Consider the following 230,686-nt stretch of genomic DNA (forward strand, 5'->3'; position numbering starts at 1 on the left):
AATATTGTATTCCCCTGTCTGAATGATGTATCAATGATTCAGACTTAAATATCCTATTCTTACGAGCCATTTTTAAGGCTCTGATACAGCCTTGTGTACTGAGAGAATCAGATACATCATATCCCATTATCTTTTTTGAATAGGCATCAGTTATTAAACTCAGATAACAAGGCTTTTCTCGTTTTCCAATATAGGTGATATCTGATACCCACACTTGTTCCGGCCTTGTAATATCCAGCTCTTTTATCAAGTTAGGATGTTTTCTAAAACGATGGTGTGACCATGTGGTAAGATGATAACTCCTTTTGGGGTGTATCAATAAATGATTAGCTTTTAAAATAGAAAAAAACTTATCTCGGCCTACTTTTAATGCTTTAAGTTCAGTTATAAGAATATGATACAGTTTACGTGTTCCTAACCGAGGTTGAGCTATACGTTGCTCTTTTACAAGTGTTACAACCTGTTCTGCCAAGGTTCTTCTGAATTTAGCGCGCTTAATACTTCGATAATAAACCTGCCTGTTTATCCCGAACAAACCACAGGTAAAACTTATGTTTTCCTGCCTTTTTTGACTAAAGGATTGGATTGTCCGGGAGGTAAGTTTTTTCGAATATCGATATTGTATTCCTTTTCCGCAAGGTCTATCATCATATCAAAAATAATAGCTTTAGAATCAGAAATATGGTTTTGTTTTTCAAGCTGAGCTTTCTGCTTTTCCAAAAGTTTTACCTTGGCTTCAAGCTCCATAATTCGTTGTTCTGGTGTCTTTGGCATATTTGATGGTGTTTGGTTCTCCCAATCAAAGTTACCATATTTTCTGAGCCAATTCACAACTGTGGACCGTGCCTGGATACCATATTTCTTCTGGGCTGCATAAGTTGACAATTCTCCCGATTCAATTTCCTTTGTAATCTGAATCTTTAAACTTAAGGAGTAGTCTTTTTGGGTACGTTTAACATAAGTGGTTTGTTTTTCCATAATAACGCTTTTTTTTGTATCGTTATTTCAGGACGAGACACCGTTATAATAAGAAAACCTCCCAATCGAAAGAAAGGGAGGTTTTTTTATTGATAAAAGTTGAAGAATTACGTTGATTGATGCATTTCTTGATAAACGCCGTTTAACGTCGCTAAAAAGTGATCAACAGGTTGAGCGCCCTTAACTGCATATTTGTTGTTTAAAACGAAGAAAGGAACGGAATTTATGCCGAATTGATACGCTTGCATCTGATCGGCTTTTACCTCATCAGCAAATAAGTTGTTGTCGTATACATTTTGAATGTCGGATGCTGTTAATCCGAAGTTCGTTCCGATTGCAATCAGCGTTGGAATATCGTCAATATTTTTTCCTTCGGTAAAATAAGCGCGGAATAAAGCATCTTCAATATCATTTTGTACGCCTTTGGTTTTAGCAAAAGCCGATAACTGATGCGCTTTCATACTGTTGGCCGGTACTGCTTTTTCAAAGTGGAAATCCAAACCGACTTCACTTGCGATTTCTGTTGCGTTTGCATGCATCTCTTCCGATTCTTCCAGACTGATCCCTTTACGACTCGCCATACTCTGAGCAGCAGAAATGGAAGTATCGGTTACAGCTTCAGGATCCAGTTGAAATGCACGCCAGGTGATTTCTACAGCATCTTTATGTTCAAATTGGGCTAAAGCCTTTTCAAATTTTGTTTTTCCAATATAGCAGAACGGACAACGAATGTCACTCCATATTTCTATTTTCATATCTCTTTAATTTTAATTCATCATTTCCATCAATTCCAAAGCGCGTTTGATCGATTTTACATTCTCGAAGGTCAATAGTAAACGCAGTCCGTTTTTGGTTTCTTTTTCTTTCATTTTACACAGATTGCCCTGTTGTTGTACAAAACGCAATACAGTGTGAAAACGATTGGACTGGTAAAAATCGGATTGTTGGTCGGCAACAAAATAACCTACCATTTTTCCTTGCTTTAAAACCAGTTTTTCGATACCCATTTTGGTAGCAATCCACTTGATACGAATACTGTTTAATAAAGAAACAGCCTGTTTCGGTAATGGTCCGAAACGGTCGATTAGTTTCTGTTCATATTTCTGTAGATCGTCTTCCGTTTTAATAATGCTCAATTCATTATACAGATTCAGACGTTCTGAAATGTTATTGATATATTCGTCCGGGAATAAAATTTCAAAATCTGTATCGATCTGAATGTCTTTTACATATTCTTTGGTTTCAATATCGTTTTCTTCCGGATAAAGATCCTTGAACTCGTTTTCTTTTAACTCCTCGATCGCTTCATTCATGATCTTCTGATAGGTGTCAAAACCGATTTCATTGATAAAACCGCTTTGTTCACCACCTAATATATCACCGGCACCGCGAATCTCAAGATCTTTCATGGCAATATTAAAACCACTTCCCAATTCGCTGAATTGTTCCAGAGCCTGAATTCGTTTGCGGGCTTCTTCTGTCATAGCAGAATACGGCGGACAAATAAAGTAACAAAATGCTTTTTTATTGCTTCGGCCTACACGTCCGCGCATCTGATGCAAGTCGGAAAGTCCGAAATTATTAGCGTTATTGATAAAAATCGTATTCGCATTCGGAACGTCTAATCCGCTTTCGATAATGGTAGTGGCAACTAATACATCGAATTCACCATCCATAAAAGCAAGCATCAGTTCCTCGAGTTTTTTGCCGTCCATCTGACCGTGTCCTACGCCTACTTTGGCTCCCGGAACCAGTCGCTGAATCATTCCGGCAACTTCTTTAATGTTTTCGATGCGGTTATTAATAAAATAAACCTGTCCGCCGCGTTCAATTTCATATGAAACAGCATCCCGGATTACTTCTTCGTTAAAACCGACAACATTCGTTTCGATTGGGTAACGATTAGGCGGTGGTGTCGTAATAACCGATAAATCACGTGCTGCCATCAACGAGAATTGTAAGGTTCTCGGGATAGGAGTTGCTGTCAACGTTAACGTATCAACATTTTGGGCGATGGTTTTTAATTTATCCTTTACGGCTACTCCGAATTTCTGTTCTTCATCGATAACCAATAAACCTAAATCTTTAAAAACGACATTTTTATTCACTAACTGATGGGTTCCGATAATGATGTCCAACTTACCGCTTTCCAGTTCTTTCAGGATTTCGGTTTTTTGTTTGGCTGTCCGGAAACGGTTAATATAATTTACGTTAACCGGCATATCTTTTAATCGATCACGGAATGTTTTGTAGTGCTGAAATGCTAAAATGGTAGTCGGAACCAGAATGGCGACTTGTTTTCCGTTGTCTACGGCCTTAAAAGCAGCGCGTATTGCGACCTCCGTTTTTCCAAAACCAACATCACCACAAACCAAACGGTCCATTGGACGGTCGTTTTCCATATCCGCTTTAACATCCTGAGTTGCTTTTAACTGATCCGGCGTGTCTTCATAGATAAAAGAGCTTTCCAGTTCGGCTTGTAAATAACTGTCCGGTGAAAAAGCATATCCCTTATCCAATCGGCGTTTAGCATATAATTGAATCAGGTTAAACGCAATATGTTTAACACGAGCCTTCGTTTTTTGTTTTAATGTTTTCCAGGCGCTCGATCCCAGTTTGTATATTTTTGGCGGCGCACCGTCTTTTCCGTTGTATTTGGATATTTTATGTAAGGAGTGAATGCTTACATATACAATGTCATTATCGGCATAAACCAATTTAATAGCTTCTTGTGTTTTGCCTTCAACCTGAATTTTCTGTAAACCACCAAACTTACCGATTCCGTGATCAATATGAGTTACATAATCGCCTACCGATAATGTGGTTAGTTCTTTTAAGGTAATGGTTTGTTTTTTTGAATAACCGTTTTTGAGGTTAAACTTATGGTAACGTTCAAAAATCTGGTGATCGGTATAACAGGCTATTCGGTTTTCTTCATCGATAAATCCCTGATATAATGGTGCAACAATAGTTTTATATTGTTTTCGGATGTCTTCATGATTGGTTTCGTCTAGTGATTCGAAAATATCGTGAAAACGTTTTGCCTGTCCTTCATTCGAACAGAAAAGATAATTTTTGTAACCGTTAAAATGATTGTCATTCAGATTGTTGAGTAATAAATCGAACTGTTTGTTAAATGACGGTTGTGGTTGTGTATGAAATTCAACCGTTTTTTGTGTTCTGTAAATCGCTTTTGAGGCCAGTTCCACAAGTGTAAAGTCCAGTGATCTTTTTACAAAAGACGTTTGATTCAGAAACATATTCTCCGGAGAGACATGCTGAATTTCAGAGGATAATTTTTGAAAGGCTTCATTTGCTTTTTCAAATAATTTATCCAGTCGGCTTAGTAATAAATCCGTGTTTTGGACAAAAATAACCGTTTGAGGACTAATATAGTCCAGAAAACTTTCACGGTTTTCTTTTAGGAATTTATTTTCGACATTCGGGATGATCGTGATTTTTTTCTGTTTTTCGATCGATAGCTGTGTTTCTACATCGAAAGTACGGATACTATCTACTTCATTACCGAAAAATTCAATTCGGTAAGGATTGTCATTAGAAAAGGAAAAAACATCAATGATTCCGCCACGTACGGAAAATTCTCCGGGTTCCGATACGAAATCAACCCGTTTAAAATTGTATTCAAAAAGAACTTCGTTGATAAAGTCGATGGAAATATTGTCTCCGGTAGCGACTTTTAATGTGTTTTTATCCAGTTCCTTACGAGTAACTACTTTTTCGAAAATAGCATCCGGATAGGAAACAATAATCGATGGTTTTTTGCGGGAGTTGATTCGGTTTAAAACTTCAGCCCGAAGTAAAACATTCGCATTATCTGTTTCTTCAATCTGGTACGGACGTCGGTACGAACCGGGATAAAACAAAACATCTTGATCATTAATTAGGTTTTCAAGATCATTCAGATAATAAGCCGCTTCTTCTTTATCCTGAAAAAGCAGTAAAAAAGGAAGATCACTTTTATGAAAAAGTGACTGAATTACAAATGAAAGTGACGAACCAACCAATCCTTTCAGGTGGATCTTTTCCTCTTTCTTCTGTAGGTGTTCCGCCAAAAGGTTCACTTTAGGCGATTTTTCGTATAAGGATATAATATCGGTTTTCAATGGATTACTACTTTTGATTAAGGATAGAAACTATTGTTTCGGTTCCGAGAAATTAGCACGGGCACGGCGAACAGTGTCCAATGCCTGTAACATTTCGGTTTCGCCAATCTCCTTCGGAATCTCCATTTTATAAATAATTTCAGCCATCTGATCCTGAACGGAGATTACTTCTTCCGAAACATCATGGATCAGGGCAATCACTTTTTGAGTCGGAATATAATCCAGAGAGATAAACGTTTCCAGTGATTTAATCTTGGTGTTCAATGTTGAAAGTCGGCTTTTAACAGCAGGTGTGTTAAAAATAATCGGAATGTTATTGGTTAGTGAATCCGATTTTTTAACGAGATTTATGGTTTTTAACTTAAAAGCATTCAGCGTACTTTTGGGTTTCTGACCTAATTCCTGTTTGAATTGACGCCACTCTTCCCAATTCTGGATGCGGCTCTGTACTTTGGGGTTTACGCCCGGAATATCAAACTTCCAGTTAGCATTTATTACGGCAAAAATGGAGTCCCGTTGCTGTAATGATTTTTTGTATTCTGTTTCACGCTCTTCTTTATTGTTACAAGAGAAAAGAAAAAGGGAAAAAACCGCTAAAACCGGTACTAAATATTTCATTTTTTATATGGAAGTTAGTATTAAACAACAAATTTACAAATGTTATTGAAAACTTCTTTTTTTATGGGAATTAGTTAACTAAAATTAATGCTGTTGTGTAATAATCCTGTTTCAAATTAGACAGGAAATAGCTTCGAATCGCTATCTTTGCCAAAATTTAGCTACTAATAAAAATATGAATACAACAATTTTAATTATAGGCGCCTGTGGTCAGATCGGATCTGAACTGACGGTCAAATTGCGCCAGATCTATGGAAATGACAATGTGATTGCCTCAGATATCAGAAAAGGAAACCAGGAATTTGTATCAACAGGTCCTTTTGAAGTAGTCAATGCAATGGATTTTAATCAGATTGAAGAAGTTGTTGAAAAATATCAGGTAGATGAAGTGTATTTGATGGCAGCATTGCTTTCGGCTACAGCAGAAAAGAATCCTGCTTTTGCATGGGATCTGAATATGAATTCCCTTTTTCATATATTAAATCTGGCAAAAGCCGGGAAAATTAAAAAAATATTCTGGCCTTCGAGTATTGCAGTTTTCGGACCAACTACACCAAGAATTGATACACCGCAATATACTGTAATGGAACCGTCTACCGTTTATGGAATTTCAAAACAAACAGGAGAAAGATGGTGTGAATACTACAGTCAGAAATATGGAGTTGACGTAAGAAGTATTCGTTATCCGGGTCTGATTTCGTGGACAACACCTCCTGGTGGCGGAACTACCGATTATGCAGTGGATATTTACTATAAAGCTTTAGAGGATAAAAAATATACTTGTTTCCTTTCGGAAGAAACAGCACTGCCGATGATGTATATGGATGATGCGATCAAAGCAACTGTAAGTATTATGCAGGCTCCGGCGGAAGAAGTAAAGATTCGTTCGTCTTATAATCTTTCTGCAATGAGCTTTACGCCGAAGGAAATTGCAGCAGCAATACAAAAACATATTCCGGAATTTACAATCGGATATGAACCGGATTTTCGTCAGGCAATTGCCGACAGCTGGCCGGCAAGTATCGATGATACTAGTGCCAGACAAGATTGGGGTTGGCAACATGATTTTGATTTAGAAAAAATGACAGCGGTAATGCTTGAAAATCTTTCTAAAAAACTATAATGTAAAAGGGGTTGACTCACTTTTGAGACAGCCCCTTTTTTGTATTCGTTTTGTAGTGTTTTTTACTGCTGTACTACTTGCGGTCGCAGGGATTCCAGGATAACACCCACTTCACCGATAAGATCGTTAGGAACGTTGTTTTTCTGAGCGCCAATTACCACATCGGTAATAAATTTATCCATAGCTGCATTATTAGCTTTCATTGCCATTCTCGGATTGGTAGCCGGATTATGGGCATCCATCATGTTTAAACCGGAATAGGTAAAGTTTTTGGCACCGGTTCCCACACAAAAGAAATCGGTCAGGTTTTTGCTAAGTATGGCAAGATTGGTTGTGTTTCCGGAGCCTACTTCTGTAAGTAAGGTTGAAAAATAAGGTTGTAAATCCGGATCGGCAGCGATAACAAATATTGTACTGTCTACAACCGAACGTAGTCCAAGTCGGCCTTTTTCGATCATTTGAGAAGGATTATTCGGATCGGAAACCATAGTAGTTCCGCCAAGTTTTTGATACAATGTCGGTGGTGTTACAACCGGCGGATTGTCATCATTGTCGTTACAGGAATAAAAAGTTGCAACTCCGGCCATAATAAGGCCTACGAAAGTAATTTTTAAATAGATCTTCATAATGTTTGTTTTTATAGTTAATTAAAAATTTTTTGTACCCCGTTGGAAAAACGGTAGGAAAAAGAATTGCGATCCATAATCGGGCATCCGGTTGCTTTCATTTCATCGGTAACCACAAAACGCGTTGCTTTATAGTTCCCTTTTTGAATTAGTGCTTCAAAGGCCTGATCCGCGTTGACTTTGTTTACATCGTATGAATAAACCAGAATGCCGTCTTTTATGTTAATATGTGTGTTTTTTATGCCGTCGACGCTACGAAGCTGTGAATTAATGGTTTTAGCTTTGGCAGAATCAATAGGTTCCTTAAAATCAATACGACTTAGCTGTAAATTGTTATTGTCATAGTTTTTAGGTGTGACCAAAAGAATATGTACAATAAGCGTAAGAAAGAGCAATGCTATTACTCCTAAAACGGAACCGGCTATCCATTTCGTTGTTTTGCTGATTTTCATAATATAGTTTGGTTTTAAATGTTTGATAGGATTATGTACGGAAAAAACAGAAGGTTGGTTTTAATTGAGGAAATAAAAAAACCGAACATGTTAATATGTTCGGTTTTTATAATAGGTTAGCGGAGAATTAATAAGACTTATGGTGTCTGTTTTTTAAGTTCACCGGCTAATTTGGTTTCGATGTCATTCTTCGCTTTTATAACATCATCGATTTTTTCATTTGGAACCGTCATGGAAAGGACGTAGTGTTTGATTTTCCATTCTCCGTCTTTCTTTATCATAACGCCAGAACCGCGACAAATCTTCATTTGAGTATCTAAAAGCTCGTCAAACCAGGCAATGGTGAGATCTTCATTAAAGTAAATGTTGCGTTGTAATGATTTAAAATTCCAGGCCTGCCCTTTGTCAAAGTAAGGTTTGGCAAACGCTTCAAACTCTTTTTTATCCCAGTTTTCAGTTGCATCGGTACCGATATAGATGGCATCATCAGTCAGATCATCGAAATAATCATTGTAATTAGCTTCTGCGGCAGCCTGATGCCATTCGTCGAGTGTTATATTGATTTCCTGTTTTTCTTCTTCGATAGCTTCTTTACCGGGTTTTATACAGGAAGTAAAAAGGCAGACAGTTGCTGCAAGTAGTAGTGTCTTTTGCATGTTAGTGTTGTATTAGTACCGTTTTTATGTTTACAAATTCGTGTATGCCTTCTTCTGATAATTCACGACCGTATCCTGATTTTTTAATTCCGCCGAAAGGTAATCTCGGATCCGATTTTACCATTTCGTTGATAAAAACAGCTCCTTCTTCAAATTCTGAAATACGGGATTTAATAGTGTTTATGTCTTTGGTGAATATTGAAACGCCTAATCCGAAACGGGATGTATTGCTGATAGTAATAGCTTCGTTAAGCGTTTTAAAAGGAAGCAAAGCGGCTACCGGACCAAAAACTTCTTCGTTAAAAACCGGCATGTTTTCGGTAATATTTGTTACTATAGTCGGGTCAAAATAAGCTTCGTTACGGTTTCCGCCAAAAGCGATTGTTGCGCCCATAGCGACTGATTTTTGAACCTGCGCTTCAACTTCTTGCGCTAAATCTACGCGAGCCATCGGACCGATTTGTGTATCCGGATCCATTGGGTCACCCATTTTTAACTGGCTTAAAGCGATTTTATACTTTTCAAGGAATGTGTCGTATATAGTTTCTTGTATCAAAAACCGTTTTCCGGCAATACAACTCTGACCGGCATTTTGCATTCGGGCGTTAACAGCTGTGCTAACCGCTTTTTCAAGATCGGCATCTTCGCAAACGATAAAGGCATTGCTACCGCCCAGTTCCAATACGGATTTTTTTAAATGCTTTGCAGCTTCTGTGGCTACGGCTATACCGGCATTTTCACTTCCGGTTAACGAGACAGCTTTGATGTGAGGATTACCAATTACATCGGCTACTTCTTTACTGGAAATAGGAAGGTTTTGGTAGATACCTTTCGGTAAGCCGGCGTCTTCGTATAGTGTCTGGATAATTTGTGCTGTTTCCGGAACATTGCTGGCGTGTTTCAGGACGATTGTATTTCCTGCCAGAATAGATGGAATAGCAAAACGGAAAACCTGCCAAAACGGAAAATTCCAGGGCATAACGCCTAATAATACACCAAGCGGTTCGTAGGTAACAAAGCTTTCAGTGGCTTCCGTTGTTATTTTTCGACCTTGTAAAAAAGCGGGCGCGTTTTGGATATAATAGTCACATAAAAGTCCGCATTTTTCTACCTCAGCAATAGCTTGGGAGATGGGTTTTCCCATTTCTTTGCTAATCAATTCGGCGTATTGCTTTTTGTTTTCCAGAAGTTTCGCTTTTACATTCTGAATGTGAGTGATTCGATCCGGGAGTGCTGTTTTTCTCCATTTCTGAAAGGCTTCGGCAGCACGGTTAATTTTTTCGTTAGTATCGTTTATGGCCATCGTCATCTTTTTCTATGCTAGTAAAGATACTTATTTTCGAAAAAAACAACGGTTAAAACGGGTTACATTTTTATTGCACAACGTTGAAGGTTATTTGAATTTCCGGGTGTTGTACTTAAAAAAGGAGTATACCGGGCAAAAATTAATAATTCCGGTAAGGAGTAATACGGCACCGATAGTCAGTAGAACATAGCCGAGTGTTCCGGTAATGATTTCTGTTGAGACTAGAAGTGACAAAATAATAGCAATGGTGATTCGGACAATTTTGTCGATACTACCCATATTTTTTCTCATGGTACAAATGATAAAAAGATTAGTTTTTATGTGCACTGATGATAGTAATAAGCTCCTGTTTGGAGATCAATCCGGAATGCCTCCAGATTGGTTTACCGTCTTTAAACAATAGCAGGGTAGGTACGCTTCGGATTTGGTAGGTTGCGGCAAGAGATTGATTTTTGTCTACGTCAATTTTAATAATGTGTACAGAATCGTTTAGAGTCTCTTTTGTATCCTTTAAAACGGGAGCCATTGCAGTACAAGGCTGACACCAGGTAGCAAAAAAGTCGACCAGAACCGGTTCTTTACGATTAATGATTTCTGAAAAAGTACTCATAATAGTTTCAACTGAATTTAGGAGTTTTGATTATCTTCTGGTCTTATCGGCGATATTACAGTTTGAACTGTTGCATCCGAAGTTGAAAATAGCCTGAAGCAGGAAAAATAATCCGAATGCACCGAATATCCATTGCCGGTTTTCATAAGCTGTATAGAACATAAAAAGGGCTATGGCAAGACGGAAATAACGCATAAAATGCCAGTTGGAAAATAGGTTTTTCATTGTAAAGGAAATTCTGAGTCCTATAAATTTACGAAAAATATTGAAATAGGAGTGTAACTTTTGTTACTTAAATGATGGGGTGATAAAGGGGAAATAGGTAAAAAACAAAAAAGCCATTCAATCGAATGGCTTTTTTGTTTTGCTCCCGCAAATATAGAGTTTTCGAACCAATTTAAAGAAGATTTGGAGAAACTTTATCATTTTTATGTAGATGTAGTAGAAAGATTATGAAACTAAAACCATTTTTTATCTGTTAAAATGGTAATTCAATTCTTTGTCAATCAGTACTTATGTTGTTTTTTTTACATTTTTTATATCAAAAAACGATTAGTTGTTAGTAATTTGCTATTTTGCAGCTTCAAATTCTGATAATATGAACAGAATAAAAGAGGTCTTAAAAGAAAAAGGAATTACTCAAAAATGGTTAGCTGAAAAGCTCGGGAAAAGTTACAATATGGTTAATGGTTATGTGCAAAATAGGCAACAACCGAGACTAGAAGTGCTTTTTGAAATTTCAAAAATTCTTTCAGTGGACGTTAAAGAGTTAATTAAAGACGAAACAAACTAAACAAATGTCTGAAGAACAGAAACTACTATTGCAGAGCAAGCTTTGGGCAATTGCCAACTTGTTAAGAGGTAAAATGAATCCAGATGATTATAGGGATTATATTCTAGGTTTTATCTTTTTTAAATATTTATCTGAGAAACAAGAGTTGTATGCTAATCAACTTTTAGAAGGTGAAGAAATTACGGATTTCACAAAAGTTACTGACCAAGAAACACTTGAGGTAATTCGCGAGGAATCAATTATTAAGTTAGGTTATTATCTAAAGCCTGAAGAACTATTTGCAGCAGTTGCCGAAAAAGGTAATTCTGAGGTTGAAGGTGAAAGCACTTACATCTTAGATGATTTACAAGAGATTCTAAATCATATTGAGCAAAGCACAATGGGTAAAGAATCGGAAGAGGATTTTGCTGCTTTATTTGAAGATTTAGATTTAACATCAACTAAATTAGGAAGAACCGTAGGGGCTAGAAATGAGATAATTGTAAAAATAATTAATGAGCTAGCTGAAATCGATTTCAAATTAAATGAAATCGATTCCGATGTATTAGGTGATGCCTATGAGTATTTAATAGGTAAATTCGCAGCAGGAGCAGGAAAAACTGCTGGAGAGTTCTATACTCCTCAACAGGTTTCTACAATACTAGCTAAAATTGTTACTACTGGAAAAACAAAAATAAAATCGGTTTATGACCCAACGTGTGGGTCGGGTTCCTTGCTTTTGCGGGTAGCTAAAGAAGCTGACGTAAGTGAATTTTATGGTCAAGAATTGAACCGTACAACATACAACTTAGCTCGTATGAACATGATTTTGCACGATGTTCATTATAGACAATTTGACATTCGGCAAGAAAATACTTTAGAGGAACCACAACATTTAGACAAAAGATTTGAGGCAGTAGTGGCAAATCCTCCATTTTCTGCACATTGGAAAGGGAGTAACAATGCTCTTAATAGTACAGATGAACGTTTTAGCCAATATGGCAAACTAGCACCTAATACAAAAGCAGATTATGCCTTCATAAAACACATGTATTATCAATTAGCTGATAATGGTACTATGGCATGTGTTCTTCCACATGGAGTCCTATATAGAGGCGCATCTGAAGGCGTAATAAGAAAATATTTTATTGAGGAATTAAACGCTTTAGATGCTGTAATTGGATTACCTGCGAATATTTTTTATGGTACATCAATTCCCACCTGTATTTTAGTTTTAAAAAAATGCCGACAAACAGATGATAATGTAGTTTTTATTGATGCAAGTGGTGAAGACCATTTTGAAAAGGTAAAAAATCAAAATGAACTACGTCCTGAAGATGTAGGACTTATTGTAAATACATATAGGAATAGAGAAACAATTGAAAAATACAGTTAATGTTGTCAGTTTACAAGAAATAGCTGAAAACGACTACAATCTAAATATACCTCGATATGTGGATAGGTTTGAAGAAGAGGTAATAATTAATTTAGAGGATGTAATAAATCGTTTAAAAAATATTGATGAGGACTTAGCACAAGTGGATGATGAAATTAAAGCTTATTGTTCTGAACTTAATATAGAAACACCATTTTAGTAATATGGAAGATTTATTACAACCTAGTTTACGTTTTCCAGAGTTTGAAGGAAATTGGAAAGTAACAACTTTTGGTAATCATTTTTCTTTTAAAAATACTAATTCTTTATCTAGAGAAAAGCTTAATTATGAAGATGGGGCTGTTAAAAATATCCATTATGGAGATATTCACACAGCTTTCAATTTATTATTTGATATCACAAAAGAAAAAGTACCGTTTATTAATACAGATGAAGATATTAGCAATATAGATGAAGAAAACTATGTCCAAAATGGTGATATGGTTATTGCTGATGCTTCTGAAGACTATGCAGACATTGGGAAGTCAATTGAAGTTGTTAATATTAACAATGAACGTGTTTTGGCTGGTTTGCATACTTTTTTAGCAAGAAAAACGGACAACACTCTGGCTAATGGTTTTTTTGCATTTCTACTAACTACATACAAGGCTAGGTTAGAAATCATGCGAATTGCACAAGGAACTAAAGTTCTTGGTTTGTCAAAAGACAGATTAAGTGAAATTCCATTGTATATACCAGAAACTGATGAACAACAAAAAATAACTGATTTTTTAAAAGTTATTGATAAACGCTTAAAGTTATTAATGAATAAAAAAGAAGCGTTGGAAGATTATAAGAAAATAGTTGTTCAAAAGTTGCTAAATCAAGAAATACGATTTAAACAAGATAATGGTGAGAATTTCCCGGAATGGGAAGAAAAAAGAGTTGATGATGTTTTTGATGTGACTCGAGGTAATGTTTTAGCAGTTTCAGAAATGAAAACTGAAAAAAGTTTAGAATATTCATATCCTGTTTTTTCATCTCAAACAAAAAATGATGGCTTGACAGGCTATTATAATGATTTTTTATACGAAGATGCAATAACTTGGACTACAGATGGGGCTAATGCTGGTGATGTGAATTTTCGTGAAGGAAAATTTTATTGTACAAATGTTTGCGGAGTGTTATTGTCAAATAATAATCAAGCAAATCATTGTACAGCAGAATTATTAAACAGAGTAACTCAGAGATATGTATCGTACGTAGGTAATCCAAAGTTAATGAATAATATAATGGCTGGTGTGAAAATTAAATTCCCAGACATTAATGAACAAATAAAAATTTCAAATTTTATTAAAAATATTATCGATAAAATTAAAGTTGAAGAAAAGAGAATTCAAGATTATCAGTTGTTCAGAAAATCATTACTTCAAAAAATGTTTGTTTAGTTGTGAATTTAACTAGAGCCAAAATAGAAGAGTTTAAAGACGAGGTAGATGGTCTAACTGGGTATTATCTTATTATAGATGAAATCGAAGATAATTTACCCGAAAATCCAGATATATCTATAGAATCATGTAAGTCTCTAATCGAAGGACTTAGTAAGAAAGCCCTTGAACTCATAAGTGATAAGTACAATGCAGACAAACAACTAATGAAAGCATGTGAGGGCAACATGTCAACATTAGTTAAAACTGCTTTTGATGAGGTTTACAAAACTTCAATTGAAAAAGATTTGCATGAGTCGCTTTATAATATTATCCAAAATAAAAGTAGAGTAAATAAACTATTAGATGCTGCAAAAGTGGAAATGCAAAAAAACACCAAAAAAGCAGTTGATAAAATTGCCGCTATACGCCATGATAGAGGTGATATTTCACATGGGAGGGTTTATCCAAAAAAATCTGAAAGTGAATTACATTTGGCAAATTCTATTTTGTCAATTACTGATGGTATTTGTTCTTTTATGATACATGAATTAGCTATTCAGTACCAATTGAAACTTGAACAAGCAAAAATGTTGGTCTACAAAGAAGAAGGTGATTATAATCAATGGTTAGACGAACAAAATGATAACCTTTTAACCAAAATAGACTTTAGTCGATTACTTTATAATAATAACTACGAAAAGTATGAAGAGATTTTTTATTCGGAATATCAAGATTCATTGTCTTCAGAGAAACTTGAAGAATTAGAAGAATTGGATAAAAAATTAGATACGATTCCTTTAGAAACAGTAGAAAGAGAAATTGAAAACTTAATAAACACATTCCAAGAACAAGAGTTTTGGACACCACACAGACTTGAAAAACTAGAAGAATTAACTAGTGCTTACAATTTTGTTTTTGAAGAAACTAGACAGGCTATTGAAGAGTTTTTATTTACCGAAAAAGACCCATTACCAGATGAAGCAATTCAGGTGTTGATTGAAAGACCAAATCTAAAAGAACGTAAAGAGAGAACAGAATTTGCTATTGGTAGAATAAAATTAATGGCAAGTATTTTAAAAGATAGCTAAGAAAATGACAAGACAACCTGAACAAATTTTAGAAAACAAATTGGTAACTCAACTAGTAGCACTAGGCTATAAAAAAGTTGAGATAGCAAATGAATTTGATTTGTTGTCTAATCTAAAACGACAACTTGAAATACACAATAAAGTAGAGTTGTCTGAGCAAGACTTTAAGCAAATACTCAACTATATTAATAAAGGGAATATTTTTGAACGTGCTAAAATTTTACGTGACCGTGTACCCTACGTAAATGATAAAGGCGAATCAAAAACTATTGAACTGATTAATCAAGTTCGTTGGTGTCAAAATGAATTTCAAGTCACACAACAAGTTTCGATTGATGGAAAATATAAAAACCGTTACGATGTAACTATTCTTATCAATGGGTTACCATTAATACAAATAGAATTAAAACGAAGAGGTTTAGAACTTAAAGAAGCTTTTAATCAAATAAATAGATATGAAAGACACAGTTTTGGTGAAGGAGCTGGATTATTTCAATTTATTCAGATTTTTGTTATTAGCAATGGGGTTAATACAAAGTATTACGCTAATAGCCCTATTAAAGCTCGTTCATTCAAACAAACATTTTACTGGACTGATAATAAAAATAAACTAATAACACAATTAGCAGATTTTTCAGCTATTTTTCTTGAGCCATGTCACATATCAAAAATGGTTTGTAAATATGTAGTTTTGAATGAATCTGGTAGTTATTTAATGGTTTTAAGACCTTATCAGTTTTATGCTGTTGAAGCTATTATTGAACGTGTTAAAAACACCACTGAAAACGGATATGTTTGGCACACTACAGGTTCTGGAAAAACATTAACTTCCTTTAAGACAAGTCAAATATTAACACAAATGCCTCAGGTACATAAAGTGGTTTTTGTTGTTGATAGAAAAGATTTGGATTATCAAACAACGAAAGAATTCAATAGTTTTAGCAAAGGTAGTATTGATGGAACAAACGATACTAAAACCTTAGTAAATCAATTATCAGGTGATGCTAAATTAATAGTAACTACAATTCAAAAACTAAATACAGCAGTTACTAAGGCTAATCATATCAAGAAATTAGAGCAATTACAGGACAAACGCATTGTTTTTATTTTTGATGAATGCCACCGTTCTCAATTTGGGAGAACTCATGAATCAATTAAAGGTTTTTTTCAAAATAGCCAAATGTTTGGGTTTACTGGAACACCAATATTTGAAAAGAATGCTGGCTCAAATGAATACGGTAAGCGAACTACAAAAATGCTTTTTGGTAAAGATTTACATAAATATGTGATTACTGATGCAATACGTGATGAAAACGTTTTAAAATTTTCAGTTGAATACATCAGTACATTTAGAAAAAAAGATAATATTCAAGATATTGAAGTCGAGGCTATAGACGAAAAGGAAGTTATGGAAGCTCCACAACGTTTAAACAATATAGCTGATTATGTCATAACTAATCATAACCGTAAAACACACAGCCGAGAATTTACAGCAATTTTTTGTGTAAGTAATGTAGAAACACTCATAAACTATTATCAAATATTCCAGAATAAAAAGAATGCGGGTGAACATAATTTAAAAATTGCTACAATTTTTTCATACCAAGCTAATGAAGATGACAAAGAAGCAATGGGTGTTACTTGGGAAGATGATGAGTTTTTAATAGCAGCAGAACCAAAAGCTGATTATAGTTCTATAAAACAACAACATACAAGAGAAAGCTTAGATAGTTTCATTAGTGATTACAACAAAATGTTTAGCACTAATTTTTCTACTAAGGATTCTCAATCTTTTTACAACTATTATAATGATATTGCGAAAAGGGTTAAGCATAAGCAAGTAGATATTCTATTGGTTGTGAATATGTTCTTAACAGGATTTGATAGCAAAACACTTAATACAATATATGTTGATAAAAACCTGCAATATCACGGTTTAATTCAGGCTTATTCAAGAACCAATAGGATTTTAAATGAATTGAAGTCTCAAGGGAATATTGTTGTGTTTAGAAATCTTAAAAATGCTACTGATGAAGCCATAACTTTATTTTCAAACATTGAGGCTAAAGATGAAATCATCATGGAGCCGTATGAGGATTATGTAAAGAGAATGAACGATGCTTTCATCACATTATTACAAATAACTCCAACTGTAAATAGTGTAAATAATTTAAAAGATGAAGATGAAGAATTAGCTTTTGCAAAAGCTTTTAGGGAATTAATGAGGATTAAAAATATTTTAATCACATTTACACAATTCACGTTCGATGATTTAAGCATAGACGAGCAAACTTTTGAAGATTATAAAAGTAAATATTTAGATTTATACGATAAAGTTAGGAGTCATGATGCTAAAGAAAAGGTTTCTATATTACAAGACATTGATTTTGAGCTCGAATTGATTCATAGAGATGAAATCAATGTAACTTACATTTTAAAATTATTAGCTAAACTTAAAGACGCAACACCAGAAGAAAAAGAAAAACAAGAAAAAGCAATTTTTGACTTAATTGCTGGTGAAACTCAACTAAGAAGTAAACGTGAATTGATAGAAAAATTCATCAATCAGCATTTACCAACCATTGAAGAATCTGATGACATTCCAGATGAATTTGCAAATTTTATCAGCGTTGAAAAATTGAATGCAATAAAAGAACTAAGTGAAAATGAAGGTTTAAATCCTGAAAAATTAGAAAAAGTAATTGGAGATTATTTGTTTACAGAAAAAATGCCATTACGTGATGATGTCATTGAAATAATGAATGAAAGGCCTAGTTTAAAAGACAGAAAAACAAAATCAGAACGAGTTACAGAAAAAATATTAAATTTTGTTGAAACTTTCATTAATGGGATTTCAAGACCATAAGCCCCTAAAAAGCATTAACTTTATGTGTAATTATTAATTAAAAAATGAAGTGAAAGGTACTTAAAAAGTACCTTTTTTGCACTTGCTTCACACGTTAAAGCTAACTAGAATTTCCCTCCTCCTCTTTTGTTAAGTCTTTATTTATCGATTTTTTTGAAATTTACTTAAGCATTACCCAGCTCTTGGTGTAAAATTTTAATAAAACTCTTACGTTGTACTCTGATTACTCTTCAGATTTTTTGACGTTATCTGCAAGCAAAATTATTACTGTGTCATTTTGAACCATTACCTTGAAAATATTTTTTTAAGAAAATATCCCAAAAACACTTCACTTTTTCAAAAATGACACTATTTATTTAGAAATACACTTGGTTAAATCCCTTGTATGGGATTGTTGTATTTATAACATAAAGATTAACGATAAAAAGGAAATGAAATTTGAAAAAGTTAATGAATTTGCTAAGAGAACTAAAAAAAGTAGAAGTACTATCTATATATTCTACAATAAGAATAATGAGTTACAGGAAGAAATCAAAATGAATGGAAACAAGAGGCTTATTCCGATTGAATGTGTAAAATATTTTGACTCAGAAATAATGTTTGATGAGAATAAACTTTTGTGGTTAGAAAATCAATCTATGAGAAACCTAATAGACTGCTTAGTTGATAAGTTTACAATACAGATTATGGCAAATGGAGTGGGATTTCTTTTTTACAGTAGCTTATAAAACTGATAGGAATAAGAAATCTTGTTTTAGGCTAATGAATGCAGTGTATGAAGAAATAGTCAACAACTATGGAGGTAAAACCGAAATACGATTGTTTTTTACAGCTGAATCATTCGCTAATAGAGTTGGTCCCCTCTTGGGCTCGAACCAATCCCGATAGCTATCGGGACTCAGATTAACAGTCAGATGTTCCTTTATGTTTTTCGAGTAATTTAAACTTCATTTTCGGATATTGAAGTAAATTCTGGATGTATGTTTTACTCTTCATTGATTTAATATGTTTTTCAACGGATAAACCTTGATTTTTTGATTCACACTCAATTGTAAAAATCAACTTCCAATCATCAGCTTTATAGGTGAATTTTCTTGATTGAGTATCGTTTAAATGGAATTCTAATCTTTGAGTAAGATTTTCTGTAAAACCAATATAATATCGGTCTAACTTTTTTGAGTAGAGAATGTAAACGGAATTATCCATTTTGTAAAAATAAAAAAATCCTAACCATTTCTGATTAGGATTTTTTTTTGCTCCCCCTCTTGGGCTCGAACCAAGGACCCTCTGATTAACAGTCAGATGCTCTAACCAACTGAGCTAAGGAGGAAACTGTAATTTTTTGTCAAAAAGAACTTATTGTTAGATATAAAAAGCCAGCATTAACTGGCTTTTATTTTGCTCCCCCTCTTGGGCTCGAACCAAGGACCCTCTGATTAACAGTCAGATGCTCTAACCAACTGAGCTAAGGAGGAAGGTGTGTTACCTTTATTGCGGTGCAAATATAAGTCGAAATTTTAATCTCGCAAATAAAATGCTTAAAAAAATTAGAAAAATTTATCGGCAATAAGCTGGTAAATGTCCTTTCCAAAGGTTAAGGCCATTAATGTCAGTAAGATAATCATTCCGAAAGTCTGTACGTGACCCATCGCTTTTTCGCTTAATTTTCGTCCGGTTATCATTTCTGCAATGGTAAAAAGAGCGTGACCGCCGTCTAATCCAGGGATCGGAAGTAAATTCATAAAGGCTAAACCGATTGAAAAAAGAGCGGTAAAGTTCCAGATAAATTCCCAGTTCCACTCATCGGGTAAAGCTCTGGCGATTCCAACCGGGCTTTTTACATGTTTGTAAGCTTCTGTTTTCGGACGTAAAATCAACTTAAATTGTTTTACGTTGTAAATTAATAATTCATACGATTCTTTAACCGCTTCCGGGATGGCCTGGAATAAGTTTAGTTTGTTAACAACCTGAAAGTCCAGTTTGTCTTTAAAAGCAGGGATAAAGCCGATTTTACCGTCTTTGTCTACCAAAGTTTTTAAATTGATCTTTTCGTTGTTACGAATCACGGTGATGTTTACCGAATCGTTCTTATGAGTAGTAAGATTATCGCGTAATTCATCAAAGAATTTAAATTCTTTATTGTCAATAGCAATAAGGTGATCGCCTTTTAGGAATCCCGCTTTAGAGGCTTCTGATTTTGGTGCAACTGAGTCAACAACAATACTCGAAAGTCGGGGTTGAATAAAATCACGTCCTTCTTTGCCGATAATCTCTGCTTTTTGCGGATCGGTAAGAATGATCGTTTTCTTTTCACCATTACGCTCAATGTCAATTTTATCGCCTAAAAGGATATCCAATGTCATACGGTTAAAACGATCCTGGTATTTACCGTCTACCGCTAAAATTTTATCACCGTTTTTAAAGCCGACGTTTAATCCGGTTTGACCAAAGGCAAGACCGTTTTTCTGAATAGCTTCCGTAGCAATATATTTTTGTCCGTAGGTTACGTAAACCATTGTGTAGATAAACCACGCCAAAAGAATGTTTACGATGATACCGCCTAACATGATAATTAAACGCTGCCATGCCGGTTTGGAACGGAATTCCCACGGTTGCGGTTCCTGTTTCATCTGGTCCATGTCCATACTTTCATCAACCATACCGGACAATTTTACATAACCGCCAATCGGTAACCATCCGATTCCCCATTCTGTTTCTCCGATTTTCTTTTTTATTAATGAAAACCCGGCATCCATAAAAAGGTAGAATTTTTCTACACGCACTTTAAATAGCTTAGCGGCGATATAATGCCCGAATTCATGAAGGATAACCAGTACAGATAGTATGAAAAGGATTTGACCTAATTGTATCATTTTTAAAATACTTTTTTGTTATAAACGACAAAAGTAAGGTTTTCACCTTACTTTTTATCATGGAATTATGTATTGCCTATTTTTTTATAAAATTTTTATGAAAGACACCATTCGCAGTGCTGATTTTTACAATGTGAATACCGTTTGCCAGATTGCTTACCGAAAAATCGGAATGGGTTTGTGTGCTGACAAGCTGACCTAAAGTGTTGTAAATCTCTACTTTTTCCAGTTCAATATTGGTTGGAAGTTGGATGGTGATACGATCTTCAGCGGGGTTGGGATACAATGCGATGGTCTCGGCTATTTCGAATGAAGACGTTCCAAGTGTAGTGGTGTTGTTTTTCGAAATAATGTCTTTCTCAGGATCAAATTCAAAATCGGTAACCGTAAACGGAACGGAAACAATAAATTCCTGCCCGTTTGTTGTATTGTCTACTATAACATCATGAGTTTGATTGCCGTTTTTTAAGCGGATAGGAAGCGGCATTTCAAAATAACTTACAGAAGAATGTGACTGGGTTTGCGAGACTTTGATTTTAGCTTGTCCGGCGCCCCAGTTTTGTACAACGATATCGTAAGACGGATAGCCTTGATTGTATATCCAATCATTAAAAAACTCAGTAAGATTCATTCCCGAAACTGTTTCAAGATGCGTTTTTAACTGAGGTGTTACCGCATAACCATAGGCAAGTGCGGGATCGTTCAGGTAATTGCGAAGCGCTTGAAAAAAGTTGGTGTCGCCTAATTTGAAACGTAGCATATTGGTCACCATTGAGCCTTTGTTGTACGTTATTCGGTTGCTGAAAATACGACTCACGTTAGTAAGTTGATTATCAGTTAAGTATAGATTTCCGTCCGGTAATGCTGTGATATTATTGGTTTTACCTTCTTTCCAGTTGATAAAAGCAGTGTTGCCGTCCAGTTGTTTTACAACCATACCCGACATAAATTCGGTGATTCCTTCATTAAGCCATATGTCTTTCCATGTTCCGCAGGTTACTTTATCGCCGAACCATTGGTGTGCCATTTCGTGAGCGATTAAACTTCTGCCGAATCCACCCATAAAAGATACGGTTGTATGTTCCATTCCGCCGCCAAATCCGCATTGGGCATGGCCGTATTTTTCGTTTCTAAACGGGTAAGGACCTATTAATGTTTCGTAAAAGTTAATAATCGTAGGAGTTGGCGCCAGGCTATTCTGTGAAGCTAAAGCATTTTCCGGATAAAGATAGTTGACTATCGGAAACGTGTTGGGAGCGATGCCGCCAACTTGATTGTAAATCTGGTAGTTTGTAACTGCGATAGCAATCAGATAAGCCGGAATCGGGTAACTGTGGTGAAAATGAGTTGTTTTGGTTCCGTTGCCGTTTACAGTGCTGGAAACTTCTAGTCCGTTGGCAACACTAACATATTGTGACGGAGCCGTGATATAAACATCAATACTGTTTACTTTGTCGTTCAGATCCTGTTTACATGGCCACCAGTCTTTTGCGCCGTAAGGTTCGGAAAGTGTCCATAAAACTGGCGTTACACCATGCGTGCTGGTTGTGAAAGCTGCATTTCCGCTGGCAGGAGCTCCGGAATAGGTAATGGTAACGGAACTGGATGAACCGGTGGTAAGTGTCGAAGGTAGTGTAATTACTAACTCGTCATTAGCATTTTGAGTAAAGACCAAACTGGTGTTGCCTTGTTTAACGCTGCTCACAGTTAAAGCATCGGTAAGGTCAAAAGTAACCGTATTCATGTTTTGTTTGGCAGTAAAATCGGTTCTTACGACTCCCGAAATAAAATAATTGGCCGGATTAACGGTGAATTCGAGCTTGTGGTAGGTAATGTCGTAATTCTGCGTATTGGCATTGGCTACAAATTGCATTACACCGGAAGCAGCCTTCATTTCGGCTTCAACCATTCTGGAAAACTCATCTTCTTCTGTTTGGGCGAAAGAAAAAGTGGTTGCCAGTAATGCAAAAATTAAGAAATAGTTTTTCATAAATTTTAGTAAAGTTTGCCAAATTTAAGGAATAATACAAAATATGGGCTTAAAATATTGGAATAATGTGGTTTTGGTTGAAAGTCCCCGGATTGTGGGCGGGCTTTGTAAAATTGCAGGTCTTATTATATAAAACAATTCCTTAAATTTGCTGACCATAAAATCATTATACTATGTTACAGATAGCATTTATTAGAGAAAACCAGGAAAAAGTAATCCAGGCTTTGGCAAAACGAAATTTAGACGCTAAAGCAATGGTTGAAGAAGTGGTGGCTTTAGATGAAAAGCGCCGCGCAACGCAAGTGGAATTGGATAATATTTTGGCAGAATCGAACAAGCTATCGAAAGACATCGGTGAGTTGATGAAAAGTGGTGAAAAAGCCAAAGCGGAAATCCTAAAAGAAAAAACGACATCATTTAAAGAAAAAAGTAAAGAACTTTCTGAGGTATTAAATACCGTTACGGATCAATTAACTTCTGAGCTTTATAAATTACCGAATATGCCGGCGGATGTAGTTCCGGTTGGAAAATCGGCGGATGATAACGAAACGGTTTTCGAAGAAGGAGAAATTCCGGTCTTGTTCGAAGGTGCTTTGCCGCATTGGGAACTGGCTAAAAAATACGATATCATCGATTTCGAATTAGGAACTAAAATCACAGGAGCCGGATTTCCGGTTTATAAAGGAAAAGGAGCGCGTTTGCAACGAGCTTTGATTTCTTACTTTTTGGATAAAAATACCGATGCCGGATATAAAGAATTTCAGGTACCACACTTGATCAATGAAGCGTCAGGATATGGAACCGGACAATTGCCGGATAAAGAAGGTCAAATGTATCATGTAGGTATCGATGACTTATATTTAATTCCAACTGCGGAAGTGCCGGTAACCAACTTATACCGCGATGTGATTTTACAGGAAAGCGAATTGCCTGTAATGTGTACCGGATATACACCTTGTTTCCGTCGTGAAGCAGGATCTTACGGAGCACACGTACGCGGATTGAATCGTTTGCACCAGTTTGATAAAGTGGAAATCGTTAGAATTGAACATCCGGAAAAATCATACGAAGCGTTGGAAGGAATGGTTGAACATGTGAAAACACTTTTACAAGAATTAAAATTACCGTACCGAATCCTTCGTCTGTGTGGCGGAGATATGGGATTCACCTCAGCGTTGACTTATGATTTTGAAGTGTTTTCAACAGCTCAGGATCGTTGGTTGGAAATCAGTTCTGTGTCTAACTTTGAAACATATCAGGCAAACCGACTAAAATTGCGTTTTAGAGATAAAGACGGAAAAAACCACCTGGCACATACATTAAACGGAAGTTCATTGGCTTTGCCGAGAGTTCTGGCCGGAATTCTGGAGAATTACCAGACACCGGAAGGAATTGTGATTCCGGAAGTGTTGCGTCCGTATACCGGATTTGATATCATTAATTAATAAAATCTTATACTACAATAATGTACTAATTAGCTGAAAAAAAGCTACATTAGTACATTGTTTTTTTAGGATCATCACATCATGAAAAACGTTTTCTCTTTTATCGCTCTATTGTGCTCGGTGTTTGTTTTCGCGCAAAACGATCAGCTGGCACAAAATTATTTCGATCGGGGAGAATTTGAAAAAGCCATGGTGATCTACGATGAGCTGCTTAAAACACAACCTAATAACTATCAGTATTTTCAGAAACAGATAGCTTGTTATCAGCAGTTAAAGCAGTATGCTAAAGCTGAAGAAGCAATCCGAAACAGAATCGACCGCTTTAAGCAAAATAACCTGTATGTGGAGTTGGGTTACAATTATCAACTGCAAAAGGATATGGATAAAGCCGGTAAATGCTACCAAAAAGCATTGGACTTTATCAAAGAAAATCCGAATAATGTTTACGGAGTAGCCAGTCTTTTTGAACAAAAAGTGTTGTTGGAACAAGCCTTAAAAGCATATGAAATAGGAATCGCGGGGAATCCGAATTTTAATTTCGATTATCAGATTGCTTTACTTCAGGGACAATTAGGGAATTTGGAACTGATGGTTGATAAGCTGTTGGACTATGCTTATCGCAATCCGCAAAATCTGGCATTGGTGCAAAACCAATTGGCGCGATTTATGATGGAAGATACTCAGGAAACCTTTAATGCCAATCTTAGAAAAGCGCTGTTGATCCGTACTCAAAAAACACAGGATATTTTCTGGAATCAGTTCTTAAGCTGGTTTTTTGTACAGCAAAAAGAATACGGAAAAGCCTTTATTCAGGAAAAAGCCATTTTTAAAAGGAATCCGGATAATTTTTATAATATCATTAATCTGGCCCGATTGGCGGTACAGGAACAGGAAAATGAAACGGCAAAAGAAATCCTGGATTTTATATTGCTGAATACACAGGATCTGGATCTTCAGATGGAAGCGCATTATCAGCTGGCTATAATGGATGTTGATAAAGCAACGCCAAAAGAGTATCCGGTTATACAGGAAAAGCTGAATCTATTATTAAAACAATACGGCGTTTCACCCTATTCGCTCCGTTTACAGATTTTAAAAGCCCACTTTGATGCTTTTTATCTGAAACAGTTTGAAGCAGCCCGGCAAACGCTAACCAAATCATTGGAACTACCGCTCAATAGTTATCAAAAAGCAGAAGTAAAAATGGAGTTGGCCGATGTGTTGTTATTGGATGAAAAATTTAATCAGGCCATTATCTATTATGCGCAAATTGAAGATGATCTGAAAAATGATGAAATCGGACATGAAGCGAGTTTTAAAATGGCAAAAGCCAGTTATTTTAAAGGTGATTTTGACTGGGCGCAACAACAATTTAAAGTGCTTAAGTCGTCATCATCTCAGTTAATTGCAAATGATGCGTTGGAATTGTTTCTGTTGATTAACGATCATACAACACAAGACAGTACACGAGTGGCTTTAAAGAAATTTGCAAAAGCTGATTTTCTGTTGTATCAGAATAAAACGGATGAAGCTTTAAACGGATTCAGGACACTTTTAAAAGAACATAAAGGGCAAAGTGTAGAAGATGAAACCTTATTGAAAATAGGTCGGATTCTGGAAGAGAAAAAAGAATATGCGGAAGCGGTAAAAGTATATCAGGAAATTATAGACAAACACGCGGAAGGGATTTATGTCGATGAGGCTTTGTTCTTCTCAGCCGAGATTTACAGAAAGGATATCCCGGATCCGGAAAAAGCAAAAGCACTTTACGAGAAAGTCATTTTTAATCATCAGGATAGTATTTACTATGTAGATGCCCGTAATAACTACAGAAAATTAAGAGGAGACAATAACCTGTAAGGGAATACAAGTTGTCCGAAAAATAAACAAAAGATTTTATAACATGATTATTTACAATGTAACGATCAATATACACGAGAGTGTACATGATGAATGGATGAAATGGATGCAGGAAAAACATATAGCTGATGTATTGGCTACAGGTAAATTTACGGCTGCACGAATGGTTCGGGTTTTGATCGAAGAAGAAATGGGAGGGGTGACCTATTCCATTCAATATACAACCGAGAGTAAAGAAATGTTGCAACGCTATTATGATGAGGACGCACCACGGCTAAGAGCGGAAGGATTTGCCCTTTTCGGAGATAAAATGCTGGCTTTCCGTACGGAGTTAGAATTGATCAGTGATCATTAATACTTTTAAAAAGTAAACATGGATAAGGTAAGAGCTAAAAAACATTTGGGACAACATTTCCTGAATGATGAAAATATCGCCAAAAAAATTGCCGATACGTTAACACTGGACGGCTATAAAAAAGTATTGGAAATCGGTCCGGGTATGGGAGTGCTTACCAAATATCTTTTGGAAAAACCCATTGAGACATATGTGATTGAGATCGATACCGAATCGGTAGAATATCTACAGACACACTATCTGAAATTGTCAAACCGTATCATTTCAAAAGATTTTTTAAGGTATAACCTTTCGGAAACTTTTGGTGAAGATCCGTTGGCGATTATCGGGAATTTTCCATACAATATATCTTCCCAAATCGTTTTTCGCGTACTGGAAATGAGAGATCGGATTCCGGAGTTTTCCGGGATGTTTCAAAAAGAAGTAGCCGAACGTATTTGCGAGAAAAAAGGAAGTAAAGCCTACGGAATTCTGTCGGTTTTGGTTCAGGCGTTTTATGATACGGAATACCTGTTTACGGTTTCGGAAAATGTATTTACGCCGCCGCCGAAAGTGAAATCCGGGGTAATGCGTATGCGCAGAAAAGAAAATTATAAGCTGCCATGCGAAGAGAAGCTGTTTTTCAACGTAGTAAAAACGGCTTTTAATCAGCGTAGAAAAACTTTAAGAAATAGTTTAAAAACGTTCCAGTTGTCGGATAATTTAAGAGAAGATAGTATCTTTGGCCTTCGTCCGGAACAATTGTCCGTGGAACAGTTTATCGAACTCACTCAAAAAATAGCCGCCGATGGAGTTTAAAATCAGCAGAGACTTTATTGCTCAGATTGAGCAACTAATCAGTGAAAACAAAGGGAATGAACTGGAAGGTTTACTCCACGAGATTCACTATGCTGATATTGCCGAAATCATGGAAGAACTCGATGATTATGAGGCAAGCTATATTTTTAAATTACTAGACAGTGAAAAAACCGCGGAAATCCTTCTGGAACTGGATGAAGAAGTCCGCGAAAAGATTTTAAGTAACCTTTCTGCAAAAGAAATCGCCGAAGAGCTGGATGAGCTGAATACGGATGATGCCGCCGATATTATCGCAGAATTACCACAATCGAAAAAAGAAGAGGTAATCTCCGAACTTGAAGACGTCGAACACGCGAAGGACATTGTGGACCTGTTGCGTTACGACGAAGATACGGCCGGGGGATTGATGGGGAAAGAGCTTGTAAAAGTAAACGAAAACTGGAATGTTCTTACCTGTGTTAAAGAAATGCGACAACAGGCCGAAAATGTATCCCGTGTGCATTCTATATATGTAGTGGATGATGAAGGCCGATTAAAAGGCCGCTTATCCCTAAAAGATTTATTGACCACTTCAACCAAAACACCAATCAGTGAAGTTTATATTAAAAAAGTAGACTATGTAAAGGTGGATACTAAAGATGTGGAAGTTGCCCGAATCATGCAGAAATATGACTTGGAAGCTATTCCGGTTGTTGATGAATTGGGCCGATTGGTTGGTCGTATTACCATTGATGATATCGTAGACGTAATCAAGGAAGAAGCCGATAAGGATTACCAGTTGGCGGCCGGTATCTCGCAAGACGTAGAAGCGGATGACAGTATTCTGGAATTAACGCGTGCACGTTTGCCATGGTTAGTATTGGCATTGCTGGGCGGTTTTATCAGTGTGCGGGTGTTGGGTCTTTTTGACGGCGCAATGGAAAATCATCCGGAATTATTCTTCTTTACACCGCTAATTGCGGCAATGGCCGGAAATGTAGGTGTACAATCTTCTGCAATTATCGTTCAGGGTTTGGCAAATAATACACTTAGTGGTTCACTATGGAATCGCTTATTAAAAGAGGTTACACTAAGTTTGTTAAACGGACTGATTTTAGGTGTTATCCTTTTAATAGGAAGTCATTTTCTTCTGAATGTAAATTTTATGTTGGGAATCACAGTTACCGTAGCCCTTCTTTCCGTTATAGTAACGGCTTCTGTCCTGGGAACTTTTATCCCCATGACGTTAAACAAATATGGGATTGACCCCGCCTTGGCCACCGGGCCTTTTATTACAACCAGTAATGATATCTGCGGGATCTTGATTTACTTTTCCATAGCCAAAATGATCTTAGGATTTTAATCATATAAACGGTTCTTATGAAAATTGTAGTTATTGGTGGTGGTAATTTAGGTGCCGCCATCGCTATAGGTATTGCCCGGTTTACATCGGGGAATGAAATTGCGGTTACCAGAAGAAATCTGGAAACAATTCGTTTTTTGGAAGCCGATGGCATTTCATTGTCTTCTGATAATAGGCATGCGGTGCAAACTGCCGATGTGGTAATACTTACAGTAAAACCCTATCAGGTAGCGGCTATTATTTCGGATATAAAACCCTATTTACAACATAAAATCGTAGCTTCTGCTGTTAGCGGATTTTCTATGGAAATGCTTCAGGAGCAATTGGAAGTAACGACAACAGCTATTCGTATTATGCCGAATATTGCCATCCAATTCGGATCGTCTGCAACTTGTGTGACGGTTAAAGATAATGATCAGGCTGTGGTGCAACCATTTTTATCGATACTGGAAAAACTGGGTTCAGTGGTTGTTATCGATGAGAAAATGATGGATGCGGCTACAGTACTTGGAGCTTGTGGTACGGCTTATGCATTGCGGTATATCCGGGCAGCCATGCAGGCCGGAATTGAAATCGGTTTTGATGCACAGACGGCTTTGGCTATAGCTTCACAAACAGTTAAAGGTGCTGCTGAAATGGCGCTGCGGGAAAAAGTACATCCGGAACAGCTAATAGATCGGGTTACAACACCAAAAGGATGTACGATTGCCGGTCTAAACGAAATGGAACATCAAGGATTTAGTTCTTCACTAATCAAAGGGATTAAAACATCTTTAAACAATATTAAAGGAATATGAAACAACCGGTAAAAATTCTGCATATCGATAGTAATCACCCTGTTTTATGGGATAGGCTGGAAGCGGCCGGTTTTGAAAACCATGAAGATTATAAATCATCAAAAGAAGCTGTTGAAACCAAGATTCACGAATACCACGGAATTGTGATCCGAAGCCGTTTTAAAATTGATAGCCACTTTTTGGATAAAGCAACTAATTTAAAGTTTATTGCCCGTGTTGGCGCCGGATTGGAGAGTATCGATTGTGATTATGCGATGCAAAAAGGCGTGCATTTAATCGCTGCTCCGGAAGGAAACCGGAATGCGGTAGGAGAACATGCGCTTGGGATGCTATTATCGCTTCTGAACAAGCTTAATAAGGCGGATCGGGAAGTGCGCAACGGACATTGGAATCGGGAAGCAAATCGCGGACAGGAGCTTGATGGTAAAACGGTGGGAATTATCGGTTACGGAAACATGGGGAAATCATTTGCAAAAAAACTAAGAGGTTTTGATGTGGAAGTTTTGTGTTATGATATCCTGGATCATGTAGGTGATGCTAATGCGCGTCAGGTTTCTTTATTGGAACTGCAGAAAAAAGCCGATGTGCTGAGTTTACATACACCCTGGACTCCTGAAACGGATAAAATGATTACAATTGATTTTATTAATGCATTTTCGAAACCGTTTTGGTTTATTAATACGGCTAGAGGAAACAGTGTGGTTACTGCCGATTTAATGACTGCATTAATTCAGGGGAAGGTTCTGGGTGCCGGATTGGATGTGTTGGAATATGAAAAGCTATCTTTTGAAAATTTATTTACAGATGATAATACACCGGAAGCACTGCAATATCTGCTTCAGGCGGATAATGTATTGCTAACGCCACATATTGCCGGATGGACAGTTGAAAGCAAAGAAAAGCTGGCACAGGTTATAGTGGATAAGATTATAAAATGCTGCAAAGATGAATAATAAACTAGCAAAACAAAAATTATGGAAAAAAAAGAAACAAAAAGAGTTACAGGTATTGGTGGCTTTTTCTTTAAATGTGAAAACCCGAACGAAGTAAAACAATGGTATCGCGAACGATTGGGAATCCCGGTAGGAGACTACGGTTGGTCTTTTACATGGAAGGATGAAGAAGGAAACGACGGCTTAACGCAATGGTCGCCGTTTGCAAGTACGACTAAATATTTTGAGCCTAGCGAAAAGCAGTTCATGATGAATTTCAGAGTGGAAAATCTGGTGGAATTATTGGAATTGTTAAAAGCAGAAGGAGTAACGGTTGTAGGGGAAATGGAAGAATATGATTACGGGAAATTTGGTTGGATTCTGGATCCGGAGGGAAATAAAATTGAACTTTGGGAGCCAAAATAATGTTAAAGTAATATAAAAATATAGTATATTCGCTTCATTATCAATCTTATCAAAATAAAAAATGGAAGTAAAAAACACTAAATCAGAGAATTGGAATAACCCTCCGATTCCAGTATTTAAAGTAGATCCGATCATGGTTTTGGTTTTTGGAATCATTACCTGTGGATTGTATCTTATTTATTGGAATATTAAGGTGGCAGATGTTTTAAACGCTGTAGCCGAAAGACAAATTATCTCACAACCGGTAGCTATTTTTTCAGGATGTTGTTTGCCTGTAAATCTGTATTTCTATTACATTGCCGGTAAAGACGGTTTGCCAAAAGTATATCAAAGAATCGGAGAGCCAAACAAAGATCAGTCGGTTCTTTTATTAATTTTAGGGTTTTTCTTCCCTATGGTTGCTGCAATGATTGTACAAAGTGATATCAACAAGCTATACAATTAATACAAAAAAACAACTCAAAATTTATGGGATTATCGGAGCTTTACTGACTCTGATAATCCCTTTTTTGTTGACATTTCAAAATGAGCACAATCATCTGGATAATGCCCAGTCATTGTGTCCGTTTAAAATGCTGACCGGTTTCCCTTGTCCGGGTTGCGGAATTACAAAGTCACTCGTATATATCTATGAAGGCGATATTGTGAAGAGCCTGCATTTTCACTTGTTCGGCCCGTTTGTTTTTGTACTTTGTGTTCTTGCAATAATTATTTTATCAGTTGAATTGTTTACCGGTAAAAGCTATTTCCGAACGCTTTTTTACAGTAAAAAAGTAGCTTATTTTTTAGCGGTTATCCTGGTTGTTTACCATATAATCCGACTGTATTATTTTGTTGCGGATCATACGTTCGATGATATCCTGAGACAATCAATATGGAAATAAAAAAGACCTGAATCTCTCAGGCCTTTTTGATATTTGTTGTTTATTCTTATTCTTTTTCGTTTAGCTTACGTTCCAGCTCAGCCTGGAATTCTTCCATTACCGGTTTAACGGTGCTTTCCGGTAAATCAGCAATGCGAATGTACATTAAACCGTCAACAGCATTGTTAAAAAGCGGATCCACGTTAAAAGCGACCACTCTCGCATTTTGTTTGATGTATTTTTTAATCAAAACAGGTAAACGCAAACTTCCCGGTTCTACCTCATCAATGATTTTGTCGAACTTGTTCAAATCGGCTTCCGCTTCGTTAAATACAAAATCTTTATCGGCATCTTTCAGTTTAACCTTATATTCTTTTTTAGGGTGAATATATTGAGCTACATACGGATCGTAGTAGTGCGACTTCATAAACTCGATCATCAATGATTTGGAGAAGTCAGAAAACTGATTGCTGATACTTACACCGCCAATTAAATAACGATGTTCCGGATGACGTAATGTAGTATGTACAATTCCTTTCCATAACAGGAATAACGGCATTGGTTTTTGCTGGTATTCTTTAATGATAAAGGCGCGTCCCATTTCAATGGATTTGGACATCATATCATATAATTCCGGTTCGAAACGGAACAACTCGTGTAGGTAAAACCCGTTAATGCCGAATTTTTTATAGATATCCGAACCCAGTCCCATACGATAAGCACCTGCAATCTGCTTGTTGTCCTCATCCCATAGAAACATATGGTGGTAATATTTGTCGTATTGATCTAAATCCAAAGATTCATTTGTTCCTTCGCCTACTTCCCGGAATGTAATCTCTCTTAAACGGCCGATTTCATGTAGTACATTCGGAATCTTATCAGCAGTTACCAGAAATACTTCATAGTTTTTGCTTTGTAGTAAACGGTAATCACCTTTGCGTAATTCGGTTACTTCCTGTAAGATCTTTTCGTAATTAGCAGGATGTGCAATTTGCTTCGGACTACTTTTCGGTAACGGAAGTTTTAAGCTTGGAGCTGATAACAATTTGCTTTCGGTACTTTCGAATGAGTTCGCCAGCATATAGGTTTTACGGCGTAAAAACTCGGAATAAGTATCAATAGATTCGTACTCGTTTTGTTCGTTAACCGAAATAGGTTTCCCGATACGTACTTTGATAACGCGCTTTTTCTGTGTCAGTAACTCAGAAGGTAGTTTTGCGGTACGTAGCGTCGGACTTATTTTAGACAGTAGGTAAAATAATCTGCTGTTTTTAGCATGGAAATAAATCGGAACAACCGGAACCTGTGCTTTTTTAATCAGCTTTATGGCGCCTTCTTCCCAGGGTTTGTCAACTACCAGTTCGTCATCTTTGTAAGTTGATACTTCACCGGCAGGAAATATTCCCAGTGGTTTTCCTTCGCTCAGGTGACGTAATGTTTCTTTAATTCCCGCTACGCTGGATTTGGCATCCTTGTGATTTTCAAAAGGATTTACCGGCATTACGTATGGCTTTAAAGGGTCAATGCGGTGTAATAGGAAATTAGCGATGATTTTAAAATTAGGCTCTTTTTCCAGCATTAATTTCAATAGCAAAATACCGTCTATACCACCTAACGGGTGATTGGAAACGGTAATATAAGCCCCGTCTTTCGGTAAACGCTTCAAGTCTTCTTCCGGGATTTCAAACTTAATTTGAAATTCATCCAAAATAGCGTTTAGAAAAGGGACATCGTTGAGATGTTTATTTCGGTTATAAATATCATTAAGCGTAGAAATCTTCAGCACCTTCATCAGTAACCAGCCTGAAAAAGTTCCTAAAAAACCGTATTTGTCAGTGTTTATTGCTTTCGCAACTTCTTTAGCGGTAACTAAACCCATTTAAATTCGTTTTGAGCGAAAAACAAAGATAAGAATTCTCATGAAACGCAAAAAGGCTTTGCTCTATTATTACGTTTTTTTTAATAACCCGGGAATTTAGGCTTTTGATTGTGAAGGTTTTGTTTCTAATTCTGTATTTAGTGTTTTAAATCTATAGGTTTTTTGTCTATTTTTGGGGAAAATGAACTGAAACGATGAAAATTATTTCTTATAATGTTAACGGAATTAGGGCGGCAATTACCAAAGGTTTTCTGGATTGGTTGAAAAGCGCCGATCCGGATGTAATCTGCCTTCAGGAAATAAAAGCAACACAAGAGCAGGTTCCGCTACTGGATATCGAATTGGCGGGTTATCCGTATCATTACTGGTTTCCGGCCGAAAAAAAAGGGTATAGCGGAGTGGCAATTTTGTCGAAAGTAAAACCGAATAATGTGGTTTTCGGAACCGGAATTCCGCATATGGATAAAGAAGGACGTAACCTTCGTGTGGATTTTGATGACTTTTCGGTAATGAGCCTGTATTTGCCATCGGGAACAAACATCGACCGATTGGATCATAAGTTTATGTATATGGATGATTTTCAGAATTATATTAATAACCTGAAAAAGGATATTCCAAATCTGATTATCTGCGGCGATTATAATATTTGTCACGAAGCGATTGATATTCACGATCCGATCCGAAATGCGAAAGTATCCGGTTTCTTACCGGAAGAACGCGCCTGGTTGGACGGATTTATGAAAAGCGGTTTTGTTGATAGTTTCCGCCATTTTAACAAAGAACCACATAATTATAGCTGGTGGAGTTATCGTGCGAATGCCAGAGCCAATAATAAGGGATGGAGAATCGATTATAATCTGGTAAGCGAACCGTTACGCGACAGAATGAAACGTGCCGTGATCTTACCGGAAGCGAAACATTCAGATCACTGTCCGATTTTAGTTGAAATTGAATAATCAAAAAAACACTGATATAGCAAATGATTAAAAAAATGTCCATTGGAGTGTTGGCTTTGGCCTTATCAACTTCATGTGTTTCTAAAAAACTATACACTGATTTAGAGACAAAATATGCCGATCTGAAAAAAGAAAACCGTCAGTTGTCTGATGAAAATACTACGCTGACTAAAGATAAAAATCAACTGGATTTATTGTCGAAAGATTTACAATCGCAATTAGATAAGTTAAAAGCGGAACGTGATAAACTGGCTTCGGATTATGCTGCTGCTCAAAACAGCTTAAAAACCTTACAGTCGTCCTACAAAGCTTTAGAGAAAAACAGTGACGATGCGTTAAAAAGTAACATGGATAAAAACCGTGAATTGCTGGCGCAGTTAGAGGCTAAAGAAAAAGCATTGGCGGCTGAAAAAGACCGATTGGAAAAGTTGAAAAACGACTTGAAGGATCGTTCTGACCGTGTGAACGAACTGGAAAACATGATTGCTGAAAAAGAAGCTTCAATGAAACGACTAAAAGAAACATTGTCGAAAGCTTTGAATGCATTTGAAGGTAAAGGATTAACAGTGGAACATAAAAACGGAAAAGTTTACGTTTCTATGGAAAATAAATTGTTATTCGGAACCGGAAGTTGGGCTGTCGGAACCGAAGGAAGAAAAGCAGTTGTGGCTGTTGGAAAAGTTTTAGGGGATAATCCGGATATTACAGTATTGATCGAAGGACACACGGATAATGATAAATATGCCGGTGCTGTTGGAGCTGTAGAAAACAACTGGGATTTATCAACGAAAAGAGCTACAGCTATTGTGAACATTCTGGCAGAAAACAAAGCAATCGACAAGAAGAATCTGACCGCTGCCGGTAGAGGTGAATATGCACCGATTGCTTCAAATGATACAGCTGAAGGGAAAGCAAAAAACAGAAGAATCGAAATTATTCTGACTCCGAAACTGGATGAAATTTCAAAAATGCTTAACGATATCAACTAATTAAATAATACAGGCATTGAAAAGGTTCAGCAGTCATAGCTGGACCTTTTGTTTTTAGTATTTTTGGAACCTTTATAATTGGAAAGGAAAAAAATGAAGTATACAACATTACCGGGAACGGATATTAAAATAAGTACAATATGTTTAGGGACGATGACTTTCGGAGAGCAAAATACCGAAGCAGAAGCACATGCCCAATTAGACTTTGCACTGGATAAAGGGATTAACTTTTTAGATACGGCTGAGATGTATCCGGTAGCGGCACGCGAGGAAACATCAGGAAGAACGGAACGTTACATCGGAAACTGGCTGCATAAAACAGGAAATCGGGATAAAGTGATTGTGGCAACTAAAATAGCCGGCCCTAATCGCGGAATGGACTATTTGCGGGAGGATTTGCGATATACGGATAAAACGATTCGCGAAGCTGTAGAAAAGAGCTTACGACAATTGCAAACGGATTATATCGATTTGTATCAGATGCATTGGCCGGAACGAAAATCGAATATGTTCGGACAACGCGGATTTACGATACAAGATGATGCCTGGGAGGATAATTTTAAAACGGTATTGGAAACCTTTGAAGATTTGATCAAAGAAGGTAAAATCCGACATATCGGAGTGTCTAATGAAACACCGTGGGGTGTGATGCGTTTTCTGGAAGAAAGTAAAAAGCATGATTTACCGCGAATTGCCACGATTCAGAATCCGTATTCCTTGTTAAACAGAACCTTTGAAGTTGGTTTGTCAGAAACCTGTTACCGGGAAAAAGTTGGCTTGCTGGCCTATTCTCCGTTAGGTTTCGGAACACTAACCGGAAAATTCCTTACCGGTGAAGCGCTTCCGAATGCCAGAATTAATTTGTTTCCGCGTTTTTCACGTTATTCAAGTGAGCAATCGCAAAAGGCTGTAAAAGGCTATCAGGAAGTGGCTGCTTCGTTTGGGCTGACTTTAACTGAAATGGCATTGGCTTTTGTACAACATCAGGCTTTTGTAACGGCAACGATTATCGGAGCAACGAATTTGGAACAGCTGGAAGAAAATATCAAAACGCATACTGTTGTATTAACGGATGATATGATCCGGGAAATTAATCGTATCCAGGAGCGTATTCCAAATCCGGCACCGTAACAGAATTACTCGATCGACAATTTACGTGTGGCAGTATTGCCGGTATTGTCGGTAATATGAATGATATATAAACCTGTGGCTAAATGTGACGTTTTAACGTTAATTAGCTCCGGGTTTTTTGTTTTTTGATGGTGTACCTGTTTTCCGTTTGTGTCGAAAATAACAATTTCTTCCGGATATGTATTACCGTTGGATTTAATGTTGATCTCTGTTTTGGCCGGGTTAGGATAGATGGTGAAATCATTTTTATTAAAATCGGCTGTGCCTAATGAAGCATCTTTTATCTTATAAATCGTTCCGTTGTTGATAGCGGCAACGTATAATTCACCGGCCATATCTTCACCGAAAGTTACAAAACTGTTTCCGTTAAACGGATTGGAATAGGTTATATTGCCGGAGTTGTCAGCCATCCCGATTCTGGGAGAACAGTAATCCGTGAAAAAATATTTATTTTGAAAATTCGGATAAATAGTTCCGGTATAAACATAACCGCCGGTTATGGAACAATTCCCGGAATTATGTGATGTAACTGCGATCGGGAATGTCATTGTTGATTGCGCAGCACATCCGGTTGAATTGTAAACATCATTTCCTTCATAACAACGCCAACCGTAATTCAGTCCGGCTTGAGTAGAAGCTACTTTGTTAATCTCTTCGTAAGCATTTTGTCCGACATCAGCGATCCACAAATCACCGTTATTTCGGTTAAAAGAAAACTTCCATGGGTTTCGTAATCCGATGGCCCATATTTCATCGGCACCGGCTATACCAACATAGGGATTATTGGCCGGGCTACTATAAGGAGATCCGGTGTTAACATCAATACGAAGCATTTTTCCAAGCAACTCATTAATGTTTTGTGCCCGGTTTCCGGGATCACCACCGCTTCCGCCATCACCCATACCGATATACAAATAACCATCGGGACCGAATTTTATCGAACCGCCGTTATGATTGGAAAAGGGTTGTGTAATTGTAAGTAAAATAGTGGCGCTTCCGGTATTGGCTACATTCGGATCGCTTCCGCTTACAGTATAACGGGCAATAACGGTATTTCCCGCTGTATTGGTGTAATTGACATAAAAATAGCCGTTAGTGCTATAATTGGGATGAAATGCCAGACCTAATAAGCCACGTTCTCCGCCGGAGCTTATCAAACTGCTTATGGACAGAAAAGGAGTAGGGTTAGTCGTTCCGTTGGAGTTGAGAATTTTAATACTCCCGCCGCGTTCTACAACAAAAAGTCGGGAATCTCCGGAATGGGCTATTTCAACCGGGCTGGAAAAACCCGTTGCAAAACTTTCGAGATTAATCGTCTGAGAAAAAGCAATACAGTTTGCAAGTAATGCCAGACTAAGTAGTATTTTTTTCATGGGGTAGTTAGTGTTGGTTTGTAGTAAAAATAGTAAAAAAATATTTATATCATATCTAATCGTTTAATTTTTAGTGCAATATGCGACATCTGGAGGACAGGTAAAGTAGTCGTAAGCTGTAGAAATGATAAGGTCTTATCTTTACCAACCCAAAGAGATTGTTTTATGTATTTTAATTTAAAATATGGCTTGTGGTGATTTCTGAAAATATAAGAGTAAGTGTAATAGGAGTACTAAAGGTTGCTTAAGTATATAAATAGTATTTTCATGTTTTGAAAGTTTCTGCTTTCAAATGTAAAGGGCCACTCTCATGAAGTGGCCCTTTTTTCTAAAGATTTTCGATTATCTTATCTTTAGGGTATTTAACGGTATAACTGATGCGTATCTTTTTAGTTTCATTTGGTTTTAAATTGAGTTCCCAGCTTAATAATCCTTTTTCGGAATTTACTTTAGCACCATCCTTTTGTTTCAACTCAATTTCGATGTCCTTGTCTGTACTCAACGGATATTGATCTTCCAGCTTCAAAGCAATAGCTTCTTTTTTGTTATTACGAATGGTGATATCGTAGGTGAAGGTTTGCTCTTTTTTAGCGGATAAAAATTTAGTTCCGGATTTGTCAGCAATTTTTTCCCGTGTGATAACAACTTTCTTGTCGCGTCCCATGCTGAGGTTTAACGTATCGGATGTCTGACCCGGATTGATTATTGTTTTACCGACATACATGCCTTCAAAAATAATATTGGCTTCTCCTCTTAACAAATTGTATTTGCTGTAATCGCTGATTTCGGCCAGTAAGAATGATTCTTTATCCAGTTTCGGAGCCGCATAATATTTATAGGTGGCCGGTAATTTGATTTCCTTTAATGAAACGCTGTGTACTTTGCCGTTTGATAAAATATCATACGGAATATCAATATCAAATGAAATATTTAACTGATTTTCATTGATTGTCGTATAATTGGAAATAGAACTGCTTTCTTTTGCCAGAGAAGATTTATTTCTGATTTTTACTGTTTCTGCACGGTCATAGTTTGCCTGCGGAACAGCTGCGTATACCGGTTGATAAGCTAAAAACCATGGGTTTATAACCGGAGCCTGATTGTTCTGATTTGGGATACCACTCGAAAGCGTTAACTTTACTTTTTTCCAGTCTACTCCGGTGTTTTGAACGATTTGTGCTTTATACATCATGTTAATCGGAGAAGTGACATTATCAGCACGAAGATCATAAAACGGAGACCAGCGTGCATTATTTGTCAGATAAGAAACATCAAGTGTAACGGCTCCGGCTGTTTGGTTCATAACCTGTAATACCAGTTTTCCGGTGGCATTTTTTTCTTCTTTACTACTGTTTATTTCCAACTTGGAATTCAGTTTGGTTAAAAGAGCGTTCAGTTTTCTTTCTTTTTCGTTTAAAACATCTACTGAATTACTGATTTCGGTACGCTTAGCTTTATAATATTCGACCATCTTCATTAGTTCCGATACATTCAAACCCGAATTAACACCGGATACCTGTTGGTTTTTATCAAGCATTTCAATGGTTTTCATTTCAGCACTTCGGGTGTTGTTTAATTGATTCAACTCTTTTTGAACAATTGTAATACTGTCCCGTACCTTTTTAATTGCCGGTGAACCTTCATCAATATCGTATTCACTGATATAATCATTGGTAAATTGAGAAGATAGTACCGTAATACTGGACGGAGCACCAATCTGAACCGTATTTTCGTTCAGGTAGTTGGCGATATTTTTAATTACAATTTCATGTGTTCCCGCCGGAAGGCTAAGGTTGGCCGTCTGAGAAATTTCCGCAGCGTTAAAATAAACAGTAACAGCATTTACTTTGGCTGTTGTAAAAACAGGTTTTTGGGCAAATGCAAAACTGCTGAAAATCAGAAGTAATACAGTGATAAACTTTTTCATTTTTTTGTATATAGTGTTTTATAAATTAGAATGGGATCGGATTGTCATTAAATAGTTTTATGTTTTCCGAATTAGCTGTTTTTGGTGCCGATAGCATTGGCAAATACAACAATACCGATATAAAAAAGGGCAAGAATAAGAGATGTTGTCATGATGTTATTTTTGTAAAGATTGAATATCATTTTCTATAGTCAGAATCAATAAACAGGTAGCGGTGCAAAATACCGGACTTGTAATACAGTGATGACCGTTCCAGCTGCCGTTATTGTTTTGAATTTTAATCAGCTTTCCGCTAACGTTGTCATACCAGTTTTTCCAGTCGTTATCCTTTTTTACCAACATGGATTCTCCGGTTTGAAGGAAACTCATAAATTCTTCTCCGCCGTTGTTACCGTAACCGTTCATTATTGTGTTGTCCATTGCCTGAACTTTTGCGGCTTTGTATACTTTAGCTGCAACATCGTAAGAAGCTGCTTTGTCTTTTGAAACGCCTATTTTCTGTAGGTTATCGCGATTGAGTTCAGCTGTTTTACTGATTTTACCTTCTGCTTTGGCCTTGGCTAATAGTTCTTCTGCTTCTTTCGCTTCCGAAGCACTGCCGCGAACGGAACTACTAATTGCATACAGCATGATTCCGGCACCGTCTTCTGTTTTGGCGGTATTACTTTCGGCATTATAATTTCCTTTCTGATAATTGCGGGCAGCGGTTATCTTTTCTTCATTTACGATGATGTTTTTATTTTTCTTGGCTTGTTCCAAACCGGAACTGGCAAAAGAAGATTGTAATACTCCGGCCCAACCGGCTCCGTTTACTTTTCCGTTATTATCATATGATTTTTCGATTTTATCCACACAAATCTGAATGGCTTTTTCGATACGTTGTGACGGGTTCTTTTCAGCGACCTGATTCAGAAATTGTAATGTCAGTGCCGCATCGATGTTTTCGCCTAATTTTCGTTGAATTTGTGTGCCGCGGACCTGAGTGATATATTCATTGTTTTTATTGGATTCGACTTGTTGTAGCAAATAGTCTAAAGCTGCCGAAAGTTGTTTTTTATACGGACCTTTAGTGGTTGTATTACCCATTCGATAGAGTGCCATTGCTGCCATTGCAGTTGTCGCCGGATCCGATTTTACAGCATGCGGATTCATTTCTCCTTGATTACTATGCGAGCCGGCTCCCCATCCGCCATCATTATTTTGTGCTGTGACCAACCATTTTTCGCCACTCTGAATTCCGTTTTTAACAGTAGCATCGTTTTTATAGGACGCATATTGTGCAACAGGTTGTTCACCCATAACCGACATAAAGACGCAAGGTTGTTCCTTGCTGTTTTTTTGTTTGTAAACTACAGCAGTCTCGGAGTTGGCCGAATTGGAAGTCTTAATAACCACTCCGGTCAACAGTACCGAAGTCGTTAAAGCGATTAAAAGATTTTCGGTTTTCATGATTTTCGGTTTTAAAGATTACAATTCAAAAGTACGGGCATCAGAAATACACATTTAGCAGAATGGGTGAAAGCAGTTTTTAACTTGGTGAAAGGGTAACGGAAAACCTGTTTTGTGTAACCTGTTCTGCTATTGAATAAAGAAAATAAGATCACATACAAGCGATACATACGCTTTGAAGAAAAAGCATTAGTTGAAAAAGCGTATTTTTGAAGAAAGGGTGAACCGTATATCTGACTTGGTGAATGATATAGGAAAGGATTCCGGATTTAGCGTACTTTACACACTGATAATAATTAAAAAGATGCGAAACATAAAGTGTATTTTGATCGTGTTGGGGATCCTGCTTTTGTTTTCACAACAGGTCACAGCACAGTCGGTTCAGAAGGAAAGCAATGATAAAAGTGCCAATGTCAATTTAAATAAAGCGGCAGAGGAACTGGCTAAATCATTAGAAGCTAATGATGAAATTAAAATAGCGGGAAGTTATGAGAAACTGGCGCAAGAGTTTATTGAAGCGGATGATTTGGTTAAGGCTGAAGAATACCTGAAAAAAGCACTGGAAAGTTTTACGAAGCTAAAAAAGAAAGAGGATATTGCACGGATTAGCCGAAGTCTGGCAAGAGTACAGGAAAATCAAAGAAAGAATCGATCCGCACTTAGCAGTAATACAGTGGTCAGTAAAAAAATGCTGAATAAAAATGTCGAACCGGCGTATGATGCAGATGCTAAATTCAAACAAAATGCAGAGTCTCAGGCAGTACAGTATAATACGGTTCCGAGTCCGAGTATTCAACAGCTTGAAAAAGAAAAGAGGAACGAAGAAATAGCAGATGCTTATGTGCAGAAAGCAGAAATGAGCTTACAGCAAAAAGATAAAACCGTTGCAATTGAAAACTATAATCAGGCTATTTCTTATGTGAAAGATAAACCGGAAGAGGTGATCAAACTTAAAGCGGAGTTAGCCAAAGTATATACGGCCGATAATCAATTTGAAGAAGCGATTGCGATTTCCGAAAAATTACTGGCGGAAGCCAGAACTCAAAAAGATTTTGATACTGAAATCGTACAATTACAATCGCTGGCGACAGTCTATTTTAAAAAGAAGGAACCGAAAAAAGCGGAGCATTTGCTGAAAGAAGCGTATGCACTCGCGACCGAAAAAGGGAAAGCCGCCGAAGTGAAAAAAAGTATGGAGAAATTACTGGATTATTATCGGGAAACCGGTAACTATAAGGAAAGTACCCATATCTATGAGCAGTTTTTTAAAAACTTTGAAGAACTGCTTCGAAAGGATAGTGCGCAAACGGATAAAGCGGCTTTCCTGGTAACGGAAGAAAAAATCCGCCAACTGGAGAAAGAAAAGGTGCTGAAAGACGAACTGATCGCAAAGAAAAATACGTTTAATTATTTTCTGATCGGTTCAATGATGCTGTTGCTATTATTGTTTGGATTAATTGTAAAAGCATTGTATTCGATTAAAACGAAAAATAAAGAAATAGCCCTTCAGTCGTTACGTCGGGAAATGAATCCGCATTTTATTTTTAACAGCCTAAACAGTGTCAATCAGTTTATCTCGCAGAATAGGGAATTGGAAGCCAACAAATACCTGACTTCATATTCGAAGTTGATGCGGAACATGATGGAAAATTCCAATAAGGATTTTATCACATTGGGAAGTGAAATCGAACAATTGCGAAAATATCTCGATTTAGAGCATATGCGCTTTGAAGATCAGTTTGATTATACGATCACGGTCGATGAAAAACTGGACACGGAAACAATCCAGATTCCGAATATGATTATCCAACCTCATCTGGAAAATGCAATCTGGCACGGACTCCGATACAAGGAAGGCAAAGGATTGTTGGAGTTGAGTTTCTCGCTTGCAAAGGGAAATGTTGTAGTTGTAATCCGGGATAATGGTATCGGATTAACGAAAAGTCAGGAACTAAAAACCAAAAACCAAAAAGTACATCAATCAAGAGGACTTACAAATACAAAAGAGCGTATTAGTCTTTTGAACGAATTGTATAAAAAAGAAATAACGTTGGATATTGCTGAAAGAGCGAATCCGGATAGCGGCGTAATCGTTACGCTTCATTTTCCGTTGATTGAAAAATAAAAAGCCATGCAAAAAATTAGAAGTGTTATTGTAGAAGATGAATTGGCCGCCAGAGAAGTGCTTAAGGCCTATTTGTCTAAATATTGTCCGCAAGTTGAGGTAATCGGCGAAGCACAACATATCAAAGAAGCGGTTCCGTTATTGCATGAATTACAGCCACAATTGGTTTTTCTGGATGTAGAAATGCCTTTTGGAAATGCTTTTGATGTTTTGGAAGCTTGTAAGGATTTACAGTTTGAAACCATATTTGTAACGGCTTTTTCGGAATATTCGTTAAAGGCCTTAAATCAAAGTGCGGCATACTATCTGTTGAAACCGATTAGTATTGAGGAGCTTATTCTGGCAGTAAATAAAGTACAGTTACAATTGGTTAATCAGGAAATTTTTAACCGGAACCGGATTATTGTCGAAAACTTCCGGGAGACCAATCCGGAGCGACAAAAGGTTATTTTACCAACATTGGAAGGCTTTGAAGTGGCTAAAATGGAAGAAATTGTACGTCTTCGCGGAAACGGTAATTTTACGGATATTTATTTGCAGGACGGAAGTAAAAAAATGGTGTGTCGATTTTTAAAACACTTTACGGAAATCCTTCCTTTTCCGTTTCTCCGGGTGCATAAATCCCATATTATTAATGTGAATTTTGTAAAGTCTTATCACAAAGGTGCCGGTGGTTACGTGACGCTTTTTGATGGTTCTGAGGTTGAAATCTCACCGACGTATAAAGAGGAATTCCTAAAAAACTTTAAATAGTAGACCGATGATAAAAAGAAAGCTCCGCAGTAATACGGAGCTTTTATTTTGTTAGAGACTGACCAGATTTTTATCCTACCTAAAAGGCTGACTAGATTTTTATCCTGTCTCATTATTACAATACAAGTTTAATGTTAAATGCTTAGATATCAGTGTTTTTTATATATTTTTAATTTATTAAAAAGTGTTTTTTTATAATAAATCCCTATACTTTATTGTTGATCAATAAAAGCAATAATAATGTAATATTAGTTTTTCATTCTTCTAATGTTAGCGAATAAAATGATTAATACACCATTTCTTTTATAAATAATGAATCAACGGGGATACTATCCGTAACGGTTTTTAGTTTTAGGAAAGTACGCGAACGACCGGTTATTGTAAACGGTAGTTTATAACCGATGGTGTCTTCTGATGTCAAAACACCACGACGTAACATCAGATTCGTCAGGAAGTCTTGTTGCTGATTGGCATAACCCTTCAGACTTCCGGTATTGTCGAACTGCCACATGAATTTCTTCGGTTTCGGAACGATAGTAGCAAGGAACAGACATTCTTTTAAGGTAAGATCAGCCGGTTTTTTCTGAAAATAGAACTGAGCCGCTTCTCCGATTCCGTAGATATTCGGTCCCCATTCAATCACATTGAAATAAACTTCCAACATACGTTGCTTACTGGTGATACGATTGTTTTCGAGTATGTAAACCAACAGGATTTCCTCAAGTTTTCGGGATAAAGTCTTTTCACGGGTCAGAAATACATTTTTAACCAATTGCATACTGATTGTACTGGCTCCGCGTGCAAATTTCCGGGTTCGGATATTTTTTACAATAGATTGCTTAAATGCCTCGTTTATAAAACCGCGATGCGACATAAAGGACGGATCTTCTGAGGTTAATACGCTTTTTTGTAAATAAGGTGATATCTGATCCAACGGCGTAAAGTTCGGATTGGATGGTCCTACGACTATCGGACGTTGCGGAATACCGTTTTCTATTGCGCGGTAAGTAAATGTTGTATTCAGCTTGTCCAGATCGGCTTCTCCGTATTTAATGATTTTTAGGCCGTCTTTCTGAAGTTTACTGTCAAAAACGAGCGCATTCGGGTTGTTTTTGTTGAACTGAAAATTGAGTTTATAATCAAAGTCACCTTCAGCCTGCATACCTTCAAAATGAGTAAAAAGTCCTTTTGGTAGTGACGTAATAAAATCCTGAGCTTTCATTTTCGGAATCTCCAGACGTAAGGTATATAGCGTGTCTTTCTCGGTTTTGTATTCCGCAAAAGGACGCACTTTAATGGCATTGAGCTGTGCTTTTGAACTACTGTCGATCGCTACAAAATGTTCTCCGAAAAGGAAACGATAGTCAAAACGAGCCTTTTCAATGATGACGTCTTTTTTAGCAATTCGGGGATGATTGATGGTGAAGTTGGTAATAGAGGTATAACCGTCAACATGGAGTTCATTGCCTTCCATCTTTATCCTGGAAACGTTAACGTGGATACTGTCAAAACTGGATAAAAGATTGAAACGTTCGTCGATATAAGGTACTTTAATTTTGGAAGTATCACTGTTGAAGAAACGAAGATCGGCTGTTTTGTTACGGGGATCAGCCATTCCGCGGATTTTCCAGTTTTGATTGAACGTATTTGTCTGAACGTTGATAGTTGTTTGTAGCTGACGGCCTTCAAGATTCAGATCGTTCAGATGCATGGTAACTTTACGTCCCATATCGTCCATTCGGAGCGATAAGTTATGTAATGTCATATTGGTTGGTACCAGATTTAGCGCTTTTGTCAGCAAACGATACGCAAGTTTAGCGTAGTTTCTTTTCTCGCTTTCATTATTGTTTTCCTTTTCTTTTTTTAAGAAAGCATCAAAATTACGGCCGTTTTTGTTTTTTACTAACTGAACGAATCCGTTTTTCATTTCCAGTTCCTTAAGCTGGATGTCACCGGTAAACAATTGAAAAAGGTCAACAGACGTTTTTACTTTTTCGACAGCGACCAAAGTGTCGGCCTGATTGGGAACTAAAACAATATGATGTAGTGTTACGCCATTCAGGCCGTCAAATTGAGCGTCTTTTATGGTAAGCGTACAGTTATAATCGGTAGCAAGCCGGTTTTCTGCTTTGGTAATCGCTTTTTGAAGTAACGAATCCCGAAAAATAAAAAGTCCGGTAAAGGCAAGGGCAAAAAGAATACAGATCGCTAGTAAAAAGCGTATGATTTTTTGCTTTCTTGTTCTCATTGTTGTTCTGTTTTCTACAAAAATAGGGTATTATCCCTGAAAAAACAGCAGATGAATGTGTTAATATAACGGGCTTTTAACAGTTAATGCCTTTTCTGTTAACGCTGATAGTAGGCGGTTAGTGTTGCCTTTGCCAGCATATTGGCATTTATATAAAAACCGACAAGCGATGGATTTGCATTTTTATCCAAGCCCAGTTTTTCTGTTTTTAAAGCAAAAACGGTTATTTCATATTTATGCGGCTTGTCTCCTTCCGGCGGACACGGGCCTCCATATCCGTAGGTTCCGTAATCGGCGATACCCTGGATAATTTCTTTAGGTAATGTTGTTTTCGAAGTATCTCCGGAACCGGATTTCAACTCTTTTGTGCCGGCGGGAATATCAAATACAGTCCAATGAATCCATCCTCTTCCGGTTGGCGCATCCGGATCATACATAACTATGGCGAAACTTTTGGTTCCCTGTGGTGCATTTTCCCATGAAAGTTGCGGTGAAATATTAGAACCGGTACATCCGAATCCGTTATAAACCTGTTTGTGAGTAGCCTGTCCTTGTAAATCGGAACTTTTAAGGGTGAACGTCTGGGCTTTTGTAGTCAGCGATAAGAATAAGCCGACAACGATGACATAAAGTGTTTTCATTGTTTTCTATAGACTGTTCAATGTCTTGGATTCTGTTATTTTCAACAGAAATAAACTTGTAAGCATTTTTTAATATGATACAGTCTAATTTATTGGTAACCGAGTCCGTAAAATAGTTGTGGACATAGCCACTATAAAGCTCTGTTTTTCCGTTTGCTTCAATTAGAACATCGGCGTTGGTATAGAGGTATTTATTTTTAGAATTTTTGGTTCCATATATTTTTTTAGATTTAATGATATAGTGCCAGTAATTCTTAAACTTAAAAAGAGGAATGCTACTGTCAAAATTCGTTGTGCGAATAACCTTGTAAGAAAAAAAGCCTAGAACACCGGATATGAGATATAATAGAGAGATAAGATAAATGATATTGGTATAGTCATTAATGTCTTTTTTTTCAGGTAATTGATTTGCAGAAAGTGTTTCAAATAGGCACTTTATATTTTCATATGATACATATTCCTGAATTCTAAGAATGGAATAATTTTCTAAAAGTATAAGATTTAATATGCAGAATGTTATAATGCCGATACTAAAAAAAAGTGTCCATAAAAAACGCTCCATTAGGTTTCCCTGGTTGAATTGTTTTGTGAAATCGCCCCCAAAATAAAATTTCCTGAACAAAAGTCCAGGAAATATAAAAATTGAAATATAGAATATTGTATTTAATGCTATATTTTCCAATGGATTAGCCTAGTGAAATGGTGATTGTTTTATTTGATAACTCAACGTTTTTTTCTTTGTCATTTTTGTGATTCAGTAAATAATCAACAGCGTCATCGAGTTTCTTTTTATCACTGGGATTATTGATTATTTCTAAGATGTCTTCATTGATCAGAGAGTTCTCATGAGGAGAATCAGATTTCATTCCTGAAAACAATATTGTTATCGTTCTTTGTAAACCATTTCTAAAAAAGTTTATTTTTTTCATAACTTTCTGATTTTTAGTTTTAAGATACTTTCAAAAATAAAATTTATCTGTTAGATTACAAATGTCTTTAACATATATTTTTTGTCTTTGCAGTTATTTTATCCAAAAAGCTCACTAACCACATCTTCTATTTTGGATACCATTTTAATATGAATCTGAGTGTTTTTTAGTGCTACTTTATTGTATTTAGAGATGAATATAGTTCCGAAGCCTAATTTTTCAGCTTCTTGTATTCGCTGTTCAACGCGATTTACCGGGCGAATTTCTCCGGAAAGACCGACTTCTCCGGCAAAACAATAATCTTTACCTACCGGAATATCTTCATTAGACGAAAGAATGGCTGCCACAACAGCTAAGTCTATCGCAGGATCATCTACCGATATACCGCCGGTTACATTCAGGAAAACGTCTTTAGCACCCAGGCGGAAACCGGCACGTTTTTCCAATACAGCCAAAATCATATTAAGTCGTTTGGCATTGTATCCGGTCGTGCTTCTTTGTGGTGTTCCATATACGGCCGTACTGACCAAAGCTTGAATTTCGATCATTAACGGACGCATCCCTTCGAGAGTAGTTGCAATTGCAGTACCGGACAATTCTTCTTCTTTATGAGAAATCAGAATTTCCGATGGATTGGCTACTTCGCGCAATCCGCTGCCTTGCATTTCGTAAATACCTAATTCGGCAGTAGATCCGAAACGGTTTTTAAGCGAACGAAGAATACGGTAAATGTGATTCCGGTCGCCTTCAAACTGTAAAACGGTATCTACCATATGTTCCAGAATTTTCGGACCGGCAATATTACCGTCTTTAGTAATATGGCCGATTAAGATAACCGGAACATTGGTTTCTTTTGCATATTTGATCAGCTCGGCTGTACATTCCCGTATCTGAGAGATGCTTCCGGCTGATGATTCTATATAATCGGTGTGCAGTGTTTGTATCGAATCGATGATAACGATTTCCGGTTCGATGACTTCAATCTGCCTGAAAATATTCTGTGTTTTGGTCTCCGTCAGAATGTAACAATTGTCGCTGTTGGCTGTGATCCGTTCCGCTCGCATTTTAATCTGCTTCTGACTTTCCTCACCGGAAACATACAACGTTTTGTAAGGAAGTTTTAGTGAGATTTGTAATAACAGCGTACTTTTTCCGATGCCGGGTTCGCCACCCAGTAAAGTTAACGAACCGGGAACCAGACCACCGCCTAAAACACGGTTCAGTTCACCGTCGGTCGTGTCCATTCGGATTTCTTCAGCCGAATCGATTTCTTTTATTTTTAAAGGCTTGGAGGCTTTTTTAACCTCAACAGAACTGGCTTTCCAGGCAACCTTTTCTTCTTTCTGAATAATTTCTTCCACAATTGTATTCCATTCTTTGCAGGCGTTACATTGGCCTTGCCATTTGGAATATTGTGTGCCGCAACTTTGGCAGAAGAAGGTTGTTTTTAATTTGATAGCCATTTCGGATGTATTCGCTTTTTAAATTATTATCTTGATTTTACGGCATCGGCTCTTTCCAGCATTCCGTCTTTGGTTAGGTCGCCGATCGGTTCCATGTTGAAAGCACTCATATACGCCTTGTGCGCTTTTTTGAAATCATTCGTGTTTTCATAATATAACCCTTTTTCGTATTCGCTGATCATGCTTTTAGGGTAGTTCTTTTTGGCAACTTCCGAAAGCGTTAGTAGCTCTTCGTAGTTTTTATTTTTTAGGATGGCTGCTTCAATAGCCTTGAAATCATTTAAACGAACGGTTGGTTTGTAACCTAATTTCTTTTCCAGGTTGGTGTATTTGTCAATTAAATACTGCGTATGACCTGTTGGTAATTTAGCAATTTTTTCCTGAAATTCAATGGTAGAAATCGGCTGATATCCGTCAAAAATATGGTACATGGCATTTGGAATGGCAAAAGTCACCAGCGAATAGTGCGAAAGACCTTTGAATTCGTCAAATCGGTATTTTAGGTTGCTATTGCTTATTGCTTTTGCTTTTTCGTCCAGCGTTTTCATTTTAGCCTGAATCTTTTTCAGATCACCGTCAGAAGTAGCCTGATAATAGAATAGCGGTTTCTGAATGGCAGCCAGTCGTTCCGGGATTCTGTTCTCCATTTCCGGTGCAAATTCGGGACTTAAAGAAATATACGCGTTAAAAATCGGGTTGTCTTTATACAGGAAAAAGTTTAAAAATCCGGCAGTCGTGTCTAGTCCGGCAATCATTCGGAATGGCGCTACACGGTATTTTTTTTCGATATACGGGAGTAATTCGGCTCCGATAAATTCGAAAAACTTAGCTCCTTTTTCATTCGGAAGTCCTCCTTCATCATAGGAACAATCATACTCTCTTTCGTTATTTTTATTCTGATTGACAGATATAATGATCATCTCAGGAAGGTCATCCCAATATGCACCATAAGATAAAACCCCATGGAAAGGATTGGTCAGAAATTCTCCGTCAAGAACCACCAGCAACGGATACTTTTTGTCTTTATTGTTCTCGTATGCGTCCGGTGTAATAATGGTAATTTCCCTGGTTTCCTTAAGTTTTTCAGATTGGAAGGCTTCTACAGTCTTTTGTGAAAACAGGGATTGGTTTAGTAAAAATGTTACTAAAAGGAATAGCGTTTGTTTCATGTTTGTTAGTAGTTTCTCGTAGTTTGGAATAGAGAAGCAAGATAACAAAAATTATTTATTTCGATGTAAAAGCGGCAATAACAAAAAGGAAAGTAATCCCATTAAAATTATCAGTCCGGTCTGGGAAGTCCAAAGAATCCACCCGAAAGTTGTGCCGGCTGTTTCCGGTACTGAATATAGTAGTAAAATTTCGGAAATCAATAACGGAAAAGCACCGAAACCTCCGTTGGTAAAACTAATGGCAAGACTACCGACAACAAAGGCTGTTACGACTACTCCAAAACCGATCGTACTGGTTTCTTTTATGGCAAAAATGGCAAAATAAAAAGTGAGCACATAGCCAATCCAGATAAGAGCAGTATAAGCTAAAAAAGCCCATTTATTCGGCATTTGGAATACGCTTAGTACACCTTCAATCAGGCCGGATATTTTTTGCTTGATGATTAGAATCGGTTTCCATTTGGAATAGAGAAACAATAAGGTTATAATAATCAATCCGGCAACTCCGGTCACACCCAACATAATTAGTTTTTGAACCGGGATTTTTTGAGTCAGGAAGGTTTTTAAATAATCAAATTGTAATAATAAAGCGGTAACCATTAAGGCAAGAAGGATAACCAGATCGATTACTCTTTCTGCAATGATAGATCCGAAAGCTTTGTCAAACGGAACGTTGTTGTATTTTTTGACAACCAAAGCACGGGAAACCTCGCCGGATCTCGGGATCGTCAGGTTCATCAGGTAGCCGATACAAACGGCTGCAAGATTGGTTTTGAAAGGCGAAAAATAGCCCATGTGCTCCAGACTGTAACGCCAGCGATAGCCTCTGGCAACCAGACTTACTAATGAGAAAAATGTTGAAATCAGAATATAGTTGTAGTTTGCATTTCTGAAATAGCTTTTCATTTCGTCCAATTGTTCCGGTGTGAACTTATTGAATGCATAATAAACTAAAAAAACTCCCAACAGAAGTGGGAGTACGATACTGATAATTTTTTTAAATTTCTCTTTCAAAAGGATTAGGTTAACGAGTTGTCATTTTCATTCGGGAAAATGATTGAAGGCTTGAATTCTTTGGCCTCTTCTGTAGAAATAATGCCGTATGAAATGATAATGATGATGTCTCCTTTGTGAACCTTTCGAGCCGCAGGGCCGTTAAGGGTTATCTCGCCGCTGTTTCGCGGTCCGGGAATAGCGTAGGTCTCCAGTCGTTCCCCATTGTTGATGTTTACAATAGAGACTTTCTCTCCTTCAAAAATGTTCGAAGCTTCCATTAAAGCTACGTCAATCGTGATACTTCCGATGTAATTTAGATCGGCTCCAGTCACCTTTACACGGTGAATCTTGGACTTAACAACTTGAATTTGCATGGTGCAAAGGTAATTAATTTAGTGCAATATTGTCAATCAATCTGATATTGTTTATGTAAACCGCGATAAAGCCCCTGTATTTTTTGTCGCTGCTTTTGCGCTTTGCGGTTATAAGCGTGGCTTCATCGGCAATTTCAAAATATTCGAGTTGGAAAGCTGGATGTTTAGCAAATGTCCGGATAACGTAATCAGATACTTCGTTAGCCGATTGTGTGCTGAATTTTTGTTTGGCTTCCAGTAAAATCTTGTAAATAAGAGATGCTTCTTCCCGGGCTTCAGTGCTAAGGCGTTCGTTACGGGAACTCATTGCTAATCCGTTTGCTTCGCGGTGAATTGGGCATCCTACAACAGTTACGGGAATATGATATTTTTCTACCAGTTTTTTTACAATCTGCAATTGCTGAAAATCTTTTTCGCCAAAATAAGCGTTGGTAGGCATTACAATTTCAAACAACTTTTTTACAATAGTACCGACACCATCAAAATGACCCGGGCGATGCGCTCCTTCCATTTGGAATTCAAGACCGTCATATTCAAAAGGACTTGATGTGGTGTTTCCTTCGTAAATGTCATCTACCGTAGGAGCGAAGATGATAATGTCTTCGGATACGGTTCGGACTTTCTCGATGTCAAGATCCACATGACGCGGATATTTTTCAAGATCTTCAGCATTGTTAAACTGGGTAGGGTTTACAAATATGCTGATAACGGTAATCTGATTTTCAGAACAGGATTTACTTAATAAAGAAAGGTGTCCCTGGTGTAATGCGCCCATGGTCGGAACAAGTCCGATCGTTTTTTTAGTAGTGCCGATTTGCGTTAAATGTTGCGCTAAATCTGCTTTTTTGGCAAAAACAAACATTTGCTTTAGATTTAAATTGGGTGCAAAATTACTATTTTGTCAAACAACTGCATAAAATTTTGTAATTTTGCATGTTTTTTATATCCAATAAATAAATTTTAGTGCAATGAATGATAAGAGGATATTGTATGTATCATCTGAAGTGGTGCCGTACTTGGCTGAAAATGAGGTTTCTTTAATGTCTTACGACGTGCCGAAAATGATTAACGATCAAGGTGGACAAATTAGGATTTTTATGCCTCGTTATGGAAATATAAATGAGCGCAGGCACCAATTGCATGAAGTTATCCGCTTGTCAGGAATGAATTTAGTGGTAAATGACATGGATATGCCGCTTATTATTAAAGTGGCTTCGATACCAAAAGAGCGTATTCAGGTTTATTTTATCGATAATGATGAATATTTTAAACGTAAAGCTACTTTTTCTGACGAAGATGGTGTGCTGTATCCGGATAACGATGAGCGTTCTATCTTTTTTGCGAAAGGAGTTGTTGAAACCGTTAAAAAATTAAACTGGGTACCGGATATCATTCATGTTCACGGTTGGTTAGCGGGGATGCTTCCTGTTTATATGAAACATTACTATAAAGATGAAGCGTTGTTTGCTGATACCAAAATTGTAACGTCTGTTTATTCACAGTCTTTTGACGGAACGTTAGATCCGGAAATGATGAAAAAAGTGGCTTTCGATGAAATCCCGGATGCATCAATTACTGATCTGGAAATTCCTAACTATGAGAATGTTATGAAAGTCAGTATTCTACATTCCGATGCTGTAATCATAGCGTCTGAAGACTTGTCTCCAAGTTTAACAAAATTTATAGAAACATCAGGTAAACCTTTTTTACCTTTCGTGCCGAAAGATGCTTTTGCTGAAGCATATACTAATTTCTATAAAAATCAAGTTATATAATCATTCTTTGATCTAAAAATAAATATGAATAGGATTTCATTGTTACAAAAATTGCTTCTGTCTTTTACAACGGTTTTGTTGCTTTCCTGCGATAAAGATTTTAATACTATCGGTTCGGATCTTGTCGGGGAAGAAAATTACAACATAGAAAAATACGTAGGGCAGACATTGGCAGCCTATAATAAAGCTACCGGAGGCGTTCAGGCGAATAACCTGCCGGTTAATATTTTAGGGATAATGAATAATGCTACTTTCGGTGAAACCAAAGCGCATTTTGTAACAGAAGTACAATTGGCTTCGGCGGCTCCGACAATCGGTGAGCATCCGGTGATTGATTCCGTATGGGTGTATGTGCCGTATTTTTCAACGCAAACCGGAACAGATGAAAACGGAGTTCGTTTGTATGAACTGGATTCGGTTTACGGAAAAGATGCGAAGTTTAAACTGAAAGTGTACGAATCAAAATACCAGTTGAGAACTTTTGATCCGAATAACGGAGGGGCAGCTCAGAAATATTTTACAGATGAGAAAAATCTGGTTGAGACCAATAGAGGGACACAGCAATTAAACAACGGACCGGCTAATCAGAATAATGAATTTTATTTTAATAATCTGGAAACGATTCTGTATAAATTGAATGCTGACGGGGATTATCTGAATAGCTCCGGACAAGTTATTGATAATGATGATATTGCTAACCGCGTTGTTTTGGAGCGTTTTACGCCTGGAATGTGGTTAGATTTGGATAAAACGTTTTTCCAGAATAAAATTTTAAATGCTACTTCTGATAAGTTGTTAAATAACAATGCTTTTAAAGAGTATTTTAAAGGGCTTTATTTTCAGGTAGAAGGAATCGAAGGGCAGGCTTCTATGGCAATGTTGGATTTCTCAAAAGCAAAGATTAATATTCGTTATAAAGCAGATGGTACAGCTGATCCGTCCTCGCGTGTTCGAAAAACATTGGTGCTGAATTTAACCGGAACTAATATTAACTTCCTGGAAAGTAGTTATGCATTACCAAGTGAATCGGGTGAAGATCGTCTTTACTTAAAAGGCGGACAAGGTTCTATTTCGTATATCGATTTATTTAATGCTACAGAATTGGAAAACCTTCGTGCTGAAGTTGCTGCAAAAAAATGGTTAATCAATGAAGCGAATCTAACGTTTTATGTGGATAAGCAAGCGATGCAGAATGTGGCTTATGAACCACAGCGTATTTACTTGTACGACATTAAGAACAACAAAGTTTTAACGGATTATAATTATGACGTAACAACGAATTCGATGTATCCGAAATTAAGTAAAGTCTTGTTGGGTGGATTAGTTGAGCGTGAAACAACCGGAGATAAAAAAGCAATCAAATACAAAATAAGGTTGACGCAGTATGTGAACAATCTGGTTAAAAAGGATTCTAATAATGTTAGAGTAGGATTGGTGGTGATGGAAGATATTAATAACGTACAGAGTGCTTATTTTAAAACCCCGTTTACAATGACGGATCCTAAAAATGCATCGTATAACGTAAAACTGCTGCCGGTAGGTTCGGTTGTTAATCCGTTAGGCGTTGTGTTGCACGGAACAAATAGTTCTGATGTGGATAAAAGATTGAAGTTAGAGATTTATTATACTAAACCGAAAGAATAATTTATGTGTGGTATTGTAGGTTATGTGGGTCACAGAGATGCTTATCCTGTGATTGTAAAAGGTCTTAAAAGACTGGAATATAGAGGTTATGATAGTGCTGGTGTTGTATTGTGGGATGGTGAAGAATTAAAGCTGTCAAAAACCAAAGGAAAAGTAACGGATTTAGAAGCTCGTGTAGCGTCTGAAATAACAACTAACGGAACAATTGGGATGGGGCATACACGTTGGGCAACACATGGTGTACCTAATGATGTGAACTCGCATCCGCACGTTTCAAATTCAGGTGATCTTGTAATTATTCATAATGGAATTATCGAAAATTACGAGCCGCTTAAAAAAGAATTAATCAATAGAGGGTATACGTTTAAATCGGATACCGATACGGAAGTATTGGTTAACCTTATTGAGGATGTTCAAAAACAGGAAAATTTAAAATTAGGAAAAGCAGTTCAGAAAGCGCTTAACCAAGTGGTGGGAGCTTATGCGATTGCTGTTTTTGATAGAAAAAAACCGAATGAAATTGTGGTAGCTCGTTTGGGTAGCCCGTTAGCAATCGGAATCGGAGAAGGGGAATATTTTATTGCTTCTGATGCTTCTCCTTTTATTGAATATACAAGCAATGCTATTTATCTGGAAGATGAAGAAATGGCAATTGTGCGTTTGGATAAGCCAATGAAGGTTCGTAAAATAAAAGACGATACTTTAGTTGATCCGTATATTCAGCAACTTCAGGTAAACCTGGAGCAAATTGAAAAAGGCGGCTATGAACACTTTATGTTAAAGGAGATTTACGAGCAGCCGAATGTAATTAAAGATACTTACAGAGGACGTTTGCTGGCGAATAAAGGAATTATTCAAATGGCAGGCGTTGAAGATAATCTGGAAAAATTCCTGAATGCCAACCGTATTCTTATCATTGCCTGCGGAACCTCATGGCATGCAGGATTAGTGGCGGAATATGTATTGGAAGAGTTTGCGAGAATTCCGGTGGAAGTAGAATATGCTTCGGAATTTCGTTATAGAAACCCGATCATTTATCCGAATGATGTGGTAATTGCAATCTCACAGTCGGGAGAAACAGCTGATACGTTAGCTGCGATTAAACTGGCAAAAGAAAAAGGAGCTTTTGTATTTGGTGTGTGTAATGTGGTAGGTTCGTCTATTTCCCGTGAAACACATGCCGGTGCTTATACGCATGCCGGACCTGAAATTGGTGTGGCTTCTACGAAAGCTTTTACGACTCAAATAACTATTCTGACGTTAATTGCGTTGCGTTTAGCGAAAGCAAAAGGAACAATGAATAATTCGGATTACCAACGTTATTTGTTGGAATTGGAATTAATTCCGGAAAAAGTAGAAGAAGCATTGGCTACAAATGATATTGCCAAAACGATTGCTCAGATTTATAAAGATGCGCCGAATTGTCTTTATCTTGGAAGAGGGTATAATTTCCCGGTAGCATTAGAAGGAGCATTGAAGTTAAAAGAAATTTCTTATATCCATGCTGAAGGGTATCCTGCGGCAGAGATGAAACACGGTCCGATTGCATTAATTGATGAGCAAATGCCGGTTGTGGTTATCGCGCCGAAACAAAATCACTATGATAAGGTGGTAAGTAATGTTCAGGAAATCAAAGCCAGAAGCGGAAAAATTATCGCTGTGGTAACCAAAGGTGATACTCAGGTTAAGGAATTGGCAGATCATATTATTGAAGTTCCGGATACGGCTGAAGCATTGACGCCGTTGTTGACGACAATTCCGTTGCAGTTGTTATCGTATCATATTGCGGTAATGCGCGGATGTAATGTCGATCAGCCTAGAAACCTGGCGAAATCAGTTACGGTAGAATAAGTTATAAAAGCGGATTTTTCGGAATTCGCTTTTTTATTATAAAAAATTCAGAAATTAAATTGCAAAATTAGCATATAAAAAACTATCTTTGCGCTCTGAAAAAAGAGGTTTTTTCAAGAAACGTAAATAGCTGTTTAATAAATACATAAGCAATGTCTAAACGAATAGGAAAAGTTGCACAGATTATCGGACCAGTGGTTGACGTAGTATTCAACACACAAGACGCCGAACTTCCAAAGATTTATGATTCATTAGAAATCACTAAAAATGATGGTTCAAAATTAGTACTTGAAGTACAATCTCACATAGGTGAAGATACAGTTCGTACTATCTCAATGGATTCTACAGACGGATTAAGTAGAGGTCAAGAAGTTTTAGCTTCTGGAGCTCCGATCCAAATGCCAATCGGGAAAGATATTTATGGACGTTTGTTTAATGTAATCGGAGACGCTATTGACGGTCTTGGAGATTTGCCAAAAGAAGGTGAAAACGGATTACCGATCCACCGTTTGGCTCCAAAATTTGAAGATTTATCAACGTCATCAGAAGTTTTATTCACAGGTATCAAAGTAATCGATTTGATCGAGCCTTATGCAAAAGGAGGGAAAATCGGATTGTTTGGTGGTGCAGGTGTAGGTAAAACAGTATTGATCCAGGAGTTGATTAACAATATTGCAAAAGGTCACGGTGGTCTTTCTGTATTCGCAGGAGTAGGTGAAAGAACACGTGAAGGAAATGACTTACTTCGTGAGATGTTAGAGTCTGGTATTATCAAATACGGTGATGATTTCATGCACTCTATGGAAAATGGAGGATGGGATTTATCTAAAGTAGATAAAGTAGGAATGAGAGAGTCTAAAGCTACTTTCGTTTTCGGTCAGATGAATGAGCCGCCGGGAGCACGTGCACGTGTTGCTTTATCCGGATTATCTATCGCTGAATATTTCCGTGACGGAGCTGGTGAAGGACAAGGGAAAGATGTACTATTCTTCGTTGATAACATCTTCCGTTTTACACAGGCAGGTTCTGAGGTGTCTGCATTATTAGGACGTATGCCATCTGCGGTAGGTTACCAACCGACATTAGCAACTGAGATGGGTGCTATGCAGGAGCGTATTACCTCAACTAAAAACGGATCTATTACATCTGTACAGGCGGTTTACGTACCTGCGGATGACTTAACGGATCCGGCACCGGCTACAACGTTTGCCCACTTAGATGCAACTACAGTATTGTCTCGTAAAATTGCTGAGTTAGGTATTTATCCGGCTGTAGATCCATTGGATTCTACTTCTCGTATCCTTACACCGCAAATTTTAGGAAATGATCACTATGACTGTGCTCAAAGAGTAAAAGAGATCTTACAGAAATACAAACAATTACAAGATATTATCGCGATCCTAGGTATGGAAGAATTATCTGAAGAAGATAAACTAGCTGTATCAAGAGCACGTCGTGTACAACGTTTCTTATCGCAACCTTTCCACGTAGCGGAGCAGTTTACTGGTATCCCGGGTGTATTGGTGGATATTAAAGATACAATCAAAGGTTTCAACATGATTATTGACGGTGAGTTAGATCACTTACCGGAAGCAGCATTCAACTTGAAAGGTACTATCGAAGATGTTATCGAGGCCGGACAAAAAATGTTGGCAGAAGCCTAATTAATTCGTTCAATTGAAAAGTTCAATTGCATAATATCAATTAATAAAAAATATGATTGTAGAAATAGTTTCACCGGAAGCCACTTTATTCAAAGGAGAAGTTACTTCTGTAGCTGTTCCGGGAGTAAATGGTGAGTTCCAGATGTTGAATAATCACGCGCCAATCGTTTCTTTATTAGCTAAAGGAAATGTGAAAATTGTTGGTTCAGGATTGAAAATTGCAAAAGAATTTGCAGCTAAATTCAACAAAATTAACGAGCAAACTTATTGGTTGCCGATTAATTCCGGAACTGTAGAAATGAATGACAATAAAATTATTGTTTTAGCAGACTAATACAATGATAGCTATAAAAAAGTCCCGATTTTATCGGGACTTTTTTTGTTTATACCAAACAGGTTTCGAATGTGGAATGATACACCCGACAGGCTTTTAAAACCTGTCGGGTGTACTATTTATCGGATCACAATCTTCTGTGTTTCCTGTCTTTCTCCGTTTTTAACCGTTACCAGATAAATGCCGGATTGTGCATTTTGTAGCTGAATCGATTCGTTAAAGTTTACGGTCGATTGAAAGCTTTGGTTGTAAATACGTCGTCCGCTGATATCAAAAACAGTAATTTCGGTTGCACTACTGCTGTCCGAAGAAAACTGAACATGGAAGGAACCGTTGTTCGGATTCGGATAGAGTATAAAGTTGCTTAATTTGTTTTCAACAGTGCCTAAAATAGCAGCACTCACAGTGCAAATATTCAGACTCCAACTATTTAATACGCCTCCGTCTTCGTTAAAGGCATCAGATATACGTAAAGTCCAGTTTCCGGTTGAATTCTGACCGTTAAAAGCGGATAATGCCTGTGTGGGTTGTACGGTGCCTGAAATGCCCGGATTGGTGCCGCAAACTACCGGAATGCCACTGTCGTCAAATGTAGCAACGATATTCTGAATGTCATTATTGCTACATGGACGAGCGTAAAGCTGAACTTGTGTCCCGGATGGACTGATTAAAGTTGCAGTTAAGTCGTTTATCCAGGTATGAGATACATTCATCGTGATATTTACATCTGAAATAACGCCTCCTGAAGGAATATTTAGTGATGAGTTGATCGTTGGAGCGCCCGATGCAGAAATCGTTATAGGAACATTGGTTGAAACACTGGAAGCACAGCTGATTTGTCCGGTTGTAAATTTAAACGGATTGCTGTATGTTCCGATACACGCACTGTTCTTTGGTAATACGCGCCAGAAATAGTTCGTTGCCTCTGATAATCCGGATACGGTATAACTATTTGTTGCTGATGTGCCGGAGTTGATAATGTTGCTGAAAGTATTATCGGTGGCAACTTGTATATCATAGGCGTTAGCATTACTATTTGCAGCCCATGTCAAAGTAACGGTTGTGTTTTGTGCAACAGCTTGATCAGCAGGTGTGGTTAAAGACAGGGTTCCGAAGTTGGAATTTAGCAGATCCAGGTAAAAATTAGTTGTTTTAGTCGCGGATCCGGATGTTGCGGTAACAGCTAATGTGTAAAATCCGGGTGTAGCTGCTCCGGTATTCGTAACAGTCATCGTTGTTGTGCCATCTGTAGAAAGACTTGTAGGTGCGAAAGTAACCGTAGTTCCGGCAGGGTTTCCGCTAACGCTGAATGTAGTATTTCCGGAGAAACCACCTAATGTTTTATAATCGATTGTATAAGATACGTTCGATCCTGTACAGATTGATTTGTTCTGTTCGCCGGCTACACCGTTAAAAGCAGAAGTAAAAGTTGTGGCAGGCGCGGTAATGGTAAAGTTGGTATTCGATAGGTCATAAAAAATATTATCATAACCGCGTACCATAATTCTGTTTTGATTCCCGGGTGTGTTCGGAATAGAAACAATCTCGGATCCGTCATTCGGAACTTTACTGGCAAGTAAGGTGTTGAATGAAGCGCCACCGTTAGTTGACAGGTAAATGTCTACGTAAGGGGTGTTAACGCCATTAGCGGTAGTTCCGGCAACATCCCATGTTATGTTCTGATTGGTTCCGGCTTGCCATGAAACGTTAGTGTTAGGTGCAGTTACAAGGAAAGGTCCGGCAGTTCCGTTTACTGTAACACGCATTAGGTCGGAAGCCGTTTGTCCGCCACCGGCTTTATTGTCACGTACGGTTAAAGAGAAATTAAGTGTTCGTGCAACAGAAGGGCATACTTCCCAGGTGTTGGCGGTATTTCCGGCTAATACAGTAGCTAAAGCAGGCATATAGCGTGTCGGTGAGCTAGTGCCTCGAATAGATCGGAACATCGGACCGTTTACACGAGTTGCTACCGGTGCGGCAGATGAGTTCGGGTTTTGAGGATCATTTTGCTCCCAGGTATACGTTAATGCATCACCATCCGGATCGGTTCCGCTTCCGGTTAATATAAAAGCGGTCGACTTTGGAATTACATAGTCTCTACCGGCATCAGCAGTAGGAGGATTATTTGTAATAGTTGTGATTTGAGCACAGCTGGAGCTTACACCGGTCTTAACATTGTCCAGAATATCGCGAATATTCACATACGTAAAATAATCGTCACTATTGTTTTGAACATTGGCAGGACATATTCCGGCATAACCCATAATTGTTGAACCTGAACCCGGTTCTACTTCGGTTAATCCGCTACCTGAACGACAATTAGAGCTACTTTGAGTGTGATAGCCTCCAAATTGATGTCCCATTTCATGGGCTACATAATCAATGTCGAAAGCATCACCGGTAGGATTGGACATTCCGGTCATTCCGGTTCCTTTGTGAAAACCGCCGTTTGGATTGCTGCTGGTGCTGCATACACATCCGATACATCCTGCATTTCCGCCTCCTGAAGTGTTAAAATTATGTCCGATATCATAATTAGTAAAACCAATAGCTGCATCAATAGTAATACCGGTGCGTACGTTATATTCACCATTCCATGGATCGGCTGTTGTGCTTCCGAAGTAAATCAACAGGTCATTGTTGGCTACGAATACCATAGTGATGGAAAGATCTCTTTCGTAAACACCATTAACTCGAGTCATTGTAATCGCCATTTGAGCCTGAATGTTAGCCCGTTTTTGAGCATCTGTTCCGGTTCCGGCAAAAATATTCCCGTACTCTGCGGTACAGGATTGTGCCAGGCGGTAAGTTCGTAGTTTTTTATCGTCCGTGTTAAGAGCGGTTTCAGAACTTCCTACTCTGTCTTCGGTTAGAGAAGGTAACTTGATTCCGTCATCGGTAAGGCAGGAGAAGTCGGAAAAGGCTTTGTGAAGAGCTGCTTTATTGTATACGATGTAGTTTTGACGATCTTCGGTATAAGGATCGATAAAAACAGTGCTTTCTTCGCTTGATAAAGTCATACTGTGTAATCCCAATTGCGTTACGGAAAACCGGGCTACAGAAGCGGGATTCTCAACGCCTTGAGCGGCATACGATTTGATCATTGGATATTTTGCAGCTAAAGTCGCTTCCATGATCGGGGTTTCCATAACGCGGAAGTGTTCTAATTCTCCTTTAGCATTTGGAAGTTCAATAATAACATTGGATTTGCCTTCAAATTGACCTCGAACCGGTGCGTTGGCAAGGCTGTTTTTTAAAGTATTCAAGTCTAAGGTAAACAGATTGTAGTTTCTGGGGGTAGAACTACGATTAACTTTTTTTTGGGTTGCTATACTGTTTTCGTCTATCGTTTTCCATAGCTTCTGCGATTGTGAAAAGCCGGTGGAAAATGAAAAAAGTAACAATACGGCTAGTTGTAATTGTTTTTTCATTTTGTTTGGGTTAATTGTTAAATAATTAATAAAAATAATCAAATTTATTTATGTTTTTGTATTTGGTTTAAATTCAGGTCCTGATGTGGTGTGTTGTTAATGCGCTTGAAGGATGTTGTGTATTAAAAAAGATACTTACTTTTGTTGGTATGAAACGCTTTCCCGCATCATTATCAGCTAAACTGCAATCCCGAATAGAAGTGAATGCTTTAAGGCAATTGCCGGGTTCTAAAAACGGAGTCGATTTTTCATCCAATGATTATCTGGGTTTCTCGAGATCGGAAACACTTTTCCAAAATACTCAGTCGTTATTGTCGGCGCAACAAAATCATTGTAATGGTGCAACGGGTTCGCGACTATTATCCGGAAATTTTTCTCTTTATATGGAAACGGAGGCTATGATTGCTGCTTTTCATCGATCATCAGCTGCTTTGATTTTTAACTCGGGTTATGATGCTAATCTGGGTTTTTTTAGCGCTGTTCCGCAACGAAATGATGTTGTGTTATATGATGAGCTGAGTCATGCTTCAATACGTGACGGAATCCGACTTTCGAATGCTCGGTCGTATAAGTTTTTGCATAATGATTTAGAGGATCTGGAAAGACAAATAAATCGCTTTCGTAAAGAAGAAACAGTGATTTATATCGTTACGGAAACCGTGTTTTCAATGGACGGTGATTGTCCGGATCTGGAGCAAATGGCATTACTTTCGGATCGATACGGTTGTTTTTTGGTGGTTGATGAAGCACATGCTTTGGGTGTATTTGGCGATAAAGGTGAAGGATTGGTTCAGGCGTTACAATTGGAACCGTTGATTTTTGCCCGAATCATGACATATGGGAAAGGTTTAGGTTGTCATGGTGCTGCTATATTGGGTGATCAGAGATTAAGGGATTATCTGGTGAATTTTGCCCGCAGTTTTATTTATACTACAGGGTTGTCACCACATGCGGTAGCTACAATTCAGGCAGCTTATAAAATGTTGGAAGAAGAGCGTGATTCCGGAATAAAATTAAAAGAGAATATTATTCATTTTAATCAGGTGAAAAATCTATTGGGATTAAAGCCGTTGTTTATTCGTAGTAAATCGGCAATACAATCAGCGGTTATACCCGGAAATGAAAAAGTGAAATATATAGCGGATCAATTAGGGCAATCCGGATTTGATGTGCGTCCGATTATGGCGCCTACAGTTCCGGAAGGACAGGAACGATTGCGTTTTTGTTTGCATAGTTATAATTCAAAAGAAGAAATAGCAGCAGTATTACGCATTTTAAATCAGTTGCTGTAATAAAAAAATAAATTAAAAAACATGAAACTATTTGTAACAGGTATCGGTACGGATGTGGGGAAAACAGTCGTAGCTACCGTTTTAACGGAAGCATTGGAAGCAGATTACTGGAAACCGGTTCAGGCCGGTGATTTGGATTATTCGGATAGTCATAAGATAAAAGAGAAACTGTCGAATACGAAAACCCGGATTTTTGATAATGCTTATGCTCTACATACGCCGGCTAGTCCGCATGTTGCGGCAAAGATTGATAATGTCGTAATCGATTTGAAAGAGATCAAAGAGCCGAAAACCAAAAATCATTTAGTGATAGAAGGCGCCGGAGGAATATTGGTGCCCTTAAATGATACGGACTCAATTCTAGATTTGATTCAACCGGATTATAAAGTGATTGTGGTATCACGTCATTATTTGGGAAGTATCAATCATACATTGCTTACAATTGAAGTGTTAAAAGCAAGAGGTTTGGCTGTGGCCGGAATTATTTTTAGCGGTAAGGAAAACAGCGATTCGGAGTCGATTATTCTAAATCGTACCGGAGTGAAAATGTTAGGACGGATTGATGAAGAACCGTATTTTGATAAAAATGTGATTCGGGAATACGCGGATCATTTTGAAACGGTATTACAACAATTATAAACTAAAAAACCTGCTTTATTACGGCAGGTTTTTTTATCGAAGGAATTTACTTTTATAGATATATTGTTACGGTGGATCCGCCCGGTAACGTTAAAATTGCAATATTGTCGCAAGTTCCGTTACCATAATCTAAAGTATAAGTCAGTGAATTTTTAGTTAATGTCTTTTTACCTTTTACAATAACCAGACAGTTGTAATTACGGATTAACGGCTCTGTAATTTCCATATGTAAAAGCGTTCCGTTCGGTAAAGTGGTGTAAGCTTCACCATCAATACTAAATACATCATCTGTGAAAACTAATGGTGTTGATGCTCCTCCGGTTTTTTCAATCGTAAAGTTTCCTTCTCGGTGGATTGTTCCTCCGCTTGCCGGCTGAATAATGTTAATATTAGTTTCGCGGGTATAAGTTGGGATATTGTTTACCACGCTTCGGCTCACATTGATAGTGCCTTCGATCTTATTGCTGTTAATGTAATAATTGTCAAATGTGATATTAGCAGTAATTACATGAGTTGAATTATCCCGGTGTACTACAATGTAGATGATTCCGCTACGGTTATTCCCGTTGTTATCGGTACAGCCGGTTCCGAAATCGACCTTAAATTTTTTATCACCGTTAGTAAGTGTTTCCTGTGAAATAACACGACAGGAAGAGGGCGGTAATTGTGTGTTTTCATTTTTGGAAGCGTAATAACCGTCATTGGCCAATACGTCTTCTTTAATGTCTTCAATGTCTTCTTCAATGCCTTGAGCTTTAGCATCGGCTGTTACGCTGGTGTCTTGATTGGCTCCTGAATTGTCTGTGGAGTCACTGTCGCTGTTGCAGGATATAGCCATCAACGCAGCAAAAAATAAAAATTTAATAGTAGTTTTCATAATTTGTTTTGATAAGGTTCTTTTTTTTTAGACAAATAAAACGATAAATGGTTTAATGTTAAACTTTTTTGTCTGCAAAAGTAATCCGGTAGCACTCTTTATCTTTGTAGTAAAGAATTGAAGAATAAAAAGAACGCAACGTGGAAAAAAACAGACTACAGAAAGCCGATGAGAATCATCTGTGGCATCCTTATACCCAACATAAAAATGCGCATCCGCATATAGCTATAACGAAAGGAAAAGGTGCTTTATTATGGGATGAGAACGGGAAAGAATATATTGATGCAATAGCTTCCTGGTGGGTGAATCCGTACGGACATTCCAATCAATATATAGCAGACGCGATTTATAAACAACTTACAACACTGGAGCATGTCCTTTTCGGAGGGTTTACACATGAACCTGCTGTAATGTTGGCAGGACGACTAATTCCGTTATTGCCCGCAAATCAGAAGAAGATTTTCTTTTCTGATAACGGATCTACGGCTGTAGAGGTGGCACTTAAAGTAGCATTACAATACTATTTTAATAAAGGGGAGAAAAGAACAAAGATAATTGCATTCGAAAATGCATTTCACGGTGATACGTTTGCGGCTATGGCGGCTAGCGGAATATCTTTCTTTACCGAAGCTTTTCAGGGAGCGATGATTCAGGTAACACGAATTCCGGTGCCGACTCCGGGTGATGAAGAAGCTTGCTTGGAAGTGCTTTCAGCGCTGTTAAAAACAAATGAATATGCCGGTTTTATATTTGAACCATTAGTTCAGGGGGCGGCCGGTATGGTAATGTATCAACCGGAAGTACTTGATCAACTGATTAGAAGTTGTAAAGAGCAAGGCGTATTTACTATAGCTGATGAAGTAATGACCGGTTTCGGAAAAACCGGGAAAAACTTTGCTTGCGATTATCTGACAGAACAACCGGATATGATGTGTCTTTCGAAAGCGTTAACCGGAGGGACAATTCCAATGGCACTGACTACGTTTACGCAGGAATTATTCGATGGTTTTTATGATGATGATGTGAATAAGGCTTTGTTTCACGGGCATACCTTTACGGCAAATCCAACCGGTTGTGCTGCTGCATTGGCCAGTCTTGATTTGCTTTTAAGCGAAGAAATCCGTGAGGGAATTGCGCGAATACATAAGCAGCATTTGTCTTTTCAACAACGCATTGAAAATCATCCGCGTGTAAAGACGACTCGGGTATTGGGGGTGATTTTTGCGTTGGAGTTTAAAAGGGATTCTTCTGATGATTACTATGGTGATTTTAGAAATACGTTGTATCGTTTCTTTATCGAGAAAGGAATCATATTACGACCTGTAGGAAATATTGTATATGTGTTGCCGCCTTATATTATTTCGGAACAGGAACTTGAAAAAGTATATCAAATTATCGGGGAAGCGTTAGATAAGTTTTAATTTTGCACGGAAATATTTTTTACGTTGAAAAATAAAATTGCGATAACAGCACTGGGTTCAGTTTCTGCTTTAGGAGATAATCCAAAATCGGTTTGGGAATCGTATCTGAATCCGGAATCACTTATCCGGTTTGAAACGGTGGGCGAAACGATATACCCGGTAGCGATGCTTTCTGCTGAAACAAAAAGAACTATCGATGATTTGCGAAAGTCGGATGTTAAATATAAAACATTGGATGATTCGGTATTATATGCAGTTGCAGCTTCCCGAAAAGCAGTGGAGCAGGCAGGATGGAAAGACGGGCATTTCGGTATCAATATCGGATCGTCAAGAGGGGCTACACAATTATTTGAAAAATACCATCGTGAATTTCTTGAAACCGGAGCTACGGCTACATTAGCATCTCCAACCACAACACTTGGGAATATTGCTTCATGGGTAGCAAATGATCTGAATAATGACGGTCCGGATATATCGCATTCGATTACGTGTTCAACAGCATTACATGCGCTTTTAAACGGCGTAGCCTGGTTGGAGTCGGGTATGGCTGATAAATTTCTGGTTGGCGGAAGTGAGGCGCCGTTAACACCGTTTACATTGGCTCAAATGAAAGCAATGAAAATCTATTCCGTTTTTCAGGATGCTTATCCGTGTAAGGCTTTTGATTTTGATAAAAAAAGTAATTCGATGGTTTTAGGAGAAGGAGCTGCGATGGCTTGTCTGGAAACCGGTGAAAAAACGAATGCACTGGCTTATGTGGAAGGAGTGGGCTATGCGACCGAATTGCTGCAACATAATGTCTCGATATCATCGGATGCGGAATGTTTCCAGAAATCGATGAAAATGGCGTTAAAAGGGGTGGATTTGACTGAAGTTGATGTTGTGGTGATGCATGCACCGGGAACGATCAAAGGCGATTTGTCTGAGAAAAATGCAATTGAGAAAGTATTCGGAAATGCCATTCCATTGCTAACGACCAATAAATGGAAAATCGGACATACCTTCGGATCCTCCGGAATGTTAAGTGTTGAGTTAGCGATATTGATGTTGCAGCAACAACAGTTTATCGGAATACCTTATTGTGATGTTCCGTATTCAAAACCGGCTGTAATTCGTAAAGTGTTGGTAAATGCAGTTGGATTTGGCGGAAATGCGGTTAGTGTACTGCTTTCAAAATAAAACTATTCGTTACTTAACTCGTTGCATTTGTCGAAAATCAAATGGGATTCATAACCTTTACGGATCAGAAAATCGCAAAACTTTTTTTTCTTTTTAGCGGGATGAGTTTCTTTGATGGAATTCCATGTCGATTCGGACAGAGTCTCAAATGTTTCGAAATATTCTTCGTTGGAAAATTCCTTTAAGGCAGTGTCGATATTGTATTTGGAGATACCCCGGAATTTAAGTTCGTTAATAATCCGGAGCTTTCCCCATTTTTTTATTCGGTGTTTTCCTCTGGCAAAACTACAGGCAAAACGCTCTTCGTTAAGGAAATTGTTTTCAATCAGATGAACCACAATAGCATCTATTGCCTGTGGGATCATATGCATTTGCTGAAGTTTTTGTGTTACCTCAGCATGACAACGTTCCTGATAACTACAGTAATATTCCAGTTTTTTTATAGCATCATCAATTGAATGGTATTGGTGTTTTTGTTGCATCAATTAATCTGCTTTGGAATTACTGTTAAACATTTATTTTAGTCCTAATTTTTTGTGGGTTTGTACGATCGCCTGTTCGTTTTTATAATCAATCCAGTTCTGACCTTTTCTTTTACGCATAAAGTTGTCGAAATGACGCATAATAAATACGTTATAAGCGGCTTTTGACAGATTGGAAATGCTTCTTGGAAATGCGCGCAGACTCATCGAAAATCCGGGAGTGAGATATTTCATGTAATGCCAGTAACCTTCGGGCATGTATAGCATTTCTCCGTGGTTTAGATTGCAAATTAAGCCTTTAGCCTGTTTAAGAGCCGGCCATTTTTCAAAATCCGGATTGTCAAAGTCGATATCTTCTCTTGAAATAAGGGCATGCGGAATTTTATATAAATAGGGGGTTTGATTTGGCTCAAAAAGGATACACTGTTTTTTTCCGTGGAAGTGAAAGTGTAAAATATTAGAGTAATCAATGTCGTAATGCATAAATACTCTTGAGTTCTCACCGCCAAAGAAAAGCATCGGAAGTTGTTTGACCAATCGCAGTCCAATATCGGGCCATTTAAAATCTTCTCGAAGCGACGGAACTTCCTTCATCAGATTGTATAGGAAAATACGGTAATTGGTAGGCTTTGATTGTAACAGGTCGATATAATCGGCCATTTTCATTGTTGCATGAGCTTCGTTAAAGCCGTCTTTATGCGATACCGGTCGGTCATCGTATAAGGGAACCGTTTTGTCGCCTGCTATGTTTTTTATGTAATTGAGTTTCCACTTTTCGTAGGCTGGCCAGTCGGTTGTTAACTGTTCAATCACCAGTGGTTTTTGTTTTTTTACGTAGTTGTTGTAAAAATCTTCTTTTGATATGGTTTTTACGCGTTCAATTTCAGTTAAATGTAAAGGCATATTGCTGCAATTTATTACTTAAAAAAAAAGCTCCTAATTTGGTTTTACAAACAGGAGCTAAGTTAATAAAGCTTTATCTTTTCGTGAAATTATTTTAAAGTAAATTTAAACAATTTTTTATTTTTTGTTTTTTACTGTAGCATCAAGATTTCGTTCAATTTTGTGTCCTGGACGTGTCCATTTAGGCTTTTCTCCTAATGCTTGAAATTTAGAATCTTCAGCTTCCACGGTTTCAGGCTGCATCAGTTTGATAAACGGTTTTTGCGGCTGTAATCCTAATTCCTGGAACATTTTCATGTCTTCGTTAACATCCGGGTTTGGAGTGGTTAATAATTTGTCTCCGGCAAAAATTGAATTGGCTCCGGCAAAGAAACACATCGCCTGACCTTCTCTCGACATTTGTGTTCTTCCGGCTGATAAACGTACCTGAGTATCCGGCATTACAATACGGGTTGTGGCAACCATACGAATCATTTCCCAGATTTCAACCGGTTTTTCTTCTTCCATCGGCGTTCCTTCAACCGCTACTAATGCATTGATCGGTACTGATTCCGGTTGCGGATTTAAAGTAGATAAAGCTACCAACATTCCGGCACGGTCTTCAATACTTTCTCCCATCCCGATAATACCACCGCTACATACGGTTACATTGGTTTTACGAACGTTTTCAATAGTTTGTAAACGATCTTCAAAGCCACGTGTTGAAATAACTTCTTTGTAGTATTCTTCAGAAGTATCCAGGTTGTGATTGTATGCATATAGTCCTGCTTCGGCCAAACGTTGTGCCTGGTTTTCTGTAAGCATTCCTAATGTACAACATACTTCCATGTCCAGTTTGTTAATGGTACGAACCATTTCCAATACCTGATCGAATTCCGGTCCGTCTTTAACGTTTCTCCAGGCTGCTCCCATACAAACTCGGGAAGAACCGCTGGATTTAGCACGTAATGCCTGAGCTTTTACTTGCTGTACCGACATTAGGTCGTTTCCTTCAACACCGGTATGATAACGTGCGGCCTGAGGGCAATACCCGCAATCTTCCGGACATCCTCCGGTTTTAATGGATAATAGGGTTGATACCTGTACGGTATTCGGATCATGATTAACACGATGTATTGAAGCTGCTTCATAAAGCAGATCCATTAGGGGTTTGTTGTATATGGCAATAATTTCTTCTTTTGTCCAATTATGTCTGGTTGCACTCATCCTTTTGCATTTTTTGATGTTTCAAAAGTAGGAAATTAGAATTTAAGTAGAAAATTTTGTTTGACTCTGGATTTTAATGCAAACAGTGATTTTTTTTATTTTTTATTACTCGTTTTGTAAGTATTAACTTTTGTAGGATTTACAAGGGTTTTAAGATTTTTTTAGTAGTTCATTTTTATTAAAATAGCTTTTTTGTGCTATATTTTTTACTTATACATAGTTTTTCTTAAAAAAAATATTTTACATTTGTGTGAAATTTAACAGTTGTTCCTACGTATAAGTACTTGTGTTTTTGAGCTTTTTTGTAGGAAGAATTGTCATTATTTTTAAAATGTTTGGTACATTTTTATTTGTTTTAGCAAATAGTTAAAGTGTTTTGTAGGAGAAACATGAGTGTTGTTTGTGATAATATTGATTAAATAAGATTAAAAAGCAAAAGAGTAATATTTTAATCGCATGAATCGAATTTTACAAGGCGAAACGGCTTTAAAAACGCGAAAATATATAGTGCTGCTAACGGTGGGTTTAAACAAAAAGGATCCAGGTGTATAGTAGACTACTTTTTATATTTTTTGTTTTTTTATTGTGCTCCTGCAAAAAAGAAAAAACAACAACAACGGGTAGGGATGACTCAGAAATCCGTTCCCGTTATTTTCAGTTAGAGAAAATCGGCTGGAAGTCACGCGAATATTCCCAAAAAGTAGACGACATCAGTTTTACGGCTACAGAAGTACCAATTCAATACTACATTTTAAAAGATCAGGGGAAAACCGATTTGTTTAAAGTGGATTCGCTGTATGAAGCCAATAAGCAGGAGCGGGTTATTGAATTTACATTCCGTCAGGATGATGAAAAAGATCTTTTAGGGGATCAGTTTACCGGTTTGCCTTATGAAGATGCCGTAAAGTATATGGCATTTGCCCTTGATAAAGATTTTTATGTGGTTACGTCCAAAAACGATACGATTGCCTGCAATGGCGTTTCTTACGAACGTAATTATAAAATCGCACCTTTTCAGAAAGTCGTATTGTTCTTCTCCGGAATCGATCCTAACGAAAAAATCCAATTAGTTTATAAAGATCATCTATTCCGTAAAGGAACATTGAAGTTTAAGTTTAAAGACACATTTACAGAAATATTATTATGATTCAAAAAATCAGAACGAGTAAGGTTACAAAAGTCGTTGCTATTTATTTAGCAATGATGTTGTTTTTAGAGATGGTTCAGCCAATGGCAGCATATGCTTTAACCAGTGGTCCTTCGCAACCGGAGTTTGAGTCGTTCACTCCGATCGGAACATCGGATATGGTCGATCTGGCCAGTGGTGATCTTAACTATAATATCCCAATTATGGATGTTGGCGGTTATCCGTTAAACCTGGCATACAATACCGGTATCACCATGGATCAGGAAGCCTCATGGGTTGGTTTAGGTTGGGATTTGAATGTCGGACAGATTAACCGTCAGATGCGCGGATTACCAGATGATTTCAAAGGGGATGAAATGACCTATGAAAACAATATGAAAGACAATATCACGATCGGATCGAACGCGAACTTGTTTCTTGCCGGATTGGGTATTGGTGAAATGGCGAATCCAAGTATCGGAGTTGGTATAAAATATAACAATTACGACGGTTTCGGATTTTCAGTAAACGGTGGTTTGAGTTACCAGATTAGCGATAACCTTTCTGTAGGAATGAACATGGAATCTTCATCTTCCGAAGGAGTTTCAGTATCACCAAGTGTGTCGTTCGATAAAAAGAAAACCGATAAAGATAAGGGGGACTATAAGTTAACTGGAAGTCTTGGGGTAAGCTTAAACAGCAGAAAAGGTCTGGAAACAATGACAATGTCGTATAAGTCAACCAAGAATAACACCAATCTTAAAGATATAAAAGATGAGCGAGATGCACTAACGGGTACGTTATCGTTCGTAGATGCTTCTTTTACACCTACAAAAAGAGTTGGAATGGTGTCGTCCAACTTTATGTTTGGTGTAAACGTAGAAGGTGAGTTCTGGGGAATTGAACCGGGAATGAAATTTTCGGGATACCGAACCAGTCAGGGAATTAAAAGCTCTGAGAAATATAAAACAGAAAAAGGATACGGGTATGAGAATACCTATAGTGCAGGAAGTACAGATGTCTTAGATTTTAACAGAGAGAAAGACAGAACATTTAATAAAAATACAACATCATTACCGATTACCAACAATACATACGATTTGTACAGTGTTCAGGGACAAGGCGTATCGGGAATGTACCGTCCGTATAAATCACAGGTAGGATTTGTATATGATAATTATGTACAGGATGATACTAACGGTGGAAGTTTAGGTCTTGAATTCGGAGCCGGAGGTGGAGTACACTTTGGTTTTGATGCCACTATTACCAAAGGAAACAGTGCAACCGGATTATGGACTAGCAATAATCCTGCTTTGGCTCGATTCCGGGAGAAAACGAACGGAAATAGACTGGACTATGAAAAAGTGTTTTTCAAAAACATCGGTGGGAATCATGTCGATAAAGAGTTAAACTTATTCACTACAGAATTGGGCGCGTACGATCCGATTAAACTGGAAATCGGAGGAACTAAATTTTCAAGAAATACAATTTTAAACTACTCCAGAAACGGGAGCTACTTACCGGGAGCCAGTTATGTAAAAAGACAAGGACGTTTGGGAAGAAATCAGGTTATCCAGAAATTAACAAGAGCAGAAGCTCAAAAATATGGCTTTAAAACACAATTCAGTCCGTATTCAATTGCCGGAAAACATGATCACCATACTTCCGAAGTACGAATTATAAAAGAAGGAGGCAATCGCTATATCTACGGACGTGCGGCGTATAACTCTGTTAAAAGAGAAGCTACGTTTGATGTAGGAAGTAATCCGGGGGTAAACTGTTCAAAGGGACTGGTAAATTATAACCCGGGAAGTGATAACTCGGCTAATAATAATAAAGACGGTGATCAGTATTTTAACCGTGTTACAACTCCGGCTTATGCACATACTTACCTGTTAACATCTGTTTTGTCTTCGGATTATCAGGATTTAAAAGATGATGGTCCTACTGATGACGATTTAGGTACTTATACGAAGTTTACTTATAATAACGTGCAACCGTATAAATGGAGAATTCCGTTTAAAGAGAATGTAGCTAATTATGATGAAGGCTTACGTTCCAGTAAAAAAGATAATAAAGGAAATTATCAGTACGGAGAAAAAGAAATGCTTTATATCAAAAAAATTGAAACGAAAACACACGTTGCTATTTTTGAGATTTCACCACGTAAAGATGCGTATGGTGTAAAAGGTGAAAACGGAGGAATCGGATTGGATTCCAAATCGTATAAATTAGATAAGATTTCATTGTATTCGAAACCGGAATATTTGGCGAACCCAACTGCGGCTGTGCCTATTAAAGTAGCTCATTTCGAATACGATTATAGCTTATGTCAAGGGGTTGAAAACCACGAATACGCTAATATGTCGGGTGGTGCTTACGACGGTCAAAAAGGAAAACTGACACTTAAAAAAGTATACTTTACCTATAAAAAATCAAACATGGGTAAATATGCCCCTTATGTGTTTAATTACGGGTACAATCCTTCTTACGATATGAAAGCTTATGATATCTGGGGGAATTATAAACCGGTTGCAGGTAATGTAGGATGCGGTACAAACGATGCGTTGTCGAATGCTGAATTCGGATATGTGGATCAAAAAAACAGAGATAATGCCAATCAGTATGCTTCGGCCTGGTTATTAAATAATATCAGCTTACCATCGGGCGGTAGAATGGAAATGAACTATGAAGCCGATGATTATGCTCATGTTCAGGACCGCGATGTGATGGAAATGTTTAAAGTAGTAGGAGCCGGTGAGGCACCGCTAACTTCTACAAGCCAGTTAAGTAATACAACATTATACGGAAGCGGACTTTCCCGTTATTTATATATTCAATTAGACGATTCTAATTTTGAGAATTTCCATGAGCGCTATATTAAACCAATTCAGGACGACCCGATTTATTTTAGGTTTTTACTCAATATGGCACCGAATGATAATGCAAAATATGATTATGTAACGGGCTATTTAAATGTAGTGAAAAACCAGACTTATAACTTTATTCAGGATGGGTCGGGTAATAGTTATGCTTCGATTAAAATCGAAATGGTAAACCAGGGAGATGGCTTTAATCCGGAAGTTAATCCGATATCGAAAGCGGGTTGGTATTTTGGAAGACAAAACCTGAACCGAGTGGTGTACAGTATGAACAATGAAGAAGATACCAACGATCTTGAAGGTGTTGTAATGGAGCTTATCGGTTGGATTCCGACCATGATGGATATCTTTAAAAGTCCGAACGGAAAGCTAAAAGAAAAACGAATTGCCAGCAAATTTATCTCCGGAAAATCGTGGATTCGTTTAATGCAACCTAATCGTGAAAAAATAGGTGGCGGAAGTCGTGTAAAAGAAATTAAAATGCATGACGAATGGCAAATCATGACCGATAATCCAAGTAATGATCTATACAAACAATATTACGGTCAGGTATATACCTATAAAACAGAACAGGGTAAATCGTCGGGAGTAGCCAGTTATGAACCGCTTGGTGCAAAGGATAACCCATTTGTGGAGCCGTTTTACGATAAAACCAGTAAAAGTTTATTGTTAGGGCCTGAGACAGAAAATTATGTGGAAAAACCTTTTGGAGAATCGTTTTTTCCGTCGCCAAAAGTTACCTATAGCCGGGTTGCGGTTAAAAACCTTCCAAGAGAAAAAAGAATCGGGAGAGATATTTCCATGGTAAGACGTCACGCTACAGGACAGGTGGTAACCGAATTCTATACGACATATGATTTTCCGACTGTGGTTAATTATACCCCTATGTCATCGCGTTATGATAAGTCGGATATATTGGCGAGCTTATTGAAAATTAACGTTAGAGATCATTTAACCCTGTCTCAGGGATACTCGATTCATACGAATGATATGGATGGTAAAATGAAAAGTCAACGCATTTATGCGGAAGGACAAACAGCATTTATTTCAGGGATCGATTATAAATACAGAGAAAATCCAAGCGCACCTAAAAGTCAGGGCAAATTAAATAATGTGGTTACCACTATTGATGGTGCCGGAAATATAAGTTCAAAACTGGTAGGTGTCGATTATGATGTGATTAATGACTTTAGAGAAAGTAAATCCGTAACACAAACTGCCGGTATTCACTTTAATACTGCGGGTATTCCGTTGTTTATGGTCTTTGTGATTATACCGGTGCCGTTACCGAGTTATTCCAAACACGAAAACCAGATTAGAACAGCCGTTACTACTAAAGTGATTCATAGTAGTGGTATTCTTTCTGAAAAAATAGTATACGATGTCGGATCTAAAGTGTCCACCAAAAATAATGCGTGGGATGCCGATACAGGAGGTGTTTTGCTGACCGAAACGATTAATGAATATAATGATAACTATTACAGCTTTAATTTCCCGGCGTACTGGTCGTATAAAGGAATGGGACAGACAGCCAGAAATATCGGATTGGAGTGTAATATTAACGTTTTATATGGTACCGATAAATATAGAATTGACGGCGTGAGTAATGCAGCCGATTATTTAATGGATGGTGATGAAGTATGGTTGACCGGAATGAGTCGAATGGAGCAGGATCAAACACTTTTTGCCTGGGTGGTTAAAACAGGAAACGAGTTTATGTTAATCGACCGAAACGGTTTGCGTATAACACAAGATAAGATCGTTTCCGGTAGGATTAAGATCATACGTTCCGGATATCGAAATATGTTAGAGGAGTCAATGGCCGCTGTAACATCGGTTAAAAATCCGCTTTACAATTATAACGGAAATAATCAGATGACTACGATGAAATCAAACATCGGATCAAATCCGTTTTATTCTTCAACATTTAACGACTACAGAATCTTAAATGCATCGGCTATAGAATACAACAATATATGGGCGGCGCAATGTGAATGTGATCTGCCGAAAATGACCTACGAAAACGGAAGTCTTGTTTTTGAATACGAAAAAGACAATAACACAAGTGACCCGGATGATATTGCTGCAAACTCGTATAACCCTTATGTGTATAATGTTTTAGGGAACTGGAGAGCAAACAAAACATATGCATACTTGACGGGAAGGAATTTTACAGAGAATACGAATGATGTGAACCCTACGCTGCGAAAAACAGGTTATTTTAATAACTTCAATTCGTTCTATGTATACAATTACAGTACACAGAAATGGGAGAAGAATGTGCAGTATACCAACTTTGGAAGATGGACGTTTGCCACAGAAATTACCCAATTCAATCCATACGGAATGGAAGTGGAAAATAAAGATGCCTTAAACCGTTACTCGTCGGCATTCTATGGTTATAACAACCGTTTCCCGATCGCAGTGGCATCCAATTCAAAATATAAAGAAATGGCTTTTGACGGCTTTGAAGATTATGATTTTTCAACTTGTTCAACCTCAGCTCATTTTAATTTTCATGGATTACTTAAGCCTAATGCGGTAACCGTTTCGTCGAAACAATCGCACACCGGTAGAAAGAGTTTAAAAGTTGAGGCTGGAAAAAGCGCCCTGCTTAAAAAACAGGTAGTTTCCTGTCTTGACGTGCAAACTCCGGTATCGAAAGTAAAACCGGCAACTAAACAATTAGCTAAAGCCAATAAAAAATAGTAGTAGAGATGTATAGTATAAAATTGAGAAATTTAGTTTTAATAGTGTTTTTACTATTGTCTGGTAGTACTGTTTTTGCTCAGGTTACTCCGGAAGAAAGACAAGCACTGATTGATATATATAACAGTACTAACGGTAAGGAATGGAAGAACAATAAGGGATGGGATGTTAATAATCCTAAATCGGTTGTGACTTCCTGGGATGCTGCAAAAAAAACCGGATGGTATGGTGTAACGGTTAAAGACGGCCATGTTACCGATATTGTTTTAAATGACAATAATCTTGTTGGAGAATTAAACGCAGATCCGGAAGCTTTCCAGGCATTGACTCGCTTTCTGATTAACGGTAATAATGTAACCGGAGAATTAGCCGAAGGTTTACTGGAGCCAATGGAAGAGGAACCGAGAGTGAAGAAGAAGAGTGTTCCGACGGAAATAAAAGCAACGTTGATTAATAGTGATGCTAACGAAATACTGACTAAGGTTGCCGATAATCCAACAGTTGTAACAAGCGATAAAAAACGTTGGGCATCCTGTACTGTTTCGAATCCGAATTCAGCAGCAGCCAAAAACATATTCCTAAACTTTATTAAATATCTGGTTAACGCTAAAAATAGTGGTGTGCAGGATTACCAGATTGTAGGTAGTAACCCGCCACAGTTTAATGCGTTAAAACCGTATATCACCGATCCGAATCCTAAAATCGCAAATTTTAGTACGGCTTTTGATCCTTCAAATAACAGTTTAGCTGAAATGCGATTATCTTTTACCGGCGATCACGGTGAATATGACGTTTGGCTTTCCGGAAACTTTTCGGATATCGCTAATGTGAATTTCGATGTTGATATATCACAATATGATACGCCGGATCATTATTTGGATTTACAAGGGGATTATTCTCCAATGTATAACGGGTACAAAATCTTTTTAAAGAAATTTGATGTTATGCACGTTAATTTTTGCCCGGATAAAATAGATTTACCGATCTGTCATGAAAAAACGAGAATTCAGGTGTTTAGTTCTACCAATCAGATGACTTTATGTGCCGGACAATTTATTAAACTGGTACTATCCCCTTATATGTCGAGTGCTGAGTATCACATCCAAATTGTGAAATCAGACGGAACTATTATCGATTTGGGAACGATATATGGTACTAATGAAGTATACTTCAATTCACTTGAAGCCGGTACGTATACCATTAAGGTAGAAGGAGTAAATTACGATGAAGGATGTACGTTTTCCGGTGAATTAAATAACGTTGTCGTTCAAAACTGTGCCACGTTCTGTGCGTCAAATAATACGACATCACCAATTGTAAAACAGTTGTACCTTAATTTGTTGAATCATCTGATCTCCAAAATGCAGACGGACGGATATATAGCAGATGGTTATGCGCCATCGCAACTGATTTCATTATCGCCGTATATCTCGGATCCGAATCCTAAAATTTATAATGCGCATTTTACTAATAACAATGAATACTTCCGATTCTCATTTGCTAACCATGCCAGTGATTATGATGTTTCGCTTCGTTATACACCTAATACAACTGTAACCGGTTTGGATATGTCGGGATTTGTGTCGACTGCTTCAGTATCGACGCTACCGGTACTTTTAAATACAAGTGCATACCAGCCGAGTCATACGGTTAAGCATATTAATTTCTGTCCTCCTGCACCGATTTACTGTACAACAGTGAATCCGAATGCTCCGATTATTAAAAATTTATTTATTGGTTTGATCAATAAATTAAGAACGCTTCCGAACGCGAGTGTACCGAATGGTTATACCTGTACGGAATTAACGGTTCTGGCACCTTATATTACCGATGCCACTCCTAAGATTTACAACTTTAACAATACAGGAGCTACGATTTCATTCTCCTTTAACCCGCACGGATCACAATACGATGTGGTGGTTCCGCTTCAGAGTAATTTAAGTATTACGAATGTGGAATTCGATAATTATGTTCTTTCCGATGTGGTGTCGACGTTCAAAACAACGTTCAGTAACGGTTATGTAAATACAACTGCCGGAAGAGTAAAACATATCAATTTGTGTCCGGATGAATTGTATTGTGTCTCTCACGTAGCTATTGTAGTAGACGAATCGGGTTCACTTGATGATACTGAAATCCGAAAAATCAAAAAACAACTAAAAGCATTTGTTCAGCAACAAGCGGATACCAACGATAATTTAGGAACCAATATCTATATTTCCTTAATCGGTATGTCAGATAATGATCTATATAATAGAGGTGATGCCATCATGCAGGTAAAAGTGACCAATGGTTCAACTTTAAATCAGTTTAACAACTGGATTAATAATTATGGAGCAAGATACGGTCAGCCTGGAATTAGCCCGGCTTCTGATTACTGGAACGGTGCATTACAAAAAGCATTGCAAGCCACAATGAAACCGGATGCAGTGATTATGATTACCGACGGTTGTGAGACAGCCAATGTTACGAACTTGGTTACCACCATGAAATCATTCAACAACTATAGAAATCCGGCAAATCCGGCAACTTCTTTAACACCGAACGGACCACATTTATATGTTCTTGGAATTGAAAACGGTTTTTATGTTGATTCAGAAACGGTTGTAAGTCAAAGAATGGCACGAAATCAGGATCCTAATTATAACCCGACGATGTTAAAAACAACAGGAAGTGATTTGGTTGCCGGTCGAATCGCCGCTGTAGAACACACTGATATAATTCAGACGCAAGCGGAATCGTTCCTTAGAAAATCATTGAAATTCTTGTTAGGTTACCCTGCGGATCAGTTCCCGGTTTCAAGTATTGATTTTTTTGATCCGGCTGATTATTTCGGACATGAAAACTTTAATATTCTGGGTTCTGATGAGCGTTACCTGTCAGAGAAATTGGTGGATAGCCAAATCTCATGTGGATTATCTATTACAAAAGATTTCTGTGAAGATTGTTATTCGTTTCAGCCGCAACCCGGACAGGAGTATATCCTGAGCGCATGGGCAAAAGAGGAAACTAACGAGCAGTTTAAAACGTTTAATAACCCTGCGATTACCCTGATTTTTTATAATAATAAACAGGCCTTACCGCAACACGAAATATCGAGAATAACGGTAACTCCTTCCGGTGAAATCATTGACGGATGGCAACGCATCTTTACCAAGTTTATGATTCCGTATTCTACAACAAGTGCCATCAATAATACGATTTCAATCGGAGTTGAACTTAAAAACAACAGCCCGAGTATTCCGGTATATTTTGATGATATACGAGTACATCCGCTAAAAGGTAGTATGAAATCATTTGTGTATGATCCGGAAACCTTTAAGCTAATGTCGGAATTAGACGATAATAATTATGCTACTTTTTATGAGTATGACAATGAAGGTGGATTGGTGCGTATTAAAAAGGAAACGGAAAGAGGTGTGAAAACCATTCAGGAAACCCGTTCCGGAAATGTAATTAAAAACTAAAGAATAGATATGGTAAATAGAATTATCACATCCATTTCAATTCTTTTGATTGGGTGCTTCGCGCAGGCACAAACCGTAGGTGAGGTTTTTAAGAAAATAACTGCCGGTTATAGTATTGCACAACCGCTACAATATAAAACTGACTATAAATTGTTTAAAGATCATAAGTCGAATAAGGTAGAGGAAAACTATAAAGGAGTTTTTTATAAAAATGCGGCTAATGAGGTTTATATTAAAATCAATGAAACCGAAATTATTAATACGAAGAAAACCAATATAAAAATAAGTCACCCCGAAAAAGCAATAGTCGTTTCGAATCCGGTTGACAATTATTTTGGTGAAGCTGATTTTAATAAGGTTTTTGAATTGTGTAAACTCATTTCGTTTAAAGATTTTAAAACCTATTGGGAAATTATTCTGGAACCGAAAGCGTATTCCGGATTAACCTATTCCAAGATCGTTTTAAATGTATCGAAGACTTATTTTATACAAAAACAGATCTTTTACTATAACACCGGAATTAATTTTTCCAAAGATTATAAAGGAAACGATGTTAATTATCCGAGACTGGAAGTGGTTTTTAGCGATTACAGCAGAAAAGCAATTCCGCCTGCGGTATTTAATACCCAAAACTATCTTTCCTTTTCCGGTAAGAATAGTATTGTTTTAGCTCAACGGTTTAAAAAATATGAAATAATTGATGAACGAATTGTTTCTAATAACATAAAATAAAAATCAGATATATGTATATCCCTAAGCGTTTATTTATTTTAGTATTTACACTATTTACAGCGTTTGTTTTCGGACAGCAGGAGGAGACTGTTGGTGGTATCAGCTCGGGTAGCCAATTGCATAGCTTACCGATGTTAGAAGTCACAGATCCAAAATATGCTTCTTTAAGTCAGCAAAATGTTTTTACATCCATAGATCCGGCTGTATATGTTTATTTTGGTTTTAAAGATGCTGTTATCGATCAGGCGGCCTATCTGGCGCAATATTCTTGTGAGGTACGATTGAAAATTATGCCTTTTAATAATGCTAATGCGTCATTACCGGCCTATAATATTACTTTAAAAATCAAGCACGATAACCTGACCGAAGGAGTGAAGTTTGATGATTATGTGGTATATAAGCTTCCGGGTATCCATAAAGCAAATGTTGCGGTAGAAGCGATACAGTATAAAGATATGGCTGATCAGAATATACCGTTGGTAAGTAATTCTACGGCTTATCTTCAGCTTCGTTTTAAAACGGATCGTTATTACAATATCAAAAATACAACGGTTAATCCGGTTTCAAGAAGACTTATTAAATACAATGGGATGGCTGAAACGGTTGTTAACAATGTAAGTGATGGAGCAGAAGAATTGGAGATCAACTGGTCGCGTTATAATGATGCCCCGGCGGTAGAATATGAACTGGAATGGACCTGGATAGATAACTACGGACCGAACGGAACTAAATTACAACCGAACCAAATTGCTTTAACCGAACAGGATTTTAAGCAAAATAGTACCCGTATACAAACGAAAGATTTAAAATATAGAATTCCGTTAGTGTTTTCTAAAGGATATTTGGTATACCGTGTAAGACCGGTGGGACGATTCCTGGATGATACAAAAAAGAGTTACTACGGAACCTGGTCTTCCGGATTAGCCGGAGCCTTTCAAAATGTAGGCAACTGGATTACTTTTCTTGATATAGATGCCGATCATGAAGTAGGAAAAAAGAACTGGCAGTATGAGGCTTCTTTTGCCGAAGAAGGTAAGAAAAAAGAGATCGTTAACTATTTCGATGGTACACTACGCAATCGCCAGACCGTTACAAAAACGAATACTAATAACAAAGCTACTGTTGGTGAGGTTATTTATGATAACCAGGGAAGAGCTGCTATAGAAGTATTATCAGCTCCAGTTGAGGCTTCCGGTATTCGCTACTATAGGGATTTAAATAAAAATGATAATAATACCATTTTTTCCCATAATGATTTCGACTGGGATGATCGAAGAGCGTTCGATTGTGAACCTTTCATTCCACCGGGAATGTCGAAAAGTTCCGGTGCGAGTAAATATTATTCGGAAGAAAATGCATTCGTAGGAAATTATCAGGACTTTGTGCCTAATGCGAATAAATATCCTTTTTCACAGATTGAATATACACCTGATAATACCGGAAGGATTCGAAGAAAAGGAGGCGTAGGTATCGATCATCAGTTGGGTAGCGGACATGAGATGAATTATTTCTATCTGCAACCGGCGCAAGAAGAATTAAATCGACTTTTTGGGTATAAAGTAGGGGACTTCAAGCGCTATAAAAAGAATGTTATTGTTGATCAAAATAAACAGGTTACAGTAAGCTATCTTAATCCTCAGGGAAAAACTATTGCTACAGCACTGGCTGGTGATAATCAGAGAGACCCTCTGGTTTCATTGGAAGACGAAGCTAATAGCGACCTGCATGAAATGACAAGGACTAATATGATGTCCAATAACGATCCGTATGTTTCCGGACTAAACGGAATATTACAGGACGGTGTAAAGTTAAGTAGCCAGGTTGGTGTTATTAAAGATGGTCAGTTAACTTTTAATTATGGTTTGACGCATACTACCAATACCTACAACGATTTTTGTATGCAAGGAAAACACTATCCTTTTGTGTTTGATTGGAATCTGACTCTTTTGGATGATTGTGGAAACGATATGCTGAATAATATGTTAGGAGCATCAGAAGGAATTGCCCAAATAGGGACAGTAAATCTGAATTCCTATACACCAAATGCTCCGGCAATTGTGTTTAGTAGAAGTTTGACATCCGGTTCATTGCGAATCGGTTCTTATACTTTAAGTAAGGATGTCCGGGTGAACCAGGCGGCAGTTGAACAATATGCTGATGACTATATCGCACAATTAAAGCAACAAACCAATCCGTGTTATCCGGATTTGGGACCTTTTACAGTTGATATCAGTGAAGAAGACTGTCATGTGACATGTAGAAGTTGTGAAGAAGCGTTGGTTTGCAGTTATCTGACACCTCAGCAATGTGTGTTATTTCAAGGGATGTTCCCTGTTGGTAGCGATGAAAGTGTACTTGGAAATATAAGTATAAGAGAATCCTATGTAATACTGGCTGAACGTCAATATGTGATCAATAATCTAAACAGTAATTTTTCCGGAAGTTCGTTTGTTTATAGCGGATCACAGTTTATTGATGCAAACGGAATCATTTCGCAGCAAACAACTAATTTATATGTAACCCGTTTCAAAAAAGAATTTAGAGGATTACTGGATGGTTGTAGAGAATTATGTATTCAGCCAAGCAATACCTGTAACATAAATACCAATATGTTATTGACCGATGTTAGTCCACACGGACAATACGGTTCGATTGCAGGTATTGATTTCCCGACGGCACAACCAAGCGGAACAACGAATCCTGCTACTCCGGCTACGCCATCGGCGCCGAATATTGATGATACGTTGAGCTTGTTTAATGAAGACAACCAATTGTTATACGGCGGTTCTTCGGTTCAAACCTTTACTGATCCGAATACGGGAGCAGTTGTAACACAAAATGTATCGAACTACAACTGGAGAAGACCGGCGACACCGTATATGGATGATAATGGAGATGTTTCGAAGGTTAAAGTGGTACTGATAGGCAGTAATACGTATAGTCCGGAAGTGATACCTTCGGCAAGTGTTGAAAATGATCCTAATGATCCGTCGTCAAATAATAAATATGTACTACCGCAATATTTAAGTAATGTATCGGACTTTGTAAATAATTGGAAGTCAAGTTGGGCAGAATCCTTATTACCTTACCACCCGGAATACCAGTATTTAAGATACAATCAGGCAATTTGCGCCAAATTAAACTCATCCGGTGAGAACTCCGATGGCTTTGATGAAAAGCTTACAAATATGGATTATACCAATGTCTTTATGACAAACGGTATTGTTCAGAATTTAGTTACATTATCAGCGAATGATCCTTTCTATAACCAGCAAATTACAGCAACTCCTGCTAATAATATTAATTATGATGTAGAAACAGCAGCAGATTATCAGTTAAGAGTAAGATTGTTACAGGAAGCTATGAACACGAATTATGAAGGTGTTAAGCTTGCTAATAATGCACGACTGAATATGCTTCAGACGGCTTATTATACTACTGTTTTCGGAAATGGAATTGCACCGGCTTCTGTATATCAGAGCTTAGTTACGGCTCCTCTTAGTCAGTTGTTATCGAATATTAATGCGTTGAATCCAACTGAAAAAGAACGCGTTTGGAAGAGTTTTGTAAATAATTATATCGCGTTTAAACAAAAAACAAGAACAGTTTACTCTCATATTTTCGCTTTACGTAATAGTGGTTATAATGGTTGTATCGGAGACGTACAAAACGTTGATACTTTTGTAACGCTATTTGAAAAATATAATACTACAGGGAACTATAGCAACTTGTTGCAGACTATCAATACAGCATTCGCTACTCCGGTTCCAACAACTCCTGCCGGTAGAATATTGGCTTGCTCTACGACTACTGTTGCCTACTATAAAGATAAAGAAAAACGATTTATTTCGGCAGATTACGGCTTTAACTCGGGCGTACCGGGTTCACAGACTATCGCGGATGCAACTGCTGATGCGGATGCCAATATCTATTACCAAACCGGAAAATGTCCGCTTTTGGTTGATATGGAAAGCTTATTGGATGGTTTAGTAAACCCATCATTCCAGAACCAGGGATTATTGCTTTACGGCTTTAATGCCTATAGCATGCCTATGCTGACACCGGATTTATTTAATGCGATGTTGTTAGATCCGGCGGCATATGCAGCCAACCCACAAAATGTTACGATCAATGGTAACATTGTAAATGGTGGATCAAGTTTAAGCTTATCTTTTAACACTGCTAGTGGTTCCATTGCACAACCAATCGACTTGCAGTTTATTGGTTTAAATCAATTTAATTATACCAATGGTTGCAACGAAGGTTTACCTGCACCATCATGGACGACATATAATTCCAACTTTAAAATAGTTGATTTTAAAAACATTTATTTTGTGCCGGGATCATTTAATCCTAGCAATAATACTTATAAATTCCAGATTGTTGCCGTTATTAAAAGGCTTACAGGAACCAACTGTCCGGCTTTGGAGGAAGTTGTAATCGAAGGAACAACTAAAGCTGCTTTAGGACAGTGTGACTTTAGCGGAAATGCAGCTGGTGAAAACGGAACCAATTGCGATAAACGTGTTCGTTTTGAAAAAGCATTAGTACGTGTTATGAATGCTTTAAAAGGAATGAACCCAAGTTTACAAGGACAATTATTTGCGAGTAATGTAGGATTAAAGGGTGCTCCAAATGATAAGTATACCTATGGTAGCAGTATCATGCCGGAAGTGCTAAATGATAGTGCTTTAAATTCAACATGGTCATGTAGCCCGAATACCAGTTTTACGGTAAACGGCCCAACTCCGTTTACGATTTATCATCTGGTTAACGAATCCGGAAATCCATCTTTCCTACCGGGCTCTTTCTATAGAGTAACCGGAATTAAAATTGAAAAGAACATCGTGAATGGTGTTCCAAATGGTGATGATAAAATAACGATCAGTTATTTGGATCTGAAAGATCAGATATTAACGTTAAAAGGACGTATTACACCACTTAATTTTGATTGTATTTGTACTGAGGAAGTTTCTCCAAAACAAGTGGCAGAAGCAAATTTCTTAAACCTGACGAATCATCTTTGGACGCAAGGTCAGAGTACAATTATTATGGATGGTTATAATCCATTAGAAATGCAGGCGGTAGCACCGTATATTAACGGTAATACACCAACAGTAAACCAATATACAACTATATGGTCGAATGGATTGTCTGAGCAGAGAGGTCTTCTGTTTAACTTCTTTAACGGTTCTCAGGAATGTCAATTTAAATTGAATGTTTATTCTGCTCCGGGTAGAGGAAATGTTTTTACGGACTATGTTGAACAGATTACTCATTTCTCTAATTTTAAAATAATACAGAATTTAGGAAATAATACATACCTGTTTAGTGTTTTTGTTCACCATGGACCTTACATGACAGCAAGTGGCCGATTTGTGACAAATTACCCGGCTGGAATAAAGGAAGCTCGTGGTACGATCAGCTGTATGAAAGAAACGTTCTGTGAAGAAGATTTCGCAGTGTCAAATGCCCTGACGTCTGTTTTACAGAATCTTATCCATCAACAAACGGTGGCCGATGGATCTACAGTTAATGGGTTATCCTCTTTAAATACCTTTGTTAATTTGTCGGGAGCAGCAGCTTCAGCTAGCATAAATAATTTCTATTCAGTAGAGAACAGTACCCAATCGCAAATCGGATTTACATTAGCTAAACAGTCGGATTGTGAAGTTGTGTTTACCGTACCAGGTGTGCCATTTGCAAATATTGCTGGTATTTCAGGATTCGCTTTTACCAATTCGCAATCAGGTAATTTTACAGTAAATGTTACTACTAATACAGGAACAGTAGTTGTTGCCAGCGGTAGTGCCAAATGCTTAACAACACGAAAATGTAGTTCAGTAATTCAAGTGCCTTGTATATCGTGTATTCCTTCAACAGTACCTCCGGTGGCTTGTGTGGATAAATGGAAGCAGTTTATCGCATCAATGAGTAATATACAAGGATATCAATTGCCGGATTATTTATCTCAAAATGCTAAATATTTCTGTGAATCAAATTTTGGTTATATCACAGCCGATTATTTATTCTATTTGAATGTAATGGGGATTTATGATGCCAGTCAGCCAAACTTCTTAACCATAAGCGAATTTGGAGCTACCAAATTAAACTATGGATTTAACGGTACACAGATAGTTATCACAGCTTATGCAGCTTATTTACAAACACATCCTTATACAACCTGGAGCGAATTTGTTGATTTGTATATGGTTGATAATAAAGTTTGTGTTCCGGCGCCAATGGTCCCTACTATTAGCCTGGAAGTGGATAATATTCCTTCGGCCTGTCAGATTTTTGTAAACTCGGTTAAAGAAACCTATTTACAGGAATTATTAGCACAATATTTCGCAACGAAGCGAGAAGAATTCAAACAAAAATATATCAAAGCTGCTATCGACGGATTACAAGAATCGTTAGAAAAGTTGTCTTATGATAAAGAATATCAATATACATTATACTATTATGATCAGGCAGGAAACTTAGTACAAACAGTTCCGCCGCAAGGAGTTTCCCGATTAAGAGCGGATGCTAACAGTACGATCAATATGGTTAGGAACACAAATCCGGAAGAAGAACATCCGGAAGTAAACGGTGTTCTTGTCGATCCTAATCATACGATGAAAACGCTATACCGTTACAATTCCCTGAATCAGATGGTATGGCAAAAAACTCCGGATGGAGGTGAAACACGTTTTGCTTATGATCAGTTAGGACGTATAATTGCTTCCCAAGATGCCAAACAAGCAGGTCAGTCAAGATTCAGCTATACAGTATATGATGGTTTGGGAAGAACTGTTGAAACAGGAGAGTATGATGCATCTGGGCAAGGGTATATTAATGAGGAAGGAACTTTTATGATCGGTGGTTCTCCTGTAGGAGAATTGGAAACCCATAATCATAAACGTTTCGAAGTGACCCGAACACTTTATGATACTCCGCTTATAAATAGTACGAACTGGTTTGATTCTTATGCCGGAAATAATAACCATAAAAGAGTTACGGCTATTTTAACGTATGACTTTTTAGAAGATGGAGTAAACTTTAATGAGCAGCCAATTATAGCATATGACAGATATAATAATGCAATTTTATATGATTATGATATCCATGGAAATGTAAAAGAATTGGTACTTCATACAAATAAACAAGTACTGACAGATATAAATCAGGATATTAAAAAAGTGATTTATGATTACGATTTGATCAGTGGAAATGTGAATAGTGTAACCTATCAGCCTAAAAAATCGGATCAGTTTATTCACCGTTATGAATACGATGCTGATAACCGAATTACACAGGTGTATACAAGTAAGGATAAAATCGTATGGGAAAAAGAAGCGAAATATGATTACTATGAACACGGACCTTTAGCACGACTTGAAATCGGTGATAAGCGCGTACAGGGATTAGATTATTTCTATACGCTTCAGGGTTGGTTAAAAGGAGTAAACTCAGAAAGATTAGGAACAATCACCCTAAGAGGGGTGTATACCAACTATGATATAGGAGGTGACGGTGATATTTTTCGGGACGTTGCTAAAGATGCTTTTGGATTTGGGTTAAATTATTTTAGAGGAGATTATAACTCTAGATTCTATAATGGTGGTGCAGATTATATGCCTATCAATTATAGTAGAAATGGTTACGAAGGCGATAAAAATTTATATAATGGAAATATAAAAGAAATGGTCACTTCCTTAATGGATTTAGACCAGACAAATTTATCAACGCAGTTTAACTATTATCAATACGATCAGTTAAATAGAATTAAAGGTATGACGTCCAAAATCATTGAAGGTAATTTTGGATTTGTAGAAGATTCTTACCGTTCGGACTATTCCTATGATCGAAATGGAAACCTAATGACGTTGAACCGTTGGGCTCCAAGATATAAAAATTCAGGGATGACTGAGTTAATGGATCAATTGAGATACAATTACCAGCCAGGAACAAATAAACTGACACACGTTAACGATGAAGTTCCTAATGGTGTATTTACAAACGATCCTTCGAATCCGAATGATACTTCTTTGGATATAGACAATCAAAAACCAGACAACTATCTGTATGATGAGATAGGGCAGCTAACAAGTGATGAAAAAGAAGGTCTGAGTATTGAATGGAGAGCGGATGGAAAAATAAAATCTGTGTTTAAAACCAATGGGACCATAATTAGCTTTGGATATGATGGTTTAGGTAATAGAATTTCCAAAACGGTTAGTAATGGAATCGATAACACTACTACTTTCTATCAACGTGATGGAGAAGGGAATGTGTTGAGTACCTATGAAATGGTTAAGAAAGGATTACAAGCTCCGAGATACTACCTTATTGAACAGGGGATTTACGGAAGCAGTCGTCTTGGTGTTGAAAAAGGTAGAAAAGAGCTTAATGCTAATACCGGAAGAGGAATTGCATTAAGAATGGATGCGATTGTAGCTTCAGCACAAATTACAGAGAATGTTTCACAGGCGTTACTAACAACACCGTCTTCTATTTGGGGATTATCGTTTAGCGGTAATAACAAGACAACTTGGGAAGATGGCGGAAATAGTATCAATTTCTTTGATCAGGCCGGAGCAAGAACCCAGGAATTTGAAATCAGAACGAATTTCAAAATTGTTGGCGGTTCATCAATGACGGTTGATAGAAATCATGCTTTAGTTGTATTAGATGGTGCCAGAAGACCGGAACAAAAACAATGGCATAATAGTGTGGCGCGTATTGTGATCAAGAGAAAAGCGGATGGAACTTATGTGCCGACTTTAGAGATTGAGAAATACAGTAAAATGTTCCACCGTTATAAACCGTTTTTTGTTTTCCACAGACGTTGGAATTATAGAAACTATAAAACCGTTTGGAGATATGAGTTGAGAAATGCTATACCGGAGACCGAGTGGAATTTCCATGCGAAAGTTTCTGTGAGCAGTGGTAGTTACAAACCGGAGTTTACAATTAACGGAAATAAATATACGTCGAGAGATTTTATCGGAAGTGTAGTACAAGAGATAAACGGACCGGAATCGGATGATTACAGAGATTTCCCGGAACCTCAGAGTGTTCATAATACGTTAGGTAAAACGGATAAAGAATATGGAAATGTAGAAGGAAACAATTTAAGAAATTCATACCAGGGAGTTCCTGTTGAGATGTGTGACTTCACTTATACTGTAGACAATGGTCAGGGATCAAGCAGTGTGGCGATAAATGTTTTCCCTTTTGATGAAGGGCCAGTCGGACAACCGTCGTCAACAAATAATTTATTGACAATGGCAAGAGATGGAGTACCGTATACGCAATCGTATTGCGGGCCTACAGCAGCTGATGCTGATGGTGACGGAATTCCGGATGCTTTTGATAACTGTCCGAATAAATTTAACCCGGATCAGAAAGATTCAGATTTCGATGGTATAGGTGATGTTTGTGACAACTGTGTGATAACTTATAATCCAAACCAGGCAGATACTGACGGAGATGGTAGAGGGGACGTTTGTGATAACTGTATCAACAATCCGAACTACAATCAGATTGATACTGATGGTGATGGTATTGGAGATGCTTGTGATAACTGTAGAACGATTTATAACCCGGGTCAGGAAGATTCAGACGGAGATGGTATCGGAGATGTTTGTGAAGGATTGGATCAAGGGCAGGGAACTTCTGCAGCAATTGGTACGCCGATTACAGCTTATCGTTTTATAGGGGATAAATACTATGAATTATCGAACCATTTAGGAAACGTTCTTTCTGTAGTTACCGACCGTAAATTGTTAGGAAGATATGGTCGAGGTGTGCTGTTAATTCCGGACGTAATTGCATACAATGATTACTATCCGTTTGGGATGCTAGTTCCAAACCGACATGAATCTACGGAGGATTACCGTTACGGGTTTAATGGTAAAGAAGATGATGATGAATTAAAAGGGGAAGGAAACAGTTATGACTATGGATTTAGAATATATGATGCTAGGATTGGAAAATTCTTAAGTGTTGATCCGCTAACAGAAAGTTACCCATGGTATACACCTTATCAATTTGCCGGTAATACGCCAATCCAAGCAATTGATTTAGATGGTCTTGAAGAATATCATTATACTTTGACTGTTAAGAATGGGAAAACTAAGTTTACTCTAACAAAAGTCAAAACACATAATGAACATGATTTCTGGTTTGATACAAAAATTCTTAGTAAAAGATATTTAGTTAAGCATAATAAAACGGAATACTATATCGGTTTTGCAGGTTCTTATGGTAGAGGGAATAGTAATAAAGTTGAAACGCTCGAAACTTTCATTCTAAATCAATCAAAACATTCATTAGCCGACTTTCAATATTCTTTCCTTAATAAAACGCAGTCCTACAACCTGGAGATGACCAGTATGGCCATTGATTCTCAGAATAACACTGTGATGCCAATGGGTGTCGATCCATGGTATGCTCAGGCAGATGAGGCTCCGAAAGAACTTCTGATTGAAAAAATTAATGGAAGATTCCCAAGGAATTATAAATATGCGGGAAAAACTTATACTTTTGAAAAAGGAACAGCCCTAGCAAAAAAATATCCGAAAGGAGTACCTTTTACAAAAGGAGGTTTCCCTAATTTTGGTGCGTATGTGAAAAAAACTGTAGATATTGGCAGCCTAAATATAAGTCCTAACACAGATTTCGCAAGAGCTAACGAAAAAGCAGGTTATTCTGAAACACCGGCTAATTATACATGGCATCATGTTGAATATTCGGCTAAATTACAGTTAGTACCAACAGATTTACATGATGCTGTTAAACACACCGGAGGAAGAGCCACTGATGCACCGAAGAAAGAAAAAAAGAAGAAATAAAATAGTAAACAATGAAACTATCGATAACACAATCTTTTAAAGACATTATTGAAGAGGATCTTTTAGATCTGGAAAAGAATATACATTTTGAATTGCCTAAAGAATACAAAGATTTTTTACTCAAGTACAATGGAGGTAGACCGAACCCTAATGTATTTCGTACAAAAAAAGGAGAGTATGAAACAGATATACAATTTTTCTTTGGTATTACGACAGGTATTTATGATATATTAGATAATTTTCACCGCTTAGATGATCTTGATGGAAAGTATATAGGAATAGCCATTGATAGTGGAGGAAGTTTAATACTGATGAATTTAGATTCTTCAGAAATTTACTACTATGACACAGATATAGCAGAATTATTCCTGATCTCAGAAAGTTTTGAAGCCTTTTTAAAAGGACTTTATAACGTGACTTTAGAGGAGGATGATTTTGACAGAGCAGTAAATAAACAAGATGTTTCCTTTTTTAGAGATCTTATTCAGAGCGGAAAAAAAATTGATGAAATTGTCAATAAGTATGATCAACCTCTTTTGATAGCTGCATCTCTTCGCAATAAGTTAAGTTTAGTTAAGTTTTGTTTGGATAATAATGCAAAAAAAGATTTGGCTTTAATTAGTGCTGCGGGTAACGGACATTTAGAAGTAGTTAAGTATTTAATAGAAAAAGGAGCAAATATAGAAGAAAGAGATCCGTTACAAAACAATGACACCCCTTTAATTCAAGCCGCATTTAATGGAAGTCTTGACATTGTAAAGCTATTGATCAATAGAGGGGCTGATATATATGCAGAAGATATCCATGAAAATAATGCATTAAATAAAGCATATTGGTCCGACAATCAAGAGCTGATCGATTATCTTGAAAATGAGGTATATAATTAATATATTAAACACAAAAGGCAACATTAGTTGTCTTTTGTTATTTAAAAGAAATATCATAATTTATTAAAGTTAAAAAAACTCCTATTGCCGATAATTAAGAGGGAATAATACAATATCTTACAACCAATGATTTAGTTATAACTTTAAGAAATACTTTGTTCATAATGAGTTGGTAAAAGTGTAGTAAACTAACTAGTATAATACCAGTCTTGGAGAATTTGAATGGCATAGTTGTAAACTAAAATAAAAAACCCTAACCTCTATGGTTAGGATTTTTCATTTAGACTAAGAATGAGATTGTAAAACTCCTTAAAACAACTTATTGTTTTGTATTAAAAAGAGGTTGTTCTATAAACTCTACACCAGTAATATTATTGCTTTCTAATGCGTTTTTCACTTTTTCAGATACATAAAAAGATAAATCAAAATGACCGATTCTAAATACATCGTATTCTTCAATATTAAAATCAGATAAAAATTGATATCCATTTTGAGGCACTAATCTATTGAAGATATCTTCAGAACAAAATTCATCATAAGCTTTTAATACAGCATCTCTGTTAGGAGCTATTTTTTCATCCAGTTCGGTTATATCTCCTAGTATATCTTCAACCAAAATAAAATCACTCTTTTGGTAGTCAATATTATAAGTTAAATCACTATTGAAAAACATAAACTTATAATCATTTAAATCCCGATCAATGATATCAACAAATTGGATTTTAAATAGATTGAAATCATTTAAAATATCACAAAACTTATTCCGTATCGGAAAACCGTCCAGATTTATTGTCCCTACATTTAGTACATCCGTTATTTTGGCGCCTTTATCCAAATCCAATCGAATACTATCAATACTGTTAAATTTATATTCAGTATATAAATCTCTTTCTAATAAATCTTGTGGAGGTGAGTCAGTAATGGCTTGAAAACCATTATCTGGACTCACTAATAATTTAAAAATCTTCATTATTTAGACGCTTTATTTAAGTAACTCTTTAAATTGATCATTCATGTTCTTACCTGTTTTTTTGTATGTTTCATACATTTTATCAAGTAATTTATCAGCTTGAGGGATTAATTTTCCTTCTATATAACTCTCAAGTCCTTTTGAACCATTCTTTTTGACGTATTTATTTATTTTGTCTTCAATCCATTGATCATAAGCAGGCGCATTACCGTGAAACCCTTTAGCCCATCCTTCTTCCGCTTTACTTGCCAACCATTTACCATTGAGAGCTTTATTTATATCCCAACCATTTGCAACCAAGTTGCCAATATACGCATTTTTCTTAATCATGTTAACAGGAATTAAGTGGTGAGCCTGTTCTCCTACTTTTTTAACAAGTCCTTTGGCATGTAATGCAACACCCAGTAACCTACTTGCTCCAATCCGCTTATATCCATACAGGATTCCCCTTTGAGCAGCGGTTAGTACTAGTTTTTCTACTCCAGATTTGTTAATTACTTTTATGGCACTTTTTAGTGTTTTTATGTACTTTTCTGCTTTGGTTAATTTAAGTACATCACCAGCAGGAAGCATGGAGACTCCGGAAATAACAGCTGAAAAATAATCTCCTTTTCCTCCATAATACGCAGTTGCAATGGCATCTACCGTACCGGTCACATCAAAAATACCTCCAAGATCTAAACCTAACTCTAAATATTTATCACCATCGAATGTGTAAAATCCACCAAAATCTGGAAGATATTTACTTCCATCAACGGTTATATTCAATAAATGGGTTTTTATTGTAATGGAAGAACCATTCTTACCTGCAATAACTATATCCCGACCATCTATATCTTGAAATAAAAGAGGTGAGTTTAGAGTGTAGTTATAAGGACTAAAACTAATAAATTTATGTTCCAAAGGATCAGGTGCAAACCATCTTCCAATTCTTGGATCAAATAGTCTGGCTCCAAAATCATAACTATTTCCTTCCCCTTTTAGCTCATCATCCATTTCTTTACCATTAAACCCGTAACGGTAATCCTCCGTAGATTCATGTCGGTTTGGAACTAGCATCCCAAACGGATAGTAATCATTGTATGAGAAAACCTAATGAAAATGCAGTCTACAGCAGATAATAGTATCTCATAAAATAACATTTTCGAGCGTAAACAAGTTGTAGGGGATAAAAATGAGTTCTCTTTTAAAATTGATCATATGTTGTGAAAAAACAGAGAAATAAAAATTTTTATTACCTAAATAAGTTTTTTTGTAAAAAGAACAAGCAAATAATGTCCGCCTTTTTGATGACTTCAACATGACAAAAGAGCTGAAAAAAGAGGGGAGCAGGAATTTAATTCCCGAAAAAAGTTTTAGACAGCTTATTTATTGATAACTAAAAACGGATAGAAGGTTGATAAATAGAACGAAATGTTATATTTCCAATTTCGAATGCACTTTTTCAATTTCCTTATCAATATATACTTGGGCGTAGTGAACATAACGATTAAATGATCCGCTGGAATGACTGTGTCCGCTTATTTTTCTTACCAAATGTTCCGGCATTCCTAAAATAAGTAAAGTTGTAATAGCGGTTCTTCGCATCATATGGGAACTCATTTTATCACAAAACCTATTGGAGGGATGTTCTCCCTTTTTTATAATATTACGGGCTTTACCCTGTTTTTCTCTGGAAACCTCAACAGGGGCGATAAAACCGGCTAATTCGCCTATATGTTTTAAATTTTTATTAAAGTTAAATAGACTTGTCTTTCCAAATACTGAATCTTTATCATTTTTCGGACAATATTTTTGGTAAATAGTAATCGCGTAAGAAGGGAGTTTTATATGGCTAAAGGTTTTGGTCTTTTTGGATTTTAATTTTAAGTACCAGTCATTTTCTACTTTTTCAAAGTTTTTATTTGTAAGCAAAAAGATATCGGAGTAACGAAGTCCTGTCGTACATCCAAATACAAAAATATCTTTAATGCGGCGATTGCTTTCTGATAAACTGCTTTCAAATTCTTTGTCGTGAATCAGGAATTTTAATTGTTCCGGCGATAAAACCAGAATTTCAATTTCTTCTTTTCGAACGTAAAACAACCGTTGGAAATCGCCGGTAAAAAAATCCTTGTCATTTTTTAAATAGTTGAAAAATACCCGGATGACCTTAATATTAGAGCCAACATAATTATCATGACACCCTTTTTTGTATAAATAATCTGTGAACTTTTGGTAAAACTTTTTCCAGTAATTTTTTTCTGATTGTAGTTCTCTTGTGTTTAGTTTTGATGCATCACAAATCCGTAATTCGAATCCGGTATCACCCGAAAACTGAATCAGATTTTGAAAAACATAATGATAATTTTGTATAGAATCAGGTTTGATTCGCTCGCCATTCTTTTTTAATCGTTTTCCGGTTTCGGTGTCTTTTATAAATTGTTTAAATAGTGAGGGTATAGGGGTCGCTTTTTTCATTGTAATATTTCTCCAAAAATATTGGTTAGGGGTGACAAATAAAAAAAAAACTGTCGTAAAAGTGAAGTATTTATTACTTTTTATAAGTTTTCATTTCTAACAGATTCAACCGGAATTTCAAATGATTTTATTGCTATTTGTTTGGACTATCATTTCAGGCGAATAGAAATTATAGGTTTAAAAGCGAAAAATACCATTAATAGCTAAAAACACTGCTAAAAAGAGATGGTTTTTAGTGAAAAAAATAGTAAAATTAGAATACTATTGTTGACCAAAACTTAATTTGAAAAGAAGGTTTTTATTAGGAAAATAATTCTATTTTTGCAAAAAATTAACAAGTAAAACCATGTCTGATAATCGATTTCGAGTTTTAGTTGCCATCAATATTGCTTTGTTTCTATTGCTAGCGGGAACTATTTCCTTTTTTATTCTGAATAATAGCGATCGTAAAATTGTATATGTGGATAATGTCCGCCTTTTTGATGGCTTCAATATGACTAAAGAGTTGAAGAAAAGAGGGGAACAGGAATTTAACACCCGAAAAAAGGTTTTGGATAGTCTGTATGTCACATTGCAGCAGGAAGGTATTTCGGAAGTGCAGAAAGAGGCTATTACAAGAGAATTGATCGCTAAAAAACAGGAGTTCGAAGCTTTTAATCAACAATTTGCAGCGGAAGAGTCTGCTAAAATATGGTCCAGAATTAATGGATATACTACTGATTTTTCAAAGGAGAAGGATTATGATCTTATTGTGGGTTCAGAGAATAAAAGAAACGTTCTTTATGCCAAAGAAACTGTTGATGTTACAAATGAATTGATCTCGTTTATTAACAAAAAATATGAAGGCAATCCATAAAGTACTACTTGTTTTTTTTGTTCTTTCATTATGTTCTTGCAAAAAAGAAAAAACTACGACAACGGGTAAGGATGACTCAGAAATCCGTTCCCGTTATTTTCAGTTAGAGAAAATCGGCTGGAAGTCACGCGAATATTCCCAAAAAGTAGACGACATCAGTTTTACGGCTACGGAAGTGCCAATTCAATACTACATTTTAAAAGATCAGGGGAAAACCGATTTGTTTAAAGTGGACTCGTTGTATGAAGCCAATAAGCAGGAGCGGGTTATTGAATTTACGTTCCGTCAGGATCAGGAAAAAGATCTTTTAGGGGATCAGTTTACCGGTTTGCCTTATGAAGATGCTGTAAAATATATGGCATTTGCCCTTGATAAAGATTTTTACGTGGTTACGTCCAAAAACGATACCATAACCTGTAATGGCGTTTCCTACGAACGCAATTATAAAATCGCACCTTTTCAGAAAGTCGTATTGTTCTTCTCCGGAATTGATCCTAACGAAAAAATCCAATTAGTTTATAAAGATCATCTATTCCGTAAAGGGACATTGAAGTTTAAGTTTAAAGACACATTTACAGAAATATTATTATGATTCAAAAAATCAGAACGAGTAAGGTCACAAAAGTCATTGCTATTTATTTAGTGATGATGTTGTTTTTAGAAATGGTTCAGCCAATGGCAGTATATGCCTTAACAGGCGGCCCTTCGCAACCGGAGTTTGAGTCATTTACACCGATCGGAACATCGGATATGGTCGATCTGGCCAGTGGTGATCTTAACTATAATATCCCAATTATGGATGTTGGTGGGTATCCGTTAAACCTAGCCTATAATTCGGGAGTAACAATGGATCAGGAAGCCTCATGGGTTGGCCTTGGTTGGGATTTGAATGTCGGACAGATTAACCGTCAGATGCGCGGATTACCGGATGATTTCAACGGGGATGAAATGACCTATGAAAATAATATGAAAGAGAATGTTACGATTGGAGCAAATGTTAACCTATTTCTTTCTGCATTTGGAGTTGGAGAAGCCGGGCCAAAAGGTAGTGTTGGTCTGGGAGTGAAATATAATAACTACGATGGTTTTGGCTTTTCTGTTAATGGCGGAATGAGCTATCAGATCAGTGAAAATCTAGGTGTTGGTATGGATGTGGAATCTTCAGGATCTGAAGGTGTTTCTGTTTCTCCAAAGCTTACTTTTAGTAAAAGATTTTCCGGAAACTCCGGTTATACGATTGGAACCAGTGTTGGTGTAGGGCTAAACAGCAGAAAAGGATTGGAGTCAATGGCAATGTCTTTTAAAGCAATAAAGAATGCTAATTCCGGGAAGAAAATAAGATTTAACGGATTGGATACATCCGGTTCATTATCGTTTATAGATGCTTCATTTACCCCAACTAAAAGAGTTGGTATGGAGTCTCTGAGTTTTATGTTTGCATTAAACCTTGAAGGTGAAATTATGGGGATTGAGCCCGGAATTAAATTCTCAGGGTACAGGACTTCACAAGGAATAAAAGGATCTGAAAAAAACAAAAAGGAAAAAGCCTATGGTTATGAAAATACATTTAATGCAACAGACAATGATATCCTTGATTTTAACCGGGAAAAAGACAGAACATTAAATAAAAACAGTACATCATTAGCGATTACAAATCAAACGTATGATATATATAGCATACAGGGACAGGGAGTTTCAGGAATGTACAGACCGTATAAGTCACAGGTAGGGTTTGTTTACGATAATAATGTACAGGATGATACTTATGGCGGAAGTCTCGGAGGCGAGTTCGGAGCGGGAGTTGGAGCACACTGGGGGTTTGATCTTAGTGTGACCTATGGAGAAAGTTCGACAAAGTTGTGGAATTATAGAAATCCGGCACTACAAAGATTTGAAGAAAAGCACGAAGGAAATAAACCGGATTATGAAAGGATATACTTTAAAAACGTTGGCGGAAATCATGTTGATAAAGAACTAAATCTTTTTAATAATGATCTGGGAGGGTATGACGCGATTAAGCTGGAACTCGACGGAACCAGTTTTGCAAGAGGTACCCGGAAAAATTATTATAAAAATGGCAACGCGATTCCGGGTACCGGAATGATTGCCAGACAAAACAGGGTAAACCGTAATCAGACTATCCAGACTCTTACACGAGCTGAAGCACAAAAATATGGGTTTAAAACACAGTTTAGTCCGTATTCTGTACAGGGAAAAAATGATAGTCATACGTCTGAGGTACGAATTACTAAAGAAGGTGGTGAACGTTACATTTATGGACGGGCAGCCTATAATCTGACTAAAAGAGAAACAACATTTGATGTTGGAAGTGTACCGTCGGTATTATGTCGGGACGGGTTAGTGTATTATGTACCGGGTCAGGACAATACACCGGGAAATAAAAGAGAAGGAGACCGGTATTTTAATCGGGTAACCACTCCGGCTTATGCGCATAGTTATCTGTTAACATCGGTTTTATCAGCCGATTATCAGGATTTAAAAGGAGATGGACCTACAGATGATGATTTAGGGACGTATACGAAATTCGAATATGAGAATACGACTAAAACCAAACCCTACAAATGGAGAATGCCGTTTAGAAAAAACCTGGCAAGCTATGATGCAGGTTTGCATTCCACCAGAAAAGATAATAAAGGAAATTATCAATATGGTGAAAAAGAACTTTTGTATATCAAAAAGATTGAAACCAAAACACATATAGCCATTTTTACAATTTCACCACGTAGAGACGGATATGGTGTTATAGATGAAAACGGAGGTTTGGGAGCCGATTCGAAATCATATAAGCTGGATAAAATCGCGCTTTACTCAAAGCCGGAATACCTGGCGGATCAGGCAAACGCGGTGCCTATTAAGGTAGCACATTTTGAATATGACTATTCCTTATGCCAGGGAATAGAGAACCACGAAGATGCCCATATATCCGGACAACCGGTTGAAGGTAAAAAAGGAAAGTTAACACTTAAGAAGGTCTATTTTACCTATAAAAAGTCCAACATGGGGAAATTTACACCTTATGTTTTTAGCTATGGTAATAATCCGTCTTATGATCAGAAGGCATATGATATGTGGGGGAATTATAAGCCAACAAATAATGCTACGGGTTGTGAAACAGAAGATGCTCTTTCTAATGCAGAATACCCGTATGTAGATCAAAGTAATAGAGCACAGGCAGACACATATGCAGGAGCGTGGTCATTAGCATCAGTCACATTGCCTTCCGGAGGAAAAATCGAAATGGATTTTGAGTCGGATGACTATGGAGCTGTTCAGAATAGAAAGGTTATGCAGATGTTTAAAGTTGTCGGAGCCGGAAAAGATCCGCTAAACTCTCCGGAGCAGCTTACGAATACATTGTTATATGGTCGTGAATTGTCGGAATATCTCTATATAAAATTAGATGATAGTAATACGGAAAAATTCTATGAAAGGTATATCCAGCCAATAGAAAATGACCCGATTTATTTCCGATTCCTGATTAATATGGCTGCTCAGAACCTGCAAATAGGTGGAACGGATTATAAAGATAAATTCGATTATGTTTCCGGTTATTTACGCTTAAAAGAAGGAAAAGATTATTCTTTCTATAAGGACGCAGCCGGAAATATGTATGCTTCTATTCCGATACAAATGACGAATCAGGGAGACGGAATCGGAAATCCGACAGTAAACCCTATTTCTAAAGCGGGTTGGTATTTTGGTAGACAAAACCTCAACAGGGTGGTGTATAATATGTTAGGTGAAGAAGATGTAGATGATGTAAAAGGAGTGGTAATGGAGCTGGTGAGCTGGATTCCTGCCATATTCGAGATTTTCAAAAGTCCTAACGGAACCCTAAAAGACAGAGGAATTGCGAGTAAGTTTATATCCGGAAAATCCTGGATACGATTAATGCAGCCAAACGGACTGAAAGTAGGAGGAGGAAGCCGGGTTAAAGAAATCAGAATACACGATCAATGGGATATAATGACAGTAAATCCGGATAACGAATTATACAAACAGTTTTACGGACAAAAATATAATTATAAAACAGCCGACGGACAGACATCCGGTGTGGCAACTTTCGAACCTTTGGGAAGTAAGGAAAATCCATTTGTGGAACCGTTTTATGATCATAGTAACAGAGACTTATTATTAGGTACGGAGAGCGAAAATTTTGTGGAGAAACCGTTTGGAGAATCATTCTTCCCATCACCTAAAGTAACTTATAGTCGTGTAGTGGTTAAAAATCTGCCAAGAGTACAATCTCAGAATGGTAGTGTAACGAAAGAGGTGAAACGCCATGCTACAGGTGAAGTTGTGACCGAGTTTTATACAACTAAGGATCATCCGACTATTGTCGATTATACCGTACTGTCAGCACACTATGATAAGTCGGACATATTGGCGAGTTTTTTAAATATTAATGTGAAGAACCACTTAACATTGTCACAAGGTTTCGCTATTCATACAAATGATATGGACGGAAAAATGAAGAGCCAGCGGGTTTATGCCGAAGGACAAAAAGAAGCCATTTCAGGAGTGGATTATAAATACAGGGAATTTGCTTCGAATCCGAAAAATCAGGGAAAACTGAATAACGAAGTGACCACAATAAATGCTAAAGGAGAGATTCGTACTAAATTAGTGGGTGTTGATTATGATGTAACCAATGACTTCAGGGAAAATAAATCGGTGACTGAAACACCGGGGATTCATTTTAATACTGCAGGATTGCCTATTCTAGTAGGACTTATTATTGTACCGACACCAATACCGAGTTATTCAAAACACGAGAACCTGATGCGATCTGCTGTTACCACAAAAGTGATTCATACTTCGGCAATATTATCAGAGAAAATTGCGTATGACGCCGGTTCGGAAGTGGCTACCAAGAATCTGGCATGGGATGCAGAAACGGGAGATGTTTTGTTGACAGAAACCGTAAACGAATTTAGCGATAAGTATTATAATTTCAATTTTCCGGCTTACTGGTCGTATAAAGGGATGAGTCAGGCGGTAACCAACCTCGGTCTTGAATGGAATATTTCGAATATTACCAACACATCAAAATATAAATTTGACTCATATAGTGCAGCCGATTATTTAATGGATGGTGATGAAGTTTGGGTAAGTGGTGTTAATTCCGAAAATAAAAACAGATCCACAAAAGCGTGGGTGGTAAAGGTAACAGCCAATCAGTTTATTCTTATTGATAAAGATGGTTTACGAGTTGACAAAAAACTAATCCAAAACGGACGGTTAAAAGTGATTCGTTCCGGATACCGCAATTTGCAGAATGCAACCATGGCTAGTGTAACCTCAATGAAAAATCCATTGTATAATTATGACGGCAATAATGTGATGACTACGATTAAAAACACATTGGATTATCAACCGTATTTGTCAACTTCAGTAGGTTATAGAATTGTGAATGCTTCGGCGATTTCCTATAATAATGTCTGGCCGGCACAATGTGAATGTGATTTACCGAGAATGACATTTGACGGAAACAAAAATCTGATTTTTGAATACGAAAAAGATGTAAATAATGATGATCCGGATGATATCAGGAACCGATCTTACAATCCGTATTTGTATAACGTATTAGGAAACTGGAGAGCAGATAAATCGTATGCCTATCTAACCGGTAGAAATTACAGTGACGCTAGCCAAAATCCGGCTATAAGAAAAATAGGTTTCTTTAGTGATTTTTCGCCATTCTATATATACAATACCGGCAGACAGAAATGGGAAATAACCGGGCCGGCAGAATTTCAGAAATGGACATTTGCATCCGAAGTAACCAAGTATAATGCTTACGGACAGGAAATTGAAAATAAAGATGCCTTAAACCGTTATTCGGCCGCGCTGTTTGGCTATAATAATCGTTTTCCAACGGCAGTCGGATCGAATACAAGATATAGTGAATTAGCGTCCGATGGTTTTGAAGATTATAATTTTGAATCGTGTACCGCTTCTTCTCATTTTAGCTTTATAGAAACCCTGAAAGATGGAAATAATGTCACGATTTCACCGCTTCATGCCCATTCGGGAAGAAATAGTTTGCGAGTGGCACCTAAAAAAGGAGCTAAGGTTAAAAAACAGGTTATTTCCTGTGATGCGATAAACAGCAATACTTTACAAAAAAACAGACAAGTACAAACAACCGTAACGACGAAGTCGGCTAAAAAATAGTATAGTGATGATGAAGACAAAATTAAAAAGCCTGATCCTTACGGTATTCATAACACTAAGTAGTCTGGTAGCTTTTGCTCAGGTGCCGCCTGCGGAGCGACAGGCTTTAATCGATTTGTACAATAATACTAATGGTGCAAACTGGATCAATAAAACCGGTTGGGATGTTAATAATCCGAATGCAGTAGTGACATCCTGGAATGCTGCCACACAAACCGGATGGTATGGTGTTACTGTTTTTAACGGGCACGTTATCTATTTGAATTTAAATAACAATAATTTAACAGGGCCTCTAAATAATAATCTTCGGGATTTAACAAACCTTTTAACGTTATTGATGCAAGGAAATAAATTATCAGGCTCGATACCTTTGGGAATCTACGAATTACAATACTTACAAAGTTTGAATTTGGCGCTTAATAATTTAACTGGGGGGCTTTCACCGGCAATTAGCAGCTTGGTTAATCTTACCGATTTAAGACTATTTAATAATGTTAACTTTGGAGGAACTATACCGGAGGAGCTTGGAACCTTGACAAAAATGTACAGAATTAATCTGGACGGGTGTAATTTGAGTGGTAGTATACCGGGGTCTATCGGGCAATTAACAGGATTGAATAGCCTTTATTTGCATCAGAATAATTTATCCGGACCGATTCCTGCTTCTATCGGTAATTTGCGTAATATATATTCGATATGGTTGAATGATAATAAACTGTCGGGCTCTTTGCCATCTACTTTATCAGGACTTAAGTCGATTGTTTCATTTAACCTGCAACGTAATCAATTTACCGGAACAATACCTTCTTTGGTAGGAATGGAAAGGATTTTATCGATGGATTTTGGATCTAATCAATTAACAGGATCTATACCGGATGATCTTGGTCAGCTGTCAACGATGCAATACCTCAATTTGGGAGGTAATTATCTTACTGGTACAATTCCGTCAAGTTTAGGTAATCTCAGCGAGTTAAGGACGCTTGCCTTATACTACAATAATCTGGAAGGAAGTATTCCTGCAAGTTTTCAAAATCTTCAAAATCTAAGAACATTGCAATTGACGAAGAATAAACTGAGCGGACCAATTCCTAACTTAACGGGATTGGAATTTTTCTCAGGATTTTCTATTGAAGAAAACAGATTTCGTTTTGCCGACTTTGAAGCACAGTTTCCTCAATATATGCAAAAATTATCTGCTTATACGGCATTTATGTATGCACCTCAGGCAAAAATTGATGTAGAAGAAACGATAACTGTACCGGTTGGAGGAACAGCTACGTTAAGTATGTATAATACTGATCTGAGATACACTCAAAATGAAAGATACAAATGGTATAAGAGAAATGTCGGCTCAACAATTTGGGGTTTGATTCCGAATCAGAATAACCGTACTTATGTAATTAATGGAGTAAACGCTGCTAACGAAGGGGATTATTATTGTACTTCTGAACATCCGCAAATGACAATTAATGGAACTAGTTGGTTTAGACTTATTTTAGCCCGTGAAATTATCAAATTACGTGTTAGCAATTGTGCACCGTTAACAGGAGTAATAAAAGCGTCACAACAGGATAAAATGGTGCCGTGTACCAATAGCCCGGTTAATTTTACTTTTGAAACCAGTGTAACACCTATTACAAAACATGTATGGACATTTTACGGAACCGATGGTACAACAGTTCTACAGACACAAAATACACTTACTACTAATACAATACAGTACACTTATACTACGCCTGGGGTGTATAAGGTAAAAGTTGATGTTACTGACGGCAACGGTTGTGTGACAACGATAATAAAAGATATAGCCATTAGTGGTTGTAATTCTTGTACGATTAATAATCCGACTTCACAAACGGTAAAGCAACTATATATTAATCTGCTAAATCATTTGCATTTAAAAATAGTTAACGAAGGGGCAATCCCTAACGGATACAATCCGCCGGAATTAGTTAGTCTCGCACCTTATATAACGGATACTAATCCGAGGATCTATAATGCACAATTATTGGATGGTGTTTTTTATTTTTCATTTGCTGATCATGGACTTGGTATGGCTAATGCGGATATTAGCTTTAGACAATATAATAATTCATTTGCTTTAGTAGCAGATGTCAATCTTTCTGATTTTGAGTCTGCTGTGGTTTCAAAAGAGTATCTTTTGAAATACATTAATAATGAGACAGAAATAAAAAATAGCATAAGACATATTAATTTCTGTCCGACAGATGGTGGTATTACCTGTGTTTCGCACATCGCCATTGTTGTAGATGAGTCAGGATCTATTGATGAAACAGAAGCGATGAAAATCAGAAAACAACTTAAGGCTTTTGTACAGCAACAAGCAGATTATAACGATAGTCATAATGCAAACATTCATGTCTCTTTGATCGGAATGTCGGATAGTGATACTGACTTAAGATCGGCTGAACATATTCCGGCGACCAGAGTTACGAATAGTCCGGCGGTGATGGGAATGTTTAACCAATGGATCAATAATTATCGCCTTAGAAGCGGTGTCGGAATTAGTCCGTCATCTGATTACTGGAAAAGCGGACTAACAGCTGCTTTGGATGCTTCGGTAAAACCAAATGCCGTTATTATGATAACAGATGGTTGTCAAACGGCTAATGTGGGAGCATTAATCAATACAATGAAAAGGTTTAAAAATTACAGAACTCCCGGAAATACAGGACAATCGTTAACGCCAAACGGGCCACAGTTATATGTAGTCGGAATTGAAGAAGGCTATTATGTTAATGAAAATACAACATCGCCTTTTGGTAATGTCTTGCCTCGTAACCAAAATCCTAATTATGTACCTGATTTAATGTTAAGCAGAGCGACGGATAATACTTTTACTACTGCGGCAACATCGTTACTAGAGTCTTTGCAATTTTTATTGGGATATCCTGTTAATGAGTATCCGGTAGCAGACCTGAATAACTTCACAAAAGATTATTACGGGCATGATAGCTTCCATATTTTGGGATCGGATATCCGTTATTTTACAAATAATCTGGTCAATAGAAACTTTATCTGTGGTGATGAAATCTATCCGGATATTTGTGACGACTGTTTTTCCTTCCAACCGGAACCGGGACGGGAATATGTGATCAGTGCCTGGGTTAAAGAAGATGTGAAAAAACAACAAAAAACCTATACAGGTCCTCAGATTAAAATTACCTATTATAAAAATAAAAGAGCTGATGATACATCAGATGTGATTGCGACGGATACGGCTTTACCATCAGGTGAAATTATAGACGGATGGCAACGAATTGTAAAAAGATTTAAAGTGCCGTATAATACATCCGTTCCAAGTCAGAGTACTGTTGTTATCGGATTTGAATTGTTTAATGACAGTCCTGAAAAAGCAGCATTTTTTGATGATGTCAGAATTCATCCTTTAGAAGGAAGTATGAAAGCTTTTGTATATGATCCGGAAACCTTTAAGTTAATGTCGGAGTTGGATGAAAATAACTATGCCACTTTTTATGAATATGACAACGAAGGAGGATTAGTGCGTATCAAAAAGGAAACAGAAAAAGGAATTAAAACAATACAGGAAACACGTTCCGGTAATGTAATTAAAGTAAACTGATAGAAGGTGGTGAGATGATAAAAAAGTATACTATACTGACCGTAATTTTTTTAATTACTTTTTCAGGGTATTCCCAAAAAGTGGGAGAAGTGTTTAAAAAAGTTGCAGAAATGCAGACAGTGCCTAAACCATTGTCCTATACCATGAATTATCTTTTATACAGTGATCATGATAGCAAAAAGATAGTTGAAAATTATAAAGGGATCTTCCATAAAAGTGCTTCAAATGAGACATACATGAAAATTAAGGATACCGAAATGATCAACTCTAAAAAGACGAATCTGAAAATCAGCCATGGAGAAAAAGCTATAGTGGTGTCAGATCCGTTAAATAACGGAGCTACAGAACTGGATGTACAGCAGATTTTTAGTTTGTGCAAAGTGATCTCGTTTAAAGATTATAAAACCTATTGGGAAATACAGTTGGAACCTAAAGCGTATTCCAATTTATCCTATTCGAAAATCATACTGAATATTTCGAAACAGTATTTTTTGCAGAAACAAGTATTCTATTATAACACAGCGGTTAATTTTTCTAACGATTACCGAAAATCGGATGTCCATTATCCCAAATTGGAAGTAATCTACGAAGGATATAATAGAAAGCCATTGGAAGCATCACTGTTTACTACAGGGAAGTATTATTCCGTGACGGCAAAAAATACAATTGTATTGTCAAAAGCATTTAAAAAATACGAAGTGATCGATCAGCGATTAACTTCTAATACCATAAAATAAAATTTAGAGATATGTATATCCGTAAGAGCCTTTATGTTTTAGTACTTGTTTTGTTTTCGGCCTTTTCTTTTGCCCAACAGGAGGAAGTGACCGGGGGAATTAGTGTGGGAACACAGCTTCATAGTTTGCCTACTTTGCAGGTGGTCGATACAAAGTACAGTTCTTTAAATCAATATAGTGTTTTTACATCGGTCAATCCGGCGGTGTATGTTCATTTTGGTTTTAAAGATAATACCAGTGACCTTGCGGCTTACAATACTATTTATTATTGTGAGGTGAATTTGTTGGTAACCCCTTATAATAACACCGGCGGGGCAATGTCGGCCTATAATGTCACCTTAAAAATCAAACACGACAATGTTACGGAATCGGTAGCGTTCGATGATTATAAAGTGCATAAATTACCCAATATACATAAGGCTACGGTAAAAGTACAGTCTATTCAGTATAAAAATAATTTAGATCAGAATATTAGTCTGGTTACTAATTCGGTAGCCTATCTTGAACTGAAATTTAGTACAGAACGATACTATAATCTGGAAAATACAACGGTAAGTCCGGCGAGACGATTCATTAAATACAACGGACTTGTTCCGGTTACAGTAGCAAATGCCAGTGACGGAGCAGAAGAACTGGAAATTTCATGGACAAGAAATGCCACAGCACCTGCTACTGAATATGAATTAGAATGGACGTGGATTGATAGTTATAGTGAAGGCGGAGGAACAATTCCGGCAGCTCAGATACCATTAACCGAACTGAGTTTTAAGTTAAATAGTACACGAATACAAACAAAAGAACTGTCCTATAAAATACCGTTGATTTTTGCTAAAGGATACCTGGTTTATCGGGTAAGGCCGGTAGGTAGATTTTTGGATGATACTAAAAAAATATATTATGGCTCTTGGTCTAACGGGGTTTCCGATACCTGGAGGTTTGTGGAACAATGGGGTTCATATGCTACAATTGATGCAGACCATGAATTAGGAAAAAAGAACTGGCAGTATCAGGCGTCATTTGCCGAAGATGGTAAGAAAAAAGAAGTGGTAAGTTATTTTGACGGAACATTGCGTAACCGTCAGACGGTAACAAAAATGAATAGTAACAACAAAGCAATTGTTGGAGAAGTTATTTACGATAATCAGGGAAGACCGGCAGTTGAAGTATTGCCAACGCCAATCCAGGCTTCCGGTATTCGTTTCTATAAAGATCTTAATAAAAATGAAACCAATGCGCTCTATACGCATCACGATTTTGACTGGGATACCACCAGTGAGCCGGGTTGTGATCCGTTGTTGCCTTCAGGAATGATTGCCAATTCGGGAAGTAGTAAATATTATTCGGATCAGAATACGGTACTCAATAATTTTCAGGACTTTGTTCCGGATGCAAAAAAATATCCGTTCTCACAAATTGAATATACACCGGATAATACGGGAAGAATCAGGAGAAAAGGAGGAGTTGGACTGGATCATCAGTTAGGGAAAGGACATGAAATGCAATATTTTTATGCACAGCCGGAACAGGAAGAGTTGAACCGTCTGTTCGGATATAGAGTAGGAGACTTTAAGCGATACAAAAAGAATGTTGTTATCGATCCGAATAAACAGGTCAGCGTTAGTTATCTCGATCCGCAGGGAAGAACCATAGCCACTGCTTTGGCCGGAGATAAACTTGGAAACCTCATCTCGCTTGACGACGAAACCAATGCAGCATTACATCAGAATACTATTACCGAAATATTAGTTGGTAATAACAATAAATTCGTTTCCGGTGAAAACGGGATGCTGGAAGATGGTTTAAGACTGGTTACTCAGGTTGGAACTGAAAAAGAAGGACTCATTAAATTTGGATACAATTTAACCCACAATACAAATACCTTTAACGATATCTGTATCGGAAACAAACATTATCCGTTTGTATTCGACTGGACGATCAGTATGCAGGATGATTGTGCCAATGAAATGCTATTACCCGCAGATTTGCCTAATACAACACCGGGATTATCTGCAACATTGGGTACGCTTAACTTAAACTCGACAACACCATCCTTACCGGCGATTAGTTTAACGGCAAACATCGATTCGAAAACATTAAAAGTAGGAACGTATTCACTGAGTAAAATTGTAAAAGTGAATAAACAGGCACTTGAAGCTTATGCAGATGATTATGTAAATGAGATAAGAAAAGAAACCAGTGAATGTTACCCGGATATTAAACAATATGAAGTTGATATTGATATGGCCGACTGTAATGTTACTTGCCAGTCTTGTGAAAAATCGCTGATCTGTACCTATTTGTCCGCAAGTGATTGTGTGTTATTTACCAGTAAATTCGGAGCTGACGTAACAAGTCTCGGAAATGTAGCAGCAAGAGAAGAATATGTACAGAAAGCACTACGGGCTTATATTATCTCAAATCTTAATCAGGAATTTAACGGAAGTTCTTTCGCATATTCCGGGACACAATACATTGATAATAATGCATCGGTTCCACAATACTTGATCAATAGCTATGTGATTCGTTTTACAAAAGAATTTACAGAACTGTTAAACGGATGTCGTGAGCTTTGTATTCAACCGGACGATGTTTGTGATATTAATGCAACAATGTTATTGGCCGATGTAAGTCCTAACGGACAGTACGGATCACTGGCAGGAATCTATTTTCAAGGGACTACCCCGGAAGAATATCAACAAAACAGCTTAGCAAATGAAGAGTTAGCGCAGTTGAGTCTTTTTAACGATAACAACAAATTATATTACGGCGGAACAGTAACCACTACAACCTCATCCGGACTGAAATCCAATTATGTATGGAGAAGACCGGCTACCCCATATAAGGAAAGCGACGGAAGTGTATCCAGAGTAAGAGTCGTACAACTGGCAGACGGATCTTACTCACCGGCATTAAATCAAAATGCCGTAGTTACGACCGATCCTGAAAACCCGGGAACCAATATCCGATTAACCAGTCCGGAATATCTGACTAATGTAACGGACTTCCTTAGCAACTGGAAACCGTCATGGGCGGAATCATTATTGCCGTATCACCCGGAATACAAATATTACAAATACAATCTGACTATTTGTACTACTAAAAATACCATAGGGGTTAATTCTGATGCTTATGACCAACAGCTAAGAGCAGTTGATTTCAATGTGGCATTTGTACCGAATGGTATTGTTTCAAAAATGAAAAAAATAACGGACGGTGTTCCGGTTACCGAAGTCGATCCGTTTTATTTAGCTACGATGACTGTCGTGGAGGATGCTACGGATTATAATCTTCGTAAAAGCCTGATGACGGAAGCAATGAATACCAATTATGAAGGCATAAAAATTGGTACGCAAAGTTTAAATATGCTTCAAACGGCATATTATACTGCCGTTTTTGGAAACGGAATTGTTCCGCAATCAGTCTACCAGCCTTTGGTGACCCGTTCTTTCGACGACTTACTGACAGCAATCAACAATGGCGATCAGGGAAGGGTTACGCCATTTGTAAAAGAATTGATATGGAAAAATTTTATGAGTAATTATATCGGGTTAAAGCAAAAAACCCGAACTGTTTTTTCTCATATCTATGCCTTAAAAAATAACGGATATAACGGATGTATCGGGGATAATGAAAATCTGGATACGTTTGTAACCCTGTTAAATAAATATACCGCAAATTACAGTGCCGTTTTAGATAAAATTAATGCTGCTTTTGCAACAACACCGCCTACAGGAGTACTACCGGTTTGCGGGACATCAACATATACGCTGTATCAGAATAAGGAAAAACGATTTGTTCCGGCAGATTATGGCTATAATTCAGGGGTTACCGATGAGCAGGCTATAGATGATATTATATCAGATACAGATATCAAAATGTTTCAGGAAACCGGAAAGTGTCCGTTGGCATTCGACATGGAAAACTTCCTGATTGGATTAACCAATACCAGAATTCAAAATCAGGGCTTGTTAATTAATAATGTTAATGCGTATAGCATGCCTTTCCTTGTTAAAGATCTGTTTGATGCTCTTTTATTGGATCAGACCGCCTATTATGCTAATCCGATCAACGTTGCAATAAAAGGAAGCATTAACGCAAATGCACTTGAAATCGACTTTATCGGAAACGGGACAAGTATAGCTGATAAAATACAATTGTATTTTGTAATCCCTAATCCGAATTCTTATGTAAATACTTGTGGTGAAGTGGTCGCAGCGCCTTCATGGGATACTTATAATACAGCTTTTACCATTACGAACTTTAAGAATATTTATTACGTTCCCGGATCTTTTGCGGAGGACGGAAAATACAAGTTCCAGATTATTGCCACAATAAAAAGAATGACAGGAAACTGTTCATTGGAGGAAGAGGTAGTTCTTGAAGGATATACCAAAGCTGCTGTTGGAGAATGTGGTTTCGGAGGGAGTGATGTTGCAAGCGGTAACAATGAAACCGAAATGGGAACCGGATGTGTTAAACGTTCCCGTTTTGAAAAAGCCCTGGTTAGGGTAATGAATAAATTAAAAGGTAACGTGCTGACCGGTCAGGGACAATTGTTTGGAACTGCTGTTAGTCTTAACGGAACGCCAAACGTAAGTCAGGATATTTATACCTATAACAATAGTATCATGCCATCTGTAATAGGAGATACTAACCTGAATGCAAAATGGTCGTATAGTAACGGGAACTTTTCAATAACTGGTGCTACTCCTGTGAGTATCTACGACCTTGTTAATGAAAACAACGTACCGGTAATTTTAAATACCGTGCAGTTTTACAGAATCACAGGGGTTGATATCAAAAAAAACATTATAAACGGAAATATTGTTGGTGATGATAAAATTACGATTAACTATCTGGGAAGTGACAAACTACTACATACGTTAAAAGGAAGAATTTCGGAACTGAATTACGATTGTAATTGTACAAAAGAGGTATTGTTGAAGGAAGAAGCCGAAGCAAAATTTCTTAAAATGATAACACATGTCTGGTTTAGAAAAGACCAGTCGCCACCTTTGGATGATGCAACTACAGATTACAGACATCAAACCTTAGATGATCTGGCGCCATTTATTACATTACCTGATATATCAGTGAACTACCTGCATAGAGAATGGACCAACGATGGCTTGTCACAAAAAAAGGGAATGAAATTCAATTTCAATATTAAAGAGTTGAGTTGTCTTTTGACCCTAAATGCATTAACGGTGCCGGACAGACCACAATTTAATGAAGATGACTTTTTAAATAAGATAACTCATTTTTCCAACTTTAAACTGACGGAACGTGTTGGTTCCGGGGCTTATAATTTTACCGTTTACGCCCACCATAGTGACTACCTTGTTAGAAGAACCGGAAATCCTTTTGGAGATAGAATCGCTCCGGCTGGTGTTAAATTAATAACAGGTCAGATTACTTGTCTTCAGAATGTGGAATGTGAGGATGAAATAGCTGTTTCCGGAATACTGGGTACTATGTTGACCGACATTCTGGTGGAAGCAATCGGAGGTGGTTTTGGAGAAGGTTATGTGCCGAATGGATTAACAGCGTTAATACCACACCTTGATTTGCCGGCCGGAAACGGACCGATTGGTATCAGTACTTATCAAAGTGTAGATAATAGTGCGTTTTCTCAGATCCGATTCCACTTTAGCTCTAATCCGGATTGTGAAGTAGTACTGACAATGCCAAATACGCATCTGAATGAAAATGATATTGTTTCTATTGGAGAAATCAGCTTTACCAATAATAATTATAGCGAATTTACAGCTGTAGTTTTCAACAATAGAGGAGAGAAAAAAATAGCTACGGGTACAATAAAATGCCTGCAATTTAAAAATTGTTTAGTAAACGTGCCGGCACCGTGTCAGACCTGTATTCCGGAAACAGTGATGCCGGTAGCGTGTAATGAAAAATGGAGTGTATTTAAAAGTCAAATGGCGATATTGGTGCCGGATTATATAATGCCGGATTACCTGTCGGTAAATGCACAGCATTTTTGTGATGCCAATCTGGGCTATATCAGTTCCGATTACCTGAACTATCTGACCAAAATGCAAGTGAACAGTGTAAGCCATCCGATGTATCTTACATTGACGATGTTTGGTGCAACAAAACTAAATTATGGATATAGCGGTACCGGCATTGTAATTGAAGCATATAAAAGCTTTATACAACAAGGCGGAAATTTAGGCTGGCAGGCATTCGTGGATCAGTATTTTGTTAAGAATAACATCTGTCCTCCTATGCCATTGGCACCGACTATCAATCTTGATGTGACTAATGTTTTATCGCCTTGTGAGATTTTTACGAATACCGTTAAAGAAACATATCTTAAAGAATTAGAAGAAGATTATTATAATAACAAACGCGAAGAGTTTAAGGTAAAATACATTAAAGCTGCTATTGACGGTTTGAATGAAAGCCTGAAAAAAAATGCAGCTGATAAAGAATACCAGTATACGCTGTATTATTATGATCAGGCCGGTAATCTTGTGCAAACAGTACCGCCTCAGGGAGTGTCGCGTTTAACACCGGCTTCCGATTTAACGATTAATGAAGTTAGAAAAACAACACCGGAAGAAGTTGCTACAACAGTAAACGGGGTTACGGTAGATCCTGCGCACACCATGAAAACGCAATACCGTTACAACTCCTTAAACCAGTTGATCTGGCAAAAAACACCGGACGGAGGGGAAACCGTATTTGCATATGATGCCTTAGGAAGAATAATCGCTTCCCAGAACAGCAAACAAAAAGCCGACAGTGCAAACGGGGTGTATAGTTATACGCGTTACGACGGATTGGGAAGAATTATCGAAGCCGGAGAGATTGTAGTACCGGGTGCGACAACATATACTATTGATGCTAACAGAGGGCGTTTAATCCTGGCAGGTGCAACGGTTAACGAATTCAATACCGGTTATAACAGAAGGGAAGTAACCCGTACCTTATATAGTACGCCGGTGCAAAATACGGAAAGTTGGTTTACCGGCTATCAGTTAGACAACAGTTATAAAAGAGTTTCAGCAGTATTGTATTATGACCAGTTAGCGCAGGAAATCGGAGAGGTTGTTGCTTATGATGGTTATAACAACGCAATCCTTTACGATTACGACGTACACGGAAATGTAAAAGAACTGATCTATCATATTAATAAAAATGACTTGAGAACCCGAAATCAGGATATCAAGAAAATTGTATACAATTATGATTTGATTAGCGGAAACGTTAATAATGTAATCTATCAGCCGAATAAAAAAGATCAGTTTATTCATAAATACGAATATGACGCCGATAACAGAATTACACAGGTGTTTACCAGTAAAGACAATGTAATCTGGGAAAAAGAAGCCAATTATGCGTATTACGAACACGGTCCGCTGGGAAGAACTGAGATCGGAGATAAAAAAGTTCAGGGACTGGATTATCTGTATACAATACAAGGATGGCTAAAAGGAGTAAACTCAGAGCGTCTGGCCTATTATGATAGTGCATTCGGAGGTTATCGAATCCCGGATGCCGGATTAGACGGAACAAATACAGCTTTGGATGCTTTTGGTTATACGCTTAATTACTATAATGGAGATTATGCCTCTCGTTTTAATGCGGCAACTGCTGTAGATAACAGAGTATTGTCCTATTCTAAAGGATTGAATATGGAAGGTACTCAGAATTTATATAACGGTAACATCAAAGAGATGGTTACGTCTTTATTAGATTTAAGTCAGACCGGTTTGCCGTCTCAGTACAACCGTTATCAGTATGATCAGTTAAACAGAATTAAAGACATGACTTCTGTACGACAGATCAACAATACCACTTCGTTTGAGACATCATATAAGTCAAATTATACATATGACCGAAACGGAAACCTGTTGGCATTAAATCGTTGGGCACCGAAATCAAAGACAGCTGCAACAGCAACGTTGATGGATCAGTTGACCTATAATTATCAGGCAGGGACAAATAAGCTGACACATGTAGATGATACAGTGGCTAATGGTGAATTTACAAACGATGCCGGTAATCCGAATGATACTTCGCTGGATATTGATGATCAGGCACCAAACAATTATAAATATGATGCTATCGGACAATTAACCGAAGATGTAAAAGAAGGACTGAATATTAACTGGCGTGTTGACGGTAAAGTAAAATCGGTTACTAAAAACGATGGTTCGGTAATCAGTTTTGAATATGACGGTTTAGGAAACAGAATCGCAAAAACGGTTACTAAGGGAGCTAACAGTACGACGACATTTTATCAGCGGGATGCACAGGGTAATGTGTTAAGTACTTACGAGATGGTAAAATCCGGTACACAAACAAATTACTATCTGGTAGAACAGGAAATCTACGGAAGTAGTCGTCTGGGTATTGAAAAAGGAAGAAAAGAAATTACGGAAGAAGCCGGTAGAACCGTTGTTGCTCAGGCCGGTAGAATGGTCGCAACTTCAGAAACGCTTATGACTGCGATGCAGTTGGCTAACAATCTACCGAATGTCTGGGGATTAAAATTCACGGGGACGAATAAAACGACCTGGACAGATCCGAATGAGAATTTAAACTTCTTTCCGGAATTTGGGGGTTTGACCGAACAGGTTGAAATAGCATCTCATTTCGAGATAGCCTCTTCTTTTACAAGTGGGACGAAACTGGTCGCTATGCTTCAGGGAATAAAATATCCTAATGATGAGAAGTATTGCAGAAGTATGCTGCGAATTGATATTGAAAGAGACCCGGTTAGAAAAGTCTACATTCCGATCATTACAATTGAAACGATGACGCGTTTTATTAGACCTAATGGAAGATGGTGGAAACATTACACCTATCTGGATAAACACCATTACAGAATGTCGGCCGGTATTCCGGAAAGCAAATGGGATATGAAGTATACAATGACGTTAAAACCTGATTTGATCAGTACTGATATGTATACGCCGGTTTTAGTGTTGAACGGGAATGTTTATACCGATTTTGAATACACGCATGAACAACCTTATTTTGATGTAGAAGATGATGGGATTGTAAACTATCCTACCGGACCGGCAGCAAGAAATTCAATCGGATCGGAGACCGTTCATAACAGAGTGACTGATGAAATGACAATTCCGGGTGTTCCGATGGAAATGTGTGATTTTAGTTATACTATTGATAATGGTCAGAGCGACGAAAATATAATTGTAAATACCTTCCCGTTTGACGAAGGGAATGTTCCGAATGCACAACCGGTATCAACCAATAATCAGTTGACGATGCAGCGATTTGCAGTTGATTATGTACAGTCGTATTGCGGTCCGAGAGAAGGGGATATGGATGGTGACGGTATTTTAGATCATTTGGATAACTGTCCTACAGTACCAAATCATAACCAGGAAGATGCCGATGGTGATGGTGTGGGAGATGCCTGCGATAACTGTAAGTTAATCGCTAATCCGGATCAGTTGGATTCAGACGGTGATGGAATCGGTGACGCTTGTGATAACTGTAAATTCACTTACAATCCGGATCAGGCAGATGCAAATCAGAATGGAATTGGAGATGTTTGTGAAGAGGGTAATGATCAGGGAGAAGGAACAGGAGTTACCGCAGACCCGAATAAATTTGTAACTTTATCAAGATCGGTAGGGGACAAAAACTATGAGCTGTCGAATCATTTAGGAAATGTACTTTCGGTTGTAACCGACCGTAAACTGATCACAAATGTAGGGTCATCGTTTGTCTTTAAACCGGATGTAGTTGCGTATAATGATTACTATCCTTTCGGGATGCTAGTGCCAAACCGTCACGGAAGCTCAGAATTATATCGTTACGGCTTCCAGGGACAGGAAAAAGATAACGAACTTAAAGGGGAAGGGAATTCATTGAATTATACGTTCAGGATGCATGATCCTAGAGTGGGGAGGTTCTTTGCGGTGGATCCGTTAACAGCTAAATATCCTTTTTACTCACCTTACCAGTTTAGTGGTAATAGAGTAATTGACATGGTAGAACTGGAAGGATTAGAACCTGCGAAACCTGGTGAAGGAACTTCATCAGGAAGTCTTGAATATGTAGGAACAGACGGTTTGCCAAATGGAACTCCTAAACCAGCAAAGCAATTAGACGAAATTGTTGTGCAAGGTTGTTTGAAAAGCCCCTCTTTAGATGTAAGATATATAGACAGTGTGATTACGACTCCATCACTTCAGCAAACATTGTTGGATTTGAATAATCCTCCTTTGAACACTCCTGTGGAGCGAACTACTCCTCCAATAGAAAAGCCAAAACCATATACGGGACATCCATATTTTCATCCGAATATATATAAATTTGGAGGTTCTGGAATTTATGGTCCATATAATCCTCAAGCAATTAGTTTATCAGGGACAATAGGTGCTAGTGGTTTATTTGGTCAAGGTTCTTTTACATTTGGATTTGCGTTAGATAATCACAATAATGGAGCTTTTTATTGGAGTAGTAATTATGCATTAGGTCTTACTGGAGAACTGCCGAATATTGGAGCAAGCTTAGACTTAAGTTTTCATGATAATTATGGCGATAATAATACAACTCCTGTTTTAGAAGGTCTCGGAGGTAGTGCAATAACTTATTCAGGAGGATGGTTTTTAAGTGGAGGATATGGAAAATCAGCATATAGAAGTGAAGGTGTGGGTGATTTTAATTGGGCAAATAATGGGGTGGAAACAAAATCGATTAGTTTTGGTTTCAAAACTCGTCCTAGCATTCACAGAGTTGTTCAAAATGGAGATGTTTATACAGTAAGTCAAATTAGAGAAAAATTAGGATTGAAATAATGAAATATTTAACCATTATATTAATATTTATTGTAAGCTCATGCGAGCTTTTTCAAGATTGTAAACAAATGTCTGAAGATTATAAATTAGAAGAATGTTTGTTAATTGTAAATCAGCCACCAGATAGTATGACAGTAAAATTTGCAGCTTCTGGTACTAATATTATAACAAAAAAAAAATGTGATTGTGTAGCAGACAATAGATGGTGGAACAATTATAGTAAATACATAGAAAGGGGAGATACTATTATAAAAAGGAGGGGTAAATTAACTTTTAGTATTCATAAAAAAGACACTGTTTTAAATTTTAAATGGAGTTGTGGTGGGAAGGAGTATGAATAGTACAGTGAATACTGATGATGGATAATATATCCCGCTCCGCGAAGTGTTCTTATGAATAGATAAATGTCGTTGTGCGGCCAGCTCTGCAAAGTATTCTTTAGAAAAAACATTGCTCAGCTCTTCCTTTATTAGTTGGAAGTGCTTATGGGATTCCTCAGGTAGGAGGAGCATACGAAGCTTATTCGGCATGGTATGGTACGAGAGGAGTGGCTAATTATTTTGCGACAGGTATAGGAGGGCCTCGATAGCGCGGATTTGCAATCCGTGCAATTAAAACTAAAAACTACAATCTTAAAAAAGTTGTAGTTTTGTTTTTTACAGGTAACAGTTGTAACAACTAGCTTATTTATCATGACACGGATTACAAATCATAAGTGTTCGAAACCTTAAAAGCTATATTTTTGAAATAAAAAAGATGAATGTTTCAGAAGTGCTGAATTATATTCCAAAAGAAGAATTGTCAAGATTATCATTGGAATACAATATTGATTATCAAGTTAAAAAATTAGATGGGCAAACCATGTTTCAATTACTCTTGTTTTCAATGCTTAATGTGAGGCATAACAGTTTAAGGGTAATGGAATATTTTTACCATTCTTTAGCCTTCAAAAGTATTGCCAATCAAAGTTTTGACGGCGTTAAGTATAATTCACTAAGAGATCGATTGGTTACAATTAATCCCGATTATTTTGAAGCTATCTTTAAAAAATGTCTGGAACAATTTCAAGACAAATATTTACAGAAAAAACATAACATTATTTCGTTCGATTCGACTCTTGTAAGTATTTCTTCAAAGCTTTTAAAAGAAGGTATGCGAATTAATAAGCAAGGAGATAAAAGGTTCGTAAAATTTAGCATGGCATTTTCAAATGTACCTGTTCACTCGAAAATATTTACTGAACAGGGTTTTGTGTCAGAAGATTTTGCATTAAAGGAGCTAATAAATGAATGCGTGTTAAGCAAAGAAAATATTCTGGTTTTTGACAGAGGTCTTCAGTCTGGATCTAGTTTTGAGGAGTTTAATGAAAATGGTTTTATTTTCGTGACCAGGCTCAATAATTATACGCGTTTTGAAGTGATTAATGAATTTGAAGTCAAGGAGCAAGAAACGGAAAAATTGACTATAAACAGAGATATAGAGGTAAGACTTTATGACAAGAGTAATAAAAAAACACAATCCTTCTTACGCTTGATAATAGCTACTGAAAAGCAAAGCAAAGAAGTGTTTTACTTCTTGAGTAATAGTGATAGTTTAACCGCTAAAGAAATAGTTGCTATTTATAAACAACGATGGGAAATAGAAGTATTTTTCAAATTTATCAAACAGCATCTTAATTTTAACCATCTAATATCGAGAGATATAAATGGAATTAGAGTTATGATGTATATGACCTTGATTACGGCAATTCTTCTTACTGTTTATAAAAAACTTAATGAGTTAAAAGGCTATAAAATTCCAAAATTAAAATTTGCGAATGAACTTGAAGTGTTGATAATTAAGGATATAGTGTTGAAGTGTGGCGGAGATCCAAACAAAATGCAGAATCTTTTTGGTACAAGTTAAGGTTTCGAACACTTATGATTACAAATCCGCGCTATCGGGATCAATATTTGAAAGAAAACAAAGTCAAATACACGAAAGAAAAAGTTTATGAAACTGTGCCATCGGGAGGAAAAAGAGGAAAGGCTTTCGCCGGTGTCAAATACACTATTTTAAAATGACGGTACATCTATTAAGTGGGGGAGATTATTCTTTAGCAGTATTAATATTAGTATTGATATCATGTCTTATTTCATTTTTAATTATAATTTTTTTTAGGTTTTTTTGCAAAAAAAAAATCAAGACATGGTTGTTTTTGGTTTTATATCTTTTACTTGCGTTTTTAGTTTTATTATTTTTAGCTAGAAATTTAGATTTATTCTTAACTTAAGAATTACATGATAAAATCCCGATTGCACGGATTTGCAATCCGTGCAATTAAAACTAAAAACTACAACCTTAAAAAGTTGTAGTTTTGTTTTTTATGGGTAACAGTTGTAACAACTACCTTATTTATCATGACACGGATTACAAATCCGCGCTATCGGGATTTGAATAATATTTCAAAGGAATTTCAAAAGAATGGCAAATCTGAAAAATATAATAACTTAGTTAGATTTAGAGACAGTTTATTGAATCAATTAAAAGATTTAAAACAAGAAAATAACGATTTAAATGATAAAAAGGATAAGTTGGAAATCACAAATAAAGCGATAGATGATGCAATCAATAAGTAATTTTTTTTTTAATTATCAAAAAGTAATAATTATAATCTCTATTTTATCAACTGTTCTTTTAAAAAAGAACATCAATGTAATTTACTTTATTGTTTTGTTTCTGTTTATACCTTCAGTTATAGATTACTTTCTTTTTCAATTAAAATTTAAGGATTTACTATCAAAATATAATAGTAGCATAACAAATATTGACCTTGGAATTAAAACTTTAGAAAAAAGCAACAATGCTGAAATTGAGGAAATGCGTCAAAAATTGGCTTTTAAGGCAAAATTAGTTTTTTTTGCATTTTTCTATATCATTGGTTTATTACTATTAATGATGTTTTTATTTTAGTGATAATAAGCTAACCCCGATGGCGCGGATTTGCAATCCGTGCAATTAAAACTAAAAACTACAACCTTAAAAAGTTGTAGTTTTGTTTTTTATGGGTAACAGTTGTAACAACTACCTTATTTATCATGACACGGATTACAAATCCGCGCTATCTGGGAAGTTACTGATTCAACAGAGATTGTCAGAGCTGGGCTTAAATATGAGCGTCCACCAGAAGAGTAAGTAAAGATTATAAAAACAATAAAATCCGCGCCATCGGGCGATATGAAAATAAAGAGACTAATACATATCAAACATATATATTTATGACTACTAAAAAATAAAACTATAAATATGAGAAAAGGAGTGATAATAAGTTTGTTTTTATTTGTTATTTTTTTATACTTCTACAACAATTTTTTCGCCAGTAAGATGATATTAGGAACTTATGTCAATCGTAATTATAATCAAAGTCATTCAATAGCTGAAATTCCTAATGTTGCAGATACACTCGTTATTTTAAAAGATAATAAGTTTATTAGTCAATATTGGGGTGAGGGTAGTTATGAATTGTATTATACTATAAAAGGTACAGAGATAGATTTAATGTATGATTATGAGTTTGGGAAAGCGGGATTTAGAACTTCAATTGATAGGATAATGTATTTTGGAGGACTTAAAATAGATCTTTTCAGAGATCTTAATCAATACTATGAAAAAATATATTAGTGTCTTTACCCTGATCGCTCGGAAATTCTTTCCGCGCGATCAGGGATACTTGAAAGTAATGGCATTATGTCACCTAAAGGTGTTTTAATAAACAATGTAAGAAGATAAGCAACCTAAAATGGAAAAACACATAAACAAACTAATATCTGACCCAGGAATTAATTTTGAAGAATATATAAAAAAAAACAAATTCAATTTAAGAGAATTGTTAGGTTATGTTTTGGAATATTATGGAGGTAGTTCTTCGGATTTATTTTTTTTAAAATTATTTGGAAATGTTTCAAAACTAACTAAAAATGATTGGCAAAATATTTTTAATGAAATGCGTTATAATAAATTGTTAGCTGAAGAGTCTTTTGTTGATTTTTATATGAGCTATACTAAGTTATCTCCTTCTCATAACATTTTTGAGTTTTTAAATTTTTCAAAAAAACCTAAAAGTAATATCTCTGAATCTTTTGATATTAGAAAAAAAATCGTTTATAAGTCTTGTAATTTAACTGAAAATGAGATAATAAAAATAGAGTCATTTAATGGTGAATTATGGTAATGTATCAAATTAGGGCATAACCCGATGGCGCGGATTTGTAATCATAAGTGTTCGAAACCTTAAAAGCTATATTTTTGAAGTAAAAAGATGAATGTTTCAGAGGTACTGAATTATATATCCGATGGCGTGGATTTATTCAAAATCTTTTCTTTTCAAAATATAATGTTTTTGATCAATAAAATTAATTTTTACATAATTGTAGTTCTTCCAATATCTATTATCTGTCTCTAAAACAGTTGTTTCTCCTAAATTTAAATATTCCAAGCTCTTCAAATTCTCTAGAATATTTTGCAACGAATCAATAGAACTATGGTTTATAAACTCTACTCTTTTTAAATTAGGAAAAATCCTCACAAAACTCTTATCAATTTTTTTACAATCTTCAATATACAAACTCTCTACATTAGGCATAATGAAATCAAAATTATTAAATGATAGATTTTTATTACTCACCAATACCAACTCTTTCAAATTTATCATCTTTTCAATTCCATTAATACTTTTAATATCTGACTGTATAAACCCGATTTCCATAATTGAATTCATACTTGCAAACTCTTCTAAATCATCACTTTTCGACCTATACTTCCATAAACTGAGCTCTTTAACCTTTTTTAAGGTACTAATATTTTTACATTTTTTATTCCATGAGTATCTTAAGATCTCCAAGTTTGGAAAATTAACAAAATCATATTCCATATCAACACCCCTGTTATCAAGAAATATAAGCTCTGGCATTTTCAATAATCTTGAAAAATCATATTCTTGTCTTTTACTTCCTACGATTAACAACTTCTCTATTTTAGCGTCTATTAAACAATCAAAATTATTGAAATTAGGAAAATTTACAAGCTCATAAAAATCAATAATTAGGATTGCATCTTTATTCGAATCAAAATATTCAGAAAATTTATCACAACTATCAGGTATAAATAAAACTCTTTTTTCTTTAAAATTTACAAATTGAATATCTCCCATTATTTCTTTTTTATGATTTCTTTACCCCCTTCTTCTAAAACTTTCTCAAAACTTGCTTTAACCTTCACAAGACTCTCATTAGATAGTTTCTCTAGATTTTTTTTACAGGGAGAAGCAATCTTATTTTTTAATTCTACTTCCCCTCTTAAAGTTTTTTGAATTAATAACTCTTCATAATCCCGATGGAGCGGATTTGCAATCCGTGCGCACAACAAGAACAAGAAATCCTAACCGTGAAAAGTTAGGATTTTTGTTTGAAATACTTTATGAGCGCGGAAATTTTTTCCGCGCTATCGGGTTGTATTTATTTTAATTAATGCAAGTTTAATAATATGCCTAAAAAAAGTATGAATGGGATTAGCATGATAATACAAAGCAATAATATATAACTTCGATAAAAATTACTTTTTTTAAATAATAACCATATGGATAAAATACTATTTATACAAAAAACCACTAAAGTCCAGTAATAATAATATGTAAAAATAACAGTGGCATCCTTTGTAAAAATCAAAGGAATTATGGCTGTAATGATTTCACATAACACCAAAATATTTAATGAAATATTATTTTTTTTCATTTATAATCTTAACACTATAGTTTTCAAAGATAACTTTCCCGATAGTGTATTTAACTTATTTTTTTAACAACTTTTTTATTATTGATTTCGTATGATAAAATCAATTTCCTTCTAAATTGCAAAATCTCTCTCTCTAATTCCTTATCAAACCAAAAATAAATTTCATAATTATCAAAACTTACACCTCTCGTATAAATTTCATTTTTAATAATATCATTGACAAATTCATTGAAATCAGTTTTTTTCTTATACATATTGTATAAATCATTACCTAATTCACTTTCAGTAGCATTTAAATAATTAAATGAAACTAACTTATCATTTAATGAATTTCTACTATCTGCAATTTTTATATCGATGTATTTTATTTTGTCATTTATACCTTTTAACCCTTTCTCCATTGAACCACCTAGAAAAGTTCTTTTTGAATCTCTATTTGAAATAAATTTCTTTGTGAAAACAACAGATATTCCAATCCTATCAAAAGAATTTAATCTTCCATCATCTAGCCTAAAAATACTGTCATTATCCAATACAACAGTTTTCACTTCAATATTATCAAGTATATAAAAATCTTTTTCTTTTTTGAAAAGAAAAAACCAACACCCTAAAACCAATAAAGATAGAAATATAAAAAATTTAAAAAATTTACTCATAAGCATCAATTGAATATATAGAATTAAATAAATCACCTGCTGACATTTCTAAAGGTCTTTGATTTTCACCCCATGACCACCAATTAACTTGATACATTCCGGATTTTTCACCTGTTAAGGCTTATATTCCGATAGCGCGGATTTGAAATTCCAGCTCAGCAAAGTGTTTTTATAAAAAACATTGCTCAGCGAGTGTCTCCTGACCTCGCAGCATAAAATAAATCCCGATAGCACAAATTAAAACCCTCGATGGCACGGATTGCAAATCCGCGCATCTAGGTTAATTATCTTTCACAATCGTTTTGCCTAAAAAATCTGCTAATTTTTCAGCTATAATATAAGCATCTTTTTCTTTCAATCTCCTCTTAATAATATAATCTCTTGAATTTAAATATCTATATAAATAAACGGTCCAACCACTCTCAAATTGATTTACACTATACGAAATATTGATAGATTTAATATTGGATATTGTACAGTAAAACCTGTTATTTATATATAAATCCTCTTCCTTAATAGTTAGTTTATGATATTTGTTTTTATTCCATTCGTAATACTTGTTAAATGTTAGATATAAGAGTAAAATAAATAGAATAACTATATAGCCCCATTTATCTATCAATACTGAAGCTTTTATTTTTAGAAAAATTAACGCTATAAGTAGTATAGAAAACAAGAAAGAAATAACTGTCGATGTTTTATCAAATAAAAATGAAATAATTATTTCTTCACGATCAATTTCTTCAATATTATATTCTTTCATAAAATTAAAATTCTGAATTTATTATCTCTACAGCTTTTTTTGCCGCTTGATATTTATCTTTTGGGGCTGTTAAATCTATATTTGTTTGTTTTAGTATTTCATCTAAGAGCTCTTTTCCTTTAAGTCCTTTGTTATAGATGGCGTTTATTGATTCGAAAACCTTTTTTTTATCAATTTCTTTCAATTTATAAGTTTGATAAACAAATATTGCAATCTTATTCATCATATCACCATCTTTAATATTGTCGTTATTAAAAATATTTTTCACTACTTCTTCAAAGGCAAAGTCTATTAACCATCCACTAAAAACTTCAGATTTTGACTTTGCTCTGCCTAATGTAACTAAACTAACTACGCCTTCAATAATTTTAGTTGTTTTTCCAAAATTATCTAAATCTTCACCAGTCAAGATATCTTTACCAATCATCGCTTCTGTCATCGCTCCAGTCCCTAGTGGATTTTTTTGCATGAATTTAGATAATAAATATATCCCAAAGCTATCTTCTTTAAGTCTCTCTTCTTTATTCAATCCCGTATCTTTACGTATAGCATATCTAGTAACACCTCTAAAAGTAGTTTTATTACTATCAGGTGATAATCCTTCATCATAACTTGTATATGCGTTTATATGCATTACATCTCGAGTTATGCCTTTAATATCTTCGTCAGTTTTTATATCCATTTTATAAGTTCCTGCTTCATAATATTTTCCTTTGAATTTTTTATAAAAATGAATAATTATTTCAATATCTCCATTACTGTCAACTTTGTATATTGGCGAATTTCCTGATGTAGAATAACCACTTGTAGAAGGAGTAGCGGAGTCCAGTTTGTCTATTGAGAAAAACCTTCCTAGTCTACTATCGAACATCCTACTCCCGAAATTTAGACTATTCCCTTCCCCTTTAAGTTCGTTATCTTTTTCCTGTCCCTGGAAGCCGTAACGATATAATTCTGAGCTTCCGTGACGGTTTGGCACTAGCATCCCGAAAGGATAGTAATAATCTCGCTGTAAAAAACATATTTATAAGAACTTATAGCATTAATTCCGATTTTAAAATTACCGTTTTTGGTAAAAAACGACCCTTTTTGGAAACGAAAAAAATGATTAATGGATTAAAATTAACAAAATTTTAAAAATAATTTCCCTACCAAAATGTTTTTTCTCTAGTTGTGGAAAAAATATTTATCTTGCGAGCATTAAAAAAATAATTGAATCCCTTGAAAACAAATACTTTATTTCGTTTTTTTTGCCTGTCACTAGTCCTAATATTCTTTTCCTTTACAGATCCCTATCTGATAAAACGAATTTCTGATACCAATTTCCGATACGAATTCTATACAACCGATAAAAAAGTAAGTCCGAAATCGGATAAAAATTACTATTGGTTTAAAGGCGGTGCAATCCATAATGCACAAGGTGGAGCTGCCGGTCAATTGCTACACGATGGCTTTACCAAAATGTACCATAGCAACCAACTGGCCGAACAAGGAAAATTCGACGAAGGACTAAAAACCGGTTGGTGGAAAACCTGGTATGAAAACGGAGCAATCGAAACAACACAATATTGGAAGAATGGTCTGAGAACGGGAGCATTCAATCACTTTAACAATAAAGGAGAACTGATCGAAAAAGGCTATTATAAAAACGATCAACGCCATGGGAAGTGGTTCGACCTGGTAAAAAAAGATACGCTGGTTTATAAAAACGGAACTGTTTTCGTAGCCAAACCGAAACTGACAAAAGAAGAAAAAGCCAAACTAAAAGAAGAAGAGAAAGTAGCTAAAGCGGCAAAAAAAGAGCAGGAGCAAAAAGAAAAAGAGAAAAAAGCAGCAGAAAAAGAAAATAAGAAAAAACAAGAAGAGCTTGAAAAGCAGCGAAAAGCAAATCAGCCAAAAGAACAAAAGGAAAGTTTCTTTAAAAGACTGTTCAAGAAAAAAGAACCAAAAGTAAATGCCAATGGTAAAGGCGCATAGTCTTTTATATGCAGTATATATTTGTCTGATTGTATCGATAATTTGCGGAGCATTACTGTATTTCTCCGGTCTTTACAATCAGTTAAATCTGTTTTACAACCTACAGGAAGAATTATATATCCATAACCAATCGGTAGTGAATTATGCCCTTGGAAATAAACTGGCCGATGAAGCTTTTCCTACCGACGAAGCTTCGGGTGTTCAGGGAGAATACAGGGTAAAGCAATACGGATTGCTAAATGTGTTAACCGCGAGTACCATTTTGCGAAACGATACCGTAGTTTCAGTTCATTTAGTAGGAAGTTATTCGAAAGATAAAACCGCAATCCATCTGGCGAATTTGTCCCGCTCGTTGCGCTATTCCGGAACTGTACGGCTGAATGGCGATAATAAATTGCCATCCACTTTTATTGAAACGTCTTTCCTGAACAATAGAGCCAACCAGCTTACGGTGACCGGACAAAATACGGTTTCGGAAATCAAACTTCCGGAGATTAATGCAGGTTTTAAAAAAATATTCGAAGGAATCAAAACGGAAAAAATAGCCTTATCGCAATTTGAAAAAAAAGATTCCCTGTATTTTAATTCCTTTCAGAAGGAAACAAAAGAAATGGAAGTAGGCGTAAATACCTTATCCAACCTCATCGTAAAAGGAAACTTTGTATTACGGGCAAAAGATTCGATAGTAGTAGGGAAAAATGCCGTTTTGGAAGATGTAATCCTGATAGCACCTAAAATAACGTTCGAATCCGGATTTAAAGGAACCGTTCAGGCTTTTGCAACAAAAGGAATAGAACTTCAGGAAGAGGTGAATCTGAAATACCCTTCTGTAGTTTGTGTCTATAATAATACAGATGGGGAAAGCAAGCTTAAAATAAAAAAGGAATGTAAGATTGAAGGCGCTATCGTACTATTCGGAAGCTCAATATTGACGATTAATAAAAACAGTATCGAGATCGATGAAAAAAGCGTAGTGATGGGAGATATTTATTGCACCGGAAAACTGGATCTGAAAAGTGACATACAAGGTTCGGTGTATACGAATTTATTTTTCTATAAAAACGGTTCTTCGATTAATGAAAATATGATTGTCGATATCGAAATTGATCCGAAGAAACGACCGGACTATTTTATGGCAATTCCGTTATTCGAAGCTAAAAAAAACAAGTATGGAGTTATTAAAAAGGTGTTGTAAAATCCCGGCCAACTCTATTCTGGAATCGGTGATTGCACTCACCATTATTTCGGTATGCCTGTATATTGCCATTAGTATTTATGCCGCCGTATTTACACCGCGTACATCGGCAAAGTTTTATAATACGCAAAATAAGATAAACGAATTGTTTTACCAAATGCAGTTGGAAAGCGATTCCCTGTTGTATGAAAACGATAATCCGGCACTGGAGATTGAAGAAGAAGTAGTGCAACCCGGAATAAAAAAAATAGAAATTCACTATAAAGACAGTACGAATTTTAAAATTGAAAAGGAATTTTATATACAAACCGATGAAGAATAAAGTACAACTTCGGGCCTTTTCAATGATAGAAGCGATTGTAGGAATGGCAATCACGGCCATTATCATGAGTCTGATTTTCGTGATCTTTTCAATCGTTACGGAACGAATGCTGGATTTTAAAAACCAAAACCAACCGGTTAATGATCTGAATCGGCTGACTTATTTGGTGAACAAGGATATTTTTGAAAACGAAAAAATGAAGTTGCAGGAAACAGCATTGCGGTTTATCGGATATTCGGGCGAACAGGTTTCGTATCGGATGGAAGAAACTTATCTGCTGCGAAGTAATGGCGAATTTGTCGACACTTTTAGAGTTCAGATAAAGGAAATACAACTGGATTCGGTTTACAGCCGTTCCAAACGACTGGCTTTTCGAAAACTGAAACTCAAATTGGACGTCAATGAAAAAGAAATGGGACTGAATTTTTACAAACCGATTTACGCGAGTGAATTATTACAGGCAACAAAAGAACCATGAGTTTAGATTTAAGTACCTATAAAAAAGGAACTGCGGAAAAAAAAGCGTTTAAAGTCGAAACCGGACAATTTCAGTTCTCGAAAAAACTATCGGATAAAAAAAAGGAAGTTTTTTATCGCGAATTGGGTATGCTGTTAAAATCAGGTGTGGATTTTAAAAAAGCACTTGAAATTCTAAGCAATCAGTCGGTAAATAAACTGGAGAAAGAGATCATTCTCCGGATTAAGGATCGCGTGGTGGAAGGGAGAAGTATTTATGAGTCAATGCGGGAAACCAATCAGTTTTCGCCCTATGAATATTACAGTATTCAGATCGGGGAAGAAACCCGGAAACTGGAAGAAGTATTAACCGAATTGCAGAAATATTTCAACCGTAAAATCCAGATGCAACGTCAGATTGTTTCGGTATTGACGTATCCGACGATTGTAATGGCGGTGACAATATTGGTGCTTTATTTTATGTTGAATAAAGTGGTGCCGATGTTTAGCTCCGTTTTTAAACAATTCGGAAGTGAATTGCCTAAAAGTACACAGATCATCCTGAAAATTTCCAATCATTCCGGAACCATTTTTACAATAGTGGCGCTTGTGATTGTGGGATTGATTACCACCCATTTTCTGCTAAAAGGAAAAAGCGGTTACCGCGCTTTTACAACCGGTTTGTTGCTGCGGATTCCCTATTTCGGAAATCTGGTTCGTAAGATCTATATTTCCCGGTTTTGCCAGGCGATGAATTTATTGATTACGTCAAAAACAACGCTGATTAATGCATTGACGCTGACATCTAAAATGATTGGGTTCTATCCGATTGAGGTTGCAATTGACGCGATTAAAGAAGATATTACACGTGGAGTTTCACTAAGTGATAGTTTGAAAAAACACAGTGTTTTCGAAAATAAGATGGTTTCGATGGTCGAAGTGGCCGAACAGGTAAATCAATTGGATACCATGTTCGAAAGGCTTTCGGAACAGTATAATGAAGAAATTAGTCACCAGACAAAAATGATCGGTGTGATTCTGGAACCGATGATTATTATTGTGATTGGAATCATTGTGGGCGTTATCATGGTATCAATGTATGCTCCGATGTTTGATTTGAGTAAAATTATAAATAATTAAGAGCCATTCCATTAATGTTTGTATTTTTGCTTGCCTAAAATTATTAACGTTTTTTAACAAATAAAATACTATATTTAAAATGTTGTCTACTACAAAAAAATGGCTTCATAAGATAAAGAAAGCAAGTGTTAAGGCCTATTCCTTAACCGAAATCCTGATCGTTTTATGTATCATCGGAATATTGTTGTTAATGGTACTACCAAACCAGACTTCAGTGATCAGTCAGGCGAAGGCGATCGAAGCACAGGCGATGCTGAATCAGGTATACGGACTACAGAAAAGTCATTTTTATCGCCATTCCAAATATTCCAACAGTCTTGAAGAATTAGGATTCGAACAGGAAAAAACCGTTCAGGAAGGTGGACAGGCTGTTTATAAAGTAGAAATTATCGAAGCTTCTAACGATACTTTTGTAGCAAGAGCTACTGCGGTTTCGGATTTGGATGGTGACGGTAACTTTAATACCTGGGAAATCGACAATAAAAAAGTATTGACGGAAGTAACAAAAGAATAACGATGTTGCTGGGCATACTCCTTCTTTGTCTGTTAATCGTGGTTTTTCAGGATTGGAAAAACAGAATGATCCATGTGGTATTGCCCGTGGCGGTTTTTGTATTTTCATTTTTACAGATAAAACAGGACTATGGTACAACAACCTGGTCAATAACAGCCTATAATGGCGCTTTTTTCCTTGCTACTTTTATAGGACTGATAGGGTATATGAGTTGGAAAAACAAAGGCTTTTTAAATCCGTTTGAAAACTATTTCGGATTGGGAGATGTACTGTTCTATCTGGCCATAACACCTTTGTTTCTGCTAAAAAACTATGTTATTTACTTTGTCGGTTCGATGCTTTTTTCGATCCTCTTGCAATTGGTACTGAAAAAACGAATGACGCATCAGACTGTGCCTTTGGCCGGATTTGCTGCGCTTTTACTGATCCTGCTAATGCTAAAGGATCTCTTTTTAAATGTTTATAAAATTACATTGATCAACAAAATATGATTATAACGATCAATCAAGATATACAGCATATTATTTCCAGCGATATGGCAAATCATTACCGGATTTTGCCTAAATCGGTTACTGATAATACGATCGAATTGTATTGTGACGGTTCGGTGGATCGCGCAGATCTGAAAGACGAACTGGAATTATTGCTCGGAAAACAAGTGGTTTTCGAACAATGTGATGCAATCGAAATCGAAAAAGCGCTTTCCATTCATTACCGGAAGGATCGGATAACGGGAAGTAAGAAATCATTGAATATTGAAAAAGGGGACTTTCTGGAAAACCTGCTCGAAGAGGCAAAATCATTGAAAAGTAGTGATATTCATTTTGAAGTGTATGAAGAATCGGCCCGAATCCGTTTTCGAATCGACGGCCAATTGATTGAACGCTATAAAATTGAAAAAGAGAATTACCTCGAATTGGTGAATAAGGTTAAAATCCGTTCGAAACTGAATATTACCGAAAAACGTTTGCCACAGGACGGAAGGATTACCAACGAAACTTTCGATATCCGGGTTTCGATTCTGCCTACATTATTCGGGGAGAAAATCGTAATGCGTTTACTCGGCCAGGATGCCTCAAATATCGACCTGACGACATTGGGACTCGAAAATGAGGAACTGAAAAATTATATGGAAGCGGTTAAAAAACCGAATGGAATTATATTGATCAGCGGACCAACAGGTTCGGGAAAAACAACAACCCTTTATGCAACCTTGCGATTGTTAAACGATACGAAAAGAAATATCGTAACCGTTGAGGATCCGATTGAATATACCTTAAAAGGAATTAATCAGGTACAGCTTAAAGAAGATATCGGACTGACTTTTGCCTCGGCTTTAAAATCATTCCTTCGTCAGGATCCGGATGTGATTATGTTAGGGGAAATCCGGGATTCCGAAACAGCATTAATGGCTATACGGGCTTCGTTAACGGGTCACCTGGTATTATCAACGATTCACACGAATTCGGCTACCGGAACCATTTCCCGATTGGTCGATATGGGTGTTCCGTCTTATCTGATCGCGGAAACACTGAACCTTTCCGTAGCACAACGACTGGTTCGTAAACTGTGTAACGACTGTAAAAAAGAAACCGTTTGCCATAAAGAAGATTTTCCGTCGCATTTTGAATTTCCGTTTGAAATAAGTTCCTACTATAAACCGGTGGGCTGTAATCAATGTTATCATACCGGTTACAAAGGACGAAGAGCGATTTATGAGGTGCTGAACATCAATCATAATGTCTCGGAATCCATAAAAAATAATACCATAGCCCAAGTGATGGGAAATGACAATAAACACCAGTCGTTATCGGAAAAAGCCTTTGCTATTTTGGCCGAAGGAGAAACGGCGCTGGAAGAAATTTACTCTATTCTAATTAACGCATAAGTAATGTTTAAAAAAACTGTTTTTTTAATTATCGGTCTTTTAATTACCGGATTGGTATCGGCACAGGATGCCGATCTGCAACGCAAATTTGATGAGTTGGCCAAGCAGAAAAAAGGACTGAATGAAGTGATGAAAATTGATGTCTCCGGATTGACATTACACGATTTTATCCTTTCCATTGCCGAACAACACCAATTAAATATAAGTGCTGAAAGCGATTTAACACAATCGGTGGTCAATAACTTTTTTGACGTAACGGTAAAAGATGTTTTGGTGTTCCTGGCACAAAAATACGATCTGGAATTTGGCTTTATGAGCAATATCATCACTGTTAAAAAAAGAAAAGAGGTGAAGATTGTCGAAAAGAAGCAAGCGAAAATAATTGACGTTAGTTATAATCCGCAAAACGATTTTCTATCGGTAAAACTGGAAAACGATTCACTTCCGGCTGTAGCTAAAGCAATTATCGATAAGTCGAGTAAGAATTTAATCCTCGCTCCGGATGTTAAAAATATGAAGGTGTCGTCGTATATCCTGAATCGTCCTTTTGATCAGGTTGTGGAAATGATGGCGAAATCAAATGATTTAATCGCGACCAAAGATGAAAACGGATTCTATTTTATTGAAAAAAACAGAGATATAGGCGGAGGTGCAATAGCGAACACGGTTACCGGAGGTAGTAGTAAAAGTAAACAGCCTAAAGCAGCAGTAGGCGTACCGGGTTATTATGAAATCGACTTAAATAAAGCGGGCTATTTGACGGTTAAAGCGTATGTGGCGGATGTTTCGGATCTGATTACCGAAGCTGCCGAAAAATTACATATTAACTACTTCATGTATAACAAACCGGAAAATGAAAAAACCAGTTTGGCCGCCGATAATATTACTTTCGATGACTTATTGGAACATGTTTTTAAAGGAAAAAAATACATCTACCGTAAACAGGATAACCTGTACTTTATCGGAGAACATGCCACTGAAGGATTACGGGCTACGGAGCTAATCGCATTGGAAAACCGTTCTATCGAATCGGTGTTGACTTCTTTGCCGAAAGTTTTTGCTGAAAAACTGGAGATCAAAGAGTTTGTAGAACTTAACGGACTTGTAGTGTCGGGATCGAAACCAACGATCGATGAACTTCGGGTCTATATGAAACAGATCGACAAAGTGGTGCCTTTGGTTCAGATCGAAGTGATCATCGCACAATATAATAAATCATACGACATCCAATCGGGAATTAAAGCAGGAATTGATAAAAGTAACATTCCGAAAACCGGCGGATCGTTGTATCCTTCGGCTGATATGACCCTAAACGGTTCTTCTGTAAACAGTTTGATTAATGCCTTTAACGGATTCGGACTTTTTAAATTAGGAAAAGTTACAGAGGCGTTTTATATGAATCTGAAATTACTGGAAAACAATTCGATCGTTAAGATTGAATCGACGCCAAAGATCGCGACAATTAGCGGTCACGAAGCGAAACTGGCAATCGGAGAAACCAGTTATTATTTTGAACAGAACAATCGATTGTTAACAAACAGTATCGGAAATGATATCCTGCAATCCGGAACATGGAAATCGACAGATGCCAACTTGAGCGTATCGATCAAACCATATGTTTCGACCGACGAAAATGTAACGCTTACCATTGCCGTAGAAAAAAGCTCATTCCTGGGAAGAGCCGGTGATACAGCACCTCCGGGGAAAGCAACTCAGAAATTTGAATCGTTGGTACGGGTAAAAAACAACGAAATGATTTTACTGGGTGGATTGGACGAATTGAAAAAAGAAAATTCAGGATCGGGAGTTCCGTTAATTTCCCGTATTCCCATTATAAAATGGTTTTTCAGTAGCCGTAAAAAAGCAAAGAACGATTCGAAACTGCATATTTTTATTAAACCTACTATTATTTACTAATGCTTGCATTACTATCTAAAATAATAAAGATCAATACGCTGACTATTGTCGGAGTTTCCAGAGCAGATCATGGAGATTCCTTTAACCTGCTTACGGTGAAAAGGAAAGGAAATAAGATCGATATTCTCGAAACGGCGACTTACGATTCGTATGAAGAACTGAAAAAAAAGATCGACATCAAGTTACCGGTAATTGTCGCTTTAGACGGTAAAGGGGTACTGAATAAAAAGATCGATTTTAATAATGAAGGCGATGTTAACTGGCAAAAAAATGTAGATTATAACTCGATTTATTTTACCGCTTATAAATCCGGAACTGCTAATTATATGAGTTTCTGCCGGAAAAATGCAGTGGATGAAGTCTTACAAAAATTTATAGGCGATAAATTTCAGGTTGTAGATGTATATATAGGCGCTTTCCTGACAGCTTTGTTGCAACCGGCTGTAAATGAAAAGAAAATCCTGTCGGGCGACCTGATGCTGGAGTTTGACGATGAAGGATTTACCGGTTTTACAAAACAGTTTGCAGAAATCCCGATGAAGCTGAAATATAAAATCGGAGACGATAGCATCAATAGCGATTTTATTCCGCTTTATGGCGTACTGGTTCATTTCTTCCTGCAACCGAAAGAGGTAACGAAAACGGAAAGCGGAATGCTGAACGTGGAGGAAATCATTTATAAAAAAGCATTTACCCTTTTCGGAACAATAATGTTGGTGGGCTTTTTACTGAGTCTTATGGCCAGTTATCTGCTAATACAATATTACGGAAGTAAGAACGCGGAACTGAATTTACAAAATGTGTATTCCAACCAGTCGTATCAGTTAATCCTGGAAATGGAAAAGCAAAAGGAACAAAAAGAAAATATCCTTAAGGAATCCGGCTTTTCGTCATCGAAATTTCTTACGTATTATTCGTATGAACTGATAAAAATGACACCGGGCGATATCCGGTTAAATGAAGTTAACATTGTGCCGTTAGCTAAAGAAGTAAAAGCGAATGAAAGAGTATTACTGGATCCGAAAACGATTCTGCTAAAAGGGGAAACGTATAATGAAACGTCTTTTAATAATTGGATGAGCAATTTGAAAACAATCAAATGGATTAAAAAATTTGAGATCAATGCGCTAAAAAAGGACAAAAAGAATAAATCCCAGTTTGAAGTAAAAATCACGATTAAAGATGTTTGAGAATTATTCCTATAAACAAAAATGTGGTGCGCTGCTTGTGGTTTTTGTCATGTTATTGGCGACTGCCTATAAGCGATCTTTTTCGTCGCTGTTTCAGGTGGTAAAAGAATATCGGGAACTTTCATCGCGTGTGGAAGACATCCGTAAAAAGACCAAAAATGCAGAAGAGCTCCGCAAAGAAATTGCCTATCTCGATATGGTATTGGGAAAAGAAGGGGTAACTAAAGAAATGGTGCAACAGGGAATGGTGAGCTTTGCAACCCGTTCGCAACCCGGAGTATCGATCCATGAATTGGCTCCGATACATAGTTTTTCGGATGAAAATTATACGATTTTTACCAATCAGCTGGATGTTGTAGGGAATACGAATCAGTTATTGCAAATGGCATACGATTTCGAAAAGCAATACGATTACTCCCGAATGGTGGGAATGAAGTTTTTTACAACACAGAAAAATAATAAAGAAGAAGTTTTACATTTAAAAATGATATTTCAAAACTATGAAAACAATAAATAAAATTGCCGTAATTCTGGTAGCGATTTTTATGTCTTCCTGTGAAGATATTTTGGAAAAAGATATCTCCAATAGCACGGTTCAGGCTACTTATCCGTTAAATTCGGCGGTGATTCAGAGTAATGTAGTGAACTTTCAATGGAATAAACTGGACGGCGCTAAAACCTATAGAATTCAGGTTTTTGATATGAGTCAGTCTCTGATTGCCGAAAAGGAAACGGAAGACAACCATGTTGAGCAGGAATTGCCATCCGGACAATACCAATGGCGTGTTCGGGCGGAAAACTATGCCTATCAGTCGCAATATACTTTCCCGATGTCTTTTACAACTCAGATCACGGAAGATCTAACAAATCAGCAAGTGGTTTTGTCTAGTCCGGAAAGTGATATTTATACGAATCAGATGACGTTGAACCTGAGTTGGCAGAGTTTACAGGCGGCGACTAACTATAGTGCGGAAGTAGTGAATACCAGTACAGGACAGTCGGTTTACAGCAATACGAACTTAACGGCTACAGCTATAACGTTGGATAATGTAGCGCTAAATGCAGATGGTGTTTATCAGTGGAAAGTTCAGGCAATAAACAGCAATAACAGCACACAAACACAATACAGTATCCGTAAGTTTTCGGTAGATCGTGTAAACCCGAATCAACCGCAAAATACAGCACCGGCTAATAATGCCACATTGAGCATTAATCAGCAGATTACCTTTTCATGGACAATTCCAACGGATTCCGGAACAGTACAATCGCCGATCAGTTATGTGTTACAGTTTGCCGATAATATTAACTTTACCAATGTGTCGCAACAGTTTGATGTGACAAACACGACTTTTCAACAGACTTTCTCAACAGCGGGAACGTATTACTGGAGAGTAAAAGCAAAAGACAAAGCGGGTAACGAAGGTGTGTATAGCGCTGGTTATAAATTTGTTTTAAACTAACTGAAATATGGCAAAGAAGAAAATAAATATTGTACTGATCCTTTTTGTTTTAGGGCTTTGGGGAACCGTAGCCTATAAAGCTTTGTCGCAATATTTTTTTTCTGAGGAAATAAAGGCAACAACAGCAACAACGGAGTATAACTTTAGCGATAAAAAAGTCGAAAGAGATACATTCCGACTCGAAAAAATCGGTCGGGATCCCTTTTTAAATAAAGCGCTGGTTCGCGCCGAAAAGAGTAATACCGGTGGTGGCACCGGAGTTGCTACGGTAAGAAGAAGCATTCCGGTAAAAACAACCGTTGCCGAAAAACCGAAAGAAATAAAAAACTGGCCAGTGATTGGTTATTATGGCTATATAAAATCGGGCGATAAAAACGAGTTGGTTATGCTCAAGGTCGGAAACAGTATTCATCGTGTCCGGAAAGGACAGGAAGTCGACGGATTAGTACTGAATAAGGTTTTTAAAGACTCTGTTGAGGTAAGCTTTAATAAAGAAAAGAAAATAATACGAAAAGGATAAACCTGTAAAAAGAAAAGCACCAACTATAATTGGTGCTTTTCTTATATAGTAATGATGCGATCAGGCCGGTTTATATTTAAAAGAATTTAAATATAAAGGCATGACACGATGTGATAGGAAATGTAAAAGGTATTAAAAAGATACTGTAAGTAAAAGATTACCAGTTAACAAATATAAACTGGTTATGCCACGGCAATTTGATCATACTGATTCCCCAGGATAACTTATCCAATAAAATATCCTGTGTTTTGCGTTCAATTGTGAGCGTCTGATTGTCAGCTAACACTAATTTTCCCGGACGCTGAAAGAATTCATGCTGTAATAAGCTTACAGAACTTGTTTTCATTGCACTCCAGTTTTGTTGTACGGCTTTAATTACTTTAGCGGCTTCCGATTTTTGCTTCCGCGTAAGCTTAATATGCCGGTTAATGCTTTGATTAAAAGGAATATTGCATAAGAATTTTTCAAACAACATACCGCTTTCCGGCTGATTCGTCTTTCCGGTAGCAATATAGTGCAACAAATGGACACCGGTTTCCGGATCGGTAAGCTTATTCGTTACCGGATCAACTAAATTACAATGCTTAAACAGATTGTACATAAATGGCTGAATAATAACAAGCCCTGCATTTTCCACTTGATAACCGTTAACCTCATCATCGGTTAGGGTTTCATCTTGCAAGTTGTCACCGAAGTCAACTTCACTTTCACTTGTTATTTTTGCTTCGTTTTCGAATTTGGATTCGGTTCCTGATTTCGTTTCAGTTTCAGCTCCTTTCTGTACTGCTTTTTGAATTGCATCAGGCGAATTTTTTTTGTTGATTCCCACTGTTTTGTCGGTATCCGTATCATGTTGATTCCGGAGTGTAACGAAACGAGCTGTTTCTCTTTCTTTTATAAAAGGGAAAACCGCTGTTATAGCTTGCCAGATCTGTTCTTCGGCAACTTCATTTTCTGCTGCTTGAAGCAATGGAATTATTTTAACCGACTGTTGTACAATATAATTTTGAAGGACATCATTAGAATGATCAAAAGATTGTATTAAAACACTTAGAATCAAAGACCATATCGCTTTTCTATCCGTTAAAGATTGCTGTACTACTTTTTTGATTATAGGATTTTTTAATACAATATTGAAATCCTTCGTTTTGATAATGACCCGGCATATTTGTTCAATCTGCGTGTCGGTTAGCTGATTAATAATGCGTTCCCTTACTTTCGGATTTCGCAGGCTGAAAGCCATCTTAGCGGTAAAAGCTTTCGTTAATACCATTTTTTTAAACGAATCCGGTTCAAAAATAGAAACTTTGTTTTCACTGGAATTCCACCAGGGCATATAACCCTTTTCTATAAAGTGAATAAAAGAAAGCAATAACTTTTCTTCTTCACTCAGCAGACTGATTGTTGTTTGTTCATCAGTGTTTGTATCGTCGGCATTACCGGTATTCGTAACCTGTTTTGATCCTTCTATTATTTTTTCAGACAATTCTTCCCGTAAAGCGGTTATAATATTGCTTTCCAGTTCCGCATTTAAATCCGTTCCGGTTTGATTAATCTCTAGTGATAATCGGGAAATCTGTAGGGTATGAGCCTTTAGTTTGGCCTGGGCTTTATTAAAGTGCTTTTCAAGTTTCGGAAAAACATCCATAGTCAGAAAGCTGCTGATATTGTCCTTTATCTCGTATGCTTTTTTCCGGTTATTAACCGAAACTTCAATAACAACTTTATGAATAATATGGTTTTGTTCCACAATAAGTATGATTTAGGAATAAGCGACTGTTATACTTCAAATTCCCCGCCCCAAAAACCAGCCGGACAACTACTGTATTTTGATTTCTGTTTGGCACTTAGTCGGCATCCGCAGCCTCTTATAAAGCCGTCTTTTGGCATTTTGGAAACTTCCAGTGTCAACGGATCAATCCATCGTTGGGTATCACAACTATTACCGTTTTTTAACGGACAGGCATTGCAGATCGTCTCTCTCTTTGAAAAAATGTACTCATCGCCTTCATCTGCCAATCCGACTTTAGAGCGAAATTCATTAAAATGACCATTCGCAATCTCATTACGCTTGTTAAAAAGATTCTTTAAATTCATCTTGATTAGTATTAAAATTAGATGGTCAAAATTACTGGAAGTGGTCTCACGGAACGAGTTATTGCCCCTCTGTATTCAGTCTTTGCAGTAGAATGCAATTTTTAAAAAATAAGATTTTACGTATAAAATACTCTGCTGTTATCGGTCATTACTGGGAATGATACAACGCGTAATCTTGTTTTTTCGGACCTCAAAAATTGATGGCATGATTCCATTTTGCTAAAAGTAAAATCCTATGTAAATAAGTTAGATAATTCGTTTCCGATTCCAATCCGTTTTTGCTTCCGGGACTTTCTTTTTTTTATAAAAAAAGAAGCTTTTAAAAACGCATTTGGAATCGGGTTAGTTTAGGAATCATCCGATACACCCGTGGTGTCTTTTCAAAAAGCGATACAATTTTACTTTATACACGTGTTTTTAAGTTGCACGTTGTCAGTGTTTTATGAGTTTGTTTTTTTTGACTTTTTATCATGTGTTTTTTTAGGACTTACTGCAAAGACAGTTTTGAGAGGGCAAAATATTCGTTTTTTCGGAAGGTGTGATTGTATGTTTGCATCGTGATAATCAACAATAGGAAATTATGATTTATAAAGTATTAAAAGCGCTAAGCGATGGACTAAATGCAGATCTGAATCCTCCGGGTGTCCAGTATCCGGTGGATGTCGTAATTGATAATATCTCAAAAGATGATAACGATGCAACGGCTATCAGTAATAAGCTAGTCATCACATTATTAAGTACAGAAGAAGAGGCGGCATTAAAAAATACGTCAAGGTATGAGCCTATTTATCCGGTGGGATCCTCCGTGCCTCAAGGATATAAGAAAAAAAATCCGGCGGCATATCTGAACCTGTATGTCATGATTACGGCAAACAGAGATAGCTATGAGATCGCACTTGAAAACATTTCTAAGGCTATTGAATCCCTGAACACACGAAAAACATTTATTGATGAACAACAGGGTTTTCAGGTAAGATTACAATTACATCCGCTTCCTTTTGATCAGTTAAGCTATGTATGGGGATTACTAGGTGGTAAAGTAATTCCGTCGGCTTTATACAAAGTGAGCGTAGTGAAAATTCAAAAATCAGGAACTACACTTCCGGAATTGATCAAGGAAATCGATATCCTAAGAAAAGAAAAAAAAATCTAAGAAAATTATTATTAATCTAAATTTTTAAAACATGTCAGAATTTAAAACTCCAGGCGTTTTTATAGAGGAAATCCCAAAACTTCCACCTTCAGTAGCTCAGGTGGAAACGGCAATCCCGTCATTTATCGGGTATACTCAAAAAGCACTTGAAAAAGAAAAAAACTTACGTCTGGTACCAAAAAAGATTAACTCTTTGATGGACTATGAAACGTATTTTGGAAAAGCGAAACAAGAAAGTATCGTATTAAAAGATACACTAGACAAAGGATTAACAATTGTAAAACCGACTGTAGAATTCTTAATGTACTATTCTGTACAAATGTATTTTGCAAATGGTGGCGGACCTTGTTATATCGTTTCTGTAGGTGACTACTCAAACGGTGTAAGTAAAGCAGCATTAAAAGATGGTCTTGATGCAACGGCTACGGAAGAAGAATCTACAATTATTGTTTTCCCGGACGCAGTATCATTAACAACTCAGGAAGAATTTTATGCCTTGTATCAGGATGCATTAATTCAGGCTGATGCGTTAAAAAACAGATTCTTAATCATGGATACGTATCTGGGAGAATCAAAGCATGAAGATACTATTGAAGACAATGAAAAGGTAAATACAATCCAATACCTTAGAAAAAGAATTGCATCTACCATGCATGCAGCGGCTTACTTCCCGCATTTAAAAACCGTATTGAATTACGACTTTAATGACGATTTTGCAATTGCGCATACCGGATTACAGGTAACTGGCGGTCCGAATCCGTTTGCTGGTGCAATCGCAGATTTAGCGGCATTAAAAGGATTATCGGATGCTGAATTATTAGAAACAACCCCAGATAAAAAAGTGTTTATCGACATTCTGGAAAGCGCTATTGCTTTGATTGAAGAGGTAAATGTAACTGCGGATGTTAAAATTGACTTGGCTCCTGCTAATGCTTATTTACTGCTTTTAAAAGGAACAACATTAACGGTCTTTACAGGAATCACACCGGTTTTAAGTACACTGGTTACTAAATTAGGTACTACGGAAGATAAAAAAGGAGATGCTGACGGATTAAAACTGAAAGATTTGAAATTCTCGAATTCAGTATTATACAATCAGATCAAAAAAGTAATCAGTGAGTTAAACGTAGTATTGCCTCCGTCTTCTACAATGGCTGGAGTTTATGCTAAAGTTGACGGTACCAGAGGGGTATGGAAATCACCGGCTAATCTGGGCCTTAATTATGTAATCGCTCCGACTGAAAAAATTTCAGACAAAGAACAGGAAGGAATGAACGTACATGAAAAAGGTAAATCGGTAAATGCGATCCGTAATTTCACAGGTAAAGGTACATTGGTTTGGGGAGCAAGAACATTCGATTCTGAAAGTACAGAATGGAAATATATCTCTGTTCGTCGTCTTTTTGATATGGTTGAAAAATCGATTGAAAATGCAACACAGCGATTTGTTTTTGAAACAAACGATGCCAATACCTGGGTAAAAGTGAAAGCGATGATCGAAAACTATCTGAATCAGTTATGGATGAGCGGTGCTTTAGCAGGAACTACTCCGGAGCAGGCTTATTACGTGATTGTTGGTAAAGAAACGACATCACCTCAGGAAATCGTGGAAGGTAGAATGAATGTACAAATCGGTATGGCAGCAGTACGCCCTGCAGAATTTATCGTGTTGAATTTTTCACACAAATTACAAGAAGCATAATAAATAGATAACAATTAAATACAAAAATTATGAATGAATATCCATTAGCTAAGTTCTCCTTTGAAGTTGATTGGGGTGGAACTAAATTAGGTTTCACGGAAGTTACCGGCTTAGGTATTGAGACAGAAACGGCTGAATACAGACACGGTGCCAGTCCGGATTTTAGTAAAATCAAATTACCGGGACTTAGAAAATTCTCTAACATTACATTAAAACGTGGATCTTTCAAAGGTGATAATGAGTATTTCGACTGGATCAATACTGTTAATTTAAATACAGTAGAACGTCGTACCATCACAATTTCACTTTTAGACGAAACCGGATCTCCGGCGATCACATGGAAAGTGAAAAATGCATTCCCGGTTAAAGTACAGTCTACAGACCTTAAAGCGGATGCAAGTGAAGTAGCGATTGAAACGTTAGAGATCGCTCACGAAGGTTTAACAATCGAAAACAATTAATAAATAACTTTTAAATTAAAAACAGATGAATTACAAAACACCAGGGGTTTACGTAGAGGAAATTTCGAAATTCCCGCCATCAGTAGCACAAGTAGAAACAGCGATTCCGGCTTTTATCGGATATACAGAAAAAGGAACGTTAGATGAACCGACAAGAATCGCTTCTTTAATGGAGTATGAAGCACTTTTCGGTGGAGCTGATTTTGAAGGTGCACACTCTATTACAGACAAACCATTCACAATCGATATCCTTGACGACGTAGCGACAGCAACTTTAAATGCAGCTAATTTAGGTAAGTTTAAAATGTATTACGCAATGCAAATGTACTTCGCTAATGGCGGTGGTCCTTGTTATATCGTTGCTGTAAATCATTATAAAACGGGAGCAGCTTTAAATGCAGTGGATTTCGATAAGTTAAACGCAGGATTAAACTTGTTAGAAAAAGAAGACGAACCTACATTAATCGTTTACCCGGATGCAGAAGGTTTAACAGTATCGCAGGCACACAGTTTATATGTGAAACTCAATAAACCAGCAGAAATTAGGAGAACGTTTGTAATTATGGACTCAATCGGTGGTGTGCTGCTTTCAGACACGTGTTGAAGCAAACATGATGAAATCATGGTAGCGGCTAACCCATAAGTTGACAACGGTTTTAAGTACAACTATAAACGATGCGATGTTAAAATACCAGACAACAAAAAAAAAGATCTGAACAAATTACGGTTGCAGTTGTGGGAGCTCCGGCGGATCTTGTTGCTTTAAAAGAAGCAAACTCTGCAATTTACAACCAGGCTAAAAAAGAAATATTTCTAAGGTAGAGTTAATTCAGCCGTCTTGACAATGGGAGTTTATGCTAAAGTTGTTGTATTCACAGTGCGAGAGTTTGGCACGCAGGTAATTACGGAGTTAACTGATTGTAGTAGAGACCGGTGAAAAATTTTCACAAAGTTAGAAGGTTATAACGTAGATGTTGTAGCTGGAAAATCAATCAACGCTATCCGTACATTCACAGGTAGAGGTACTTTAGTTTGGGGGGCAAGAACATTAGACGGAAACAGCAACGAATGGAGATATATTTCAGTACGTCGTTTCTTTAACATGGTTGAAGAATCAGTTAAAAAAGCAACGGAAAGATTTGTATTTGATTCTAATGATGCTAGAACATGGGTACGTGTAAAAGCAATGATCGAAAACTTCCTTAACCAACAATGGATGAGCGGTGCATTAGCAGGAAGTACTCCGGAACAAGCTTATTATGTAAGCGTTGGTTTAAACGAAACAATGTCTGCTCAGGATATTTTAGAAGGTAGAATGATTATCGAAATCGGTATGGCTGCTGTTCGTCCTGCGGAATTTATCGTATTACGTTTTTCACACAAATTACAAGAAGCATAATAAATAGATAACAATTAAATATAAAAAAATATGAATGAATATCCATTAGCTAAGTTCTCCTTTGAAGTTGATTGGGGAGGAACTAAATTAGGTTTCACGGAAGTTACCGGTTTAGGTATTGAGACAGAAACGGCTGAATACAGACATGGTGCCAGCCCGGATTTTAGTAAAATCAAATTACCGGGACTTAGAAAATTCTCGAACATCACATTAAAACGTGGATCTTTCAAAGGTGATAACGAGTATTTCGACTGGATCAATACCGTTACCTTAAATACAGTAGAACGTCGTACTATCACAATTTCACTTTTAGACGAAACCGGATCGCCGGCAATCACATGGAAAGTGAAAAATGCATTCCCGGTTAAAGTACAGTCTACAGACCTTAAAGCGGATGCAAGTGAAGTAGCGATTGAAACATTAGAGATCGCTCACGAAGGTTTAACTATTGAAAATAACTAATCATGGCTGTGTTATATCCTCCAACGAGTTTTTCGTTTATCGTAAACGGAATCTCAACAACAGAGGGTATTGACTCCAGATTTCAATCTGTATCCGGATTATCTACAGAAATTGGAACTGAAGAGTATGCAGAAGGAGGAGAGAACCGATTTGTTCATCAACTTCCGCTGCGTCCAAAATATCCTAGTTTAGTTTTAAAGCGTGGACTGATAGTAAACTCCGGGTTAATACAGTGGTGTAGAAACGCCATGGAACGATTTGACTTCGAACCCAGAGATCTAATCGTAACGCTTTCAGGAGGCGTAGGCTCAACAGCTCCATTAATGGTTTGGAATATTGTAGGAGCTTATCCGGTAAAATGGGATGTGTCTGAATTTAATGCCGAAGAAAGTAAGCTGGCTATTGAAACGATAGAACTGAAATACAGATATTACACAATACCTTCAGCAAGCGGCCTGAGCTTGTAATTTGAATATCAAAACTAAACACATAAAGTGTATTAGTTCAAGATAAAATCTTAGCTAAATCTTTTTTGAAAAAAAGACGACAGTTTGGTTAATACAACCAACCTGAACGGACGCTTTATGTGTTTAGTTTTTTAATAAATAACGCTTTAAAGTGCTTATTGTTAGTGTTTAAAGTGTTTACTAATCAATTAAAAGCAAACGAAATGCCAATAGAAATAAAAGAACTCCATATTAAAATTAATGTGGATGAAAACACATCCGGAACAAATGCCGCAGCTGTCGATCCGGGACAAATTATGCGGGCAATAAGTGAAAGTGTAGAGCAAATAGTAAATATTGAACAACGTAAAAAAGAAAGATAATGGGAGGATCAATTCAAAAATTAACTATTGGAACTTACAAGGATTCAAACTACGATAGAAGAATCGAAGCAGGAGCTTTTAAAGCTTTTATCAATCCCACGAGTTTCTCCATGACGTATAAGTCGGAGTTTACTTCTGATCAACCGGAAGGCGCTTCTAAAGCGAATTTAAATTACTCCAAGACACTTCCGTCGGATTTACAATTAGAGTTTCTCTTTGACGGAACCGGTGTAACGGAAGCAAATTCAGGAAATAAATTGCTGAATACGATAGCTCAAAAATTGGGAAAAAAAGATGCTTTTGTGAAAACGGCAGTAAAAGATCAGATAAAAGCATTTTATGAAGCTACCGGTGAACTTAGCGGACCAATCCACAAACCGTATAACGTCATTCTGAATTGGGGTGATTTTGAATTTCAGGGAATTCTGTCGGAGTTTACAATTGAATACAAATTGTTTAACAACGAAGGAAGACCTTTAAGAGCCATCGGAAAAGCAAAATTCAGAGAATCCATCAGCCCGGAACTTGCGGCTAAAATCGAAAATAAAAACTCTCCGGATCTTACGCACAAGAGAATGGTGAAAAAAGGCGATACACTGCCTTTGATGACAGAACGTATTTACGGAGATACTAAATATTATTTGGAAGTAGCCAAAGTAAACGGTCTGATCAATTTCAGACAATTAACGGCCGGAACAGAATTACAATTCCCTCCCTTAGATAAACAAGTATAAGATGAATAATAGCGGCTACATACAAACAGCAAAAACTCCCGATCTGGTAACTTTTAAAGTAATGTCCGGAGATACGGAATTGCCGGCTAAATACGGCGTAAAAAGCATTGTGGTTGAGAAAGAAGTAAACAGAATTCCGTATGCCCGCATTGTCATTTTAGACGGAAGTGCAGCGGATCAGGACTTTAAATTAAGTAGTGAAAATCTGTTAATTCCGGGAAAAGAGATTGAAATCACTGCCGGATATCACTCACATGAAAAAACCATTTTTAAAGGGGTTGTGGTTAAACACAATTTAAAAGTTAAAAACGGTTCGTCATTTCTGATTGTAGAATGTAAAGACAAGGCGGTTAAAATGACCTTGGGCAGAAAAAGCAAATATTTCTACGAAAGTAAAGACAGTGACATCATCGAAGAGCTCATCGGAAATGGCGGTGTTACGGCTGATGTGGAAGCAACGGCAAATACACACAAGGAATTAATACAATATCGTGCTTCTGACTGGGATTTTATGGTTGCCAGAGCACAAGCTAACGGTAAACTGTGCTTTGTAGATGACGGAACGGTTAAAGTTGCCAAACCGAAAATTAGCGGTGATGCGGTAGAAACAGTGGTTTACGGTTCCTCTATTCATGAGTTTGAAGGAGAAATAGATGCCCGGGATCAGTTTAGTAAAATTACAGCGACTTCATGGAGCTACACCGACCAGGAACTTGTAGAAGCGGAAGCTCAGGATCCGGCCATTGCACTTAACGGTAATCTTTCACCAGGTGATCTTGCAGCCGTTTTCGGTGTCGAAGACCTGCAATTTAAACACGGAGGAAACCTGACACAGGAAGAACTACAGGACTGGAGTGATGCAAGAGCGACTTTTCAACAATTGGCTAAAACGCGCGGAAGAGTACAATTCCAGGGAATTTCGGAGGTAAAACCAGGTGTTTTACTAAAACTGGAAGGATTAGGAAGCCGATTTAACGGAAAAATATATGTGACCGGAGTACGCCATGAAATTGCAGGCGGAAACTGGTTGGTGAATGCACAGTTTGGTTTAACGCCAACATGGTTCTCTGAAACGTATGATATAAGTGACATGCCGGGATCCGGAATAATCCCGTCCATTAGTGGTCTGCATGTAGGTGTGGTGACGCAATTAGAATCGGATCCGGACGGAGAAGATCGAATTCTGGTACAAATTCCAATCATTAACAGTGAAGAAGAAGGAATCTGGGCACGGGTAGCAACACTCGATGCCGGAGAAAACAGAGGTTCATTCTTCAGACCGGAAATCGGAGATGAGGTTATCATCGGATTCATTAATGATGATCCGAACGATGCGGTGGTTCTGGGAATGTTACACAGTAGTACCAAACCGGCTCCTATAACTGCAACCGATGACAATCATGAAAAAGGATTTGTAACCCGAAGTGAAATGAAAATGATCTTCAACGATGATAAGATTTCATACACATTGGAAACACCGGCCGGTAAAAAAGTGATTTTAGATGAAGATGCCGACATCATAAAAATTGAAGATGAACATTCCAACGTGTTGACGTTTAAGAGTGACGGTATCACAATGGAAAGTGCAGGAGATATCAAAATAAAAGCTTCCGGTGATGTGAAAATCGAAGGAACTAATATAAACCTGAAAGCCAGCGCACAGTTTAAAGCGGAAGGTAGTTCCGGTTCAGAAGTTTCATCAGGAGCAGTAACCGTAATCAAAGGATCGCAGGTTAAAATCAATTAGAAAAATCAACGACGATCGCTATGAGAAAAATAAGTAAGCCGGAGCAAATGAAGCGAAGCGAAATCGTAAGATCAAAATAAAAACAACAAATAGCTATATATGAAACCAGCAGCAAGAATCACAGACATGCATACCTGCCCGATGGTTACCGGAAACGTACCTCATGTGGGCGGACCTATATTACCCGCCGGTGAACCAACCGTATTAATTGGCGGTATGCCCGCAGCAAGAGCAGGTGACAAGGCAATCTGTACTGGTCCTCCGGATACTATCGCGGCAGGATCATCGACTGTAATGATAGGTGGAAAACCGGCAGCCAGACAAGGGGATAGCACAGCACATGGTGGTGTCATTTCAGCCGGTTGTCCTACCGTTTTAATTGGTGGATAAGCTACAACGATATTTAAACTCAGTAAAGGTTGGGTCACAATATGCCACCGGGCCTGAATAACTGAAACATCCATAACCACACTGCGGTAATGATAAGACATAAATATTACCGGTATGAACTATTACAATAAAAAAATATAAAGAGCAGTATGAAAATAAATACAGATTTTTTAGGAATAGGTTGGAGCTTTCCGCCTGAGTTTAATAAGACTGAAGGAAATGTAACGATGACTACAGATGTTGAAGATATCAATAACAGTCTCATCATTCTTTTGTCAACACGCCCGGGAGAACGCGTTATGTTTCCCAACTACGGCTGTGATTTGCAGGAAATGCTTTTTAACCCTTTAGAATTAACGCTGATCACACAAATGAAAGGTATCATCGAAAGAGCCATCTTATACCATGAGCCGAGAATCAACCTTCTCAATATTGAGATTGATACCACAGACGAACTGGAAGGACAGATCCTGATACATATAGATTACGAAGTAAGAAATACCAATACAAGAAGCAATATTGTTTTTCCTTTCTATAAAGGAGAAGCCATAGAAATCTAATCGACTTGAAAGTACTGTGACCCAATTTGATTTGCCGGAATAGTTTACATCAAGTATTGCATCTGACCACAGAAAATTAAATATAAACAAATGAAAAAAATAGATACATTTTCGCATTATCGTGAAGGAAAATCACAAATGCAACGCTTTTTAACAGAACTAAATCCTGGTAATCTTGAATTGCACGATTTTGATTTGTTTGATTGGCTACTATTTGCAAACAATTTTGCCAATCATGTAAATTATTTTGGTAAAGATGATGCAACAACACCTGCCGGAACTTGGGAAGGCTTTTTTTTAGGTGCTGATGATTATACCATTCCACGTAGGGAAAGTGTTGCTTATAAGAGCTTGAAAAAAGAGGTGACAGAGCTCGTTGCTCAATTCGAGAAAGACGGTAGTCTGACGCCTCACCTGACTTTATTTATCTGCTTTATTAAGTTGATGGACTTCTCGAAAAAGGCATTCAATAATCTTACCCAAAGACATTTGGATTTCTATTACAAGGAAATTCTAAAGATCGACAAACAAGATGCCCAATCGGATAAAGTTTATGTGATTTTTGAATTAGCCAAAAAAGCAATCCAGGAAAGAGTACCGGAAGGCACATTACTCGATGCAAAAAAAGATGCAACGGGTAAAAAACGTGTGTTTAAAACAGATAAAGAACTTATTGCCAGTCAGGCAAAAGTGGTTGAACTAAAAAGCTTTTTAAACGATACAACAAAAAAAGAATTAAAAATGGCCCGTGTGGCCAATACATTAGACGGATTAACCGAAAAATTACCGGAACAAGGCAACTACTGGTGGCCTTTCGGATACAATTCGAACGAATCCAAACCTCAAAAATCCGATTTTAAAGAGCTTGAAAACGCAAAGCTCGGTTTCGCAATCGCTTCTTCATTATTCAATTTAAAAGAAGGTGAGCGTACGGTAACCGTAACGATTAGCTTTGAGGAAAACGGAACGTCAAAATTAGCTGAAATGCGAATTGGAGACATCGAAAATAACCTTAAACTACTTTGTAGCGGTGAAAAGGAATGGATGTCCGGTGCAGCTTTAAAATGCCTTAAAAACGACAGCAAAATGCTTCAGTTGGCTTTTACGCTTGGAAAAGAATTCCCTGCGGTAGTGAACTATAATAAAGAAGCATTAGGCGGAACTTTTCAAACTGATTTGGCTGTCGTGCGATTTGTTGTCGAAGGAAGCAAATATTACAGCCTTTATGAAGCATTGGCAGAGAAAGAAATTAAAAATGTAAATGTAACGGTTGATGTAAAAGGAGTAAAATCCGTTTTAATTGAAAACGATAATAGCACATTAAATCCGGAAAAAGATTATTTCCCGTTTACAGGTCAACCGGTAACAGGATCTAATCTTTATATCAAATATCCGGAGATGTTTGCTAAAAAATGGCAAAAAGCAGCAGTAACAATCAACTGGAAAAATACTCCGGATTCGATAAAGGATCTTTATAAAGGATACATCCTTAAACCGAATCAGGAAATTACGAAAGCAACTTTTGATGCGGCAAAGAATAACGCCTCTATTGTTGATAAAGACAGCTATTTTAAAGCGAATGCTTCCCTTTTAGAAAGAGAAGTGTGGTCTGTAAAAGCAACAAATATTGAACTGTTCCAAAAGAAAGGAACCGGTTATCAGACTAATTTCTCAGTAAATAATGCAAGTAGTACCAGAGGTGCTTCAGAAGCTATTCGTTTAACATTAAACCAATCGGCTTTACAGGATGTGTATCCGAAACTATATACATTGGCATTAACAAGCGGAGAAAGAAGTGTTGTAATTCCGAATGAACCGTACATCCCGTTGGCAGCTGATATCGAATTAAGTTATACAGCTTCGGAAAGTGTTTATACTATTGTGAGTTTGGCTCGCGACAGTAAACCGGTAAAAAGTGACGGTGTTAAACTATTTTATGAAGATGCTTTCGGTCAGTTTGAAAAAGACGCAACAATCAAAAATCTTGTTCCTGTTCATAAGGCAGGAGGCGAATTATATATCGGTTTAGATGCCAATCCTGGTGAAACGGTTTCATTATTAATCCAGACTTTGGAAGGAAGTGAAAATGCTTTAGCAGATACATTTCAGGAAAATGAAAACATCGAATGGGATTACCTTTCTAATAACGAATGGTTAAGTCTTAAAAAATATATTCTGATCAATGAAACAAAACGATTTCTTGAGTCCGGTATCCTGCAATTTAAGGTGCCTAAAGATATCATCACAAACAATACCCGATTTACAGAGAAGGTAGTATGGATCAGAGCAAAAACAAAGACAAGTTATGATGCGGTGTGTAAAATTCAGGGAATTTATACACAGGCGGTTCTGGCAACTTTCCAAAACCAGGATAATGACTTGTCACATCTGGAAAACGGATTGGAAGCAGGAACCATCTCGAAACTGATTACCCGGGTGCCGCAAATTAAATCGGTTAGCCAGCCGTATAATGCTTTCGACGGAAAATACAAAGAAGCTGATGAAGCTTTCTACAGACGTGTAAGTGAACGTTTAAGACATAAAAACAGAGCCATCACACAGTGGGATTACGAACAACTTATTTTACAGGAATTCCCTAATGTATTTATGGCAAAATGTCTGAATCATACCTCAGAAAAATCATTTATGGCTCCGGGACATGTTACGATAGTAGTCGTGCCGAATACAAAAAATAAAAATGCATTTGATGTCTATCAGCCGCGTGTAAGCCGTGCCAGCCTGAACAAAATTCAGAACTATGTTAACGGATTAAATACAATGCAGGTAAAGGCACAGGTTATCAACCCGAATTATCAGGAAGCAACTATAAAAGCGAGCGTACGATTCTTTGACAAGTATGATGAAGCATTTTATAGTAAGCAATTGGATGAAGATATCAAAAAATATATATCCCCCTGGGCTTTCGGAGATTCTGATGTAGTCTCTTTTAATGTGAAACTAAATGTGAACCAGCTTGTTAATTATTTGGAACAGCTTTATTATGTTGATTATATCGACGAATTACAAGTGTCTGTCAACAATATACCACAGACAAAATACTTAATTGAGGTAGATCCAAAATCCATATTAGTGTCAGCAAAACAACATGTTATCACTATTGCAGAACAGGTATGTATTTAAACAAAACAAATAGATAAAAAAACAAATAATTATGTCAGAAAATAGTCACATCATGATACCTAAAAAGGTGGAGACTGAAGATCAGCTGGATTTTCATTTTTTACGTAGAACAGGTGTTAAATACATAGAAGAACTGGGAGGAAAGCTTTGGACAGATTACAACTCTCATGATCCGGGAATCACAACGCTGGAGGTTTTAAGTTATGCTATTACCGATCTTGGTATGCGAATGAACCTCAACATGGAAGATATCCTGTCTTCAAAAGATAAAGAGAAAAATATTGAAAATCAGTTTATAAAAGCAACCGAAATTCTGCCGTCAAGACCTTTAAACGAGCTGGACTACAGAAAATTGTTTATCGATATCGGTTTAAAAGGCGGTAGTACCAGAGCTGTAAAGAATTGTTGGTGGGTACCCAAAACAGAATTGATTTATGCCGACTGTAAAACGAGCAGACTGGCGTTAAATCCAAGTGACCTGGGCCCGGATGCTGCTATAGAAAGTTTTAATGTAAAAGGATTATATGATCTATATGTAGAATACGGAGAAGGACTTGAAGGAGAGGACTCTTCTGATGTTTGCGACCGATCAAATACCCGAATCAAAATTCTGGAACGCTATCATGCAAACAGAAGCCTTTGTGAAGATTTAGTTGATATCAAAGAAATTGAAACGCAAAGTGTAGCCGTTTGTGCCCGAATCGAAGTGACTAATAAAGCGGACGAAGAACTGGTACATGCTAAAGTATTGAGAAGCATCAATAATTACCTGTCGCCGGAAGTTCATTTCTACTCGTTAAAGCAAATGCTTGATAAAGGGTACACTACTGACGAAATTTTCGACGGACCGCTTTTGGATAACGGATTTATTGATACGGAAGAACTTAGAAACAGTCAACTGAGAAAAGAAGTACGCCTTTCAGATATCATTAATGTGGTTATGAAAGTGGAGGGTGTTAAAGAGATCAGAGAAATCTCAATTGCCGGATGTAACGGTTCATTACAACAGGGAGATGAATGGTTAATCTGTATTGAGCACGGGAAAAAACCGGTCTTGTGTGACTTGAGTTCTTTTAGCTACTCTAAAGGATCATTACCGTTAAATATCAATAAGAAAAAAGTTGCTGAGTACCTGGATACATTCCTGGAGGAACAAGAAGCCCTTCGAGTAGATGCCCGATTAAATAAAGTATTGGAATTGCCGGAAGGAACACCATATGACCTTGGAAATTATGAGTCTATTTTAAATGAATTCCCGGATACCTTTGGGGTGGGAACATCCGGTATCATAGGAAATCCGAATGTGGAAAGACAGGCGCTTGCCAAACAGTTACAGGCGTATTTGTTGTTTTTTGACAAAATATTAGCCAGTTATTTTAAACATCTTGAAAAAGTAAAAGAAGTACTGAGCGTTAACGGAACTTTAAAAAGAACGTATTTCACTCAGGCACTTAAAGGAATCAATGGTTTTGAAAGTCTGGTAAACGATTATGTAACCAATGATGATGATAAACTGACGGACTCTTTATATGAAGAGCTGGACAATAGTGTAGAACGAAGAAATCAGGTTTTAGATCACTTGATCGCCCGATTTGCTGAAACATTCAGTGATTATACGTTCCTGATGAAAGCGCTTTATGGCCAATCTACAGACGAAATTGTTCTTAGAAATAAAGAAGTTTTCCTGAAAGAATACAGTACGATAAGTACTGACAGAGGATTAGGACATAATTATAATCTGACTGCCGATGATGATATCTGGGATACATTCAATGTCTCCGGAGCTCAAAAAAGAATTGCACGTCTTTTAGGAATCGAAAATTATAAGCATAGAAATGTGTCTGATTCACCGGTTCTGATCACTAAAACACCTATCGGTAATAATAAGTTTACCTATAAATGGAAAGTTAAAGATAAAGATAATGCGATTGCGCTATGCGGAGTTAAAATCTTCCAGATTGAATATGCAGCTATAAAAACGTTGAATGAAGCAATCTATCAAACGATTCAGATTGATCAGGAAGATCTTGAAAACGCATTGGAAGCAACGCTTAACGGTACGGAACGTATCGGGAATATGATGATTAAAAAATCCGGAATGGATAATTTCTATGTGGAAATTGTAGATGATTCTGATGATAGTGTGGTAATCGCAACGCATAAGAAAACAAACCCGTATACCTCACAGCAAGCATTGAAAGATGGAATTCTGAAACTGGTAGATTATTTAAAATATCATTTTACGGAAGAAGGTATTTTTCTGGTTGAACACTTGTTGTTAAAACCGTCAGTTAAGAATTATGACTTGATGGGTGGTATCGGTTGTATGGCGATTGAAGACACTTTTATTGTCATGTATGATGGCGATGGCGGAACAGGTGCAGCCGATCCGGATACTTTTATGACAACCTGTGAAGAAGGATGCGAGTCTGATATTTTTGATCCGTATTCTTATCGTGTAAGTGTCGTGCTTTCCGGATATGCCTATCGTTTTATGGATGCCGATTTCAGACGTTATGCTGAAACGGTGATCCGACAAGAACTCCCGGCTCACGTCTTAGCAAAAATTTGTTGGGTTGGTGACAGACAAAGTGAAGTGGAAACAGCAATGACGGATTTATCAGACTTTGAAAGAACATATAAAAAGTTCCTTCTTGATAAAGCCAGAAACAACATCAGTAGCTTAGGTCAAAGTACAAAAGACTTACTGACTTCGTTGACCAACTTAAATAATATCTATAAACCGGGAAGGTTGTTAGACTGTGCCGTGGATGATAACGACAGTCTGGATGGAAAAATTATACTAGGACAATCAAACATATAAAACAGAAAATAATGAATACTAAATTAGATAATATTACGACCCAGTATAGAAAGTTTAACGTAAACCAGGCGTTAACTGAAGGGCAATTGAATGAGTTCATTGATTATTTCGAAGATCAGGATCGTTTGTCAAGAACCCAGCTTAATGGTGTAGGACTCGTTTGTGGTTTTGAAACGGAAATGTTTTCAGACAGCGGGCAAATAATTCCCGGTGTAGGAAATCAACAACAGGAAGTGCGATCGATCGTAATTAAAAAAGGGGCCGGTGTTACAACAGACGGTGACCTGATAACATTACGCAGAAAAATCGTGGATGCTAAAGAAGTAACGATCAATACTGCTTCTGAAACCTATACTTATTACAGACAATATACAGATACCTATAAATACCCGCATTTTTATAGCGGTGATGTTCAAATGCCGTTGTTGCAATTGGTTTCCGATGCGGAGCGTCTGGATATGATAGCCGCCGGTGTAGTAGCCAGTTCATTCCATCCTGTAAGTGAAATTAATCTTGAAGATTTACAAAAGAAAATCGCAATCCTTTATCTGGAAAGCTATTCTAATGAAGAATCGCCTTGTGAAGATGCTGATTGCGATAATAACGGAGCTGAACAGGTATCGGATCTTAAAGTGCTTTTGGCTAACAGAAGCGATATGGATTTCTATGCACTTAACAGTAATGGCTATGACAGTATTTATCAACGATACAATAGCTATGAAGCGCTGTATAATACCATGAAAAATGTGGAAGTTCCGAGAGTTATCCTGAAAAGAGATGTTACAACGGAACTGGCTTTAAGAACAAAATTCCAGAATGCAATCCAAAGTACATCGATTATTTCGGATTTGGATCATGGTTTCAGTGCCGTTGCTAATAGTTTTAATGTTAGCATGGATTTCGGAGGGCCAACCCTTAGAAATATGTTGGATACAGTATTAAATACAGGTTCATACGATTTTCAGTACCGATATGATTTGTTAAAAGATTTGGTGGATACCTATAATGAAATCAAAGGATTGGTATTACATCTTACAGCTGAGTGTTGTCCGGATATCACAGCATTCCAGAAACACCTTATGTTAGGACCGGTTGGTGCACTTTTAAACCTGGGCGACAATACACCGTATCGCCATCAGTTTTACAATTCTCCGATCAATACTAATGAAGATGAGAATAAAGATAAATTGAATTTACTGGCGAAACGTTTTGTACGAATGATTAAGAATTTCCAGTCATTCAAAGGCCCGATTACAATTACGCCGTCTTTTATGAATACGCCGCTGGGAGAAAAAGCCCTTCCGTTCTATTATGTAGCCGACCAGTCTATGTTGGAAAGTTGGGATTATGAAAAAACACGTAATCAGAAAGAAACGTATAACTTAAGTTATCACAAAGCCAATTTGGCGACCGATACTTTTATACAAAATCCGTTGGCATACAATATCGATAAAAACGATTTCTATAGAGTAGAAGGCTTTTTAGATATGCCGTATAAGATCGCGATGAAAAACATCAACGATCTTAAAGAACAATACGGGTTGGCATTTAATGTTTCCGGATTGTCTTTGGAAAGAGCCACTGCAACAGCAACGGCTACTTCAACAGCCACTGCAACGGCTACAGCTACAGCTGCAACAGCAGCGATTACAACGCCGATTCAAGCAGCTGCGGCAACTACAATCTCGATCAAAGACTTAAGAGCAAAATTGATCTCGATTTCCAGTGATATTACAAATCAGGTGTCAAATACACAACGTGCACTTCAAACAATTTCCGGTCTTGATAAAGAATTAAAATTGTTGAATACCGTCGATTTTAAAGCTACGGAATCAGGAGTTTCGGTTGTAAAACAAAATCCGAAGGAAGACAAAGTGGCGACAGAGTTTTTAAGTGACTTGTTAGACTTGAAATCAGGATTAGAGCATTATGGAGGTGTGCCGGAAGGAGGAACATTATACTTAGTGTATAAATCTGAAGAAGATGATGCCGTTCTTGCTGATTTCGCATTACCGTATTTATGTTGTTCCAAAAAAGATCCGGTATTCCTGGCATTACCGGTTTCAAAACTTTGTCAGAGCGATGCACCGGTTCCGTTTACAATGATTCCGTTGGACGGCGATATCAAAGCTTTTGTAGGCGGCAAAGAAATAACTGCGATTACACAAACAGCAGGACAAAGCTTCTTTAACCCGAGCATGGTTCCGACTCAGAATTTAGGACAACCAATCAGCTTTACAGTTAATGAAGATCCGGTAGAAGCAGTAATGACAGTACATGCACTGCCAAATGTAACCGTAACCGCAGGAGAACCGATTCATGGAGAAGTTCCGGATCATCCGGATGCAACTGTGGTATTTACAATCACGGGTCCGCTTACAGGTTTAACGTATTCAGCGAACTATGGTGACGGACAGATCCGTTCAGGTGATGTGCCGTCAACAGGTAAAATTTCAAATATCTATAAACTTGTTCCGGGTCAGAAAGATACTTTCACACCTGTCATTACAATTTCGAACCCTAACGGATGTTCTAAGAAATTTAATCTTAGCCCTATCGAAATCGTAGGACAAACAACATTAAAATGTTTAACAGGATTAGAAATCACGATTCAGTATCACGATACAAAAGGACCTTGTCCGGGTGGACACGCTTGTAACTCGGCTCGATTCAAGTTGTTAGCGAATTCAATTCCACTTGGTAATGCGACTACCGGAACTAATATTGTGAACTTAAATAATAGTAGTGCGGCGCTTCAGGCAGGACAGGCATATGCCGAAGGAGAAACTTCAGGAAGAAGCCGTAGATGGACGTATACAATTCTACCGGATGAAGCACAAGCTATTGTTGCTGCCAATCAGCCAAACGACGGATTTATTTCATTCTCATTGGTTTGTGCAGACAGTTCGTGTCACACCGGTGTAGCATGGACTACATTGAAACTAGGTGGTGCGGTGCTTTATAACGGTTGTCCTAAAAATAACTTCTTGACTATTAACCCTTGTACAGGAGAAATAAAGAAATAATATGAGACTGATCGAACGATATGAAAAAGACGGAACTGTCATTGAAGTTGATAGTTTGCTTACCACAAGTGATGCCGTTATCGATATAAAACAAATCATGGTAATGAACAGCGGAGAAGTTCTTTTCTGTTTTGATACCGTGCAGGATAGAAATATTATGACGGAATCTGCCGACGTATTTATAGCAAAATATAAAGACTATATCGGAACGTTGGAGAAAAAAGCAGCTCATGCGGATACAGGTTGTGGATGTAAAAGTTGTATGTAATACAGCTTTAAAAGATTTATAAAACTCGTCATGCTTTAATGCAATTAGGATAGAGGCTGCGGAAATGGATGCCATGTGAGAAGCAAAAATAACCGCAGTTTATCTTCCTAAGAAAAGCTGTTGAACCATTTAAAATATTAAAAATGAATGATAATTATCAATTATATAAAATAGCAACTCAATACAGAAAGTTCAGTAAAGGACAATATGTAGAGGAGACACAATTCAACGAGTTCCTGGATTTTTTTGAAGACCAAGACCGTCTGTCCCGTGTAATGCTGGAAGGAGTGGGGATTGGGTGCGGTTTTCAGCCACAACTCATCTATAAAAACAAACAGCTCGGCAGTATCCTGCTTTCTCAGGGTGTTGCGGTAACCACAGATGGAGATTTGCTTACGTTAAATAAGAAAAGCAAAACACTTGATTTAAGTGGTGACTCCTATATGAGTGAGCTAAAAGATATCGATTTAGAGAGTAAGGAATATACCCATTTTAAGGTGTATGAAGACGATAAAGCAAAATATGCTCCGTTTTACAACAATCCGAAAAGTCAGATTCCGCTTTGGGAACTGGCAACTGCCGAAGAGGCTAAGGCTGGTTTTAAGCCATTGAGTACGCTTACCAATCAGGATGATAAGTATTTGCTGCTTTATCTGGAGAGCTATGAAAAAGAAGTAAAACCATGTAGAGGTGTTGATTGTGATAATCACGGAATTCAGCAAGTACGAAATCTAAAAGTATTGCTAACGTCAAAAGCCGGTATCCAAAAAATTACCAGAGATGACAAGATTTATCGAAATCATATGGTTTCGAATACTCTTCTAACGGAATTCAAATTAAAACGAGTTATTCTAAATCCGGGATTAAATTCTGCGGAATTATTGAGACAAGCCTATAAAGAGGCATTGGATCAAAGTAATTATGATCAGATGTTTCGCAATGTCGATTCTATTTCAAGGCTTTTTAACGAACCGATACAAAATAGAACCCCGTTTTTAAACGTCTTGACGGTACTTGGTAACCGGGATAAGAACTTTCAATATGCGTATGACATTATAAACGATTTAGCGATTACGTATTCAGAAATTATTAAACTATTACCTAAATCGGTAACAGAGTGTCTGCCGGATCTGATGTCATTTCCAAAACACATTATGCTTGGAAAAACGATCCCGACAAACCAGCCGGACTTTGCCCGACATAAATTCTATAAATCGCCGGTTTTAGACAGTGAAAGAATTAAGCAAAGAGTAATTGAATTAATCAGACGCTTTAAACAACAAATAACGGAGTTTAGAGATCCGATTGGAATTACCACAGGAATTCGAATTACACCGTCGAAGAAAAAAAATAGTATAACTGAGTCAGCAATCCCGTTTTATTATGAGAAATCGGAGAAGTTACTTCGTCTTTGGAATTTCGACAAAACAAGCAACAGGGCTTTCGATAGAAACCTAAGTTATGATAAAACCTATCTTTCAACGGATCTGGCAATACAAAAACCGTTGGATTATAATATTGACAATAAACCGTATTTCCTTATCGAAGGACATCAGGGAGGTAATTATCGCGAAATAGCTGATTTTCTTCAAAAAACAAAAGATGTAGGACAATTGGGATTTGAAATCATGTCATTGTCTTTGAGTCAGTTAGTAGATAATAAGGACTATTATAAGGCTGATTTTGTTGATTATGTAACGAAAAATCCGGGCTTAAGGCATATTGGCGGCGTGATGCGTGGCGGTACTTTTGTGATTGTTTATAAATCAGAAACAGATCCGACAATAATTGCTGACTTTGCATTGCCGTATGTTTGTTGTACACCAAAATCAAATATTGGTTTATCGCTGCCGTCTGAAACCATTTGTAAAAATGCTAAACCTATTGTGTTTACGGTAACTCCGTCTAACGGAGAAGTAAAAGCTAAAGTGGCAACAGGCTTAACAGGAGGTGTTATAAAAGTTAACGGACAATATTTATTTAATCCGGGATCGGTTGAAACAGCATTGTTAAACCAGGAAATCGGTTTTACAGTAAACGGAAAAGCAACGAATTGTACAATTAAAGTTTTACCGCAACCTAATGTAACGGTTGTAGCAAGCCGATTCGATTATCCGGAAGGTGATTCGTCAAGGACTACGGTAACGTTTAAGGTAACAAACGATGCAGGGTATGATTATAAATGGGATTTCTTAGGTAACGGAGCTTATGTTAGTTTAAATCCGGATAGTGCCGGAAATGTAAAATATACTTACTTTAAAATAGATCCGAGACTACCGGTAAATGTTATTGTAACTAATAACGGATGTGATCAGCATATTCCACTTACAAACTGGTATATCCCGCCAACGGTTGAAATCAAACCGCCTACAGTAACTATACAGCCGGATAAAGCAGCCTTGTATTTGCCGGATAGAACAACAACGTTTAGAAGTACAGTCGTACCGGGAAGTGCTGCAATTAGTTCCTATCTATGGACATGTACAGATGTTAACGTGTATCTTACTAATCATACAGGAGCAATTACAGATATTACTTTCCCGTATTCAGGAAGCTTTGTAGTTAAGCTAACGGTAAAAGATGCTAATAATCAGGAAGGCTCCAGTTCTATTACTTTTGAAGTAGGAGAAAAAGCCCGTATCATGAGTATTACCGTAACACCGGACGGGCCAACTACAAATGATATTGTGGTAGCACAAGCAGCCCTTTACAATCCAAGTAATATTACCGGATTGCGATATGATTGGTATGTGGATGGTCAATTAGTAGATCAGACAACAGTGAATACGGTATTCCTGGGAACACTAAATGTAGGTCAAAGAAAAATTGAAGTAGGTTTAGGAGCCAGTACAGGAAATAACCATATGGACGATCATCAGGTGGCCTATGTAAATGTAACGCAGCCACCTATGAGAGGCGGTACTTCGTTTATTGCGGGAACACAGATAACCATGGCCGGTGGAGTTAAAAGAAATATTGAACAGGTTAAAGCCGGTGATAAGTTACAATCCCTTAATGGTAATACGGTAACGGTAATTAATGCGGTTACTTATATGACTGTAGATCGATTGTATCGATTAAACGAGGAGCAACACTTTATCACTGGAGCACACCCGGTATTAACCGAAGGTGGATGGAAATCGCATGAACCGGAAAAAACCAAAGAAATATTGCCGTCATTACCGGTAGGTTTGTTACAACCGGAAATGGTACTTATAAAAGAATATGAGAAGAGAGATTTCTTAAGAAATGTCGATTTTGTAACCGGAGAGTACAGAGTTTATAATCTGGAAGTTGACGGAAGTAAGGTTTATTTCGCGAATGCTTATGCTGTTCACAGTGAAATAGAACCATTGCCGCAACCATAGATTTGAAGATAATTAGGTTAAATTGATTGCAGAATGTGAATAGGTTTGTTGGTTGACATTGAAACGAAGGGCCGAAAGGCCCGACGTTTCTGTTTGTTTGATTTTTGAGAATAAAAAGAAACCATAGACGGTTAATTCGGGCGTTTTGTCTTATCGTCTATTGTTTTTGCGTCTTGTACTTATAATGTTAAACAGTTTGGCAACATCCTTAAGATGAATTTCGAAATCATTGTAATAATCGTTCAAAGAGTGTAACGTAATGATTCCGTTTTCAACATCGTGATTGATGATCCTTTTTACCAGAATACCTTTTTCCTTATGGATAATTACAAAATCCCACTTGTTATAATGCAGTTTGCTCATCCAGAAATCCTGTCTGATATTTCTGCATAATAAAATGTCACCTTCAAGGTAACTTTCGTAGGATCCGTTATCCATACTGTCGCCTTTAACCTCAAAGCACATGTATTCGCCGCGATGTTCTACGTCGTCAGTAAACGGAATAGTAGGTAGGCTTTCTGTAAATTCTTCGTCGGCAAAACCGTTCAGATAACCCGCTTGTGCATATTGATTGACAAGAGGTACGTTCATGATTTTTAAATCGGAAAAAATAACAGGTGATCCGTTTTCATTGGTCGGTTTCTGTTTTTTAGCGAGTAGGCTTTTCATGAAAAAGGCAGTTGTTTCGGGAATTTTTCGTTCGCCTTTTTCCCAATACTGAATCGCTCGAATACCCACACCGATCGATTTTGACAGCTCAGACTGCTTCATGTTCAAGTTTTTTCTGATTTCTTTGAATTCTAAATAGTTCATAATGAGATTTTTGTAAAAATTAAACAAAATAAAACGCAAATTGTACTCTTTTTTGTTTTGTAAACACGAACATAATTCGCATATTTGTCGTGTAGCGTTTAGGACTATTGCAAATATACGAAATATATGCAACATTTAACAGTGTCTTTTTTATTGTGATAATTAGGTGAGACTGTTAGAATACAGTGTTTTATTTTGTTTCGCATAACAATAGTGTAGTTAGGTTGAAATACGAACATAGTGCGGTAATGTTCGTTTTATTGAGTTTTAACAGAACTATTTGCGTAAAAAAAAGCTGCATGAATACAAGATTTATTTTTAATCAATTTCTTAAACAACAAAATTAAAACCAAACCAATGAGACGAAGTAAAGAATTAATTGAAAAGCGAAAAGAATTTGTTACTAACTACGTAACGCACAATCAAAGCAAGCAGATGAAAGTTATTGTCAATGAATTGACAGAAATGTTGTTTTTATCAGAACGAACTATATATAATATCCTTACTGATGATGAAAATGATTACTAGGATCGTAAGTCTCGATAAAGGATGGAATCTCTTCTGGTTCTATCAGGATAACAATGAGCCGGATGCCCAAAATCTGGTTGTGAGCAAAGCCTGAAACTACAGTAAAAGGCTATTTAACGAAACTGTCGGTATAAAAGAATAAATGCAGTAATGCACTTGTCTTAAAACAGTTAAGCATATTTCTAAAAAAGGAACAACGCCTCATAAGTGAATAGAAAACGGGCCTGTAAGCCGGTATTCAAAGAAAAGTAATACAATTACTGTTGTAGAGGTGCCTTAAGAAAACAAAAAAATAAAGTGGAAAATATTACAGGCTTTTTAAGCATTGACTTAAAAGGCAAGGGGGCTTTTTTTTCTTTCGGAAGCTTATCCCTTTTAGATTGAAGCTTACAGGAACTATAAACACTACTAATAAAACTCTAATAATTATGGAAAGAAAAAATAAAAAAATAAAAAAAGGCAAAGGGATATTCAATGAAGCAGAAAAAGACATTGATGACCTTATTGACGATATAGCTTATTTAGATGAAAGTCAAAACATTAAAAAAAGCAAAAGTTTTTTGGATAATATGTACCTGATAAATAAGGAAGAATGAATTTAGAAAACTTCAAAGTCTTATTTATAGGAACAGCAGTCGCATTTTCCGGAGGACTATTGAGAGTATTAATTTCAATTCAAAACAAAGAAAAAAAGCAACCCTGGGAACATATTGTAACCTTATTGATTGTAATAATCGTTGGCTTTACAATGAGTTATGTAATGCATAAGGCAAACGTGAACGACAAGTGGTATTCCACAGGGATGCTTTTTGTTTTGGGTTATGGCTATGATAAGTTTCTGAAAATGATCACCACAAATCTTCCGAACTGGATAGACAAAGCGGTTAAGGCTTACATAGAAAAAACATACGGAGTTAATACAGACAATACACCAAACGAGAAAAATGAGGAGGAGGAAAAATAATTAAAAGGAGTACAAACATGAAAATAATAAGTCACGATTTTCCTGAAAATCAGTATTACAAGGAAGCAACAAAAAAAAAAGGAATTGTGCTGCATCATACCGTCTCTGGAGACTCGGTCTCGGGCGATATCGAATGGTGGAAGTCCACTGCGGAACGTGTTGCAACCCCAATAATCATAGCTAGAGATGGCGGAATACACCAGATATATTCCTCTCAGTATTGGGCACACCATTTAGGAATCAAACAGGAACACTTTCAAAAGTTTAACCTTCCGGCGCTGAATACACAGCGAAACAAAGAATTTATCGGAGTGGAACTGGACAGTTGGGGCGGATTAACGGTCAAAAATGATCGGTTTTATTCCGCATCCGGGCAGGAGATTAAAAAAGAAAATGTAGTGTATTACGAAAAAGGATTCCGCGGCTATAAATATTTTGAAAAATATACAACGGCACAATTGGATTCCTTGTGTGAACTTTTGGAGTATTGGGGTGACAGATATGCCATTCCGTTGGACTATAAAGGTGATGTTATGTTTGAATATAACAAAAGAGCTTTAGGCGGAGAAAGCGGAATATGGGCACATGTTTCATTCCGACCGGATAAATCGGATGTACATCCTCAGAAGGAACTGATAGAAATGCTGAAATCACTGGCATAAGTAATCAAAAAACAACAAAGATGAAAGATAAAATAGTATTCTATGCTTTTGGGGTTTTGATCCTTATTATTCTGGTACTCAACATTCAAATGTATTTTTTAAAAAGGGAACTTAACACTGCTCTTGAAACACAAATTGAAGAATTAGAGCGGTTGAAAGAACAAAACATAAAGCGCCTGGATAGCATAACATTACTGGAAAAAAAGAAAATAGCAGCGATAGATGAAAAAGAAAAATTGCTTTATGACAATATCGCCAGAGCAAAAGAAAACAATATGCGTTATGAACAAATTAAAAAGAACATCCGTAACACTGATGATGCTGACAGCCTGGCACGCCAGCTCACAAACCGTTACGCAGAAAGATAGTGTGGTGATCTCAAAAGAGGTCGCCAGGAAAGCACTGATCGAACTGACAGATTATGATCGGTTAAGAGAAAATAAGGTGGAAGCGAACCTGGAAAAATGTATTGAAATTCAAAAAGAAAAAGATACATTAATCGGTTATATGTCGCAACAAAATAAACTCTTTGCAGAAACATTGCGGTTAACTGAAAAACAGTTGGAAGTGAAAGACCAACAGTTAAAAACAGCAAAAAGTAAAAACGGAAGAAGTTTTATTTATGGACTGGTTGGCTTTGCCGCCGGCGTTATATTGGGAGGATTGCTACTTCACTAATTCTCCGAAAAATTAAGCATTGCAACTACAGAATACAACAGCCGTAAAGTTTTAAAATACAATAAAAAAGCTTCAAATTTGCAGTGTTAATTAAGGAATAATACAGCTGGAAAACAGAAGAATAAGACTTACTGCAACTACAGAATCCAATACAAAAATCCACTTGAAATTTAAATAAAATAACGGAATTTCGTAACGGTAAAACAAACGAATACAGCGCTCCAAATTCAAGTAACAAAAGCAAATCCTGCTTATAAAAGCAACAAAAAATTACTGGAAATATCTTTTCAATATAGGAGTGTATAGAGACAGTCAGATATTGAAAAGACATTACAAAAAAAATATGAAAAATATAAGAACAAGACAGGAACTCAAAACGTATTTTGAAAGAGGAGACCGGCCAACGGAACAAGAATTCTCAGAACTGATTGACGGATATGTGCATTTAAATGAACTCAATTTTGGATTTTCAGTTAGGCCAACATCGGAAACCTATAATGAGTATTATGATTTCTATATATCTGAGAAACTGCCGAATGTCGGTATGGGACACATAATAAACAAGGGATTTGAAGGAAAAGATCCGGAGTATTTTGATGGCTATAAGCATGTTTTAGGCAGACCGGTAGCCTTTAAGAAATTAAAGATAACCCTGGATGAAGATTTTGATATGAAGGAATACCAACCGACAATTATCATAGAACGCTACAAACAGAAAAAAAAGCGACGTAATCGCAAATTCAAACCGTTAGGCTATTATAAGGAAAAAAAGGAAGATGCTGTTATATGGAAACGACAGTCAGAATACGTTCTGAAAGACCGGGAAATGGTACTGGATCTTGAACCGATCCATTACTTCAGACCTAGCCGTGAAGGTTACAAAGAATTTTCGCCGTCAGGAAGCATTTTTAAACCGGGATCGTTTAAATATTCAAAACACGGAAAACCTTTTGCGAAGATTCGAATACGAATGCAAATATTGATCAATGGTATTCCGTACCAATCAAATCCTTTAGGATTAAAAATTGTTTTAGGGTCATCCGGAATAACAGATGCGATAAACTTCTTTTATGATTAAAAAATACTGATAAACCTTGTCCAGGTAGGACGATCCCTGGTGGCATACCCCCGGAGGTAACGGATTCAGTCTTCGCTCAGGCGGATACTGATTCGGAACTCCGCGGGAATATCCTAGGAGAATGACTCTGGAGAAATCCGTGAGACAATCTATTTGTGAACGACCTTCTGCAAGGTTTATTTTAAGACATAATAAACAACCCAAAACCGAATTTAATTGACATAAACCTTGTCCAGTGGGACGATCCCTGGTGGCATACCCTCGGGTGATGATGAAGCTTTCTGCCGATTCTGATCTTCGTGGGAATATCCTTAGCGAATGACTCTGGGGAAACCCGTGAGACGATCTATTTGAGAATGACCCACTGCAAGGTTTATTTTTTAACAGAAACAAAAAACGATTATAACGAACATAAATCTTATCCAGAGGGACGATCCCTGGTGGCATACCCTCGGGTGATGGTGAAGCTTTCTGCCGATTCTGATCTTCGTGGGAATATCCTTAGCGAATGACTCTGGGGAAACCCGTGAGACGATCTATTTGAGAATGACCCTCTGTAAGATTTATTTTTTTATCAATACGAATAGGCAACGATTACTGATCGTAATTTTTGCGTTATAAGTATAACGCCGGTTAACGGATTGTTGATGAGTGAATTATTTCCTCTTTAACAGCCTCTTTCGCCCGGGAAAAGAGCTGTTTCTATACGACCTCACAACAACAAACAGAAGCTTGCTGCTTTTTGTGCATCCGGAGTACACTATCCGATTTAGAATTACGCCCCTAAGTCTTATCTGACTTCATTGATTATACGATCAAAAAGCAATACAGCAAATCGGAATAAGACACCGCTACCATCAACTGAAAGTGTTTTCGGAGTATAAATCACTACAGTACACAATTTTATCAAATACAAAATACCAATATGATAACACCATTTAATGACATACTACGATGGTTTTTACAAGGTAAAAAACCGACTCAGTCTAATTTTGAAGAAACATTCCGGTCGTTTTGGCATAAGGAAGAAATTATTCCGTCAAATAAGATTGAAGGATTAGACCAGACATTAAACCAAAAAGTAGACAAAACACAGTTTACAGCACACCTTGCAGACGCACAGGCGCATACTGTTTTGTTTGCATCCAGAGAAAATATCGGAAACAAACAAAACAGTCTGACACCCGACAATACAGGAACAAAGTTTCCTACTGTTGATGCTGTTAACGGAGCGCTTGGAACTATTAACAATGCTATTGATGTAATTAACGGGCAAATCGTATAACAGATGGGAACAATAGCAGATAAATTAACTTATTTAGGACAAACAAAATCGGAAATACGCGATGCAATCATTTCAAAAGGAGGGACGGTCACAGCCGAAACACCCTTTCGGGAATATGCCGAAAGAATCCGTGAAATTAAATCGGAAACCACAGTAAATCCGGACGAATGGAAACGACCGGCAGATTGGTTATCCATTGAAGGGAGAGTAAAGGTCGGTGATCAGAAATTTGTAGGACTCTATGCTATTTTTGAAGATAGTAATTTTGCCGCACTTTCCGCAACCGGTAATTATACGGTAGATTGGGGTGACGGCGTTGTTGAAAATTATGCTTCAGGAATTCAGGCAAATCATATTTATTCATACAGCGCTTTCCCCGGTACCGATTCTTCACGCGGTTACCGACAAGCTATTGTAACGGTTACACCACAGGCCGGACAAAGTTTAACAAATATCAATTTACAGCGAAAACACACGCAGGCCGGATTAGGAGCCTATAGCACCGGATGGTTAGATGTCAGAGTAAGCGGATCTAACATTACAAGTTTTGGTATTGGCGGAGTGGTAGTTTCGCACCGGATTTTAGAAGCGTTTAGCTTTTTAGGAAGTAATCAGATTGCCGATTTCCGTAAATTCTTTTTGGGATGTAGTCAACTACAAGCAGTTCTCGCATTGGATACTTCAAAAGGCAACAATTTCGGAACAATGTTCAGTTCTTGTTCTGCTTTGAAAAATGCTCCGATGTTAGAAACAGGTAAAGGACTTGATTTTAGCTATATGTTTGAATCCTGTACGCAATTAAAAACGGTTCCTTTATTGGAAACATCAAACGGAGCCAGCTTTAGCGGCATGTTTTACGGATGTAGTTCGTTAAAAACCATTCCCTTATTCAATACAATAAAAGGAATCGATTTTAGTATGATGTTCTCATTTAACACTGCTTTGGAAACCGTACCCTTACTGAATTTTGCAAGCGGTGAAGTATTCACAAGTATGTTTGAGTCTTGCTCTCATTTAAGAACAGTTCCGCTTTTTGAAACCTCAAAAGCAACGGATTTCAGCTACATGTTTCAGGACTGTGTGGCGCTGCAAACAGTGCCTTTATTTAAAGCCTCAAGTGTAATTGATTTTACAAGTATGTTTTTCGGATGTGTTGCCTTACAAACACTCCCTGCATTTGATACTGCAAAAGCGGGAAGTATGGGCGGCATGTTAACGAACTGCACATCATTGAGTAAAGCAACATTTTTAGGAACTAAAGTAACAATCTCATATGTAGGCTGTAAGCTTTCGCGTAATGCTTTAGTCGACATATTTAAAAGCCTGGCAACCGGAGTGACCTCCAAATCCGTAACCATTACGAATAACTGGGGGGCTTCATCATTATCAGCAAGCGAAAAGGCAATTGCTACAGGTAAAGGATGGACTATTATTGGATAACAAAAAATAAAACTATGATAACGAACACAAACGAATATTTTATCGAAATAATTGCCGAAGAAGGAAAGGAATTATTTGACGGAGAGTATGTTACAAATAGAGTGACGGCACCTTTAGGAACCGATTTAAGCAACTGGATCGAAAGAGATCCGGTGCCGGGAGAGAATAGCCCTGAAAATACACCGGCCGGGTTTATACCCGGAAATTAAAACAGCGTAATAACACCTCCAGACATTGAAACGATAGGAAGGAGTATGGGATTAAACGGATAACGAAAATAATAATGGGAACAATTGCAGACAAATTAGCTTTTCTGGGACAAACCAAAGCCGAAATACGGGATGCTATCACTTCGAAAGGTGTGATGGTTCCTCCTGCAACTACCTTTAGGGAATATGCCGGAAAAATACGTGAAATAAAATCGGAAGGCGGAGAAAATCCGGAAGAATGGAAACGCCCGGAAGATTGGTTGGTTATAGAAGACAGAGTAGCGGAAGGCGATCATAAATTCGTGGGTTTATACGCGATATTTGAAGAAGGAAACTTTGTTTCGTTTGCCGCTACCGGCGATTACACGGTAGATTGGGGCGACGGCGTTATCGAAAATGTCGCCTCAGGTGTTCCGGCGAATCATACCTATTCTTACCATTCCTTTCCGGGAACTGAAACTTCTGAGGGCTACCGACAAGCGATTGTTACTATCACACCTCAAAATAACGGGGATTTAACCGGACTCTTTTTGCAGGTAAGACATAATCAGCCTGCGTTGAGTTTTTCGTATAGCACCGGATGGCTGGACATCAGAATGAGCGGACAAAATATCAGAAATCTTACAATTGGCGGAACAACGGCCTATCATCGGTATTTAACGTCTTTTTGTTTTTTAGGCCACAATGCAATAACCGACTTTAACCGGTTTTTTTACGGATGTACCCGGCTACAAGCTGTTCCGGTATTCGATACCGCAAACGGACTTGACTTTAGCTATATGTTCCATTATTGTACGGCCTTAAAAAATGTTCCCTTATTAAATACAGCTGGCGGGATCAATTTTAGTTATATGTTTCAAAACTGCATTTCCCTGCAAAGCGTCCCGTTATTCGATACTTCAAGAGGAATAGATTTTAGTTTCATGTTTGGATGGTGTTATAAATTGGAAGCAATCCCGTTTTTAAACACTTCAAATGGCGTGGTTTTTTACAATATGTTTATTGCCTGCACTTATTTGAAAACCATTCCGGCACTCAATACTGCCAGAGGAGTTGATTTTCGCTATATGTTCGTAACGTGTAGTTCATTACACACCGTTCCGGAATTAAAAACGTCCGGCGGAACACTTTTTACGGGCATGTTTTCAAATTGTACAGCTTTGCGGGCAATACCGTTATTGGATACAACAAAAGGAACTGATTTTAATGATATGTTTTATGCCTGTAACCTGTTAGAAGCCATTCCGTTACTGAATACCTCGAATGGGGTCAATTTTAGCAGCATGTTTACGAATTGCGGCGGATTAACTAAAGGAGCATTATTAAATACCGGAGAATCTATTTCCTATTTTGACTGTAAACTGTCACCGGCAGCTTTAGTCGATGTGTTTAAAAATTTAGCATCAGGTGTAGCATCCAAAACAATAATAATTGAAAACAATTGGGGTGCTCCATTATTAAAGAAGGAAGAAAGAGCCATAGCAACCGACAAAGGTTGGGTTGTTTTGGGATAAAGTGTAAAAAAATTATAAAAGAAGACTAATGGCTATAACATCATTTAACAACATATTACAATGGTTTTTACAAGGTAAAAAACCAACTCAGTCACAATTTGAAGCAACATTCCGGTCTTTTTGGCACAAGGAAGAAATCATTCCGGCCAATAAAATCGAAGGCTTAGAGCAGGCGCTTAACCAAAAAGCAGAGCAAGCACAGTTTACAGAACATCTTAATGATTTGAATACACACGCTGTTTTGTTTGCCGCTAAGGAAAATACCGGAGATAAACAAAATAATCTTACACCGGATAATAAAGGAGTTAAATTCCCGACAGTTGATGCTGTGAATGGCGCTATTGGTGATATCAATAAAGCTATTGTTATCATTAACGGACAGCTGGTATAATTAGGAACATATCGGATTATGCGGAATTAACGAAGACTTAAAATCAAAATACTTTTATATGGCAACTTTATCAGAAATAAAAGCCTGGTTTAAAACCGGATTAAAACCATCTCAATTTCAATTTTGGTTGGCATGGGATTCGTTTTGGCATAAAGAAGAGGGAATTCCGCAAGCGAATATTCTGGATCTTGAAACGGATCTTTCTAACAAAGCAAATCAGAATGGCGGTAATGTTTTTACCGGAAAACAAACGATAGAAGGTAATCTGGAATTAAAAGGTACTGTAAAACAGCTGTTTGAAAGCTATATTCGTTATGGTGAACCGGAACTGGATAGTATGTATTTCGATGAAAGTAATCTTATGCCGGAATACCCGCAATTTGACAATCTGTTCTTTTTTACCGTTGCTCCGGATAGTTTTGATATTAATATACAAAGTGAAACGATTACGGTTCGGTTATTGGTTGATGGTAATTTCGGAGATTACGTTTTTACTAAGAATGAATCTTTTGGTACAACAACCGGCTACGGACCGATGTGGACAATGCCGGCATTAACCGGCTATACTTCTATTTCTTTAGAAGGGGCATATGTAAGTCAAATAGCGCCTAGCATCGTTAAATTAAACCTACCCGCTGATAAGGATGGTATGGGGAAATTTCTATATAATAATGTCGTTCAGGTACAGCCAAACGGAACGCTTAAAGCCGTGGTACCAACAATACCCGATATTAGAGAGGTACTCGCAATCAGTGGTAACAGCATTAATACAGCTATCAATTTTTGGTCCGGCGACGGCCTGACTCGTAATATTGTCAGCGGAAGAGGCTCCTTTATCGGTTATAATGTGTATGATAACGATTGGAATGGTCGGTTTGGATCGTATACAGTAGACGGAATGCACTTTAATACCTATCCTAATAATCCGACTTATAAATATGATGTGGAGGTAGTGCCTAATAAAACACAGGCTAATACAAATAAAGTTGAGGTGGTATTACCCAAAAAAGACGGTCACTTACCGGTTAAATCGGAACTGCCGGCTTTGATGCATCGAACAATCGCTACCACGGCGACAGCATTAAACGATCAGCAATTACTCGCCTTAATAACACCGTTAGATAATACCGGCGGCGATTATAAAGCCTTACATACAACATTGGTTTATAATGGTACTGCAAATGCAACCTGGATGATTCCGGTAGAAAGTTTTGGCAGTTATCGTTATACCATTATCAATAACACCGGATATGCCATAACAATTAACAGAGCCGGTATAACAACATTTTGGATTGGAGGGGTGTCCAATACTTCAGTCACGATTCCGGCAAACGGATGGGCGGAGATTGTGGGTAGTGAAAAAGAAAACAGATTCTATTTCAGGATTTTTTAAAAAAGGAGCTACAATCGTAAAAAACAGGATTAAAAACGGAATATTAATCGGAAAACCAGTAGAAAAAGAATGGGAACAATTGCAGATAAATTAACCTATTTAGGTCAGACCAAATCGGAAATAAGGGATGCTATCCTATCAAAAGGGGTGACTGTTCCTACTGATACGACTTTTCGGGAGTATGCCGGAAAAATCCGTGAAATACAAGCTGAAAACGAAGGAGAAGACCCGAATGTATGGACGCGCCCTGATGATTGGCTGCCGATCAAACATAAAGTGGCTGTCGGAGATCAGAAGTTTGTAGGATTACACGCGATATTGGAAGACAGTAACTTTATTTCGCTTTCGGCTACCGGAAATTACACGGTGGATTGGGGGGATGGTGTCGTTGAAAATTTTGCTTCCGGTGTTCAGGCGGATCATATATATTCATACGATATTTTCCCGGGAACAGAAACTACCGGAGGTTACCGTCAGGCTATTGTAACGGTTATACCACAAGCCGGACACAATTTGACAGGCCTTAATTTACAGAGTAAACACCGTCAGACCGGATTGAATATGTTTTACAGTACCGGATGGCTGGATATCAAAATAAGCAGTCAATACATTGCCAATCTTATTGTTGGCGGAACAACGGTCACTCATGGTTATTTAGAAGCGTTTTACTTGGCTGGAAGCAATTTAATAACAGATTATACTAAGCTTTTTTCAATGTGTAGAGTCTTGGAATCTGTATTATTTGATGATACTTCAAAAGGGACAACTTTTAGTTTTATGTTTGAAAGTTGTGCAGCTTTGAAAACCATTGCGTTACCGGATACTTCAAAAGGCGGAAGTTTTAATTATATGTTTACCGGATGTAATGCCCTGAGTACTATTTTGTCGTTAGATACTTCAAGCGGAGTTAATTTTAACTACATGTTTGTAGGTTGCGGATCTTTAACAACAGTGCCGTTATTAAATACATCCAATGGGATATACTTCAATAATATGTTTGACAGCTGTACGAAGTTGCGAAATATACCTCAGTTCGATACCGCAAAAGGGATCTATTTTGAATATATGTTTGCTTCATGTAGTTCTTTAAAAACCATTCCGTTATTGAATACAGCAAACGGATTAGGTTTTAACGGGATGTTTATGGCCTGCCGCTCGTTGCAAAGCATTCCGTTATTAAATACATCAAAAGGAACACGTTTTAGCGGGATGTTTTTTTCCTGTAATAATTTGAAAAGAGTTCCCTTATTGGACACGTCAAGCGGAACAAATTTTGGAAATATGTTCGAAGGATGCGGCTCTTTAAAAACAGTCCCTTTATTAAATACTTCGAAAGGAACCGTTTTCGTGTCAATGTTTATGTCATGCGGCTCATTACAAATAATCCCGTTATTGGATACCTCAAACGGAAGCGATTTTTCCGGTATGTTTTTATACTGTTCTATTTTGCAAAATGTACCGAGGTTAAATGTCGCTAACGGAACAAAATTTAATGAAATGTTCAGTTATTGCAGATCATTAAGTAAGGCCACATTACGAGGTCTCAAAAATGCAATTTCCTACGAAAATTGTAAAATTTCACATACTGCCCTGGTCGATATTTTTAACAATTTAGGATCAGGCGTAACAGCAACAACGATCACCATAACCAATAATTGGGGCACATCATTATTAACAGCACAAGAACGGGCTATTGCCACCGATAAAGGCTGGACAATCATAGGATAAAAGCCAAACGAACAATAGGAATCATTATAGTGAAAACAACCTGCCTCTTGAGGTAGCGGATTCCTATTGCATAATAATTTTATAAAATACAAGCATAATATGGCAACACCATTTTACAATATACTGCAATGGTTCTTACAAGGTAAGAAACCGACGCAGTCCAATTTTGAAGAAACATTTCGATCATTTTGGCACAAAGAAGAAGCGATACCAACGAATACAATCGAAGGATTAGATCAGATATTGAACCAAAAAACAGATAAAACGGCATTTGGAACACATCTTACTGATGAACAGGCTCATACTGTTCTGTTTGTATCTAAAGAAAACACTGGAAACAAACAAAATAGTCTGACGCCGGATAATACAGGAACCAAGTTTCCTACGGTGGATGCTGTAAATGGCGCTATTACGACAATAGGAAATGCGATTGATGTGATTAACGGACAAATAGTATAATAAAATGGGAACAATTGCAGATAAATTAACCTATTTAGGGCAGACCAAATCGGAAATACGGGATGCTATCATTTCAAAAGGGGTGAGTGTTCCGGCGAATACCACTTTTCGGGAATATGCCGGAAAAATACGGGCAATAGGAGCCGGAAGCGAAGGAGAAGAACCGGATGTATGGAAGCGCCCCGGCGATTGGTTGCCGATAGAGAGTAAAGTAGTAGCCGGCGATCATAAGTTTGTAGGGTTATACGCAATATTTGAAGAAGGAAATTTTATTTCACTTTCGGCTACCGGAAATTATACGGTAGACTGGGGCGATGGTGTAGTTGAAAATTTTGCTTCCGGTGTTCAGGCGGATCATAGCTATTCATACGATGCTTTTCCGGGTACGGAGAGTACTGAGGGTTACCGACAGGCTGTTGTAACGGTTACTCCACAAGCCGGACAAAATCTGACCGGTATCAATTTACAGTGCCAACACCGCCAGTCCGGATTGAATATTATTTACAGCACCGGATGGCTGGATATCCGAATAAGCGGAGAAAATATAGTAAACCTAAGTGTAGGCGGATCTACATCAAACCATAGGTATTTACAAGCATTTTGCTTTTTGGGGAAGAATGGAATAACCGATTTTAATCGTCTGTTTTCTGGATGCTATGACTTGCAATTCGTCCCGTTATTTGATACTTCAAAAGGAAAAGACTTTAGTTATATGTTCCAGTTGTGTTCATTACTACAGTCGGTTCCGTTATTGGATACAGCCGGAGGAACCGATTTTAGCTATATGTTTCAGGGATGTTCATTATTACAGTCGGTTCCGTTATTCGATACTTCCAACGGGACTAATTTTAGCTATATGTTTATTTCATGTTATAAGTTAAAATCTATTCCGCTGTTCAATACGGGCAAAGGAACGAGTTTCCGTTACATGCTTTCATCGTGTTATGCTATAAAATCAACGCCCTTATTGGATACCTCAAACGGGACTAATTTTAGTTATATGTTTTCAGCGTGTTATGCACTGGAAAATATTCCGGTATATAATACCTCAAAAGGAGCTTATTTTAATTACATGTTTCAAAGTTGTATTTCTTTAAAGAGTATTGCTTTATCTGATACTTCAAAAGGGGTTAATTTCGGAAATATGTTCCAGGGTTGTACTTTGCTGAAAACAGGGCCGATAATGAACACATCAAACGGAACCGATTTCAGAAACCTGTTTTACAGCTGCCCGACTTTACAATCAATTCCGTTTTACGACACTTCTAAAGGAACAAATTTTAATTATACTTTCGGAAGTTGCCCATCACTGAAAACGATTCCGTTGCTGAATACTTCGAACGGGACTACTTTTATCGGAATGTTTTCATTCTCGAACATGTTACGTACGATTCCTTTACTGGATACTTCAAAAGGAGCCGATTTCAGTACGATGTTTACAGGATGTTATACCTTAGAAACACTTCCGTCATTGAATATTTCAAACGGAACGACATTGACTGGTATGCTGACCAATTGCGGAGCACTGAGCAAAGCACCTTTTTCAGGAACGAAAAATTCGATTTCATATGAGAATTGTAAACTTTCCCGAACAGCCTTGGTTGATGTTTTTAACAAATTAGCATCGGGCGTAACGGCTAAAACGATAACCATAACCAATAACTGGGGCGCACCGTTACTAACTGCGCAGGAACGAGCTATTGCCACCAATAAAGGCTGGACAATTATAGGATAAAACCGCACCGGATAATCCGAATCATTTAATGGAAATAACCTGCCTCCGGTTAAGGTAGCGGATCCCTATTGCCTAATAATTTTGATCAAATACAAACAGAATATGGTAACACCACTTTACAACATATTGCAATGGTTCTTACAAGGTAAGAAACCGACGCAGTCCAATTTTGAAGAAACATTCCGATCTTTTTGGCATAAAGAAGAAGCAATACCGACAGCTAAAATTGAAGGATTGGATCTGACACTAAACCAAAAAACGGATAAAACAGCATTTGGAGCACATCTTACTGATGAGCAGGCTCATACTGTTCTGTTTGCGGCTAAAGAAAATAGTGGAAACAAACAAAATAGTCTGGCATCAGACAATACAGGAACAAAGTTCCCTACGGTGGATGCTGTAAATGGCGCAATAGTGACGATCGGTGATGCGATTGATGCAATTAACGGGCAAATAGTATAATGAAATGGGAACAATTGCAGATAAATTAACCTATTTAGGTCAAACGAAAGCCGAAATACGAGATGCGATCGTCAAAAAAGGAGTTGCAGTTACTCCCGAAACGACCTTTCGGGAGTATGCCGGTAAAATACTTGAAATAAATGCGGAGGGTAACGGAAATGATCCGCTGGACTGGATCCGTCCAACCGACTGGCTTCGGATAGAGGACAGCGTAACAACCGGTGATCAGAAATTCGTCGGATTACATGCAATATCGGAAGATAGTAATTTTATTTCCTTTACTGCTACAGCCGATTATACGGTAGATTGGGGAGATGGAGTCGTGGAGAATTTTACTTCAGGAACTCAGGCGTCACATATTTATTCGTACAACTCTTTTCCGGGAACAGAAACGGCTACAGGTTACCGGCAAGCTATTGTCACGATTACACCACAAAACGGACAAAATCTTACCAGTATCAATTTACAAAAAAGACACCGACAGCCTTTACTAACGTACTACAGTACCGGATGGATGGATATTAGAATGAGCGGGCCGAAAATGACAAGTCTTGTTATTGGCGGTTCCTTAATGTATCACGGATTATTAGAAGCGTTTTGTTTTTTAGGAAACAATGAAATAACCAGCTTCCGAAGAGCCTTTTATGCCTGTCCGGTATTAGAATCCGTTATATTGGAAGACACTTCTAATGCGATTGATTTCGGTTATATGTTTGCGTCCTGTAAAGCATTGGCAAAAATCCCTTTGTTTAATACTTCAAAAGGAGAGGATTTCGGTTATATGTTTCAGGCTTGTACGTCTTTACAAAAGGTACCCGCGTTTGATACTTCCAACGGAAATAGTTTCAGCAGCATGTTTGCTACTTGTAACGCCTTAAAAACAATTCCGGAATTGAATACGGCTAACGGAAGAAGTTTTAGCGGTATGTTTTTAGAATGTACAGCATTACGAACGGTTCCGTTATTAGATACTTCCAAAGGAACGGAATTCAGGAGCATGTTTTTAGGATGTACACTTTTACGCAATATTCCGCCTTTAGACACAACCAGTGGGATTGAATTTATAAGTATGTTTTCATCCTGTGTGGTATTACGAACAATACCGGTATTGAATACAGCTAAAGGACAGGAATTCAGAAGTATGTTTCATTCCTGCAGCGCATTGGAATCGGTTCCGGTATTAAAAGTAACAGAAGGTACTTTTTTTAACGATATGTTCGCGAATTGCGGATCACTAAGTAAAGCCACATTCTCAGGGACAAAACAATCCATCGCATATGACTCTTGTAAACTTTCCCGTGTTGCTTTAGTCGACATATTTAAAAATATAGCAGCCGGAGTTGTATCTAAAACGATAAACATAACCAACAACTGGGGGGCTCCGTCGCTTACAACAGAAGAAAGAGCCATCGCTACCGACAAAGGGTGGACGATTATAGGATAAAACAAAAATACCCGAATATTTTACCGCAGGTTATCGTCGATCGGAAAGCAACTGATAACGTAATGACATTCGTCTGTTACAAATTTAGTGATCGGTTTAAAACGGAATAAATCTGCGAAAATACCGGAAGATAACCCGTTCCTGTAAGGTGTAAAACGGGAATTTGAAAATTAATAAATACGAACAATTATGGAAAAATTAAAAAACTGGACGCTGTTCGCAGTAGTCATCATTTTAGCTGTTATCGATCAAACAACAGACATCATGCCGTTGTTTTTAAAACAAATTAATGCACCGGAATGGGTAGGGTCTGTTTTAAGAATAGTGGTAGCCGTTTGTGGAGCACTTAAATTACGATTACAGGAGCCGCCGGCAAAGCAAACCAATAGCGAATCCGCATCGACATTGTAACCGAAATAGTAACGGAGAAAGCAAAATCAGTGCTCCGAATTTTTAATTTTTTATCACAACGTGAATAAAAGAAAAACCAGGCCGCCTTCGGAAACCGGATTCAGATAAGGGGAATTCCGGTACAAAAACAAATGGTGGTCAAGCCCTTATAAATAGTAATGTTTATTGAATTAAAGGATAATTATGGCAAGTAAGAATATTTTAAAAGATTGGTTTAAAACGGGTTTGTATCCAACACAATCTCAGTTTTGGGAATGGATGGAAAGCTACTGGCATAAAGATGATATTATCCCACAGGCAAAAATTCAGAATCTTAAAACGGATCTTGATAACAAAGCAGAAAAAGCAGCGCTTGGTGCCCATGCAACAGATGCAAATGCCCATGCTGACTTATTCGCTAAGGCTGCAACACCCTATCGATTTTTACCGGTTTTCCCCACAACTGATACTTCAGAATTACAAATCGAGGAACTTAAAAATGCCACGCTAAATGCCGTGATGTATTTAGGCCAGATCGATATGAATGTAATACAATTGGATCCGGTAACCGGAACGCTGTCGAACTGGGATTTTAGAGCAAACACACAATATATAATACTTTATACAAAACGATAGTATGAAAATCAATGAACAAGGTAAAACAATTAAGACAGGAGATGAAGTAATAAATACGGAGTTTCGTGGTGGTATAAGTGCTACAACTGTTATGCAGGTTCCTGAGGATTCTGAAGCTCATTTATTACCCAATATTGAGCTTAAGAGACGTATTCGTTTTAATCCGGAAACGGGAAAGTTCGAGGGACATAATGGAACCGAATGGACAGCACTTGGATTTGATCAGCAATTAAAAAATGCAGTTGACTTCCTAACAGGGGAAGTGACGAATAAAGCGGATCTTGTAGATGGAAAAATCCCGCTTTCACAAATTAACGACGCTCTGGTTGGAGCAGTTAATTATCAGGGAACGTATGATGCAGCAACCAATAGTCCGGCTTTACCGGTTGCATCGGCTAATAAAGGAAAATACTGGGTAGTAAATGTAGTAGGAACACAACAGGGTGAAAATTTTAAAATTGGTGACTGGGTTATTTCTAATGGTGTTAATTGGGGACGTGTACCGAAAGCATTAGACGTAGATAGCACACCAACTGTAGGAAGCAATAATGCTATTTCGAGTGGCGGTGTTGCTACAGCATTGGCTGCAAAGGCGAATACTGTTGAGGTACAGACCGGATTGGATACTAAAGCAAATTTAGTGTATGTAAATGCAGGGTTACTGACCAAAGCGGATATAACGGATCTAAACCTAAAGGCGAATATAACCGACTTGAATTTAAAGGCAAACACAATTGATGTTGATAACAAGTTAACATTAAAAGCGAGTATCGCCGACTTAAATTTAAAAGCAAACATTCTTGATGTCGATGCAAAATTATCGGAAAAGATTGGCGCTGTTGAATTAGAAGAAGGTCTGGCAATCAAAGCAAATAAGGATGATTTAACATCCGGATTGGCAACTAAAGCGAGTATCGCCGACTTAAATTTAAAAGCAAACATTCTTGATGTTGATGCGAAATTATCGGAAAAGATCGGTGTTGTCGAATTGGAAGAAGGTCTGGCAATCAAAGCAAATAAGGATGATTTAACATCCGGATTGGCAACTAAAGCGAGTATTGCTGATTTGAATTTAAAGGCAAACGCTATTGATGTTGATAACAAGTTAACATTAAAAGCGAGTATCGCCGACTTAAATTTAAAAGCAAACATTCTTGATGTTGATGCGAAATTATCGGAAAAGATCGGTGTTGTCGAATTGGAAGAAGGTCTGGCAATCAAAGCAAATAAGGATGATTTAACATCCGGATTGGCAACTAAAGCGAATATCGCTGATTTGAATTTAAAGGCAAACGCTATTGATGTTGATAACAAGTTAACATTAAAAGCGAGTATCGCCGACTTAAATTTAAAAGCAAACATTCTTGATGTTGATGCGAAATTATCGGAAAAGATCGGTGTTGTCGAATTGGAAGAAGGTCTGGCAATCAAAGCAAATAAGGATGATTTAACATCCGGATTGGCAACTAAAGCGAGTATCGCTGATTTGAATTTAAAGGCAAACACAATTGATGTTGATAACAAGCTGACATTAAAAGCGAGTATCGCCGACTTAAATTTAAAAGCAAACATTCTTGATGTCGATGCAAAATTATCGGAAAAGATTGGCGCTGTTGAATTAGAAGAAGGTCTGGCAATCAAAGCAAATAAGGATGATTTAACATCCGGATTGGCAACTAAAGCGAGTATCGCCGACTTAAATTTAAAAGCAAACATTCTTGATGTTGATGCAAAATTATCGGAAAAGATCGGCGCTGTTGAGTTAGAAGAAGGTTTAGCTATAAAAGCGAATGCCAGTGATGTTGATAACAAGTTTGCCGCAACATCAATTATTATCGAAGACGGTTTAGCTGCAAAAGCAAATAAAACGGATTTAGCTTCCGGCTTAGCGACTAAAGCAAACATAACGGATTTAAATCTAAAAGCGAATATAACTGACCTGAACTTAAAAGCTAATATTCTTGATGTCGATGCGAAATTATCGGAAAAGATCGGCGCTGTTGAGTTAGAAGAAGGTTTAGCTATAAAAGCGAATGCGAGTGATGTTGATAATAAGTTTGCAGCAACATCAATTATTATCGAAGACGGTTTAGCTGCAAAAGCAAATAAAACGGACTTAACTTCCGGCTTAGCGACTAAAGCTAACGTAACGGATTTAAATCTAAAAGCGAATATAACCGACTTAAATTTAAAGGCAAACGTTATCGATGTTGATAACAAGTTAGCTTTAAAAGCCTCGATAACAGACGTTGATACGAAATTATCAGTAAAAGCGAATGTTCTTGAAGTTAATGCCCAATTAGCCGAAAAAGTTAGCTTAACAGAACTGGAGGAAGGTTTAGCTGAAAAAGCGAATGCGAGTGATGTTGATAACAAGTTTGCCGCAACGTCCATTATTATCGAAGACGGTTTAGCTGCAAAAGCAAATAAAACGGATTTAACTTCCGGCCTAGCAACTAAAGCAAACGTTACAGATTTAAATCTAAAAGCGAATATAGCCGACTTGGATTTAAAGGCGAATACAATTGATTTAACATCCGGATTGGCAACTAAAGCGAGTATCGCCGACTTAAATTTAAAAGCAAACATTCTTGATGTTGATGCGAAATTATCGGAAAAGATCGGTGCTGTTGAGTTAGAAGAAGGTTTAGCTATAAAAGCGAATGCGAGTGATGTTGATAACAAGTTTGCCGCAACGTCAATTATTATCGAAGACGGTTTAGCTACAAAAGCAAATAAAACGGATTTAGCTTCCGGCTTAGCGACTAAAGCAAACGTTACAGATTTAAATCTAAAAGCGAATATAACCGACTTAAATTTAAAAGCAAACATTCTTGATGTTGATGCGAAATTATCGGAAAAGATCGGTGTTGTCGAATTAGAGGAAGGTTTAGCTATAAAAGCGAATGCGAGTGATGTTGATAACAAGTTTGCCGCAACGTCAATTATTATCGAAGACGGTTTAGCTGCAAAAGCAAATAAAGCGGACTTAACTTCCGGCTTAGCGACTAAAGCAAACATAACAGACTTAAATCTAAAAGCGAATATAGCCGACTTGGATTTAAAGGCGAATACAATTGATTTAACATCCGGATTGGCAACTAAAGCGAGTATCGCTGATTTGAATTTAAAGGCAAACACAATTGATGTTGATAACAAGCTGACATTAAAAGCGAGTATCGCCGACTTAAATTTAAAAGCAAACATTCTTGATGTCGATGCAAAATTATCGGAAAAGATTGGCGCTGTTGAACTGGAAGAAGGTCTGGCAATCAAAGCAAATAAGGATGATTTAACATCCGGATTGGCAACTAAAGCGAGTATCGCTGATTTGAATTTAAAGGCAAACACAATTGATGTTGATAACAAGCTGACATTAAAAGCGAGTATCGCCGACTTAAATTTAAAAGCAAACATTCTTGATGTTGATGCAAAATTATCGGAAAAGATTGGCGCAGTTGAATTGGAAGAAGGTCTGGCAATCAAAGCAAATAAGGATGATTTAACATCCGGATTGGCAACTAAAGCGAGTATCGCCGACTTAAATTTAAAAGCAAACATTCTTGATGTTGATGCAAAATTATCGGAAAAGATCGGTGCTGTTGAGTTAGAAGAAGGTTTAGCTATAAAAGCGAATGCGAGTGATGTTGATAACAAGTTTGCCGCAACATCAATTATTATCGAAGACGGTTTAGCTGCAAAAGCAAATAAAACGGACTTAACTTCCGGCTTAGCGACTAAAGCAAACGTAACGGATTTAAATCTAAAAGCGAATATAACCGACCTGAACTTAAAAGCAAACATTCTTGATGTTGATGCAAAATTATCGGAAAAGATCGGTGCTGTTGAGTTAGAAGAAGGTTTAGCTATAAAAGCGAATGCGAGTGATGTTGATAACAAGTTTGCCGCAACGTCCATTATTATCGAAGACGGTTTAGCTGCAAAAGCAAATAAAACGGACTTAACTTCCGGCTTAGCGACTAAGGCAAATGTTACCGATTTAAATTTAAAAGCGAATATAACCGACTTAAATTTAAAGGCAAACGTTATCGATGTTGATAACAAGCTAGCCTTAAAAGCAAGTATAACGGATGTTGATACTAAGTTGGCAAGTAAAATCAGTGCCGTTCAATTAGAGGAAGGTTTAGCTGAAAAAGCAGATAAAGAGGATTTAGTTACAAGTTTGACTATGAAAGCTAACGTAGCGGATCTGAATGCAGGATTAGCTACCAAAGCGAATGTAACGGATTTGAATGCTAAAGCGAACATAACCGACTTAAATCTAAAAGCCAACGCATTCGATGTTGATGTAAAATTAGCGACAAAAGTAAGCGCAACGGAATTCAGTGAAGGCCTTGCTTTAAAAGCAGATACTGCGGATATGAATACAAAATTATCCGCAAAAGCAAATGTAACCGATCTGAACGCAAAAGCCAATACAGTTGATGTTGATAACAAATTAGCGACAAAAGTAAGCGCAACGGAATTCAGTGAAGGTCTGGCTTTAAAAGCAGATACTACGGATATGAATACAAAATTATCCGCAAAAGCCAATGTAACCGATCTGAATGCAAAAGCGAATACGGTTGATGTTGATAACAAATTAGCAACAAAAATAAGTACAACGGAATTCAGTGAAGGCCTTGCTTTAAAAGCAGATACTGCGGATATGAATACAAAATTATCCGCAAAAGCCAATGTAACCGATCTGAACGCAAAAGCCAATACAGTTGATGTAAATGCAGGGTTAGCCGGGAAAGCGAATGTAGCTGATCTGAACGCAAAAGCGAATACGGTTGATGTAAATGCGGGGTTAGCAGGTAAAGCCAATGTGGCGGATCTGAATGCGAAAGCAAATGCTTATGATGTAGATGTAAAGTTTAATGAAACAATAACCATCATACATGAAGGATTGGCTGAAAAAGCAAATTCATCGGATATGGATTCAAAACTGAATCAAATCAAAGTTGATGTCAGTTCAGGCTTGGCTATTAAAGCAAATACCGCCGATATGAATGCTAAGTTATCGGACAAAGCTAACGTATCCGATCTGAATGCGAAAGCCAATACAGCCGATGTTAATGCCGGATTGGCAATCAAAGCGAATGCTAACGAAGTATATGCCAGATTAGATGGAAAAGCAAATGCGAATGAAGTTGATGCAAGATTCGCCGAAACAACTAACATTCTATATAGTAACCTGGGGTCTAAAGTAGATGCATATGGAACTTTAAATGTTAAAAGAAGCCTTGAATACGGAGAAAATTTAGACGAATATAGAGCAACGGGAATTTATACACAAAATTCTGATGAGGCAGCCAGAACAGGACATAATTACCCTTTAGGCCAGGCCGGTAAGTTAGAAGTAGTCCAAAACTACAAAGACGAAGCAATGTCTTACCAAACCTATCATAGTTATGGAGGGAATAATACCATCTATTATCGGGCCTTTTATAATGGTGACTGGTCATCTTGGAAAGCCATGGGCGGTGGCGGCGGTGGAGATTATCTGCAAAAAAACGGAGATGACATAAAATATGGCAATCTGGGTGTTGAAGGTGTTTTCGCAACTACGAATAAAGATCATGGCCATTCTGTGAGGATAGAAATGACTGGTGACGAGTCTCCGAATATTCAGGGAAGTGATTATGAACAGGGAAAACCTAAAGATATCAGTTTCCAAAGAGAAGGAGGTAATATCGGAATCGGTACGCCGTGGCCGGTAGCAAGGTTAGATGTTAACGGAACGGGTAATTTCTCAGGAGAAGTAAATATCCCTGCTGCCACAACGCGTGGTAGTGCAGTTAACTTAGGACAATTAGGAATTGAACCGGGTGATGAGAATGAAAAAGGATATTTAAAAACCCTTACATTCCGTTATAACGATAAAGATAATGGAAGATATCATGACAGTGATCTGATAGGAGCGAGATTAAAATACATCATCTACTTTAGAAGTGATGATGGGAAAAACTTCAACCCTTATATTCTGGAACCACAAATGTATCAGTTCAACGATAAAGAAGGAATTCTTTCATTCATTATGGCAGAACGAAGTCATCTGATCGTAAATTATATCAAAAGGTATTACTAAAATTTGAAAACCTCACAGCAGATCTAAATCAGCCTGTGAGGTTTTTTTAAGCAAATCATAAGAACCGGATAAACCCTATCCGGAAAGGTCGTTTTGTGTTTTTTTTACTCATTTATGAAATATTGTAATTGACTGAAAACAAATATATTACTTGTTTTTAAACGACAAAATTTACCACTTACTGCAACTACTGAAACCATCGCTCTGAAAACTGTTTTTTCAGGAAAAAAAGAGTGAATTTTGAATTTCAGAATTATAAAAAACAAACACTAAAATTACAATGGAGTCAAAAAAATTACAAGAAATATTCAGTTATCTGGAACAAGTAATTATCTGGCGAATTAATAATCCTGAAAAGGATTTCAATATAGAAGGACCTGGATTTAGTACTAGTGACCATGAAGGCTTTCCACTAGGAGACTATATCTCGGAGAAAAAGCTTGCCCGTCATGAAGTTGTCATTCTCTTACTGGCACTGATGCCAAAATTGGACCCGGCGTTGTTACGACGCATATACCTGGAGGTACCCAATAGCGTATTGTTTGATTTATGTACAACCAATGATAACGGCAGGCTTTTCTTTCCAACTCTCGAAGCAATACAATATATTTTAGGAGGAAGCAGCATCTCAGGCAGATTAGAGGTGCTGAAATATTTTGATGAGTCAAATATATTAATAAAAGAAAATACCGTCAATTTGTTAGGACATGATGAAAATGCAACAAGTAATAAAATAAATATTTCCCAGGAGGCTTTTAACCGTATCCTGTTAGGAGTGGAATTATTGCCGAAAATGAGCAAAGATTTCCCGGCTGAGCAAATACACACCCATAGATCGTGGAATGACCTCATACTTCCCCAAGCCACACTAAACGAACTTCAAAGTATTGAAGCCTGGTACAGTAGCGGACATATACTCATGGAAGAATGGGATATGCAGAAGACTTTAAAACCGGGCTTCAGGGTGCTGTTTTACGGAGATCCGGGGACAGGAAAAACACTGGCGGCCAGCCTTCTGGGGAAATATACAGACCGACCTGTATTTAGAATTGACGTTTCGATGTTGGTGTCTAAATATATCGGAGAAACCGAAAAGCACCTGGCAAAGCTTTTCGATAAAGCAGAAAATAAAAATTGGATTCTGTTTTTTGATGAAGCCGATTCTATTTTCGGAAAACGAACCAATGTTCGCGATGCACATGATAAATATGCTAATCAGGAAGTTTCATACCTCTTACAACGTATCGAAACCTTCTCCGGATTGGTCATATTGGCATCCAACTATAAAAATAATATGGATAAAGCCTTTACGCGACGCTTTCATAGTTGTATCAGATTTAACAGCCCTAGGTATGAAGAGCGTCTGCGTATCTGGCAACAGAATCTGCCGAAACAATTAAATATGGAAGGTATAGATATCGATCAGATAGCGATGCGCTATGAACTTACCGGGTCGAATATCATGAATATTATCCAGGATGTCAGTTTGAAAACAATTGCATCCAAATCGCCCGACTATAGCGTGAGTCAGGATGTCCTACTGGAAAGTATCCAAAAAGAATATTTAAAAGAAGACCGAATATTCGCATAAACTGCTTCGTCAGTTAAATACCTCAAAAAACAACCAAGTGTCTGATTATTGATTTTCAGACAATCCTGTGTTATACAAAGTGTAACGTATAACGTTACACTTTGTATAGCGCAAAATCGTATTGCAAAACCAAGAAAAAATGAATAATAATGAACGCAGAGAAAGAGAGTAATCCGAAGAATGTAGCGCAAAAGAAAGATCAGAAACAGGCAGCGGTTTTGCCTTTTTCACTGCGCGAAACTGAGAATGCGAATTCTCAGACGCAGGACCCCGACGGAGCGATAAAAGAAGCTTCTGTTGAGGGCAAAAGCCCGTTGACCGGTAGCGATAATGTTCCGGTTGTTCACGGTTCCGATCCCGCTTATTCCGACGGTTCCGAAAAAATGCACCGCGAACTTCAATCCAGCCTTGAAAAAACGGGCGGACTAGACCATCCGGAAACAAAACAGGCTGAGAAGGACTATAAAAGTACGTTGGGAATTAGTGAATTAAGAAATTATAATGATATTAAGTCCGGTACCTATATTCCGAAAAACCCGGAAGCAAAGGTAGCGGAAACGACAGTATCGGCTCCGGTAACCAAAAATGATGGAAAAATTGCAGACAAAACAGTTGCGCCTGTTGAAACTGCGGTAACTCCGGAAGCAGTTGGAAATCAGGTTGCCGTAGATAAAACGGTAGAGCAGCAACCGCCGGCTGAAGGAAAACAGGATGTTGCGCCGGCAGTACAACCTAAAAAGCAAACAACACCATCGCCGGCTGCAACTTCAAAAGGAGAAGCTGTAAAACCGGCTAAAGAAACAAAACAAGTAAAAATTTCAAATACAGGTAAGCCGGGTGATCTTCTGACGGATTTATCGAATACATCTGCAACTGAATTGGCTCGGAACTTTAATGCCGTTCAAAAAGCAAGTGCAGGAGCCTTGAATAATCAGAATAAAGAAGCGGAAAATAGCCAGCCAAAACTAAATGAAGCTCAGGGAAGTGCTTTTAGTGATAAGGCGAAAAATAATAAGAATAAGAACAATAAGAATAAAAATAGTTCCAAATCAAAAACGGCTAAAAAGACGGTTAAAGCTGCTGCTCCGAAAAAAGCGTCGAAAGACATAGCATTCCCGGAAAAAGAACCGTTGAAAAAAACAACATATTCGTTTCAAACAGGTGGCGACAAAAAAGCACCGATTGATAAACAGGCAAAAAGTCAATTTGACGCGGTACGTTTAAATACATCCGGAATTCCGACAAGAATGAAGGAAAATGCGAATCTGGAGCTTACGGGTGACGCATCTGTTGAGCATTTAGCAATTGAACAAAATGATGCAAGTCACGATGTTAGTAGTAAAAAGAATCACGCGGAACAGGATATTCAAAAAGACTACGGTGAGCATGATATCATCAAAAAACCGGGGAATGATATTCTTAAGTCGAAACATAAGTTCAAATCGAAGAATGTTAAAAGTAAACCGGTCAAAGGATTTAAGACCGAAGGATTTGACGCAGAAATGCTCAATGCTCATTTTGACCCTGAAATCCAGACTAAAATCGGAGCAGAAAAGAGTAAGTATGATGCCGCTGAAATAGAGCATGATCAAAAGGTTTTTGCTGAAGAAAAAGCGGCCGAAACAAAAGTTGAAAACGAGAAAAGTAAATCAAAAGAAAGACAGTTAAAATCAGTCAGAGAAGCACAGGGTGATGTCGATAAATCACGACTTGAATGGCAGAATGAATTAGACAAAACGGAATCTGATTTTGCTAAAAAATCGGGCGAACAGGCTAAAACAACCATGGGTAAAATCCAGACGGAAAAAACAGCCGGAGAAGCAAAAGCGCAGGGACATATCAATAAAGCTAATGATGATGCACTGAAAGAAAAACAAAAAGCAGATAGAGACGCAGAAAAGAAAAAAGCGGAAGAGGAAAAATCAAGCGGCGGTTTCTTCGGATGGGTTGCCGACAAGGCTTCAGCATTTATCAATGCGCTTAAAGATGCCCTAAACGTTATTTTTACCAAATTACGTGCAGCGGTTAAAGCTATTTTTGACCTTGCGAAAAAATTAATGCTCGAGGCATTGGAATTCGCCCGAAAAGCAATTGTAAACATTATTAAAGGTTTCGGTGCTCTTCTGAAAAAATTCCTGGATGTTGCTTTAGCAGCTTTCCCGGCTATTCGTGATCGTCTGAAAGCAAAAATCGATCAATTTGTCAATGCTGCTGAAAAATATGTTAATCAAGCATTTGATCAATTTAAAAAAGCGGTAATAGCTATTATGGACTTCCTGGCTTCGGTAGTTGATGCATTACTGGATGCTCTACAGAGTTTCTATGACTTTATTCTTGATGGGATTAATTTTATTGTGTCCGGAATACTGAAAATAATGGAAGGGCTTTACAATTTAGGTGTTTCCGCAGTAATGATGCCGGATAATTTTATGGGTCAGCTTTCTGAAGAATTCTTAGGAATGGATGTAACTAAACCATTGCCTTTTGAAAAAACAGGTATGCCTGAAGGAGGAGGATCTGCATCCGGGTCTGACTCCGAGTACTCTGAATTGTTAGGAAAGAATTCTTATGAAGAAGATGATTTCCATGTCGATCCTGTAACCAGTGATTTGGCATTAAGTCCGGAAATCTTAGCGCAATTACAAAATGGTGACGGCGAGATTCATTTCGGAGAAAATAATAATACAATGGATGGCTTTAAAGAATCTTTCGGTTCATCGGAGCAAACAGAAACTGCTCCGACACAAGGAGGAGAAGGCTTGGATGTTCCTGCTGATCCATATGCTCAGGCCGACTGGTTTATTAAATATCAAAACAGTCAGGCACCTATGGATACTTCGCAAAGCAGTTCCGGAAAAGAAGCGGCTACTGCCAATTCAATGCCGGAAGAGATGAAACTTGTTGGACCATGGACACCAGGTGTTCGTTTGTACTACCTGAAAGAACAAATGTGGGCTGGAATTAAAAAGAACTGGGAAGATAACAAATGGAAATATATTGGGATTGGAGCCGCCATAGTTATTGGAATTACAGCGTTGGCCATTCTGACAGCAGGAGCTATTTTCGCTCTTATTCCACCGGCATTACAGATTTTCGCAGCGATCATGATGGCAGTAGCTATCGCAAAAGCAAGCGGATTCTTCAAAACTTTTATGACCGACGGTTGGGTTGGAAATTTTGCAGCAGCAGCAGTAGCATTGGCACGAGCAATTGTAATTATTTTGGTGGAGTTGATTTTTATTCTTTTATTTGATTCTGCAGCACTGTTTAAAGTGTTGAAAACAGCTGCTAAAGGTGGTGTAAAAGGTGTCGTTAACCTGACTAAGACAGGAATTAAAAGTACGCTTCAAGCAGGTAAGAGTGCTTTTGTCGCTACCGGTAAAGGGTTTGTAAAACAAGCCGGTAAAGTAAAGTTCTTTGTAGAAGGTCTAGGAAAAGGAGTTGCCAAAGGAGCTAAAAGCTTAGACGAACTGGGTGAAGGCTTGGCAAAACGCTTTAAGTTTAAAGGGTTTAAAATCGTTGTAAAAGGGTTTAGATTCAGTCTTTACGGAAGTATCAACCCATGGGTTTTATTAGCCAATGGTGAGGTTAAAAAAGTAAAAAACAATCAGATTACAGGTAGTTCTAAAGTTGGAAGTGTTGTAAAAGTTGGAGGTAATGATGCCATCGTTGTCGGATCTAAAGGAACAATAAAAGATGCATCCAAGTCCGGTTTTGTTGATGATTTGATAAAAGGTATCGATAATTCTAAGCAAGCAGGAAAAGTAGGGGATGAGGTATTTGAAAGTAGTAAAAAAGTCTATGACGAATTACTAGAGGCTAGTAAAGACTCTAAAGGCGTTGTTGGTAAGAATATCGAAGCTGTAGCAGCTAAGATATCTAAAAAAGGAGGAGTGCCACGTAATCCGAATTTTAGGCCAGATTTCTTTAAATTTTTAGAAAGTCAAGGTCTGAAACTCTCTGAAAATGCTAAAAAATTCATTGCAGTACACCATATTGTGCCTAATTCCCTAAAAGGAATTGAAGAAATAGCGGACTTTTTATCTGATATGGGGCATAATATTGATGAGGTTATAAATGCAATTGGACTTCCTAGAATCGATCTAGATCTATTGGATGAAGCAATAAAGGCACTTGATGATAGTATTGATGTTTTAAAAAATACAAAACACGTTGATGAAGTCAAAGAAACTTTAAAATTAGCGGATGATGTTGATATTAATGAACTGAAAAGAATAGTTAAAGAACTAGAAAGTATCAAAGATGCATCTATCCACTCTGTTAAAACGTATCATCCAGGCTATAATGCTATGATGAGTGAAGATATATTGAAGCTAGCAACACAGTTTGATGAATTGATAGAAGCTGGAGTTTCTAAAGCAGCAGCTATAGAAAAGTATAAGCCAATTTTTGATAAATTATTTAATTCAACAATTGATGATCTATTAAACGGAACAATAAAATTATAATTATGATGAGTTTTTATATATTAAAATCAGTAGTTGATGACGAAGATTACTTAGCTGAAAAAGTTAATGTTTCAGAAAAAGGAATGCATAAACTAAGTATTTCAGGAGTATCTTTAAAGGATAAAGAACTTAAAATTGAATTAAAGAAAAATAAAGGTAATGTTAGAAATGTTATCTCCAATTTATACGGTATTCCAATAATATCTGAGTTGATTTCAGATGTTTTATTGAGTAATTGTCCAAATGAAATTGAGTTATTTGAGGTGAAAATTGACATGAAGATAGAATCAAAGTTTTATTTTTTAAATATACTTGACAATGTAGATGCTATTGATTTTGAAAAGTCTATTTACGTGGAAATCATGCCTGAAACTAAAGTGTTATCAGAAATCACTAAGCTAGTTTTAAATAACTCTAAAGTCCAGTCAAGACATATTTTTAGGTTAAAACATTTTAGAGATGAAATTGTAGTATCTGAGGATTTAAAAAATAGACTTGAGGATTTAAAAATTTCCGAGTATAAATTTATACCAATAGAAGATTTCGAATACAAGGCAGGTCGTTTAAATAGATACTAAAACTGTTTTGTATTTCGATATATGTGACTCATTTTAAAAAGAGTAGCTGTAAAAACTCCGTAATGTCTTCTGACTTTGCGGAGTTTTTTAATTTAATAAATGCACGACTTTGTTTTTAAAAGCTAAAGACTTATTCATAATGCAACGCTTCAATCGGGTCGAGTTTTGAGGCTTTTAAAGCCGGGTAATAACCGAAAAAGATACCGGTTATAGCGCAAACCAAAAACGAAAGAATCACCGAAGACTCTGAAATCAATGTCGGCCATTGTAAAAAGTACTGAATCAGCTCGGAAGCGATGATGCCTACAATAATCCCGATTGCACCGCCCGTTAGACTGATCAATATGGCTTCTACCAGGAACTGCAATAAAATATTACGCCCGTTTGCTCCGATCGACATTCGCAAACCGATTTCCTTGGTACGCTCCGTAACCGAAACATACATAATATTCATAATCCCGATTCCGCCAATCAACAGGGAAATCCCGGAAATAGCCGTTAACAATACCGTTAATAGCTGACTCGTTGAGCTAAATGTGTTGATCAATTCTGCTTGGGTGCGTACAGAAAAATCATCATCGTCTTTTGCTTTTAACCGGTGGGATGTCCGCATGATTTGTTCGATTTCAGCAGTCGCTAATTCCGTCTGACTTTCATCGGTCGTTGAGGTATAAATATTCTGTAAATAAATCGAATTCGTGATTCGCTTTTGAACCGTACTGTAGGGCGAAATAATAATATCATCCTGATCCTGTCCGAATGCATTTTCACCCTTACTCTCCAAAATACCGATCACCCGAAACGGAATTTTATTAAACCGGATGGTCTGACCTATCGGATCGGTTCCGTTCGGGAAAATATTATCAACTACCGTTTGACCTAAAAGACAAACTTTATTTGCGATATGAATATCCGATTCTCTAAAAGCAATTCCTTCTTTTAAAGGCCAGTTTCGAATCGTTAAATAACCGATATCAACACCTTGCATGGTTGTAGGCCAGTTTAACGAACCGTTAATGGCTTGTCCTTTTGAGGATACGGCCGGCGAAACGGCATTTAAATACTTTGCTTCTTTTTTAAGTGCTTCGACATCAGCAAGGGTTAAGGTTTGTACGCTGGATATATCCAAACGCGCTCCGGCTGTAACATTACTGTTGGGACGTATCGTAATCATATTGGATCCCATACTCGACAATTGATCCTGAATGCTTTGTTTGGAACCTTGTCCGATCGCGACCATAGCAATAACAGAAGCGACACCAATAATAATCCCGAGCATCGTTAATAAGGCTCGTAGCTTATTGCGTCGTAACGCTTTTAATGCGATTAGAAAAAGATTAGCTATTCTCATAATTGTAATCGTCATCAACATGAAAATCAGCGAGCATTTGTCGTGCCGATTTGATGTTTTGGTTATAAAAATCTTTCATGATTTTGCCGTCGCGCAATGTGATGGTCCGACTGCTAAAAGCGGCGATATCGGGTTCGTGAGTGACAAAAATGATGGTTTTTCCCTGTTGGTTCAATTCCTGAATCAAAGCCATAATTTCATAGGACGTCCGGGTGTCCAGATTACCGGTGGCTTCATCGGCCAATATCATCACAGGATCATTGACTAAAGCACGGGCAATCGCTACTCTTTGTTGTTGTCCTCCTGAAAGCTGATTCGGAAAATGATCCAGTCGGTCGGCTAATTTTACCGCTTCCAGGGCTTTAATGGCTCTTTCTTTTCGCTCTTTTGACGAAATTTTCGGATTGTATAATAAAGGTAATTCGACGTTTTCTATAGCAGAAGTACGTGCCAATAAGTTATACGACTGGAATATAAAGCCGATTTTGGTATTTCTTAAGGCCGCCAATTCGTTTTTTGACAGCGATTTTACATTGACTTCGTCTAATAAGTAATTTCCGTCTGAAGGTTTATCCAGACAACCTAAGATATTCAATAAAGTGGTTTTTCCGGAACCGCTGCTACCCATAATGGTCATGAATTCACCTTCAATAACATCAAAGGAAACGCTTTTTAAAGCCCGCACGGTTTCGGAACCCATGACGAATTCTCTTTTCAGATCCTGTATTTCCAGAATTTTTTTACCCATCACAATTCTTTTTACACTAAAAAAATATTAGTTCCTTCCGCCGCCGCCCGGACGCTTCGGCATAAAAGGACTTGAATTGTTTGTCTTGGCGCCTTTGGATTGTTGCGGTGCCTTGATGCCGGTAACAATCTCATCCTGTTCCGTTATTCCTTTGATAATCTGTACGTCGATATCATTGTCTAATCCGATTTCAATTTGTTTGGGAATTAAGTTATTGCCTTCTTTTTTCCATACAATGGCTTTTTTGATAGCCGATATGCTGTCATTGGACTTGCTTTCGGTTTTCTTGTGTTTCTTCGTATGTAAAAAAGGCGCTTTTCCGATTTTGAATTGTTTGCCCAGAGTAGAATCCGGTACAAAAGCTATCGCTTTGGTAGTGATCAACAAAGTGTTTTTGACTTCTTTGGTGTAAATCACAATATTAGCGGTCATGCCCGGTTTAAGTTTCAGATCGTCATTCGGCGCGTTGATAATAGTAGTATAGGTTACGACATTCGATGAAATGGTCGGTTGTAAGCGTACTTCAATTACGGTACCGGTAAATACATCATCCGGAAAAGCATCTACGGTAAAACTGGCTCTTTCGCCTACTTTAATATTACCGACATCCGCTTCATCTACCGATGCCTGAACCTGCATTTTGGTAAGATCCTTAGCAATGCTAAATAATGTTGGTGTATTTAAACTTGCAGCAACGGTTTGGCCCTCACTTACTTTTCGGGATAACACCGTACCGTCTATAGGCGAAAAAATATCAGTAAAAGAAAGACTCTTCTTAATTGATTTTAATTGAGCTGATACGCTGTTAACGTTATCTCTGGCGACTTCATATTGGTTTTTTGCCGTTTCATAATCGGCGCGACTGATTCCGCCTGCATTGTATAATTCCGTTTGACGGTTGAAATTAGATTGCTGATAACTAAAATTACTTTTGGACTGTTGTAAATTAGCGGTAATCTGTTCTACCTGAGCAAGTAGTAAGGATTGATCGATTTGGGCGAGTAATTGCCCTTTTTTAACAACCGAATTAAAATCAACAAAAACCTTTTGAATGGTGCCGGATACCTGAGTTCCCACGGCTACAGTATCTACAGGCTGAATTTTTCCGGTAGCTGATACACTGGTAGCAACATCTCCGTAATGCGGTTTTTCAGTTGTTAACTGTACGCTGTTTTCTTCTTTATGGAATATAAAATAGGCCACAACTCCTACAAGTAATAATCCGACAATGATGATAAGGATCCATTTATTTTTTTTCATGTTCGTTTTTTTAGAGTTTGATCGGTTCTCCCTTGTAGAAGTCGTATATTTTTAAACTCACAACAGCGTTGAACTTTGCTTGTATAAAATTTTGAAAAGCCTGAACATATAAGTTCTTTTGTAGCAGATAGTCGACCGTAGTAATACCTCCCAAACGGAGTTGTTCATTAGCGATGCGATAATTTTCTTTGTTGGCATCCAGTTGTTCCTGTGCAGCCGTATATTGGGATTGTGCATTGAGCGCATTGATGTAGGCTTGTTCAACCTGTTGCGCCAATATCGTTTCGGTATTCGTAAGATTTAATTTAGATTGATCAATTGCTATTTTTGATTTTTCAACATTGGTTTTGGCTATTCTATTGTTAAAAATGGGGATTGAAAGGGAAAGACCTAATCGCTGATAGAAATTATTGTCCAGTTGCGTTGCAAAAGCAGTTTGCTGATTGTCGGAATATCCCGAAGCAATCGAACCGCTGGCACTTAAGATAGGTTGATAACCCGCTTTGGATTTTGTTAACTCCAGTTCTGCTGTTTCGGTTGCCAGTTGACTGCTTTTTACTTCCGGTCTTTGTTCTAAAGCCAGTTTTTGGGCTTCGGCTAAATTAATAACCGGTAAAATAGCAATTAGAGTATCCGGTTTCTGAATATTTAAAGTATAGCCGGAGGGGAGTTGCAATAATTGTTTTAAGGTTAAAGTATTTTGCTTTTCCGTATTCTGAGAGCTAATAAGATTGTAATTGTCGGTGGCCAATTGGGCTTTTAACTGAACCAGATCTTTTTTTGCAATACTTCCGGCGTTGTATTTTAATTCACCTAATTTTAATTGTGCTTTCGATGTCGTCAGGATTTCATTTAAATAAACGCTGTTTTCCTTTGTAAGCAGAATGGTTAAATAGGCTTGAGTAATCTGAAGTGCGATATCGTTTTCGGCTGCTTTGGCATTGTATTCTGCTGTCTCAATCAATAGCTTTTTTTGTTTGATATTTTGGTTTAAATAACCGCCGTTGTATAAGGTAACTGATGTTCCTAATGAATAGTTTCCGGCAAATGTTGATTGCGTTTGAAATCCACCCACAACTAAGTCGGCGTTTTTGGCATTGGTGTAGGTTTGAGAAGCACTTCCGGAAAGATTAGGGAATTTTGCAGCTTTTGCCAATAGTAAATCTTGCTCAGAAGTCTTTGTGGTGAGACGTAATGTGTTGATCTGAATATTTTTTTCTTTCGAATAGGAGATGCATTGTTCCAGATTCCATATAGTAGGGAGTTGTTGTGTTGTATCTTGTCCCTGAATATATACCGTATGAAAAATCGAAATTACAGTTAAACCGCTAATGATATATGATTTCATACCTGTGCTATAATTTAAATTCAAAAAAATAAATCAAGACTTTGGTTTCTTATTGTTTATAGGTTAAATATTGGAGATAATTATGCCTAATTTTAAATAAGTATATCAAATATAATTAATATTTTAACAATTTTGATGAATTGATTGTGTTTTTAGCGTTAGATTGTGATTTACAGATTTCGTGTAATAAAGTTGGTTTCAAAATCAGAATTTACTATATATTAGATCAATTGTAAGGAGGATTGATGTTTGTTGAATTTTGTATATTTATTCGGTTTTGTATAGATAGTATGATAAACATAAGAACAGATAAACGATATAGAAATGAGTATTTTTAAAAAACTATTTGGTAAAAAGGATCAGCAAGTTCAAAAAGAGCTTACGGATGAGGAACTGGATCTTTATTACGAGCAAAAAACAAAAGGTCTCGAAGATGTTCTTGGAGAAATGCACGGTATTGTAGGACATGCCATAATTCCTTTTGCTGTTGGCGGAGCGGTAGATATGTATTACTTCCCAAATCACATTAAAGGAACGGGATTTGCCACGATGGAGCTTTTAGATCCTAATGGTGATAATCCTTTACCTAACCGACTCGGGACATATGAGCTGGTTGCTTTTACAAAATACGATTATAGTGACGGAGAAACGACAACGACTCCGTTTAATGTTATTGAGAGAAAAATTTGCGGAATATTTACAATGATTGGATTTTACTCGCGTCAAGCGGTTTTAAATCCAAATGAAACTTGTGAAGTGCCGGGCAAAGAAGGAGAAGAAAATACCTGTCTGATATTTGATCTTTATGAGCCGGATGATAAAGTGTTTAAAATAGGCGATAGCGAGCATCATCTGCTTTTGTGTTTGCAGGTTTTTAGAAGTGAAATGGATTTCGCAAGAGCAAACGGAAGCGCAGCATTGTTTGAAAGATTAGAAGATGCCGGACATTATCCGTATAGTGACTTAGATAGGGAACCGGTGGCATAATGTAAGCCGTTTGCGCCTTTTATTGATTAAGACAAATCTAGCTACATCGGAATCATAAAGTATATATAACAAAAAAGCTCCAAACATTGTTTGGAGCTTTTGTACTCAAGGCGGGACTTGAACCCGCACGAACATTACTGTTCACTGGATTTTAAGTCCAGCGTGTCTACCAATTCCACCACTCGAGCATGTTTCGGTATCGGTTGCAAAGGTAGTACTATATTTTAATTCTGCAAGCTTTATTTGTGTTGGAAATGCTTAAAAAAGCTATATTTTTCAGAGGTTGTTGGTGGAGAGTAAGTTATCGGAAAGGAAAACTTGAAAATTATTTTCTTTAAAAGAAAATTTCCACGCTAAAATCCAAAACTTCGGCCTTTTCGACATTGCGTTGAATCTCTTCAATACCTTTGGCGATACGTAATTCTGTAGTGAATTTTCTGCTGGTAGCGTAAATATGATCCTGAATTACCACGCGGAAAAAATATTTGCCACCCGGTGTCTTGAACTTTAAAAACAAAGTGTCGGCATGATAAAGCTTTAACATCTGGATATCACGAACACAGCCTACTTTTTGATTATGACTGGCGCCGGTAAGGATAATTTTTCCTTTCCTTGAAGTGTAGTTAAACCGGTATTGTCCGTTTTCTCTTTTTGTAATCACAAATGCCCCCATCGTCGAATCGTTCTGTTTTTTAAAGGAGGGCAAAACTAACAAAAAAGTCCCTAAATAGGGACCTTTTATTATGCTTCTTTCTGCATTTCTTTCTTTTTAGCTACGTCATTTTTAACATAACTGGATTTGCAATTCCAACCGCTTGAACAAGAAGCGGATAATACAGACACAGTGATAATTCCTGCGATGAATAATTTTTTCATGGGGTTTGTTTAAGTAATTTATAGTGGATTTATTTTTTTATAATGAATTCAACTCGTCTGTTCTGACTTTCTAATGCTTCCGGACAATTACCGTTACATTTGAATTTAAGTTGCGATTTTCCGTAGCCTTTGTAGGTCAGACGATCTTTGCTGATTCCGTTTTGGATCAGGTAATTATAAGTTGATTCCGCTCTTTTTTCAGATAAAGCCATGTTATAAGCTGCTTTACCTTTAGAATCGCTATGCGCGTTAATGCTGATTTTCATTTCCGGATTCTCGTGTAATACATCCAGGATTTTGTTTAATGATAATTCAGATTCTTTTTGTAATTCAACTTTGTTGTAAGCGAAATAAATATTCTCGATTTCGATAGCAGTGTTGGTTACTTTGGCTTTTAATTGGTTTAATGCAATATGACCTTTGTATTCCAGGCTATTTCCGTTCGGTTTAAAACGATAGATATTCGGTTCGTATCCTTCTTTTTTGGTTTCGATAGTATAATCTACCATCGGATTCATTTTTAGAGAGAACTTACCGTTGTTATCTGTTTTAAGGGTTTTGATAACATCTCCGAACTCGTTTTTAACAACTACTTCTGTATTAGGTAGTGCTGTTTTGCTTTTGTTTTCTTCTACTAAAGCATTGAAATTTTGTTCCAAAACAACCAATTCGAACTTATAAATGTCAAAATCAGATTTATCGGTTTTTCTGTTAGAAGAAATATAACCTTGATTTTGGTGACTGTATGTAAAAGCGATTTCGTCATTATTTGTGTTGATGGTCTCGCCTAAATTGGAACGGTTGATAAACCCGTTGTTTACATTAGATGCACGGAATACATCATAACCACCGAAAGTTTCGTGTCCGTTAGAAGAAAAATAGATGTGTCGGTTGTCGCCGGATACATATGGGTATTTTTCATCTTTAGCGGAGTTTACTGTAGGTCCTAGATTGGTTACGTTGGTTAAAGTACCGTCTGCTAATACGTCAGCACTATATAAGTCATAACCTCCGAAACCACCTTTTTTATCAGATGAAAAATATATTTTCTGCCCGTTAGGACTCATAAATGGCGTTTCTATAGAGTAATTTCCATTGATTGTTAATTCCTGAATATCTTTCCAGAATCCCTTAGCTTGTAAATCTAAAGTGGCTTTGTAAAGCGAAAATTGTTTACTGTTACTCTCTTTAGCCCGGGTTAAGTATATTGTTTTTTGATCAGCAGAAAAAGTTACGCCACCTTCGTTACTGTCGGAGTCTAATAATTTTGAGAAAATTACTGGGCGTGACAGGTTTCCGTTTTTGTCGAAATCAACGCAAAACAAGTTGTGATTCGGAGTGTTGGTTTTCGGGTCAACAGATACGGTAGAGAATCCTCTTTTTTTATTAGAGAGGATTAAATACTTATTCATAAAGAAAGCGGTACCGATTTCGGATAGCTCGCTGTTTACGCCGGCATCATAAGTGGTAAAACTGTAGCCGTTGCTTTCAGGTATTTTGAAGGCTTTATTGTTACTGCTTTGTCCTTGTGCGAATAATTGTGCAGAAAAAAGCAATGAAAAAACAAAAAGATTAGAGGATTTCATTTTTGCTATATTGTCAATGTTTATACTGTATTATTTTGATAGTGTCACGAATATAGACCTGATTGTTATTATTACATCAATAAATCTTTAAACTGACGTAAAAAATCGACAAAATGCACGAGTGTAAAATTAGGATTACATTATGCGGATTTTACGTCTTTTTAAGAAACTAACAATACGGTGTTAAAATGTGAGATTTGTAATGATGGAACCAGGTGTTTTTACTTGGTTTTAAATGCTGATTTTGAGTTGTTTGTAGATGGTTGTTTTTGAAAGTAATGCTTTTATTTGTGAAAAATGAGGGTAAAATTTGTGATGAAAACGAGTGTTTTGTGTGTTAAGTAATTGTAAGAATTTTTTTGACGTGTTATGCTGTCTGAAATGGAGTGTAAAGAATTGGTTGTTGCTGTTTGATATTGCTTTTAGTGTTTTATAAGAATGATTGGGGGATTGTATTTTTTTGAAAGAAAAGCCACTATATTTAATGCTGTAAATTCGGGATGCTTGTATGAATTTACTGTGATTTATAACGCTTTTATTGGTATCGTATGGAAATAAAAAAGCTTATTTTGTTTGTTATTGTTGTGTCTTTTTTTTTGCGTCTTGTAATTCTAAAACGGAAAAATCAGATAGTACGGCTGAAATTTCAACGGAGAGTAACGATAAGGGAGGGTTAAAAAGGATTGAAAAAAGCGGTGGTTCTTTTTATGGTTGGTATTTCAAGAATGGTTTTAGGGATTGGGATGTTGTGAAAGGTAAAGATGGTTATTGTTTGTTGGATACGGTGTCTTATTTTAAGAGGTTGAGGAGTTTTGGGGCTATTTCGGAGGAATTTATAAAGAGTGAGAGAGAAAGGCTTCAGGGGTGTGCTGAATTTATAGCGACCATTGAATATGATGTGTATGGAAATACGGAAGGTGATGAGTATTATAAATATTGTTCTTTTCTTTATTATAAGGATTGGTTTATGAGTCAGGATCCTTTTGATCGGCTTACGTTAAAGAAATAAACGCACCTGTTGAAATAGGTGATGTTTTAAAAAATAAAATAAAATATGATGTCTAAAAAAAATATAATTTTTTGTTTTTTACTTTTATTAAGTATTGTTTTGGTATTCATTTATTATAACAAATATAAAGTACAAGTTCGTAGTAATGAAAAAGTGATTAAGCTATATCAAGAATCTTATTTGAAAATAGGAAAAGAAAATGAAGATATTTACCGAAATGTATTTTTAAAAAGAAATGATTCCTTATATGAGAAGTACTTTTATATGTATTATGAAGACAGCCCGTATGAAGCATATTTGCTTGCAAATAGTTATTATTTGCTTACAAAAAGTGATTCAGTATTAAAAGATGTTGAGCTGGCAAAAGAACAGCTAGATGAAATTTATAGTACAAAATAAGATCCCCTGCTGGCAGGTGTTGGGTATGTAAAGTGAGGTATAATGCTGCTGGTTATTATTAATCCTGTATTGGTGTTTCAGAACTGGTAAATGGTAATGTAACTAAAAAAGGAATGTTAAATGAAATGGGTAGTTAATCGAATTTGTTTTCTTGTCGCGACTGTTTTTTTTTTTTTTTTTTTTCTTTTTTTCTGTGGTGGAAAATGTCAGGTTCTTAATGATGAGAAAGGGAAGGAGTATGAATTGAAAAATGGTTACAGTGTTATTAATAGAGGTGAAAATATTAAATATGATGTCGAAGGTGAAGAATTTGAAGTGAAATGTTATTTCTTTAATAATGAGGATTTTAATCTTAAGTTTGCTCAAAATTCTATCAATAAAGGGAGAATTGTGTATAATAATGAGGTTGAATTAACTGTCAACAATCGGATTAATAAAATTTTCAATAATGATGTTTTTGAAAATGTAATTATTGATTATAGGAATTCTGTTTTTTATATAAATGAAAAATTGCCTAAAAAGCTATTTATTGTTTCAGGTCCACAGAATTTTACAGGAAAAATATCCAATTTTTATTTTTATCAAATTATAGATTTTAATAAGAATATCGTTGATGAATGTTTTTTAGAAGAAGAGAGCCCAAATGAAGATATGATAAAATATAGCTTTTAAGGTTTCGAATACTTATGATTTGCAATCCGTGCATACAATAAATAAAGTAAAAGCTCTGACGTTATGGTTGAGGTTTTTTTTGCTAAAAAGAGTGTAAGTTGGTGATTGTTACTACGGAATGTAGTCTTCAGTCTATGCTTGGATCGGAATTGTAATTTGGATGATCAAATGAAAGAGCAGGTCTAAAAGATGTAGTTATGTTTTTAGTAAGGGTAAAGATTAAGTTTCTTAGCTTGTTTATTTCATTTTAAGAACGGATTAGAAAGCCATGTAAGAGGGTGATAAATATGGTGGTTGAGGTTAGCTTGATTTTGCGCTTGTTCTTTTAATATAGAGCTGGGAAGTGCGAGAATACAAATGGGTGTAAAATAAAAAAGCTCCAAACTATGTTTGAAGCTTTTGTACCTAGGGTGGGAATCGAACCCACACACCGTAGTACACGAGTTTGAGTCGTGCGCGTCTACCAATTCCGCCACCTAGGCTTCATGACAACTGTTTGTCAATTGTGGGTGCAAATGTAAATAAAAAAAATAGAAATAATCAAAAAAATAAAGGAAAATATTCTTTAAGTGTGGAATTTAATTTCTAAATTTGCACCTCGTTTAAACACGACAACACTAACTAACTACTAAACAACATATTAAAATGTCACATATAGAACCGGAAGCAAAGATATTTGCATGTTCTCAAAGTGAATATCTGGCTGAACAGATAGCTAAGCACTACGGTGTAGCGCTTGGTAAAGTTACAATTTCAAAATACAGCGATGGAGAATTCCAACCGTCTTTTGAAGAGTCAATACGCGGATTACGCGTATTTTTAGTATGCTCAACATTTCCTAGTTCTGATAATTTAATGGAACTGTTGTTGATGATTGATGCGGCTAAAAGAGCTTCGGCTCGCCATATTACAGCGGTGATCCCTTATTTCGGATGGGCACGTCAGGATCGAAAAGACAAACCTAGAGTTCCGATAGGAGCGAAATTGGTGGCAAAACTGATCGAAGCGGCAGGAGCTACCCGGATCATGACGATGGATTTACATGCTGATCAAATTCAGGGCTTTTTTGAAAAGCCGGTTGATCATTTATTTGCATCAACGATTTTCTTGCCTTATGTAAGAAGTCTGAATTTGGATAAATTAACAATTGCTTCACCGGATATGGGAGGATCGAAAAGAGCTTATGCCTATTCGAAATTCCTGGAATCAGATGTGGTAATCTGTTATAAACAAAGAAAACAGGCTAACGTTATCGATACAATGGAATTAATCGGTGATGTAACCGGACGAAATGTGATTCTGGTTGATGATATGATTGATACCGGAGGGACATTAGCTAAAGCGGCTGATATGATGATGGAAAGAGGAGCTTTAAGTGTACGTGCTATTTGTACACATGCTATTTTGTCGGGTGATGCTTATGAAAAAATTGAAAACTCTAAAATTGAGGAATTAATCGTTACTGATTCTATTCCGCTAAAAAAACAGAGTAAGAAAATCAGAGTAGTTAGTTGCGCTGAATTATTTGCCGATGTAATGCACATGGTTCACAATAATAATTCAATCAGCAGCAAATTCATAGTTTAAGAATTTTTTATTAATTTAATTATATTTCAAAATGAAATCAATTACGATCAAAGGATCTGAAAGAGAAAGCGTGGGCAAATCGGCAACGAAAGCGGCACGTAATGCTGGAATGGTTCCTTGCGTGTTATACGGAGGAGAACAACCAGTACATTTTATCGCTGAAGAAAAAGCGTTTAAAAGTTTAGTATATACTCCAAACGTACACACTGTTGTAGTTGAATTGGAAAACGGTAAATCATTCAACGCTATTTTACAAGATATTCAGGTTCACCCGGTATCAGATAAAATTTTACACATTGACTTCTACCAGTTACACGAAGATAAAGAAATTACTATGGAAGTTCCTGTAAAAATCATTGGTAACTCTAAAGGTGTAATGGCCGGTGGTGTTTTACGTTTAAACCAACGTAAACTTAAAGTAAGAGCTTTACCTGCTAACTTACCAGACTTCGTTGAAGCCGATATTACAGAATTAGAAATGGGTAACAAATTGTATGTAACTAAATTACCTACAAACAACTTCAGATTGTTACACCCGGATAACACTGTAGTGTGTCAAGTGAGAATTTCACGTGCTGCTATGAAAGCTGCTCAGGAAGCTGCAAAAGCTGCAAAAGCACCAGCAAAAGGAAAGAAAAAATAATTTTATTTTTCAAATACTTGAAAAGCACCGGATTCCCGGTGCTTTTTTTATGGTAATCAATAACTGTGTAAAGCGGATAACTTTATGAAATATGTACTTTTGCATCATGAAAATTATAGATTGGTTATTCAGAAAAAAAGAAATACAAGAAAATACAGATCCGATGAAAAAATTTTTAATCGTTGGCTTGGGAAATATCGGAGCCGAATATGTGAATACGCGTCATAATATTGGCTTTAAGGTTTTGGATCACCTGGCTAAAAAAGAAAGTCTGTCGTTCGAAACGGTAAAACTAGGGGCGATGGCGGAATATAAGATAAAAGGAAGAACGCTTTTATTGCTTAAGCCGAATACGTATATGAATCTAAGCGGAAAAGCGGTACAATATTGGATGGATAAAGAAAAGATAGCAAAAGAAAACGTATTTGTTATTACCGATGATCTGAATTTGTCGTTCGGAACGATTCGTATCAAATCTAAAGGAAGTGACGGCGGTCATAATGGACTTAAAAATATTCAGTTAGTACTCAACTCGGCTGAATATCCTCGTTTTCGATTTGGAATCAGTGATGAGTTTAAAAAAGGCCAGCAGGTAGACTATGTTTTAGGGGAATGGACTGAAGAAGAAAAAGCAAAACTTCCGGAACGTTTGGATGTCGCTGTTGAAGCGATTCAGTCATTTGCGCTGGCAGGATTAAACAATACGATGAATACCTTTAACGGTAAATAAGACTTTTTCGTTATCTTTAAAAGGTTAAAAACTGCTGATATGAAGAAAATATTGCTTATCCCGGTATTGTTGGCGCTGTCGTTTTGCAATACTGCTAATACTAATAAGGCTACTATGATGACCACTATTGAATCGGAATGTCCGAGTGACGGTAAATGTACCGTTGAGGTGTTTAAAAATAAAGCAATCGATTTAAAAACAGATGGACTCGGAAAGTTGTATTATCAATTAGCAGATGATACTAATAAGTCGGTCGTGGTGTATGCCTATAATCGAAATGTAGAAGAAGGACTTCAGGACGGACAACATAAAGAGGAAATTATTTTTGAAATCGATAATGGAGTAGAAACGCTTCAACTGAAAGATGGTGATCTTTCAAATGTGAAAATGCTGTTTGGAAGGCATTGTTTCTGTAGAGGGCAAGCCGGTTTTTTTGCGGTTAATCAAGGAGTTCTCAATCTTAAGCAAAAAGGAAGTGCTATAGCTTTTGAACTTGATTTTAAAATAAAAGAAGTGCCACAGGTCTTTACCCAGGTTAAAGCTACTGTTGTAAAATAAAAGAGTCCCGATTTCGGGACTCTTTTTTTGTTTATCGTATAGATGAATTGTTATTCAATAACAATCTTTCTTACTTCTTTGTGATCTCCGTCAACAACAGATACGATATAGATTCCGGATTGAACATTGTTCAACTGGATATCCTGGTTGAATAAACCAGCGTTTTGGTAAGATTTGTTGAAGATCTCACGTCCGCGGATATCGTGTAATACTACTTTAATTTCGTTGCTTGAGTTTGAGTTAAAAGAAACACGGAAGTTACCGTTGTTCGGGTTAGGGAAGATGTTGAAATCTTGTAATCCGAAGTTGCTTGTACCTAATGTTTCCGTTCTGGAGCAGATATTAACTCCGAAGCTGTTTAATACTCCGTTGTTAGCCGCTGCTACGTCAGCAATAACTAATCTCCATGCTCCAAGTGAACTTTGTCCGTTGAAGATGTCTAAAGTGTTTAACGGTTTGTAAGCATTTCCGGCAGTGTTGATACCAGCACAGCTTAAGTTCGCTCCTGAATCGTCAAAAGTAGTGTTCATGTTAGAAAACAAAGTAGAACATCCTTGTTGGTATACGATACGAATCTCACCAACTGTTGTAGCACCTGGTTTTAATAAACCGATGTATAGATCGTTAATTCTAGTGTGAGTAATGTTAACATTTAAGTTAAGGTCAGAAATCGTAACGTTATCCGGAACGTTTACTGAACCCATAATTTGCCATGCAATTGGGTTTTGAGCTGCAATTGTAGTGTTAGGATTAGCAGTGTAAGTATTACAAGTTGTAGCGATAGTATATCCTACTGCGATATTTTTAGATAACGCGTAGTAAATATTACCTACAGCTTCAATCATAATTCTACATTTAGGAGAAGCTACGTTTGGAACTGTAATTGACTGAGATCCGTCGTTTGGAGTGTTAGCCACTAAAGTTGTAAAAGTAACACCATTATCACTAGAGAATAAGATGTTTACGTTAGCAGTGTTAATACCGTTTCCTGTAGTTCCGGCAACATCCCAAGTTACAGTCTGTGTAGATCCTTGAGTCCATGAAACGTCAGCAGTAGCTGGTGAAGTTACGCGGAAAGGTCCTGTGTTAGCAAATGTTACAACCATATCATCACGATTGGTTTGTCCTCCGTTTGGTGCTTTGTTATCACGTACAGTTAAGGCGAAATTCATCGTTCTTGCTGCATTTGGAACTACTTCCCAGGTTGGAACAAGGTTTCCTGCTAATACATCTTCAAAACGAGGCATGTAACGGTTAGGAGTTGTTTTTGGAGGGAATGATCTGAAGTTCGGCCCTGAAGTAGATGTTGCTACCGGTGGTTGAGTCGAAATTTGTGTATCGGTTTGTTCCCAACAGTAAGTTAAAACCTCACCAGCTGAGTCAGTAGCACTTCCTTTAAGGATAAATGCAGTTCCGTAAGGGATTGTATAATCTGATCCGGCGTTTACTACCGGTGCAACGTTTCCGTTGTTTGTGATCACGGCACAAGTACCAATTGAATTTACAAAAGCTTGCATTTGTCCAATACTTACAGCATGGAAGTGAGCATCAGAATTGTTCTGAACGTCTACACCCGGACAAATACCGGCATATCCCATGATAGTGTTACCACTACCTGGCTCAACAGCTGTACCGGCACTACGGGTTGTTGTAGTACAGTTACCGCCAAGTCCGTTGAATGTGTGTGTTGCTCCGAACTGGTGACCCATTTCGTGTGCTACATAATCGATATCATAAGGGTCTCCAACCGGTGAAGGTGATCCTGTGATACCTCTTGCTTTGTTGCTTGTACACGGTGAGTTTAACTGTGCTAAACCACCACCACCTGTACTTACAGTGTGTCCGATATCGTAGCTTCCTGAACCGATGTTAGCGTCAATTACAGTCTGACTTTGGTTGATTAACGTGTTAGCGTTATCGTTGTCAAAAGTATCAGAATCAATAAAGATAACTAAATCGTTGTTAGCTACTAAGTTCATGTGAATTGCCATGTCTCTTTCGTAAAGACCGTTTACACGAGCCATAGTAACGTTCATTGCAGCTAATACAGCTGCTTTTTTCTGTGCAGTAGTACCACCACCAAGTCCGGCAGCGTTTACGTGGAAAGCAGCATACTCAATAGTACATGCCATAGCTAAACGGTATACTCTGTATTTACCGTCGTTTGCTAAAGCGGTAGCACTGTTTTCGATTACTCTTCCGGCTACTTCTTCCGCATCGTCTTCATTCATACAGCTGAATGAACGATTTGTGGTTAGTTCGCTTCGGGAGTAAACGATGTAGTTGTTAAGATCTTTCGTGTACGTGTCGATATATGACGTACCTGTCTGACCGGATAAAGTCATCGAGTGAAGACCGAATAGTGTAACACTAAAGTTGATGGTAGCGCTTGGGTCATCGATACCTTTACCAATGTACGTTTTGATACCCGGATATTTGGCTGCTAATCCGGCTTCCATAACTGGTGATTCGAAAATGCGGTAGCTTTCCATTTTTCCTGACGGATTAGGGAAATTTAGTACAACATCCGAAACACCATTGGAGGTTTCGCGTAAAGGAGCGTTTTGTAGCTTGGCTTTCATACCTTGAAGGTCAAGTGAAAACAACTCAAATTTCTGAGGATAGGAGGCACGCTCCATCTTTTCGTACATCTGGATTCGATCTTCCTTGACTTTCGTCCAGAGAGAACCCTGTGCATAGCCCGATGCAAATAAGCAAAAGGCTGATACTACGAATAGTAATCTTCTTTTCATTAGTTATTGGATTTATAGTTAATAATTACTCGGTTGAAATGCTAAAAAGATTACAGTTTAAGTAACCTTTTTAAAATAGTGCTGTTATAAGCAGAAAAGCCCCAGATGGTATTTCTGAGGCTTTTTTTATGTTATTATTCTATAACAATCTTTCGTACTTCTTTTCTGTCGCCATCCTGAACCGTAACTAAGTAGATTCCGGATTGAACATTACTTAACTGTAAGTTCTGGTTAAATAACCCGCTGTTCTGATACGATTTGTTGAAAATTTCTCTACCTCTGATATCGTGAACAACCACTTTGATTTCATTGTTTGAGCTTGATTTAAATTCAACATTGAAGTTACCGTTGTTCGGGTTAGGATAGATGTTGAAATCCTGTAAGTTGAAACTCTCGTTACCAAGTGTTACCGTTTTGCTACAGATGTTAACTCCGAAACTGTTTAATACTCCGTTGTTAGCCGCTGCTACGTCAGCAATAACTAATCTCCATGCTCCAGCTGAACTTTGTCCGTTAAAAATGTCTAATGTGTTTAACGGCTTGTATGAATTTGCAGGGTTGTTGATACCCGCACAGCTTAAGTTCGCTCCTGAGTCATCAAAAGTAGTATTCATGTTACTGAATAGAGTAGAACATCCTTGTTGGTATACAATTCGGATCTCACCTACAGTTGTAGCACCTGGTTTTAATAAACCGATGTATAGATCGTTGATTCTGGTGTGTGTAATGTTAACATTTAAGTTAAGGTCAGAAATCGTAACGTTATCCGGAACGTTTACTGAACCCATAATTTGCCATGCAATCGGGTTTTGAGCCGCAATTGTAGTATTCGGATTAGCAGTATAAGTGTTACAAGTTGTAGTAATAGTATATCCTACTGCGATATTTTTTGATAACGCATAGAAAATGTTTCCTACAGCTTCTACTTTAATTCTACAGTTTGGAGATGTTACGTTTGGAACTGTAATTACTTCTGATCCGTCGTTTGGAGTGTTAGCCACTAAAGTTGTAAATGTAGCACCGTTATCACTAGAGAATAAGATGTTTACATTAGCTGTATTGATATTGTTAGCTGTAGTACCGGCTACATCCCAAGTGATGGTTTGTGAGGTACCTTGTGTCCAGGAAATGTTGTCATTAGCCGGAGATGAAATCTTGAATGGTCCTGCAGTACCGCTTACAGTTACAGCCATTGAAGATGTATTTGTTTGTCCTACGTTAGCTACGTTATCTCTTCCGGTTAAGGTAAAGTTGAATGTTCTGGCTACGTCAGTTACAGATTCCCAGGTAGAAGATAATGTGTTCTGAAGTACAGTACTAAACGCCGGCATATAACGCACAGGTGAAGCAGATGGTGCTACTGAACGGAAGTTTGGTCCGGTTGTTTTTGTTGGTGAAGCCACACTGTTTGCTCCTGTGTTAGCAGAAGTAGCGCTGTCATTTTGTTCCCAGTTATAAGTAATCGGATTTCCGTCCGGATCACTACCGGTTCCTTTTAATACGAATGCTGTTCCTTTTGGAATAGTATAGTTTGAACCTGCGTTGATAACCGGTGCTTGATTTCCGGTTGGAGTAGTAACAGGACAAGATTTTGTTGCCATGTTAGTTTGGATCTGAAGAATACTTCTGTAAGTGAAATAATCATCAGAATGTTGCTGAACGTTGTAGTTTGTAATTCCGGCATATCCCATAATAGATGATCCTGAACCCGGCTCAACGTTTACACCTGAACCTTCAATGTTGTGAGAGAAAGTGTGATTCGCTCCTAATTGGTGACCCATTTCGTGTGCTACGTAATCAATGTCGAAAGTATCTCCCATAGGAACTCCGTCTGCTGGCGATGTGTAACCGCTACCTTTAGAGTTGTCTACGCAAACACAACCGATACATCCTGCATTACCACCACCACCGGTTGCACCGAATAAGTGTCCGATATCGTAAGCTGCATTACCGATAACGTTGGTTAAAGTATTTTGTAACTCAGAATTCCAGGCTCCGTCAGCACCTGCTTCAGCATCTGAATAAGGGTCAGTTGCAGCATTGGTAAAGATTACAGCTGAGTTGTTTGCGATAATGTTTAAGTGAATAGCAAGATCTTTTTCAAATACCCCGTTTACACGTGTCATAGTGTTGTTCATCGCTGCTAAAGCTCCGGCAACAGTACCACCGTGGTAAGTAGTGTATTCTCCTGTACATGATAATGCTAAACGCATTGTTTTTAACTGACCTGTATTGGAAAGTTGTTGCGCAGAACTAACTTTGTTCGTTAAATCATTGCTTAATTCTTGTTCGTGTGGTGTAGAACAGTTAAAAGGAAGTTTTCCTTTTTCTCTTGCTGAAGAATATACAGCGTAAGTTTTGGCATCAGCAGAAAAAGGCTCGATAAATTCTGCTTTTTTATCCGCTCTGAATACCATCGTCTGAATGCCTTCCGGAGAAATACTCAAACGTAATTGTGCATATTGATCATCGATTCCGATTCCGACATAGGAACGGATATCAGGGAATTGTAATTGTAATTCCGGAGCAAAGTTTGATGCTTCGTAAATTTTGAATTTTTCAATTTTTCCTTCCGCATTCGGGATAGTAATGATAACGTCGGAATTGTTTGAAAAACGGCTTGGTGCCTTAGAAAGTTCTGCTTTTAAAGAACTGAAATCTAAATTATAAAGAGAATAGTTAGTTGGAAAGGATTCTCTTTGTGCTTTTTTAGAAATAACTACTCTTTCTTGTTTTGCTGATGTCCATAATTGACCATTTTGGGCGTAACCAACGGACATAGCAAACACTGATGCGAAAGACAAAAGTATTTTTCTTTTCATCTGAGGTATTTTAGGTTGTTAAACAGTTAAGTTTTGTAAAAGTACACCATTTATATAAAAAAAAAAGATTTTTCCCTTTTTTAACAATAATGGGCATTATAAAAGCATTGATTTTGTTGATTATAACGAAATTTGATAAATGATTTTATTTTTTTTTATATGTTTTAAAGTTTGAAAACGATTTGTTGTTTGTTAAAAATTAGCGGTAAATGGAGTGTTTTTGTTGAGAAATTGTATATAATTTTGTATTATGAAGGTTTTGATGTGTTTTTTATAAAAAAATAATACTTAGATTTGTAGGTTAATTAATTTTTAGCTGAATATTATGAAAAAAACTACATGGCTGGGTGTTCTGGGATGTTGTGTTATAACAGGTATGTTTTCTGTTCCGACATTTGCTCAGGAAATCCAACGAAAAAAAGAACCGAAACTTTTTGGTAAACCGGCTCATTCATCGGCGGTTAATCCTAAAAACGGTTTTGTAAGATGTGCTACCGATGAGTATGAAGATTATCTGAAAGCAAATAATCCGAAGCGTAGTACTACTGCTGCTTTTGAAGCTTGGTTGGCACCTTTGGTGGAACAGGCAAAATCCAACCGTTCGGAAGTTGGAGGCGTAATTACAATTCCGGTGGTAATACACGTAATTCACAGTGGCCAACAATTGGGAGTTGCTCCTAATATTACTGACGCTCAGGTGATGTCGCAAATTACGGTGTTAAACAATGACTACCGAAGATTAGCCGGAACTCCGGGTTTTAATACAAATCCTGACGGAGCGGATACGATGATTCAGTTTGCTTTGGCAAAGCAGGATCCGAACGGAAACCCGACTAACGGTATTCATCGTGTGAATATGTGTCAGGAGTCATGGTCGGAAGATGATATTGAAATGATATTAAAGCCGGGAACAATATGGAATCCGTCTCAATATCTGAATATGTGGTCGGTAAACTTTACTGATGCAACGCTTTTGGGATATGCCCAGTTTCCGTCAAACTCTGGATTAGGTGGATTGGATCCGGATGAAGGCCCTGCAAATACTGATGGAGTGGTTTCAAATTATTCTACTTTTGGTAGTTCCGATTATAATGACGGTACGTTTATTTTAGAAGCACCTTATGATAAAGGTAGAACCATGACGCATGAAGTGGGTCACTGGTTGGGATTACGTCATATTTGGGGCGATACTAGTAGTTGTGTGGTAAATGCAACGGATAGTTTTAACGATTACTGTCTGGATACACCTGCGGCTTCTGATGCTAACTTCGAATGTCCTGTTGGAACAGATTCTTGTCCGTCAAGTCCCGGATTGGATATGATCCAGAATTATATGGATTATACAGACGATTCTTGTATGAATATTTTTACCAATAACCAAAAGGCAAGAATTACTGCTGTCATGACGAATGCATTGCGAAGAGCTGATTTAAGAACTTCGACTAAAGATCAACCGATTCCGCTTTTTGCTAATGACGCTGAGGTGACATTGGATACAGATTGTACTGCTGTTTTAGGAGCCCAGTGTGGAACCGGAACACAAACAATTCGTAAAGTGGTGTTGTATAACCGCGGAACAAGTACACTTACTTCTGTTGGATTGAATTATACGGTAAACGGAGGAGCAAGTACAGTATATAACTGGACGGGTTCTTTGGTGCCTAATGCTTATGCAATTGTAGGAATTCCGGTTACGGTAACGGCGACTGTACCTTTTACGGTAAGTGTGGCTACTGCCAATGGAGGAGCGGATCAAAGAGCATCAAATAATAATGCAACAGGAACTGTGGCGCCTTCTACACCAAATAATTATGAAACCAATCAGGTGGTGTTTAAACTGCAATTGGACAGATGGGGTTCAGAAACAAGTTGGACTTTGAAAAATAGTGCCGGAACTACGCTTTATCAAGGTGGCGGTTATCCGGATGCTTCTCCGAATATGCCGGCATTAATAACACAAAACTGGACATTGGCTAGTAATGATTGTTATACGTTTACAGTTCTTGATGAGTATGAAGATGGTTTCTGTTGTGATTATGGTAACGGATATTACCGTATCGAAACACCGGCAGGTGCAGTGATTGCAACCGGAGGTCAGTTTGGAGCATCAGAATCAAAAGCTTTCCGTATTAATGCTTTGGGAACAAATGATTTCACACTGCTAAATGCATTGTCGGTTTACCCGAATCCTGCTAAAGAAGTTTTAAATATTGTAGTGCCGGAAGGATTTGAACTACCTGATAGTTATATGGTTTATAATAATCTGGGACAAACAGTATTGCAGAAAAATAAAGTTACAGCTAACGATTTAACGGTTAATACAGCTGGTTTAAGCAACGGCGTGTACTTTATTAAAATCAATAAAGCGGATAGCGTGAAAACGATTAAGTTTATTAAAAACTAAAAACATAAAGTAGTAGTGGTAATTTTGAGTGCTGCTTCCTTTTAAAATGTTAAAATACCGGAAAAAATAAAATCAATTTCCGGATTATTCGAATCGAGAGGATTGTTTTATTACAATCCTCTTTTTTTATGTAAAAGGGAACGCTTAAATTTGCCAATCAAAATTAATCCATTGAAAGTATTTTCATCAATTCAGGAATTTAAAACGGATACCAGAACGGTAGTAACACTGGGAACGTTTGATGGTGTTCATTTGGGACACAGAAGTATATTGGAAAAAGTAATAGCCGGAAGTAAAAATTTACAGGCGGAGAGTTTATTGCTTACTTTTTTTCCGCATCCGCGAATGGTGCTACAGCAGGATTCGGATATTAAATTACTGAATACGATTGATGAGAAAACGCTTTTATTACGGGAATTCGGTATTGATAATCTGATTATTCATCCGTTTGACCAGTCTTTTTCCCGGTTAACGGCTGAGGAGTTTGTGAAAAATATCCTGGTAGATCAATTTAATATCTGCAAAATTATCATTGGATATGATCATCGCTTCGGAAGAAACAGAACAGCGACTATTGATGATCTGATTCGTTTTGGAAAGGAATATGGTTTTGAAGTGGAACAAATCTCGGCTCAGGAAATTGATGATGTATCGATTAGCTCAACCAAAATCCGAAATGCGCTGGCGGAAGGCAATGTCGCATTGGCGAATGCCTATTTGGGTTATGATTATTTCTTTACCGGAACGGTTGTAAAAGGAAACCAGTTGGGAAGGACGATTAACTTTCCTACGGCGAATTTTAAAATTGAAGAAGAATATAAGTTGATTCCGCAAAATGGTGTGTATATAGTGTCTTCAATAATTGACGGTCGATTCGTGCCGGGAATGATGAATATCGGAGTGCGACCAACGGTTGATGGTGTGGCTTTGACAGTGGAAGTGAATTATCTGGATTTCGACGGTGATTTATACGGAAAAAAACTTAACGTGGCAATCTATGAAAAAATCAGAGATGAGAAAAAATTCCCTTCTCTCGATGAATTGAAAAAACAATTAGCACTGGATAAAGAAACGGCTAAAGCGTATTTCTTGGAAGGAAAAATCGAGTACTTTAACGATTAAGTTGCGAAATTAAAATAACCGGACTTAAATTTTTGTAAATTTGATAAGTGTTTGAAGTTGAAATAGTTTTGACTTCGAAAACAAACTCCATGTCTCACTTTAAAATTTACGATTATGTTTAAGTCTAAAGAATTTAAAAACGGGATGGTTATTTTTATCGGAATCGCATTGTATTTCCTCGTTATGGAATTATTGGGATTGACTGATAAATTATATTTGCGGGTATTTAACGTATTCATTGTGCTTTATGGTGCGAATAGAACCATAAAGGAAAACTACAGAGAAGGTGATACGGAATATCTGAACAACATTATTTCCAGCTTTAAAACTTGTGTTGTCGGGATTGTGGCGAGTATTATTGCCTTAATCATCTATATCCATATTCGAGGCGGTGAAACGTATCTGACCAGACTTTCAGATGGCTTCCTGTTTGTGGGTGGAAAACCGAAAGTAAACGAATATTGTATCGGACTATTGTTTGAAGGAATCGCTTCTTCTGTAGTGGGTAGTATTCTTTTAATGCAATATTGGCACGGAAAAGTATTAAAACCCAGACCACATCATCATTGATCTGTAAATTTCTTTAATTCGAAAGTGACACCGTCAAAAACGCCATAGGTAAAATAACTGATCCAGTCACCCAGATTAATATATTCGGCCGTCTCGGAAAGTGTGATTTCGAGCGGTAAATGTCTGTGGCCGAAAACAAAATAATTATACCGTTTTGTTTGTAGTTTCATTTTGGAATATTGTACCAGCCATTCGTTTTCCTCGCCCAGATATTTTACATCTTCTGCACCTGAAATCAATTTGTTTTTTACCGAAAGATATTGCGCCAGTCGGACACCTAAATCCGGATGTAACCAGCGGAAAAGCCATTTTGAAAAAGGATTGGTAAAAACTTTTTTCATTCTTTTATAGCCTTTGTCACCGGGACCTAAACCGTCGCCGTGGCCAATCAGGAAAAGTTTCTTGTTAAAGGTGAACTCCTGTGGTGTATGGTAAACCGGAATGTTTAATTCTTTTTCAAAATAATCGTACATCCAAAGGTCATGATTGCCGACAAAAAAATAAATCTGAATACCGCTGTCACGTAATTCAGCCAGTTTGCCCAAAACACGAACAAAGCCTTTCGGAACAACTGTTTTGTATTCGAACCAGAAATCAAAAAGGTCACCCAAAAGAAAAAGGACCTCGGCATCTTTTTTAATCAGATCAAGCCAGGCTACAAATTTTTGTTCCCGCGGAAAACTTTTTTCAGCAGTGGGTGCACCAAAATGTTGGTCGGAAGCAAAGTATATTTTCATGTCTAAAGGAATATTCATATAACTACAGATTATCCGATTGATACCATTCAGCAAAAGAAGTCTCCGTTTCCTGTAATCTCAGGGAATGTAACCGGATGCTTTCCGGAAGACGTTTCTTTATCTTGTCGGCAAAATCGGTTACCATATTCTCACTGGTAGGTTGGTAGTCAACTAAAATCACATGATGGCCGCGGTTTTTTAATTCGTTGGCTAATTCAATGTGTGGTGTATTTTGGTTGAAAACGGTAGCGTGATCGAAAATGTCAACAATTTCTTCTTTGACAATACGTTTCAGATCGCCGAAATCGATAACCATACCAAACTTTACATTCGAAGCATCAGTTATCGGAGTTCCGATTACCGTTACCGATAATTTATAACTATGTCCGTGAACGTTTTTGCATTTGCCGTCATAGCCATATAAAGCATGACCGGTTTCAAAAGTAAATTGTTTGGTTATTCTGATGTTACTCATCCTGTAGAAATTAGATTGCAAATTTAGTAAATAAAATTAAGCGATCGAATTTCACTTTTGTCATATATTTGTTCACACTTTATAACACTGTATGAGCGATTTTCAATTGAATCCACTATACGAACAAATTATAGACGATTTGTTAAGCCAACAATTCAGCATTGCGGATTGTTTTTTTTCTGATGATGAGGTAATTGCCTTACGCGGAAGTTTACTGCAAAAATACGAAGAAGATCATTTTAAAAAATCAGCGATCGGTAACCAGATCAACGAACAAATTGTAACGGCAATTCGCGGCGATTTTATTCATTGGTTAAATGAAGCGGAAAGCAATGCGGCTGAAAAAGCTTTTTTTGATAAGGTTAATGATTTTGTAGAATACCTGAACCGAACTTGTTTTATGGGGATTCGGGACCAGGAATTTCATTATGCCTATTATCCGGAGGGAACCTTTTATAAAAGACATCTTGATACGTTTCAAAATGACAGTCGAAGAAAATTGTCAATTGTATGTTACTTAAACGAACAGGATTGGCAGCCGGAATATGGCGGTGAATTGGCTATTTATCTGAATAAAGACGGAGAAGAAGTTACGGAAACAATTTATCCGGTTAAAGGACGAATGGTGATTTTCGAAAGTCAGATTCTGGAGCACGAAGTAAAACCGGTAAAACAACCGCGATTAAGTATCACCGGTTGGTTGAAAACCCGATAATTTTATTACACCTGGCAGGTTTTTAAAACCTGTCAGGTGTGGAAAATAGTTAGGAGTTGCTTTTATTTCTCTTTTTGGCTCGGTAATACATAAAGTAAGCGATACAAGCCAGTACTACAAAAGGAATCAATGAACCGATAAATACGCCGGTTTCATAATTTTTATCCGGTGCATTTTGGATTTTTTCTTCAATATTGATCTGTTGTAGCAAAAAGAATAACGCCATTTTTTATTTCTTTTTAAATTGATTCAAAGCATTTACGGTAAAATCCGATAACACCAGTCTTCCGGAAATTCCGGCACGTTCGTATAATAACGTATCCCAGTTTTCGGTTCCTTCCCACAATACTTTTTTCATTTCGTTTAATGCATCCGGATTATAGCTTGCTAATTTTGAAACGAAAATGTCAAGCTCTTTATCAAGATCAGCAACGTTTTCCAAAACTTTCGCATATAATCCTTTTTCCTGAGCCCAATACGCATTTTTCCATTCGTGAGCAGCTAAGGTCATATCACCCAAAGCGGCTTTCCCGATTTTACGGGAAACGGCAGGCTCAATTACAAAAGGACCGATTCCGATTGCCAGTTCCGAAAGTTTGATAGCACTTTGTTCCGTTGCTAAAGCATAATCACACGCTGCTGCTAATCCGACACCGCCACCTACGGCTTTTCCGTGAATCCGCCCGATAATTAATTTCGAACATTTGCGCATCGCATTGATCACATTGGCAAAACCGGAAAAGAACGTAGCGCCTTCTTCCAGGTTGGAAACGGCTAATAATTCGTCAAAGGAAGCACCGGCACAAAAAGCACCGTTACCTTCACTTTTTAAAACAATTACCGATACATCCGGATTGCTGCTTAAAGAGTTTAATTCATTGGTAAGACGTTGTAATAATTCGCCCGGAAAGGAGTTGCTGGCCGGATGACCGAATTCAACAAAGGCGATTTTGTTTTCAATTTTGGTATATAAAGAACCGTTTTGTCTGTCAGTTGTCATGCGTAAAATAATTTGCCTTAAAATTACACTTTTTACAGCAAAATATTGGTAGGTTCCCCGAAAAAGCTATATTTGTACCCGAAATCAAACGGGGATGTAGCTCAGTTGGCTAGAGCGTTTGGCTGGCAGCCAAAAGGTCGTGGGTTCGAGCCCCATCTTCTCCACTTGAAAAGTAAAAACCTGTACAAACTTGTACAGGTTTTTTTATTTATCAGGTTGTCTCGTCCTGAAATAACGATACAAAAAAAAGCGTTATTATGGAAAAACAAACCACTTATGTTAAACGTACCCAAAAAGACTACTCCTTAAGTTTAAAGATTCAGATTACAAAGGAAATTGAATCGGGAGAATTGTCAACTTATGCAGCCCAGAAGAAATATGGTATCCAGGCACGGTCCACAGTTGTGAATTGGCTCAGAAAATATGGTAACTTTGATTGGGAGAACCAAACACCATCAAATATGCCAAAGACACCAGAACAACGAATTATGGAGCTTGAAGCCAAGGTAAAACTTTTGGAAAAGCAGAAAGCCCAGCTTGAAAAACAAAACCATATTTCTGATTCTAAAGCTATTATTTTTGATATGATGATAGACCTTGCGGAAAAGGAATACAATATCGATATTCGAAAAAACTTACCTCCCGGACAATCCAATCCTTTAGTCAAAAAAGGCAGGAAAACATAAGTTTTACCTGTGGTTTGTTCGGGATAAACAGGCAGGTTTATTATCGAAGTATTAAGCGCGCTAAATTCAGAAGAACCTTGGCAGAACAGGTTGTAACACTTGTAAAAGAGCAACGTATAGCTCAACCTCGGTTAGGAACACGTAAACTGTATCATATTCTTATAACTGAACTTAAAGCATTAAAAGTAGGCCGAGATAAGTTTTTTTCTATTTTAAAAGCTAATCATTTATTGATACACCCCAAAAGGAGTTATCATCTTACCACATGGTCACACCATCGTTTTAGAAAACATCCTAACTTGATAAAAGAGCTGGATATTACAAGGCCGGAACAAGTGTGGGTATCAGATATCACCTATATTGGAAAACGAGAAAAGCCTTGTTATCTGAGTTTAATAACTGATGCCTATTCAAAAAAGATAATGGGATATGATGTATCTGATTCTCTCAGTACACAAGGCTGTATCAGAGCCTTAAAAATGGCTCGTAAGAATAGGATATTTAAGTCTGAATCATTGATACATCATTCAGACAGGGGAATACAATATTGTTCGGATGAGTATCAGTATTTATTAAAGAAATACAGTCTAAAATGCAGTATGACACAAAACTCAGATCCGTATGAAAACGCAGTGGCTGAAAGAATAAACGGAATATTAAAACAAGAGTTTAGAATTGATACCTATCATCTTGAACTATATTTAATGAAGAAACTCATAGATGAGATTATTAAAAAATATAACCAGATTAGACCACATTGGTCAAACTATATGCTAACACCTAATCAAATGCATTTACAAAGAAGTATTAAAATAAAAACTTATAAAACAAAAAACAGAAGTAACTCGGAAGCTACTTCTGTCTAAAAAAGCTATTTTTACTAGTATTAATCCTGTATCGTTATTTTAGGACTAGTCAGGTAGTCCCGCTACTGCTTTACCTTTTAATCCTTCTTCAACTAAATAGCTGAGGAATCTTACGAAAGGGGTAATATTCCGATTGACACTTGCGTTTTCAAGAGCTTGCATATATTCCTCCCGATTTTCTACCGGGATAACGGTCCAGGGATAACCTCCGGAAGCTAACATAACATTCATTAAAAATCGACCGATTCTTCCGTTACCATCCATATAGGGATGAATAAAAACAAAAATAAAGTGTCCTAATACTGCTCTTACTGATGCCTCAGTTTCTTCTTCGAGTAACTCAAACAATACAGGCATAGTATCACGCATCGCATCTACGTTAAGAGGAACGTGTTTCGAATTGCCGATATATACTTGATGATTGCGATATCCGGCTAGATCGGTAGCTTGAAGTAATCCTGCAACCACGCTGGGATCGAATAATTGTCGATACCATTTGGAATGGTCTAAATCGGCTTGTGTTCCGGGATTAGCTCCTTGTAAAATGCTTTCAATTGTTTTTTTAACTTCATTGAATGCCTGAAAATAGCCCCTTGCTGCCATTGCGTCCCGTTGTCGACGATCTGCTTCATTCTCTTCTATATTCCATTCACCGCTACTTACTTTTGAAATTAGCTCCGGGGTTACTTTATAGCGTTCGATAGACAACGAGTGATAGGCATCAGTAACGAAAATGTGATCGACATCATTAAGGTAGGATTCGTAATCTGTGATATGACCCGGAGAGACAGGAAAATCAGCAATAACTACCTCGCGCATTTCCTGCCACATCAGGCGGATACGGTTAGCGTATGGTGAACGTTCACGAGAAGGTAATTGAATGGCGAGTTTGCTATCAAACGGATCTTCTTCGCGAATGTCATAGTCGGCGTCTTTAAAAGTTTCTATAATCTGATTGGCTATTTTTTCTCTTTCGATATTCCGGAATGCACCGGCAAGACGTCCGGCTAAAGTTGTATGCCCTTTTGCTAATAATATGGGTAATAATTCCGAAGCATCCCGTATTAAGGAAAGAGCCGTACGGGTGTCAATGGCGTTATGGTTATATAAAGTAGCAGAACTATAAATAAGTGCTGATTGTAGATTATATATTCGGACACCTTTTTGTATCTCTATGTGTTCAACTGGTGGTATTTCTGCTTTTTGGTTGAATAATGATGTATTATGAGGTAATGGGGTAGGTTTGTTATTGCCTTGTGGAGTCCGGATAATTAATTGTTGTGGAATTGTCCAGTTACCAGCGTGAATAAGTAATGACTGATCGGCTGAAAGGCTCCAATCATTTCCGTATTTCCGATTAAGGAATTGTACAATAAAATCCCAGTACGAACTATACCAGGAAGTTGTTTCGCCCTCTCTTTCGTTTGGATCAGTAGCGATATACCAGCCTTTAGTTACTTCTTTGATAAAACCTTTCTTTAGAAGTAGCTGACGGTATTTTGTGTTGGGAATAGTATCGGTGTGAATACCAACAATACCTTTGTCCTGTATGTCCTTTAAAAAAGTGAGTGCTTCTATAAAACGTTCTTTGGGTGTTGCCATAATTGAGTACGTTTAAATAACGGTGCTAAAACTAGTAAATGTGAACGTGCTAAAACTAGTAAATGTAAATGTACTAAAATTAGTAAATGTAAAGCTTGGTTTTTTGTGATTTATCCGTTTCCGGTATTAAAAATAAGCCCGTAATTGTATATTTCCGGTATGAATCGTTTGGCTGGTTTCGCTTTTTCGACCTTGATAGTTGAGGTTGACATCCAGATATTGTGTCAGGTTTTTTTGTAAAAGTAATCGCCAGGTTAAGTTTTCGCCGGCTTGTAGGCCTTCTAACATTTGGTAGGCAACCGGTGATAGTTCGTTTCCGGTAAATTTGTTCTGATAATACGAAAATTCACCGTTGATCGTAAAACGTTTGTCGGAAGCATAGCTAAAAGAAGTACCGATACGTTGTTGGTTTAATGTTTCGAAATCGGCGATTTTGTTTTCCTTGATCTGATATTCGTAAAATACATCCCAACTGGCATTCTTGGAGAATAAATACGATACTTTTGGCGCCAATTGATAGCCTTTTAATTCAAAGTTTCGGCTTGCATAATTTTCCGAATAAGTATTGGATTTGATTGTCTTACCGCTAAAACCGAATAACCATATTTTTTGGATAAGATGCGCATACTGAATCTGATGCGAACTATTGGTGTTCTCTTGTGATCCGACCGATAATAAGTTTTTTGCCTTGTTGGTTAAAAAAGTATAGGTAACGGAATGATCCTGTTTACCGCGGTTGTAAAATAAACTGTTTCGGAAACTGGAATTAAGACCAAGTAAATCATCATCCTTTCCGAAAAACGGATTCAGATCAAAATTGTCACTTTTACGAATGATTTTTCTGTCGACTATAAACGAGGTCTGATTATAAAAATAAGATAATAGCTTTTTAAATCCGGTTTCATTTTGCCATTGATTCGGATTCAAGGTTATCGATTGTGAGAATTTGTTTTGATGCGTTTTGATAAAAATCTGGTTTGGTAAAAATATCCGGACATATTTAGCCTGATCGGGAAATTGTGCAATCTCAAATTCTTCCAGTTCCTGAATGCCGTTTCCGTTATAATCGTTCCACATATAGATTCCCTGTCCCGCTTCGACCTGAAGATAGGTGAATTCCTGTTGCGGAATTCTTCCGGAGGTGGTTTCATAGGCAGTGGTAACCTGAATCAGTTGGTTAAAATAACGATCATTATAAAGTAAACGGGAATTTAATGAAGGTTCACTTTCCCGTGCCGGATCTTCATATTTAAGGTTTCGGTAATTCACAAATAAGGATAAGTCGCTTTTTTCGGTTTGAAGTAAACGGGATTTAAGATAGTAAGAACGGGAAGTGTTCACTTTAGTTAGTAATCCGTTTTGTAAACTGTCATTGGTACGTTGTAAATAACCAAGTTCCAGGTACACTTTTGTACTGTCGCCTCGACCTATAAATGCACCGAATTCTTTAAAACGCTGACTTAAAGTTGTAAACTGACCGGTTTCTTTGACTTTCTCTTCGTTGTTTTCCAGACGTACGCTACCACCGACCCAATTTTTTCCGATGTGATATTTGGCTTGTGTATTACTTCGTATAAATTGAGAAGTAGAATAATTACTGCTACTATTTAGAAAACTACTGTTATTGCGGAATGCCCAGTTTTGCAATTGAAACTGGCCTTCTACAATATGGCGGGTTCCGGAAAAACTTTCGGAAAAATCCAGTTTTTCCAATTGGTAGCGCGCAAATCCGTTATTACGGGATTGTGCTGTTTGCGGTAAACGGAAATTTAGACCTGAAATCAATAAACTTTGATCACCGATCGGATTGGTCAGGTTCCAGTCACGGTCGAACTCAATGTTGAAAAGACGTTCGATGGTTTTGAACTTTTGCTGAACAAACTGATAATTGGCAAAAGCGTCTACTTCCCATCGTTTGGACCATAATCGCTGTTTAACGTTAAAGCGTCCTGCAAGTCCCTGATTGTCCTGGTCATCAACGGAAGAAAATAGATTTTTGTCGTTATTGCTTAATCCGATTTCAAAATCAACTAAAGTTTTTTCACTGGGATTGTATTTTCCCAGAAAAGTGGCAATCTGAATACTTGTCGGTGCCACAAGTCGAACAATCGGTTCATAATTCCCTTGCGGAGTGCCGTTATTAGGAGCGATATATTCGTAAATTCGTCCGACAGCCTGATTGTTGACAAGAATATAGTTTCCCTGATTGTTGCCGACTAATGTAAAACGGACATTGTATAATTCGTCCTGCGGATTGTTGGAATACACATAAGTTGTAATTCCGTTAACAATGACCTTTTTGTAAAGAATTTTGTTTTCGGAATAACTGTCAGGATAAGCTGATGGTGCATTCATTAAATCCGGATTGTTGCCGGCTTCACTTAAAATCTGAATTTGTTCGGCCGAGAGGTTTTGTTGTAACGGCTGACTTTTAATGTCGCTTTCCGAATAAACAAATCCGCCGACACTCCAATTTTCGCGTTCGTGCGTTACGCCGCCATAAGCAACATATCGCGTATAGTTTCGGTCGGTATACTGATATTCGATATTGATACGCATTTCAGAAGTAATCGGAAATAGGGAAGTAAAACGGATTTCTCCGGCATTATAATCGATAACATAATCATTGCTTTCTCCGCGCTTCAAAAGAATTCCGTTTACATAAACCCGCTCGGAACCGGAAATAACCAATACGTATAATTCGCCGTTAGGACCTTTTAATTTATAAGGTCCCTGATTGCCTTCCTGGCCAACAAAAGTACTTCGGGTATATTGACCGCGTACTAAAGCTCCGGCTGCAAAGACATCAGTTTTACCGCCACTGTCGCCAAAAGTAAAATGAGTGGATAATCCCTGAACTTTTTTGTTGAAATTTAAAAACCGTGACTGACGATTTTCTAAAAATAAATCACCTGCACGAACACTCCATTTATCGGAAAATAATTCAATGAAAATTTGATCAAATTCATCTAGCTTTTGAGAGTAACCGCCTTCCTGTAACGGAATGTTGCTGTCCTGTATGGAAGCGCGCAAGCTAACTTTGTCGGAAATCTTTCCGGTGATTTGTAAGTCAAGATTGGAATTTAATACGGTATTCTGATTATTACCGACAGTAATGCCTCGGGTAATACTTCCGGACGTATTCAATCCGTCGAAAGGTTTGAAATTGTTAACCGTTTCTCTTTTAATCGTGTATAATTGCTGACCGCTTCCGTTGCTGACTATTCGTGACGGATCGTAAATACTGTATTTTTTAGTCAGATACTCCGGAAATTTCAGATAACGGACGGTTAATGTGTCTTCCGTTTTAAAATTATTCCGGAAATATAATTTCCCCTTCGGATAATCTACCGTATAATAAGTTGTATCGATTTCATTACCGGCTTTATCCAGTAATTTAAAAAAGGCTTTGTTGATGCTGACATTGTCAATTGCGATGGTATCTTGCGTAAAAAGGACCTTTTTAGATTTATAAGGCGTTTCAATTTCCTGGGCATAAAGACCGGAAACACAAAACAATACCAAAATCAAAATCCATTTTTTCAGCATACAGATATAACTCCAAAATGCCAAAAGTAGTGTAATTTCAATTGAAATTTTAAAAAGCTGGAGATGTTAAAAGAAAAAACCATTAAAAAGAAGGTTGTAATAGATTCTTTTTAATGGTTTTAAGATGGTTTTATTCTATAGTGACAATCTGCATCGTCTCACGGCTCATTTGTTTTACAAGTACCGTTTTGTCTTTTTCAACCATTTGTACGGCTTTGTCTGTAAAATGACGAATCGTATATAGCGAAACATTTTCGTTATAGGTTACTTTGAATTTTTTGGACAAGGTTGCTTTTAATTCATTAAAATGATTGAATTTGTCTTCAATGCAAACGGAAAAACTGATAGCTGTATTCTGAATCAAGCTTACCTTTACTTTGTATTGGTGAAATAATCCGAAAATTTCGCTGATGTTTTCTTCCATAATAAAGGAGAAATCAATCGATGACAGTGAAATCAATAACTGGTTTTTCTTTACGATAAAACAAGAGGTTTGCGGTTCCAGATCGGCGCCTTTTGAAACACTGGTTCCCGGTAATAACGGATTGATAAACGATTTTACAAATAACGGAATCTCTTTTTTTTGTAAAGGCTGTAAGGTTTTCGGGTGAATGACCGAAGCGCCGTAAAAAGCTAATTCGATTGCTTCGCGGTAAGAAATCTGATTTAACAGAACTGCATTTTCAAAATACCTCGGATCGGCATTTAAAACACCCGGTACATCTTTCCATATCGTTACGTTTTCGGCATTCAGACAATAGGCAAAAATCGCCGCCGTATAATCGGAACCTTCACGTCCCAATGTTGTGGTAAAATTGTTTTCGTCTGATCCTAAAAATCCTTGTGTAATATTAAGGACGTTCTTTTTTATGTTTTTGGAAATCGTTTTTTGTGTCAATTCCCAGTTAACTATAGCATCACGATAGGTGTTATCCGTTTTGATGAGGTTACGTACGTCGACCCATTGATTGCGGATTCCGGCATGATTAAAGTAATAACTAAGAATGGTAGTGGATACAATTTCCCCGTAACTTACAATCTGATCGTATACAAAATTGTAATTCGGCGATTTATTGATGTCCAGAAAATGTTCCATATCCGAAAAATGGCGATTTACAGCAGTAAATACCTCATGTTTTTCATCTTCAAACAAATCCAGTAAAATCTGATTGTGGTATTTCTTGACTTCCTGAATGGAAGCCTTCAGCTCCGGAGATTTATCGAAGTAGTGCTTTATTACTACTTCTAAAGCGTTTGTGGTCTTTCCCATTGCCGAAACAACTAAAAGAACATCGTCAAAACCTACTTTTTGCAAAACGTCATATACGTTTTTAATACTACCGGCATCTTTTACAGAAGCACCGCCAAATTTGAATACTCTCATTGTTTAAAAATTAGACATAAATAATATGGTGACTACAGCAACTTTAACGGTGCTGTAAGCTATTTGTGAAATTAGTAATTCCGGCTTCGTCCATTTGTACGATATACCAGTCTTTTAAAACCCGGGCTCCGGATTTTTCGTAAAAATCAATCGCATTCTGGTTCCAGTCCAATACGGCCCATTCGATACGGCGAACATTGTCTTTTTGTCCCTGACGAATTACTTCAGAATACAAAGCATGTCCCAAACCGGTACCGCGCATTTTTTCACTTACAATTAAATCTTCCAGATGGATGGTTTTTCCTTTCCAGGTGGAATAACGATAGTAAAAAAGAGCCATGCCAACGATTTCGTGGTCCACTTCTGCGATAAAAGTTTTAAAAAGCGGTTCGGTTCCGAAACCGTCCCGAATCAACTCGTCTGCGGTTACAACTACAGCATCAGGTTCCTTCTCAAACACGGCCAGTTCACGGATCAGTTCCAGTACGGCCGGCATATCTTCTTTTTGTCCTTCTCGGATATTCATTTTTTGAAAATTAAGCGTTTTGTTATTACGGGAATAATATATATTCGCATTGCACAAAAATAGCGATATTTGTACTCGAAAACACAACAACAACTCTAATTAATAATGAAAGATCGCAATAAAACGTTAGGTGAGTTTATCATTGAAAAACAAGAAGAATTCAAGTACTCATCAGGGGAATTGTCCCGTATTATTAACTCCATCCGACTGGCAGCTAAAGTAGTAAGCCACAAGGTAAATAAAGCCGGACTGGTAGATATTGTCGGTGCTGCCGGCGAACAGAATATACAGGGAGAAGATCAGCAAAAACTGGATGTTTATGCGAATGAAGTGTTTATTCAGACGCTAATCAATAGGGAAATTGTTTGCGGAATTGCTTCGGAAGAAAATGATGATTTTATTACGGTTCAGGGTAAAGATGCCAGCCATAATAATAAATATGTAGTCCTGATGGATCCGTTGGACGGGTCTTCTAATATAGATGTTAACGTATCGGTTGGAACTATTTTTTCCGTTTACCGAAGAATTACACCTATGGGAACGCCGGTAACATTGGAAGATTTTCTTCAACCGGGTATTAATCAGGTTGCAGCCGGTTATGTGATTTACGGAACGTCAACAATGTTGGTTTATACTACCGGTCATGGCGTAAACGGATTTACATTAAATCCGGCAATCGGAACATTCTACTTGTCGCACCCGAATATGAAATATGCACCGGACGGAAAAATCTATTCGATTAACGAAGGAAACTATATTCATTTTCCGCAAGGTGTAAAAGATTATATCAAGTATTGTCAGCAGGAAGAAGGCGATCGTCCGTATACCTCCCGTTATATTGGAAGTTTGGTGTCTGATTTTCACCGAAACATGATCAAAGGCGGAGTGTATATTTATCCGACAAGCTCTAAAGCACCGAAAGGGAAACTGCGATTGCTATACGAATGTAATCCGATGGCTTTTATTGCAGAACAAGCCGGTGGAAAAGCTTCAGATGGTTTTGGTCCGATTATGGAAATTAAGCCGACGGAATTACATCAGCGCGTACCGTTTTTCTGCGGAAGCTATAATATGGTGGAAAAAGCAGAAGAGTTTATGAGAAAAGCCGATCAATAAGGTAGATCGATACATCAGACAGGTTTCTAAAACCTGACAGGTATAAAAAAAGGGGCTGTCTCAAAAGGACATCCCCTTTTTTATTGCCGACAATCTTCTGATTTATTTTTTCTGATTTAGCTATTTTGATGTCTCTTTTAGCCAGTAAAAGCATCTACTTTTCAAAAAAGAGAAAATTATCCCTTTTATGATGTCCTAACAGGGCATTTTTTGAGGTTATGAGCCATAGCAAGTAATGCCGTTTCCACTTCGGCCTTGGCTTTGCTACGCAGATTATACCTGCGGAAGCCTTTGTTGTTTTTTATCTGGGCAAACACGGTTTCTACATCATGACAGCGTTGCTTTCTGAGTTCCTTTCCCCTGTCGGTTACGAGCAGGTTATAAGCTTTTGTTCTTAACTGGGCTACTTCGGGATTAGATAAAGAGATACTTGGTATTCCTGTTCTGGTGTCTTTGTCAAAATGATTATATTTTACATATGCTTCAACACCTTCATTATCAAGTAATGTGTAGTTTTCCTGCGAACCATAACCTGCATCAGCCACAAGTTCTTCAGGTAGTCTATTGTAGTGTTCTTTAAAAATTTTTATATGTTCGGGTAGCGTCCTTGTATCATTGGGATTAGGGTGTAAAGAGTAATTTACAATGAACTGGTTGTGTGTGCTTATCTGTAAGTTATATCCCGGTTTTAACTGTCCGTTCTTCATGTGGTCTTCTTTCATCCGCATAAAAGTAGCATCAGTATCGGTCTTACAAAAGCTGTTTCGCTTACCCATTATATCTTCTTGCTTAGCATACTTCTGAAGGTTTGCAGGCCAGTTCTTACGGGCATAGTTAAGCTTCTGCCGTACTTTAGGGCATATCTTTTTGCCTTTAAGGGCGGTGTCAATCTTCTTAATAGTCTTTTCAACAGCTTCCTTGTCAATAGCCTTAAACTCAACTTCTGTCTTGTCTTTAGATTCAGTAGCGGCAACTTGCTGCGTATACTCCCATAAGTCCTGAAGCTGCTCTTCTATGCGCCTTTTATTCCTTTCGATGGATCTGCCCCATACAAAAGTGTACCG

177 protein-coding genes, 5 tRNA genes and 2 pseudogenes (2 of these 184 only partly in view) are annotated in these 230,686 nt (G+C 37.2%); 119 read left to right on the top strand and 65 right to left on the bottom strand.

Going from position 1 to position 230,686, the window contains the following annotated elements:
* The 5 genes from NOX80_RS04245 to NOX80_RS04265 form a co-directional block, all read right to left on the bottom strand.
* Positions 1-535 carry the 5' portion of an IS3 family transposase gene (locus tag NOX80_RS04245; protein WP_256552081.1) on the bottom strand. It extends 317 nt beyond the left edge of the window, so 535 of the gene's 852 nt are visible here — the first part of the coding sequence; it begins with the start codon at positions 533-535; the stop codon falls past the left edge of the window.
* 14 nt (positions 536-549) lie between these two features.
* Entirely contained in the window at positions 550-978 is a 429-nt protein-coding gene (locus tag NOX80_RS04250) for a hypothetical protein (protein WP_256549711.1), read from the bottom strand.
* Between the two features lie 107 nt (positions 979-1,085).
* On the bottom strand, positions 1,086-1,733 hold the full coding sequence (locus tag NOX80_RS04255) for a DsbA family oxidoreductase (RefSeq protein ID WP_256552082.1): 648 nt from the start codon (positions 1,731-1,733) through the stop codon (positions 1,086-1,088).
* Between the two features lie 12 nt (positions 1,734-1,745).
* A complete protein-coding gene (gene mfd / locus NOX80_RS04260; protein WP_371926087.1) occupies positions 1,746-5,060 on the bottom strand; it encodes a transcription-repair coupling factor in 3,315 nt (1,104 codons plus the stop codon).
* Positions 5,061-5,132: 72 nt separating this feature from the next.
* Positions 5,133-5,720, bottom strand: coding sequence for a hypothetical protein (locus NOX80_RS04265; RefSeq protein WP_256552084.1), 588 nt, complete (start codon positions 5,718-5,720; stop codon positions 5,133-5,135).
* A 175-nt stretch (positions 5,721-5,895) separates the two neighbouring features.
* Between NOX80_RS04265 and NOX80_RS04270 the strand changes: the two genes are divergently transcribed.
* Positions 5,896-6,843 (top strand): L-threonine 3-dehydrogenase, encoded by a 948-nt coding sequence (locus tag NOX80_RS04270; RefSeq protein ID WP_256552085.1) that lies wholly within the window; start codon positions 5,896-5,898, stop codon positions 6,841-6,843.
* Positions 6,844-6,905: 62 nt separating this feature from the next.
* Here NOX80_RS04270 and NOX80_RS04275 read toward each other — a convergent pair whose 3' ends face one another.
* The 7 genes from NOX80_RS04275 to NOX80_RS04305 all read right to left on the bottom strand — a co-directional run bounded on the left by NOX80_RS04275 (position 6,906) and on the right by NOX80_RS04305 (position 10,718).
* Complete coding sequence (locus NOX80_RS04275; protein WP_256552086.1) at positions 6,906-7,469, bottom strand: group 1 truncated hemoglobin; 564 nt, start codon at positions 7,467-7,469, stop codon at positions 6,906-6,908.
* A 17-nt stretch (positions 7,470-7,486) separates the two neighbouring features.
* On the bottom strand, positions 7,487-7,921 hold the full coding sequence (locus NOX80_RS04280; protein ID WP_256552087.1) for a hypothetical protein: 435 nt from the start codon (positions 7,919-7,921) through the stop codon (positions 7,487-7,489).
* Positions 7,922-8,058: 137 nt separating this feature from the next.
* The gene (locus NOX80_RS04285; protein ID WP_256552088.1) at positions 8,059-8,577 is read right to left on the bottom strand and encodes a nuclear transport factor 2 family protein; all 519 of its coding nucleotides are present in this window, start codon (positions 8,575-8,577) and stop codon (positions 8,059-8,061) included.
* A gap of 1 nt (position 8,578) precedes the next feature.
* On the bottom strand, positions 8,579-9,886 hold the full coding sequence (locus NOX80_RS04290; protein ID WP_256552090.1) for an NAD-dependent succinate-semialdehyde dehydrogenase: 1,308 nt from the start codon (positions 9,884-9,886) through the stop codon (positions 8,579-8,581).
* 84 nt (positions 9,887-9,970) lie between these two features.
* Positions 9,971-10,174, bottom strand: a complete 204-nt coding sequence (locus NOX80_RS04295) for a YgaP family membrane protein (protein WP_256552091.1) — start codon at positions 10,172-10,174, stop codon at positions 9,971-9,973.
* A gap of 19 nt (positions 10,175-10,193) precedes the next feature.
* Complete coding sequence (gene trxA / locus NOX80_RS04300; protein ID WP_256552092.1) at positions 10,194-10,493, bottom strand: thioredoxin; 300 nt, start codon at positions 10,491-10,493, stop codon at positions 10,194-10,196.
* 30 nt (positions 10,494-10,523) lie between these two features.
* Positions 10,524-10,718: a hypothetical protein gene (locus tag NOX80_RS04305; protein ID WP_256552093.1), complete on the bottom strand. Its 195-nt coding sequence runs from the start codon at positions 10,716-10,718 to the stop codon at positions 10,524-10,526.
* 373 nt (positions 10,719-11,091) lie between these two features.
* On the opposite strand from NOX80_RS04305, the gene NOX80_RS04310 reads away from it, so the two are divergent.
* The 6 genes and pseudogenes from NOX80_RS04310 (at position 11,092) to NOX80_RS04335 (ending at position 18,752) form a co-directional block, all read left to right on the top strand.
* Positions 11,092-11,286, top strand: a complete 195-nt coding sequence (locus tag NOX80_RS04310; RefSeq protein ID WP_256552094.1) for a helix-turn-helix domain-containing protein — start codon at positions 11,092-11,094, stop codon at positions 11,284-11,286.
* Positions 11,287-11,290: 4 nt separating this feature from the next.
* A pseudogene (locus NOX80_RS04315) lies at positions 11,291-12,860 on the top strand (type I restriction-modification system subunit M).
* Between the two features lie 4 nt (positions 12,861-12,864).
* Positions 12,865-14,088, top strand: coding sequence for a restriction endonuclease subunit S (locus tag NOX80_RS04320; protein WP_256552095.1), 1,224 nt, complete (start codon positions 12,865-12,867; stop codon positions 14,086-14,088).
* Positions 14,089-14,090: 2 nt separating this feature from the next.
* On the top strand, positions 14,091-15,158 hold the full coding sequence (locus NOX80_RS04325) for a hypothetical protein (protein ID WP_256552096.1): 1,068 nt from the start codon (positions 14,091-14,093) through the stop codon (positions 15,156-15,158).
* Positions 15,159-15,162: 4 nt separating this feature from the next.
* The gene (locus NOX80_RS04330) at positions 15,163-18,024 is read left to right on the top strand and encodes a type I restriction endonuclease subunit R (RefSeq protein WP_256552097.1); all 2,862 of its coding nucleotides are present in this window, start codon (positions 15,163-15,165) and stop codon (positions 18,022-18,024) included.
* 431 nt (positions 18,025-18,455) lie between these two features.
* Positions 18,456-18,752: a hypothetical protein gene (locus NOX80_RS04335; protein ID WP_256552098.1), complete on the top strand. Its 297-nt coding sequence runs from the start codon at positions 18,456-18,458 to the stop codon at positions 18,750-18,752.
* 175 nt (positions 18,753-18,927) lie between these two features.
* On the opposite strand, the gene NOX80_RS18610 is transcribed toward NOX80_RS04335, so the two are convergent.
* The 5 genes from NOX80_RS18610 to NOX80_RS04355 all read right to left on the bottom strand — a co-directional run bounded on the left by NOX80_RS18610 (position 18,928) and on the right by NOX80_RS04355 (position 22,887).
* Entirely contained in the window at positions 18,928-19,230 is a 303-nt protein-coding gene (locus NOX80_RS18610; protein WP_371926079.1) for a GIY-YIG nuclease family protein, read from the bottom strand.
* 50 nt (positions 19,231-19,280) lie between these two features.
* Positions 19,281-19,354 (bottom strand) — tRNA-Asn (locus NOX80_RS04340).
* A 71-nt stretch (positions 19,355-19,425) separates the two neighbouring features.
* Positions 19,426-19,499, bottom strand: a tRNA-Asn gene (locus NOX80_RS04345).
* 72 nt (positions 19,500-19,571) lie between these two features.
* Entirely contained in the window at positions 19,572-20,897 is a 1,326-nt protein-coding gene (gene rseP / locus NOX80_RS04350) for an RIP metalloprotease RseP (RefSeq protein ID WP_256552099.1), read from the bottom strand.
* Positions 20,898-20,973: 76 nt separating this feature from the next.
* Positions 20,974-22,887 (bottom strand): M1 family aminopeptidase, encoded by a 1,914-nt coding sequence (locus NOX80_RS04355; RefSeq protein WP_256552100.1) that lies wholly within the window; start codon positions 22,885-22,887, stop codon positions 20,974-20,976.
* A 173-nt stretch (positions 22,888-23,060) separates the two neighbouring features.
* Between NOX80_RS04355 and serS the strand changes: the two genes are divergently transcribed.
* The 10 genes from serS (at position 23,061) to NOX80_RS04405 (ending at position 31,726) form a co-directional block, all read left to right on the top strand.
* Positions 23,061-24,332 (top strand): serine--tRNA ligase, encoded by a 1,272-nt coding sequence (serS, locus tag NOX80_RS04360; RefSeq protein WP_256552101.1) that lies wholly within the window; start codon positions 23,061-23,063, stop codon positions 24,330-24,332.
* 81 nt (positions 24,333-24,413) lie between these two features.
* Positions 24,414-26,192: a tetratricopeptide repeat protein gene (locus tag NOX80_RS04365; protein WP_256552102.1), complete on the top strand. Its 1,779-nt coding sequence runs from the start codon at positions 24,414-24,416 to the stop codon at positions 26,190-26,192.
* 43 nt (positions 26,193-26,235) lie between these two features.
* Entirely contained in the window at positions 26,236-26,547 is a 312-nt protein-coding gene (locus NOX80_RS04370; RefSeq protein ID WP_256552103.1) for a DUF4286 family protein, read from the top strand.
* 18 nt (positions 26,548-26,565) lie between these two features.
* Positions 26,566-27,345: a 16S rRNA (adenine(1518)-N(6)/adenine(1519)-N(6))-dimethyltransferase RsmA gene (gene rsmA, locus NOX80_RS04375; protein ID WP_256552104.1), complete on the top strand. Its 780-nt coding sequence runs from the start codon at positions 26,566-26,568 to the stop codon at positions 27,343-27,345.
* Positions 27,335-28,687 carry a magnesium transporter gene (mgtE, locus tag NOX80_RS04380; RefSeq protein WP_256552105.1) on the top strand — a complete coding sequence of 451 codons (1,353 nt, stop codon included), beginning with the start codon at positions 27,335-27,337 and terminating at the stop codon, positions 28,685-28,687. The genes rsmA and mgtE overlap by 11 nt, the downstream gene beginning before the upstream one ends.
* 17 nt (positions 28,688-28,704) lie before the next feature.
* Positions 28,705-29,484: a pyrroline-5-carboxylate reductase gene (proC, locus tag NOX80_RS04385; protein ID WP_256552106.1), complete on the top strand. Its 780-nt coding sequence runs from the start codon at positions 28,705-28,707 to the stop codon at positions 29,482-29,484.
* Positions 29,481-30,437 (top strand): 2-hydroxyacid dehydrogenase, encoded by a 957-nt coding sequence (locus NOX80_RS04390; protein ID WP_256552107.1) that lies wholly within the window; start codon positions 29,481-29,483, stop codon positions 30,435-30,437. Before proC ends, NOX80_RS04390 begins: the two co-directional genes overlap by 4 nt.
* Positions 30,438-30,458: 21 nt before the next feature.
* A complete protein-coding gene (locus NOX80_RS04395) occupies positions 30,459-30,842 on the top strand; it encodes a VOC family protein (protein ID WP_256552108.1) in 384 nt (127 codons plus the stop codon).
* A 61-nt stretch (positions 30,843-30,903) separates the two neighbouring features.
* Entirely contained in the window at positions 30,904-31,287 is a 384-nt protein-coding gene (locus NOX80_RS04400) for a DUF4234 domain-containing protein (RefSeq protein ID WP_256552109.1), read from the top strand.
* Positions 31,288-31,354: 67 nt separating this feature from the next.
* Positions 31,355-31,726, top strand: a complete 372-nt coding sequence (locus NOX80_RS04405) for a DUF2752 domain-containing protein (RefSeq protein ID WP_256552110.1) — start codon at positions 31,355-31,357, stop codon at positions 31,724-31,726.
* 46 nt (positions 31,727-31,772) lie between these two features.
* Here NOX80_RS04405 and NOX80_RS04410 read toward each other — a convergent pair whose 3' ends face one another.
* Positions 31,773-33,584: a GNAT family N-acyltransferase gene (locus NOX80_RS04410; protein WP_256552111.1), complete on the bottom strand. Its 1,812-nt coding sequence runs from the start codon at positions 33,582-33,584 to the stop codon at positions 31,773-31,775.
* A gap of 194 nt (positions 33,585-33,778) precedes the next feature.
* Here NOX80_RS04410 and NOX80_RS04415 point away from each other — a divergent pair, with 194 nt between their 5' ends.
* The 3 genes from NOX80_RS04415 to NOX80_RS04425 all read left to right on the top strand — a co-directional run bounded on the left by NOX80_RS04415 (position 33,779) and on the right by NOX80_RS04425 (position 36,660).
* Positions 33,779-34,540 carry an exodeoxyribonuclease III gene (locus NOX80_RS04415; RefSeq protein WP_256552112.1) on the top strand — a complete coding sequence of 254 codons (762 nt, stop codon included), beginning with the start codon at positions 33,779-33,781 and terminating at the stop codon, positions 34,538-34,540.
* A 23-nt stretch (positions 34,541-34,563) separates the two neighbouring features.
* On the top strand, positions 34,564-35,529 hold the full coding sequence (locus tag NOX80_RS04420) for an OmpA family protein (RefSeq protein ID WP_256552113.1): 966 nt from the start codon (positions 34,564-34,566) through the stop codon (positions 35,527-35,529).
* Positions 35,530-35,622: 93 nt separating this feature from the next.
* Complete coding sequence (locus NOX80_RS04425) at positions 35,623-36,660, top strand: NADP(H)-dependent aldo-keto reductase (protein ID WP_256552114.1); 1,038 nt, start codon at positions 35,623-35,625, stop codon at positions 36,658-36,660.
* A gap of 5 nt (positions 36,661-36,665) precedes the next feature.
* Here the strand turns inward: NOX80_RS04425 and NOX80_RS04430 are convergent, their stop codons facing one another.
* From NOX80_RS04430 to NOX80_RS04440, 3 genes are all read right to left on the bottom strand, one after another.
* Positions 36,666-38,033, bottom strand: coding sequence for a PQQ-dependent sugar dehydrogenase (locus NOX80_RS04430; RefSeq protein ID WP_256552115.1), 1,368 nt, complete (start codon positions 38,031-38,033; stop codon positions 36,666-36,668).
* Positions 38,034-38,361: 328 nt separating this feature from the next.
* Entirely contained in the window at positions 38,362-39,960 is a 1,599-nt protein-coding gene (locus NOX80_RS04435; protein WP_256552116.1) for a DUF4139 domain-containing protein, read from the bottom strand.
* A 156-nt stretch (positions 39,961-40,116) separates the two neighbouring features.
* Positions 40,117-41,409, bottom strand: a complete 1,293-nt coding sequence (locus NOX80_RS04440) for a hypothetical protein (protein ID WP_256552117.1) — start codon at positions 41,407-41,409, stop codon at positions 40,117-40,119.
* A 304-nt stretch (positions 41,410-41,713) separates the two neighbouring features.
* Here NOX80_RS04440 and NOX80_RS04445 point away from each other — a divergent pair, with 304 nt between their 5' ends.
* Together NOX80_RS04445 and NOX80_RS04450 are read left to right on the top strand one after the other, a co-directional pair.
* The gene (locus NOX80_RS04445; RefSeq protein ID WP_256552118.1) at positions 41,714-43,534 is read left to right on the top strand and encodes a tetratricopeptide repeat-containing sensor histidine kinase; all 1,821 of its coding nucleotides are present in this window, start codon (positions 41,714-41,716) and stop codon (positions 43,532-43,534) included.
* Between the two features lie 6 nt (positions 43,535-43,540).
* Entirely contained in the window at positions 43,541-44,287 is a 747-nt protein-coding gene (locus tag NOX80_RS04450; protein ID WP_256552119.1) for a LytR/AlgR family response regulator transcription factor, read from the top strand.
* A 286-nt stretch (positions 44,288-44,573) separates the two neighbouring features.
* On the opposite strand, the gene NOX80_RS04455 is transcribed toward NOX80_RS04450, so the two are convergent.
* From NOX80_RS04455 to panC, 8 genes are all read right to left on the bottom strand, one after another.
* On the bottom strand, positions 44,574-46,535 hold the full coding sequence (locus NOX80_RS04455) for a transglycosylase domain-containing protein (RefSeq protein WP_256552120.1): 1,962 nt from the start codon (positions 46,533-46,535) through the stop codon (positions 44,574-44,576).
* A gap of 98 nt (positions 46,536-46,633) precedes the next feature.
* Complete coding sequence (locus NOX80_RS04460) at positions 46,634-47,176, bottom strand: YbhB/YbcL family Raf kinase inhibitor-like protein (RefSeq protein ID WP_256552121.1); 543 nt, start codon at positions 47,174-47,176, stop codon at positions 46,634-46,636.
* Positions 47,177-47,862: 686 nt separating this feature from the next.
* Positions 47,863-48,105: a hypothetical protein gene (locus tag NOX80_RS04465; RefSeq protein WP_256552122.1), complete on the bottom strand. Its 243-nt coding sequence runs from the start codon at positions 48,103-48,105 to the stop codon at positions 47,863-47,865.
* Positions 48,106-48,203: 98 nt separating this feature from the next.
* Positions 48,204-49,568: a DNA repair protein RadA gene (gene radA, locus NOX80_RS04470; protein ID WP_256552123.1), complete on the bottom strand. Its 1,365-nt coding sequence runs from the start codon at positions 49,566-49,568 to the stop codon at positions 48,204-48,206.
* Positions 49,569-49,594: 26 nt separating this feature from the next.
* Positions 49,595-50,737: an alpha/beta hydrolase gene (locus NOX80_RS04475; RefSeq protein WP_256552124.1), complete on the bottom strand. Its 1,143-nt coding sequence runs from the start codon at positions 50,735-50,737 to the stop codon at positions 49,595-49,597.
* Positions 50,738-50,788: 51 nt separating this feature from the next.
* Positions 50,789-51,751: a lysylphosphatidylglycerol synthase transmembrane domain-containing protein gene (locus NOX80_RS04480; RefSeq protein ID WP_256552125.1), complete on the bottom strand. Its 963-nt coding sequence runs from the start codon at positions 51,749-51,751 to the stop codon at positions 50,789-50,791.
* 5 nt (positions 51,752-51,756) lie between these two features.
* Entirely contained in the window at positions 51,757-52,107 is a 351-nt protein-coding gene (gene panD / locus NOX80_RS04485) for an aspartate 1-decarboxylase (protein ID WP_256552126.1), read from the bottom strand.
* Positions 52,108-52,120: 13 nt separating this feature from the next.
* The gene (gene panC / locus NOX80_RS04490) at positions 52,121-52,969 is read right to left on the bottom strand and encodes a pantoate--beta-alanine ligase (RefSeq protein WP_256552127.1); all 849 of its coding nucleotides are present in this window, start codon (positions 52,967-52,969) and stop codon (positions 52,121-52,123) included.
* A gap of 106 nt (positions 52,970-53,075) precedes the next feature.
* Here panC and NOX80_RS04495 point away from each other — a divergent pair, with 106 nt between their 5' ends.
* From NOX80_RS04495 to NOX80_RS04515, 5 genes are all read left to right on the top strand, one after another.
* Complete coding sequence (locus tag NOX80_RS04495) at positions 53,076-53,882, top strand: glycogen/starch synthase (RefSeq protein ID WP_256552128.1); 807 nt, start codon at positions 53,076-53,078, stop codon at positions 53,880-53,882.
* Positions 53,883-53,906: 24 nt separating this feature from the next.
* Positions 53,907-55,526, top strand: coding sequence for a DUF4270 domain-containing protein (locus NOX80_RS04500; RefSeq protein ID WP_256552129.1), 1,620 nt, complete (start codon positions 53,907-53,909; stop codon positions 55,524-55,526).
* A 3-nt stretch (positions 55,527-55,529) separates the two neighbouring features.
* On the top strand, positions 55,530-57,377 hold the full coding sequence (glmS, locus tag NOX80_RS04505) for a glutamine--fructose-6-phosphate transaminase (isomerizing) (protein ID WP_256552130.1): 1,848 nt from the start codon (positions 55,530-55,532) through the stop codon (positions 57,375-57,377).
* Between the two features lie 152 nt (positions 57,378-57,529).
* Positions 57,530-59,041: a F0F1 ATP synthase subunit beta gene (gene atpD / locus NOX80_RS04510; protein ID WP_256552131.1), complete on the top strand. Its 1,512-nt coding sequence runs from the start codon at positions 57,530-57,532 to the stop codon at positions 59,039-59,041.
* Between the two features lie 52 nt (positions 59,042-59,093).
* Positions 59,094-59,375, top strand: a complete 282-nt coding sequence (locus NOX80_RS04515; protein WP_256552132.1) for a F0F1 ATP synthase subunit epsilon — start codon at positions 59,094-59,096, stop codon at positions 59,373-59,375.
* Positions 59,376-59,494: 119 nt separating this feature from the next.
* On the opposite strand, the gene NOX80_RS04520 is transcribed toward NOX80_RS04515, so the two are convergent.
* Positions 59,495-62,806: a zinc-dependent metalloprotease gene (locus NOX80_RS04520; RefSeq protein ID WP_256552133.1), complete on the bottom strand. Its 3,312-nt coding sequence runs from the start codon at positions 62,804-62,806 to the stop codon at positions 59,495-59,497.
* Between the two features lie 149 nt (positions 62,807-62,955).
* On the opposite strand from NOX80_RS04520, the gene NOX80_RS04525 reads away from it, so the two are divergent.
* Both NOX80_RS04525 and bioD read left to right on the top strand, forming a co-directional pair.
* Complete coding sequence (locus NOX80_RS04525; protein ID WP_256552134.1) at positions 62,956-64,098, top strand: aminotransferase class I/II-fold pyridoxal phosphate-dependent enzyme; 1,143 nt, start codon at positions 62,956-62,958, stop codon at positions 64,096-64,098.
* Between the two features lie 21 nt (positions 64,099-64,119).
* Positions 64,120-64,737, top strand: a complete 618-nt coding sequence (bioD, locus tag NOX80_RS04530) for a dethiobiotin synthase (RefSeq protein WP_256552135.1) — start codon at positions 64,120-64,122, stop codon at positions 64,735-64,737.
* 52 nt (positions 64,738-64,789) lie between these two features.
* On the opposite strand, the gene NOX80_RS04535 is transcribed toward bioD, so the two are convergent.
* Entirely contained in the window at positions 64,790-65,614 is an 825-nt protein-coding gene (locus NOX80_RS04535; RefSeq protein WP_256552136.1) for a hypothetical protein, read from the bottom strand.
* Positions 65,615-65,754: 140 nt separating this feature from the next.
* Here NOX80_RS04535 and bioA point away from each other — a divergent pair, with 140 nt between their 5' ends.
* Positions 65,755-67,035 (top strand): adenosylmethionine--8-amino-7-oxononanoate transaminase, encoded by a 1,281-nt coding sequence (gene bioA, locus NOX80_RS04540; protein WP_256552137.1) that lies wholly within the window; start codon positions 65,755-65,757, stop codon positions 67,033-67,035.
* 24 nt (positions 67,036-67,059) lie between these two features.
* Entirely contained in the window at positions 67,060-68,214 is a 1,155-nt protein-coding gene (locus NOX80_RS04545) for a beta-ketoacyl synthase N-terminal-like domain-containing protein (protein ID WP_256552138.1), read from the top strand.
* A 2-nt stretch (positions 68,215-68,216) separates the two neighbouring features.
* Here NOX80_RS04545 and NOX80_RS04550 read toward each other — a convergent pair whose 3' ends face one another.
* The 3 genes from NOX80_RS04550 to bioB all read right to left on the bottom strand — a co-directional run bounded on the left by NOX80_RS04550 (position 68,217) and on the right by bioB (position 70,805).
* Positions 68,217-68,696, bottom strand: a complete 480-nt coding sequence (locus NOX80_RS04550) for a regulatory protein RecX (RefSeq protein WP_256552139.1) — start codon at positions 68,694-68,696, stop codon at positions 68,217-68,219.
* Positions 68,697-68,729: 33 nt separating this feature from the next.
* Positions 68,730-69,599 (bottom strand): cupin-like domain-containing protein, encoded by an 870-nt coding sequence (locus tag NOX80_RS04555; RefSeq protein ID WP_256552140.1) that lies wholly within the window; start codon positions 69,597-69,599, stop codon positions 68,730-68,732.
* A gap of 117 nt (positions 69,600-69,716) precedes the next feature.
* Positions 69,717-70,805: a biotin synthase BioB gene (gene bioB / locus NOX80_RS04560; RefSeq protein WP_256552141.1), complete on the bottom strand. Its 1,089-nt coding sequence runs from the start codon at positions 70,803-70,805 to the stop codon at positions 69,717-69,719.
* 544 nt (positions 70,806-71,349) lie between these two features.
* On the opposite strand from bioB, the gene NOX80_RS04565 reads away from it, so the two are divergent.
* The 6 genes from NOX80_RS04565 to NOX80_RS04590 are packed head-to-tail and all read left to right on the top strand — an operon-like array spanning position 71,350 to position 93,449.
* Positions 71,350-71,952, top strand: coding sequence for a hypothetical protein (locus NOX80_RS04565; protein WP_256552142.1), 603 nt, complete (start codon positions 71,350-71,352; stop codon positions 71,950-71,952).
* Complete coding sequence (locus tag NOX80_RS04570; RefSeq protein ID WP_256552143.1) at positions 71,949-77,522, top strand: hypothetical protein; 5,574 nt, start codon at positions 71,949-71,951, stop codon at positions 77,520-77,522. The genes NOX80_RS04565 and NOX80_RS04570 overlap by 4 nt, the downstream gene beginning before the upstream one ends.
* A gap of 23 nt (positions 77,523-77,545) precedes the next feature.
* Positions 77,546-80,989 (top strand): VWA domain-containing protein, encoded by a 3,444-nt coding sequence (locus NOX80_RS04575; RefSeq protein WP_256552144.1) that lies wholly within the window; start codon positions 77,546-77,548, stop codon positions 80,987-80,989.
* A gap of 9 nt (positions 80,990-80,998) precedes the next feature.
* Positions 80,999-81,721 carry a hypothetical protein gene (locus NOX80_RS04580; protein ID WP_256552145.1) on the top strand — a complete coding sequence of 241 codons (723 nt, stop codon included), beginning with the start codon at positions 80,999-81,001 and terminating at the stop codon, positions 81,719-81,721.
* Between the two features lie 11 nt (positions 81,722-81,732).
* On the top strand, positions 81,733-92,562 hold the full coding sequence (locus NOX80_RS04585) for a thrombospondin type 3 repeat-containing protein (RefSeq protein ID WP_256553059.1): 10,830 nt from the start codon (positions 81,733-81,735) through the stop codon (positions 92,560-92,562).
* Between the two features lie 11 nt (positions 92,563-92,573).
* Entirely contained in the window at positions 92,574-93,449 is an 876-nt protein-coding gene (locus NOX80_RS04590; RefSeq protein ID WP_256552146.1) for an ankyrin repeat domain-containing protein, read from the top strand.
* A 319-nt stretch (positions 93,450-93,768) separates the two neighbouring features.
* Here NOX80_RS04590 and NOX80_RS04595 read toward each other — a convergent pair whose 3' ends face one another.
* The 4 genes and pseudogenes from NOX80_RS04595 to NOX80_RS04610 form a co-directional block, all read right to left on the bottom strand.
* Positions 93,769-94,419 carry a hypothetical protein gene (locus NOX80_RS04595; protein WP_256552147.1) on the bottom strand — a complete coding sequence of 217 codons (651 nt, stop codon included), beginning with the start codon at positions 94,417-94,419 and terminating at the stop codon, positions 93,769-93,771.
* A 12-nt stretch (positions 94,420-94,431) separates the two neighbouring features.
* The gene (locus tag NOX80_RS04600) at positions 94,432-94,992 is read right to left on the bottom strand and encodes an AHH domain-containing protein (protein ID WP_256552980.1); all 561 of its coding nucleotides are present in this window, start codon (positions 94,990-94,992) and stop codon (positions 94,432-94,434) included.
* Positions 94,993-95,256: 264 nt separating this feature from the next.
* Positions 95,257-95,481 (bottom strand): annotated as a pseudogene (locus NOX80_RS04605) (RHS repeat domain-containing protein); the annotation flags it as partial.
* Positions 95,482-95,835: 354 nt separating this feature from the next.
* Positions 95,836-96,879 (bottom strand): tyrosine-type recombinase/integrase, encoded by a 1,044-nt coding sequence (locus NOX80_RS04610; protein ID WP_256552148.1) that lies wholly within the window; start codon positions 96,877-96,879, stop codon positions 95,836-95,838.
* Positions 96,880-97,225: 346 nt separating this feature from the next.
* On the opposite strand from NOX80_RS04610, the gene NOX80_RS04615 reads away from it, so the two are divergent.
* The 12 genes from NOX80_RS04615 (at position 97,226) to NOX80_RS04670 (ending at position 123,283) form a co-directional block, all read left to right on the top strand.
* Positions 97,226-97,735, top strand: coding sequence for an OmpH family outer membrane protein (locus tag NOX80_RS04615; RefSeq protein ID WP_256552149.1), 510 nt, complete (start codon positions 97,226-97,228; stop codon positions 97,733-97,735).
* The gene (locus NOX80_RS04620) at positions 97,719-98,327 is read left to right on the top strand and encodes a hypothetical protein (RefSeq protein ID WP_256552150.1); all 609 of its coding nucleotides are present in this window, start codon (positions 97,719-97,721) and stop codon (positions 98,325-98,327) included. The genes NOX80_RS04615 and NOX80_RS04620 overlap by 17 nt, the downstream gene beginning before the upstream one ends.
* Positions 98,324-103,933, top strand: coding sequence for a hypothetical protein (locus tag NOX80_RS04625; RefSeq protein WP_256552151.1), 5,610 nt, complete (start codon positions 98,324-98,326; stop codon positions 103,931-103,933). Before NOX80_RS04620 ends, NOX80_RS04625 begins: the two co-directional genes overlap by 4 nt.
* A 7-nt stretch (positions 103,934-103,940) precedes the next feature.
* Complete coding sequence (locus tag NOX80_RS04630; protein WP_256552152.1) at positions 103,941-107,537, top strand: PKD domain-containing protein; 3,597 nt, start codon at positions 103,941-103,943, stop codon at positions 107,535-107,537.
* A 110-nt stretch (positions 107,538-107,647) separates the two neighbouring features.
* Positions 107,648-108,274, top strand: a complete 627-nt coding sequence (locus tag NOX80_RS04635; RefSeq protein ID WP_256552153.1) for a hypothetical protein — start codon at positions 107,648-107,650, stop codon at positions 108,272-108,274.
* Between the two features lie 11 nt (positions 108,275-108,285).
* The gene (locus NOX80_RS04640; RefSeq protein WP_256552154.1) at positions 108,286-119,073 is read left to right on the top strand and encodes a thrombospondin type 3 repeat-containing protein; all 10,788 of its coding nucleotides are present in this window, start codon (positions 108,286-108,288) and stop codon (positions 119,071-119,073) included.
* Positions 119,073-119,414 (top strand): hypothetical protein, encoded by a 342-nt coding sequence (locus NOX80_RS04645; protein ID WP_256552155.1) that lies wholly within the window; start codon positions 119,073-119,075, stop codon positions 119,412-119,414. The genes NOX80_RS04640 and NOX80_RS04645 overlap by 1 nt, the downstream gene beginning before the upstream one ends.
* Positions 119,415-119,829: 415 nt before the next feature.
* Positions 119,830-120,978: an IS4 family transposase gene (locus NOX80_RS04650; RefSeq protein ID WP_256552156.1), complete on the top strand. Its 1,149-nt coding sequence runs from the start codon at positions 119,830-119,832 to the stop codon at positions 120,976-120,978.
* A 494-nt stretch (positions 120,979-121,472) separates the two neighbouring features.
* Positions 121,473-121,691, top strand: a complete 219-nt coding sequence (locus tag NOX80_RS04655) for a hypothetical protein (RefSeq protein WP_256552157.1) — start codon at positions 121,473-121,475, stop codon at positions 121,689-121,691.
* Positions 121,672-122,025 (top strand): hypothetical protein, encoded by a 354-nt coding sequence (locus tag NOX80_RS04660; protein ID WP_256552158.1) that lies wholly within the window; start codon positions 121,672-121,674, stop codon positions 122,023-122,025. Before NOX80_RS04655 ends, NOX80_RS04660 begins: the two co-directional genes overlap by 20 nt.
* A 333-nt stretch (positions 122,026-122,358) precedes the next feature.
* Positions 122,359-122,733, top strand: a complete 375-nt coding sequence (locus NOX80_RS04665; RefSeq protein ID WP_256552159.1) for a hypothetical protein — start codon at positions 122,359-122,361, stop codon at positions 122,731-122,733.
* Positions 122,734-122,851: 118 nt separating this feature from the next.
* Positions 122,852-123,283 carry a hypothetical protein gene (locus NOX80_RS04670; RefSeq protein ID WP_256552160.1) on the top strand — a complete coding sequence of 144 codons (432 nt, stop codon included), beginning with the start codon at positions 122,852-122,854 and terminating at the stop codon, positions 123,281-123,283.
* Between the two features lie 132 nt (positions 123,284-123,415).
* Here NOX80_RS04670 and NOX80_RS04675 read toward each other — a convergent pair whose 3' ends face one another.
* From NOX80_RS04675 to NOX80_RS04690, 4 genes are all read right to left on the bottom strand, one after another.
* On the bottom strand, positions 123,416-124,261 hold the full coding sequence (locus tag NOX80_RS04675) for a hypothetical protein (RefSeq protein WP_256552161.1): 846 nt from the start codon (positions 124,259-124,261) through the stop codon (positions 123,416-123,418).
* A 630-nt stretch (positions 124,262-124,891) separates the two neighbouring features.
* A complete protein-coding gene (locus NOX80_RS04680) occupies positions 124,892-125,497 on the bottom strand; it encodes a hypothetical protein (protein WP_256552162.1) in 606 nt (201 codons plus the stop codon).
* Between the two features lie 280 nt (positions 125,498-125,777).
* Entirely contained in the window at positions 125,778-126,260 is a 483-nt protein-coding gene (locus NOX80_RS04685; RefSeq protein WP_256552163.1) for a hypothetical protein, read from the bottom strand.
* 4 nt (positions 126,261-126,264) lie between these two features.
* Positions 126,265-127,284 carry an RHS repeat domain-containing protein gene (locus NOX80_RS04690; protein ID WP_256552981.1) on the bottom strand — a complete coding sequence of 340 codons (1,020 nt, stop codon included), beginning with the start codon at positions 127,282-127,284 and terminating at the stop codon, positions 126,265-126,267.
* Between the two features lie 197 nt (positions 127,285-127,481).
* On the opposite strand from NOX80_RS04690, the gene NOX80_RS04695 reads away from it, so the two are divergent.
* The 13 genes from NOX80_RS04695 (at position 127,482) to NOX80_RS04755 (ending at position 138,839) form a co-directional block, all read left to right on the top strand.
* A complete protein-coding gene (locus NOX80_RS04695) occupies positions 127,482-128,237 on the top strand; it encodes a toxin-antitoxin system YwqK family antitoxin (protein WP_256552164.1) in 756 nt (251 codons plus the stop codon).
* A complete protein-coding gene (locus NOX80_RS04700; protein ID WP_256552165.1) occupies positions 128,221-129,432 on the top strand; it encodes a hypothetical protein in 1,212 nt (403 codons plus the stop codon). Before NOX80_RS04695 ends, NOX80_RS04700 begins: the two co-directional genes overlap by 17 nt.
* A complete protein-coding gene (locus NOX80_RS04705; RefSeq protein ID WP_256552166.1) occupies positions 129,407-129,754 on the top strand; it encodes a hypothetical protein in 348 nt (115 codons plus the stop codon). The genes NOX80_RS04700 and NOX80_RS04705 overlap by 26 nt, the downstream gene beginning before the upstream one ends.
* Positions 129,744-130,232 carry a PulJ/GspJ family protein gene (locus tag NOX80_RS04710; RefSeq protein ID WP_256552167.1) on the top strand — a complete coding sequence of 163 codons (489 nt, stop codon included), beginning with the start codon at positions 129,744-129,746 and terminating at the stop codon, positions 130,230-130,232. Before NOX80_RS04705 ends, NOX80_RS04710 begins: the two co-directional genes overlap by 11 nt.
* Entirely contained in the window at positions 130,229-131,350 is a 1,122-nt protein-coding gene (locus tag NOX80_RS04715) for a type II secretion system F family protein (protein WP_256552168.1), read from the top strand. The genes NOX80_RS04710 and NOX80_RS04715 overlap by 4 nt, the downstream gene beginning before the upstream one ends.
* A 79-nt stretch (positions 131,351-131,429) precedes the next feature.
* Positions 131,430-131,864: a type IV pilin protein gene (locus NOX80_RS04720; RefSeq protein ID WP_256552169.1), complete on the top strand. Its 435-nt coding sequence runs from the start codon at positions 131,430-131,432 to the stop codon at positions 131,862-131,864.
* A 2-nt stretch (positions 131,865-131,866) separates the two neighbouring features.
* Positions 131,867-132,355 (top strand): hypothetical protein, encoded by a 489-nt coding sequence (locus tag NOX80_RS04725; RefSeq protein WP_256552170.1) that lies wholly within the window; start codon positions 131,867-131,869, stop codon positions 132,353-132,355.
* Positions 132,352-133,752, top strand: coding sequence for a GspE/PulE family protein (locus tag NOX80_RS04730; protein WP_256552171.1), 1,401 nt, complete (start codon positions 132,352-132,354; stop codon positions 133,750-133,752). Before NOX80_RS04725 ends, NOX80_RS04730 begins: the two co-directional genes overlap by 4 nt.
* Positions 133,753-133,755: 3 nt before the next feature.
* On the top strand, positions 133,756-135,669 hold the full coding sequence (locus tag NOX80_RS04735; protein ID WP_256552172.1) for a type II secretion system protein GspD: 1,914 nt from the start codon (positions 133,756-133,758) through the stop codon (positions 135,667-135,669).
* On the top strand, positions 135,669-136,859 hold the full coding sequence (locus NOX80_RS04740; RefSeq protein WP_256552173.1) for a PilN domain-containing protein: 1,191 nt from the start codon (positions 135,669-135,671) through the stop codon (positions 136,857-136,859). Before NOX80_RS04735 ends, NOX80_RS04740 begins: the two co-directional genes overlap by 1 nt.
* Positions 136,852-137,376, top strand: coding sequence for a hypothetical protein (locus tag NOX80_RS04745; RefSeq protein ID WP_256552174.1), 525 nt, complete (start codon positions 136,852-136,854; stop codon positions 137,374-137,376). The genes NOX80_RS04740 and NOX80_RS04745 overlap by 8 nt, the downstream gene beginning before the upstream one ends.
* On the top strand, positions 137,360-138,319 hold the full coding sequence (locus NOX80_RS04750; protein ID WP_256552175.1) for a hypothetical protein: 960 nt from the start codon (positions 137,360-137,362) through the stop codon (positions 138,317-138,319). Before NOX80_RS04745 ends, NOX80_RS04750 begins: the two co-directional genes overlap by 17 nt.
* A gap of 7 nt (positions 138,320-138,326) precedes the next feature.
* The gene (locus NOX80_RS04755) at positions 138,327-138,839 is read left to right on the top strand and encodes a hypothetical protein (RefSeq protein WP_256552176.1); all 513 of its coding nucleotides are present in this window, start codon (positions 138,327-138,329) and stop codon (positions 138,837-138,839) included.
* A 157-nt stretch (positions 138,840-138,996) separates the two neighbouring features.
* Here NOX80_RS04755 and NOX80_RS04760 read toward each other — a convergent pair whose 3' ends face one another.
* The gene (locus tag NOX80_RS04760) at positions 138,997-140,589 is read right to left on the bottom strand and encodes a contractile injection system tape measure protein (protein ID WP_256552177.1); all 1,593 of its coding nucleotides are present in this window, start codon (positions 140,587-140,589) and stop codon (positions 138,997-138,999) included.
* Positions 140,590-140,618: 29 nt separating this feature from the next.
* A complete protein-coding gene (locus NOX80_RS04765) occupies positions 140,619-140,936 on the bottom strand; it encodes a hypothetical protein (RefSeq protein ID WP_256552178.1) in 318 nt (105 codons plus the stop codon).
* Positions 140,937-141,516: 580 nt separating this feature from the next.
* Between NOX80_RS04765 and NOX80_RS04770 the strand changes: the two genes are divergently transcribed.
* From NOX80_RS04770 to NOX80_RS04850, 17 genes are all read left to right on the top strand, one after another.
* A complete protein-coding gene (locus NOX80_RS04770) occupies positions 141,517-142,089 on the top strand; it encodes a DUF4255 domain-containing protein (protein ID WP_256552179.1) in 573 nt (190 codons plus the stop codon).
* Positions 142,090-142,120: 31 nt separating this feature from the next.
* On the top strand, positions 142,121-143,791 hold the full coding sequence (locus NOX80_RS04775) for a phage tail sheath family protein (protein ID WP_256552180.1): 1,671 nt from the start codon (positions 142,121-142,123) through the stop codon (positions 143,789-143,791).
* A gap of 29 nt (positions 143,792-143,820) precedes the next feature.
* The gene (locus tag NOX80_RS04780) at positions 143,821-144,252 is read left to right on the top strand and encodes a phage tail protein (RefSeq protein ID WP_256552181.1); all 432 of its coding nucleotides are present in this window, start codon (positions 143,821-143,823) and stop codon (positions 144,250-144,252) included.
* Between the two features lie 25 nt (positions 144,253-144,277).
* On the top strand, positions 144,278-144,856 hold the full coding sequence (locus NOX80_RS04785) for a hypothetical protein (protein WP_256552182.1): 579 nt from the start codon (positions 144,278-144,280) through the stop codon (positions 144,854-144,856).
* Positions 144,857-145,252: 396 nt separating this feature from the next.
* A complete protein-coding gene (locus tag NOX80_RS04790; protein ID WP_256552982.1) occupies positions 145,253-145,651 on the top strand; it encodes a phage tail sheath C-terminal domain-containing protein in 399 nt (132 codons plus the stop codon).
* Positions 145,652-145,681: 30 nt separating this feature from the next.
* Positions 145,682-146,113, top strand: a complete 432-nt coding sequence (locus NOX80_RS04795) for a phage tail protein (protein ID WP_256552183.1) — start codon at positions 145,682-145,684, stop codon at positions 146,111-146,113.
* Between the two features lie 2 nt (positions 146,114-146,115).
* Positions 146,116-146,580: a phage tail protein gene (locus NOX80_RS04800; RefSeq protein WP_256552184.1), complete on the top strand. Its 465-nt coding sequence runs from the start codon at positions 146,116-146,118 to the stop codon at positions 146,578-146,580.
* Positions 146,581-146,783: 203 nt separating this feature from the next.
* Positions 146,784-146,942: a DUF5908 family protein gene (locus tag NOX80_RS04805; RefSeq protein ID WP_256552185.1), complete on the top strand. Its 159-nt coding sequence runs from the start codon at positions 146,784-146,786 to the stop codon at positions 146,940-146,942.
* Positions 146,942-147,676: a CIS tube protein gene (locus NOX80_RS04810; RefSeq protein ID WP_256552186.1), complete on the top strand. Its 735-nt coding sequence runs from the start codon at positions 146,942-146,944 to the stop codon at positions 147,674-147,676. Before NOX80_RS04805 ends, NOX80_RS04810 begins: the two co-directional genes overlap by 1 nt.
* 1 nt (position 147,677) lies before the next feature.
* Positions 147,678-149,423 (top strand): type VI secretion system tip protein VgrG, encoded by a 1,746-nt coding sequence (vgrG, locus tag NOX80_RS04815; protein ID WP_256552187.1) that lies wholly within the window; start codon positions 147,678-147,680, stop codon positions 149,421-149,423.
* Positions 149,424-149,522: 99 nt separating this feature from the next.
* A complete protein-coding gene (locus tag NOX80_RS04820; protein WP_256552188.1) occupies positions 149,523-149,813 on the top strand; it encodes a PAAR domain-containing protein in 291 nt (96 codons plus the stop codon).
* 149 nt (positions 149,814-149,962) lie between these two features.
* Positions 149,963-150,373 (top strand): GPW/gp25 family protein, encoded by a 411-nt coding sequence (locus tag NOX80_RS04825; protein WP_256552189.1) that lies wholly within the window; start codon positions 149,963-149,965, stop codon positions 150,371-150,373.
* A 90-nt stretch (positions 150,374-150,463) separates the two neighbouring features.
* The gene (locus tag NOX80_RS04830) at positions 150,464-153,514 is read left to right on the top strand and encodes a baseplate J/gp47 family protein (protein WP_256552190.1); all 3,051 of its coding nucleotides are present in this window, start codon (positions 150,464-150,466) and stop codon (positions 153,512-153,514) included.
* A gap of 31 nt (positions 153,515-153,545) precedes the next feature.
* Positions 153,546-156,338 (top strand): hypothetical protein, encoded by a 2,793-nt coding sequence (locus NOX80_RS04835; RefSeq protein WP_256552191.1) that lies wholly within the window; start codon positions 153,546-153,548, stop codon positions 156,336-156,338.
* 11 nt (positions 156,339-156,349) lie between these two features.
* Positions 156,350-159,364 (top strand): hypothetical protein, encoded by a 3,015-nt coding sequence (locus NOX80_RS04840; protein ID WP_256552192.1) that lies wholly within the window; start codon positions 156,350-156,352, stop codon positions 159,362-159,364.
* A 1-nt stretch (position 159,365) separates the two neighbouring features.
* Positions 159,366-159,632 carry a hypothetical protein gene (locus NOX80_RS04845; RefSeq protein WP_256552193.1) on the top strand — a complete coding sequence of 89 codons (267 nt, stop codon included), beginning with the start codon at positions 159,366-159,368 and terminating at the stop codon, positions 159,630-159,632.
* Positions 159,633-159,775: 143 nt separating this feature from the next.
* On the top strand, positions 159,776-163,000 hold the full coding sequence (locus tag NOX80_RS04850; protein WP_256552194.1) for a hypothetical protein: 3,225 nt from the start codon (positions 159,776-159,778) through the stop codon (positions 162,998-163,000).
* Between the two features lie 150 nt (positions 163,001-163,150).
* Here the strand turns inward: NOX80_RS04850 and NOX80_RS04855 are convergent, their stop codons facing one another.
* A complete protein-coding gene (locus NOX80_RS04855; protein WP_256552195.1) occupies positions 163,151-163,813 on the bottom strand; it encodes a LexA family transcriptional regulator in 663 nt (220 codons plus the stop codon).
* A 357-nt stretch (positions 163,814-164,170) separates the two neighbouring features.
* On the opposite strand from NOX80_RS04855, the gene NOX80_RS04860 reads away from it, so the two are divergent.
* The 24 genes from NOX80_RS04860 to NOX80_RS04975 all read left to right on the top strand — a co-directional run bounded on the left by NOX80_RS04860 (position 164,171) and on the right by NOX80_RS04975 (position 193,541).
* A complete protein-coding gene (locus NOX80_RS04860) occupies positions 164,171-164,341 on the top strand; it encodes a hypothetical protein (protein ID WP_256552196.1) in 171 nt (56 codons plus the stop codon).
* Positions 164,342-164,769: 428 nt separating this feature from the next.
* A complete protein-coding gene (locus tag NOX80_RS04865; RefSeq protein ID WP_256552197.1) occupies positions 164,770-164,937 on the top strand; it encodes a hypothetical protein in 168 nt (55 codons plus the stop codon).
* A complete protein-coding gene (locus NOX80_RS04870) occupies positions 164,934-165,305 on the top strand; it encodes a hypothetical protein (RefSeq protein ID WP_256552198.1) in 372 nt (123 codons plus the stop codon). Before NOX80_RS04865 ends, NOX80_RS04870 begins: the two co-directional genes overlap by 4 nt.
* 17 nt (positions 165,306-165,322) lie before the next feature.
* Positions 165,323-165,967, top strand: a complete 645-nt coding sequence (locus NOX80_RS04875; protein WP_256552199.1) for an N-acetylmuramoyl-L-alanine amidase — start codon at positions 165,323-165,325, stop codon at positions 165,965-165,967.
* Positions 165,968-165,987: 20 nt separating this feature from the next.
* The gene (locus tag NOX80_RS04880) at positions 165,988-166,335 is read left to right on the top strand and encodes a hypothetical protein (RefSeq protein ID WP_256552200.1); all 348 of its coding nucleotides are present in this window, start codon (positions 165,988-165,990) and stop codon (positions 166,333-166,335) included.
* On the top strand, positions 166,250-166,645 hold the full coding sequence (locus tag NOX80_RS04885; protein ID WP_256552201.1) for a hypothetical protein: 396 nt from the start codon (positions 166,250-166,252) through the stop codon (positions 166,643-166,645). The genes NOX80_RS04880 and NOX80_RS04885 overlap by 86 nt, the downstream gene beginning before the upstream one ends.
* A 343-nt stretch (positions 166,646-166,988) precedes the next feature.
* Positions 166,989-167,723 (top strand): hypothetical protein, encoded by a 735-nt coding sequence (locus tag NOX80_RS04890; protein ID WP_256552202.1) that lies wholly within the window; start codon positions 166,989-166,991, stop codon positions 167,721-167,723.
* A 925-nt stretch (positions 167,724-168,648) separates the two neighbouring features.
* A complete protein-coding gene (locus tag NOX80_RS04895; protein ID WP_256552203.1) occupies positions 168,649-169,008 on the top strand; it encodes a hypothetical protein in 360 nt (119 codons plus the stop codon).
* A gap of 3 nt (positions 169,009-169,011) precedes the next feature.
* Positions 169,012-170,448: a BspA family leucine-rich repeat surface protein gene (locus NOX80_RS04900; protein ID WP_256552204.1), complete on the top strand. Its 1,437-nt coding sequence runs from the start codon at positions 169,012-169,014 to the stop codon at positions 170,446-170,448.
* 14 nt (positions 170,449-170,462) lie between these two features.
* Positions 170,463-170,657 (top strand): hypothetical protein, encoded by a 195-nt coding sequence (locus NOX80_RS04905; protein ID WP_256552205.1) that lies wholly within the window; start codon positions 170,463-170,465, stop codon positions 170,655-170,657.
* Positions 170,658-170,731: 74 nt separating this feature from the next.
* Positions 170,732-172,171: a BspA family leucine-rich repeat surface protein gene (locus tag NOX80_RS04910; protein ID WP_256552206.1), complete on the top strand. Its 1,440-nt coding sequence runs from the start codon at positions 170,732-170,734 to the stop codon at positions 172,169-172,171.
* A 28-nt stretch (positions 172,172-172,199) separates the two neighbouring features.
* The gene (locus tag NOX80_RS04915) at positions 172,200-172,562 is read left to right on the top strand and encodes a hypothetical protein (RefSeq protein ID WP_256552207.1); all 363 of its coding nucleotides are present in this window, start codon (positions 172,200-172,202) and stop codon (positions 172,560-172,562) included.
* Between the two features lie 58 nt (positions 172,563-172,620).
* Positions 172,621-173,955 (top strand): hypothetical protein, encoded by a 1,335-nt coding sequence (locus NOX80_RS18655; protein ID WP_256552208.1) that lies wholly within the window; start codon positions 172,621-172,623, stop codon positions 173,953-173,955.
* A gap of 69 nt (positions 173,956-174,024) precedes the next feature.
* The gene (locus NOX80_RS04925) at positions 174,025-175,683 is read left to right on the top strand and encodes a BspA family leucine-rich repeat surface protein (protein ID WP_256552209.1); all 1,659 of its coding nucleotides are present in this window, start codon (positions 174,025-174,027) and stop codon (positions 175,681-175,683) included.
* Positions 175,684-175,782: 99 nt separating this feature from the next.
* Positions 175,783-176,142 (top strand): hypothetical protein, encoded by a 360-nt coding sequence (locus tag NOX80_RS04930; RefSeq protein WP_256552210.1) that lies wholly within the window; start codon positions 175,783-175,785, stop codon positions 176,140-176,142.
* A gap of 4 nt (positions 176,143-176,146) precedes the next feature.
* Positions 176,147-177,877, top strand: a complete 1,731-nt coding sequence (locus NOX80_RS04935; protein WP_256552211.1) for a BspA family leucine-rich repeat surface protein — start codon at positions 176,147-176,149, stop codon at positions 177,875-177,877.
* A 102-nt stretch (positions 177,878-177,979) separates the two neighbouring features.
* On the top strand, positions 177,980-178,339 hold the full coding sequence (locus NOX80_RS04940; RefSeq protein WP_256552212.1) for a hypothetical protein: 360 nt from the start codon (positions 177,980-177,982) through the stop codon (positions 178,337-178,339).
* 4 nt (positions 178,340-178,343) lie between these two features.
* Positions 178,344-179,783, top strand: a complete 1,440-nt coding sequence (locus NOX80_RS04945; protein WP_256552213.1) for a BspA family leucine-rich repeat surface protein — start codon at positions 178,344-178,346, stop codon at positions 179,781-179,783.
* A gap of 189 nt (positions 179,784-179,972) precedes the next feature.
* Positions 179,973-180,194, top strand: coding sequence for a hypothetical protein (locus tag NOX80_RS04950; protein ID WP_256552214.1), 222 nt, complete (start codon positions 179,973-179,975; stop codon positions 180,192-180,194).
* Positions 180,195-180,377: 183 nt separating this feature from the next.
* Positions 180,378-180,809: a hypothetical protein gene (locus NOX80_RS04955; protein WP_256552215.1), complete on the top strand. Its 432-nt coding sequence runs from the start codon at positions 180,378-180,380 to the stop codon at positions 180,807-180,809.
* Position 180,810: 1 nt separating this feature from the next.
* Positions 180,811-186,903, top strand: coding sequence for a hypothetical protein (locus NOX80_RS04960; protein WP_256552216.1), 6,093 nt, complete (start codon positions 180,811-180,813; stop codon positions 186,901-186,903).
* Between the two features lie 280 nt (positions 186,904-187,183).
* The gene (locus NOX80_RS04965; protein ID WP_256552217.1) at positions 187,184-188,494 is read left to right on the top strand and encodes an ATP-binding protein; all 1,311 of its coding nucleotides are present in this window, start codon (positions 187,184-187,186) and stop codon (positions 188,492-188,494) included.
* Between the two features lie 149 nt (positions 188,495-188,643).
* Positions 188,644-192,963, top strand: a complete 4,320-nt coding sequence (locus NOX80_RS04970) for a hypothetical protein (protein ID WP_256552218.1) — start codon at positions 188,644-188,646, stop codon at positions 192,961-192,963.
* A 2-nt stretch (positions 192,964-192,965) separates the two neighbouring features.
* The gene (locus NOX80_RS04975) at positions 192,966-193,541 is read left to right on the top strand and encodes an Imm43 family immunity protein (RefSeq protein WP_256552219.1); all 576 of its coding nucleotides are present in this window, start codon (positions 192,966-192,968) and stop codon (positions 193,539-193,541) included.
* Between the two features lie 130 nt (positions 193,542-193,671).
* Here NOX80_RS04975 and NOX80_RS04980 read toward each other — a convergent pair whose 3' ends face one another.
* From NOX80_RS04980 to NOX80_RS04995, 4 genes are read right to left on the bottom strand one after another with little or no spacing between them, the layout of a single operon-like run.
* Positions 193,672-194,892 (bottom strand): ABC transporter permease, encoded by a 1,221-nt coding sequence (locus NOX80_RS04980; protein ID WP_256552220.1) that lies wholly within the window; start codon positions 194,890-194,892, stop codon positions 193,672-193,674.
* Positions 194,879-195,640 (bottom strand): ABC transporter ATP-binding protein, encoded by a 762-nt coding sequence (locus tag NOX80_RS04985; protein WP_256552221.1) that lies wholly within the window; start codon positions 195,638-195,640, stop codon positions 194,879-194,881. Before NOX80_RS04985 ends, NOX80_RS04980 begins: the two co-directional genes overlap by 14 nt.
* Before the next feature lie 27 nt (positions 195,641-195,667).
* Complete coding sequence (locus NOX80_RS04990; protein WP_256552222.1) at positions 195,668-196,900, bottom strand: efflux RND transporter periplasmic adaptor subunit; 1,233 nt, start codon at positions 196,898-196,900, stop codon at positions 195,668-195,670.
* A 10-nt stretch (positions 196,901-196,910) separates the two neighbouring features.
* The gene (locus NOX80_RS04995) at positions 196,911-198,248 is read right to left on the bottom strand and encodes a TolC family protein (RefSeq protein WP_256552223.1); all 1,338 of its coding nucleotides are present in this window, start codon (positions 198,246-198,248) and stop codon (positions 196,911-196,913) included.
* Between the two features lie 324 nt (positions 198,249-198,572).
* On the opposite strand from NOX80_RS04995, the gene NOX80_RS05000 reads away from it, so the two are divergent.
* Complete coding sequence (locus NOX80_RS05000; RefSeq protein ID WP_256552224.1) at positions 198,573-199,235, top strand: suppressor of fused domain protein; 663 nt, start codon at positions 198,573-198,575, stop codon at positions 199,233-199,235.
* Positions 199,236-199,337: 102 nt separating this feature from the next.
* Here the strand turns inward: NOX80_RS05000 and NOX80_RS05005 are convergent.
* The 4 genes from NOX80_RS05005 to NOX80_RS05020 form a co-directional block, all read right to left on the bottom strand.
* Positions 199,338-199,423 (bottom strand) — tRNA-Leu (locus tag NOX80_RS05005).
* Positions 199,424-199,569: 146 nt separating this feature from the next.
* A complete protein-coding gene (locus NOX80_RS05010) occupies positions 199,570-199,908 on the bottom strand; it encodes a DUF1508 domain-containing protein (protein ID WP_256552225.1) in 339 nt (112 codons plus the stop codon).
* A gap of 68 nt (positions 199,909-199,976) precedes the next feature.
* A complete protein-coding gene (locus NOX80_RS05015) occupies positions 199,977-200,111 on the bottom strand; it encodes a hypothetical protein (RefSeq protein WP_256552226.1) in 135 nt (44 codons plus the stop codon).
* 29 nt (positions 200,112-200,140) lie between these two features.
* Positions 200,141-201,697, bottom strand: a complete 1,557-nt coding sequence (locus tag NOX80_RS05020) for an OmpA family protein (RefSeq protein WP_256552227.1) — start codon at positions 201,695-201,697, stop codon at positions 200,141-200,143.
* Between the two features lie 538 nt (positions 201,698-202,235).
* Between NOX80_RS05020 and NOX80_RS05025 the strand changes: the two genes are divergently transcribed.
* From NOX80_RS05025 to NOX80_RS05035, 3 genes are all read left to right on the top strand, one after another.
* Positions 202,236-202,706 (top strand): hypothetical protein, encoded by a 471-nt coding sequence (locus NOX80_RS05025; RefSeq protein ID WP_256552229.1) that lies wholly within the window; start codon positions 202,236-202,238, stop codon positions 202,704-202,706.
* Positions 202,707-202,751: 45 nt separating this feature from the next.
* Positions 202,752-203,105, top strand: a complete 354-nt coding sequence (locus NOX80_RS05030) for a hypothetical protein (protein ID WP_256552230.1) — start codon at positions 202,752-202,754, stop codon at positions 203,103-203,105.
* Positions 203,106-203,225: 120 nt separating this feature from the next.
* Positions 203,226-203,777, top strand: a complete 552-nt coding sequence (locus NOX80_RS05035) for a hypothetical protein (RefSeq protein ID WP_256552231.1) — start codon at positions 203,226-203,228, stop codon at positions 203,775-203,777.
* A gap of 402 nt (positions 203,778-204,179) precedes the next feature.
* Here NOX80_RS05035 and NOX80_RS05040 read toward each other — a convergent pair.
* Positions 204,180-204,259, bottom strand: a tRNA-Leu gene (locus NOX80_RS05040).
* A 163-nt stretch (positions 204,260-204,422) separates the two neighbouring features.
* Here NOX80_RS05040 and NOX80_RS05045 point away from each other — a divergent pair.
* The 4 genes from NOX80_RS05045 (at position 204,423) to NOX80_RS05060 (ending at position 207,295) form a co-directional block, all read left to right on the top strand.
* Entirely contained in the window at positions 204,423-205,364 is a 942-nt protein-coding gene (locus tag NOX80_RS05045) for a ribose-phosphate pyrophosphokinase (RefSeq protein ID WP_256552232.1), read from the top strand.
* A gap of 31 nt (positions 205,365-205,395) precedes the next feature.
* Positions 205,396-206,007 carry a 50S ribosomal protein L25/general stress protein Ctc gene (locus tag NOX80_RS05050; protein WP_256552233.1) on the top strand — a complete coding sequence of 204 codons (612 nt, stop codon included), beginning with the start codon at positions 205,396-205,398 and terminating at the stop codon, positions 206,005-206,007.
* 163 nt (positions 206,008-206,170) lie between these two features.
* A complete protein-coding gene (gene pth, locus NOX80_RS05055; RefSeq protein WP_256552234.1) occupies positions 206,171-206,737 on the top strand; it encodes an aminoacyl-tRNA hydrolase in 567 nt (188 codons plus the stop codon).
* Positions 206,738-206,776: 39 nt separating this feature from the next.
* A complete protein-coding gene (locus NOX80_RS05060; RefSeq protein ID WP_256552235.1) occupies positions 206,777-207,295 on the top strand; it encodes a hypothetical protein in 519 nt (172 codons plus the stop codon).
* Positions 207,296-207,345: 50 nt separating this feature from the next.
* Here NOX80_RS05060 and NOX80_RS05065 read toward each other — a convergent pair whose 3' ends face one another.
* Positions 207,346-210,048 carry a zinc-dependent metalloprotease gene (locus tag NOX80_RS05065; protein ID WP_256552236.1) on the bottom strand — a complete coding sequence of 901 codons (2,703 nt, stop codon included), beginning with the start codon at positions 210,046-210,048 and terminating at the stop codon, positions 207,346-207,348.
* Positions 210,049-210,182: 134 nt separating this feature from the next.
* Positions 210,183-212,870: a zinc-dependent metalloprotease gene (locus tag NOX80_RS05070; RefSeq protein WP_256552237.1), complete on the bottom strand. Its 2,688-nt coding sequence runs from the start codon at positions 212,868-212,870 to the stop codon at positions 210,183-210,185.
* A gap of 325 nt (positions 212,871-213,195) precedes the next feature.
* Between NOX80_RS05070 and NOX80_RS05075 the strand changes: the two genes are divergently transcribed.
* From NOX80_RS05075 to NOX80_RS05085, 3 genes are all read left to right on the top strand, one after another.
* Entirely contained in the window at positions 213,196-215,274 is a 2,079-nt protein-coding gene (locus tag NOX80_RS05075) for a T9SS type A sorting domain-containing protein (RefSeq protein ID WP_256552238.1), read from the top strand.
* Between the two features lie 171 nt (positions 215,275-215,445).
* The gene (locus NOX80_RS05080; RefSeq protein WP_256552239.1) at positions 215,446-216,396 is read left to right on the top strand and encodes a bifunctional riboflavin kinase/FAD synthetase; all 951 of its coding nucleotides are present in this window, start codon (positions 215,446-215,448) and stop codon (positions 216,394-216,396) included.
* Between the two features lie 114 nt (positions 216,397-216,510).
* Entirely contained in the window at positions 216,511-216,966 is a 456-nt protein-coding gene (locus NOX80_RS05085) for a hypothetical protein (protein ID WP_256552240.1), read from the top strand.
* Here the strand turns inward: NOX80_RS05085 and NOX80_RS05090 are convergent.
* The gene (locus NOX80_RS05090) at positions 216,960-217,721 is read right to left on the bottom strand and encodes a UDP-2,3-diacylglucosamine diphosphatase (RefSeq protein ID WP_256552241.1); all 762 of its coding nucleotides are present in this window, start codon (positions 217,719-217,721) and stop codon (positions 216,960-216,962) included. The genes NOX80_RS05085 and NOX80_RS05090 overlap by 7 nt on opposite strands.
* 4 nt (positions 217,722-217,725) lie before the next feature.
* The gene (locus NOX80_RS05095) at positions 217,726-218,178 is read right to left on the bottom strand and encodes a 6-pyruvoyl trahydropterin synthase family protein (protein WP_256552242.1); all 453 of its coding nucleotides are present in this window, start codon (positions 218,176-218,178) and stop codon (positions 217,726-217,728) included.
* A 91-nt stretch (positions 218,179-218,269) separates the two neighbouring features.
* Between NOX80_RS05095 and NOX80_RS05100 the strand changes: the two genes are divergently transcribed.
* Entirely contained in the window at positions 218,270-218,893 is a 624-nt protein-coding gene (locus NOX80_RS05100) for a 2OG-Fe(II) oxygenase (protein WP_256552243.1), read from the top strand.
* 49 nt (positions 218,894-218,942) lie between these two features.
* On the opposite strand, the gene NOX80_RS05105 is transcribed toward NOX80_RS05100, so the two are convergent.
* Positions 218,943-219,119 (bottom strand): hypothetical protein, encoded by a 177-nt coding sequence (locus NOX80_RS05105; protein WP_256552244.1) that lies wholly within the window; start codon positions 219,117-219,119, stop codon positions 218,943-218,945.
* Between the two features lie 3 nt (positions 219,120-219,122).
* A complete protein-coding gene (locus NOX80_RS05110; RefSeq protein ID WP_256552245.1) occupies positions 219,123-219,893 on the bottom strand; it encodes an enoyl-CoA hydratase/isomerase family protein in 771 nt (256 codons plus the stop codon).
* Between the two features lie 90 nt (positions 219,894-219,983).
* On the opposite strand from NOX80_RS05110, the gene NOX80_RS05115 reads away from it, so the two are divergent.
* From NOX80_RS05115 to NOX80_RS05125, 3 genes are all read left to right on the top strand, one after another.
* Positions 219,984-220,057, top strand: a tRNA-Ala gene (locus tag NOX80_RS05115).
* A 93-nt stretch (positions 220,058-220,150) separates the two neighbouring features.
* Positions 220,151-220,579, top strand: a complete 429-nt coding sequence (locus NOX80_RS05120) for a hypothetical protein (RefSeq protein WP_256549711.1) — start codon at positions 220,151-220,153, stop codon at positions 220,577-220,579.
* 14 nt (positions 220,580-220,593) lie between these two features.
* Positions 220,594-221,445: an IS3 family transposase gene (locus tag NOX80_RS05125; protein WP_256552081.1), complete on the top strand. Its 852-nt coding sequence runs from the start codon at positions 220,594-220,596 to the stop codon at positions 221,443-221,445.
* A gap of 45 nt (positions 221,446-221,490) precedes the next feature.
* Here the strand turns inward: NOX80_RS05125 and NOX80_RS05130 are convergent, their stop codons facing one another.
* The 4 genes from NOX80_RS05130 to NOX80_RS05145 form a co-directional block, all read right to left on the bottom strand.
* Entirely contained in the window at positions 221,491-223,047 is a 1,557-nt protein-coding gene (locus tag NOX80_RS05130) for a Fic family protein (protein WP_256552246.1), read from the bottom strand.
* 126 nt (positions 223,048-223,173) lie between these two features.
* Positions 223,174-226,596: a hypothetical protein gene (locus NOX80_RS05135; RefSeq protein WP_256552983.1), complete on the bottom strand. Its 3,423-nt coding sequence runs from the start codon at positions 226,594-226,596 to the stop codon at positions 223,174-223,176.
* A gap of 130 nt (positions 226,597-226,726) precedes the next feature.
* Entirely contained in the window at positions 226,727-227,980 is a 1,254-nt protein-coding gene (locus NOX80_RS05140) for an aspartate kinase (RefSeq protein WP_256552247.1), read from the bottom strand.
* Positions 227,981-228,023: 43 nt separating this feature from the next.
* Positions 228,024-228,506, bottom strand: coding sequence for a GNAT family N-acetyltransferase (locus tag NOX80_RS05145; protein ID WP_256552248.1), 483 nt, complete (start codon positions 228,504-228,506; stop codon positions 228,024-228,026).
* A 105-nt stretch (positions 228,507-228,611) separates the two neighbouring features.
* Between NOX80_RS05145 and fbp the strand changes: the two genes are divergently transcribed.
* Positions 228,612-229,622: a class 1 fructose-bisphosphatase gene (fbp, locus tag NOX80_RS05150; RefSeq protein ID WP_256552249.1), complete on the top strand. Its 1,011-nt coding sequence runs from the start codon at positions 228,612-228,614 to the stop codon at positions 229,620-229,622.
* Between the two features lie 185 nt (positions 229,623-229,807).
* Here the strand turns inward: fbp and NOX80_RS05155 are convergent, their stop codons facing one another.
* A protein-coding gene (locus NOX80_RS05155) for an IS1182 family transposase (RefSeq protein WP_256552250.1) crosses the window boundary here: on the bottom strand, positions 229,808-230,686 show its 3' portion. It continues 462 nt past the right edge of the window; the window shows 879 of its 1,341 coding nt (coding positions 463-1,341); its start codon lies off the right edge, out of view; it ends in the stop codon at positions 229,808-229,810.

The sequence above is a fragment of the Flavobacterium cerinum genome (assembly GCF_024496085.1).
Taxonomy (GTDB): domain Bacteria; phylum Bacteroidota; class Bacteroidia; order Flavobacteriales; family Flavobacteriaceae; genus Flavobacterium; species Flavobacterium cerinum_A.

Bases quoted from the DNA above. Each gene is read 5' to 3' on its own strand.
- NOX80_RS05085 (WP_256552240.1), top strand. From the start codon at position 216,511: ATGTTTAAGTCTAAAGAATTTAAAAACGGGATGGTTATTTTTATCGGA.
- NOX80_RS04515 (WP_256552132.1), top strand. From the start codon at position 59,094: ATGATTGTAGAAATAGTTTCACCGGAAGCCACTTTATTCAAAGGAGAA.
- NOX80_RS05050 (WP_256552233.1), top strand. From the start codon at position 205,396: ATGAAATCAATTACGATCAAAGGATCTGAAAGAGAAAGCGTGGGCAAA.
- NOX80_RS04390 (WP_256552107.1), top strand. From the start codon at position 29,481: ATGAAACAACCGGTAAAAATTCTGCATATCGATAGTAATCACCCTGTT.
- NOX80_RS04985 (WP_256552221.1), bottom strand. From the start codon at position 195,640: ATGGGTAAAAAAATTCTGGAAATACAGGATCTGAAAAGAGAATTCGTC.
- NOX80_RS04845 (WP_256552193.1), top strand. From the start codon at position 159,366: ATGAGACTGATCGAACGATATGAAAAAGACGGAACTGTCATTGAAGTT.
- NOX80_RS04785 (WP_256552182.1), top strand. From the start codon at position 144,278: ATGAATTACAAAACACCAGGGGTTTACGTAGAGGAAATTTCGAAATTC.
- NOX80_RS04820 (WP_256552188.1), top strand. From the start codon at position 149,523: ATGAAACCAGCAGCAAGAATCACAGACATGCATACCTGCCCGATGGTT.
- NOX80_RS04835 (WP_256552191.1), top strand. From the start codon at position 153,546: ATGTCAGAAAATAGTCACATCATGATACCTAAAAAGGTGGAGACTGAA.
- NOX80_RS04555 (WP_256552140.1), bottom strand. From the start codon at position 69,599: ATGCCTTTACATTTAACTGAAATTGAACGCGTAAAAACCATATCAAAA.
- NOX80_RS04335 (WP_256552098.1), top strand. From the start codon at position 18,456: ATGAAATTTGAAAAAGTTAATGAATTTGCTAAGAGAACTAAAAAAAGT.
- NOX80_RS04680 (WP_256552162.1), bottom strand. From the start codon at position 125,497: ATGAGTAAATTTTTTAAATTTTTTATATTTCTATCTTTATTGGTTTTA.
- NOX80_RS04420 (WP_256552113.1), top strand. From the start codon at position 34,564: ATGATTAAAAAAATGTCCATTGGAGTGTTGGCTTTGGCCTTATCAACT.
- NOX80_RS04990 (WP_256552222.1), bottom strand. From the start codon at position 196,900: ATGAAAAAAAATAAATGGATCCTTATCATCATTGTCGGATTATTACTT.
- mgtE (WP_256552105.1), top strand. From the start codon at position 27,335: ATGGAGTTTAAAATCAGCAGAGACTTTATTGCTCAGATTGAGCAACTA.
- NOX80_RS05070 (WP_256552237.1), bottom strand. From the start codon at position 212,870: ATGAAAAGAAAAATACTTTTGTCTTTCGCATCAGTGTTTGCTATGTCC.
- NOX80_RS05130 (WP_256552246.1), bottom strand. From the start codon at position 223,047: ATGGCAACACCCAAAGAACGTTTTATAGAAGCACTCACTTTTTTAAAG.
- NOX80_RS04750 (WP_256552175.1), top strand. From the start codon at position 137,360: ATGAAAACAATAAATAAAATTGCCGTAATTCTGGTAGCGATTTTTATG.
- NOX80_RS04660 (WP_256552158.1), top strand. From the start codon at position 121,672: ATGATGCAATCAATAAGTAATTTTTTTTTTAATTATCAAAAAGTAATA.
- NOX80_RS04890 (WP_256552202.1), top strand. From the start codon at position 166,989: ATGAAAAATATAAGAACAAGACAGGAACTCAAAACGTATTTTGAAAGA.
- NOX80_RS05035 (WP_256552231.1), top strand. From the start codon at position 203,226: ATGAAATGGGTAGTTAATCGAATTTGTTTTCTTGTCGCGACTGTTTTT.
- serS (WP_256552101.1), top strand. From the start codon at position 23,061: ATGTTACAGATAGCATTTATTAGAGAAAACCAGGAAAAAGTAATCCAG.
- radA (WP_256552123.1), bottom strand. From the start codon at position 49,568: ATGGCTATCAAATTAAAAACAACCTTCTTCTGCCAAAGTTGCGGCACA.
- NOX80_RS04745 (WP_256552174.1), top strand. From the start codon at position 136,852: ATGTTTGAGAATTATTCCTATAAACAAAAATGTGGTGCGCTGCTTGTG.
- NOX80_RS04650 (WP_256552156.1), top strand. From the start codon at position 119,830: ATGAATGTTTCAGAAGTGCTGAATTATATTCCAAAAGAAGAATTGTCA.
- NOX80_RS05110 (WP_256552245.1), bottom strand. From the start codon at position 219,893: ATGACAACTGACAGACAAAACGGTTCTTTATATACCAAAATTGAAAAC.
- NOX80_RS04770 (WP_256552179.1), top strand. From the start codon at position 141,517: ATGATTTATAAAGTATTAAAAGCGCTAAGCGATGGACTAAATGCAGAT.
- NOX80_RS05100 (WP_256552243.1), top strand. From the start codon at position 218,270: ATGAGCGATTTTCAATTGAATCCACTATACGAACAAATTATAGACGAT.
- fbp (WP_256552249.1), top strand. From the start codon at position 228,612: ATGAAAGATCGCAATAAAACGTTAGGTGAGTTTATCATTGAAAAACAA.
- NOX80_RS05145 (WP_256552248.1), bottom strand. From the start codon at position 228,506: ATGAATATCCGAGAAGGACAAAAAGAAGATATGCCGGCCGTACTGGAA.
- NOX80_RS04720 (WP_256552169.1), top strand. From the start codon at position 131,430: ATGTTGTCTACTACAAAAAAATGGCTTCATAAGATAAAGAAAGCAAGT.
- NOX80_RS04285 (WP_256552088.1), bottom strand. From the start codon at position 8,577: ATGCAAAAGACACTACTACTTGCAGCAACTGTCTGCCTTTTTACTTCC.
- rsmA (WP_256552104.1), top strand. From the start codon at position 26,566: ATGGATAAGGTAAGAGCTAAAAAACATTTGGGACAACATTTCCTGAAT.
- NOX80_RS04830 (WP_256552190.1), top strand. From the start codon at position 150,464: ATGAAAAAAATAGATACATTTTCGCATTATCGTGAAGGAAAATCACAA.
- NOX80_RS04665 (WP_256552159.1), top strand. From the start codon at position 122,359: ATGAGAAAAGGAGTGATAATAAGTTTGTTTTTATTTGTTATTTTTTTA.
- NOX80_RS04630 (WP_256552152.1), top strand. From the start codon at position 103,941: ATGATGAAGACAAAATTAAAAAGCCTGATCCTTACGGTATTCATAACA.
- NOX80_RS04590 (WP_256552146.1), top strand. From the start codon at position 92,574: ATGAAACTATCGATAACACAATCTTTTAAAGACATTATTGAAGAGGAT.
- NOX80_RS04410 (WP_256552111.1), bottom strand. From the start codon at position 33,584: ATGGGTTTAGTTACCGCTAAAGAAGTTGCGAAAGCAATAAACACTGAC.
- NOX80_RS04585 (WP_256553059.1), top strand. From the start codon at position 81,733: ATGTATATCCCTAAGCGTTTATTTATTTTAGTATTTACACTATTTACA.
- NOX80_RS04765 (WP_256552178.1), bottom strand. From the start codon at position 140,936: ATGAATTTAAAGAATCTTTTTAACAAGCGTAATGAGATTGCGAATGGT.
- NOX80_RS05015 (WP_256552226.1), bottom strand. From the start codon at position 200,111: ATGAAAAAATTATTCATCGCAGGAATTATCACTGTGTCTGTATTATCC.
- NOX80_RS05065 (WP_256552236.1), bottom strand. From the start codon at position 210,048: ATGAAAAGAAGATTACTATTCGTAGTATCAGCCTTTTGCTTATTTGCA.
- NOX80_RS04730 (WP_256552171.1), top strand. From the start codon at position 132,352: ATGATTATAACGATCAATCAAGATATACAGCATATTATTTCCAGCGAT.
- rseP (WP_256552099.1), bottom strand. From the start codon at position 20,897: ATGATACAATTAGGTCAAATCCTTTTCATACTATCTGTACTGGTTATC.
- NOX80_RS04685 (WP_256552163.1), bottom strand. From the start codon at position 126,260: ATGAAAGAATATAATATTGAAGAAATTGATCGTGAAGAAATAATTATT.
- NOX80_RS04910 (WP_256552206.1), top strand. From the start codon at position 170,732: ATGGGAACAATTGCAGACAAATTAGCTTTTCTGGGACAAACCAAAGCC.
- NOX80_RS04880 (WP_256552200.1), top strand. From the start codon at position 165,988: ATGAAAGATAAAATAGTATTCTATGCTTTTGGGGTTTTGATCCTTATT.
- NOX80_RS04355 (WP_256552100.1), bottom strand. From the start codon at position 22,887: ATGAAAAACTATTTCTTAATTTTTGCATTACTGGCAACCACTTTTTCT.
- NOX80_RS04295 (WP_256552091.1), bottom strand. From the start codon at position 10,174: ATGAGAAAAAATATGGGTAGTATCGACAAAATTGTCCGAATCACCATT.
- NOX80_RS04280 (WP_256552087.1), bottom strand. From the start codon at position 7,921: ATGAAAATCAGCAAAACAACGAAATGGATAGCCGGTTCCGTTTTAGGA.
- NOX80_RS04400 (WP_256552109.1), top strand. From the start codon at position 30,904: ATGGAAGTAAAAAACACTAAATCAGAGAATTGGAATAACCCTCCGATT.
- NOX80_RS04735 (WP_256552172.1), top strand. From the start codon at position 133,756: ATGTTTAAAAAAACTGTTTTTTTAATTATCGGTCTTTTAATTACCGGA.
- NOX80_RS04415 (WP_256552112.1), top strand. From the start codon at position 33,779: ATGAAAATTATTTCTTATAATGTTAACGGAATTAGGGCGGCAATTACC.
- NOX80_RS04250 (WP_256549711.1), bottom strand. From the start codon at position 978: ATGGAAAAACAAACCACTTATGTTAAACGTACCCAAAAAGACTACTCC.
- NOX80_RS04825 (WP_256552189.1), top strand. From the start codon at position 149,963: ATGAAAATAAATACAGATTTTTTAGGAATAGGTTGGAGCTTTCCGCCT.
- NOX80_RS04875 (WP_256552199.1), top strand. From the start codon at position 165,323: ATGAAAATAATAAGTCACGATTTTCCTGAAAATCAGTATTACAAGGAA.
- proC (WP_256552106.1), top strand. From the start codon at position 28,705: ATGAAAATTGTAGTTATTGGTGGTGGTAATTTAGGTGCCGCCATCGCT.
- NOX80_RS04330 (WP_256552097.1), top strand. From the start codon at position 15,163: ATGACAAGACAACCTGAACAAATTTTAGAAAACAAATTGGTAACTCAA.
- NOX80_RS04715 (WP_256552168.1), top strand. From the start codon at position 130,229: ATGAGTTTAGATTTAAGTACCTATAAAAAAGGAACTGCGGAAAAAAAA.
- NOX80_RS04310 (WP_256552094.1), top strand. From the start codon at position 11,092: ATGAACAGAATAAAAGAGGTCTTAAAAGAAAAAGGAATTACTCAAAAA.
- NOX80_RS05030 (WP_256552230.1), top strand. From the start codon at position 202,752: ATGATGTCTAAAAAAAATATAATTTTTTGTTTTTTACTTTTATTAAGT.
- NOX80_RS04800 (WP_256552184.1), top strand. From the start codon at position 146,116: ATGGCTGTGTTATATCCTCCAACGAGTTTTTCGTTTATCGTAAACGGA.
- NOX80_RS05120 (WP_256549711.1), top strand. From the start codon at position 220,151: ATGGAAAAACAAACCACTTATGTTAAACGTACCCAAAAAGACTACTCC.
- NOX80_RS04870 (WP_256552198.1), top strand. From the start codon at position 164,934: ATGAATTTAGAAAACTTCAAAGTCTTATTTATAGGAACAGCAGTCGCA.
- NOX80_RS04965 (WP_256552217.1), top strand. From the start codon at position 187,184: ATGGAGTCAAAAAAATTACAAGAAATATTCAGTTATCTGGAACAAGTA.
- NOX80_RS04655 (WP_256552157.1), top strand. From the start codon at position 121,473: ATGACACGGATTACAAATCCGCGCTATCGGGATTTGAATAATATTTCA.
- glmS (WP_256552130.1), top strand. From the start codon at position 55,530: ATGTGTGGTATTGTAGGTTATGTGGGTCACAGAGATGCTTATCCTGTG.
- NOX80_RS04930 (WP_256552210.1), top strand. From the start codon at position 175,783: ATGGCAACACCATTTTACAATATACTGCAATGGTTCTTACAAGGTAAG.
- NOX80_RS04915 (WP_256552207.1), top strand. From the start codon at position 172,200: ATGGCTATAACATCATTTAACAACATATTACAATGGTTTTTACAAGGT.
- NOX80_RS04305 (WP_256552093.1), bottom strand. From the start codon at position 10,718: ATGAAAAACCTATTTTCCAACTGGCATTTTATGCGTTATTTCCGTCTT.
- NOX80_RS04635 (WP_256552153.1), top strand. From the start codon at position 107,648: ATGCAGACAGTGCCTAAACCATTGTCCTATACCATGAATTATCTTTTA.
- NOX80_RS04670 (WP_256552160.1), top strand. From the start codon at position 122,852: ATGGAAAAACACATAAACAAACTAATATCTGACCCAGGAATTAATTTT.
- NOX80_RS05095 (WP_256552242.1), bottom strand. From the start codon at position 218,178: ATGAGTAACATCAGAATAACCAAACAATTTACTTTTGAAACCGGTCAT.
- NOX80_RS04455 (WP_256552120.1), bottom strand. From the start codon at position 46,535: ATGAGAACAAGAAAGCAAAAAATCATACGCTTTTTACTAGCGATCTGT.
- NOX80_RS04935 (WP_256552211.1), top strand. From the start codon at position 176,147: ATGGGAACAATTGCAGATAAATTAACCTATTTAGGGCAGACCAAATCG.
- NOX80_RS05000 (WP_256552224.1), top strand. From the start codon at position 198,573: ATGAGTATTTTTAAAAAACTATTTGGTAAAAAGGATCAGCAAGTTCAA.
- panC (WP_256552127.1), bottom strand. From the start codon at position 52,969: ATGTTTGTTTTTGCCAAAAAAGCAGATTTAGCGCAACATTTAACGCAA.
- NOX80_RS04430 (WP_256552115.1), bottom strand. From the start codon at position 38,033: ATGAAAAAAATACTACTTAGTCTGGCATTACTTGCAAACTGTATTGCT.
- NOX80_RS04995 (WP_256552223.1), bottom strand. From the start codon at position 198,248: ATGAAATCATATATCATTAGCGGTTTAACTGTAATTTCGATTTTTCAT.
- NOX80_RS04700 (WP_256552165.1), top strand. From the start codon at position 128,221: ATGGTAAAGGCGCATAGTCTTTTATATGCAGTATATATTTGTCTGATT.
- NOX80_RS04980 (WP_256552220.1), bottom strand. From the start codon at position 194,892: ATGAGAATAGCTAATCTTTTTCTAATCGCATTAAAAGCGTTACGACGC.
- NOX80_RS04860 (WP_256552196.1), top strand. From the start codon at position 164,171: ATGAGACGAAGTAAAGAATTAATTGAAAAGCGAAAAGAATTTGTTACT.
- NOX80_RS04805 (WP_256552185.1), top strand. From the start codon at position 146,784: ATGCCAATAGAAATAAAAGAACTCCATATTAAAATTAATGTGGATGAA.
- NOX80_RS05010 (WP_256552225.1), bottom strand. From the start codon at position 199,908: ATGGGGGCATTTGTGATTACAAAAAGAGAAAACGGACAATACCGGTTT.
- NOX80_RS04775 (WP_256552180.1), top strand. From the start codon at position 142,121: ATGTCAGAATTTAAAACTCCAGGCGTTTTTATAGAGGAAATCCCAAAA.
- NOX80_RS05135 (WP_256552983.1), bottom strand. From the start codon at position 226,596: ATGCTGAAAAAATGGATTTTGATTTTGGTATTGTTTTGTGTTTCCGGT.
- NOX80_RS04960 (WP_256552216.1), top strand. From the start codon at position 180,811: ATGAAAATCAATGAACAAGGTAAAACAATTAAGACAGGAGATGAAGTA.
- NOX80_RS18655 (WP_256552208.1), top strand. From the start codon at position 172,621: ATGGCAACTTTATCAGAAATAAAAGCCTGGTTTAAAACCGGATTAAAA.
- NOX80_RS04475 (WP_256552124.1), bottom strand. From the start codon at position 50,737: ATGAAACAAACGCTATTCCTTTTAGTAACATTTTTACTAAACCAATCC.
- NOX80_RS04265 (WP_256552084.1), bottom strand. From the start codon at position 5,720: ATGAAATATTTAGTACCGGTTTTAGCGGTTTTTTCCCTTTTTCTTTTC.
- NOX80_RS04600 (WP_256552980.1), bottom strand. From the start codon at position 94,992: ATGCTTCCTGCTGGTGATGTACTTAAATTAACCAAAGCAGAAAAGTAC.
- NOX80_RS04580 (WP_256552145.1), top strand. From the start codon at position 80,999: ATGGTAAATAGAATTATCACATCCATTTCAATTCTTTTGATTGGGTGC.
- NOX80_RS04570 (WP_256552143.1), top strand. From the start codon at position 71,949: ATGATTCAAAAAATCAGAACGAGTAAGGTTACAAAAGTCGTTGCTATT.
- NOX80_RS04645 (WP_256552155.1), top strand. From the start codon at position 119,073: ATGAAATATTTAACCATTATATTAATATTTATTGTAAGCTCATGCGAG.
- NOX80_RS04535 (WP_256552136.1), bottom strand. From the start codon at position 65,614: ATGAAAACTACTATTAAATTTTTATTTTTTGCTGCGTTGATGGCTATA.
- NOX80_RS04610 (WP_256552148.1), bottom strand. From the start codon at position 96,879: ATGAAAAAAGCGACCCCTATACCCTCACTATTTAAACAATTTATAAAA.
- NOX80_RS04270 (WP_256552085.1), top strand. From the start codon at position 5,896: ATGAATACAACAATTTTAATTATAGGCGCCTGTGGTCAGATCGGATCT.
- NOX80_RS04525 (WP_256552134.1), top strand. From the start codon at position 62,956: ATGAAACGCTTTCCCGCATCATTATCAGCTAAACTGCAATCCCGAATA.
- NOX80_RS04840 (WP_256552192.1), top strand. From the start codon at position 156,350: ATGAATACTAAATTAGATAATATTACGACCCAGTATAGAAAGTTTAAC.
- NOX80_RS04755 (WP_256552176.1), top strand. From the start codon at position 138,327: ATGGCAAAGAAGAAAATAAATATTGTACTGATCCTTTTTGTTTTAGGG.
- NOX80_RS04595 (WP_256552147.1), bottom strand. From the start codon at position 94,419: ATGAAGATTTTTAAATTATTAGTGAGTCCAGATAATGGTTTTCAAGCC.
- NOX80_RS04435 (WP_256552116.1), bottom strand. From the start codon at position 39,960: ATGAAAAAGTTTATCACTGTATTACTTCTGATTTTCAGCAGTTTTGCA.
- bioB (WP_256552141.1), bottom strand. From the start codon at position 70,805: ATGAGTGCAACCAGACATAATTGGACAAAAGAAGAAATTATTGCCATA.
- NOX80_RS04445 (WP_256552118.1), top strand. From the start codon at position 41,714: ATGCGAAACATAAAGTGTATTTTGATCGTGTTGGGGATCCTGCTTTTG.
- trxA (WP_256552092.1), bottom strand. From the start codon at position 10,493: ATGAGTACTTTTTCAGAAATCATTAATCGTAAAGAACCGGTTCTGGTC.
- NOX80_RS04940 (WP_256552212.1), top strand. From the start codon at position 177,980: ATGGTAACACCACTTTACAACATATTGCAATGGTTCTTACAAGGTAAG.
- vgrG (WP_256552187.1), top strand. From the start codon at position 147,678: ATGAATAATAGCGGCTACATACAAACAGCAAAAACTCCCGATCTGGTA.
- NOX80_RS04850 (WP_256552194.1), top strand. From the start codon at position 159,776: ATGAATGATAATTATCAATTATATAAAATAGCAACTCAATACAGAAAG.
- NOX80_RS04905 (WP_256552205.1), top strand. From the start codon at position 170,463: ATGATAACGAACACAAACGAATATTTTATCGAAATAATTGCCGAAGAA.
- NOX80_RS04855 (WP_256552195.1), bottom strand. From the start codon at position 163,813: ATGAACTATTTAGAATTCAAAGAAATCAGAAAAAACTTGAACATGAAG.
- NOX80_RS05105 (WP_256552244.1), bottom strand. From the start codon at position 219,119: ATGGCGTTATTCTTTTTGCTACAACAGATCAATATTGAAGAAAAAATC.
- NOX80_RS04395 (WP_256552108.1), top strand. From the start codon at position 30,459: ATGGAAAAAAAAGAAACAAAAAGAGTTACAGGTATTGGTGGCTTTTTC.
- NOX80_RS04675 (WP_256552161.1), bottom strand. From the start codon at position 124,261: ATGGGAGATATTCAATTTGTAAATTTTAAAGAAAAAAGAGTTTTATTT.
- NOX80_RS05075 (WP_256552238.1), top strand. From the start codon at position 213,196: ATGAAAAAAACTACATGGCTGGGTGTTCTGGGATGTTGTGTTATAACA.
- atpD (WP_256552131.1), top strand. From the start codon at position 57,530: ATGTCTAAACGAATAGGAAAAGTTGCACAGATTATCGGACCAGTGGTT.
- NOX80_RS04810 (WP_256552186.1), top strand. From the start codon at position 146,942: ATGGGAGGATCAATTCAAAAATTAACTATTGGAACTTACAAGGATTCA.
- NOX80_RS05045 (WP_256552232.1), top strand. From the start codon at position 204,423: ATGTCACATATAGAACCGGAAGCAAAGATATTTGCATGTTCTCAAAGT.
- NOX80_RS04970 (WP_256552218.1), top strand. From the start codon at position 188,644: ATGAACGCAGAGAAAGAGAGTAATCCGAAGAATGTAGCGCAAAAGAAA.
- NOX80_RS04740 (WP_256552173.1), top strand. From the start codon at position 135,669: ATGCTTGCATTACTATCTAAAATAATAAAGATCAATACGCTGACTATT.
- NOX80_RS04710 (WP_256552167.1), top strand. From the start codon at position 129,744: ATGAAGAATAAAGTACAACTTCGGGCCTTTTCAATGATAGAAGCGATT.
- NOX80_RS04780 (WP_256552181.1), top strand. From the start codon at position 143,821: ATGAATGAATATCCATTAGCTAAGTTCTCCTTTGAAGTTGATTGGGGT.
- NOX80_RS04500 (WP_256552129.1), top strand. From the start codon at position 53,907: ATGAATAGGATTTCATTGTTACAAAAATTGCTTCTGTCTTTTACAACG.
- NOX80_RS04975 (WP_256552219.1), top strand. From the start codon at position 192,966: ATGATGAGTTTTTATATATTAAAATCAGTAGTTGATGACGAAGATTAC.
- bioD (WP_256552135.1), top strand. From the start codon at position 64,120: ATGAAACTATTTGTAACAGGTATCGGTACGGATGTGGGGAAAACAGTC.
- NOX80_RS04900 (WP_256552204.1), top strand. From the start codon at position 169,012: ATGGGAACAATAGCAGATAAATTAACTTATTTAGGACAAACAAAATCG.
- NOX80_RS04520 (WP_256552133.1), bottom strand. From the start codon at position 62,806: ATGAAAAAACAATTACAACTAGCCGTATTGTTACTTTTTTCATTTTCC.
- NOX80_RS04615 (WP_256552149.1), top strand. From the start codon at position 97,226: ATGTCTGATAATCGATTTCGAGTTTTAGTTGCCATCAATATTGCTTTG.
- NOX80_RS04640 (WP_256552154.1), top strand. From the start codon at position 108,286: ATGTATATCCGTAAGAGCCTTTATGTTTTAGTACTTGTTTTGTTTTCG.
- NOX80_RS04460 (WP_256552121.1), bottom strand. From the start codon at position 47,176: ATGAAAACACTTTATGTCATCGTTGTCGGCTTATTCTTATCGCTGACT.
- NOX80_RS04950 (WP_256552214.1), top strand. From the start codon at position 179,973: ATGGAAAAATTAAAAAACTGGACGCTGTTCGCAGTAGTCATCATTTTA.
- NOX80_RS04290 (WP_256552090.1), bottom strand. From the start codon at position 9,886: ATGACGATGGCCATAAACGATACTAACGAAAAAATTAACCGTGCTGCC.
- NOX80_RS04275 (WP_256552086.1), bottom strand. From the start codon at position 7,469: ATGAAGATCTATTTAAAAATTACTTTCGTAGGCCTTATTATGGCCGGA.
- NOX80_RS04895 (WP_256552203.1), top strand. From the start codon at position 168,649: ATGATAACACCATTTAATGACATACTACGATGGTTTTTACAAGGTAAA.
- NOX80_RS04705 (WP_256552166.1), top strand. From the start codon at position 129,407: ATGGAGTTATTAAAAAGGTGTTGTAAAATCCCGGCCAACTCTATTCTG.
- NOX80_RS05090 (WP_256552241.1), bottom strand. From the start codon at position 217,721: ATGAATATTCCTTTAGACATGAAAATATACTTTGCTTCCGACCAACAT.
- NOX80_RS04865 (WP_256552197.1), top strand. From the start codon at position 164,770: ATGGAAAGAAAAAATAAAAAAATAAAAAAAGGCAAAGGGATATTCAAT.
- NOX80_RS04625 (WP_256552151.1), top strand. From the start codon at position 98,324: ATGATTCAAAAAATCAGAACGAGTAAGGTCACAAAAGTCATTGCTATT.
- NOX80_RS04725 (WP_256552170.1), top strand. From the start codon at position 131,867: ATGTTGCTGGGCATACTCCTTCTTTGTCTGTTAATCGTGGTTTTTCAG.
- NOX80_RS04255 (WP_256552082.1), bottom strand. From the start codon at position 1,733: ATGAAAATAGAAATATGGAGTGACATTCGTTGTCCGTTCTGCTATATT.
- NOX80_RS04440 (WP_256552117.1), bottom strand. From the start codon at position 41,409: ATGAAAACCGAAAATCTTTTAATCGCTTTAACGACTTCGGTACTGTTG.
- NOX80_RS04320 (WP_256552095.1), top strand. From the start codon at position 12,865: ATGGAAGATTTATTACAACCTAGTTTACGTTTTCCAGAGTTTGAAGGA.
- panD (WP_256552126.1), bottom strand. From the start codon at position 52,107: ATGCAAATTCAAGTTGTTAAGTCCAAGATTCACCGTGTAAAGGTGACT.
- NOX80_RS18610 (WP_371926079.1), bottom strand. From the start codon at position 19,230: ATGGATAATTCCGTTTACATTCTCTACTCAAAAAAGTTAGACCGATAT.
- NOX80_RS04465 (WP_256552122.1), bottom strand. From the start codon at position 48,105: ATGAAAAAAATAAACTTTTTTAGAAATGGTTTACAAAGAACGATAACA.
- NOX80_RS04925 (WP_256552209.1), top strand. From the start codon at position 174,025: ATGGGAACAATTGCAGATAAATTAACCTATTTAGGTCAGACCAAATCG.
- NOX80_RS04550 (WP_256552139.1), bottom strand. From the start codon at position 68,696: ATGCAACAAAAACACCAATACCATTCAATTGATGATGCTATAAAAAAA.
- NOX80_RS04945 (WP_256552213.1), top strand. From the start codon at position 178,344: ATGGGAACAATTGCAGATAAATTAACCTATTTAGGTCAAACGAAAGCC.
- NOX80_RS04365 (WP_256552102.1), top strand. From the start codon at position 24,414: ATGAAAAACGTTTTCTCTTTTATCGCTCTATTGTGCTCGGTGTTTGTT.
- pth (WP_256552234.1), top strand. From the start codon at position 206,171: ATGAAAAAATTTTTAATCGTTGGCTTGGGAAATATCGGAGCCGAATAT.
- NOX80_RS05020 (WP_256552227.1), bottom strand. From the start codon at position 201,697: ATGAAATCCTCTAATCTTTTTGTTTTTTCATTGCTTTTTTCTGCACAA.
- NOX80_RS04425 (WP_256552114.1), top strand. From the start codon at position 35,623: ATGAAGTATACAACATTACCGGGAACGGATATTAAAATAAGTACAATA.
- NOX80_RS04795 (WP_256552183.1), top strand. From the start codon at position 145,682: ATGAATGAATATCCATTAGCTAAGTTCTCCTTTGAAGTTGATTGGGGA.
- NOX80_RS05140 (WP_256552247.1), bottom strand. From the start codon at position 227,980: ATGAGAGTATTCAAATTTGGCGGTGCTTCTGTAAAAGATGCCGGTAGT.
- NOX80_RS05060 (WP_256552235.1), top strand. From the start codon at position 206,777: ATGAAGAAAATATTGCTTATCCCGGTATTGTTGGCGCTGTCGTTTTGC.
- NOX80_RS04450 (WP_256552119.1), top strand. From the start codon at position 43,541: ATGCAAAAAATTAGAAGTGTTATTGTAGAAGATGAATTGGCCGCCAGA.
- NOX80_RS04370 (WP_256552103.1), top strand. From the start codon at position 26,236: ATGATTATTTACAATGTAACGATCAATATACACGAGAGTGTACATGAT.
- NOX80_RS04955 (WP_256552215.1), top strand. From the start codon at position 180,378: ATGGCAAGTAAGAATATTTTAAAAGATTGGTTTAAAACGGGTTTGTAT.
- NOX80_RS04885 (WP_256552201.1), top strand. From the start codon at position 166,250: ATGAACAAATTAAAAAGAACATCCGTAACACTGATGATGCTGACAGCC.
- NOX80_RS04620 (WP_256552150.1), top strand. From the start codon at position 97,719: ATGAAGGCAATCCATAAAGTACTACTTGTTTTTTTTGTTCTTTCATTA.
- NOX80_RS04495 (WP_256552128.1), top strand. From the start codon at position 53,076: ATGAATGATAAGAGGATATTGTATGTATCATCTGAAGTGGTGCCGTAC.